We start from the raw sequence: 230,686 nt of genomic DNA on the forward strand, positions 1-230,686 counted from the left end.
GGACCGCATTCACGCGCATGAACGCGTCTTGGGCGAGCGTGTTGATGCAGGCTTGCGACAGATTGATGGGGTTCGAGTCATCGGTCCATCCGCCGACAAGAAGGCAGGAATCAACAGTTTTCTAATCGAGGGTGTGCACGCACACGATGTCTCCCAGTTCCTCGACGGACGCGGCGTGGCGGTGCGAGCAGGCCATCACTGCACAATGCCGCTGCATCAAGCGATCGGCGTGACGGCGACCACGCGGGCAAGTTGCTATCTTTACAACACACCCGCCGAAGTTGACCGGCTGCTCGAAGCTGTCGCGGGCGTGCGTGCCAAATTTGCGAAGTCGGGACGGCGTCGACGATCGCGGCGCTCGGTTGAGTCGGCCCCATGACAGGCCGCGAACAACAACTCCCATTTGATTTTGGTGGTGAGGATGGTTCGCTGGACGACGGTCCCCCCGCGCGACCCAGCACAGCCAGATCAGGCATCCAGAAAAAATCATCGCCACTGAAGAAGTCGCCACGCGCAAAGGTGGCTGTAAAGAAACCGGTTGCCGCTACCGCCGAGGAAGCTCTCAGCATCAGCGAGGTGACGCTGCGGATCAAACAAGCGGTCGAGTCATCGTTATCGAGCATGTGGGTGGCCGGGGAGATCACGGACATCGCGCGTCCTCGCAGCGGTCATCTCTACTTCACCCTGAAGGATGAACGCTCGCAGTTGCGTGGTGTGATGTGGCGAAGCGTCGCTGAGCGACTGCCATTTGATCTCGATGATGGCCAAAGCGTGTTGTGCTTTGGCGATGTTGAAGTGTACGCGGCCCGCGGCACCGTGCAGATGGTGGTGCGAAAGTGCCAACCGCAAGGCATGGGTGCGCTGCAACTCGCCTTGGCTCAGTTACAAGCGAAACTCGAGTCGGAAGGTCTTTTCGCAGTTGAGCGGAAACGGGTGCTGCCTCGCCTGCCACGCAAAATTGCGATCATCACCAGTCCGACAGGAGCCGCGATTCGCGACTTCTTGCAAGCTGCCGCTGCGCGTCACGCAGGTGTTGAAATCGTGTTGATCCCGGCCAGCGTTCAGGGGCCGGGCAGCGTCGAGGCGTTGATTTCCGGGATTGCAGTCGCTCACCAGCTCGATCCCCGCCCGGACGTGCTGATCGTGTCCCGCGGCGGCGGATCGCTCGAAGATCTATGGTCGTTCAATGACGAAAATTTCGTCCGCGCTCTCGCTCGTTCGCGGATTCCTACCGTATCGGCGATTGGTCACGAAATCGACGTGACGCTATCGGATCTCGTGGCAGATGTCCGCGCGTTAACGCCCACGGACGCCGCCAGTCGCGTGTTGCCCGATCGGGAGGTCCTCGTTGACGTGCTCGAAGCGCTCGCCGCAACTATGCGACGATCGTTGTTTCAGCGGATCGACGGGTCACGCCAGCGGCTCGGGTGGATCCAATCGCGCCCCATCTTTCGCAATCCCTTTGAAATCGTTCACGACCGCAGTCGCATCGTTGACGAACTCGACGAGCGCGCCCGCGCGTTGATGTGGCGACGGGTCGAACAGCAGCGAAGTCGCCTGCAACAACTCACCGCCGCTGTCTCGGCGCTCTCGCCACTGGATGTTCTCGCGCGAGGCTACAGCGTCACGCAAAACGAGCACGGCGACGTGATCCGCGCCGTCGACGCGGTACAGCCGGGCCAAGTCCTGCGAAGCCGAGTGCTCGATGGCGTGATCCAATCAATCGTTGTCGAAAACGGCGATCGGTCTTCGGCGGACTGAGTATCGGAGTCGTCGCTGGGGATCATCGTCCCGAGCCGCATCCTCGCGTTGGTCCGCTGTTTCCGAACCGGCTTGGTGCGCACCCTTTGAGATGAGTGCTCAGCCCTCTGCGGAATGCCGTTCGTGCGGGAACGGCTCCAGGTGCACGAGCACGTCTCGTAGGCTAACGAACTGCTCGAGCAGGTGATCTTTGACGCGGTGACCAATTCGATGGCCAGCCGCGACAGTTAAGTTTTGATCCACTTCAATGTGAATATCAGCAAAGTACTCCAGCCCAGACTTACGTACCCAGAGGGTCTCCACATCCTCGACACCCTCCACCGAAAACGCTGCCTCCCGGATCTGATCGACGAAGCCCGAGTCAGCTTGAACGTCCATCAGTTCGCTGGCGCTGGAGCGAAACAGGTGTACGCCGGTCCATACAATGGCGGCCACGACGACTAGCGAGGCAGCTTCATCCGCCCACATGAAGCGGGGCCCCCCAATGCGAACAGCAATCAGACCAATCAATACTGCGAGTGCACACAAAGCGTCACTGCGATGATCCCACGCGTTCGCGATGATGGCAGCCGAACCTGTGCGTCTGCCCACCTGGACCTTGTATCGATACAAGCCTTCCATGATGACGACGTTGACGCCGGCAATCCACAAAGTCCACGCTGCGGGGACGGTGTGAACCGTCCCAAATTGATGAATCGCCTCCCACGCCACCAAGAGTGCAGAGACAATGATCAAAAGTGCCACGTTCGTCGCGGCAATTCCTTCCGCTCGCGAGTGACCGTAAGGATGCTCCGCGTCTGCAGGACGCTGTGCCACACGCAAGGCAAACAGCACGGCGAGTGTCGTCACGACATCACCAATCGAATTGACCGCATCAGCAACGAGTGCAAAAGAGCTGCCTACAATCCCACCGACGAGCTTAACGACACCGAGTAGCAGATTGACGACCAGACCTAGTAAGGCGGCCTGGGTGACTTCTCGATACAGCGTAGAAACAGAATTGCGATCCATCGGCGCTTCATAATCGCTGTCATTGAAAGGGGGCACTTCACCTTCCTCAGAACAGAGTTGCGGAGGGTTCGCACGAGATTGACGCCACCGGCCAGCGGCATTTCCCCGATTCTAACGCCCGGCAACGAAATTCCATACAGGCGGCACGCCCTGGAACCCAGCGGTTAATCAGCTCGGGACCTTGGCGGGCCGGCGCATGCCCACCATCGCCCGATTGAGGTTCTCAGAAGTCACGCCAATTCTTCCACGTGCTGCGACCTCACCGCGATCCCAATCAGCTCGGTCGCCGGGCGGTACTCGCCGTTCTGGACGGACTTCGCGAAGACGAGATATAGCAAGCGGTCGCGAGTTCAGCGACCGATAAGGCTAATCGCTTACCGTGATGCTCGCAGCTGGCCACGGGCGCGGTGCACGGCCGTGTCCTTGATCTTTGCCAATGCAGGCGTGTCGCTTGGCAATTCCAACGCGTCGCTAAGGGCTTTATTAGCTTCATCCACACTGAGCGAATCCACTGGGATCGCACGTGCGGTCAGAATACTAACAACATTGGCCTCAACTTGCGCAAACCCGCCGTCGACGAAGAAACGCTTCGCCCCCTCACTGGTTTGCAATCGCAGCACACCGTATCCCAGCCGCCCGATCATCGGAGCACGGCCCGTTTGCACGCCGAGTTCACCGTCATACATCGGCAACGCGACAAAATCTGCTTCTCGGTCCAGTTCCGTTCGTTCGGGCGTGACCACGACACATCGAATAGTCATCGTTTATTTCGACTCCATCTTCTTGGCTTGCGCTTCGGCTTGTTCAATCGCGCCCACATACATGAAGGCTTGTTCGGGAAGGTGATCCCACTTGCCGTCGCAAATCTCCTCGAAGCTCCGAATGGTATCAGCCAGCGACGTGATTTCACCTGGCTTGCCGATGAAGACTTCGGCGACCAAGAACGGTTGGGACAGGAATCGCTCAATCCGGCGAGCCCGGTGCACGATTGTCTTGTCCTCTTCGCTGAGTTCATCAACGCCTAGAATTGCAATGATGTCCTGCAGTTCACGATAGCGTTGCAGGATCGTTTGCACGCGGCGAGCGATTGTATAGTGACGGTCGCCGACGTACTGCGGATCGAGGATCCGTGAGTTCGACGCCAATGGGTCGATCGCTGGATAGATGCCCTTCTCGGAGATTGAACGCTCAAGATAAATAAATGCATCGAGCTGGCCGAACGCCGTCGCTGGTGCGGGGTCGGTCGGATCGTCAGCGGGCACATAAACCGCTTGTACCGATGTGATAGCGCCTTTCTTGGTCGACGTGATCCGCTCTTGAAGAGCTCCCATTTCTGTCGCCAACGTAGGCTGATAACCCACTGCCGACGGCATCCGACCGAGCAGTGCAGATACTTCCGAACCAGCTTGCGAGAATCGGAAAATGTTGTCGACAAACAACAGTGTGTCGGCACCGGTGGTGTCGCGGAAATACTCAGCCATCGTCAGCGCTGACAGGGCGACACGAAGCCGCGAGCCGGGCGGCTCGTTCATTTGCCCGAACACCATGCAGGTCTGCTCGATGACCTTGCGACCGGTCGAACCGATTTCCGTGTCTTGCATTTCAAGCCACAGGTCGGTTCCTTCACGAGTCCGCTCGCCTACGCCTGCAAACACGGAGTAACCACCGTGACTACTCGCAATTCGAGCAATCAACTCTGTTAAAATAACGGTCTTGCCCAGTCCCGCACCACCGAACAACCCGGCTTTCCCACCGCGAACGAACGGGGTTAACAGGTCGACGACCTTAATTCCGGTTTCAAACAACTCGGTGTTCGTAGAGAGTTCGTTGAGCGGTGGTGCCTGACGGTGAATGGGCCAGTGATCGTCAGCCTCAACGGGGCCCCGTTTGTCAATCGGTTGACCGAGGACGTTGAACACGCGGCCGAGTGTCTTTTGGCCGACAGGCACTGTCACTGGCTTGCCGGTATCGACAACGTCCATGCCCCGCATCATGCCTTCGGTGCTACCCAGTGCGATCGCTCGGACGCGACTGCCACCGAGGTGCTGCTGGACTTCGCCAACGAGATCAATCTTGACGCCTTTATGTTCGCTGCGGATCGTCAAGGCGTTGTATATTTTCGGAAGCTGCCCTTCAGGGAATTCAGCATCGAACGTCGATCCGATGATCTGAGAGACACGACCGACGGCTTGGTTTTCAGTTGCAGTGGACATGGGAAACGCTCTTCGTAATTAGCTACTAGCTGCTAGCTATTAGCTACTAGCTCGGAAAATAAGGAATGGTACGGCCCCTAGAGGAGCGCTAAATTTATCAGTTGTCTCAAAACAGAAATCGTCGGTTGGAAAAGCTAACAGCGAGACCCTCATAGCTTCCCGCGAGCAAGCATTAGCCTTCCAATGCTTCGACTCCGCCGATGATTTCCATGATCTCGCCCGTAATCTGGCTCTGGCGAGCACGGTTGTAGGTCATCGAGAGTTGCTTAATCATGTCACCCGCACTTTCGGTCGCTCCCTTCATCGCGATCATCCGAGCAACTTGCTCGGACACGGCGGCATCGAGGAAGCACTTAAATAGTTTGACCTTGAAACTCGTTGGCACGACTTCCTCGAGAATGCTCTCGGCCGACGGCAGAAACTCGTATTGAGAATTCGTGCCAGCGGACAGTCCTGCATTTGACTCATCAGCGGACGTGTCATTCGCGATCGAACCGAGCGGGAGCAAGGTTTCGATCATCGCGACCTGTTTTGAAGTGCTTATGAATTTCGTGTAGATCACGTCGAGGCGATCAATTTTGCCCGTGATGTATTGTGCCAAGTAATCTTCTGCGATCTTCTCGACTTCGTTATAGGCTGGCTGATCTTCGAACTGCAAAAACCGCTTGTCGGTATCAACACCGCGGAATTTGAGTCCGTTGACGCCTCGCTTGCCCGATGCGTCGACGGTGACATTACCGATTTCGTCGTTGAGAGACCGAATATGGGGCATGGCGGTCCGCAACACGGACGCGTTGTAGCCGCCACACAGTCCTCGATTACTAGCCAGCACCAAAACACGCGAGGAGTTGATTTGATCGCGTTGTTCCAGCAGCGGATGCTGTACGTCAGTCCCTGCATCGGCAAGACGCTTGACAATTTTCGTGATTTGATCGGTATAAGCGGTCGCAGCCGCTGCCCGATCCATCGCTTTCTTGTAGCGAGCCGTAGCAATCAATTCCATTGTCCGCGTGATCTTGCGGATATTGCGGATTGATTTACGTCGCTTGTCGAGAGCACGTGCGTTGGCCATGGCCGATTACCTTTCGCCGCCTTGGTACATCGATTTGAATTCTTTCACTGCCGTGACAATCCGCTCGACTGCGTCATCTGTCAGTTCCGGCTTGTTAGTCAGGTCGCTGATCAGTGACTCGTGCTTGCTATGAACAAAGTCAAGCAATTCTCGCTCGAACCGCTGGACTTCTTTGACTGGCACATCGTCGAGCAGTCCGTTCGTTCCGGCATAAATGCTGATGACTTGCTCGGCCACCGAAAGTGGTTGATATTGGGGCTGCTTGAGCAACTCGACCATGCGGTAGCCTCGATCGAGTTCCTTTTGCGTCGCGGGATCCAGGTCCGTTCCCAACTGGGCAAACGCTTCGAGTGCACGGAACGCCGCGAGTTGCAATCGCAAACCACCGGAAACCTTTTTCATCGCTTTTGTCTGAGCTGCTCCGCCGACGCGAGAGACGCTAATCCCGGGGTTCATTGCCGGGCGAACGCCCGAGAAGAACAAGTCGGGTTGCACGTAGATCTGCCCATCGGTGATCGAGATCACGTTCGTGGGAATGTATGCGGAGACTTCACCTTCGAGTGTCTCGATGATTGGCAAACTCGTGATCGAGCCACCACCGAGTTCGTCCGACAGTTTCGAAGAACGTTCGAGCAACCGACTGTGACAGTAGAACACGTCACCAGGGTATGCTTCGCGACCCGGGGGTCGACGCATCAGCAAACTCATCTGGCGATAAGCGGTTGCTTGCTTAGACAAATCGTCATAGACGACCAGAGCGTGGCCACCGTTGAACATGAAGTGTTCAGCCATCGCAGTCCCAGCATAGGGAGCGATGTACTGCAACGGTGCTGGCGCCGATGCACCTGCGGCGATTACCGTGGTGTATTCCATCGCGCCGTATCGCTCAAGCACATCAACAACGCTAGCAACGGCAGAATCCTTTTGCCCAATCGCGACGTAGAAGCATTTAACGCCTTGGCCCTTTTGGTTCAGAATGGCGTCGATGGCGATGGCGGTCTTGCCGGTCTTGCGGTCACCGATGATCAACTCTCGTTGCCCACGGCCAATCGGCGTCATGGAATCGATCGCCTTGATACCGGTTTGCAGTGGCTCGGTAACCGGTTTGCGTTCCGCAACCCCAGTCGCGATGATTTCCACTGGACGGGTAACATCTGACTGCACAGGCCCTTTTCCATCGAGCGGGTTGCCGAGCGGGTCGAGCACGCGACCGACGACGGCGTCACCCGCAGGAACCGAAAGCAGGGTGCCAAGTGCTTTGACCTCGTCGCCTTCTTCGATGGTGAGGTAGTCGCCCAGGATAATGACCCCGACGCTATTTTCTTCAAGGTTGAAGGCGAGGCCGATCGATCCGTTTGGAAATTCGACCATCTCACCCGCCATGACGCCGGACAGACCGTAGACGCGGGCGATCCCGTCACCGACTTCCAAAACCGTACCGACTTCGCGGACATCGATCTTGCTGTCAAACTGTTCGATCTCGGCTTGCAAGACCGATGCGATTTCGTCGCTGTTGAATTTCACTGGACCGTACCGTTATTTTTCAATGATAAAGACGTTGAGGGGATATGTTTTAATGAGACAATATTTGCTGAGCACGCCCCAAAATCTCTCTGGAAGCACAGCGATGTTTAGGACCGAGGACGATCAGCTATCCATGAATCTACTTGACTGTTCGATCAGCTGACGAGCGAACCCTGCGGCGGCAGCATCACCGATCTTGTCCAGTCGGCTGGCTACCGATGAGTCGAAGACGGTGTCACCTACTCTGATGACGAGCCCGCCAATGATCCCGGGATCGACAACCTCGTTCAAGCGAACTGTTTTGCTGAAATACTGATTGAGCTGGTGATTGACGCTTTCGCGAAGATCCGCGGTCATCGGCACCGCCGTGCGAACCTCTGCAAGCAACCTGCCGGTAGCCTCATCGTACAGCTTGACAAGGGCATCGCGAGCGGCTCCCACATAGGCCAATCGATGCCGACCTGCCATCACCTTGAGGAATTTCAGCAGGGTTGGATGAGCGTCGGACAGCATGCGATCGAGAACGCGGCACTTCTCACTTGCATCAATGCGGGGGGATGCGAACGCGGCACGCAATTTCTCACTGTGTGCGAGCCCCTCGTCACATAACGCATTGAGCTCAGCGATCACCTGTTCGGTGGAACCCTCGGCCTGTGTCGCACTCAATAACGCCCGGGCATAAGTCTTACCGAGTTGTTCGGCACCGACATCGTGCGTAGTGGATTGAGAAACAGATTCGGACACGTCAGAGATCTCAGGGAGAAGGCTACGAAAAGTGTTGAACGTCTTTCCAACCGCGGGATCACACCCCGGATCGGCTAGACAAAAACTGGATCATTTAATTGTTACTGGGCAATCGTTGCATTGCCTGAGCGATCAGATCAGCGTGATCGTTTGGGGTCAACTCGCGACCGACCACTCCACGAGCCACCTGCATTGCCATGTCAGAAGTTCGCGTGGCGATATCCGCCATCGCAACCTTCTTGGCATTTTCGATGTCAGCGACTGCCCGCTCACGTTGGGTAGCAGCCTCCGCCTTTGCCTGCTCAACAATTCGCTGCCCACTGGCTTCGGCGTCACGCCGTGCCTCAGCGAGCATCGCGTGAGTCTGCTTAGCTGCCTCATCAAGCTTCGCCTGATATCCTGCCAAGATTGCCTGGGCCTCCGCGTTTGCTTTCTCAGCTAATTCTAGATCCTCGCGGATCTTGTCTTCGCGAGACTGCAAACCGCCCAAGACGCTGGGCCACACAAAGATCGACAGGACGGCAAGAACACAGACGAACACCACCAAGTTCCAGAATGCCGATCCGAAATCGAATGACAGGATGGGGGTTTTCGCTCGCTCACCGTGGGCATCGTCGCCCTCGTGAAGCTCGCCGTCAGCAGCGAGGTGCTCCGCTCCATCGCTATCCTCGGCCACGACTTCAGCATGGGCCAACGAAGGTGTTGCAACCATCGCGACACCCGCGAGACCGACTGTCAACAGTGCCGGACCCGACAACGCCGGGAGGCTCAAACAGGTCATCAGACAAAGGGCGAGAAAGCGTTTCATCGATCAGCTCAGTGACAAACATTCAAGACGGGAGTAACGAACCGGGGTGACCGCAGCCCACCACGGCACCATGAGTTCCAAGTCGCAGGCGAATCGCCGGACTAGGATCGGCAGAGCAGAATAAACACGAGTGCAATCACGGTCACACCTTCGATCAGTGCAGCCGCGATAATCATCGCTGTTTGGATGCGGCCGCCCGCTTCAGGCTGACGAGACATTGCGTCAACCGCGCTGCCACCGATGCGACCGATGCCGATACCGGCACCAACGATGATCAAACCGATACCAATACCGAGACCCATGCGTCCAAAGTCATTTGCGACAGACTGGGCCAAAATCATTGCCATTTCCAACATCTTCAAAGAGCTCCGTAAATTTTTGAGCGGGTAAAACAGGGGGTCAGTAGTTCAGGTAATCGATCGGAAAACATTCCGCTGCCGTCGAAAAACACGAAGGATAGTTCGATCAGCGTGTGGTGGAAGCCCCGCCCGAGATTCATGAGGAGGCCAAGCATAAGGAAAAGCGGTGGGGATCGTCGATGGGGCTAAGACGCTGAAATAGCCAAGAAATGCGTTTTCATGGAGGTTTTGACGCCAATGCGACAATATGTCACGGATCTAAGCCATGAAAGGGTTCCCACTGGCCTACAATACTCGCTTCGAAAATTTGCGTGGCATGCTGCGTCGCCCGCCCGAACCGGCGGATCCGCCGAGCGCTGCGGTGACAGTGTACTGGCGGTGGCGTCAACCATGGGTGTCGGGTTACAAACTGCCAGTTGAGAGCGTAATCGTTTCAGATTCCGCGATCCGTCGCCTCGTCGCTTCCCTAGTCCCCAATTACCGAGCCCAGCTCATGACCAGCAGTCCTCCTGACGATCCAGATTCCTCTAGTCCGACATCGAGGGAAAACGCAGTTCTGCTGCCCAGTGCCGAGGAAGCCGCCTTGATGCTGCGGGCTGCGATTGGGCAAATTGAATTTGCTCGACAGTACACGCTGCAACTGCTCGACGCGACTCCTCGTGAACGTTGGTACGAAATCCCACCGGGCAGTGTGACGAATATCGCCTGGCAGGTTGGTCACCTCGCCGTTAGTGAATACGGGCTGATGATGTTTCGCATCCGAGGGCGCCGTCCCGATGATTTGGACTTGATTCCCGGCCGGTTTCGCAAAACGTTCGGTCGAGGCAGTACTCCGCCGCAGTCCCCATCAGGTCACCCGAGCCCCACAGAGCTGCTGGGAAAGCTCAACGAAGTTCACCAGAACGCGATGAACGAAGTCGCAACCCTTGCACCGGAGGTGCTACTCGACGATGTTGAGATGCCCTACGCGGTTTATCCCTGCAAACTCGGTGCGATCCTATTCTGCCCGATGCATGAAACACTTCATGCGGGCCAGATCGGTGTGACCCGCCGCGGGTTGGGCCTGGAGCCCATTCGATGAGCGAGGACTTCGACGACCAACAGTGGACGACCGATAGCGCAGCGGTCGACGACGCGCAATCTCAACCGGGCATTCGGACTGTGGATGAGTCCATCTACGACCATCCAAAGTATTACGATTTAGTCTTTGGTGCCGATGTGGCCGCGGAGACCAAGTTTATCTTGGCATGCGAGCATACATTTGGTAGCGGCAAAGCGGGGTGGTACTTCGAACCCGCGTGCGGAACGGGGCGACTCATGTACGCGCTGGCTCGCCGTGGCCTGGACGTTTGCGGACTCGATCTCAATGAGAAAGCGGTTCGATTTTGTAACCAACGCCTGGAGCGGCATTCCCTTCCCGCTGCGGCAATCCACGCTGATATGTGCGACTTCACACGTCAAAGCTTTGCGGGAATTTTGCCAAAGTCGCGCAGCAAGTTTGGTCCCGTCAGTGTGGCATTCAATACGATCAACAGTTTTCGACACGTCGGCAGTGAAGCCGCAGCACGGGGGCACCTCGAGTGCATGGCCGACATTGTCCGGCCAGGGGGAATTTACTTGTTAGGCGTTCATTTAACCCCCACCTCGGTCCCGCCCAGTGAGACCGAAAGCTGGTCCGCCCGCCGGGGCCACTTGGCCATCAATACCCATATGTGGACGATCGACCGGGACAAGAAAAAACGCTTGGAGCAGTTTGGAATTCGCTTTGACGTTCACACCCCCAGCGGCAGCTTCCGCATTAACGATGTACTGCGTTTGCGTAGCTATACACCGTTGCAGATGCAACGTTTGATCGATGCGAGCGGCAAGTGGGAAAGCGTCGCCACCTACGACTTCTGCTATGACATTGATGATCCAATCACGGTGGACGCCGCAACCGAAGACGTCGTCTATGTGCTCCGCAGGCGTTAGTGCATCGAGGGCGAGACCCGTGTTCCGCCCTCGATGACGTGCAGATTTCGACGAAGTCCCTGCTGGCAGCAATTCGGCATGCATCAGCCGCGGATTGCTAGCTCACAACTCGTGAACACCGCGCGCGATCACGTTGCCCGCGACGCGCACGTGCCTAGCAGTAGCAGGATCGCTACTTATAGCGGTCCTCGTAACTCTCATCCTTCTCTTCCATCTGCTTGTTGTAGTCTTCCATCTCCTGTTCATCCATTGTTCCATCACCAGGCTCCACGACCGTATTGCCAGAGGAACCGCAGCCGGAAAGAGGGATGGCTGAGAGCGATAGAAACAACAGCAAGAAGAAGGGACGAGAAGCGGAAGCAAGTAGTTTCATCATCGTGTTTAAAATCACTTTAAAGTTAGGAAGTTAGAGAGGCCAGCGGCCAGTTAAAACGGCAGATCCACAACTTCTTTGCCGTTGCGAGTCCCCATCGCACCCCAGATACCGTATGGCGATGGGGAGCCGGGTTTGTTGTTCTGCCAAATCACCTGGGCATGTTGATTTCCAGAGTCAACGCTATCGGTGATGAACTTGACCGCACCATCACCCATGACGACCTGCACGCCACCCTGGTGGTAGCTGCTAGGGGGAGCAACGGTCCAAGCTGAGTCCGAGCGGTTCGGCATCACTAATTCGCCGTTAGGAGGCAGAATCGTCGTGACGACTGAGTAAATGTAGGCAGCGTCTGCCCAGCGGAATCCGCGTCCATAGCCAGAGTTCAAGCCCTCCACGATGGTGTCGGTGCTGGGGTCCCAAAACTGGGGCCGCTCGGGATCTTTTGCTCCGGTGGTTTGTGCCCAGCCGGGATCGTTGCCGAGTGGCACAAAGCCAGGACCGACAGCAGCGTCGGTGGTCGTACGTCGCGGATCGACGTGCGTGGCCATTTCGGCCAGCATCAGCGTGTTGCTCAGTCCATCGGTGACATCGCGAAACTGCATTGCCGGTCGTGACCGCCCATTGCCGAGCCCCTGCATGCCGTTGACGGCAGATCGGAAAACGAAAAAGCCTCGCAGTGAGGCGTTGGAATGAATGGCTCGACCTTGGTTCTCATGATAAAAACCGCCGGTAGCCGACAGTGGTCCCGCATCACCGTAATGCAATCCGTCTCCGTAGCTACAGGCGTAGTTTGATCGTCCCATCGCGGGCAATCCTCGACCCGGGTCGCTCGGGCAACGATAGGCACCGATATCCGTCATCCAGGGGGTGTAGTTTCGGTCCCAAGCCCGCGGCCCCATCGCAGGGAAGTTGATGGTGCCATCGCCGTCGGAATCCATTGGATTGGAGATCTGCTGCCACAGCGCTTGCTGCTCGATATACGGCAGAATCGGTATCAGCCAGCTAATCCGGCGACCATTTCCATTGTTGCTATTGGACGTAATCTGGCCGCCTGCCTTGTTGTCCGTGCCGCCACCATTGACAGGCAATTTGTTAAACGCACTGTGATAATTATGCACAGCCAACCCCAGCTGTTTCATGTTGTTACTGCAACTCATGCGGCGAGCCGCTTCCCGGGCCGCTTGCACGGCAGGCAGCAGCAGGCCCACCAAGACTCCAATGATTGCAATCACCACTAGCAGTTCGACTAGGGTGAAGCCGCGTCGCCCGCGGCGTTGACTCTGAAAGACCATTTAAAAACCCTCAGCTGGAAAGTAAGAAAAGACACACAGCCCAAAACGACCTGTGATCAGCTTTGTGAACGTGCCGCTAACCGGAAGGCTGGCGACTCGTCTGCAAAGATTGTTGCGGAAAATTGCCTCAGTGTCAAATTTTTGTGAGGTACATTTTTACTCAGCGTGCGTTCTAGGACGCGGAGAGATACGTAAGCAGGCTAGGGGATTGCCCCGTGACGCCACATCCGCCCCCGATTTGTGAGGCGTAACGGGACACGACGGGGCAGGTGAGGATGCAAGCATCCCGCCCGTGCGGACAGTGCTTGCCGAGCTCCCCTGGCTCGGAAGATGCTGGCCAGGTGCCGCAGGGGGTTGCGCGCAATCGCTACAAAAGCGGGCTGACGAGCCGGAGTGTGTTTTCCAGAAATCGCGGTAAGAATGACCGCGCGCCCCATTGCTCAGACTGCAGGAGATCCGAGTCGTTAATGTAAGACTGCTGAAGGTCTCGCAACTCGACGGCGAATTCAGCGTTGTAAACGAACAATGCGACCTCGTAATTCAACCACAGACTCCGCATGTCCAAATTGACGGTGCCAAACATCGCCATCGTGCCATCGACCATGATCGACTTGGTGTGCAGAAGTCCGCCTCGGTACAAGTAGAGTTGCACACCGACATCGATCAGCTCGTCGTAATATGAGCGGCTGGCGTAGCGAGTCAGCAGTGAGTCCACTTTTTCAGGCATGATCAGAGATACTCGCACGCCGCGACCGGCCGCACCGCGGACAGCGCGAAGCAGGGAGTCATCGGGCACAAAGTATGGGGTCGTCATGATCAGTTCGTGCTGCGCAGCGTTGATCAATCCAAGCAGCATCTGCAGGAGACCATCGGCAGTTTCGCCGGGACCTGAAGGGACGATCTGCATGTCGACGTGGCCATCGGGTTCGATCAACCGAACACCGGAGTCTGCGATGAGGTGATGGATTGATTTTCCAGTTTCCACCATCCAGTCACCAAGCATCGTCGCCGCCAACGGAGCGACCGCCGCGCCGTGCAACCGCACCATCGCATCGACCCATTGCCCCACCCCGGAATCTTGTTTGAAAAATCGGGGGTCGACCAGGTTCATACTGCCGGTCCACGCGACGTTTCCATCAATTACAACAATCTTGCGATGTAGTCGCAGGTCAGTGCGCCCGACCAGCGTGCGGAAGATCCCCACCGGGAGTGCCTGGCATAGCTCAACACCAGCGGCGCGAAGACGTGCGGGCTGAGGCCCTCTCCACCATGGCCGCGCGCCAAGTGCGTCGATCAAAATCTGGCAATGCACCCCTCGCTGAGCGGCCTCGATCACGGCTTCGAGTACTTCATCGGCGGCTCCGCCTTCATTCCAAATGTAGAACTCCATCAACACGCTCTGGCGTGCGGATTTCACGTCATGCGCAATGGCAGCGAGCATCTCCTGCGTATCGGAAAACAATTCGAATCGGCTGCCGCAAACTGTGGGGCTGCCGATGCTGGATCGCCCGAGATTATCCAGACCCTGCGCCGCAACGGGCAGGCGATCCCAGCGGACATCGGTCAGTCGCTGAGCGATGGCCACGTCGCCAATCTCCCGGAAACTCTTCGTTAGGCTGGCAATTCGCGACGCGCGGCGTTTCCCGATGCGACGTTCGCCGATCAGTAGGTAAAGCGTGATCCCTGCGGCCGGCAACAGGGCGACAATCAGAATCCAAGCCAATGCCACTCCCGTTGCGGGCCGGGCCATGATGATTCTTACCAATACTGCTAATACGGTTACCGCATGTGCGATGGCGAGTAGGTTGGCAGGGCGAAGTAACCAGTCGAGCATTACAAAACTTTGATTTGAGGTTCTCGATATCCGCTTAATAGTCCGCCGGTGCCGACTGCGCTGCGATCTTGATCGCCGGAAGTCCCAGTTGATTGCGCAGTGGGTCGAGGATCTCCCGCGTGCGGCTGGCACCACAGCGAGTCACACCGAGTTCGCGCACCGCTTGCAACCCGGCGAGATCACGCACGCCTCCCGCCGCCTTAATTTGGACGTGCGGTGCGGCCCAACGACGCATCAAGCGTAGGTCCTCGTGAGTTGCACCACCGCTGCCGAACCCTGTGGATGTTTTGATCCAATCGGCATTGAGCTCCGAACATATTTGGCAGAGTCGCACCTTCTGCTCGTCACTAAGATAACAGTTTTCAAAAATCACCTTGATCTTCCGATCGATCTGATGGGCGACGTCAATCACCGCAGCGATGTCGTCGGTTACCTCGCCCCAACAACCACTGATAACACTGCTAATGTTGACCACCATGTCGAGTTCCTGGCATCCATCGGCGAGGGCGCGCGTTGCCTCGGCCCGCTTAATTGCAGTGGTATTCACGCCCAGCGGAAATCCGATGACCGTCGATGTTTTCACTGTCGATCCGCGGAGGAGGTCGGCACAGCGCGTCACGTAGCAGGGCATGATGCAAACACTGGCAACGTCGTAGGCACGGGCCAGTTCAATGCCCGCGTCGACTTCGGTAGCGCTGAGGTGGGGCGCCAGCAGGGCGTGGTCGATCATCTTGGCAAGTTCGATGTACTGGGCGTTCATGAAAGGTGATTTCAGACAGAATTGTGGAAGGTTTGCGCCAAGCCTCTGATATACTAGCGAGGCGTGAGCCCACCGTCGTGGTGAGCCTCACGACTTTTCTGCTTGGGTCCGATGGGGGGACTGTGATGCGTCGACTTTTGTCCAAACCAGTTTTTTGTGCATGCATGTTGGTTGGGGCGGCCCTCTCCGGAAACGTCGGTGGTCAGCCGCCCGTCGTCCATTCTCCCGGTGGCGGAGCGGATTTTGCCGGGGATGTGGGCCATTTTGGAGACGCTGTTGGCAACGCGAATGTCGCTGGCAATGCGGGTGGCGGGTCGATGGCGGATTTCGGATCGTTGATGAATCTCGTGCAAACAACGGTGGAACCGGATTCGTGGGAAGCTCTCGGTGGAGTCGGTACGATGGCCCCGTATCCGCAGGGTGTGATTGTCGACCCCAGCGGCTTGCTACGTGAGATCGACACACAGCACGTGAGTCAGGATGACCATGAGGCTGCGATTGCAGCACTGCTCACGCAACCGCCGGCAGATGGTGATGTGGCGTCTGATGAAGACGATTGGCGTGCTCCCGCGCGAATTCGCTGCGTCTCGGTCCGCCGCATGATGCAGGCGCTCGCGGGGCGGGCACTCCAACAACAGACGTTGGTGCGGAGCACCGATGGCGCGGCTTTGCCAGATTCAACTCGCGCCGATGCGTCACTGGAGGCCTTTCGGTCCATGGCGGGACTCTCGCGAGTCGTCGTCGTGATGGTGACGCACGATGACCTGATCGTAGCTGGTCCTGTCGCAGGGTTCGATGACGTCGACGGGTGGCTGCTGGATCGCAAGTCAGGTCTGCCTCCGATCAGCTTGGTGTCGCTGGCGACGGGCGTGAAAGCTGCTCGTAGCCGCACGCCCTACGGTTGCACGATCGATCCAACCACCGAGGGCTTGCAGGCGGCCGCCACTCTGGGGCAACAGATTGTTGCCGGTGGGATTCCGATGTCCCGCGCTGCCGATCAGCTCGCCTCCGCCCTGGGGCGACAAAACATCAGTGTGTTTGGCATGACCGCTTCAAACGAAGTCGCCTACACGATGGTGGAAGCGGATCGACATATGAAGCGACTGGCCCTCGGAATCGAGCCGTTGCCCAATCGCGTCCGCAACTACTTGCAAATGGTTTCATCAACTGGCGATGGCACGCCGCCCACGGACCTACTCTTGCGGCTGTGGTTCACCACTCGCGCTCTCGATGTCCGTGCCAGTGAAGTTGATGGCGATCGAATTGTGCAGCTCGCTGGCACTCCCATTCGGCTCAGCGGCGAGAATGAACGCGCCCAGCTCGATGGTGCTCGAGGGAACCGTGTCATCGACCCAGCGTCGCTGGCATTCGTGGACCACTTCAATCAGAATTGGGGAAGTATCCGAGCGAAATATCCCATTTACGGAGCACTGGAATCGGTATACATGGCTACCGCCATCAGCGAACTGTGGAAGCGCACGGCGATGAACTCTGACCATGAGACGTTACAGCGTGCGGTCATGTATTTCGCTGCCGAGCAAGCACCCACGCTGCTGCCACCACGCCAAGTCGATTCCATTGCAGTACTGCACCGTTACCAGCGCGGGCGGAAAAAGCATCAGGTGCTGATGGCCAGCGGCGGGGTCGAAATCACATCCGGCGATCTCGTGCCACTCAAGATCGGTGATTATCCCGGGCTCCGATCGTTTGCTAAAATTCGTGATGGGCGACCCGCCGACCGTTGGTGGTGGAACGGCCAGCTCGATAAGCGTTGAGCGTGGAGTTTGCCTGCAACTCCCTGCCCTGGGGGTGATCGACCGGTATAATGAATACGTGCGTCGGGTGCTTTCATCCGACGCATCATTTTTATTTACTATCTTCAGTTCGTATCGGTCTGCATGCTTTCGCAACGTCACCTACCGGAAGTGCTCACGCTGGCGTCTCTTCTGTTGCTCTCCCCAAGTGTCCTGGGGCGAAATGCCGCGGCAGAGCAATTTGTTTTCCGGGATCTGGTCGACGGTCAGGTCACTGGCGAGAAACATGTCGTCAATGGGGAAGCCGTCGTGGAAGCGGTCGATGGCGGGGTGTTGGTGTGCGCCGATGATGGCCGCATTTGGACGATCCAGCCCGATCAGATCACCCATCGGGAACCGGGACCGCCGCCGCCGGCGATCAGCCAGGACGAGATTGAGCGTCGGATGCTCGAGGAGCTGCCCAGCGGTTTTGCCGCTTTCCGAACGGCTCACTATGTGATCCTGCATCAAGGTAATATCGAGTATGCGCGTGATGTCGCGATGCTCTTTGAGTCGCTCTACCGAGCATTCTTTGCCTACTGGAAAAACCAGCGCGTCGATCTCGAGGTTCCCAAATATCCTCTCGTGGCTGTTGTGCTGCGGGACCGCGATGAATTCGTCAAACACGCCAGTGCGGAGATTGGGGATACCGCGGCCAATGTGATCGGATACTACCATCTCGCCAGCAACCAGATGACGACCTACCGGGTACCGAACATCGAGCGCAACATCGCGACGATTATCCATGAGGCCACTCATCAACTCGCCTATAATTGCGGCCTGCAGACCCGATTCGCAGACAATCCGATGTGGGTTAGCGAAGGGCTGGCAATGTTTTTTGAGTCACCCGATCTGAGTAATCCTCGCGGCTGGCGCGGAGTCGGGAGAATCAATCAAGTTAACTTGATGCGATGGCGTAAGTATCAATCGTCGCGACCCAGCGACTCGCTTGTCACGATGTTCGCCGATGACTCTCGATTCCGGTCCGCCGCCACCGCAGAAGACGCCTACGGCGAGTCATGGGCGTTCACTTACTTTGCCCTGCGGACAATGAAACAGCAGTACATCGACTACTTGCAGCAACTCAGCAAGATCAAGGCGCTCGAGGAGCTGACAGGTCGCGAGCGGATTGAGATGATCGAGTCAGCGTTCGGAATGACCATTGCCGAACTCGATGAAAAATTCGTCACTTACATGCGCCGCGTGCGGTGAGCGAACTTCGCCAAGGCCTGGCTAATCATGGTTCCCCTGCTCGGAGCCTGATTTGGTGTCTGTCGGCCGGGGCTTTCGACGTGACGCAATAGTGTGACGCACCGAAAGACCTGAGCACTCAGTTTGCCTTGTGGAAGGCCCGCCGCGGTGGCACGAACCGAGGCAGCGGTCGGACGACAAGGGTGTTTTTTTGTCGTCATTGACGCTGGCGGGTGTGGCGTCGACAATCAGACTTTCGTTTGGCCCCTGTTGAAGCCGCCCAGCCCCAAAAAAACAGCAAAAACACGCGATGAGCACGATTGAGTCCCAAGATCCCGTCCTGTGGGAAGCCATGCAATCCGAAGCCGCCCGTCAGCAAGACGGTTTGGAGATGATTGCCAGCGAGAATTACACCAGCCAGGCCGTCATGGAAGCGGCAGGTAGCGTGTTGACCAACAAGTACGCCGAGGGGTATCCGGGCCGGCGATACTACGGTGGTTGTGAATATGTCGACGTCGTCGAATCGCTCGCCCTCGATCGAGCCAAGGAACTGTTCGGTGCTGAGGCGGCAAACGTGCAGCCGCACAGCGGCTCGCAGGCGAATGCTGCGGTCTATTTGGCAGCTTTGGAAGTGGGCGACACCGTGCTGGGATTGGACCTGGCCCAAGGGGGGCACCTGACCCACGGGATGAAGCTCAACATGAGCGGTCGGCTCTATAATTTCGTTAGCTACGGCGTGGACGAAGAACATCATCGATTGGACTTCGATCAAATCGCAAAACTTGCTCGCCAACACAAACCCAAATTGATTGTCGCTGGGGCGAGTGCGTACCCGCGCGAAATCCCGCACGCGAAGTTCAAAGAGATCGCGGACGAAGTTGGTGCCAAACTGCTTGTCGACATGGCGCACTACGCCGGACTCGTCGCCGCCAAGATCCACGACAATCCAGTGCCACTGGCCGATTATGTCACCACAACAACCCACAAGACCCTGCGTGGTCCTCGCGGTGGTCTGATTCTCTGCAAGTCGGAGCATCTGCCGCTGGTCAACCGCAACGTGTTCCCCGGCACCCAGGGTGGACCGTTGATGCATGTTATCGCGGGGAAAGCGATTTGTTTTGCTGAAGCGATGACGGACGCCTATCGCGTTTATGGCCAGGCTGTTGTTGATAATGCGAAGACGCTCGCCGACACCTTGACCTCAGCCGGATTGCGTCTGGTCAGTGGTGGCACGGACAATCACCTGATGCTCGTCGACGTGACGACGGTGGGACTGGGAGGTAAACAAGCCGAAGCCGTTTTGGATGCCTGTGGTATCACTGTTAATATGAACATGATCCCATTCGACCAACGCAAACCAATGGACCCATCGGGCATTCGAATTGGTACCCCCGCACTGACGACACGAGGCATGGGCACCACGGAGATGCAGCGTATTGGCAAGTGGATCCAACAATCGCTCAGTAAGCCTGAGGACGCGGGGCTGCACCAGTCGATCCGTGGCGAGATTCGCGACATGTGTGTTAATTTCCCAGTACCAGCGGCAGCCGGTCAAACCTGTGGTGTGGCATGATGAGTAGACGTATTTTAATCGCGGACGATAACGCGGCTAATCGCGAATTGCTCGAAGCCTACTTGGTGCGTGTGGACTGCGAACTCGAAACCGCTGTCGACGGCGCCGATACGCTGGACAAGGTGGAATCGTTTCAACCCGATTTGATTTTGCTCGACGTGATGATGCCGCGACTGAGCGGATTCGAGGTCTGCAAACAGATCAAAGAAAATCCCGCCACCAGCCAAATCATGATCCTGATGGTGACAGCACTGAGTGAACTGGGGGATATCGAGCGCGCCGTGACCGCGGGGACAGATGATTTCCTCAGCAAACCTGTCAACCGAATTGAACTGGTTAAACGCGTCGAAAATATGCTGAAGCTTAAGGGCACTACTGACGAACTCGAACGACTTCGACAGTACATTCAAGAAATGGAAGAACGGTAGGGTGCTCGAATCGCTGTGCCTGATGCCTCCGAAAATTGGGCAGGTTCGTCGCGGAATTTCACCTGCGCCGGCCGACATGCTGCTCACGCGGCGGGTCGGGGCTCCGATTCTGTTTCCTTCGCCTTTGTTCTGGGATTCACCGCCCTGGCATACCTGGCCACCCATCGTGGCCGAGGCCATCTTTCTCGCGATGCAGTCGCGAGGGCTGCTCGTTTCCGCCCTCGAAAGTGAGTTGGGACGGACAGAGGACATCGACCAGACCTCGACCGAATCCAGTGCGCGCGCGAGCGTCTCCGACACGCAAGCGCCTTTGAATAGGAAATCATCGCCGCAAGACCCAACCGATAGCGAGCTGGGCATTCCACGCATGTTGCCCTATCGAAACGAGCGCTACGGTCTTGCGGATGTTGACTTTGATCATGCCATGGTCGTGGACATGCAGCTGTCGCCGCGGCGTGATCATTCGGGACGGTTCGCCTACTCCGCGATGCAGCTCGGACGCTGGGAAGCCACCCCGGCAGACCAACCGCTCTCCGGTGGCGGTTGGATCCCAGCGATGACCCTGCCACCAGACGTCTCCAGTCTCGATCGGCTCAGTTCCAAGGTTGCCCAATTGCGAGTGCTCGCCCCTGATGCTGCGATCGTCCTGAGCGTGACACCGGAATGGATCGATGACCATCTGGCTGATCTCATCGCTGCGGGCCCGGATGCCATTCTGATCCGGCTAGGGCAAATCCGCATGGCAGGTATTGCGTTCGCTCAATTCACCCGCAGACTGCTCACGCGCGTCGAAACAATCCAGAAGGTTCCGATTTGGCTCGCCCCGCCGAAGTCATTGGCAAAGCACCCTCTGAGTGTTTCGGATTCCATCAAGACGATCGCACTGGGCGTGTCTGCCATCGCGGTGGACAGTTGGCTCGAAGAGGTTCTCGAGGAGTTTGATGAGATTGCTGCCCCCTCCGCGTTCAGCGCCGACCCGTTACGCACCGTGACTGCGGAAGTCGAAGAAATACTATCGCGGCGTCTCGATCCGGATCTCGAACACTTCGCTGGATTACTATCGACGCTCGTCCATGAACAACCACGCGACCTGTTAGGGACGTTTGATCCCGAGATTGCACAGCTGCTCGATTTGCCTTGCATCGGCCGATTGTAGTGAGTCGCCGCTCTCCCTCAGAATGCAGAGACCTGCACGCGCACGATTCATCCGCCAAGATTTTGCGGAACACGGGCTCACGATCACTCAGTTTTTCTGAGCAATGACAATACCCCGCTGGAGAATGTATACTCTTGCTTTGGTCTCGGTGTGCTGGTGTTGCATCGACCCCGGAGGAAGGTGACTTCGAGGTATATATCCACCTAACGCAACTCAAGGGAGCCCACGATCGATGAGCGAGTCGTTTGACCCGTATCATAAACTGCTGGGGATCTCGAAGCGGGACCAGCCACCGACGCTCTACCGGTTACTGGGCCTTGAGGCCCTCGAATCCGATCGCGAAGTCATCGACGCCGCCGCAAACAAGCAGATGGCGTATCTGCAGGGTTGCTCGAATGGAGATCACGCGGCAAGTGCCGAGCGTTTGATCAACGAAGTTGCCAGCGCGCGGCTGCGGCTGCTTAATCCAGAGTCGAAGGCTCAGTACGACGGCCAATTGCAGGCGTCTGTGCTTGAGACGCAGCCAGTCCCAACCGACTCAGTCGTGCAACCTTCGCCTGTGACGGTGCCGCTCATTCCGGAGCCCGTCCATGCCGCCCCTGTGGTGGTGACGTCTACGTATAAACGTACACGCACTGCCCGACAGCGGCGATCGAGTGGGGTGCTTTGGGTTGTGGGCACGATCATGTCCTGCACGCTCATTTGGGGCGCGTGGATGATGGGAGTCTTAGGTGGAACGGATGCGGGTTTACAGGAATCTCGGACGGCGGCAAATAGCCGAACTGATCGCGAGAAATTGCCACCCGATCCCTCGACAGACCAATACAGTGAGTCTCCACAAGCACCTGGGTCGACATCCAATGAGGTGATGCCAAATCTCAAAAGTACGGGAACGATGAATCCGATTCCGCTGTCGAATGCAGCCGAGGATGCTTCAGCGCCACTGCCGCCGCAATCACCTTCCATGGCAGCAGTCACTGCGGCGGAGAGCGAACGATTGGAAGGATTCCGCAGCTTGGCAACCGCGGCCAGACAACCACCATCGACTGACCAACCTGGCAGCGGAAGCGGAAATCCGTCCAGCGGCAGGCCGGACACGCCCTCCCGCCTGCCGGTCCCGGATGAGGAACAGCTGGACGCAGCGATGTCGGAGGTTCGGGTGACATTCTCATCGCAAATGAAAGCGGCAAAAACGACTTATGAGAAACAGCATCTCGGAAAAGAAATCGTTGATCTCGCCCTTGAGACGTCTTCCCCCGCCGCAAGATATGCGCTGCTGCAAACCGCACTGGAAATCTTTACCGAGGCAGGTGATTTCCCCGGCTCGATGCAGGTGATTGATCAGGTTCAGGGACAGTATGCCATTCCAGAATTTGAGCACAGACTGCGGATCATGCAGGAACTCGAGCCGATGTTGTACCGACCGCTCGATCAAACCGCGATGGCCGATCAGGCTGAGATGTTGATCGACACCGCCATCCTGCGTGATGACTACACGACCGCCAGCGAGTTGTGCACGATTTGTAAGAAGCTATCGCTCGATCTGCGTAACCGTGATATGGCGAACAAATTTACGCTCAAGATGGATGAAATTGAGACGCTACAGAACAAACATCCCACCTATCTTTTGGCTCGCGAGCGGCTCGAAAGTGAACCGGACAACGCCAAAGCCAACGAATTCCTCGGTCGCTTCCTTTGTTTTGGCAAGTCGCAATGGAACGAGGGTCTCCCCTATCTCAAAAGCGGTGAGGACGCAGGCCTCCGCGAGTTGGCAGCTGCCGACTTGCGGTTATCCTCAACTGCTACCGAGATTGAACGTGTTGCTGATCGTTGGTGGGAATACTCAGTCGCTGCTGAAGAGCAGATCTTGGTGGGACGCGCCAGTCGCCAGCGTGCGATCGACTTGTATCGGCGGGCAATCGCGCACGGTCTATCAGGGCTCGATAAGGCGGCCGCAGAGAAACGTGTGCAGGCGCTGCCAGCCGACTCGGGCTCGGCGTTCGCAATCTCGCGAACATCGAATGCAGAACAGGGTGAACCCAAACGGCCGCGTGGCGTGCCCCCGGCAGCAATTTATTTCAACGGCAACTGGTACCTCTTTTCAGACCAGCCGGTCAAGCAACCCGAAGCGATTGCTATTGCACAACGTGCAGGAGGACGACCGGTGGTGGTTCGCAGCGCGGCCGAAAATGACTTTTTGGTCGCCCACGGCAAAGGCACTCTCATGCTCGGCATGATACGACGGGACGGTGTTTGGTACGATGCGCTCAATGAGCCCCAACACTTTTTCCTATGGGACGTGCGGAATCGGCAGCCCGACACGTTGCCCAACGAGACCTGGGCTGCGATCGATGAGGCGACATCCCTGTGGCACAATTATAATATTCGCCGGATGAACTTCGTGATCGAATGGGGACGCGAATGATGGCTAAACGTTCCACCTCACCATCCGCTGCCAAGCAACCTGCACCACTGGGGATCGATCTCGGCACAACGTTCAGTTGCGTTGCGCAGGTGAACGCGCGAGGCATCCCAAAGACATTGCCCAATGCCGATGGTGACTTGATCACCCCCAGCGTTGTGTTCTTCGATGAATACGATATTGTCGTCGGCAAGGAAGCAGTTAAGGCGGCGTTTGTCAAACCCGAGATGGTAGCGAGATACGTCAAACGCGAGATGGGCAAACCCATGTTCTGGAAATCGTTCGCGGGGGAAAGTTATCCTCCCGAGGTGATCCAGTCGCTCGTGCTCGAGAAACTCAAGCAGGATGCCCAGATCAAGGCTGGTCCGGTTGCCGATGCTGTAATCACCGTCCCGGCTTACTTCAGCGAACCTAAACGCCGAGCGACTCAGGACGCCGGGCGTCTAGCCGGCCTCAACGTTCTCGACATCATCAACGAACCGACCGCAGCAGCCATTGCCTTTGGTGTGGAAGAGGGCTTCCTCGATACGGAAGGTGAAGCGATGTCTGAGGAAACGATTCTAGTCTATGACCTCGGCGGCGGCACGTTTGACGTCTCGGTCGTGCGCATAGAATCAAAGCGTTTTCGAGTGATCGCCACCGATGGCGATTTTCAACTCGGTGGGATCGATTGGGATCAGAAGATTTCGCAGCAAATCGCGGCGGACTATTTTCTTGAGCATCTCTCCGACCCCAGCGAAACGGCGATTGGAGAGCAACGGCTGTTACGCGATGCCGAGGATGCGAAACGCTCGCTATCGACGCGAGATCAGGTGCAAATCCATTTTGAACATGCGGGGAATTCGATCCGCATGGGATTGAACCGAAAAGCATTTGAGCAGATGACCTCAGAATTACTCGAGCGGACTCGCTTCACCACGTCCAACGTGGTTCGTGAGGCGGGTCTGAAATGGGACGACCTAACACGGATTCTCCTGGTCGGTGGGTCGACGCGGATGCCCGCTGTTGCGGAGATGCTCGAGAGCGAGAGCGGCATGCAGGTCGATCGCAGTCTCGCGGCAGACGAAGCCATCGCTCATGGGGCTGCGATCTACGCGAATCTACTATCGCGACCGCGAACTCAGGGCGCAAGGCTGAGTCTCGACAATGTGGAGATCTCCAACGTCAATTCACACAACCTCGGCGTGTTGGGACTGGAGAAAGCGACCGGCATGCCGCGAACCAAGGTCCTGTTGCCCCGCAACACGTCGCTCCCAGCTCGCAAGGGCGCTGCATTTACGACTGCCGAAGACGGGCAGACCAGCGTGGCCGTGAACGTCGTCGAAGGCGGCGACGCCGGTGGCAATCACTCCACGCCCATCGGCAAGTGTGTCATCCGTGGACTCCCACGGGGACTGCCCGAAGGAACCCAGGTCAACGTGGTGTTCCAATACGGAAACAATGGACGGCTCAAGGTTTGTGCGTCCATCCCCAGCTTGGGGAAAGCAGCGAAAATCGATATTCAACGCGATTCCAGCCTCTCCGATGCCAAACTTGCTGCATGGGGTGAGCAGATTCGCAACCGTCATCGGTCGTCAGCGGAAGGTCTCAATCCCGCCCCTCTGAACGATGCATCAGCCGCTGCGGACGCGCCCGCTGAGACCGATTTTTCAGATGTCTTCGATATCGATGACTTCTTAAAGTAGGGGCCCGTAGCGGCTACCGTGCTTCGGCTTGCCACCACGCGTTTTCATCGCTCGGGGAGTCATTGCGTTCGCTATGCCGCACAGGCTCATCGGCGGTTTCAGTTTCGTAAACACGGTCCTCTTCAGCCAGCCACTGATTGCGAGCCGCTTGGGCTGCTGCCTCATCGGCATCGATATGCCCATCGGCAGGCTCGCGTTCGAACCACGCCCATCCGATTGTGTCTGCTGGAATTTGGGGCTCTTCGACTGGTGCAGGCAGGCGCTCATGAATGATGCGGACGCGCGGTATCGGTTCGGCCTTGATTGGCTCAATTCGTTCGAGTTTGATTTTTGGCGTGCGGCGGCGACGGTGCTGGCGATGCAGACGCTCAAAGGCAAATTGATATCGCGACTTGGGTGGCTTCGCAGTTAGCGGAGTGGATTTCAGCTCCTCCAGGACGAGCGAAGCAGGCCGGATAATCGGCAATGGTGCCGGCGGCGGGGCCGCGATGGGTTCGGCAGCGACCTCCGCGACGGGCTGCGGTTCCTCCGCGGCTACCACGTCTTCAAAAGTCTCTTCTTCGTAAGCCTCCTCTTCGACGGCCTCCACTTCGTACTCTTCCTCCTCAACCTCTTCAGGCGGCGCGAGGACATGGGCACGCCCGGGGGTGCCTTGATTGGGCAACTCGCGGACTTGCACGCCAATTTTATGAAAGATTTCGACGATGTGTGCGTGGCACGTGAACATCATGACTTGATGCCCAAGGGCAGCGAATGTTTGCAGCGTTCGTGCGGCGTATTCAGCGCGAGCGCCGTCGAAGTTCACCAATACATCGTCGAGTACCAAGGGAAGCATGACGCCTCGGCGGGCATAGGCCGCTGCTAGCGAAAGGCGAAGTGCAATGAAGACCGCTTCGCCTGTGCCCCGACTGAGCACCTCAAGTGGCAGCGAGTTGCCTTCACTATCATCAATTTTGAGTTGGTTGGTTCCCAGCGGCGTCCAGATGCGCGTGTATTTGCCGTCGGTCAATTGATGGAGAAATGAGGAGGCTTCGCGAAGGGTTTCGGGTTGACGTTCTCTTTCGAAAGTGCCGCACACGTCTTCCAACAGGCTGCTCGCCATCGCCAAAGTCTGCCACCGCCGGGCAAGTTGTTCGAGTTTACGCTCGACACACCCGAGCTCCAGTCGCGCTGTCATCAAGCGATCGTCATCGCCGAGTTGTTTCATGCTGGCGGCGAGTTCTCCTTGCGCCGTCTGTAGCGCCGAGATTCGAGTTTCGGTTTCACTCATCCTAGTCGTCAGTGAATCCCAACGGCGTTCGAGATCGGTCGACTTGACGCCTTCGATCTCACGAGCGACATCGTCGTATTGGACCGCTGCGCCGACCATTGCTCGAATCTGCTTGTCGAGTTCGTCGCGCTCATCTTGTAGCTGAGCAAGCGTCGATCGCCGATCGACAATCTGGTAGAACTGCTCCGCAGTGGCGACTCCACACTTGGCCCATAGGGCGCGACGCTGTTGTTCGGCACGTTCAATCGCACTGGTATGGACGGCGTGCTGTTTTTTGTGCTGCAGGTCTTGCGCCTTCAAATCGCGGCGTTGTTTGATCCAGTGCTGTTGCCGGGCGAGTTCCTCATGCAGATGGTTGAGCTGGTCGAGGGGATTGGACCGTGACTTGAGGGAGCCTGCGACACGATCGCCACTCTCGACGGAGACGCGTTTGAGTACACGTGAGTCTTTGTTGGCGAGTCGTTCGTCGTGGGTGTCACTCTGATCGCTGGCGTGCTTCGCAGCCGTGGCTGCATCCTCGGACGCATCGAGTGCTTCGATGTAGAGTGTTTCAATGCGTTTGGCGATCGTTTGCCGTTCGCGACGACGTTGATCTCGCTCTTCACGAAGATCATGCAATCGTCGCAGACTGGCCTGCAGTGCTTCGTAACCATCGCCAAGTGCGCGAATGCTCTTGGGTGATAGCGTCGTTGAAAGCCCCAGGTGGTCGAGTGTATCGGTCCATTCGCGACGTGCCGTTTTCAAGTCATCGGCGGCTCGTGTGGCACGAGCGTATGACGCTTTGTATGCCTGTTGGGCGGCTTCATGGGCATGATAAATCGGCAGGGCTTCCTCGAGATCGGCAAGCAGCGACTCCGACTCACGTAAACGCGTCTCGAGGGCTTCGTTGCTCGACGGCAGATGCGAATCATGATCCTCACGCTCGGATTCGACTTCGCGAATTTGTCGTCGGACGCTCTCGATCTGGCGCTCGCAATCATCAAGGTCGGCCTCGGTGCTTCGCTGCCCCTTCTCACGGCTGAGATAGAACAGGAACAATGCCATGCCACCAAAGAGGATCCACAACATGCCGTGGGTCGGGTTCGGGCGCGCCACAAACGTGGTGATTTGGCACACGTTGAATAGGCCGTATGCGACAGCAACACCACCGAACAAGAACGGCAGTCCCAACTGGAACATCTGGTCAATCGGCAACGCCTCATCGGTGGTCAGTTCGATGGACTCACGTTCGAGGTCGCGAAAATGCTTCGTCAATTTGTCCAGATGCGTACCCAGTTGGATACGATGCCGCAGCGAAGAAATATTATCGTTTTCACGTCGGATTGCTTGCTGCAAGTCGGTCGCGTGGGCGCGACTTAGAATGTCCTGAAGTTTCGCGCCTTGCTTTTCGGCTCGCTCTTTATGGGTCTTGCCTTCGGTTCTTGCTTGCTTGAGTAGGAACGATTGCTCTTTGACGTGCTTGGCCGGTCCCGTTAACGTCGAGAGGGTTTGGCGGGAGAGATCAGGTAGCGTCGTCAGATCACCTTCGGCGATTTGCGACTGCTCATGCTCGTCCAGACCTAGCCGATCGGCGTCGGCGGTAACGAGCTTGCGTGCCTTCTCAATCTGGACGTCGATTCGATCGATCTGCTCTTCCAACGCTTCGACCCAGGTCGCCTGCTGAGTTGCCGCCTCGATGCGGCCCTGCAGATCAAACAGTCGCTTATTAACCGGCAGCTGTTCAGCTTTATCGCGTAATGAGCGGCGACGACTGCGGATCTCCTCGACTTTTGCCTTGCGTTCCTCGATCGATGCCTCGATCTGGACGAGGTGCGAAGGGGCATCGTCAGGCAGATTGACTTCGCCTTCGATGTCCGCAATCTTCGCATCAATCTTAGCGCGTGTCTGCCATGGCTCGAACACGCTGGTTGCGATTTCGACGCAGCGTGCTTCACGCTCCCATGCCACCATCCGACCGCGGAGAGACTCGATCTCTTCGCTCTGGGTGCGCCGCTGTGTCGCCAGTTCGCTCCATCGGCGGGTCTGGCCACTGAGCTTATGAATCTCGTCTCGCAGCTTTTCACGTCGGCTAAGTAAGCTACCGAGTCGGTTCATCGCGGCGTCGTCTTCAGCATCCGAGTTAGTTGTCTTGCCAACCAACTCGGTTCGTCCCGCCCGTAGGCTGCGCAGCACGTCGACAAGTGAGACCCGGTCCAGGCCACTACTGAGCTTGTACAGCTCATCCGCTGCCGACGTGTCGTCGAGCGTACTGAGTTCCTGCAGTTCGCGAATGCCGATAGCGAACACGTTTGTAAAGATTGGCTCGTCAATCTGACCGAGCAGCATGCTCAAACGATGTTGTCCTTGACTGAGCCCATCGGTGCCGGTCACCGCCAAGCGTCCGGTCATGTCGCTATCGGTCAACTGGCTGTGTCGTCGGATTTCGTAGCCGCCGCCCGGTCCAGTAACGCGGATGGCCCCGCCGGGAGTGCCGCCGTAAATCGGTGGCAGGTAGCGAGAGCGTCGCTCGGGAGTGAACCCGTAAAGCATCGCTCGCAGGAACTGCATCAAGGTCGTCTTGCCAGCTTCATTGGGCCCGTAAAAGAGCGTCATGCCCTCGTCGAGCGAGTCGACACTGAGCCCAGTCCAGACCCCAAAACCATCAACTTGGATATCTTTGATCTTCATGATTTACGTCCCCAGGATGGTTTGCCGCCGCGAAGCAACTCGACGCCCAGCAGCGTCGCTTCGTCGAGTGTTTCATCGCGATGCTGAGCGGGCAGGTCCCCGAGCAGCGTCGTCGCGGTGCTGGAGAGTTCCGCGTGTTCTTCGGTGAATGGCATCAAATTGATTTGCCGCGATTGTCCGCCGCTCGCCGCAGCGTCTTTCGCCGATGCAGGCTTCGCGGCGGCGGAACCTGACTTCCGAAATTTGTCGCTTGCACGCAAGAAATCGCCGAGAATCGTGTCCTCCTCACGCCAAGACTTTGGGTAGGCTTTGGGGGGGCGAACGGTCAGACGCGTCGTCCACGCAGCGGGATTGCCGTTGCCATGGTCGCGGCGGACCTGTCGCAGTAGCTCGACCGGGTCTCCCACGGCAGAAATCATTTCCGGATCAGAGAGGCTGACGTCCCAGGCAATTAGCAAATGCCGCCCGCCGTTCTCATTGGCGAGTGTAGCGATTTTCTGGCCCAGCAGATTGCGGAGACTACCGACGCTACGAATCTCCTCCGCGTCGATCGTCTCGTGGCAATATCGAAAGCAGTCTGTTTCAACGCGATGGACCCGAGCGGTGTGCTCGGCATCCACATCCACGACGCAGTACCCGTGTGGCCCGCATTCGTCGAGCCCGCGGCCTTGCGGCGATCCTGGCTGGATGGCACCTGCGGGTGCACCACCCTCAATTTCGGTGTAATTGTGGGCGCCGCCGAGAGCCCAGTAATCCAATCGACCCGCCGACAAGGCATTCGCGTCTGCGGAACCATAGCCGACACCGATGGTGAATTCGTCGTTAATCTCGGCTTGAAAGCCGGGAACGTGCAGCGAAGACCGCCCTTCACTCGAACGACCGACGACCGAGCAGATCGCACGTCCGGCCCGTTCGTAGGTAATCGAGAGTGGCTTGTCGCGTGGAAACAGTGTCACGTTGGGGGGTAGTGGCACCGCTTCCGGCCATTGTTTGGGGTCATCAGCAATGCCAGCGGCCCAGTAAACGGGTTTCTTGGCCGCATGCAATTTCTCAAAATTGTCCAGCAGCAGGGACATCCCATGGGGGCCAGCGGCGACCGGATGCAGCAAATCGCCGCTCAATACAAGAAAATCGATGTTCGTGGCGAGCGCCGCTTCGAACACGGCGGCGGCGGCATCACGGGGCGCGGTCGCGAGTCCTTCGCGAAGATTTGGCGGCAAATGATCCAGATCCCCGAGCGGCGTTTCCAAATGAAAGTCGCTGGCGTGAATAAAGCGAAAAGATTCTCCCGACATCGTTCCCTCCCTGAAAACGTCGCGTCGCGGCCGATCAACCGCGTCAAAATAGCATCATGCCGTGAAACTTTAACGAGTTTCCCAATATTCCGCAAAATCAATTTGCCGGGAAACTCGCAGAAGTTTGTTGATGGGGTTATCCGGGTTGGTCAACCTCCCGAGTTTCTGCGAGATTGGTGGTTTTCAGACATGCACGACAACGAGGACACGCTACTATCATGCGAATTTTGTTGACCAACGACGATGGAGTCTATGCTCCTGGACTGGCCGCACTCGGCCAGCAACTTAGGCACCTCGGCGAAGTGATCGTTGTCGCCCCCGCAACGGAACAGAGCGGTGTGGGGCACTCGATCACCTACTTGACGCCCCTGGTCCCCAAATCCATCCATCGGGACGGCCGCCACTGGGCATGGGCGGTCGAAGGGTCGCCCGCTGACTGCGTGAAGTTGGCCTTGGCAGAGCTTTGCACCGACGCGCCTATCGATTTGGTGGTCAGCGGCATCAATAATGGACTCAATGCTGGTATCAATGTGCTGTATTCAGGAACCGTCGCGGCCGCGATCGAAGGTGCCTTCTTCGGCGTGACCAGCGTGGCCGTTTCGCTGGAGCGCGATGACGATTCTGATTTCGACGCCGCCGCCGTCATTGCACGCAACGTAATCGGACAATTGATCCAACACGAAGAATCCGCAGGCGGCCTATTTAATTTGAATATTCCCACGGTGGCGACGACATCGACCCGTGAAGTGAAGATCGTACCGATGGGACTAGCCCAATACGGCCGCCGCTACGAGAAGCGACAAGACCCGGGGGGACGCGACTACTACTGGGCGCTCTGGTCCGAGCCAGCCTCCCCCCCAGCGGAACTGACCGACGTCATCCAGCTCCGAAACGGCAACACCACCCTGACGCCGCTGCATTTTAACCTCACGCGCCATGAGCTCGTCGAAAAAATGAGCGACTGGCAGATACGCGGCTGATTTCGAAAGGCGCTCGGATATGGTTCGGTCGTGCGTTGTGGCTGATCTCGAGCAAGTGTTAGATAACCACTGGTTGCACGAAAGAGAAGTGCCGTTCGATTTTGGAAAAACGTCTGATGCGCTCCCCTGAGAGCGATTTTGCGACGTCGGCATTGAGCAACTTTTTCAATGGGGGTGAAATCTTCCTGAGGCACAACACAACGGATGAGCGTCACTCGCTAGCTTAAACTGAGTTTGCAACGATGCATTTCTGTTGAGATATAATGTGTCACGGCATTCCGCCCGCCCCCCCCAAGGCATCTCATTTTTCACTAACTCTCGAAGTGGAGTAAATTAGATGACGTTACAAGAAAAGCGGTCCCACGGATTCACCCTTGTGGAACTGTTAGTGGTCATCGCGATCATCGGTGTACTGGTGGGTCTCCTGTTACCAGCGGTCCAATCTGCTCGCGAAGCAGCGAGGCGAATGCAGTGCAGTAATCGTATCAAGCAGATGAGTTTGGCGTTACACAATTACCACGCCTCATTCAATACGTTCCCCTCCGCAGGAGTCCTTCCGAAAGGCCAAAACGTAGCACGATACTACCCCGGAATTACGGTTGCACTGCTGCCCTATATCGAACAGCAAGCTCGCTATGAAACAATCCAAGTTCGACTAGCAAAGTCTACCAGCGCATTCTCGCGGATGTTCAATGGCGAAGAATACGAGTCCATCCTATCAGGAGTGCTCTGCCCGTCATCACCGAACTCGTCTCGCCCCTCGCCCTACGCCAACAATGCGAGAATCAACTATATGTATAATATGGGCGATGGCATGCTGAAGCTTGACGCGGCATGGCACCACCCTAATTACGTAAACAACAAATACGTGCAGGCTCGATATCGCGGACCGTTCCACTTGGAATCGTGGGTGAAATTCCGTGATATCACCGACGGCACCAGTAACACGCTTGCCTTCAGTGAATCGGCGAGCGCCGCGACGGGAAACTACTCGTTAGAAGTCAAGGGAAGTTCAGGTTATAACGCCGCACTACTGGATCCAGACGGCGCCCAGCCGATCATCCACCCAGATGTGTGTGTCACCAGTGTGGTTGACCCTGTGAACCGGAATCTGTACTTGAACCCATGCGATAGCTGGCGTGGGAATTTCTTCCAGGCGGGGACGCCATGGAATGGTTTTCACACAGTCGTTCCACCCAACGGGCCAAGTTGTTGGGATAGCCCCACGGGATACTGGGCAGCTATTTTCACACCTAATAGCTTTCATCCTGGCGGAGTCCATGGTGCTCTGTTAGACGGTTCGGTGCGATTCATTACCGATTCCATCGACAGCGGAGACCTCACGCAGACTCAGCCGGTTGCGGGGGAAAGCCCCTATGGCGTGTGGGGTGCGCTGGGAACTCACCGCGGTGGCGAGACTCCCACTGAGTACTGAGCTAAATGCTGATGTATCGCTGGCGGCGGACACGTCCGCCGTCAGCAATCGCACCTTTCGGGTTACATCGTAGAGGCGTTCACCTGCAGGTCGTTACTCCGCGGAGCGAGATTTCGATCCTGCCGTCGCAATGCTTCTACCAGGGTGAAACGAGTATCTCAGAATGCTCGCACTCGCTCGCCGGGCCGTGTGAGGCTCGCGCGTTCAGCTGATTGCTGGGATGGACCACGGTAAAGTCGGATGGACTGTTTCCAAGCTCCCTGGATTCCATGCTCCGACGCACGGCCTTGGGACACCTAAGTCCAGCGACTTTTTCAACATCTGACGGTAGTGTGCGAGAGCCAACGCTCACTTTCGGATCGGTTCCCGGGGCGACTTTCGCTTGCCATCCCAACCGCGATCTCTGCAATCCACTATCGCAGCAACTTGCCTGGCAAGCCTTTGTCGGATGATGCAGAAACGAGCTGAACCGGCCGTGCACACCAATTCAACTCGTTTTTGAAACAGTTGACCATGCCGATCGCTACTCGGAATCGGTACCCATCGGTGTGTAAGTTCCACCCGCGGACGCTGCCGTGGCCTGAGCATCCATGTCTTTGACCGGGCTGCCTACGTCTTCTGTAAACTTATTCTCACCCGTCGCAGATACCTCAACGCTCAAAGTGGTGGTCCCGGCTGCACGGAATTCCTTTGACACGACTTTATACATTTCAAACTTACCGGTTTTAAGTGCTCGATCATATTCATTGATCTGATCACGAGTGGCACCTTGCCCTGGGTGCTTGGGCATGGGATCACCTTCGGTGACAGTTTTATTGACGATGACCTTGTAGGTTCCTGCCGGTGCGCCCGCGTATTTAGTCGATGTCAACATTTCCGCAGTACCCTGTTCGTCGGTCATCCCGCCTACAGGCCACCGTGCAAGCGTTGAATCTTCTGGGAACAGGACTACTGTCGCGTCAGCGAGTGGAGTTCCTCCCTGAGTGATGGTGACGTATGTAGGATAGGTTTCTGGCATCCCTTCGGGTCGAGACTCCCCGCAACCCACCATCGCGAGCATGGTGGTCAACGTTATACAAGTCATCCCCGTCAGGCTTACGTTCATCGATGTCATCTTTCGTGATCCCTAATGGTACGAGTTCTGAACAATGCGGGCGGACTTTGCCAAGGCACCTCACCTCAATCAGAGCCACCCACTGACGGACTGAATATAGCGGCTCAGATGAGCATAAAAATCGTATCGGCGCACTCAGGTCTCATCGCAACAACTTGAGACTCTTAATCACGCATTAAACGACATTAAGGTGGCGTGAACTCGCGTCCGATGTCATCGAGATTTTTGCTGGTCGCCCGTGGAGCGTGGGTTTGTGCGAGGATTGCCGGACACGGAAAGCAATCGGCAGTCAACCTACATCAGAAGTTCGTCACGCAACCCAGCGAGGTAGGCATGCAGCGGGCGGGGAGCTCCCATGCTATCGATCACGCCTGTATGCGGCATGACATGGGGCAGCTGATCGGAGGCGCCGTCCCATACCACTGCGTGAACAATCTGCTTGGCGAGCAAGGTCTCAATCAGGGGCCGCGCGAAGTCGTACTGTTGGCGAGCCCACGCAGCCGCTTGGCCGTTCATCTCCGGGGCAAGAGACACAGGGGCGGTTTTGATCCGCGCCCCCGGATCCAAGCCGGGAGCTGCAGGGATTGAGAGCTGCACGAGCAGGGGCGCACTGAGTGTACCCCAGCGGTCAATCAGCTGCGCGAACTCCAGAGCAGTGCGCGGTTGCGTGTCTCCTTGCTCATACCCAAACCGGAAGTTCAATCCGATGCCAGCCAAACCCAAACCGCTGCGCAACAGAGCGTCGGCAAAATGAATTGGCGAAATTCCATCCGCGTGCCGCGCCAGGTATTCGCCACACGGTTGATCGATCGACATCACGACGGGGGTTTGCGGGTCGCAACGACGGATCGTTTGTAGAACGCCTATTGAAAACCGCATGACTTGCTCGTCATCGAGTCCTAACGGGCCGCAAACATTCAAACCGGATGCCGCATTCCAGAGGTGCACACGGCCACGAAACTCATTGACCGTGGCTTCGACAAATTTAGTCATCGCCGACATCAATTGGTCGAAATGGTTGTCCATCAACGCCAACCAGTCAGGCAGCATGCCGGCGCGATGATCGATCACAGGCCCGCCAATCACTCGCATTCCAGTGCTGGCGCATTGATCGAGTATACGATTGGCTGACGCAAAATCAGGGGTGCCCGATGCATTCTCAATCTCACCCCAGCTAATGCGCACGGCGACGGCGTTGAAAGCCTGAGAGATCTCACTAAAAATTGTTTCCGGTCCATCGTCGAGCCCTGGCGATGCGTTGGCGGCAACGTTCGCAGCAGCTGAGCTTGCTGCGGCTGATGGGTCACGTCGCCCAGGTGAAGCTCGCGTTGAAGTTCGGTGCCGCGAGATCGTGACGTCACTGGGCAGCACGCCGGCTGCCATCATCGTGCTCAGACGAGGCTCACGCGTGCGGCGAAACGCCATCGACTGTGCAGCAAACAACTTACTTAATTCCGCGGCGGCCTGCTCAAGTAACGAAATCGCCTCGATGCCCGCCCGCGTTGATTGAATCTCGGCCTCACAATCGGCCAACGCTCGTCCGGTTCCGTGGGCATCAACCCCATGCTTTTGGCGAGGTTGCAGGGCATCGAGAAATCGCTCAGTTCCGGTCGCCAATAACTCGTCAAAACGGTCGCTCAATGACAGTCCGCCCCGCTGCCAAATGTCAGCTTGGGCGCGAACCCGATGGCAGCTCCCCCGCGCCAACTCCACAACCAAATTGTGCGGCGCATCGATACAGCGAAGTGAGCAGGTCGACAACACTCGAAATCCAATCCTGTCGATGGGACTGGTGATCAGTAGTTTGGCGGATGTGTCGACTCCCCGGGTCAAGGTAAGACGTCCACCTGCGCTTGCCGACGAGCGAAAGCCGGCTGGCAAATCACGCGCGGCGTCAACTGCGGCTACACCGGACGCCTCGGTCGGGTGGAATACATTGCGAGTCTGCCAAGGTACCCCTTCCATACCGCACAGATAGGCGTCTTCCCACCGGCTGGCGTGGAAGAAACCCGCTGCCGCGTCTGGGACATGGAAGTGCATCTGACCCATGGCTGTCAAATTTCTCGGTGCCGTGTGCATGAATGGAAAAAATCGAAAGTGCCACCGCCGGTTCGGTCGGCAGCCCTCCATGGTAGTCGGTTCTGCGATGCATCGCGAGATAGGCCGATTTTTCCACATTCGGCACCTATCTGTTCAAACCCGATCGGCTGTGCGAAATTTGAGGGATGAACATGCCATCTCAAGAAGTCTACCGGTTCGATTCCGCCGGATCGCTCCTCCAAACCAGCCTGCCCTTTCCTCGCCGGCAGGGAAAAGTGCGCGACGTCTACGACCTGGGCGATTGCCTGCTGATTGTCAGCACCGATCGCATTAGCGCATTCGACTATATCCTCCCTAGCGGTATTCCTGGCAAAGGTGAGCTACTGACGGCGATGAGCCGATTCTGGTTTGACGCCATTGATACCGGTGAAATAGGCGGTCGATTGGCTGACGCGGGCACACCGCTGCAGCATCACCTGATTGGGACCGACGTTCCAAAACGTGTTGCAGATCGTGTAGACGCGGCACCGCTGAAGGACCGGATTATGGTCGTGCGGAAAGCGGAGGTGGTGCCGTTTGAATGTGTGGTGCGCGGCTACCTCGAAGGCAGCGGCTGGCTCGCCTATCAGAATAGTGGCGAGATCTGCGGCGTGGCACTCCCGGCAGGCCTGAGACAGTGTGAGAAACTCGCCTCGCCGATCTTCACCCCGGCGACCAAAGCCGAAGAGGGACACGACGAGAACGTTCCCATCGATGTCATGATCGAACAGCTTGGCGCCGACACGGCCGAGCAACTTCGTAAGATGAGCCTTGTCATTTACGAGGACGCAGCCCGCATCGCGGCTCGCAAAGGTGTCTTGATTGCCGACACGAAATTTGAGTTTGGACGCTGCGCAGGAGATCTGATGCTGATCGACGAAGTCCTGACTCCAGATAGTTCACGCTTTTGGGCAGCAGACGAATACGAACCTGGCCGAGCTCAACGCTCCTTTGACAAGCAGTTCGTCCGCGAGTGGCTGCAGGCATCCGATTGGGATCGGAACAGCCCACCGCCACCGCTTCCCCAGGACATCGTCGAGAAGACTGCGAATCGGTACCGCGAAGGCGCCGATCGCTTGCGAGCCTAGCATCGCCGTTGTGTGGATTGCGATCAGCCAACTGCCGCGTTTCCTGAGTGCCGCCCAGTAAAATGATGGCTGCCCAGTAAAATGATGGCTGCGCAGTTGGATTCGGGAATCGCCAAAGCCCGTGACGGTGACGAACTCGTATCGCTAAACGCATCGCATTTCCATCAAAGATTGATGCGTTCGGTCCGTACGGGCAGCTGACCTTCTGATTGATCGTACACAGACGATGGGTCTGGCACAAAAATTGCGTTCCAAGACAAGTATCCTTTTCCAGTTCACAACCATTTGGAGAAACAGGTCATGGTTCGCACATTGATATTTACTGCCGCGATCGCACTGGGCACTGCCACCGTTGCGGAGCAAGCCCAGGCATTTCATGGGCATGGCCGCCACTGCCGCAGCGGTTACGGATATAGCGTGCCGGTGACTGCGTATTACGCGCCCGCTGGCTACCGCCGCGCCAACGCAGTGTATTCTGCAGGTTACGGGGGGTATAGTTACGGTGGGTACGGCTATCGAGGAGCCGGATACGGATACCCAGGCTCCGGGTACACCTACCGCAGTTTTGAGGCGAATCCTTACGGCTATTCGCGATATCCTGGGGGAGGAATCTCGGTGGGTATCGGGTCCGGCTATGGTGGCTACGGCGGTTACGGTTATCCCGGCTATGGGTACGGATGGTAGTCGCCTCGCGGCAGCGGCGGTTGCGCTTCGAAATTGCGATTGACCGGTTTCAGCCCGCTCACGTGACGGGCTGGTGCGGGGCGTAGGCGATCAAGCATTAGATCGTACAATGGCGATGCCCCGCCCGCTCTCCGCTCCCAAGACTCTGAACATGGCATCTCAAAGTGTGATCAACTCAGCGGCATACCACAACGGTATCCGGGTCGCTGACGTGCCGCTTGCAGATTTGGGGGATGCCTGGAACCACTCCGATCGATTCATTTGGGTGGGACTGTACGAGCCGAGTGAACAGGTACTGTCGTTCATCCAGCAGGCTTTCGGTCTTCACGATCTGGCGATCGAAGACGCCCACAACGCCCATCAACGTCCCAAGCTCGAAGTCTATGACGACTCGATGTTCGTTGTGATGCGGACGGCGAAGCTGTCCGCCGGTGGGGATCGGCGAATCGAATTCGGCGAAACACACATGTTTCTCGGCCCGAGATACGTGATCACCGTGCGACACGGCTCGCTGCAATCGCATGTGGGCGTCCGTGCAAGATGCGAATCAACGCCGAATTTGCTCGCCAAAGGTGAAGGGTTTGTTGCCCACGCCGTGATGGACTTCGTGGTGGACCAGTACTTTCCGATTATCGATGCGCTAGAGGCGGAATTGGATGAATTGGAGGTGCATATCTTCAGCGGCGTGTCCGAACGCAGCGTCACTGCCCGTATCTATCACCTCCGTCGTGACCTGCTCGCGATTATGCAAGCGGTCTCGCCGCTCATCGATGTGTCCTCGCGCCTTGCGCGCACGAACTCGCATCTGATTTCTGCTGATGCCCGCCCCTACTTCCAAGACATCCACGATCATGTTGTCTGCATCGCAGGCCTCGTCGACAGTCTACAGCAACTATCGCAAACGGCCCTGGAGAGTAACTTAGCGCTGATCTCAGTATCCCAAAATGATGACACCAAGCGTCTGGCCGCGTGGGCGGCCATTTTGGCGGTGCCGACGTTGGTTGCGGGCCTCTACGGCATGAATTTCAAGTACATGCCTGAGACCGGGTGGGTATGGGGCTATCCCGCCTCACTGGCGATGATGGGGCTCCTGTGCGTTGCCTTGTACATGCGTTTTCGCAGTGTTGATTGGCTGTAGGCAAGCCGCGACATGATCGATCTGCCTGAGCATGGACGCATCGAATTTCGGGGCTGGCTACTTCGCGAAAGCGTGATGGGGTCATACTCCCGCCGCGTCCCTGTCCAACGAGTCGCTCGCAACGCTCTTAACCCCGGGCGGTGAATCTCCAGCGCGGAGCCCGCTGTCGCCCAAGGTGGGTCATATTTCCCCAGTCCGGAATTCTGCCCCGTTGTCTTCGCGGCGAAAACGCTAAATACTGCGTGTTTTACGGTGTTTTTGAGATTTTTGAAGCTTTGGCACAGTCCATGCTAAAACAGTCCACGTAAAGGTCGTAAGGTCGATTCGCGACCCTCAATATCTCGCGACCCAACCGCTAAACCCATCCGATCATCTTCTTAGGTACTGCCATGCTCGAACAGCCCACGACTCGCGAACGCATCACGGAACTCACCCACGAGATTGGCAAGCGAAACGTCCCTTTTCAGAGAATCGTCGAGCAGGTTAACCATGTTCTCGTGGGACAGGAGCGACTCATTCACCGCATGTTGATCGGGTTGCTCGCCAATGGTCACCTGTTGATCGAAGGGGTCCCGGGACTGGCCAAGACGACCGCGGTGTCGAGTCTTGCCAAAGCGATCAACACTGGCTTCCAGCGTTTGCAGTTCACTCCGGATCTGCTGCCAGCTGATTTGATCGGCACGCAGGTATATCGGCCGCAAGACCAAACCTTCGTCGTCCAGAAAGGGCCAATCTTCTCGAATTTGATCCTGGCTGACGAGATTAACCGTGCTCCGGCGAAGGTGCAAAGTGCGCTTCTAGAAGCGATGCAAGAACGCCAAGTCACGATCGGATCGGAGACGTTTCCGTTAGACAATCCGTTCTTGGTCATGGCAACGCAGAACCCAGTAGAGCAGGAGGGAACGTATCAATTGCCTGAAGCGCAGACCGACCGGTTTATGCTTAAAGTGATCGTGGACTACCCTAACCGCGACGAGGAAATCCTGATCCTGCAGCGGATGAGTAAAACGTCGACGAAATTCGATGTCAATGCGATCACCTCCCCTGCGGAGATCTTGGCAGCTCGCGAACTGGTCGACGAGATTTATGTTGACTCCAAAGTGCAGAACTACATTGTCGATCTGGTGATGGCGACCCGCACACCTGAAGCATACGGTTTAGAACTAAGCGATTTGATTCAGTTCGGTGGTTCTCCCCGAGCGACGATCAATTTGGCGCTGGCAGCCAAGGCCAACGCGTTTCTAGCGGGGCGAGGCTATGTTACTCCCGCAGACGTCAAAGAGATCGCGTTGGACGTCCTGCGGCACCGCGTGATGGTAACGTACGAGGCTGAGGCGGAAGAACGGACAAGCGATTCGATTGTTGCGGAGATTCTCAATCACGTGGCAACCCCTTAGTGCACCACGTGCACGATCTGAGTTGCCCGACTGAGTGAGTTTCTTGCTGTCCATGCCGAGCAGTGACGCCGCGCTGGCTACTGATGGATTCTCTGCTCACAACGGTGACGTCGGGGAGGTTTTCCCGGGGGTGCCGCCACCACCTGATGGTTCACGAAGTCAAAGCTCGCCATGCTCGGCGATTGCTTTGATTGATTAAAAATAGTCCGCTGCACGCCAAACACAGGCCTATCATGATTCCACGCGAGATTCTACAGAAAATACGCCGGATCCAAATTCGCACCTCCCACCAAGTCGATGAGTTGTTGGCGGGCAATTGGCATTCGGCATTCAAGGGACGCGGAGTCGAGTTTGAGGAAGTGCGTCCCTACCAAATCGGTGATGACGTTCGTGCCATCGACTGGAACGTGACGGCGCGCAGCGACCAGCCCTTCGTCAAGCTTTTTCGCGAAGAGCGTGAGCTCGCCGTCCAGTTGCTCGTTGATCTCAGCGGCTCGCAGAAATTGGGGACGACCACCCAGACCAAACGCGAACTGGTAGCGGAACTCGGCGCCCTGTTATCGATGTCCGCGATCAAGAACAACGACAAGGTTGGTTTGACTTTGTTCTCCGATGGGATTGAGAAGAGCATCCCCGCGCGGAAAGGGTCGCGACATGTCCTCCGCCTCATCCGCGAACTGCTGTACTGCCAACCGATGGGCGTCGGAACGGACATTCGCTTTGCACTCGAGCATCTCAATCGGGTTTGCAAGCGACGTACTGTCGTGTTTCTGATCAGCGATTTTCAGGACACTCAGTACGAGCGCGCACTCAAAGTCGCCGCGCGGAAACATGACATTATCCCGGTCGTGATCACAGATCCACGCGAGCACGAAATGCCCAACGTAGGACTGGTTCGATTGCAAGACGAAGAGACGGGGGAGGCTATCACCCTCGACACCGCCAGTTCTCAAAACCGAGATCACTTCGCGAATCTTTATCGTAGGGAGTGTGACACTCGCGACCACCTATTTCGACGCTTGCGGCTGATGCCGATCCATCTTGAAACAGGCTCGGATATCGTCGAACCATTACATAAGTACTTTCATCTACGAGAGACTCGAGCATGATTTTACGTCGTGACCATGAACGTCAACGGCTGTCGCTATCCGTTCATACATTGAGACACTGGGTGGCCTGCGTCGCAGCCGGTTGGCTAGTGATGTGGCTGCTGATGACGGTCGATGTCGCTGACGCCGCCACTCCCGAGATTACCACTCAGGCATCGACGACGACCGTGCGCGTGGCCCAACCATTTACGGTGCGGTGGACGGTCGTTGCCCCAACAGGGTCAAAGGTGATGTTTCCCAAACGCGGCCTGCAGCTTGGTGACTTCGAAGTTCTCGGCGTGTCGGATCAATTCGATGTTCCTCAGGCAGGCACCAACGCCACTAGAACCTGGACGCGACAAATGACTCTCGAGACGATTCAAACCGGCGATCTGGTGATCCCGGACCTCGAAATTCGCATCCAAAGTGCGCGCGGTAGTGACACTGCGGAATCCACTGCACTACGCACCCAATCGCTCACGATCCACGTCGCTAGTGTGCTCGAAGATCGCGCCGACCCCACTCAATTTCATGATATCCAACCGGTGGTTGACGTCGATATTCCCACGGAGCCTGCTAGGAACCACCTTGCTTGGGCGCTCGGAGGTACCGTCGGTGTGGCGGTGCTCGCAATCGCGAGCGTGATCGTCGTTCGTAAACGTAACAGCATGACACCCCAGACGTGGGCGCTGGGCGAACTCGCCGAGCTGCAACTCGCTACCCGCACCGGAGAAGCAGGTGCCGATGAGGCGACCCTGCGATTGTCCGGCATCCTTCACGATTTCTTGCTGCTGCAGCTCGACATGGATGAGGGGGGACGCACCACTCATGAACTGCTCGATACGGTCAGTGATAAACATACCGTTGCACGCGAGATCATCGATCGAATCGGCGTGCTCATCAAGCTTGCCGACGACGCAAAATTTGCTGGACAGCACCTCACTCAAAGCGAGCTCGCCGCAGCGATCGACGAATCTCGAGAAATCATCCAAGCCATCGCATCCTCGCAGCAGAGTTAGGAGATTAGCAAGCTGATGTTGTATTCACCCTGGTATCTATTGTTGCTCTTATTTGTACCGGTATTGGCATGGCGGTTGTTCTCACCGCGCCGCCGGAGCGCGGTCAGGTTCAGCAGCCTGCGGATCGCACAACAAATGACTCCGACCCTGAGGCAACGCCTGGCATGGTTGCCCGCAGCATTGACGCTCGGTGCGATCACATTCATGGTTTTGGGCGCAGCACGACCCCGGGAGGGACGTGAACAAACCGTTGCAGAGAGCGAAGGTATCGCCATCGAGATGGTCGTCGATCGCAGCGGCAGCATGCAAGCTCTCGATTTTGAGATTGACGGGGAGCCCGTCGATCGACTGACGGCGATCAAAAAAGTCGCCAGCGAATTTGTGCAGGGCGATGATAGCCGTGATCTTGCAGGTAGATTCAGCGATCTGGTTGGATTGATTACCTTCGCAGGATACGCCGATAGTGAGACGCCGCCGACTCTCGACCACGCCTTTCTCACATCTCGACTGAATCATACTCAGATCGTCACCGCCCGCAGCGAAGATGGCACCGCCATTGGTGACGCCATCTCGTTAGCGGTCGAAAAACTCAATGCGCTCGATGAACGTCAAAAGCAAAAGGTTCAAAGTAAGGTCATCATTCTTCTCACCGATGGTGAAAACAATGCGGGGCAGTTGGAGCCTGTTCCAGCGGCCGAGCTCGCCGCGACGATGGGGATCAAAGTCTACACGATCGGTGTTGGCACAAAGGGCGAAGCTCCCATTCCAGCAGTTGACGCCTTTGGTCGCCGAACCGTTCAGTGGATGAGAGTCAACATCGACGAGGCGACACTGACTGAAGTTGCCGAGGTAACAGGTGGAAAATACTTTCGTGCAACTGATACAGACTCGCTCGCCAAAATCTACGAAGAGATCGATCAACTCGAGAAAACAAACGTAGAAGCCAAGCACTTTGTCGACTATCGAGAACTTGCCGTGCAATCGTACTCTGGCGCTGTCTTCTTTCCCGCCGTATTGATGATCGCTTTTGTGCTGTTGGTCGCACGCCTCCTTCTCCAACAAACGTGGTTGCGCGAGATGACTGCGTGACACCTAACAATCATCTGAAATGAGAATCCTCCCATGGATATAACACTTGGAAATCCAGACGCGCTCTATCTGTTCCTCGTTATCGCGTTTTGCGCCGCGATGACAGCCTGGGCAGCGACCTCCCGGCGGCGCGCAGCGAATCGATTTGCAAGTCAGAAATTTCGCCATCGGATCCTGCCACGTGGTGGCGCCTTCCGCCACTGGGGCTCTGCCGTCCTCGTGCTTGCCAGCTTAAGTCTGCTCGTCATCGCTCTGACGGACATTCGCTGGGGCAAGACCATGAGAGAAGTTCCGCAAAAGGGCATCGAAGTCATGTTTGTGCTCGACGTCTCACGCAGCATGCTTGCCGAGGATGCCTCGCCCAACCGACTCGCTCGCGCTAAACAACAGATTAAGGATATGATCGATGCCATGGCCGGCGATCGGGTCGGGTTGATCGCCTTCGCTGGCGAGGCCCGTCAGTCGGTACCGCTGACGAGTCACTACGACGACTTCAAACAAACTCTCGATTCGGTGGGACCACAAACCGTTCGCAGTGGTGGCTCACGACTCGGTGACGCACTCGATGCTGCGGCCAGCGGATTTTTGAGCAAGACGCATGACCACAAGGCGATCGTGGTGTTTACCGATGGCGAAGACCAAGAGAGCAAACCGGTCGAAGTTGCCAGCAAATTGTTTGCCGAGCAGGGCATTCGCATTTTCACCGTCGGACTCGGCGACATGGATCAAGGCGCACGGGTGCCTGATTCCGAAAATGGAACTGGCGGCTACGTTCGTTATCAAGGCCAGCAGGTTTGGTCAAAATTGAATGGGCAGGTCCTGCAACAAATCGCTGAACAGACCAAGGGTGCCTACATTCCTGCGGGAACGCGTCGGGTCAACATGTCCGATGTCTATCATTATTATGTTGCCAACGTTGAGCAGGAGAATTTTGAAGATGCCAAAATCAATACCTACATCGCCCGGTATCAATGGTTCGCAGTTCCTGCACTTCTACTGTTGATATTGGAGGTGTTCTGGTCGACGCGGGGCACCCTGACAAACCAGAACGCGAATCCAGCGTCGAAGCAGCCTCACGATGGAATCGCGAAGGCTGCCTAATTCGAATGGCCGGCGGTGTTGAGAGATATCGCTGACTGACAACACGGTGCGGCACCCAATCACACCGCAACTCGACATTTACTTTTTTTCATCTTAACAGTTGTATTCGTCATGAACCTCGACACTGCGAAACGTTTATCGATCGTATTGCTCACGTGCGTGGCTGCTATTCCGGTCTCTGCCGACACGGCCGCCCAAATCAATGCTGCCAACGAGTTGGTGCGCAGCGGAGATCTGGAACAAGCAATCGAGACGTATAACGGAATCTCACCAACGGAACAAACTCGGCAACAGCTGAACTATAACCTCGGTGTCGCCCAATACAGGCAAGGAGATCTTGGAGCAGCCAAAGCGTTTTTCAGCCAAGCGTCAACGGCGTCTTCGCCTTCACTGGCCGCCGCTGCTCGGTACAACCTTGGAAACTGCTTCTACACTGATGCCGTCTCCACTGCTGAAACCGACAAGGCGGCGGCGATTGATGCTCTCAACCAAGCCATCTCGCACTACCGATCTTCACTGCGTGCTGACCCCCATCACGTTGAAGCCCGCGCCAACATTGAACTTGCGGTGGAGCTGCGTAACCAATTGGATGAACAACAACAACAACAACAACAACAGCAGCAGCAGCAGCAGCAACAAGGCGGTGAGCAACAGGAGCAATCTGAGGACAAGGGCACCGAAGGGTCTGAATCGCAACAAGAGCAACCGAGCGAGGACGCTCAATCCGAGAGTGGCGATTCTGACGAGAACCAGCCTCAACAGAATTCCGAGTCTCAATCGCCCGATGGCGAGTCCGATTCCGAACAGTCCGAACAGTCCGAACAGTCCGAGCATTCCGAGCAGTCCGAGCAACAGGAGCCCAGTCCAAGCGAGCAGTCGAGCCAGGGACAGCAGTCTGACGAAGACCCGCACAACGGTGACACGGGCCAGCCCGAGAAGCCTCAAGATGCCGCCCAACAGGGGGCGCAGCCAGAGGCAACTTCGGCGGAAGATCGGCAATCACCCGAGGGACCTTCCTCCGCAGAACAGACTCCCGACGAATCGTCTGCGGAACAGTCCCAATCCGAATCGAAAGCGTCCGATGCAGCCCCGTCGGGTCAACTGACCTCAGCGAACGAGCAGCAGGACTTGGAGCGCGCCAGCGGAAATGTAGGTGTCGAGAGCGATGAGAATAGTCTGATGACCAAAGAAGAAGCTCTTAAAATGCTTCAAGCTGTCCGAGATCGAGACATGTTGCGGCGTTTGCGTCAAGAGCAACTCGAACGAAGCCGCCATATCCCCACCGAGCGAGATTGGTGATGGCTGCTTCATTCCCGTGTGGCATCGCAATCTATAAGGCACCCAACATTATACCAAGTCGTTTTTCAGAGAGATCGTCATGAAATCCATCTTCCATTCATTCCTCCTCGTTGCGCTGTTGGCCGCGACGGCGGTTGCCGCCGAAGTCGATACTCAGATTTCCACGCGTGAGACCTTTGTCGGTCGGCCGGTTGTTTTACAAATCTCAGTTGTTGATGCCGCCGATTATCAAGAACCGGTGTTGCCCAACATTGATGGGTGCGATATTCAATCGCTAGGACGCCCGAGGGAGATGTCTCAGGTCACGATCATTAACGGCCGACGAAGTGAAAGCCGCAGCGCCGTTCTCCAGTATCACGTCACGCCGCGGGAGGAGGGCACGTTCGTGATTCCCGCACTCGAGCTCACTGTCGACGGGAAGCCGGTTGCTACGAAACCGCAGCGTTTCGTGGCCTCCAAAAGTGAAACTGGCGATCTGATGTTCGTCGAGATCGATGGTGATCAAAAACAGGTTTACGTGGGAGAGCCACTCGATCTCACGCTGAAGATCTGGGTCAAGCCTTTTCGTGACCCCGCGACCGGGCAGACGCTGTCTGAAGGTGATATGTGGAGCACAATATCCGCGTCGACTTTGTGGGGTGGATTTAGCGACCAGGTCGAAACCATGAAGAGAAACCGACAGCGTCCTCGTGGAGAAGAAGTGCTGCGGGACGACGGAACCGGCCACGAACGCAGTTATTACCTCTACCGCATTGAAGCGACCGTCTATCCGAAACGGGCGGGCAGCATTAGCGCAGATGATGTACAGATTGTTGTCGACTATCCCACGGCACTGGGCCAAGCACGCTCGCCCTTCGGCAGATCTTTTGCTGACGACTTCTTCGGTGGCCGTTCACCATTCTCAAGTATGATGGACGATGATCTCTTCGGTGCACCTTTTGGTCGCGGTTTGGCCATCACCGAATCGCGTCCGATCATCGGCGAGGTCGCTGTGGATGCCACGGAAGTACGACCTGTTCCAACCGAGGGACGCCCCCATGACTACCGCGGTGCGGTGGGACAATACCAAATCGTCACGCGAGCTACCCCGACAACGGTGGATGCGGGCGACCCGATCACACTTAACATCGGCATCAGAGGCACAGGCCCGATGGAGCTGGTACAGGCGCCACCACTGTCTACGCTGCCCGAATTAACTGAGGAATTCAAGGTTCCCGACGAATCATTGGCCGGGTTTGTCGAAGACGACATGAAAGTTTTCTCGACAACCATCCGCCCGCGCCAGGCCGGAGTTGAAGAGATCCCTCCGATTCGCTTTAGCTTCTTCAACCCAGACACAAAAGAATTTGAAACGGTGATGAGTGATCCGATCGCGATCACGGTCGCCGAATCGGAAACTCTCGCACTCGACTCGATTGTCAGTAGTGCAACGGGCTCGTCACCAGGCGCATCTCAAGCTTCGCTGGACCGTCACCTTCCGAACTTCACCAACGATAGCGGACCAGGCGTGCTCGAAACACAGTCGCCACGATCCACAACGGATGGGTGGTGGGCGTTTGTCATCGTTCCACCTCTGGTTTGGATCATCGCGGTCATCGTGAAGTATTGGTCTGTCCTTCGCGCGAACATGCCGAGTTTCCGTAGCCCGCGAGCAGCATGTCTAGCGGCAATCGAACGTGCCCAATCAGCAGATGACGTTCAGGAAGCGTTGGTAGGATTCATTCTGAAACGTAGCCGGGTGCCGGCGAACGATCCGTCCGATGACTCCGTTGCGAGCGCAACACGAGCGGTTGGCGCGCTGCGTTTGATCGGCCTATACCACGTTGCCTCCGAAGCAGAGTCATTCCTGCTCTCGCGTCACGCCGCTGGCACGGCAGCCTTGGAAACCAGCGTGGCGACCGCAAACACTTTGGTGGAGCGAGTCGACCATGCGATCAGTGCAAACAAACGCAGCCGCATTAAACGCAAGAGACTACCGCGACCTGCCAATGGGGCGATGCCCACCACGATGCATTCATCCCGCCACGGCACCACCAGCCTAATGGGGGCAATTCTAATCACCTGCATGGCGGCCGCAACGTCGCTCGCGGGAGAAACGGCAGGCGCGCCTGGCACTGCACCGCAAGATCCGCTTGATGGAAAAGTCCAGAACGCCACGACGGACGTGGACGATGTTCGGCTAGCACTTACTTTCGAACAACAGCAGACACTCCTCAGCGAAGCGACCGAAGCTTATGAGCTCGCCCTCGCGAAGTCCCAGTCGGATTCTGCCGACGCAAAAGAACTGCTGACCGCAGCCCGCACGAAGTATCAAATGCTGATTGACAGCGGCATTCGCAACGCCGAGCTGTATACCAATCTAGCCAATGCTGAATTTCAAACCGGTCAGCTCGGCCGCGCTATCGCCCACTATGAGAACGCGATCCTATTTGACCCGGCGAATGCACAGGCACGAACGAACTTGGCTTTCGCTGACGAGCAGGTTCGACGCGGCACCTCCGTAGTGGAGCCTGTTTCAGGAGTCCGTGGGATCAACAATCAGGTCGTGAACTACCTTGGCCGGAATACTTTGATTTGGTTACTCGCGGTTTCATCGATTGCCTTCTGGGGCGTTCTGACCATTCGCCTATTTCATCGTCTATTCCCGGTTTGGGGTTGGGCTACCGTGCCGTTTCTGCTGCTCATCATCTCGCTGGGATCAGTCGTCCTGACTGAGTCGAACCCACGATTACCGTGGAATGCCGTCATCGTGTCCGACACTGTGAATCTTCACGCCGGCGATGGCACCGAGTTTGAAACTGTCGTCAACATCGACGCAGCACAAGGGCATCGCGTTGAGGTCATAAATCGGCGCGGTAACTGGTCGCAAATCCGCACGAGTGAGGGACAGACCGGCTGGCTCCCTGATAAGGATTTGCAAACAGTTTCCGCGACCTAAACCTGTCCGGTGTTGAGATCGGTGCTTCAAGAGAAACGGATGCTGGCGCTGCGGCAAGTCGAGTTCGCGGAACATTCCCAATCTGGTGAGCCACGCGGTGACTTTGGCGCATCCGCCCGCAACGTTGGATCCGCTAGGGCATCTCACACGGGGGCGTCACCGCGATACTCTCAATTCCAATTTGCCGGCTTTACCCACGATAAACTTGGCTGAGGAAAAACAGGGCGTCCACGCGCCGCATGTGATTGCGAATGGGGACGCCCCGTTTCCTATACCAACTTTGATCGCTCGAGCGACGATTAAAAGTCGCTATTCGTGACTTCTCGTGAACCCCGGGTTCCCAGTGCTCCCCACAGCCCGTAAGGACTCGCGGATCCAGGGGCCCGTAATCCAGTTCCGCCACTAACCACGTTGCCGGCGGATTGATTGCCAGACTCGATCGAATCAGTGATGAACTTGACCGCGCCGTCGCCCATCAGAACGTGCGTACCACCTTGGTGGCGGCTCGACGTCGACGCAGACATATTGCGGTCCCACGAGCTCATACCACAGATCTCGCTATTAGGCGGGCGAATTGTGGTGCACTGGCCAAAGACGGGATAGGCATCGGACCAACGAAACCCACGCCCATCACTTACGCCATCGGTCCCGACGGCCCAAAACTGAGGACGGGTGGGGTCGATGCCGGGCACCGTGTTGCGACAGTATAATGGGTCGGCGATGAAGGGCGACGCATTGTTGTTGCCCGCCAAACGTCCGCCAATTGTGCGAACGTCTTTATCACCCAGGTCAGTCGCAATCTCACCCATGGCAATTGTGTTGGCGGTACCATCAAGGATGTCTCGCAACCCGAGTTGCTGACCAATGTGGAATACACCTCGCCCGCTCGCTTGGCTACGCGTCGCGGTTCCCGAACTTGGTTTGTAGGGAAGGACCACTCCCGGTTTTTCCAGGTAACCATCACGGTTGTTCTGCGCCGAGTCTCCCGTGCAAGCCACGTAGTTGGTGCGTCCCAGGGCGGGCAGGCCTGTTCCCGGGTCACTGGGGCATCGCAGAGCGGCGATCTCAGTGGCCCATGGTGGGTACTGGATATTCTCGGGGGTCGGGCCCATCGCTGACCAGGGAATCGTGCCGCCAGGGTTTGTCGTTGTGCCATCGGTGCGACCGAGCAACGGGTTGCTGATCTGCTGCCACAGAGCTTGCTGCTCCATAAAAGGTAACAGGCCAACCAAGGCGCTCAGACGCATGTTGTTACCATCGGGAGACGACACCCACGCATTGATCGGGGCGGGCGGGTGCGTTCCGGTGCCGTGCATCGGCAGTTTATCAAACGCTGCGTGATAGTTATGCATGGCCAAGCCAAGTTGCTTGAAATTATTGCTGCAGCTCATCCGCCGTGCCGCTTCGCGTGCGGCTTGGACAGCTGGTAAGAGCAGCCCCACGAGCACGCCAATGATGGCGATTACGACGAGGAGTTCGACGAGCGTGAATGCTGCTCGTCGGGGATTGGGTCGATCCATAAACTGTGCTTTCTCTAATTTGCTTGAGTTTGAAGCCATGCGCAATGATTGATGCGGCACGGAAGTACTCTGCGCATGCAGGGTAAGCATCTCCAAACCCAGCTACTTGGGGAAGTTTCGCCAGATTTTAAAAAAAACGCGTCTCTCTGCGAAAAGTGCGTACAGCGAGCTGCTGCAGTCCATCTGGGGCTATCGCAAATTTCACCGAGACTGCATTGGCACTCAGAATTTTCCGTCGAGGTAAGCGGAATGGTAGCCTTGGCTGGCGGCGGACACGTCCGACTTCAGCACCCATACTGCCACGACAACGCTCATGTCCGAGGCTGCATCTTTGGGAATAAACACAAGCATGCTGGAGCCACCCGCGATACACGCGGCGAGATGCCTCTTACGTATCCTTGTGAATCAGGATTGGGCCTCTGACAAGTGGCATTCGATAAAAACGGAGCGGAGGTCCATTGCCACGGTGAATTCCCAAGCGTATCCTTCCGAAAACGTGCTGAGCAGCGATTGCCAAGCGGCATTCAATTCTTGGTTACAATCAATTCTACATAGGTGCTCTTCAATGAAGAAATGGTCGAGTGTTGTTTGGCTGGTAGTATGTTTGGTCGTGGTCGGCTGCGGTAGTGAGGCGACCAACAATGTCGCAACGAGTGCCGACGCGCAAGCGATCGCCGACTACGAGGCAGCTCAGGCGGAGTCGCAAAAACAAATTGCCGCAGATGAGAAGCAAGCGGGAAAGCCAGCTCGTTAATCCGCGTCAAACGTTCGGAAGTGGAACTAAAGGACTCTGCGTCTACAGTCCGTAATACGACAGATGAATTAGGGCGCGTCGCACGGAAGTGAGCGTCAGAGTACAGTGGAAGTTTTTTTGTGTACTCTACAACCTCCGGCGCACGCGTCCGTCGGGAAAATCCTTATGAATCCCGTACACCTGGGCCACCGCAGTGAAATCCACAGCAGACCCAGGTGCACCCTTCAAGGCTAGCTCAGGGAACAATGGCTTCGGTTTCTTTCGCGTTGCGTGTTCCGAGTGCACCCCAGAGACCAAACGGGCTCTTGAGACCGGCGTCCGATTTTGTGCCATACCCACCAGTTGTGGGATCTGAACCCACGGCATAGCTCATTTGATTTCCAGCTTCAATGGAATCAGTGATGTACTTAACCGCGCCATCACCCATGAGGACGTGGGCTCCACCTTGGTGATAACTGCCCACAGAAAAGTAGCCTGTATTGCCCTCAGCCTGCTGCACGCTATAGCTGTTTGGCGAACGCACTGTTTGAATAGAACTGTACGGCAAACGACCGTCGGACCACCGGTGCCCTTGGTGGTGATGAACTTCTTGATCGACCCCTACCGTGCCACCTCCACCCGAAACAGAAAGCGACCGCAGGTATTGCTGAGGGTTGGCTGGGTCTACGATTGTTGCCTCCCACGTTCCTGGCGGAGTATTGACTGCGCCGTTGACGTTACCTCCGGCGGTATAGATGCCACCTTTAATTGACAGGTCGCCCTGGTATACAACGTTTTCTCCGGCCGCGATTGTATTGGATAATCCATCCAAGATATCATCGAAACCAAGGAAATGACGAGCACGGAAAAAACCACGCGACCATTTTCCAGACCCAGGATCTCCCCAAGTCCCATCGTTGGATGCGGATCCATTGTCCTGGATGCCGCCGTGCTGCTGCTCCATCGTGGCGTCGCCAGCACACGCTAAGTAGTTTGCATAGGCTGCGTCATCTTTCTAACAGACCTCTGTGCTGGGTCATTTTGCGGCAGGTCGCTGGTACGGCTCTGCAACGTCCTCGACCAACAGGTAACGCGCGTTCGCTGACACATCGTTGAACGTTTGAGCTCGGCCACTCGGCCAGTTCACTACGACGCGATCGAGTTTTATATGGTCGCCGATGCCGAAATGCAGCACGGGCTCATTGCTGACCATGTATCCGTCGCCTGCCGTGCGGAAGGCTGTCCAAGATTCAGATCCCGACGTGATGATAACGTCCGCGCCGATCGCATCACGCTCGCTAGTGGTGCCGACCAACTCGAGCTGAAGCCAGTTCGGCGTCTCCGAGTTGTTCTGGAGTACCGCGACTGGTTGGTCGAGGTGATTGGCGATTAGGTCCATCTTGCCATCGGCATTCCAGTCCCACGTGGCGAGTGCCCGTCCCAATTGCTCTCGCTGCCAATATGCTCCCGCCGTATCGGGCTGCTCGAGCGTGAAGCCGCGCCGATCCCCCGTCATCAATTGCGCTTTCATGCGAAATGGAACGCCTTGATCGGAAGCGTCGAACACGTGCCCATTGAGGGTCGCTAAATCGAGCCAACCATCGTTGTCGAAATCTCGACTTTGGGTGCCAAAACCTAGCATCGACATGGACGGCTCGCTCAGTCCGAAACGTGTCACCTGGTCTGTGAAGAAACCCAGCCGATTTTGAACAAAGAGATTAACGGGTTCGTGGTAAAAATTCGTGATGTACATGTCCAGCAGGCCGTCGCGATTGAAGTCGCCTGCGGCAATGCCCATGCACGCTTGACTGGTTCCGCCTTGGCCGATGCTGCATCCCCGCAGTCCGGCTGACTCCACCAGAGTAAACCGATCTTCGCTGGCGTCATCGGAGGGGACGCTATTCCAGTAGTGGTTGAGGTCCCCGTCATTGGAAACAAAGAAGTCGTTTCCGTGTTGCTTGTCAAAGTTTGCGACGACGAGCCCCAGCCCGAGTTTGGGTTGATCGGCAATTGTCGTGATCGATTTCCAAGTGGCGAAGGTCCCGTCCGCGTTCGCTTTCAGCACTCGATCGGTCGCGGGGTGGAATCGCTGTGGCTGACAAAGCAGATATCCACCGGCGCATTTAACCTCAAAAGCGGTCGGGTCATCGATATAATTGACTTGAATCAGTTCAGGTAGGTGGTCACCGCTGAGATCCGCGATGGCAAAGCTGGACGTCCAGGTCGCAGGGTTTTCCTGGAGTAACTCACTGGCATTGCGAAACGACCCATCGCCTTGATTTATAAAAAGCACCGATGCGCCCACATTCCCCAGCAGCAAATCGGGAAAGCCGTCCTGATTCACGTCGCCTACCGCAACGCCCGCGCCAAAGTTCCGGTCGGTTGTCTGTGCTTGCAGAGTCACGTCAGCGAATGAACGACCGGGCACCTGGCGAAATAACACATTGGGTTCAGATCCCTGTGCATCATTAGGAGGACCTCCCGACTGCATCACGTAGACATCGGGTCGACCGTCGAGATCATAATCAAGTACGCCAATGCCGCTGCCGTCGACCTGGTAAGAATAATAGCTGTCGGGCTGTGCGAAAAAGCCGGTCTCGGTAGTGACATCGATACCAACTTCACTGGCGACGTCATCGAACCGGATCATCCTTGGATCTTCCGCGGGTGGGGGATCGCGGTCGGGCGGTTGGGAATTGGGTGACATCGACGCGATCGACGTCACATCTACATCTGCGATCTCGTCCAAATTGGGCAACGGGTAATTCTCCAGTTCAAAGCCCAGCAACTTCGCCACTCGGCTGGTCGCAATGAGCTCTGGATTTGTGGCGGCCTCCCACTGTGCGACGATCGAAGCACGCCGGTCCAATTCAGGAATAAGCTGGCCGAGATTCCCGCTGATCTGGGCCGCATGCATCATCCACGCCAACGCCTCCCAGGGCCGCGTGAGCTTCTGCATTTCTGTCGCAATCCACATGGACTGCTCGGCGTCGGCGTCACGCGCGGTGCGAAAGATTTGATCCAGTATCGCGAGCTGCTGTCTGGCGGCGAGGGATTGCTCCTCCGCTCCCATTTTGTCGAGCGACACGATCAAATCCCGCAATGCTTCTCGATTACCCGAATCCAAACGCAACGCCTCACCATAGGCGCGAATGGCTTCAGCATGTCGATCAGCTCTCTGCAGCCAGGTTCCCAGTGTAGTCCAGTACTCCGGCTGGCCTGACATTCCGGGGGGCACATCGGACAGCCAGTCGGGAATGTCCCGCTCCCGTCCATTTTCAACGAGCAAACGCCCATAGAACGCCCATGCGGAGGCACTCTCCGGACAGGCCTCGAGAATGCGTTCGGCACTCTCAATGACTTGTGCCGGTTTGCTCTCGAAGCCCGCGTAGGACGTCCGCAGCTTCCCCAACGAGAATAACGACACCTTGGCAACGTCGATCGCCTCATCGAAGGAAACGAGTGTGAAAGGACCTCGCATGTCAATTAAACTCAAGATCTCTGGCCATGCTACCGCCTTGCCACGGATCAGTTCCTCGACGTGCGAGCGAGTCTCGATCCGGCGCCCTTGAGAATTCAACAATTGAACTAACAAGCGGCGTGCAGCGACATCGCGGGGAGCCAACTCGAGCGCGGCGAGCAAGTTCGCCTCCGCCAGAGCGTATCGACCTGCCCGAAGATTCCAATCAAAGCAGCGAATCAACAGGGCTGGCGCATCGCGTGGATCGGCGTTGGCCAGCCGTACGCCGTAATCCGCAGCCTCCGCGAATCCACCCTGACGACTGTGAATCTCAACCGCCGCGCCGAGTGCCTCGATATTCTTCGGCTGGCTGCCGAGGATTTCCTCGACAGCGTGCAAAGCCTTCTCGGGATGGCCTCGTTGCATCTGCGCCATCGCTGCTGCCAATGGATCGGCCTCGCCCCGAGCACGATCACTTGCCTCGGCGATCACCTCGGACGAATCAGCGGGCGACTTCACACGACCGGTCTCCTCGCGCCGACAACCGCAAACGAAGAGCACAGCGGAGCAGAGAAGAGTGGTTAGCAGCAGAATCAGGACATTCGCACGATCGAGCAGCGACTGGCATGGAAACATACTTGTCAAATTCCGAAAAAAACCAAATACGAACCTGACACTTATACGTTCCTAGCACATTCGGCTTCTCAACGAGCGTGGACCCGAACACCTCCGTCGCCGACCGGCAATAACCCGTACGGGTGATGCGGAGCGATCGTTCTCACGGCCCGCTACTGCCCATTGAAAAGTCTCCCTGGCGAAGATTCGCGGTTACGAAGAGCGACGGCTCAGCAGCCTAGTCGCAATCGCCACGGCGGAGAACGTGAGATATCGGGGAGCCAATCGCAACAGACACGAGGTGAAACAACAATTGGGGACCGGTGTCAGGGTAAACAAAAACGGGGATGACCACTGGCCATCCCCGTTTCATAAAATAGATAATCTGCAAGTCAGCAGCGTCCGTTAAGGAACAGAGGCTTCTGGCTCTTTACCATTCCGGGTACCGAGGGCACCCCACAGCCCAAAGGGACTCTTCAAACCGGCATCGGCCTTCGTACCGCCACCACCGGTCGTCGGATCCGAGCCAACGGCATATCCGTTTTGGTTGCCGGCTTCGATCGAGTCCGTAATGAACTTGACGGCACCGTCACCCATCAGGACGTGGGCACCACCTTGGTGATAACTGCCCACCGAGAAGTAACCTGTGTTACCCTCAGCCTGCTGCACGCTGTAACTGTTGGGAGGACGAACGGTTTGAATCGAGCTATAAGGCAACCGTCCATCGCACCAACGGTGGCCTTGATGGTGGTGAACCTGCTGATCGACGCCAACCGTGCCGCCGCCGCCGCCGACCGACAGTGACCGGAGGTACTGTTGTGGGTTCGCGGGGTCAACAATGGTCGTCTGCCAATCTCCAGGCGGAGTATTGACCGCACCGTTAGCGTTTCCGCCAGCAGTGTAGATACCGCCCTTGATCGACAAATCGCCTTGATAGACGGCGTTTTCGCCCATCGCGATTGTGTTGGACAAACCATCGAGCACGTCACGGAAGCCGAGGAAGTGGCGGGCGCGGAAGAATCCACGTGACCACTTACCGGACCCAGGGTCGCCCCATGTTCCGTTGGTGCTGGCGATGCCACTACCGTTGATACCACCATGCTGTTGCTCGTAGGTCGCGTCACCGGCACAGGCGGAATAGTTCGCGTAAGCAACTTCATTGGAGCCACGACTACGACGAAACGGATCGCTGGGGCAGCGATAAGTACCAACTTCCGTCAGCCAGGGAACATACGACTGGTGCCACGGAACTGGCCCCATGGGAGGGTAGTTCTGCGTGGGGTTTCCAGCAACGTCATAGACGTACGTATTGCTAATCTGTTGCCACAGAGCTTGCTGCTCAAAATAGGGCAACAGACCGACACGCCATGACAGCCAAAAACGGTTATTGTCACCACCACCGCTCTCGTCAGTTCCGCCCGAAAGCATCGGGAGGTTGTCGTAGGTGGAGTGGTAGTTGTGCATCGCAAGTCCAAGCTGCTTGAAATTGTTACTGCACTGCATACGCCGAGCTGCTTCACGGGCAGCTTGGACGGCGGGCAATAAGAGCCCGACAAGGACGCCGATAATGGCAATCACCACCAGCAGTTCAACAAGCGTAAATGCCTGTCGAGAACGAAAATCAAATTTTCGACTCATAAAAAACTCCAGATAAGAGAAATAGGACAAGAAGAGTCGCGTATACACCGCATGCGGTGTGTACGCGTTTGCCAACGAGGTAACCTCTAGGGCTCAAACGGACTCTAGCCTTTCGGCTGGCCGGTGCGAGGGTCGATTTCCTGCGACTTGGTGTAGTCGTCAGCTGCCTGTTGCTCGGCTTCGGTCAGTGGCTGAATACCTTCGGGAACAGATGTTTCCGTGTTGGCACCGCAACCGACCAACGACAGACAAAACAGCGAACATGCAAGAAGCCCAAGACGTAACATTCAAAACACCTCTACTCAGATAGGAAAACAGTATTAGAACAGACAGAGTCAATATTCTATGCCGGAATGAGTGCCACTGTCAACAGATTGCGGGTTGCAGACCCCGGGATTTGTATTAATTTGTAAAAACATTTGGGGTGCGCGCGCGCTTTTTTACGGTGTCTTGGAACTCCGTATGCCACGTTGATGGATGACACACGCCCACCTCATGCTCGTTGCTTTCATACGGCAAGTCGCTTCGTGCTTGATCAATCCTGTCCAAATGTTCAGTCGATCTGGCGTCTTGCTTGCCTGGTTGGGCTAGGTTTGTTGGCTTTGCTGGCGACAGCTAGTTGCGATCACGCGTCGCCCAATAACCGCGGAGACCGGCGTGCCTCTTCCGAGAGTGCTGGCAACCGAGACCGAGCCGTACGCAGCCAGACCGCGCACAGCATCGAGGCTGCCTCGCAGGCCCTAGCTCAAGGTCGCCTCGATGTTGCGGAGGCAACCCTGAAACACTGTCTGCTGGCGGATCCGAACGACCCTCAAGCGCTACGGTTATCGGCAGATCTGGCCAACCGCCGCCAGGATGCTCATAGCGCTGCGGTCCTCTATCAATCCGCCGTCGACGTGCTAGGGGAGGCAGCAGATCGAGATATTTTGAACAATTGGTATCGGAGCCTGGTGCAGGCCGGGCGTCCCTACGACGCAATCGAGGCGCTGAGCGAGATCAGCCTTCGATTTCCTGGTGATGCACAGTCTCGCTACGATCTGGCGGGACTCGCAGCCGCCTGCGGCGTACCCGAGGCAGCCGTGCCAGCGATGAAGTGGCTCGTCCAGCGGGGGCAGAGTGATGCCGAGTCGCTATTACTACTGGCCGATCCCGGACGCGTCGAGCCTGACGCCGAAACCTGTGAGAAACTGCTGGCAATCTCGGGTGATGACCGACGGCCGGAGTTTGGGCTGGCCAAGCTAGATGCCCTACAACAGAACTGGTCTGCCGTGGCCACACGATTAGCCAGCCTCGTAGAATCATCGCCGCAATTCGCGCCCGCCTACAGTCTCTATGGAGAATCGCTACTGGAGCTCGGTGAGAGTTCGCAACTTCCAGCTTGGCGCGCCACCGCCCCACCGTCCGCTCTCGAATCAGCGCATTTCTGGCGGGTGGTTGGTCGCTGGGAACAATCGCAAGGGCATCACGAACAGGCCGCCAAAGCATTTTGGGAATCGCTGCGGCGAGACGGTACCAGCCGTCCAGAAATGCTGACGCAGTTGCTCGTGTCGCTCCATCAATTGAACCGGGATGACGATGCCGCGAAATTGACCGACCTGATCGTCAAGCAGACGGAACTCCGCGACGCCATCAAAATCCATCTCGAGCGGCTTGGTAATTCTCAGGCGGCGTGCATGCGAGTGGCCGATGCGATGTTGGCTTTGGGGCGGATCTGGGAAGCAGAAGGTTGGGCGCGAATTGCAGTTTCCCTCCCGCAGGAAAAACTGTCTGATCTCCGCGAGCGGTACATGCTGGTTCGAAATCAGCTAAGCGTGGACACACCCTGGCAACTGCCTGCGGCGGATCCCGCAGCACTGCTTGACTTGAGCTCGCTGTCCGGGACAGCCACCGGCGACGTTTCTGCGCCAGCGATTGACACTGGGCCAATTTCGCAAGGACGCATCTCGTTTGCCGACGAGGCCCAGACGCGAGGCTGGCTTCACACCTCGATTCCTGCACCTGCCGTAGGCGGCCACACGATCGCGCAGAGCGTTGGCGGCGGTGTTGCCGTCCTCGATTTTGATTGTGACGGTTGGCCCGATCTCGCCGCAGCCACCCTTGATGGTACCGCCCTGCAGAACGATTCGTCGCCCAACCGACTCAGTCGCAATCAAGATGGTCATTTTGTCGATGTGTCGGCTGCCGCAAACTATCGCGACACTGGCTTCGGCCAAGGCATCGCTGTTGGGGATTACAACGACGATGGATTCCCCGACCTGTTCGATGCCAACATTGGTCGAAACCGACTGTACCGAAATAATGGCGATGGAACGTTTAGCGACATCTCCGATGAAGTGGGATTGAGTGGGGAAGCGTGGACGACGTCGGTCGCCATGATTGATCTCGATGGCGATGCCGTGATCGATCTCTACGAAGCCAATTACTGTGCCGGCCGTAAGCCGTTCGAACATGAATGTCACAATCGGTTTGGGTTGGGGACGTGCTCTCCTTTGCTTTTCGATGCCGAGCCAGACCGTGTGTGGCGAGGTCGGAGCGACGGGAAATTCGTCGAGGAAACGGCCGCGTGGATGAGCCAGACCTCGCCCGGTCGAGGACTGGGGCTGGTTGCCGGTGAACTCGATCAACATCCGGGAATGGATGTATTGGTTGGCAACGACATGACTGTGAACCACTTGTGGTCATCTCAACTTGGTAAACAACCTTTCTATCTCGCCGATCTCGGTGTCATGCGAGGCTTAGGAACCAGCGGGAATTCGCGTTCTCAAGCCTCGATGGGAATCGCCGCTGCGGATGCGGACGGGGACGGCGATCTCGATCTGTTCATGACGCACTTCTCCGATGACTACAACACTTACTACGAGCAAGTCGCACCTGGATTTTGGAGTGACCGCAGCTACCAGGTTGGGCTCGGCGAACCCTCGATGAAGCTGCTCGGGTTTGGAACGCAGTGGGCCGACTTCGATAACCGGGGCGGGCAGGAGCTGATGGTCGCCAACGGCCATGTTGACCGTATCGATCGTGCTGATCTGAGTTATCGCATGCCCCCGCAGTTCTTTTCCCGGACCTCCCGTGGACGCTGGGACGAGTGGGATCGCGCGACGTTGGGTGAGTATTTTACCGGCGACCACTTAGGCCGTGCGTTGGTCGTGCTGGATGTCAACCGGGACGGGCGCCTCGATGCAGCGATTACCCATCTCGACGATCCGGCGGCGCTGCTGGTCAATCAAACACCTGACGCGGGCCGATCGATCCATTTAGAGCTCAAGGCGACGCGCTCGCCGCGCGATGCCATCGGAGCACGGGTAACCGCGACGATCGGCACCCGCAGTTTCGCCGCCCAGCTGACGACGGGCGATGGGTACATGGCCTCGAATGAGCGAAGAATTCATCTGGGGTGTGGACCTGCCGATACCGTCAGCGATGTGACCGTGATATGGCCATCGGGCGACGTCGAACAGTTTGGCACGCTCGCCAGCGGACGTGACTACTTGATCGTCGAAGGCTCCGGAGGAGCGTTGACCATGCGGGAATATCGATGAGACCTCTTTGCCTTCATTACCGTCGTCGCCTGTCACATCGTCGTTGCCTGTCTTATGGTGTCGTTGCCGTCTTATTCCTCGGTGTACTGAGTGGTTGCGGTCACCGCGACGAGGGGCCAACCGCAGCAGATGTGGTACGTCAACAGCAGCGTCGCGAAGCCGAAGCGGCCGCGAAGCCGAGGACGCTCGACGAGCGACTGCGAGTCGTCAGCGACTATCTCGATAACCGCAATCCGGCCGCTGCCGCTGTCGCATTACGACCACTTCTGATTTCTGACGGTTCCCATCCTGATGTCATTGTGCTGGCAGCGCGGGTCGAAGCCGCGCAGGGTAACCCCGTTGCCGCCGCAAAGATGCTCATTGAGAATCCTGGCGCCAACGAGGAGGCGACGGCGCACAGCCTCAGCGTTGCTGCCCAGTGGTTGATTGAGGCGGGGGAGTATGATCTCGCCGCAGCGCCGCTGCAGGCAATCCTTGATCGGTCGAGTGCTGACCTGGATGCGGCAGAATTGATACACATCCACCGCCAGCTCGCCGAGGTGCTGAACAATGCCGGCCGCCGGCTCGCTGCCGCACCTCACTTGAACTGGCTCGCTCAACAGGGGGCGATCCGCGAGCAAGAACTGTTCGCGATGATCGCCTACGGTGATCCCTTCATCAACACCACTGCTCCTGCGCCTGATTTCTCGCAGCGGTTGAGTCCGGTGGCACTGTCGCGGGCCAAAGTCCTGCGACATGAGGGCGACCTGGTGGGGGCGACGAAGTTGACCGAGGTGCTGTCTGCCGAATTTCCGCAATCCACTGGTATCGCCGCTTTTCGCGGCCGCCTCTACGCCGATCTCCGCGACATGGACAAATTAGTCCAGTGGCAATCGCAATTGCTCCCAGGCATTCATGCTGAGCCCGAGTATTGGTTCTCGCTGGGAATCCTGATGAATCAGCAGTCCAAACCGAGAGTAGCAATACGCTGTTTCGCCGAAGCAGTAAAACGCGATCCCACCGATCGTTTCTCATATCTGGAGCTTTCGCGAGCGTTGACCAGCATCGGGCAGGTCGACGAGGCCGAATGTGCACGTCAGAAGTTCTCATCGTTAGACGAGACAACGCGACTCGCATACACGTTCGGTAGACGGCCCGGTAGCGAGGCGGAGCTCAACCGGATGGCTGATTTGTTGCACACACTCAATCGTGAAATCGAGTCGATCGGATGGCGAATGTTGGCGTTTGAACGATTCGGCGGCTCGACTGCGGAAATTGACACGCTCGTTGCCCAGCGCCGCGAGCTCGTCGCTAAAAACGATCCGCCCAACACCGCTACCCAAGATGAAAATGCTCCTCCCCACGATCTCGCGTCCCCAGCGAACGACGCCGATACGGAGGCGTTCGAGCTATGTGGCTTGAGGCTTAACGATTGGCCGCTGCCTGCCGCCGTCGACCTCGCTGCGGCGGTCCCGGGCTCTAGACCGGACCTTGATCGAGAGGATTCCGTCGCAGCTCAGGTACCGATTCATTTACTTGACGTCGCCGCAGAGATTGGTATCGACTTTCAGTATCGCAATGGCGCCGACATGGCGAGCGAGCACGTGCTGCTGCATCAACTCACCGGTGGCGGGATCGGTGTCGGCGACTTTGACTGCGATGGATGGCCAGATTTATATGTTACCCAAGGCGGTGGGGATGCATTCGATCCTCATGGCTCAGAGTCAAATCGACTCTATCGAAACCTCGCTGGCGAGCGATTCACCGACATCACTGACCGCACGCAAACCGGTGACCTTGGGTATGGGCAAGGGGTCGCCGTTGCCGATATTAATCAAGATGGATTCGCTGATCTCGTGGTCGCCAATATCGGTCCGAACCGCATCTTCATTAACCAAGGTGACGGAACGTTTTCACCCCTAACGCTGCCTGCGTGGGACAGCGACTCGCAATGGACAACCTCCATTGCTTGTGGTGACCTTAGTGGTGATGCACTCCCTGAGATTGTGGAAGTCAACTACGTCGATGATCCGACTGCGTTAACCAGATACTGCACCCCTCACAACACGCTCTGCAACCCCAGCAATTTCTTGCCCGCATCCGACCGGATTTGGAAGGTGCAGCCCGACGGCCAGATCTACAGTGCCCCCGAAATGTGGGCTGGCGGATCCACGCCGGGCTATGGTTTCGCGGCGGTGATCGCGAACACCGACGGTCGAGCCGGTAGTGATCTCTTCGTCGCCAACGATCGGATCGCAAACGCGTTCTGGCTCAGTCAGGCAGCTGAGACGGGCGGAAAAACTGAAGACGAAGCACTGCCAATTCGTTATCAATTAGATGAGAACGCGCAGTTATATGGCTGTGCCACAGGCCTGCTAGGACAGCAGCAGGGATGCATGGGGCTTGCCGCGGGCGACTTAGATCGAAACGGCAAGATCGACTTTCATGTCACCAACTTCTGGGATCAACCCGCCGATCTCTATTTGCAGATGGAGCATGGATTCTTCGTGCATGCATCTGTCACGCGCGGTTTAGCAGACGTGACCCGCCAGACGGTCGCCTGGGGAACGCAAGCGGTCGACATTGACCGTAACGGTTGGCTCGATCTGGCGGTGCTCAATGGCCATCTCATTGATCGGCACAGTCCAGCGGAACCCTACCAGATGCGGCCGCAGTTCTTCCGAGGCGATGTAGGCGGATTCCAGCTACAATCCGCCCGTGACATGGGCTCCAAGGACGATCCTGGTAACAACTATTGGAACCAACCGACATTGGGCCGTACGATGGCGGTGCTGGATTGGAATTGCGACCGCAGACCCGACCTAGTTTGTAACCACCTCGATGTTCCGCTCGCACTCCTCGAAAACCACACCGAGGGAGGCAACTCGTTGCAATTGGAACTGGTGGGAGTCGTCAGTGAGCGTGATGCCATCGCAGCCGAAATCACTGTCTCATGTGGCAACGAGAGCTGGGTGAGTTGGGTGACTGGCGGCGATGGTTTTTTGTGTAGCAATGAACCGTTGATTGATATTGGAATTGGGGCGCATGAACAGGTCGATGAGGTGATTGTCCGGTGGCCGACGGGCGCGGAGCAGCGATTTTCCGATCTCCCAGCCAACGGGCGCTACCTTTTGATCGAGAACGATGAGCAAGCCTTTGCGCGTTCTTTCTAGTCGACTTGTGAGTTTTCGATTCGCCCTGGTAGCCCTCGGTGCATCTATCGCCCTGCTGGTCAGCTTTTATTTGGCGTGGCCGTCGAAATCCAAACCGTACAAGGATATCGAAATTGAAGTCGTGGGATCCGAGTTTGCATTCTATTTTCGCTACCCTGGAGCGGACCGCACGCTGTTCACTCAGGATGATCGGCATGGCGCGAGCACGCTCTTCGTACCCGCGGGGGCGAGAGTGCATCTGAAACTATCGAGCCTGGACTATCTCTACACCCTCGAAATACCCGCGCGAGAGATTTATGAAATGGCGGCCCCCGATTTGATTCTCGATTCGTATCTAGAGGCGAGTCCGCCGCAAGAGCTTGAATTACTTGGCAGCCAAATGTGTGGCTATGATCATTCGAGCTTACTCGGGAAATTGATCGTGCTGTCGCCCTCAGACTTTGACCGTACAATGAACACATTGTCCAAACAAACCCTCATCCCAAACTAGCTATGATCCGCTTCCGTCACGCAACATCGCTTTTCACTGTATTTTTGCTGACGCTAGGCGTTGCCGGCGGATGTCGACGGACAGCAACCGATGACGTTGCGGAGAACAGCGACAGCAGCGCAATTACCGCGGAGGCACCAGCGGAATTGACAGTGCTCGGCGCAGTGCCGCCATTTTCGCTCGTCGACCAAGCAGGTCATGAGGTCGGTCGGGAACAGATGAAGGGTAAAATCTGGATCGCCACCTTCGTCTTCACGCGTTGTGGTTCAACGTGCCCTGCACAAACGGCGGCATTCACGAAGTTGCAGAGGCGGCTGAAACAGGCGGGGGCATGGGGCAATGTGGAGTTAGTAACGATCACGGTCGATCCGGCCTACGATACACCCGAGGTGCTCGCTAAATATGGAGCGGACGCAGCAGCCGATTTCTCCCATTGGCATTTTTTGACCGGTGACCGCGGGGCAATCTGGGATCTCAGCAAAGATGGTTTCAAGCTGCCGGTACTGTCGCCGCGTGATGGCGATGAATTGATTTCCCACAGTCCGATGTTCGCCCTCGTCGATACAGAGAATCAAATCCGCGGCTACTACTCAGGACTGCTACCGCAGGCCAACGCGAAACTTGAGCACGACATTCTTTCACTGCTTGATCAACAGATCCCGGATTGGACCGAGCAGGTGCATGAGATTTCAGTTCCCGAGGACGTTCGCAACCCCGTTTGGTTGGAAGACAGAGCAGCAGCACAGCGCGAGAGTTTCTCCGGTGTCGACGTGCGCCACGACTTTCAGTTTGCTGATGCGCGGGAATCAAGTGGTATCGATTTCACCGACCGAGTCGTTGAGGACGTGAAGAAAACATTTAAAGCGGCACACTACGATCACGGCAGCGCCGTGGCGGTCGCGGACGTCGATAACGATGGGTTACCTGACCTGTACTTTGTTTGTCAGTTGGGTGAGAACGAATTGTGGCGAAACCTCGGCGACGGGAAATTCGAAAACATCACGGCGGAAGCCGGTATCGGTGAACCAGACGAGGTCTCCGTGGGTGCCTCGTTTGCCGACATCGACAACGACGGAAACGTGGATCTGTACCTGACCCGTGTCCGTGCCCCCAACAAGCTTTTTCGCGGTGATGGGCAGGGGCACTTTGAAGACATCTCTGCTTCCGCGGGCGTCGATTATGCGGGTCATTCTTCCGGGAGTGTTTTTTTTGACTATGACCGTGACGGACTGCTCGACCTACTGCTGACGAACGTCGGCAAATACACCACCGACGAACGTGCCGATGGTTTCTACCATGCATATCCAGGCGCGTTCACTGGGCACCTGCACGCCGACCGCGCCGAGCCAAATATTCTCTTTCGTAACTTGGGCGCCGGGAGGTTTGAAAATGTCAATGATCAAGTCGGCTTGCAAGACATCAGCTGGACAGGGGATGCGACTCCCATCGACGCCAACGAAGACGGTTGGCCAGACATTTATTTGCTTAACATGCAAGGCCACGACGAATACTACGAAAACCAAGGGGGTAAAAGTTTCACGAAGAAGAGTCGTGAACTGTTTCCTAAAACGGCGTGGGGGACCATGGGCGTGAAAGTGTTCGATTATGACCGCGACGGACAATTGGACCTTTATGTAACGGATATGCACACTGACATGGTGCACGATCTCGAACCGGATAATGAGAAAGCGAAGATGCGGCGAAACCTACCTCTGCAAGTACTCGCCACCGATGGCAACCACCAGCTCGGAAACACGTTTTTTCGCAAGGTGGGCGACGATCAATTTGAGGAGGTCTCCGATCGCATCAACGCAGAGAACTACTGGCCCTGGGGAATCAGCGTGGGTGATCTGAACGCCGATGGATTTGAAGATGTCTTCGTCGCCGCCAGCATGAACTATCCTTATCGGTATGGCATTAATTCTGTTCTGCTCAATGACACGGGGGAAACATTTGTCGATAGCGAATTCGTATTGGGCGTGGAGCCTCGGGCTAAGGGGACTGCTCAACCTTGGATGGAGTTGGACTGCAGCGGCGCTGACAAGGACAACCGTCATTGCCAGGACTGTGGAGGCAAGGTGCTCGTTTGGGCTGCAACCGGCACTCGTAGTAGTGTCATTTTTGATTATGACGACGATGGCGATTTGGATATCGTCACCAATGATTTCGGGGGCACACCCATGGTGCTCCGCAGCAGTTTAAGCGAACAGCCTGGGCTGCATTTTCTCAAAATTGCATTGATCGGTCACGAATCGAACCGAGATGGTCTCGGTGCGACGGTCACCGTGCATGCCGGAGATCAACGCTGGCTGGCGGTCCATGACGGCAAATCCGGATATCTGGCTCAAAGCCATCTGCCGCTCTATTTCGGGTTGGGAGATGCCGAGACGGTGACGAAAATTGAGGTCAATTGGCCTTCAGGAAAACAGCAAGTTTTGACGGGGCCCATTCCCGCAAACCAACTGGTGACAGTGAGGGAAGCGTCCGTCGCTGACGAAACCACTGAAGAATCCCTGGGTGATAATGAGTGAATCATTGAATACGAGAAATCCCCAGCGAGCACGTTTACTAGTCTCCTCGCTCGGCAACGCGGTATGCGTTGCGCTCGTTAGCATCTGCTTGCTGCTCGCCGGCTGTGGTGAATCTGCTGATGCAATCGCGATTCGCAAACGTCTGGCAGAGCGTCAATTGGAGTCACCTCAGTACGTCGAGAGCACGGTACCCGAGCCGGTACCCGAGTGGTCTGGGAAACGGAACGCCTTGTTGGCCCCCGGCGTGTATGGGCTGGGCGGCCTGTACCCCAGCGCGGCGTATGTGATCGATACCGGTGACGGTCTCATTTTAATTGATACCGGATCGGACGAGAATGTAGTGGGTTTACGGAACTGCATGACTGAGGTGGGGTTGCAGATCGAGGACGTGAAATTCGTGTTGTTGACGCATGCTCACTACGATCACGTCTTCGGCGCGAACCGCGTTCGCGAGGTCTCCCACGCAACCGTTTGTGTCGGGGCAGATGACCTCGACGTGCTGCGCAGCGCCAACGAATTCGCGTTATTTTCGCTCTTCCCGCGAATTGAGTTTTCAGGGACGCCCATCGTCGTCGATCGAACGCTCAATGATGGTGATCGCATTGAACTGGGTGACACCGTTATTCACACGATGGGTTGTCCTGGTCACACACCAGGCAGCATGTGTTATCTCGCCGAGAAAGCCGGCGAATCATTTCTGTTTAGCGGTGATGTGATCGCGTCGCTACGGTTTGGACCCGCAACGTATCCGATCTTTATCTCGCCAAAGTTTCGAGGGGACGCCGAGACCTATTCGGCCACCATCGATCAATTATTGGCGATGGACGTACCCGATTATTTATTGCCCGGGCACCCGCGTCAGCAGACGTTTTCACGCCCAATATCCATCGATACTCAACAATGGCAGGAATTGCTGCTGCCCACTCAGCGTGAGATCAGAACCGTCGTGCAAAGGCACCAGGACGATGGCAAAGATTTTTTGGACGGCTCACCAAAGCAAATCGAAAAAGGGCTGTTCTACTTCGGTGAGATTGATGGAGTCGCTGTTTATGGGCTGGTCGATGCGGAACAAAGCATCGTTGTGAATGCACCTGGTGGGGAACAGTTCCTAACCAAGTTGCAAAGTCGTTTCGAGAGACTTGGGCTAGACTTTCGCACGCCCGATGCCGTTCTCCTGACCACTCGCCAGCCGACGCATTGCAGTGGACTGGTCAGTCTCGCCAAGACGACGTTGGTGATGGCACCGGGAGGGACTCCGTCGTTGGTGTCAGATGCCGGAAGTTGGCCGTCGCTGGACGAAGCTTCTTTGAGCCGAAAACTTTCAACTTTGGTTGAGGTAATCGCATTGGGCGAGGGAGACGCGAGCGAATTGGCCTACCTGTTAGAAATCGGTGGCAAACGCGTTCTGCTAACGCCTGCGGTACCGCGTAACATTTCCCTCGACTGGGTTACTCGCAAAACCGGCACCGCCAAGGGGACGCTACTGGAACCGCAGGCCACCGATCTACGCACCCTTCTGGAGGCCTCGGACGATCTACGCGAGCAATATTTGCTGGCACTCGATACGCTCGGTCCAACGCGTCCCGATATTTGGTTGCCAAGCCTCCCGCTGACCGGCCAGAACGCTAATCTGTATGATGAAACTTGGCACCGGATCATCGTCGCCAATCGCAAGTTGGCCAGCGCAACTGGGGATTCGCTGGTACTGAAAGCCTCGCAATAGGATCGTACGCAATCGATTCCGTTGCGCTTACGAACAGCCTTTCAGCAAAAACCACCGCGAACATTTGCAGTGCGAGCTATTATCATTCCTGAGAGTGAATTCGTGCTCTCCGCCGCATCACCGAGCTGATCCCTCGCATGTCCGCAAAACATAGAAATCCTGTCGCGAGAGGTATGTTCAGAGATTTGCTTGACCCGAGAATTCTGAGCTCACATACTCAGCAGACGCCAACCGGCCGCAACATCCCGCAGGTTTCACTTGTCGCCGGGGGACTTCCTTCACATCCAGCAATATTTACTTCGTGCCCCGACTGAAATCGTAGCCGTGATCCATCTACCGCTCGAGCTGGGCTGGAACGTGAATCTCGTGTTGCCGCACATTGTCGCACACAACATCTCGGCGTACTGCCAAGGCGACACGGTAGTTGTGCCACTTCCCGACGACCGCGGAAACGGAGTAGTCCGTCAACTCTCTCGCTGGCTTCATCCACCGCTTGCTATCACCGTCTCATACAATACCGCTCGATTTATTCGCAACATCGACTTGTCGTATGACCCGCTTCGGATGCCTCTCGATTTCCCTTGCTTTCACGAGATACACTCGGCAATGTCCGACTTCGGTTGCATGACATCCAGTGAACTTGACGTCGCGCTGCACTATTACCCAACATCCTCTGACATCCCTAAACTATTTGAGGAGATTGAATGTCTCGAGCTCAAGAAAGAGGAGCTCGTTCGCCAGCAGGACTTTGAATCTGCGGCGCGGGCTCGCGACGACGGCAATTTGCTTCGGACTCAAGTGGATGATATCTTACGAGAACATCTTGGTATCCCCATGGAACGCCACGACGGCGGATAACCAATGCCATGCAGCAGAGCACGGTATTCGCGTTTAGACAAGCGAGCCTCGCTCTGCAGTCGCCGCTGTGGTCCGACGTTCGTCGACTCAAGTTAGCACTCATGACTGACCCGTATGAACCACCCGCTGCAAAATCCTCAGAGCAATTTTCGACTGACACTGGGGCTCCTGGGGCGTCAAAGACACGCAGAGTGTTCGGCTGGATTCTGATCGTGTTGGCAGGGCTTTCACTTCGTGGCATCCAACGTCCAGTCGATTCAACTGGAAATCTTGCCGATGACCTGCCGTTCCTGGGAGGGCAACTATTCGTCTCTGCGGCGGTTGCGACCGTTGGTCTATTTTTACTATGGAAGCAGCCGTCGCGGTCAAAGGTCAGGGACGAGTGAATTGCTATTTCTCCGGCCCATCAGCCGTTGAATAACTTGCCGCTCGTTTGCGGTAGACCAAGGTCGGTCGATAACCATGGTGTGTTGCATCTGTGGGGTTGGCCGCGATTTTGCGAGTGAAGCGTTGATGTTTCTGTCATCCATCGTTCAAACGTATGAGTTTGGTTGACTGGTATTCGTTCTTGTCCCCGCACGACTGTGGGAATTGCCCACTCCATTGTTTTGGACATTCATTCGAACACGGATCACTCGAATTTAACCCACGCTGACGATTTGTGTCTTTCACGATTCAATCCTCAGGCTGGCTGACGCGACCGGCATAGATGTCTCTAGAGCACTTGAAAATTGATGTAGTTGAGTTGGCGAAGATCGGTCAATTTGAGGTTTTCGCCAACAAGGAGGTGTGACTGATGAAGGTGTTGGACATGGATTTGCGAGAACGAATCCTGGCTGCCATTCTTGAAGGAAAAGCGAGCATGCCAAAGATCGCCGAGCGGTGTTCGGTCGGTTGCAAGGTCGTTCAGAAACTCAAGTTCCAGTGGCGGGATCTGGGAACGCTGGGACCTCAAACGCAATCCTGGTGAGGGACAACCTCTCCAGCCACAAGACCGCATCCGTTCTCAAAAGGATCGAGCAGACTGGCGCAGAAGTCTGATTCCTACCACCCTGCTCGCCGGAGCTCCATCCAATCGAACAGATCTACTCAAAGATCACGTTCCATTCACGCAAGGCCGCAGTGCGCACCGAGCAGAAACTCTACACCGCGATGGCCAAAGCCACTGACGCCGTCACTGCCGCGGATTGCCGAAACTGTTTTCACAACTCAGGGTATTTCGCATGACAAAGCATTAAATACTCTAGACCTACTGCTGAGCGACGGTGGTGGATCTCGGACATCAACTGGTCGATGCGCTGTACAGCCGAGAATAGGCTCATCCGACTAAAGCGTGCGCCGGGTTTGAAGTCGCGGAAGTTACGACGGATGGATAAAAAAGTGTGGACATGCCATCCTTCAAAGAGAATTCTCACATCTTCTTTGCAGGAACGTACATGTCCACCTCCTTGTTGTATCACTCTTTCGGCATTCGTGGCTACCGGCAGACTCGAATCGAGCCCACCGGAGGCGTNACACGGTTCCATGTNCATCCAAATGAGAAGTCGATCTGNTGTTCCTCGTGCCAGAGCAGCAACGTGATCAAACGAGGCGTCACGCAACGNGAATTCAGGTGCTCNCCGATCGGATTGAAGCAGACCGTCATTGTCGCCACTTTGCCACGTCTGCAGTGCCGCGATTGCGGGGTCGTTCGTCAGATCAAGGTCGGCTTTGCCGATGCTCGTCGAAGCTACACCAAGGACTGGGCCAACTATGCATTGCAGCTCACTCGCAGCATGACAATCAAAGACGTTGCCGATCTTCTCGGTGTCACATGGGATGTGATCAAGGAAATCAAGAAAGACGATCTCAGGCGACGATTCGCCAATCCTTCCCTGAAAGATGTTCGCCGAATTGCGATCGACGAGATCTGCATCGGCAAAGGGCATCGCTACGTGACACTGGTAATGAACTTGGATAGTGGAGCGATTATCTTCGTGGGAGACGGGAAATCGGCTGAATCGCTGGTTCCCTTTTGGAAACGCTTGGGGCGTCGGCGGCATCGAATCGAAGCGGTTGCAATGGACATGTCCTCGGCCTACATCTCCGCGGTGCGAGGCAACCTCCCCAAGGCCGACATCGTCTTTGACCGCTTTCATGTGGTGAAGTTGATGAACGAGAAGCTGACCACGCTGCGTCGACAATTGTACCAAGAGGCGACGGCCGACGAGAAATCGGTGCTCAAGGGGAGCCGCTGGTTGCTGCTGAAGAACCCCGAGAATCTAAGCGAGGATCGGGACGAAGAGGCTCACTTGGCTGCGGCGCTGAAGCTCAATGAACCGCTGGCCACGGGATACTATCTCAAAGAGGAGTTGCGATTGTTTTGGGGGCACACCTTTCGATGGCCTGCGCAGTTGTTCTTGCGGTCATGGTGCAGGCGAGCGACCGCGACGGGACTCTCACCATTGAAGACGATGGCCAAAACCCTGACGCGGCTTGAGGAAGGGCTATTGAGTTATTTCAAACACCGGATTTCTTCTGGACCGATGGAGGGCACCAATAACAAAATCAAGACGCTCCAACGACAATCCTACGGCATTCGTGATCGCGAATACTTCGAACTACTGCTTTATTCGCTCCATCAGAAAAAGTACGCTTTAGTCGGATGAGCCCGAGAATATTGCTCGACGTAGCAACGCCGAGGATTCAGTTACCGGCCACTACTGGGAAGGTGTTTCCATACACAAATTTTGCTCGACGAATCCCGTTTGCGCGTCCGTGCGGCGTATGTGGACCTCAATCCAATCCGGGCTGCATTGGCGGAAACACCGGAGACCAGCGACTACACCGGAGCGGAGGATCGGATTGACGATCTCAGCGAGCGGGAGGATCGCAGTCGACCGAGTACCCACGATTGGGAGCGGAGTCGTCGGCGACGGCGTAGCGGATGGATGAGTCGGATCGAAATTGACGAGCGGTCTGGTGAAGTCGGCCCCGCAGTGGAATCGTCTGGACGTCGGTCCAGCAGCAAGGGCTATCTGCCGGTATCGATGGCGAAGTAGCTGGAACTACTTGGTTGGACGGGGCGTCAGTTGCGAGCCGATTAGATCGACAGTATTTCGATACACCTGCAACCGATTTTGCAGCGGATAGGATTGGACACGCACGGTTGGTGCGATGTGGTGCGGAAGTATGGTCGCATTTTCACGCGGGCGGCGAGCACGCCCGAGAGTCTCGTGGGGGAAGCGTGCCGTCGCGGTTTGGGCTGGCTATGCGCCCGCGAAAACCCGCGGGGCCTCTCGTCGGTTAAATCGTGGAACAATCGCATTTCTTTCGAGGTTGGTTCGGCATGACTGCGGCGCGGTCAGCCACTGCTGCTCAAGCCAGGCGAGCCGAAGAGCCGATTTCGCCGGTGGACGCCCCATTTTCACAGTAAAACTAGTCGTAGGCTTTGCGCTGACGCACTTAGAAGTTTGGGTGGCCCCTTCTTCCCTCCCCTTCTTCCCCCATTCTTCCTCCCCGCACGTTGTCATCGAACAGCGGCGGTTTGGGGGGCGACGTTTTTTTGGGCACAGGCTTCGGCGACATGGTCAGCGCAGTGCGTTCCCAGGCGGGTCTGGGAACGAGTTATCAATGCTTCCCAGCGCTATCTCGCGGGACTACGCTGGTAATTTCATATCGGACCGGCGACTGATGTTCCTAGCAGAGGGCTGTCGTCCTTAGCGGGACGGTCAACATTTTCATGCAATATGTCGAACTCCATTGCCGTAGCAATTTTTCGTTTCTCGAGGCCGCCTCGCACCCCGATGAATTGGTGCAGCGCGCCGCCGAGCTTGGCTATGCGGGTCTCGCGTTGACGGACCGCGAGTCCATTGCGGGTGTGGTGCGCGGGCACGCTCCGGCCAAAGAACTCGGACTGCAGTACATCGTTGGGACCGAGGTGCATCCCATCGATGCACCCGCGATGGTGCTGTGGCCAACCGATCGGGCGGCATATGGGCGTATGTGCCGATTGCTCTCGCTAGGACGCATGCGGTGCGAGAAGGGACGCTGCGAACTTGGCTTCCACGACATCGCTGCATTCTCCGAGGGCATCTTGGCGGGCGTGATAGTGGACTCCAGCAGCGATGAGGTCGCGCTGAATCACTCACGATCCTTTCTAAGAGGGCCGTTTCGGGATGTGTTCGACGATGGCGGATACATGCTGGCGTCGTTCCATCGAGGTGTTGACGATGCTGGCAAAGCCGCTTGGCTGCGTGATCTCTCGCTGGCGTGCGACGTGCCGCTGCTGGCCAGTGGTGATGTGCGTTATCACACGGCCCAGCGGATGTTGCTGCACGACTGTCTCACCGCGATCGCCAACCACAGCACCATCGATGATATCTCGGCCGAGCGGCTGCGTAACAGCCAACATCACCTCCGCACCTTGGACGAAATCAGCGAGCTGTATCGCGACGTTCCCGACGCGATCGCGCGAACGGTTGAGGTCGCCTCACGCTGCAATTTCAGTCTCGATGAGCTTCGCTACGAGTATCCCGTCGAGCTTGCCCCGCCTGGCAAAACGCCGATCGAGCACCTCAAACGTTTGGCCTGGGAAGGAGCTCAACAGCGCTGGCCCGAGGGCGTGGCTCCGCGTGTGATCGAGATGCTGCGTCATGAATTCGCATTGATCGAGGAGCTGCATTACGAGGCATACTTTCTGACGGTATGGGATCTGGTTCGATTTGCTCGCTCGCAAAAGATTTTGTGCCAGGGCCGGGGCTCAGCGGCCAATTCCGCGGTCTGTTATTGCTTGGGGGTGACCTCTGTCGATCCCACCCAAACCGACCTGCTGTTTGAACGTTTCATTAGCCGAGAGCGCAACGAGGCTCCCGACATTGATGTCGATTTTGAGCACCAGCGGCGCGAAGAGGTGCTGCAGTATCTATACGATAAGTATGGCCGTGATCGAGCCGGCCTGACGGCCACAGTGACGACCTATCGCTCCAAGAGTGCGATTCGGGAAGTCGGAAAATCACTCGGGATTTCGCCGGACCTGATCGACGCCGTCGCCAAACTGGCAGGCAGCTATAGCACGGAGCCCGAACTGCCGCAACGCTGCCGAGATGCGGGATTGGATCCCGACACACCGCTGGGCAAACGTTTTTTGTATCTCACCCAGACGCTCGTTGGGTTCCCGCGACATTTGTCTCAGCACGTTGGTGGGATGGTGATGACGGCAGGGAATCTGTGTGAACTTTGTGTTGTCGAGAATGCTGCGATGCCAGGCCGGACGGTCATTCAGTGGAACAAGGACGACCTCGACGAGCTCGGCATTCTAAAAGTCGATGTGCTGGCGTTGGGGATGCTATCGGCGATTCGCCGATGCTTTGAATTGGTCCAAGAGCACCACGGTCGCAACCTAACCCTCTCGACGATCCCTGCCGACGATGCAGCGACCTACGACATGATTTGTGCCGCAGACACGATGGGGGTGTTCCAGATTGAGAGCCGGGCGCAGATGAGCATGCTGCCTCGACTCCGCCCACGCTGTTTTTACGACTTGGTCATCGAAGTTGCGATCGTTCGCCCGGGCCCCATTCAAGGCAACATGGTGCACCCATTCCTCGCCGCCCGAGAGAACCCGGATGCGGCGGTCTACCCTAACGACGCGGTGCGGCGGGTACTCGAGAAAACGCTGGGCGTACCTATTTTTCAAGAGCAGGCAATGCGGCTGGCCGTGGTGGCCGCGGGCTTCACGCCCGGCGAAGCCGATCAGCTTCGCCGCGCCATGGCGGCCTGGCGACGCCCAGGAGTGATCGACCGTTTTCGCGTGAAGTTACTTGAGGGAATGGCCGCCAATGGGTTGAGCGAAGACTTTGCGAAGCAGGTGTTCCATCAAATTCAAGGTTTTGGTGAGTATGGGTTCCCAGAATCGCACGCGGCCAGTTTCGCACTTCTGGTTTACGCGTCCTGTTATTTAAAATGTCATTTTCCAGCCGCATTCTGTGCGGCATTGCTCGATAGTCAGCCGATGGGGTTTTACGCTCCAGCGCAGCTCATTTCCGATGCGCAGAAACATGGAGTTTTCGTCCACGGCGTGGACGTCAATCACAGTGATGTCCGTACGCGTTTGGTCGCAGACGCGGCCCGATCGGGGCCAGCGATTCGCCTGGGATTGCAGATGATTCGAGGGCTCGCCTCGGCCGCAGCGGAGCGGATTTGCCACGCCCGTGAGTCTGGAGGGGCATTCACGGACCTAAACGACCTGACCCGCCGGGCGGACCTGCCACGGGGTGTCATCGCGACACTCGCCGATGCCGACGCACTGGCGTCCATCTCTGCCGACCGTCGGGCGGCGGTCTGGCAGTCTCTGGCGACGGACAATGCGTCGACGTCGATGCCGCTGCTGGCGTCCCTGGAACCGGACTGCAGCGTTCCCGCAGAGCTGATGTCCATGTCTCCAGTCGAAGAAGTCCACCGAGATTACGAGACGACGGGATTGAGTTTGAAAGCTCATCCGGTATCGTTTCTCCGCAGCCAGTTGGCGGAACTGGGCTGCCGTGCCGCGGGCGAGCTGCCGTCGCTGCGTGATGGACGGCATGTTCGCGTGGCAGGAATCGTACTGATGCGACAGCGTCCTGCAACCGCCAAAGGAATTACATTCGTAACGATCGAAGACGAAACAGGAGCCATGAATTTAGTGATGTTCGCCGCGGTGTGGAAACGTTTTTTTAAGGTCGCACGTGCCAGCAATGCATGGATCGTCGATGGCAAGCTGGAGAACCGCCAAGGCGTGATCCATGTGATTGTCGGTCGCGTCGACGACATGAGTGACATGATGAATAACCTGCCGACCACCACCAGGGATTTCCGCTAGCCATGCCAACGAGACTGCTCAATCGCTTTGGCTATCGGATTGTCCGTGAGGTTGTCTCACCGGCAGATTGCGAGCACCTGGGCGACGCAATCACCAAATTACTAAGCGCAGACGCCGTCAGCCGAATCGAAAACCGACAGGGAGACATTGTCGGCGGTCGCAACTTGATCGAATACGACTGGTTGTGGGAACCCTGGATTCGCAATATCCAGATTGCCCGCATGATTCGAGACTACGCGAGTCCCAAGGCATGCGTGGTGAGAGTGCTGTATTTCGATAAACCGCCCGGCCAGGGCTGGGCGTTGTCGCTGCATCGCGATCGCACGATTGCGGTGCGTGAGCATCACTTGCTCCCCGCGCCGTTCGCCAAACCGACCTGTAAAGCTGGTGTCCCCCATGTCGAGGCAACCGATGAAGTCATGTCGCAGATGCTGACATTGCGGCTGCACTTGGATCCAATGCGGGCGGATAACGGTCCACTGTATATCGTGCCGCGATCACATCTCCCACCCCAAAACGGTGGCATCGAGCCAGCCGCAACCGAGGGGATCCAGACGATCTACTGCCGCGCAGGTGATGTATTCGCGATGCGTCCGCTGCTCAGCCATGGTTCCCATGCCACGGATCCCAATACGGAATTTCGCCGCCGCGTGCTACATGTGGAGATTGCCCCCCGGGACCTTCTGCCGGCGCCCTACCAATGGCACACGGCCAAGCTGCTATCATTGTAATAGCGTCGCGACGCTGATTGAAAACCCAATACACTTTTGGGGCGTAGGTTCTCAAAGCGATCCGAACCGCCGGGGGAAGACCTCCGTAGAGCCAGGATATCACCGTGTTGCTGGGCACTCCTGGCCGAACGTGAACGCCTGACGCCACCGGCTCGGTGAGCCCGCGACTTCGATCCCCTCTTTCCAGGTTGACTTGCTGATGCAAGAAGATTTACTCGGCTACCTGCTCGGTGCTCTCGAGCCTGACGAAATGCGTCGAGTTGAGCAATGGCTGCGCGAGGACGCCGAGGCCCGGCGGGAATTGGCTGAATTGGAGCGTGTGCTCAAGCGTCTCGAGGAAGCAGATGGTTTCGTTGAGGAACAGGCTCCGAGCCCTGCCGATCTAACCCCACCCGCGGATCTGGTTTCACGAACGTTGGCGAACCTGCCTCCGTTGCCCCCCTTCAACCCCAGTGCTAACCCTGAGAAGGCAGAGCAGAATGAGGCGGATTCTGAAAATGAGGTGAGCGACAGCGATTGGGAGTTGCCGCATGCCTCGGCGCAAGTTTTCAGTGATCTCTCACTCAGTAGCACTCATGAAGAAAGCGGGGCCCAATCCTGGAATCTGCGTGATTGGGGTGCATCCGTCGTGGCGGCGATCATTCTCTTGGCGATCGCACTGCCGATGCTCTTCGAAGGTCGATTCGCGGCCCGCAAGATTGCCTGTCAAAATAATCTGCGAGAGCTGGGTGTTGCGATGACGCAGTACGCCGACCGCAATGCGCAATCACGCCTGCCCTCGGTCGCGCCGACTGGCTACCAAGCATTCGCGGGCATTTACGCTCTGCTACTCCACGAGGCTGGATTGCTCGATCGTCCCCAACAAACCCTTTGTCCGTCGATCGGCACCCGTAGGTTCGAAGCAGTGAATTGGCCGTTGAGCTTGGCACCACAGGAACCCAGCGTCGCCCAGCGAGTACCGCCGATGTTCGTGACCTTGGAAACTCTCGACGAAGTCGGCCGGGAATTATCGCTCGCCCGCAGCGGCACCGTTGGTGAGCCCGGTAATCGACACCGCTTGAGGCTGGCGATTGATAATCTACATGGGATCCAAATGAAATCTGGTGGACACTATTCTTACACGCTGGGCGTTCGCGATGAGGGACGGTTCTCGTCGCCTCGATTCGAATCGCGATCTCGGTTTGCGGTGATGAGTGACGCTGTGATCGTACGAACCCATGCTCCCAATCCCACGACGGCCAGTCACGCCTCGTATCGATTTAACGTAATCAGCCACGGTGGGCGGGGCATCAACCTCCTCTACGAAGATGGCCATGTTGGTTTTATACCCAGTGGTTCGTTGGACCGTATTCCCGACAATCCCCTCGTCAACCACGAAGGGCTACTAGAAGCGGGTGTGACGGTCGATGACGCGTCACTGGGGCCGAGTTGGCAGCCACCGTTTATCCACGCGAGCCAACGTTAGCCGCGAAACCAAGATTACTTGGTGGGCGACGTCACGAACTCAATGAGTTCCTTCACAGGCAGCTGGTCGTCTGCCGGCTTTAATCGCTGTAAATTTTCAGCTCGGCCCGTGAGCGCATACATCTGATTCGCCCGACCTTCGATGCTCTCGGTATCGCGGATCAACAGCGCACGCGGTGCCGCCAGCACCATGAGTGATTCGACGTCGCCATACTTAACCGCCCCCGGCACAAAACTCGGTGAGGCATACGAATCGGCGTGTATGAATCGGAACCCATCAAGCATCACGGCCGCTTTGGCCACCTCTTCCTCCGTCAATGCTGCCGCGGCGAGTGCCACCGGAGCCGCGGCGCCCGTACCGAGGATTGACACGGATTTCGCGTCCTGCTGACTGCAGTAGGCCAGCAGATCAAGTGCGTCGGCGACTTGATCTGCCATCCAGGTGCGGTTGTAGCCAAATGTGAATGCAGCGAAGGGGCGTGGGTCGGCAATCACGCGTTGCCGATCAGCGGTGTTGCCATCGCAGGCAAGCTCTCCCTGGCCGAACAAGTCGGGGACGATCAACTCGCCTCCAAAGCTTATCCATTGCTTCACGAATTTTCGCTCGTCTGATGACATCTGCTCGAGCGATTGCTTGCCCCCGTCCCGCAACCACACCAACACATGCCGCTGCGATGCGTTGGAGCTGTCGTGGGTACTCGCACGCAGTGAGGCGAACGGGACCGCAGAATCTCGTCGCGAGTTGAGGAGCAACCCGGAGGTTACGTTCACTCCATCGAACGCCAGCACATCTCCCCGGGTCTCGACGTGGGACGCGTTCAGGTCTTCTGTAGAACTCATGGGCAGCGAGAGAATTGTCCGCCAAGCCTGTCCCAGCCGTGCTTGGTAGTCCGCCACCTGATCTGCGGAATTTGGCCACCACGCTTGAAGGCCCGCAGCTGCCTGCTCATCCATCCACTCGCAGACGGCTTGCTCATGCGAGACGCCGACCTGGGTGGGCTGCGGATGCTGCACGTTCCAAACCGCACCATCAGCGTCGGTGATCACAGCGAAGTCGTCCTCCACAATCGGCGTATCGATGCCCAGACCGAGGTGACCATTCATCCAGGGATACATGACACTGCGTGAGACATAATTGTAGTTGTGCGGGAATCTCAGCATATCCGCGCATTCAACGTTCTCCGTCTGGCCGAACAATTCGTACAATTGCTGCAGTTCGGGGTAGCCGTCATCGAGCATGTCTTTCGTCCAGTCATTCGCCGCCGTGCATGCCATCGGTCGCGGCGCCATGAGTGCGGCGAGTTCCACGTTGCCTGCCTCGACTCGCAGTAGCGAACAATTCTCGCAATAACATCCGCCCTGCATGGAAGTCGAGACCATGCCATTGGGAAAGCTAACTTTCACTCGTGGGTCGATCGCGCCGAGCAGAATCGTCTGCGTCCCGCCGCCGCTGCCCCCGGTCACGCCCAATCGCTCTGGATCGACATCGGCCAGACTCGCCAAAAAATCAAGGGCGCGAATGGCATTCCATGTTTGAAGTCCCATCACGGTTTGCAGTCGCAGTTCCGCATCCATACTGAACAGCGGCCATGACGTCGGCAGCGAGCCATCAGCGGGTCGCTGGTCTTCAGGTCGCAGTGCCGCGTGCTTGTGCACAGTGTCCTGGGAAATCTGCTGAGAGTCGCCATAACCGAGCATGTCGAACATGAATGTCACGCAGCCCATCCGCGCCAGCTGAGCACAGCGTGCTAGCTTCGGCGTTTGACCGGATTGCACAAATCGCTCCGCACCAGCAGCGATCTCCTTCTCAATCTGGGCGTCGGAGAATCGCTGCATCCGACCGCCGTGCCCGTGCGGACACAGCACAGCAGCGTGCTTACCATCCACTGGATTGCCAAGGTTCTTGCTAGCACCATCGGGACGGAACAACAAACCCGTGACGAAATGTCCGGGAAGACTCTCAAAATACACTCGCTCGACGGTAAATCCATCACGTTGCAAACGGCCGTGGATCACTGCATTGAGCGGTGTCCGTGCTGGCATCGGTGAGAGTCCCGTCGCCACCAAAATCGTATTTCGTAATTGGTCTGCGCGAGCCAACCACTCCTCCTTGGTAGCCGGAACTTCAAATGGAAAATGACCGTTGAGAGTTTGAAGCTCACCGAGCCGGCTGTCAGGCGGTCGCTGCCCATCGGGCATCACCTGAAGTGAAGAGGTGGTCTGACCACCTGCCATTGGCGCAAGTGCCGCGAATACGAAGGCGATGGCGGCATAGATTGCTAGCGTGGAACGAAGTCGCATCGGAAATACTCAAAGACAGTGAATGAAAATACCCAGCGGCCATTCTATGCCGATTACACACGGTTGGGTTGGCGCGCGTCGTGATGATGGCAACTTCGACAACGTCATGTGGGCTCCGCGGAGAGTCATCACCCCACTTCCCGACTCGTCTGTTGAATGTCGAGCTGGAGGGATCTATGCTGCGAGTCCAAATGTTCTCATTGTCTCCCGAGGTTTTCAGCCATGCAGTTTGTCCACGCGGCCACTCCCGTGATCCTCGCCCTCGCGTTGTCAACGCAGTTGGCAGCACCGAAGCGATCCGCAGCCGCAGAGCTCAAACCAACGGATCGGCCAAATTTTGTGTTGATCATCGCTGACGACATTGGGTTTCGCGATATTGGATGCTATGGCAGCGCGAACGCGCGGACCCCGCGTCTGGACGAACTCGCTGGCGAGAGCCTACGTTTGACCAACGCCTTTCTGACGGCGAGCAGTTGCAGTCCGTCGCGGGCGTCCATCATCACGGGACGCTATCCGCATAACAATGGTCCAGCGTCTGAACTCCACAAGCCGATCCCGTGGCACTTGCCTTCAGTAACGGGCGTCTTACGTGCCAATGGCTATTACACGGCGCTCTCGGGCAAGAACCACCTGTCGTGGGACGATGCACCCCAGGACGCGGACTCACCACCATCCGCCTTTGACCATATCGACCGAGGAATTAATAAAAACGCGTCCGTTAAAAATACCGGCGGGCACGGAAATTGGGTCCAGACGATTGAAGATCTTCCGGCCGACCAACCTTTCATGCTGTGGTTGGCCAGCTTCGACGCTCATCGCAATTGGGATGCAGACGGACAGTGGGACGAATCCAAATATGGACCGCAGCATCGGGGCGACGATCTGCAGTTGCCGCCCGCGTTCGTGGATACTCCCGCAACCCGCGATGACTTTGCATCCTACCTCAATGAAGTCACACGGTTTGACCACTACGTCGGCGAGGTAATCGACAAATTGAAAGCAGACGATTTGTGGAGCAACACGTACTTGTTCGTGTTAGCGGACAATGGCCGGCCCTTCCCACGCGGCAAAACACGCTTGAACGACGACGGTATGCAGACATTCCTATTCTTGGCGGGGCCGACCCTCGCGGCGCCGGGAACGGCGTCGAATTCATTGGTCAGCGTCATCGATATTGCTCCCACCATCTTAGACCTCGCCAAGGTGGATCGTCCGGAAACGTTTCAAGGCCGATCGTTGACGCCGCTCTATACGGACTCCCTAGCGACGATTCGCCCCTACGCATTTTCTGAGCACAATTGGCACGACTACGAAGCGTTAGGTCGAGCAGTCCGCGACGATCGGTTTTTGTATGTTCAAAACGATCGCCCGCAACTGCCCTCTCAGGGGCCCGCTGACTCGGTCCGCAGCCCCACGCATCAGGACCTCTTGAAGGCGGCAGCGAAGGGAAGCGCGCTGACCGATGCCCAGGCAGACGTCCTCCGAGCGCCGCGGCCTGCTCAAGAACTCTACGATCGCCAAACCGATCCATTTCAGACAAACAATCTGATCAGTTTGCCAGAGTACGCGTCGACCCGCGATCGACTCGCCGCAGCGCTATTGAAGTGGCGGGATGAAACGGGTGACTCTGCCCCGGACCGCATCACTCCCGACGGATTCGATCGCCAAACCGGGCTGGCGTTGAAGTTGGGCAAGAAAAAGCGTGCTGAGGCGAATCAGCCGCCACCGGGACACGATCGTGAGGCGACGCGTCGCAACGCCGAGGGCATCTAGAAGGTTGCCCTCGATCTCAACCGGGCCCTTGCGCTCACTCACGAGCAGGGCCTCCATGCGTCAGCCGAGTGGTTCCTAGGCTTCGGCGATCAGGTCGAGCAGGGTCTGCCGTACGGCTTGCGGGTTCGCGTTGGGATTCTTCCCCCGGGCCTTCCCGATCAATGCGCCAACGGCTTGCTGTTTGCCTGCTTTGACGTCGGCGATGACCTGTGGGTTATCCGCTAACAACTCGCGGCACAGTTCGAGCAAATCGTTGTCGTCGACCGACTCAATCCCAAGGGCAGCCAGGGCCGCGTCAACACTTTCATCGTGGTCGAGTAAATACTCAAACACATCTCGTGCCCGAGCATTGTCGAGTTTGCCATCAACGATCTTATGAATCAGCTCGCCAAGCCGAGTCGGCGGCACGGGAAATGACTCCACATCAACATCACGGTCCTTGATCGTCCGCATGACCTCTTGCATGATCCATGAGGACGCCTTTTTCGGATCACCGCTGCGTTCTGCGGCCGTTTCGAAATAAGCGATCATTGCGGGCCCTTGATTGACGATCACATCGGCATCATAGAACTTCAATCCGTATTGGTTCTGAAGCCGCGTCCGGGTGATGGCGGGCAATTCGCCGAGTGATTCCCGAATTTCCTCAATCCACTCTCGCGGCAACCGCACGGGCAGCAAATCGGGATCGGGGAAGTACCGATAATCTGCAGATTCTTCCTTTTCGCGCTGCGGGAAAGTCCGCTCACCAACATCGTCCCAACCGAACGTTCGTTTGGGAGCATCGTCAATGGTTTTTCCAGCATCCTCCCACTCGATCAGCTGCCGCTCAATCTCGTAATCGATCGCCCGCTGAACATTGCGAAAGCTATTGAGGTTCTTGACTTCCACGATCGGCGTTGCGACCTTCTTGCCATCGACATCGAGGTGCAGGTTCACATTGGCGTCGGCACGCAAACTCCCTTCTTGCATCTCGCAATCGGAGACATCCAGATGGGTGAGCAGCAATTTGAGCTCACTCAGATACTCTTTCGCTTCGGCAGACGACCGCAAGTCAGGCTGACTGACAATCTCCAACAAGGGAGTGCCGCACCGATTCAGATCGATCTTGGTGTCCAAAACTCCCGCTGACTCGTCGTGCATGCTCTTGCCCGCATCCTCTTCCAAGTGAGCGCGGAGGATCCCGATGTGACGTGTGGCGTCGGGGTCGGCAGGATCGGCGATATTGAGGTATCCATCGGCACAAATTGGCAGATCAAATTGGCTGATTTGATAGCCCTTGGGCAAGTCTGGATAAAAATACTGCTTGCGGTCCCACTTGGTCAGCGGGGGAATCGAGCAATTCAACGCCAGGCCCGTGCGTACCGACAGGCGAATGGCCTCGCGATTGATCACCGGCAACGCCCCCGGCATTCCCAGACACACCGGACAGACCTGGGTGTTCGCGGGCATCCCGAACTGGGTCGTGCAGCCACAGAACAGCTTGGTCTTGGTCTTCAGCTGGGCGTGCACTTCCAATCCGATGACGACGGTCACGGGGTAGCGGTTCGCGGCGAGGCGGTTGGATGTCGACATGAAGATTCGTGAGAGAGAGACATGATGAACGCAACACCGCGAAACATACCAGACTGAAAAAACGGAGAACAGGCTTCGACCGCGTCGCCGGGGAGCTGAAACGCCTTGAGCTCCTCAATTCAACTGAGAAGCCGCTTATACCAGGGCGATGGGAGGGCACGGATATGCCAGGCGAAACTCTTGTACGCTACCGAGGAACCCAGGGTCGAGCCGCGCGCTGGCAGACGACCAGATGGATGCGGGAACGCCTTGATAGTACGGCTCAGCGATCGCGCCGGCGATGCACGCCATGGTGTCGGAATCACCGCCAAGAGAGACCGCGAGGCGAATCGCATGTTCGAAGGAATTCGAATCAAGAAATGCCGTGATGGACTCGGGCACCGACCCCTCACAAGAAACATCGAATTCGTAATAGGGGCGAATTTCGTCGATGGATCTCGAGAGATCGTAACCGATCTCGGCATCTACGAATCGCCGAACATCGTCCTTCGAACCGCCCGTCCGCGCAATGAAAACGCAGCCAGCTGTCGCCATCGCCCCAAGAATACCGTTGGGATGATTGTGCGTGACCCGGGCACTCTGCTCGGCAAGGTCGAGTACCTCCGCAAGTGTATCGGCTGCGTACGCCACCGGCGACACACGCATCGCCGAACCATTTCCCCAACTGCCGTACGGCTCGCGGTCCCGTCCACCCGCCCAATGAATGAAAGTGCCACCGTAGCCGGCCCGGGGATAGCGGTCGACGTACTCATGAAAATAGTCAACCAGGTCGCCACCGAGCCGCATCCAGTCCGCGACAGCAACCGTCAGCACGGAATCATCTGTGAATCGCGAGTCCGGTGAAAACAGTTCGAAATCAATGTACTTCGTCGGAGAGCATTCAAAACGCGAACCAACGATGTCACCAACAATGGCGCCGATCACGTGCGATCCCCCATCTCGAAGTTACGAAGTCGACGATGTCGTTAGAACACGCAGCCCGCTACCGCTCTATATCTCCCAGCCCTGACGATACGGCGTACGAATGAGCGACTGCGCTTTGGGATTGTCACCGGTGGTCATCGTGGCGGCGTCCCAGCTGAATCCGCCAGCGCGATAGGCAACATTGCCGAGCAGTACGGACTCAGCCATGGGGCCGGTGTAGTCAAAGTGACAAGTCGATGCGGGGCCGCCTTTGCATGCGGCGATCCATTCATTGTAAAAACCGGGAGAATCGGGAACAAAGGGTTCGGGGGCCTTGAAGTCCGCAAACTTCTCTTCTGGATACAGTTTCCGGCTGCCAAATCCACATACTAAAATCCCGTCGCTGCCCAAGAACACCGTATTCATGCCTTTGCCTGAGAGACCATGCTGCTGCAGTAAGTCTGTGGGCGTTCCCAGGTACCAATGCAGATCAATCGGTGCATCTTGATTGTTCTCATTGAAACGATAGGTCACATGCATCGACTTGGGCGTTCGCAACTCATCAACGGGAGGACCGCTAGCGTCAACACGCTCGGGATGCTTTAGGCCGAGTGACCAATAGGGGATGTCCAAGATATGACAGCCCCAATTACCCGTTTCACCGGTTCCAAACTCCCACCAAAATCGCCATCCGTACGGACAGATCGTGGGCTCGTATGGAAAGAATTTTGCCGGGCCAACCCATAAATCGTAATCCAGCGTTTTGGGCACCGGGGGTTTGGAAGTCGGCACGGCAGGCATACCTCGGTCTCCCCCGATCCAACTGTGCACCTCACGGACTTTGCCAATCGCTCCAGACTGAACCAACTCCACGACACGATGCATATTGGGCATCGCATGCCGTTGATTGCCCAGCTGGGTGGCAATCTTTTTCTCCCTCGCGAGATCACACAGCGTGCGTGTCTCGAACACGTTATGTGCCAGCGGTTTTTCGAGATATACGTTCAGATCATGTTCCATCGCGATGTACGTCGGATGAAAATGGGTATGGTCCGGCGTGCTGATAACGACCCCATCCAGTTCGCCGCCAATCTTGTCGAACATTTTGCGGTAGTCGGTGTACCGGGTGACGTTCGGGAACTTTTCAAACGTGCCGCCGGCCCGGACTTCGTCGACATCGCAGAATGCCACCATGTCTTGGCTCTGGACGCCTGATACATTGGCAGCACCACGCCCCCCCACACCGATGCATGCCAGCCTCAGTTTTTCATTGGGACTCTCCGCCGCCGAAATACGACGCGGCGAAGCACCATGATAGAAGGCCAACCCGGCGGCCGCGGCCGTGGACGTTTTGAGTATATCGCGGCGAGAATGTTTGACTGTCATGGTTCCATCGGTCTCGAAATGGGAGGTAGACGTGTTCGGCAGCACTTGCATCATAACACGCAAGATTGCCGTAGTGAATCTTGTGAGCGTTCCTGTTTAGCTATTCGTCAAACCTGGCCTGATCGCGTCACTTTGAAATGCAAAGGACACATTTTGCAGATCCTACCAACAGTTTGGAGGATCGCGGCTGTGCGGCTAGACATCAATTTCGCTGGCGTCCTCGGCTCGCTCCATGATAAACCGAAATCGTGCTGAGGCATCGCGGCCCATCAGGTCACTGATCGCTTTATCGGTTTCGAGATGATCGTCAATTTCGACCTTCAGAAGTCTCCGCTTGCTAGGATCGAGCGTCGTGTTCCAAAGCACCTTCGGATCCATTTCACCGAGACCTTTAAAGCGTGTGATTTTGGGTTCGGCGCGGCCGCCATGTTCGCCGACGATTTGATCGCGAGCAGCTTCATCGGCGGCCCAAAAGGTTTCTTTACCGATGTCAACGCGGTAGAGCGGCGGCACCGCGATGAACAAGCGACCGTCGGCGATGAGGGCCGGCATGTGCCGATAGAAAAATGTGAGCAAGAGCGTCGTAATGTGGTGCCCGTCAGAGTCCGCATCCGCCAGTAGGATAACGCGATCGTATCGCAGATCAGGCAAGTTGACGTGAGCGCCGATACCGCAACCGAGCGTGGCGATCAAATCTTGGATTTCCTTGTTGTCGAGAATTTTCTTTAGCGTCGCCGACTCGGTATTGAGCACCTTGCCGCGCAGTGGCAAGATCGCTTGGTAGTTGCGGTCCCGTCCTTGCTTCGCACTACCGCCGGCGGAGTCGCCTTCGACGATGAATAATTCCGTTTTACCTTTCCCTCCCGAAACACAATCCCCGAGTTTGCTGGGAAGCATCACACGTTTGGAGCCACCTTTCCGTGACACCGCGTCACTCGCTGCCCGCGAGGCCGCGCGAGCCCGGGCGGCCGCGATTACCCGCGCAATCACTCCGTCAGCGATACTGGGATTGTTATTGAGCCACTGCTCCATCGCGCCACGAACGTGGGACTCGACCAGTCCTTGCGCCTCGGGATTATTCAGCCTGTCTTTTGTTTGCCCCTGGAACTGGGGCTCGGAAATGAACAGTGAGACAATCGCAATCAAGCCCTCACGAATATCCTCGTGAGTAATCTTGACACCGCGGGGAGTTAGATCGTGGGTGTCAATGTAGTTGCGGGCGGCCTTGACGAGCCCGCTACGAAAACCGTTTTCGTGTGATCCACCGCTGGCAGTCGGGATCCCGTTGACATACGAGCGGACATGCTCATCCGTCGATTCCGTCCACTGCAGGGCTACCTCGAGGCGTTCATTGTCGTCGATCCGATAGGTAAAGGGCGTGTCATGAATGGCCCGCGCACCGCGTTCCTTCATCACTTTGGCGAGATAATCGACGATGCCATTCTCATGCAGGTACGTGACCTTCGTACCGGCAACTTCATCAACATAGGTGACCTTCACACCGCGATGCAAGAATGATGCGGTTTCAAGTCGGGCCGAGATCGTCTCGCCATTAAACGTCGTCTTGGGAAAGATCGTCGGATCGGGCTTGAACGTGATCGTCGTCCCCGTCCCGCGAACGGTGCCTTTGAGTTTTTGCAACTTGGACGTCGCAACGCCCCTGGCAAAGGTCATGCGGTACTGCGCCCCATCGCGTTTGACGACGGCCGTCAGTTCCTTGCTGAGCGCATTAACGACGGACGCGCCGACACCGTGCAAACCACCGGAGGTTTTATAGTTAGCACCCTCGAACTTGCCCCCCGCGTGCAGCACCGTCAGCACCATCTCGAGGGCTGGTTTCTTTGTCTTGGGGTGTTTGTCGATCGGAATCCCGCGTCCGTTGTCACTGACTGTAATCGTCTGTTCGTCTTTGTGCAGCGTCACGGTGATCTCGCTGGCGTAGCCATTCATGGCTTCGTCCACCGAGTTATCAACGATTTCCCAAATTAAATGATGTAGCCCCGCCGAGTTCACGCCACCGATGTACATCCCGGGGCGTTTGCGAACGGGATCGAGCCCCTCGAGCGCGATGATGTCTTTCGCGTTGTACGTGCTCGGTGGAGTTGCAGTCGACATATTTCGGTATCAGCGGAGAATCAAGAAAAGAGAAATTAAAAACTAACGAGCAGCTGGCGGCTCTCGTCACTCGTCGAAATTCGTGGGCGGCTCAATCGGGGCTTGGACAATCTCGGCGATCTTGCCATTCTTCTGTAGTTCAATCCCCCGCCCACCCCGGGAGGTCGTACGATACTTGGCGGTGGAGATTGTCTTCTTGGCACCGCGGTTCGTAACGACCGTCATCAGATCACGATCAGCAACGGATGTCTTGAAACCGAGTAAGCGATCAGTGTTCGCGAGCTTGATTAGCAGAACGCCTTTTCCTGCACCGGAGAGGTAATTGACCTCGTCGACAGGACACACCATCGCCCGGGCGTCGGCAGAAACCGCGAGCACCGTCTCGGTACCATGCACCGTGACGACATCGACGATCGACGCACCGGCCGTCAGCCGGGCGAACCGGCGTCCGGCGCGGGTGGAGGGTTCCGCAAATGAGGGCAAGCCAAACCGGAGGGAATAACCATCGCTCGAGACTGCCAGCGCATGCGTTTCAGGGTAGTACACGCCTTTGGGATCCTCGCTGATGTTACCGATCACGCGTGGATCAAACGACAGTGCCGCAACGATCCGCTCGCCATCTTTGAATTTAAATAGCTTCTGGATCGGTTCGCCAAATCCTGTCGACGCCGGGATGTCCTGCATGCGAGCGGTGTAGCAAACCCCGAGCGAGCTGAAAAATGCGATCGTTTCTCGAGTGTTGCCTGCCACACAGGCGAGTACCTGGTCGCCCTGGCGTAGTCGACTCTTGGATGGATCCGCGATCAGCTTTTGGCGTTTCACCCAGCCATCGACGGTGACCATCACGTGGCAGTTCTCTGCGACGATGAAATCCTCCTCGGTATACTCGACTTCTTCAGTCGGCACGGTGATCTTGGTTCGTCGCCGACCTTCGTCGCCTTTACCGTAGTCGGTCACGAGCGAGGTGAGTTCGTCACGGATGATGTTCCATCGTCCTGAGGAGGCAAAATCCTCGTGGTCATCGGCGAGCAGTTTTTCGATCTCCGTGACGCGTTTCCGCTTGGCTTTGAGTTCGTCGAGGATCACGTTGATTTCCAGACGTGCCAACCGATAGAGTTTCAGCTCGAGAATGGCATCGGTTTGTTCCGCATCGAGCCCCCCCTTTTCAGCAGGGAACCGCTTCATGATCTTGGCAGCCGCATCGGCTTTACCGTCGCTGCCGCGGATGATCTTGATGATTGTATCGAGAGCGTCGAAGACAATCGCAAAACCCTCGAGGATGTGGATCCGCCGCAGCAAGGAGTTCAGTTCGTTCGTCAGGCGTGCGGTGAGGACGTCGAACCGGAACTTAAGGAAATACCACAGGATCTCTTTGAGGGACAATCGGCGGGGCGAACCGACCTCAGGATTCTCAGTGGGTGTCAGACATGTCAGGTTGACATTGAAGTTCGTCTGCAGAGGTGTGTGCTTGTAGAGAAACGCGAGCACCTTCTCGGGATCCGCATTCTTTTTCAGCAGCAGATCCACCCGAATGTCTTCGCTCGAGAGATCACGGACTTCCTCGACAAGCGGCAGTTTGTTGGCGTAAACGAGTTCGGTAATCCGTTCCACCATCTGAGCTTTGTTGACGCCGAACGGGATCTCCGTGATGCGCAGGATATCACCAGTCTTCGTCGATTCCGCGACTTCACCAACGCCGCGCAGTTTGATCGTGCCCGTCCCCGTCGCGTAGATCTCTCGCAGTTCGTCCTTGCTATTGACGATCAGCCCACCGGTGGGAAAGTCCGGGCCAGAGATCGCGTCGGCAGCAACAAGCTGGTAGTCCTTGATCTCAGGGTCTCGCAGCAATTTCAATAAAGCGTTGCAGACTTCCTTCAAGTTGTGTGGCGGTATGTTCGTGGCCATGCCGACGGCGATCCCCGTGGCACCGTTGACGAGCATGTTCGGAACACGTGAGGGCAGTACGACAGGTTCTTCACGGGTGCCGTCGTAGCTCGGTTTGAACGCGACGGTTCGCGTCGCAAGGTCCGCCAGAACTTCCGAGGCGATCGGCATCATGCGGCATTCGGTATACCGCATCGCCGCGGCGTTGTCGCCGTCAATGCTGCCGAAGTTGCCGCTGCCGTCGATCATCGGCATGCGGAGCGAGAACGACTGACTCATCCGCACGAGGGCTTCGTAAATCGAGCTATCACCATGGGGGTGGTAATTACCCATCACGTCGCCGACGACTTTGGCACACTTGCGGTGCTTCGCAGTGGAGTCGAGTCGCTGCTGGAACATCGTATAGAGGATCCGCCGCTGAACCGGCTTGAGTCCATCCCGGACATCGGGAAGGGCGCGTGATGTGATCACCGAGAGCGAATAGTTCAGATATCGATCCTGAGCCGCCATCCGCAGAGGGATGTTCTCAATCTCACGGAACATGGATTCGTCAGGGACGCCGCCACGTTTGGATTTTCTGTTATTCGTGCCGTTTGTGGAGGAAGAACGCCGTTTTGCCACGCCTGGTGGTTCCTGTCGTATTGGTATGCGAGCGAATGTGCTGTCCGAAGCCGAGGTTTGGGGGTTATAGCGACCCTGTGCCTAGTAGCGAAACCCTAACGGCTGTCCCGTTACAGGGATCGGAACGAAACGCTTCAAACTGAAGCGATTTCTCGATGGAAGGTATGGTGCGTGCCAGAGAGCCCGTGAGCGCAGTTATTAACTTCAATCCACCCTCACTGAATCGGCGTGCTCTCGGTAGGGCCGAGCGCGACGATCGCGTTCATGCTGACCGAAATTGCAATACCCGGGATAAATCTGCCCGCCGTGGGCGGACATCCGCTTCTAACGAATATGCAAATTCGCCCTAAACTGGCGGTCTTAGCGACAGCGGAGGAACATCTGGTGCCCCACCGTCTCGGTTGCCGAAATCATCAAAAGTAAACATCTCATCCAGGTCACACTCCCATCCGGGTCGTCGTTCAGGAGGAACGCGCACATGAAGCGAAACATCAATCAAGCCGTGGCGACGGCCCGCACCGCCGCACGGCGTTCTAAAAATGTCGTAGTCGCACTGGCGGCGTCGGCGTCGTTATTCTCCTGTGGTACGGCAGCGCACGCCTTCGGCGGTCATGGCTACGCAGGTGGCGAACGCATCGTCAGTTCGAGAGTGGTCAGCGATACGGTCGTCGGCGACACCGGCGGCGGTGAGTCAACTCTGACGAGCGACTCAAGTTCCAGCGGTGACTGTGCCAATGGAAACTGTGGCGGGGGCGGCCTGCACGGCGGACTCGTTGACGGGGGTATGGTGCAGGGGCGTGAATATGGTCAACCCGACCTGTTTTACAACTTTTACACGCAGGGCGCCGCCAATTCCGCCAACGCGCAAATGTACGTCTCGCCGGTGCCCGTGCCGCAGCACGTCGGGCATACCTACCTGACGTACCAGCCTTTTTACCCGCATGAGATGCTTTATAAGCACCATGACCGATTCCATAACTATTATGACGGTGGACGCGGGATGAACCGGACGCACGTCTCGTATTACTATCCGCCAGTTCGGACTGGCCTGAGCAATTTCTACTGGAACGTGCTGCGAATCCCTCGCTAGAGGAATTCCCCGGCCCAACTCATTCACCGATCAGGAACTCTGTCATGATGCGAAAAACGCTACTCTCTCTGGCGCTGGTCGCCGCCTCCGCGTGCGGCGGGGTCACAGGAACATCGTCCGCCCAGGCCGGCGATTTCTATGGGATGACGAATATTTGGAACATGAATTACGCCCAGACTCGGCCCTGGCATGGCAACTACTACTATGCCCCGTACGGTCAACCCACGGCGCTCGTCGCGCCGCCGACAGTCAGCATGCGTCAAACGTATTCGTGGGGCGTCAGTCAGAATTTGATGTATCCTGTCCACTCGCAATTCGGACGCAGTGCCACGCAACCCGGTGCCGCTGCGCCCGGTCAGTTTCTAGCGACACCGAATTGGCCCAGCCATACCGATCAGTACGGCATCTACTACGTGCGCGGTCCTTGGTGAGCCCCCTCGCAATTCCCTGAAGCGGGCAAAGTTCGCCTAGGTTTCATAGTGAATCTTGCCGTGCTTTTGCGAACGGCTGATTTTATCAAGGCTGTAGAGTCCAGCGAGAATGAATTCGACGCATGAAGCCCGCATGGCTTCGTTCTCGCTGGCGTTGACTTCGAACGCCCGGTCCCAGGCCGGTGGCACGTTTTGCAACCGCTCAGCATAGTGACTACTGGGCAACATATCGCCAACTTCCACACGAACACCACCGCGAAAGATTTCCGCAATCTCCGCTAAGCCGTGTTCCTCGATGTACTCACTGAAGACGATCTGGATGGCTTCGGCGATCACATTGTCGAGCACTTGGCGCTCGCTCATCTGGTGAGTGCCCATCAAGTCAAGTTCGAGTTTGCCGAGTGAGCTCGCGTAGAGATGCCCGAGATCGCTGATCCGTGGCACCGCAGGCGACTCGCCATGGACAATGCCCCGTTGCCGAGCCGAGGCGACAATGGTGCGGAAATTGGCCAGCGAGAACCGGGCGGAGACGCCTGAGGATTGATCGACGTATTTACTCTGCCTCGCTCGGTTCGTGATTTCTTCGATGACCTGGTACATGAACAGGGGTACGTGCACTGGGTACTCACCACCGAGATCCTCGCCAATCTCCTGTTGCAGGATCTCAATTCCCTGCTCGCGTTCACGTGGATAGTGAGTTTGAACGATCGTGCCAATTCTATCTTTAAGCTGTGGGATAACCTTGCCACTGCGGTTGTAAGTAGCGGGGTTAGCGGAGAATAGGATCATCACATCGACGTCAAATCGAATGGGGTAACCCCGGATCTGCACATCACGCTCTTCGAGAATGTTGAACAGTCCGACTTGCACGAGGTCGTCGAGCTCAGGTAATTCGTTCATCGCAAAGATTCCCCGGTGCATGCGGGGAATCAGCCCCAAAGCCAGCGCTTCTTCGGAGCTCATGCTGACGCCACCGGTCAGTTTCGCAGGGTCGATTTCGCCAATAATGTCCGCAAACTTCGTTCCCGGGCTGAGCCGCTCGGCGTACCGCTCACTCCGGGGCCACCATGCGATGGGAATGTCAGCGGGATCGTGCTGCTCGACGAACCGCCGGCCCGCAGCAGAAATAGGTGCAAGAGGATCCTCATGCACCGGCATCTCCGCGTGGTCGATATAAGGCAGATAGGGATCGAGGAACTGGACAAGCTGCCGCATCAGGCGGCTCTTGGCTTGACCTTTCTCACCTAAGAACAGCATGTCATGCCCAGCCAAAAGAGCGAGGTTAATCTCGGGGATGACTGTATCTTCGTAGCCCACGATGCCGGGAAAGAGCTCGTCACCGGCAGCGAGCATTTGCGAAAAGTTGTCGCGAATTTCCCTTTTGACAGTTTTTGACCGCCAGCCTTGGCTGAGCAGGTCGCGAAGGTTGGTCGGAGCTGGAGGAGATAAATTCGTGCTCACGGGGCGTTCTCGTTAGAAAGTTTGAAGTCGATGAGAATCAGTCACGTTCGTCGTAGTCTTGCGGTGCCCATTGACCAGTCGGCAGGCGGACAACGCAGACCCTCTACACTGAAATAAATACGTCAGTCTGCCTAGCGGTCGACTCACCGGCGATCGAGACGAGCAACCAGCGCGCCGTCGATCGACCATAGTCAGACCGCAGATGCGAAGGCTCGCGAGAGACCTGCTCATCCCTCGACCATCCATTGCATCGCCGCGTGAGTGGAAAATCAACCGCCGCCCACTCACTGCTGCAGAAAATGAGTTTTCGGCAAACCAAACGAGGTCAGGCTGCGTAGCCTCCAGACCTATCAAACTTTTTCCTTCGTTTTGAGTTGCCGAGCATGATCGCTGGCCCATCCACCGCACACCTGTCGCCGATGTCGTTTCTCGATTCACTGGGCACTTCGTCGGATTCATGGCTGATGCTGGGGGCCATCGGAGAATGGTTGCCTTCATTTGCGACGCCAATTTGGGTGCTTTCGATCGGGTTACTGCTCGGTGCCATCGCCGTGGTCGTGGTTTTTGGCGTGCTCTCGCTACTCTCCTACGTGCCCGCTCTGGGTACGCTGGCGGATTCACCGAATCGCGGCGTGTCGGTGTCGCTCGTTGTGGGGGCGATCATTTCCGCCATCCTCTGCATTATCTATCTTCCGCAAGGGGGGGATAACCAGCAGTTATTGCTGCTGCCGCTGATCACGATTGGCTTGGGACTGGGTTTCGGACTGATCTATGGGATGTGGCATCGCACCCGCAGTGAATGGTTGTCAATGCTAGGCGAAGGAGTCGTGCCTTACTTGCTGGGAACGGCCGGCGTATTCGCTGGTCTGGGACTGCTACTGACGCCCTTTATCGAAAAACCTCAGGCAATTCTGGCAAGCATCCCCGCTGTGAATGTGTTTAGCGACGGCACGCAGGTGGAGATCGCGACCATTGATCCAGCCTCGGGTGACGAACCAGAGTACTTAGCTGCGGATATTCAATACAACTTCCGCAGTGTGGCTGAACTGACCATCGAGAGCGACAAAAAGGTTTTCTTGGCAGACTCCGCTGATCCTGCCACCTTCTCGCGAGCACCGGTCGAATTGAATCCGGGCAGCAACGAAGCGATCAAATACAAATACGAAGACCGGGAACAGCCACCGATTCCTGGCGACCCGAGCAAATTGCATATCTACAATCAAGAAATCGATCCAGCGCAAGTGGTGTTTACCTTCAAAAACTTGCCGCAGGTTCCACAAGCGTCATCCATTGTCTTCACGGCCATCATCTTCTTCTTGGGGATCACGGGATTGATAGCGATGCGTCAAGCCGCCCCCCGAGTGTGGGCACTTGCATTGTCGACGGCCAAGAACGAGATGGCCCAGCCGCTCTATCTGCTGCTCCTGTCGCTGGGTGGGTTTGGTATCCTCCTGTTCGGGATCTTCCCGTTTTACACTCTCGGCGACGATATTCGATTGCTCAAGGACAGTGCTGTCACTCTGATCATGATCATGGGCATGCTGTTGGCCGTTTGGAGTGCGGGTACATCGGTCAGCGATGAAATTGAAGGACGAACCGCACTGACCGTGTTGAGTAAACCTGTGAGCCGTCGATCGTTCGTGTTGGGCAAGTACGCTGGCATCATGCTGAGTGTGATGGTGTTCTTCGTCATCCTGTCAGCTGTCTTGATGGTCGTGCTCAGTTACAAGCCGATTTACGACGCGCGAGAATCCAGTGGTGCCACACCCACCTGGCAGGTCGGACATGAAGAGATCATGACCACGCTACCAGTGATTGGGTTGTATTTCATGGAGACGATGGCGATCGGTGGGATTGCCGTCGCGTTAGCCACACGTTTGCCTCTATTAGCGAACTTCATCACCTGTTTTTCCATCTACGTGATCGGGAACCTCACCAGCCCGTTGGTGGCCGCGGCCAAGGAGAATACGGAACTCGTAGGGTTTATTGGAAAGTTAATCGCCGTGGTCGTGCCCAACTTGAACTCATTCAACGTCCAGGCGGCGGTGGATTCAGGGAGTGCCGTGCCGTTGATCTACCTCGCGGGTGCATTCAACTATCTCTTTGTGTTCGTCGTCGCGGTATGGATGTTGGCGATGTTGATGTTTGAGGATCGCGACTTGGCGTAGTGATCCATGTCCAGAAAACACCTGCCGACCTGCTTGGTGTAGAATTAGATGTGACGATTTGAGCGGGTCAACGACGATTTGGATCATGAGGCGGGTGGAACGTGAATCGATTTTCAACTTTGGATCAACCACGCCGAGAAACGGCGGCCTCCGGCGCCGTGTTTCATTGGTTTTGGGCGATTGTTGCGGGACTTTCCGTACCCGTATTGATCGTTCTCTTCGGCATGGTTGCAGCGCTCGTTGATGACGGTGAACTCGCCCACCGACCGGGTGACGCCATCGAGCGTGGGCTCATGGGATCGCACGTTGAACTTGGCACCTACCTCCACATCCCGTTGACCGAGGGTTTCCAACGCCAAACGCCCTTTACACAGCTCCTGGAATTGGTTGCCCTGTGCGTTGCGGTAGCAGGTATTATTTGCGTAACCGTCTGGATCAATCGCTGGTCGTCGGACAGTCGGACACGAAGCGTAATCAAAATGCTGCATCAGCGAGTGTTGCAGCAAAGTCTGAAACGCAGTGAAACCGAAGGGGCTGCGGCTCAACGATCTCGCGCAAAGCAGCTGATCTGCACCGAACTACCAAACCTCAGCGTTGGCTTGTCGCTGTGGTATCGCGTGATTCCCCGCAGCGCTGTGATTCTGATCGGTTGTGTCGTCCTGGCGCTGCTTGTCAATATTTGGTTGGCAATCTTGGCGGTTGTCAGTGGCGCTGCGTTATGGTGGTTGTACGTCTGGCTGCGGAGCACGGGGTGGCTGGAGATGTCACAGTTCGAAATCTCGCAGATTCGTGAGCGACTCGTAGGACTGATCGGCGATGCACCCATGATGGGCCGCCTCCAAGCAGGCGGGCTCGCCGAGGACGCCTACGAGGGTGAACTCGATGCCTTGATGAGACGGCTTGCCGCCAATGATGCGAGGCAGGGCCGATTGTGGCCCTTGCTGATGTTTGCGAGCTGCATTGCTGTCGCGGTATTAGTGATGGGACTCGGTGCCAATATTCTGCACGGCGAGCAGGGCCTGAGTCTGCCGGCCGCGCTAGTACTCGGAATGGCGCTGACGACGGCCGCGTTGTCGGCGGCGCGGCTGAACGAACTCGCTCGCCAACTCAAACTTAGCTCGCATGCGGCGGAAGCGGTGTATCTCTACCTGCAGCGTGGAGACGATGTGGCACCGAGCGAACGTCTCGTGGGCATCGCCGGGCTGCGGGAATCCGTTGAGCTGCGGGATGTTTCACTATCGGACACAACCGGCAAACCGATTCTGCGGGAGCTGAGTCTATCCTTGCGACCGAAATCACTCGTGGCGTTATTGGGTTCCGATGATGTGTCGACGCAGTCGTTAACCGAGTTACTGATGGGCTTCGGCCGGCCGCAGCGAGGCGTTGTTGAAATTGACGGCGTGACACTGAAAGACGTTCATCCTCAGGCACTCGCCAAACAGGTCATGTGGGTTGCTCCCGACGGGCCACTCTGGGAGGGCACGATCACCGAAAACCTGATGTCTGGGGTGAGCAAGTCGGTTGACAAGCGAGACATGGTCAAAGTTCTCGAGCAATTGGGCATTTACGAGCAGATCACGCGGCTCAGTGATGGGCTCGAAACGATGGTCGGGCCCGTCACCGATTTACGAGATGGTCGCTCCAGCGACGGGTTATCGATGATGTCCCGCTATCTGCTTGGTATCGCGCGGGCGATGTTGCATCAACCTGCGATCGTATTGGTCAAGGAACCACCCGCGCCCACCGAACACGTCAACAGCGACCCCTGTTTGGTGGCCCTGCGGAGCCTCGCTGATGCCGGTTCTCTGGTGCTGGTACTGCCACGTCGACTACAGACACTTCGACAAGCCGATCGCGTGGTATTGCTCAACGGCCCCAATCTTGTTGGAGAGGGTGGTCATGCTGAATTACTCAATAGCAGCGATCTCTATCGCCATTTGAATTACCTCCTGTTCAATCCCTATCGCCATCGCGCGGGGGTTTGAATCAACGTGCCGGATTCGGAGAGCGACGAAGAGCCACAGACGGCGGATTCCCTGTTTCAGACCGCAGTGGTCGTGGAGGCCGGACTGGGTTTGCTGGCGGTGGTCTTGGGTTACCTATTCGGCCCCGATCCTCGGCAGTGGATACCAGTACTGGACGAGGTTCCCTCGCTTGCCGGAGGCTTAGGACTAGGCATTCTGGCAACTTTCCCCTTGTTGCTGTTGATGGCCATCATCCGCCGCATCAATCATCCGGCAGTCCAAGAGCTCGACCAATTGGCCGAGCATCCGATGATGAGTGTGATGCTCAAGATGGGACCGCTTGAGCTGCTGGCTATCAGCCTATGTGCCGGGGTAGGCGAAGAATTGCTATTTCGTGGCTGGTTGATGCCTGCGATCGCGGGTCTGCTGCACGGCGATGCTGTGTCACTCCTACCGAGCAACACCGAGTCGGTGCGTCCGTGGTGGGCCTTCGGTGGATATGCGGCAGAGGTTTTTGCCTCCCTGCCCGCCAATGCTAGCAGCATTCGTGAAAGTGCCGCGTTGACCTGGTCGGGATTTTCCGCGTGGTGGACCAATTCCATCGGCTGGGAACTGACCCTGGGCTGGATCGCTTCATCGATCGCGTTCGGTTTCGTTCATCCGATCAGCAAATTGTACGTGGTCGTGACCGGAATCATGGGGCTGTATTTTGGGGCCCTGCTGATCCTCACGGGTAACTTGCTGATACCTATCGTCGCCCACGCCCTCTACGACGCAATCCAGCTGTGGGCTGCCTCGGCAGAAGCGCAGTCGGAACAACGCTCCATCAAACAAACCGCCTAAGGCGAAATTGAGCTGCCGATCGGTGGCGCCGGCTCGATGGTCGACGCATTCATTTCAACCGCCATTGTGCAGGCGGGTAAGTGCCGATCGAAATGGGTGTTACCGAGCGAGAGAGCGACTTGACCGAATCTTTGTGACATTCCTTTCGGGTAGTTCCCTATCAAAGAAGTGAGATGATGCAGCGGCATCGGCCGCCCATCAGCCTTTTCTTCTTTCATGCCCGCGGAGAAACACGATGTCCATGTCCTTTTTGAAGACGTCCGTAGTTTTGGCTGCCGGACTATTGTCGACAGCTCTGATTGGCGGTGACGCAGCAGCCCAATGCGGCGGCCGCGGTGGTGGTGGTGGAATGCCAACAGGTAGTCCAACGACACTTGCCACCACCTCGCCGTACTCGCAAAATTCGCTCGCCTCGTCAAGTTATCCACCATCCAATCTGAAGGCGATGCAGTACCAGCAACGCGCCCTGGCAGCTCAACAGCAAGTGGCGAGCATGCTGTATCAGAATGCTCAGCTCGAGCGGATGGCGATGATGCAACGTGAGGCCCAAGCCCGACCGTATCGCTTAGCGCGCGCGGAAGCCAATCGCGCCGCTCGCGCTGAGCGGATTGCCGCGCGGCTTCGCCAGCAAGGTCGATCGTCCGCCGCCTATACACTGGCGTCTACTTATGTCGACTGAAAACGCGGCAATCGCAAACCGCGATGAGGAGCCCGCTCGAAGAGCTTACCACCTGAACGTGGTCAAACAGCAGATCGACGAGGCCCCCTCGTGGTTAGTCAGCTTGATCGTCCATGTAGTTCTGTTGCTTACGTTGGCATTGATGTCGGCCGCACCGGGGGTCGTAGGCCGCATCGAGTTAACATTGCAACAGGATGTCGACGAATCGACGAGCGACCTGGCGGAGTTCTCGATCGAGCCCATTGAACTAGAACGTCCTCCCTCCAATGAATTGACGGAATCCGAAGTGGAACTGGAGACGCTGGCGTTTGCCCCACAAGTCGAACTGGTATCCGTCGTTCCTCGACTCGAAACACTTGATCATTGGCATCCGCATGTGGAGATAAAATTTGCTGAGCCGACGGTGAGTAATATGTTTCGTGGTCGCACTGGAGCGATGAAACAAAAACTGCTCAAGGAGGCCGGAGGTACCGCGACAACCGAGGACGCGGTGTTGATGGGACTGGAGTGGCTCCGGCACAACCAGCTCAGCGATGGCAGCTGGAGTCTCCGAGGCCCTTATGCCGACGGCGCCCGCAATGAAAACCGGGTCGGTGCGACCGCGATGGCCATGCTGGCATTCATGGGCTCTGGCAGTACCCATCGAGGTGGCAAATATCAAAAGGAACTCTGGCGGGCGGTGCGATGGCTGGTCCAGAAGCAAGACAGTCAAGGTTTCATGGCCCTTGATGCGGCACCGCATGAAAGGATGTACGCGCAAGCCCAAGGGATGATTGCGTTGTGCGAACTCTACGCCATGACCGGGGATTCATGGATTCGCCCCTACGCACAGTCAGCAGTGGACTTCGCCGCTAAATCGCAATCGCCCACGGGTGGTTGGCGGTACCAACCCCGATTCGATAGTGATACATCCGTGACAGGCTGGTTCGTGGTTGGACTCAAAAGCGGTGAGGCAGCCGGCCTGGAAGTTGATCGTTACGTCTGGCCCAAAGTCGAGACGTATTTGGACTCCGTCAGCGCCAATCGCCAAAACGACTACTACGCCGTCGGCTATTCCTACAAGGTCGGCGACGCGCGATCACCCTCGATGACGGCCGAGGGGTTGCTGTGTCGCCAATACATGGGATGGCGTCGCAATGCTCCGGCAATGGGCCACGGGCTGAACACCCTCGCTGCAAATCATCCGATTGATGTTGGACAACCCGATGTCTATTACTGGTACTACGCGACCCAAGCTTTGCATCATTTCGGTGGTCCATTGTGGACTCAGTGGAATGAGCAATTGAAAGTTGTCCTTCCCGCCCGCCAGATCATCCGCGGCAAAGAGCGTGGCAGTTGGCCACCTCACAACGATGCGTGGGGCCGCCATGCTGGCCGGCTCTACACGACATGCTTCTCGATTTACTGCCTCGAAGTCTACTACAGGCACATGCCCATCTATAACCACGTCCCCGCCGGATCTACGGTCGGCACCTAAACCTCCGATCGTGTCCTGGCTCGCCCCGGCAGCGATGTTTGAAAGCAGGTCTTTTTTCAACTGTGAACGTTTCATCCCAACGGTGCCTTCAGAACTGGATGCTGTCGCACAGCGTGCTCGCCCCGTTTGTCTCCCCGAGCCAGTCTTTTGTCAGTCTGAGCGATGAGGACGTCGCGGCCATCCAGTCACTGTATAGCGCTGCCCCCAGCGAGCCGACCACGGCCTTCGACCATTCAGCAGATACTACCGACGGCCAGCATGATCGCTCGATTGAGCGCCGTCGATAACGCCCTCGGCAGGTATTTTGAGCTGGATGATGCGATCCGCGGCACATCTCCACTGGTTTTTCTTCAGAACACGCGGCGGATCTTGATCTCGCTCGCAACTTATTAGGTACGCAACCAATTCTCCACAGGGACTCCCCATGGTCGCCACTGACTCATCCAGCGCTCCACCTTTGGCTAGTTCGCCAGATCCAACATCCGGTTCGAACCATGCCGGTTTTGCCAGTCTGCTAGCTCAAGCGAGGGCCGGAAACCGTGACGCGCTCGGCGAGCTCCTCCAGTGGTACGCCAACTACCTGACGATTCTGGCCAGCACCCAACTCGACCGTCGGCTTCGCCGCCGCTTGAACCCCTCTGATATTGTCCAAGAAGCGATGATGGCGGCCCACCAGGACTTCGGCGACTTCCGCGGCACCAGCCAAGGCGAACTGCTGTGCTGGCTACGGACGATCCTCATTCACACACTGCATCGCAGCTTCAAGAGAAACGTCACTGTCGAAAAGCGAGATATCCGCCGTGAGGTCTCACTGGATTCCGTCAGCAACCGGCTTGAAGAGTCTGCGGGCAACTTAGCCGCCATATTGCCCGCCAACAGTCCGTCGCCCAGCGCGCCCATGCAAGCTCGTGAACGCGCCGTCGCGTTGGCGGATCAACTCAGTGAGCTGAAGCCCCACTACCGTGAAGTGATCGTCCTACGGGTACTGCAGGGTCTCTCGTTTGATGAGATTGCTCAACGTATGGACCGCAACTGTGGTGCAGTCCGCATGCTCTGGCTGCGTGCACTGGAGAGTTTTAAAAACAAATAGTGTCCGAACACCTGCTCGTCAGCGTCCACTTAAATTCATTTCATTGACCCTATTGAGTCCAAAATCCACCCGTGAGGGTCGGCCGAAAACGAGAGAGCGATGGTTGCATTGAACAGTTCCAGCATAGCATTGAGCGCAGGTGATCCGTCCTTAATCGATGGGTTGAACGCAGACCAACAGTCTTGTTTGACCGAGTTGCTTGACCGGTATCTCGTTGGGTTGGAAAACGGCGAGCGGCTCGACGCGGAGCTCATCAATCGTGAGAACCCGGACCTCGCCGAGGTGTTCACGAGCTATCTGGAGAAACTCGACGCACTCTACGGCGTGTCGGTCGGCTTCCACGATTTCCAAAACGACGAACATGACGCCGCCGGCTCCAGCGTCAAGATGACGCTCGGCGACTTTACGATCCATCGCGAAATTGGTCGTGGCGGCATGGGCGTGGTCTATGAAGCCAACCAAGTTTCGCTTGATCGGAAAGTTGCCATCAAGCTATTGCCGCTGGCGTCACTGTTGGATTCGCGTCAAATCTCGCGCTTTAAGAACGAAGCCCACGCTGCGGGCCTGTTGCAGCATCCTAGCATCGTTCCCATTCACAGTGTCGGCAGTGATCGCGGTGTGCACTACTATGCGATGCAATTCATCGACGGCGTGTCAATGGACGAGTGGTGTGCAAACGAGCGTTCCGCTGTCGCGGCGGAACGACATGCCCGCCTGACTGACAGCACTCCGTCCCAGTGGCGAACGACGATTCAGTGGGCCATCGAGATCGCCGGCGCGCTACACAATGCACATGAGAATGGCGTCATCCATCGCGACGTCAAACCATCCAATCTGATGCTCGATCGGTGTGGCAAAATCTGGATCACCGATTTCGGTCTGGCCCGCTGTCAATCCGAGGTTTCGCTAACTCAATCAGGCGACGTTATTGGTACGATGCGTTACATGAGCCCCGAGCAAGCGCGGGGTCAATCTGCGCTCATTGATGGTCGCGCCGATGTGTACTCGCTCGCGGTGACGCTGTATGAAATGCTGACGTTGCATCCCGCCCACGATGGCGCAGACGCACCTTCCATTTTGCAGATGATCGACCAACACGACGTCACGCCGCTGCGCCAACTGCGTCCTGACTTACCGCGTGATCTCGAAACGGTTATTTCCAAGGCCATGGCGAAATCACGCGAAGGACGGTATGAGACGGCGGCTGCATTTGCCGACGACCTCGGCCGCGTGTTGGCGGCCGAGCCCACCCTCGCTCGCCCCGCCAATCTCGGCGACCGCGTGGGTCGACTGGCTGCCAAGCATCGCAGCGTGGTGTTGACCGGCGCCGTAATTGTTGCGTTCGGTTTTGTTGGCTCCGCTGTCGCGACTGCAAAATTAGCAGTGGCAAAACAAGTTTCTGACGCGAATGCCGCCAGAGCCCTCAGTGGCGAAATGCTTGCTCGCGACGCCGTCGACCGACTGGGTTCCCAAATGGCCGAACTCCTGTCAGGCATCCCCGCCGCCGATTCCGTACGCCGACAACTTTTAATCGAAACGCTCGACTATTACGAACGATTCGCTGCCGACGTCAGGAACGATCCCACCCTGCGTGCGGACCTCGCGATCACGCTCGGCAAGTCGGGATCCTTGCAATCTGAGCTTGGTGACAACGACAAAGCCATCGACTCGCTCGGTCGCAGCGAATCGATATATCGACAGCTTGCTCACGAAACTCCCGGAGACGATGCGCTTCTTCTAGAGTGGTCAACCAGCCAAAACAATCTTGCCGAGACGCTCGTCCGAGGCGGCAAGCTCGAAGACGCCGCACGCTACTACGCCCGCGCGATCACGACACAGAAAAGCGTAGCCGAACACTCTGCGGCCAAGGCGTTCTCCCGCCACGCAGTGCCTGCCGCCAAGGCCAATCTCGCGTTGGCAACAACACTCAACAACCTGGGCCTGTTGTTATCGCAAACCGGTGCTGTCGAACAATCGGAAAAAGCATACCTCGAAGCAATTGAACTGCTCGAAAACCAACAAATCATCCCTGAGACAACCCACCAAATCTCGGTCGCCGAACATCCTGCCGCCATCCAACTCGCCACTGTGCGGGCCAATCTCAGTGGGCTATTAACGCCGACATCACCCGAGAGGGCGATTGAGTACGCCCGCGAAGCACTCTCGGGCCAACTCGACGCCCTCGAAGCCGACAGGGGCAACGCGAAACTGGCAACGCAGACCATCGTGACACTCAATACTCTGGGCGCCGCCCAATCCGCGGCCAAGCAAAATGCGTCCGCCATCGAAACGTTCCGTCAAGCGATTGTGGTCGGCGATCAGTTGCTCGCACGATGGCCCGACCAAGCTACCTACCAACGTGACATGGTGCTCAGTTTAAATCACCTGGGGCTTTCGTTGTCCAAGACAGGTCAGTTGAGCGAAGCCAGCGACGCGTTTGAGAAAGCACTCGATTACGGTCGGCCGCTCGCGGCCAGGTTTGTCACCGACGCCGAAACTCGCAGCATGGTCGGCGGTGTGCTGAACAATCTCGGCTTCCTTCGCCAACAACTCGGAGACCGTAACGCCGCCGCCGCTGCCTACGATGAAGCCATCCAGCATCAATCTGCTGCGGTGAGGCTGGCTCCTGAAGTCAACCGCTATCGCGAATACCTGAGAAAACACAAAGACAACTATCAAACCGTCGCCTTCCAATCAGCGACCCATCGGAGAACCGCATCATGACCGATCACGACGCTTCCCGTATCTTGTTGCTAGAACAACTGGAGTCTCGCTGCATGCTAGCAAGCGGCGTGCTTCTGTTCTCAGCAAGCAACGACCTTAATGAAGGGCCCGCGCAGGAAACCCTGCAGAGCAATCGCGAGCAGTCATCGAACCGTGACAGCGACGCCTCACGTTCCTCCCGCAACAATCTCGATACTCCCCGTCGCGGCGAACCCGATCGGGGGCCCACGAGTGCAGGGTTGCATGACGATCAGTTTGCGAGCAATCCATCTGGGTTAACCCCACCTCCGCAATCAAGTCGGCCAGGGAACAACGTTCCCGACAGCGGCAGCAACAGCAGCGGGTTGCCCCCGAGTCCGCAGCCTCCCGAGACTCCGAGCGTCGAATCACCCAGCAATCGACCAGACGTTTCGACGCCGCCTGGTCAGGCAACGCTCGATCGGGATGACAGCAAGACCGGCGATGCGGCGGTCCTAATCCAACGCGTACCAGACGTCACCGACACCATCCGATCGACTGGCGATGAATCCACCGTGAATTGGACAACGGACAATACCACGTCGAACCCAGGGACCAACAATCAGAAACCAGCGACCGGGGCCGCTGGGGATCCACAACGCGGCGCTGCTCCCGGTGGCGTAATCGAAACACTGCCACTGCTGCGCCACAGCGTGATGGCCCCGGAGGACCGCGACGCGGACGAGCCCTGGGAGATGGATAGCCAATCGCTGCGACAACTTCGCAGCGTTACCGGCAGCGGCCATGACGACAATAACGCGGCCGACCCCGAGAGCATCGATTCCGCAATTGCGTCTTGGTTCGGGGGCACGACTGGTTTGATCGACAACATTCAGGGCGGACATGAGCTTCCTGGGGTCATTGATAACCTCACCCCGTCGATCGTCGACGTCGTTCTCGATGCCACCATTGGGCTACACCGATCGGTCGGCTTGATCGCAGCGGCCGAAACGAGCAGCGATCCCACGCAGATCCGCGACGCCATCCTGGCGGCGATCGCTAGCGAACAACCGGTCCTTTCTGAAGGGATCGGTGGCCCCACGCAGTCCCGCTATTCAGGTCTCGCGTACCCCGGCGCCGCGATCATCGCAGGCACCCTGGCACTCGCCACCCATCGCCGCAAGACCGCCAATCTCCTATCGTCCCGCTAAGGGTCTGACTCACATCTTGGGGCCGCATGCTGTTGTGCGTAGTCCCGCCGAAAAAACAGATCGGTGGTCCAATCCATGGCGACTCGAATCTTCCGTCCCCAACCCGGCATGATGCCCAGGTAAACGCCTCGCCATAGCATCCATGCGATTAACCCTGTCAGATGCATCCCGAAGACGTTCGCAATCGCTTGTCGCCCACCCAGCGGCGCCATGGTGCCTTTATTGTGATAGTCCAGCGGTTTCGTCGGTGCACCTTGTAACACCGCAGCGAGATTCGTAGCCGCCTGACGGCCCTCACGCAGCGCATGTTGCGCGGTGGGCGGGTAGGGGTTGCCGTCTCCATCGGGATTCGAAGCGCAATCCCCGACGCCCCACACGTTGTCATGCCCCTGGACCCGCAAATCGCGATCACATTGCAGGTACCCACGCGGGTTCGTGGGCAACCCGGAGTCCCTGAGCAGTGCTGGCGGGGCGACACCTGCGGACCAGATTACGGTGTGCGAATTCACTTTCTCGCCGCTCTTGAGCATGAATGAAGTCTCTGAAATCTCGGCGACGCTCTCATTCAACCGGATATCGACGCCATCGCGCCGCAAGACTTTACTCGCCTTCTCCGACATTGCCTCATCCAGTGCATCAAGTATCCGACCAGATCGTTGCAGCAACATCACGCGAATATCCGTCTCGCGGACATTCGGATAGTTTCGAATTGCCTCTTTCAGGAATGCGTTGAACTCGCCGGCAGCCTCCACACCGGTGTATCCGGCGCCGACGATGGCGAACGTTAACCAACTCTGACGATGGGCGTGATCGGGAGCCAGGTTGGCCATTTCCAGCATTCCGATGGCGCGATCTCTTAACACCGTTGCATCGGCGAGCGTTTTCAGCCCGAAGGCAAACTCATGAACGCCTGGGACGTCCGGCATGCTCGTCACGCTGCCCAGCGACATCACTAGATGGTCAAACGGCAGCACAACATGACTTCCAAACTCCGGTTGAGTCGTCACCGTTTTGCCAGCGATATCGATCGAACTGATACGGGCCATTACAAATCGGCTTGTGCGGAGAAAACCTCGTAGCGGGACGACGACGTGCCTGGCTTCCAACGCAGAAGTGGCTGCCTCCACGAGCATGGGAGTGAACACAAAATAGTTTTGCTCGTTCACCAGAGTGATTTCAACATCCACTCCGCGTAGGGATTTCTCGAGTTGTTTGACACAATAGGCACCGGCGAATCCGCCACCGAGCACGACAATTCGGGTTGGATGAGTATTCATATATCGTTTTCAACCGTTCCGATGCACCGGACAATATGGATTGGCGTCACAACCAAAGACGGAAATTAAAAGTTTAATCGCGCCGTCAACCCTCCAGTGTAGCCGTTGCGTGTGGCCATGAGAGCTAGCGTCCTTACCAGAGGTGCCAGTTGCCTGTGGACATGACATAAATCCCCAACAACAGATTGGTAACCATGTGCGCAGTGATGCAGTCCCAGATGTTGCCGGTGCGTAACATCAGCCAACTGACCATTGAGAACCACGCCATCGCGGCGAACAGCTCGCCAGGGTGCATGAGCATCGGGAACACGGTCCCGGTAATCAACGCCGGCCAGCCCAACTGACTCAACGGCAAGGTGTTCCACCGATCAGGGTCTTCGACATAGCGGATGAGGAAGCCTCGCAAAAACATCTCCTCTGCCACCGCAATCACCACGGCCAGCCCGAAGAACCGCACCGCGAGGAAGGCGTAAGCTAACACCGGGCTGTGCTGGAGAGCTGCGAGCGGGTTGTATGCGACGCGTTCCCCTCGGTCAGCCAACCAACCGAATCCGAGCATCTGTTCGATATCCAGGGCATCAATCCCGATCCATATGATCACTCCCATCACGCCCACTCCAATCGCGGCGGGACTCAACCGCATTGGGAAGACGCGATATGCAGGCCAGACCAGGACCAGGGCAATGATAGTGAGTAAGATTTTGACCGTGTACACAACCGGATAAAGTTCGACGCCAACCAAGCCAAAGAGAGTCGCCCCAGATCGCTCCGTCGCTTCGAGCGTCCCAACCAACATAAACACCACCAGCGGAAGCACGAACGCCACCCACGGATGCTGCTCGAGCAGATGCTCTCGGGAGGAGGTCGCAGTGGGCGGCTCGTGGGACGTCTCAGACAGCGAGTTCATAAAAATGATCGGGGCAGCGCAGAACGAAAAATGGGACAGTAACAGCTTTCACGACGAAATCTTAACGACGTAGTTGGTATCTTCCCATCGATCATCGGCACTCCAGTGAAATGTGAACACGCACTCCTGGCCGCCGAGTAAGTCTTCAATCGGCAGGTCGATGAAGTGAAGTCCAAACGCAGCGTTCGTGAGCTCCGAGTCGTGACGCGTTGCCCACTGATCCGTAGTCCAGTGAACCCGGCCGCGATGCTCGCAAATGAGTCGCAATCGCTTGCCCGCTGAAATTCGGATGGGCTGGTGTGCGAAGGTCCACACTTCCAGGTGATTCTCGGGTTGGTTGATCGAGTAGCGGCGGTAGACTGGCTCGATACGATCATAGCACCTCTCGTCCTTTTGACTCCGCACGAGGGAGATGAATTCGGCATGCGCCCAGCACAGCGGCATGGCTGAGCCAGCTGGTTTACCAAAATACATGCCTCGTTGAGGGATATCGTCGGTATCCCACAACTGCTCGGCAAACAGTCCACTGCCACTGGCGAATCCCTTCATCGCTTCGATGTAACGAGTTACATCGCGACCGCAAGCGAGTTCATAATGTCCCCGTTCGCCAGTCAGAAGTGGCCATACACGGCCCTCACCGGTCCCATTGAAAGCGCTGCCATCGGTGTGCTGTCCGTAGCCATCATGATTGTACCGTCGCCAGCATGGGCCTTGCGGCAATTCGCGTTTGAGCATGGCATCGACCACCGCCACCGAGTCGACGATGACTGGGTCATCCCACCGCCGGATCCCCAATCGCACGAGCTGCAGGAACCCCGCATCGACAACGTTCCGCGCCGGAAACTCCCCACCACCGTTGGCAATATTGATCGTCGCGATGTTCGGATTGGGTTCCACTGGTCCCGATTGGGGTGCCTCGGGAGTAATGCGAATGTAATGCCGTGGCTTGCCGGGGACGAGCTCGCCGCAGTTGGTCACTGTCCAACCTTCCAATGACGCGACCATCCAATCGGCATAGTCGAGCAGAAAGCGGGTATCCTCATTATCGGTTGCCTCTGCCCTCTCCGAGCGAACCAGATCGGCAGCGCAAACGATTGCTGAAATGATGATCGCCAGCGTGGATGGTGAGTAGCCGGAGTTCTCCTCCCAGCGTTCCTGAGCCGTCACGGGTCCGTGCAACAAGAGGAAACGCATCGCTCGACGCACCATCGGCATGGGATCGAAGTTCTGCAATGCATTGGCGTCTTGCAGCCGCCACGCCAACAGTACTGGAGCAGCAACTTCGTCAAGTTGCACGCCCTCCCAATACGGCGATCCATCGATTCTGCTGTTTTGGGGCATGCCACCATCTTCGCCCTGCACACACGCTAGCCAAACGAGTGATCGCAACGGCAAATCGGTTTCTCCGCTCGCGAGCAGTGCAGTCGTCGTTTGCACCATGTCACGTGCCCAGACGAGATGATACCCGCCGGAGTCGCTATCATCCTTGGTCTCGCCCCACGGGATGCTCATCGACGCCACGGTGGCTCCGGCGAACTCCTTGTCTTCATGAGCTAATAGCACATGCTGGCTCAATTGGACCAACGCCTGAGTGTCGGGATCATGCGAAAGCTCAGGGAGGGGAACCCGCTTCCACTGTTCGATGAACTTGGTTCGCTGCTGGGCGAAAGGAATGGCAAAGGCCTGCAATAGAGACGTCGCAGCACTTTGACGACTATCACCGAGACTGACGCCGATGGTGAACTCCCTTCCTCGGGACAGATCCACCTCACCCATCATTGCCACATTGCCACCGGCGGCTTCCTCGTATTGCCAGTCCATTTGGAAATTATCCTGCAGGTCATTCCAACCATCACTGGCACCAACAAATCCAACGCTGCGGCGAACAAACTCGGTATTGACCCCGAGTACCAAATGCACCTGTTCGCGTTCGGCATGCAACAGGCGGCTGCCACCGACCTCGCATGTCCTAGCCGTATTGTTTCCACCGGTATCCTTCACGTGCGGGGCGAGCAAAACGTAGACCTTCAACTTGTCAGCTAGCGTCGCATCGAGAATCTCCATCTTCACCGACACCAGAACCACGTCGGAGTGAGGCTCTCCAATGACCTCCTTGATAATCCGGTAGCGTTGATCGGGGGCTGTGTTGGTCTGTCGATAGAGCAAAGCCTGTGGGTCGGGGCGTTCACTGGAATGAATTAAGTCGCACTTTTCTTCATGCACAAATGTCTCACCGTCGGAGATCAATAATTGCAAATCACGCGTGTTCGGCGAATCCACGTGTGGGTAGTATATTTCGTTGACGATCCCATGGCTCAACGTGAACCAAACTCGAGATCCGGTGCTGTAGGCGGTGCCGATGCCCTCTTTGGCGCTGGACGTCCAACGTGGAGCGATGCCGGGAGCACCGGGAGCTTGGGAGATTGTCATTGGAATGGGTTCATGGAGGACGGGGGTGGCGAAGCGTGTGTACCAATTCGGGATGCATGCGTTGTACCAGTATATCCCCGGTGGCATGCTTTCGCCTCGATCCGATCGGCTCGCGAAAGGTGGGCGCATCATCGAGATTCGCCGGAGCGGAAACGCGCGCTCCCGCCGCCGACCTCGTCACAACCGCAGCGATCGATGTGTTGAGGCCGTACCCGATCGTAACGTTGCCGAGAACGCATATTTTCTAGCCACACCGAACAATCACTAACCACATGGGATCATTCAACAGCGTCGATCTCCTGCTAATTGCGTTTGGCACTGTGTGTGCGTTAGGATTACCCACGCTGAATTCGGCACGAAAGTGCATCTCCCTATTTCCCTGAAAGGTATCCGCCAATGTCATTCAATATCATCGAACACGCTGAAGGTAAAATCATCGAGGTTCAGCTGAGCGGAAAACTATCCAAAGAGGCCTACGAAGCCTTCGTGCCCGCGACCGAGGCTCGGATCAAAGAGTTCGGCAAGGTCCGCATGCTTGTCGTACTGCACGACTTCCATGGGTGGGAAGCCGGAGCCTTGTGGGAAGACATTAAGTTTGATGTCAAGCACCACAGCCACATCGAACGACTGGCCATCGTGGGTGAGTCCAAGTGGGAGAAAGGCATGTCCACATTCTGCAAGCCGTTCACGTCTGCTAAAATCGAGTACTTCGATATTGCAGACCTGGAAGCCGCTCGACAGTGGATCCATGCAGACATGTCCAACGCCTCCTGATCGGGCAGCCGAAGGAAGCGCGCCGACCTCTCGGTAGCAGCCGTCGATCGGCAAGGAACCCCGCCCGTCGGATTCCACCTCGCCGTCGCGGCCTGACAGTAAAGGCCGCGTTCGAGTCGAACGCAGCGACGCCCACGCACTTCCACTGAGACCATCCCGATAGGCCCTGCCATGAACCACTTTGAAAACTCAAAGATCCTCGCGCCCTACGATTTCTCAAAGTTCTCCCTCGAAGCCGTCGAGACGGCGATGAAGATCGCCGGCAAGAACGAGAATGTCACGGTGTTGCACGTCGTGGACCCTGTGCCGCTCTACGGATATTCCGGGGACACGGGATTGGGCATGGCTGGAGGTGCGGACTGGGGGTTGCCAGAGATCGGTCTGGCGGCCCAAATCGATGACGACCATGTGCATCGTGCACTCAAGACGATGCAAGCGGAATTCAATAATGCCCGTCACCAGGGCCTCAATTACGACACTGTCGTCAATGACCCAACCCATGGAATTACCGAGTACGCTGAACAAAACGCGTTTGATTTGATCGTGCTGCCGTCTCACGGCCGCACGGGTGTGACGCGATTGTTAATCGGCTCGACTGCCGAACGCGTCGTACGTTTTGCCCACTGTCCGGTACTCGTTCTGCGTAGCTAGCAAACGCCTATGTCTTACGTGGGTTAATCCTCTTGCTGCTCGAGCCAGACGAAGGCTTCGTCGTAACCCGATTCGGGAAAGTGTCTGACGTCCACATCAATCAGATGACCGACCAATGACGGGAACTCCCTCAACAGAAGGTTGTCACTGACAACGGCCAGCTTGCTGATTTTCGCATGGTGACTTTCGACGAAGCGCAGGTGGGCAATCGCGGCGGCGATACTGGCCCATCCTGGGAATGACACGGCATGGATCAGCACTCCCGGCAATTTGCCGCGTTCGGCGATGTACGGGTCCACCTCCGCGACAACAGCTTCAAAATCGCTGACCTCGAGCGGTTCGGTGGGTTCGAGCAGCAAGATACCCTCAGGCAAAATCAATCGGTGTTTCAACATTTCAAGATCTCCTCGACAGGATGGGGTCACCTGCATTATGCCAGGCGTGCCCGACCGGAAATAGTCATTCGTTGGAAGCAATGCCCACGCGTCGGCCCCCTTGGGAGAAGGTGACCTCGCGTTCTAGGGATGGACTCAAGCGAAGGGGCGTCTCGGTTCGATATCAGACCGAGGAGGCGCAGCCTGTAAAAATGACACCACCCGAAAATACGGCACAATCCGACTACCAACGGCGACTGCTGAGCGTGCCAACGCCGGTAATCGTCACCTTGGCCGAGCGCAAACAAACGCTCGGCAGCCTGCTAGCCCTCAGCCCGGGCTCGATCCTGCCCTTAGAAACGGATTGTGATCAACCGCTGCAGCTGTCGGTCGGCGGACGGTCGATGGGCACGGTCGACGTGGTCAAGGTCGGCGACAAGTTCGGCGTCCGGATTCGCCAATGGCCAGCGTCGAAAACGGGCTAGCCCCACTTGCCCAGACGGAGCTGAGACCGCATTCTGTGCCGCAGCGATCGATCCCTCGATCGAGTTATCTGCGATTTTCCTCTACTCTCAGCTACCATCATGACCCACGACGTCTACGCCGTCGGCAACGCCCTCGTCGACATCCAAGCCCAAGTGAACGACGACTTGCTCGAGCGTCTCGCCTTCGATAAGGGCATCATGACGCTGGTCGACGACGAGCGGCAAGCGGGTGTGCTGGCTAATTTTGACCTGCCATCGCTGCATCGCTGCGCAGGTGGCTCAGCTGCTAATACCGTCGCTGCCGTCGCGGATTTCGGTGGTCAGGCCGCCTTCGTGGGCAAGATCGGTGCTGATGAAACCGGAGAATTCTTCTTGAAAGATCTGCGAGCCCTGGGGGTAACAATCGACGTAGCACCGCTCCCGGGCTCGCCCACGGGCACGTGCGCGATTTTGATCACGGACGATGCCGAGCGGACGATGCTGACCAACCTCGGTGCGTCGTCGCAGTTATCAGCCGACGACATCGACGAAGCCGCGATTGCAGCGGCGCAGTATATCTACATCGAAGGCTACCTGTTCACCGGCGAGACAACCAAAGCAGCGGCTTACCGGGCCATGGAATTGGCAAAGAAAAATAATGTCAAAGTCGCCTTCACAGCGTCGGACCCGTTTCTGGTGAACATGATTCGCGACGAGATCTGGGATCTGATTCGGGGGCCCGTGGACCTGTTTTTCTGCAACGAGGAGGAGGCGATGAGCCTCACAGGTTTGACCGATCCCGTTGCCTGTGCGAATAAAATTCACGAATCCGCCGAAAACGTCGCCATGACGCTCGGCGCCAAAGGATCACTGTTGATGCATGGTGGCGAAGCGATTCCCATCGAAGGCGTCAACATCAAGGCAATTGATACGACCGGGGCGGGCGACGTGTACGCCGGAGGTGTTTTATATGGCATCACCAATGGACTATCATGGAAGCAGTCTGGGCACCTCGCTTCGCATGCCGCCGCTCGGATTGTCGGTCAGCTCGGTGCCCGGCTGGCAACCCCGTTCACGAACGACGAAGTCCGTGAGCTGACCAACGTATGATCCATGGTTCCAAACATTCTGATCACCGATGATGACGCCGGCTTTCGCCGGACCCTGTGCGACGCCTTGTCTGACCGAGGTCTGACCTTGCATCAGGCCGGCGACGGTGAGGAGGCTCTCGCGGTCATCAATCAAAAATCAATTCATCTTGTTTTGGTGGACGTTCATATGCCTCGCGTGACAGGAATCGACGTCATCCGCGAGCTCGCTGGCCGCCCGCTGCGAATTCCCGCCATCTTGATGAGCGCGATGATGGATGAGGAGATCGAGCGGGAAGCGGCGCGAATGCGAGCCTACCGAATTCTGCACAAACCGATCCGTTTGACGGATCTGCGCAACATCGTCTGTGGCTCGTTGGCCGAGACGTATGGGTGGCGTCCCTCTTGAATTTCCCACTGCTGCTACGATTTCTGGGAACGATCTGCTTGCTCATTGGCGCGTCGATGAGTTTCAGCTTTCCCTTTGCGTTCCCCATGATGGCCGAGCGCACGCACCTGCCCCCGGCCACCGCCTTCGAACAGCGGGCAACCTACGGACTCCTCGCCAGCATGGCGGTGTGCTTCAGTGTCGGGTTTCTGTTCCGCTTTCTCGGACGCAGCCACCGCCAGGGCAGCCACTTGTTTCGAAAAGAGGCGATGGCAATTGTCGGTTTGTCGTGGGTTTGCGCCACGATCCTAGGCGCCCTGCCGTACTACTTCAGTGGCACCCAAACGGCCGCTGGGATGCCGATCACCTTCATCGAGTCCATGTTCGAGTCCCAGTCAGGATTCAGCACCACGGGCGCGACCGTGCTGACGGACCTCGACACCCCCGGCTTGGTTCCCCACTGCATTTTGTTTTGGCGATCTTGGACGCACTTTCTTGGCGGACTGGGTATCGTCGTGCTGTTCGTCGCGATCCTGGGTCAAGGATCTGCGGGCAAGGCGATGATGCGGGCTGAGATGCCGGGGCCCACCAAAGACGGCAGCATGCCGCGCATGCAGCACACCGCACTGGTATTCGCAGCGATCTACCTCGGACTGAATATATTGCTGACGATCATCTATTTCTTTGAGGGCATGAGCGCCTTCGACGCTCTCTGCCACGCGTTTGGAACGATGGCGACCGGCGGATTCAGCACTTACAACCGTTCCCTCGGCGGATTCGACAGCCCTCTGATCGAGTCAACCACAATCGGATTCATGGTGCTCGCAGGCACCAACTTCACGTTGCTGTACCTGAGTTTGATCGGCCGCCCTCGCCGGATGCTGCGCGACGCGGAGTTTCGCGCTTACATTGGCATCATCGCGATCGTCACCGCAGGCGTGGTGTTTTTTGGAATGCGCGCCCACGACGAAGGTTTCAGTACGCTCACGTCCGCCTTTCGCAATGGACTTTTTCAAGTCGTTTCGGTGATGACCACAACTGGCTACGGAACGGCCGATTTCGATCATTGGAACAACTTCGGGCGCGGCATATTGCTATTGTTGATGTTCGTCGGTGGCTGTGCGGGCAGTACCGGCGGCGGACTGAAGGTCATTCGGATCGTTTTATTCTGCAAAATTCTGCGATTGGAGATGGAGCGCGCCCACCGCCCGCGAGTAATCCGGCCTTTGAGGATTAGTGGTCAAGCTGTCGACGACCCGACCCTTGCTCACAATATCCTTCTGTACTTTTGTTTAGTACTGGCGATCTTTGTGGTCTCGTGGCTGGCATTGGTCACGTTCGAGCCCAATTCGACCTGGGGCGTTGTCGAGAGCAGTGTGGCAAATCAATCCGAACAGGGCAAAGAGTTGCTCAAGGGGACGCTCGATGACAAACTGGTGGATTGTGCCAGTGCGGTCGCTGCGACGCTCAATAACATTGGGCCCGGATTGGGCGTGGTCGGCGCCACCCGGAATTACGCCGGGTTCAGCCAAGGGGCCAAACTGCTGTTCGTGTGGTTGATGGTACTTGGACGAGTTGAAATTTTCAGTGTGCTATTGTTGTTCGTACCGTCGTTTTGGCGAAGGGCGTGAGATGTTAATTCAGAATTTCCGATGGATACCGATTCCCGTGACCATGGCCCTGTTGGTGTGCCTGATGTGGGGAGCGGCCCAAGCGGAAATTCCAATGCAGGCCGCCGATGAAGCGGCTCACGAGGCGAAACGCACCGCCGTGATCCTGCCGTTCCAAGAGGACATCAACCCACTCAGTGGCGAGTTGCTCAAACGGAAGTTCCGCGCGGCAGTGGATTCAGGCGTCGACGTCATCATCTTTGATCTCCACTCCCCGGGTGGATTCACATTGGTGACGTTCGAGCTGATGGACATGGTCCTCGATGCCAAGGACGTCGAGACCGTCGCCTACATTGGCAAAGATGCCATCAGCGGCGCGGCACTCCTCGCGCTGTCCATGGATACGATCTTGATGAAGCCCGGCGCGCGGATTGGAGATGCCGGCGAAATCGTGATGGGCCAAGATGGAGCGTATCGTTACACCGAAGCCAAGAGTCGCAGCGTTCTGGCCCAGAAGGCCCGCGACACTGCCGCGGCCACGGGCCGCTCCGTGGCACTCGCCGAAAAAATGACAGACCAGGACATGGTCGTGTTTCGGGTGACCAACAAGAACACCGGAGAACAGAAATACTTCTCCGACAAAGAACTTGCCGCGATGAAGGACGCCGATGACTGGGAGGTCGGCAAGCCTATTCGCGAAGCCGGTAAAGACATGTTCTTCATCGCCAACGGCCGCCGCGCCGTGGAACTGGGCATCGCGGACCAACTTGTCTCCGGCAAAGAGGATTTGGCGCGCGTGCTGAATGTGCAGGCGCCCATTCCGGAGGAACACCGCAGTTGGGTCGACACATTTGTCCTGATATTGAACATGAAGTTCTTCACGTTCTTGCTCCTGCTCGCAGGTCTGATCGCATTGGCGGTAGAACTCAGCGCCCCCGGTCTGGGTGTGGGTGGATTGCTCAGTCTCCTGTGCTTCGGCCTGTTTTTCTGGAGCCGCTTCCTAGGTGGCACATCAGGCTGGCTCGAAGTCCTGTTGTTTGTCGTCGGACTGCTCTGCATCGCCGCCGAGGTGTTCGTGATCCCGGGATTCGGGGTCGCGGGAATCCTGGGGCTCGCCTTGACGGTAGGATCGCTGGTGATGGCGTCGGGGCATCTATCGATATCCGACGGTCAAGTGAACTGGATGGCCCTTGGTGACGACCTGTTAACGGTGTTGGGGGCGTTCCTGGTATTCCTGATTTCCATCTTCATTATCACCAGCTACATGGGGAAAATCCCCATTCTGAGCCGGCTCACACTGCAGGCCGAAGTCGCCTCTGACGATGCGTACCTCGCTGAATCAGCGCCCGCTTGGCAACGCGTCGAACTCGGGCAGACCGGCACGACCGTCTCCCCTCTCAATCCGGGCGGCCGGATGCAGGTTGACGACATGCTCGTTGACGTGGTCAGCGAAGGCGACTACATCGACTCGGGCAGCCCGGTGAGAGTCATCGCCAAGCAAGGCACCCGCGTGGTCGTGCGAGTTCTGTAGCAACCGTGGATGGCTACGTGAAATGGATCCTCACGCAGCTGCCCTCACCGGACGTCCGAGTCATTTCGCCTTGGTGTTCTTCTTTTTTGGGATCGTATAATCGGCTGCCGCCAACGATGTCATTGGATCGCCGAGGGTATCCATTGCAGACTCCAACCGATTCATCAACATCTGAAGTTTAGCAGCATGGTCAGGCACAGCTGCGAGATCATGCATCTCGCGGGGATCATTCTCCAAGTCAAACAGCCGCGAGACATGAATGTTCGGGTAGTGAATCAATTTCCATCCATCGTGCGTGATCATTCGTTGCGTACCCAGGTAGGCCCCGTAGATATCCTCATAGTGGGATGACTCCTCACCGCCCAACAACGGCAGCAGGCTCTTGAACTCAACACCGGCCGGTTCTAATTCACCGGCAAGTTCCAGCGAGGTGGGCATTACATCTTGCAAATAGATGGGCGTGTCAATCGTGGCCCCCGCCGCGACACCGGGGCCGACGACCAGGAACGGGACCCGCACACTGTGGTCATACATGTTCTGCTTGCCCACCAAGCCATGATGACCGACCGCAAGGCCATGATCGGCAGTGAAAAACAGATAGGTGTTGTCGGATTTCCCTGATTCTTTGAGCGCTGCGAGAATGCGGCCAATCTGCTCATCCATATGCGTGATCAGAGCGAAATACTCTTGCCGATTGACCTTTACCGCGTATTCGGTTCGTGGGTAGGGCATCAGTTTCTCGTCACGCAATCCCTTGCCGCAGATGGCCTCGGCGTAGGGGTACTCCGGCAGCATGTTTTCGGGCGTCTGCACGCGATCAAGCGGGTAGCGATCAACGAACTCTTTCGGCGATTGACGAGGATCGTGCGGTGCATTGAACGCGAGATAAATGAAGAACGGCGTGTCGTCCGCAGCGGCTTGTTCGATGTACTCGAGCCCATCATCACCGACGACCTCACTCCAGTGCTTCCCACCCTGCCAAAAACCACCGTACTTCGGATCCCACGGTTTCCAACCAGCGGCATAGTCGGCTTCATCTTTGGGGCGATTGTAACCTGCGGGCGTTTGAGCAGGCATCCCGGCTCGCACATTCTTCACGACGTCAAAAACCGACTCTGGAGGCTGGGAAACGTGCCACTTGCCGGTCATATACGTCCGATACCCAGCCGCTTGCATACGCTGAGCCCAGAACTGATTCTGTTGAGCGTATTGCGCCAAATCGGTTGCCTGCGCGTTCCAAATCTGACGCCCGGTGTTGAGCATCGTGCGGCTGGCCACACACACGGCGCCGCTCCAGGAACCCATGTTGTAGGCGTGGGTAAAGCGTGTCCCCTGCTTGGCAAGTTGATCTAGATGGGGTGTTTCAATGTCGAGCATGTCCGCGGCACCAATGGCTTCATAGCTCATGTCATCGGCGAACACGAAAACAATATTGGGCTGGTCCGCGTGAACGACCGACGCGACCACCAAAGTAGCGAAGATACTGAACGACGTAATGAATGATTGCATGGCGTGAGCAATGGCCTCGTGTGTCATGAGGGGGCAGAGAGAGGATAGATCCTGACAAACCAGGACCCAGTTCCACCGAACAGCTTACGAGGCATCCCGTCACCCGAGATCCATTAAAACAGAGGTGGACCCCGACAATCTTAACCCAGGCCAATCGTGGTGTGCGCGACGACGCAAAAATATCCAGCGTGTTCAGGACCCACTTGTCGAAACATCATCGCTGCGATAGCGACAGCAAATTGGCGTGAGGCCGTCGCGGCTGTACTCCCGCCGAGCGATTACCTCCCGTCGGCCCCGCTCACTGCTGCGGAGCATCAGGGCTTTTGGGTTTTAGCAATCCAGCCTTAACTGCTTTCTCAACTTCAGCCTGCAGATCAACGTACTCTGGCTCAGGTAGATCGGCACCAAAACGCACAATCTCCGCTCGCAAAACAGCGTCGGGCGGCAACTGAATTTGGCCCTGCTCCTTCTTCTTCGTGGGATCGATTCGTCGCAGACGGGACACGACGTCCATGCCTTCGATCACGCGCCCGATCACCGACTGAGACTCAGAAATTCCCGGAATCGGCAAAAACAGGATGGCTATTTGTGAGCTCCCGGAATGCTCGATGAACTTGCCCTCACCGATCGGGAGCTTTGCCATCACGACCGAACCTCGCAGTCCCGGCCGGGACTCCTCATGGCCATGTTCATCAATCAGAAACTCTCCGGAGTTCCCCCGTCCATCATTGCTAGAGTCACCCGTCATCGCCAACAGGTTTTGCGAAACAGCCGAGAAATCCATGCCATCATAGAATCCCTCTTTGACGAGCTTGCGAAAGTGGGCTACCGCCGAGGGAGCCGCCTCGGGGAACAGCTCAATCAGTACGTCGCCTTGGGTTGTTTCGATGCGAATGTGCGGCAACGAATCAGCGTCGGTGCGTTCGATCGCTGCTTGCTCTACATCGTACTGTTCTTCCAAAATCTGTAACTGATACTTCAGTCTCCGGTCAGCTTCCTCCAAACCCTCGTCATTCAACACATCGTAAAGATTTTTGGCCGCTTCAAACTCTCCCGAGACGACGGCAGACCGGGCTGCAGCCAAAAACAAAAACTGATAGTTCTGCCCCAAATCCAACATTCGAGCGGCTGCTTCGTAAGTCTCCGCATCGTAAATATCGTGCTCCAGGCGGTGCTGAACCATCGTGACGAGATATCGAGCAGCGTCGATGCTCGGCAAGAATCGGATCAGCTCCAGCGCGTTAGTGAACTGTTCCTGCATCAGTTGCCAGGTTCGAGTGCGTTGCTCACGAAAACGCACGGCAGCTTCGGGGGTTTGCTCCAAACCATTGCGATATCGCAGCTGATCGGTTCGTAACGCTAACATCGCCGCCGCCAGCGTCTTCCCGGTTTCCTGAAACCGATCGAGGGCGGTTTGAGCGTCCTCGCGAACTTCCTCCGGCAACGCCTCCATCGCCTTCTGCAGTTCCTTGGGGTCGTCGCGGACGTCATCAGCGGGCGCTGGGCCCTCGCTGGTAGCGCGGTCAGAGGTCGTCGAATTGCTCGCGGTCGCCGAATTGTCTGCGGAAGCCGCTGCGGCGGCGTCTGATTCTGCCGCCGCCTCAGATTCCTGTGCCGATGCCCACCCGGCGGAGATCACGACAACCGCCAGGGCAACCATCGCGAGGGCCATGTGGCGCACTGACGCCAGCGACGTCATGATTCCATCGGAGGAGGTGCCGACATCGACGACGGTCGGATCTTGGCGGGACGATGTAAACACTGGCAATTCGCGGTTCGAGGGACAGCTGTCGAGGCCAAAGTGGTCCTCATCGGGCTGATACGCACGTACCGGCGGAAGTGTTTTGATGGTTCGCGTTTGATAATCTCAGAGAGTCCGACGACCCGGCAGCGGACTACTGCTGACGGGCCTCATCAGGTCGTGTGGCAACTCGCGGCTCGTCCTTGGTGGCTACGAAAAAGTTATCAATCTCAGCACCCTGTTTGAGCTCGTCAAACTTCAGCCCCATCGCGATGTTGATTTTCTTTTCCAGCAGATCACGCTCCAGTTCTCCGCGTACAGCTTCGATGTCATCGACGACAGGGCTGGTGAAGCCTTGGGACCGCATGATGATGTACTTGTCCCCCGTCGCGATGATGCCGCTGAGCTCACCGGGCTTCATCGCAAAAGCTTCCTTTTCAATCGATGCCTGCCCGCCAAACTTACGAATCGGTGGTACTTTGCCGAAGTTGCTCGCCGAGGTTGGCTCGATGCTGTATTGGCCGGCGAGCTGTCCAAAGAACTCGTCGGTGGGATTATCGCGTGCCAGTTCCCAAACCTTTTGAGCAGTGCGTTGGTCCGAGAGCACGACCGCGAGTACTTCCGCACGCGGCCCGAATGCGGAGGCAAAACCGTGTTGGATATCTTGCGAGCTCAAGCTCACGTTGTCTTCCACCAATGTCTTCAACGCTACGCTGGGCCATACGGAGTCTTCGATATATAGCTCCCGAGTGGTTTGGCCCTGGGATAGAACCGCTTCCATCCATGCTTCAACGTCAGCGGTGCCATTGTCACGAACGTAACCGTAACTGACAGCAGCGCGTCCGATCTCCTCGTCGATCTGCTGTTTCGAAACCGTCTTCCCGGCTTTCTTGAGAGCCTGTGTCAGCAGTTTACGATTGATCTCTCCCTCGAGTACCGCTTCGCCATGGCGTTTGACACACTTTGCGGCGACCGATGCGATGGTCAGCTGCTGACCGTTGATGATTGCGGCGACACCGGGGTACTGTTTCTCGGCGACTGGATCCTTGAGCACCTTGACCACTTGCGCGTCTTTTTGCAACTTCGCAAACAGTTCGGACGCCGCACCTTTCATTTTCTCATCGCGAATCCGATCGTTGATTTGTTCCTTGATGATCGGCAGGGCCTGCGGGCTCGGCTGGCTCGCGGGCATCCGCCGGACCGACTGCATGAAAACCCATTGGTCGCCGATTTGAATCATTGGGGAGACGTCACCCTCAGCGAGCGAAAACGCCGCTTCTTCAAGACGCGAATCACCCATGTAGCGACGAATCGGTGGGATCAGGCCGCCGACACTGGCGCTCGTTTCGTCTTCACTGTATTCTTTCGCCAGCTTTGTGAAGCTCTGCGGATCAGCCTTGGCTTGCGAATAAACCTGATTCGCTTTGGCCTGGTCGCTGATCATGATCATCCGGCATTTGACCGCTTCGCCGTACTGGGCCACAAATGCTCGGTTGAATTCATCCTGGGTCACTTCGACCTGATCACTGACGAGGCTGCGTAGCGCCAGCATCGGCCAAATGATCTCATTGCTGTACTGTTCCGGCGTGATGTCACGCTCCTCCCGCAAGAGTTGCAGGTAACTATCGACCGATAGGGCGAACTTTTTCGCGACCCGGACAATTTCAGCACGCACGTCTTCGTTGGTCACCACGATCCCGCGGCGCTTGCATTCCTGCATGATCAAGTGCTGGTTGACAAGTGTGTCGAGCACGTCGACTCCGTACCGCTCCAACGTCGCGGTCGCCAAGGCGTCCCGACTGATCGGATCGGCGTTGACGACGGCGACCACAGACGACTCCGCAGCGTCAACCCGCACCTGGGAACTAGCACCCGCCACGGCAATCGCGACAGCGATCATTCCAATGGATCGCCGAAAACGACGGCCGGGATGCGAGATCAGTTGCGAAGATCTTGTATAGAATTCGAGCAAGGTCGACATGGGCGGACACTCCTTTATCCGTGCGGTGCGGTGGATCGAGCCGCTTGCGATCCCAAGCAGTGGTCCATCGCTGGCCCACCTTGACGCAATCGCGGCTACATCGCGCGAACTTTAGAGAAATCCGAATTTTTTCTCAAGTCGGATTTGGCTACTTCTTGGCATGGGCGAGGGCGAGCAAGCAATACGCCGTGACCAGCTGGCGGTCACCCTCCATCCACCGATCACTTTCGCGGTTCACCCACGAACCGTCTTCTTGCTGGGATGCCTCAAGCGTAGCGACGAGATCTTCACGCCAATCATGCACCGTGCCGCCTTCGACATCAACGACTTCGAGGCCAGCCACATCGAGCGCTTTGGCAAATGTGTGGTAGTAGTAATACAGACCCGACGGGCCCATTCCGGGGTTCGTATCGAGCGCATAGTTTTTACGGATGAAATCCAACGCAGCTGCCACGCGTGGATCCTCGGGAGTCAAACCAGCATAGATCATGCTTTTCAGCCCCGCATACGTCATCGATCCGTAACTCCGCAGACCGCCCCCAGCCGCCTCCCCTGCTTGACTCTGACCACCAGCGGCAGGTGTGTAGTAAAACCCACCATCATTCACGTCATCAGCATACTTCGTGTCGTTGACGTCCTCGACGCCTTGCGGGGCGGCGAGATTTTGCGTCCGGGCCACAAAACGCAGTGCCTTTTGAATGGCTTCGTCATCGGCATCGTTGCCGAGTTCGTGCAATGCGTCGAGCATGAACGATGTGTTCGATAAATCGGGCCGCGAATGGCTGCCGTACCCAGCACCACCATACGCAGGGTCCGCCGGCGTGAGTCCCTCGCCTTCATCCCATTGAATGTCTTTGAGGAACGCCTCAGCACGCCTCAGAATACTATCGTACTTTTGCTGCGACTCGCGATCAGCCTGGTCACCAGCCTCTTTCGCAGCCACAAGTGCCAGCACGGATGTCGACGTCTCATAGTTACGATGCTTCGAACCAACTTCATAAATTCCACCATCGGGCTGGACCTTTGTCTCGACGAACTTCAGCGCGTCCCTCACAACGGGATCCGTCGTCACGGCGGAAGGCCGATGTTCAAGGATCGCGCGAACGCACAGGCCAGTCACGGCGGCACCCGTCGCCCCACTGAAGGCACCCGTATCGCTCTGACCGCGGGTTCGCAAAAATTCAATACCGCGATCGGCCATCCGGTCGATCCGCGCGTCCAAGCTCGCCGAGTTTTGCGAATTCGCGGCGGCTGGCTCTGTTGGGGAATCGGCAAAGGCCATCGATGTGGTACCTGCCGTGGACATACACAGGGCTAGCAAAAGAGGAGACGTCAAGGGAAATCGCATGTTCATGGTCGCTAGAGGGAGTCTGAGTTAAAAACGCGGATCGTAAGTTGGCCACGGTGGAAATTTGTCACCACACGACGGTTTTCCCGTCGCATGTCGCTATTAAACGGTCTACCACCGATAGCCCGCGCACGGTCGACGGCTCGAGTGAATGATAGTCAATCTCGTCGGGGATCCTGGTGCAACCGATTCTCAATGGATCGGCGCTTAGAGCCTCGCGGCTAATACGCCGCAACCTTTGCAAAGTATCTTGGAGCAAACTCAGCAAAGTTTGTGCCGCCTCCTGAGCGTGTCACCCCAATTTGATTCCATTCCCCTACTCGCCGCCGGGAATGCGACGCGAATGCAGTGCTTCGCAACCCGCCATCCCTTCTGCAGCGCCAAAGCACACCTCTCCTCCGCTAAGCACACCTCTCTTAGACGCTGATGAAAAGGCTACCACCAGCGTTGCAGTGACAGCAACCGAGCGCCACTGGGCGACGTGCCCCCTCGCATGAAAAACCTGCCCCCCCTTCAGCACACGTCCGCCAATATCGCAATTTGCGTCATGACCGATAGAGATAACTAGGAAACCTGGGTGCTTTACGTCGAGTTTACAGTCAAGCGGTTGATTTCCCCACTTCTAGTGCTAGGATGAACTTCCTGGCGAAACCCTCCGTCCGGCAATACCCAGCGGTAGATTGCCATCATGAAAGACAAATAGCGTGCTACGAATAATTCAAATCGCGGTAGCGTGGGCAGTAGTAGCGGTCACATCAGCTGGCCAACTGCAGGCGGCTGTCGTCACCAAGATAAACTCCACCGACGGGTTCTTCGATAACTCCAGCGGCACGCGGAACTTCTCATTCACCATTGGTGACTTCGGAGGCGACTCGACAGTCGTAACTGACATCAACCTCTCCATTTTCTTTGCCAAAAGCAATAATGATGCTTTCGTGCCTGAGGGTACTCCCATTACCGCAGGCATTGCTTACTTCGAAGAGATCGAATTTGCCTTGACGAGTCCTTCGGGAACAACTTTTACGCTGATCTCCAATCCCAACGACATTGAACTCGTTCCCGCCGACAATTTTTCATCGTTCACTTCCGGTACGGTCGGCTTCAAGGGGACCATTTTGTTTGATCAATCTGCGCTGACACCGGTAAATGCCAATCCAGGTTTAGTTACTGCCGGCACCTTCCGGCCGGATGATGCCACCCTCAATAGCCTCGATATTTTCAATGGACAATCCGCCCAGGGAACTTGGTCGCTGTTTATCGAAGACGACGTGGCACAGGATGGCCTGAGCTTCTATGAAGCTTCGCTGACGATCACCACAGCTTCAGCCGTGCCGGAACCCTCCTCGCTCGCCCTGCTCGGCATCGCAGTGTGCGCCGCTGGGGCGCTCGCGGCTCGTCGCCGCAAGGCCCATGAGGCTGCGGGGTAGTCCGTAAACGCTAGTCGGCAGTCAATCCGCTCGGATGACTATTGCGATCGTCCGCATTTCGCCACCGGAATGAGACGGTTGAAACGCAGCGGTAGCCATGGGGTGGACAGTAGCTACTCAATCAGGAGCCTGTATTTCATCCGCCACGGGCGCCCTCGAGCAAAGTTTGCGCCACTTTGACCTGCAGCGATTTTGATATTCTCCCGGAAATTGCTGGTGAAGGCGGGGTTGAGTGCGCAGCACCCCCTAGAAAAGATTGTTTTTCGACGTGATACTGGGACCGTTGACTCCCGCACCCACCAAAACGCCTGTTAAATGACTGATTCGAATAATCGCTCGCGACCAGCAAAACTCGCGCTCGCTGACGGTACCGTTTATTTGGGCCGTTCCCTCGGCGCGTGCGGTGAGGTCACGGGAGAGGTTGTCTTCAACACGTCCATGACCGGATACCAAGAAATCCTGACGGACCCCAGCTACTGCGGTCAAATTGTCACGATGACTTACCCGGAAATTGGCAATTACGGGGTCAATTCGATCGACGTCGAGCGACACGGCACGGCCTTGTCCGGGTTTGTCATTCGCAACGAGAGCCGAATTCACAGTAACTACCGCTCCGAAGGCACGTTGAACGACTATCTCCAGCAACACAACGTGATGGGGCTGATGGGAATCGATACGCGATCGCTCGTCAGACGCATTCGCAGCGTGGGTGCCATGCAAGGGATACTGTCCACGGACGACCTCGATGATGCATCACTGATCGCCAAAGCGAAGGCCGCACCGAGCTTGGTCGGTCGCGACCTGGTGAAGGAGGTCATGCCCAGCCAGCAGGAAATGTGGACCACCGAACTCGATGAGTGGACCGCCATCGAATGTGCTCACGGCGCCAAGATCGTCAGCAATGCCGACGGGCTCGCCGATGCCGATCGACCGCACGTTGTGTGCATGGACTTCGGCATGAAATGGAACATTCCTCGCCATCTTCGCTCGCGGGGAAATCGCGTCACCATCGTTCCGGGCAACACCTCTGCCGAAGAAATCCTGCGACTCCAACCCGCTGGCGTGTTCCTGTCCAATGGCCCCGGCGATCCCGAACCGCTGACCTACGCTCAGCAGACAATCTCCGAGTTGATCGGCAAGGTCCCTGTGTTCGGCATTTGCCTGGGACACCAGTTAATCGCTCTGGCCTGTGGCGCGAAGACATTTAAATTGAAGTTCGGTCACCGGGGTGCGAACCAGCCTGTGTTGAACTTGAAGACCGAAAAAGTCGAAATCACGACGCAGAACCATGGCTTCGCCGTCGACGATCAGGACTTGCCCGAGTGCTTGGAAGTCACCCACCGGCATCTCAACGACGATACGATCGCAGGAATCCGTCATCGCACTGCCAACGTCTTCGGGGTGCAGTACCACCCCGAAGCTGCCGCCGGACCGCACGACAGCCACTATCTATTCGAGCAGTTCCAGCAACAACTCACGGCGACCGCAAACGCCTAGGCTGCGGGCACCACTCTCGTCACGGCAGCATACATTTCCTGCCTGTTGTTCGCCGCAGCAGTTGCCACCGCTTCACTGCCTCGCGGGCGCGGCAGAGCATCTCGCAACTGGCGAGAGGCCTACCTGCGAGCCACTCGACGACGCGTCTCCAGGGTGACGCGCCTTCCCACTCTCCCACTCTCCCACTCTCCCACTCTCCCACTCTCCGCATGCCCGCACCGAAAACCGCGATCAGCCCCACCCGCGAGGCCGACTATCCCGAATGGTACCAACAGGTGATCAAGGCCGCTGACTTAGCGGAGAACTCTCCGGTGCGCGGCTGCATGGTGATCAAGCCGTGGGGATACCAGCTCTGGGAAAACATCCAGCGTGCGTTGGATGATATGTTCAAGGCCACCGGGCATCAGAATGCGTACTTCCCGCTGTTCATCCCGATGAGCTATCTCGAAAAGGAAGCCGAGCATGTCGAGGGCTTCGCCAAAGAGTGCGCCGTCGTCACGCATCACCGACTCGAACCGGACCCCAATGGCGGGCTGCGTCCAGCGGGCAAATTGGAAGAGCCTCTGATCGTGCGCCCCACAAGCGAGACGATCATCGGCGCCACGTACGCCAAATGGGTCCAGAGCTATCGCGACCTGCCCATCCTGATCAATCAGTGGGCCAACGTGGTGCGTTGGGAAATGCGGACGCGCATGTTCCTACGCACCGCCGAATTCCTCTGGCAGGAAGGCCACACGGTGCACGCCACCGCCGCCGAAGCGATCGCGGAAACCGAGCAGATGGTTGAGGTCTATCGCGACTTTGCCGAGAACTGGATGGCGATGCCTGTAATCGTGGGCAGCAAAACACCGAAAGAGAGATTCCCCGGCGCCGTCGAGACGCTGTCCATCGAAGCGATGATGCAGGACCGCAAAGCATTGCAAGCGGGCACGAGCCACTTCCTTGGCCAAAATTTTGCCAAGGCGCAAGAAATTAAATTCCAGAGTGAGACCGGTGGGATCGAGTTTGCTTGGACCACTTCGTGGGGTGTCAGCACACGCTTGGTGGGCGCATTGATCATGACCCACAGCGACGATGACGGACTCGTACTGCCGCCACGACTGGCGCCGATCCACGTGGTCATCCAACCCATCTACAAGGCCGACTCGCGGGACGCGGTACTCGCCGAAGCGCAGTCGCTTCGTGATGAGATCGCGGCCCAGTCGTACGCGGGCGCTCCGATCCGTGTTTCGATTGACGATCGCGACATCCGCGGCGGTGAAAAGAAATGGTATCACGTCAAACGCGGCGTCCCAATCCGCTTGGAGATCGGTCCGAAGGATATCGCCGCAGGCACCGTCTTCTGCGGCATTCGAAACCAACCCAAGAGCTTTGGAATTTCACGCGAAGAATTGATTGCCACAATTGGCACCAAACTGGAGACATTGCAAAGCGAACTGTTTGCCGCCGCCCTGCATCTTCGTGAGTCCAACACTGTCACGATCACCAACGAGAGTGAGTTCCGAGACTTTTTCAGTACTCAGAACGAAGATGGGATTCACGGTGGTTTTGCCAATGCCTACTTTGCTGATGAGGATGCCCTCGATCCGTTGCTGAAGGAACTCAAGGTCACGATTCGTTGCGTTCCACGTGACAACAATACAACGCCCGGCACCTGTTTCCTGACCGGTCGCCCGGCTGAGAAAATGGCCGTCTTCGCGAAGGCCTATTGAGCCGGCGTGGCCGGAGGCACCCCAGCGCGCACCTCCGCATCGAACCGCGTTAGCTACGCATGGTTCAAAAAAGTTTTTTCCCGCACTTTCCTGATTTTGCCTCAAGTTTCTCTGGCGATTGCTCTTGACTCGTTTTTAAACGAGGCCCAAACTAGGAACTTGCTTGTAACGAAGCGGCCTACCGGCGTGACAGGGAGATGACCCGCCCCGGTTGAGACTCGACGCTACAGGGACGTACCGTAATCGAAATTTGCCTCGGCACTTCGTTCGGATCACCGTGCATAGGAAGGTTGCTTCGGCTTACTTTTCGAGCGGCGGGTGGTTGGGACGAGCCGGTCACCTAGGAAGGGTGATGAGACGATCGCAGTCGCGATCAAACGGGTTGACCGATTCACTCAAACCGCCATTGTGTCGGTATCATACAGAACGCTTCTCCGCCAAGGCGAGATTTTGATTCTGCGTGTTATCGACGTTACTAGCAGGAGCGCTGGCTTGTCATTCCAGACCGACTTCGACGTAAAAGAGCGAGTGCGCAACGCGTCCGACATCATTGATGTCATCGGTCGGGATTTGGAATTACGTCCACAGGGCCGGAACTTTGTAACCCGCTGCCCGTTCCACAACGACACCAAGCCGTCGATGACGGTCAACCCCGAGCGACAATCGTGGAAGTGTTGGGTGTGCGACATTGGCGGAGACGTCTTTAGTTTTGTGATGCAGCGTGAGGGACTCGATTTTCCCGCGGCGCTGCGGTTGCTTGCCGAACGAGCCGGCATCGAACTGCCCGAATATCGCAGCGGCCCCAAAACTCAACCTGGCAGCCCCGACGATAAAGCGACGCTCTCGTCGGCGATCGAAGAGGTCGCACAGGCCTACTACGAACAACTTGACGCTCGCAAGACCGATGACGCCAAGGTTGCCTGGGACTATCTGGCCTCCCGGGGCGTCAACGATGAGAACCGGCGTCGATTCCGAATTGGGTTCGCACCGGACTCCTGGGATTTTGCCGTCAACCTGCTCCATCGTAAAAACTACTCCAATGCGGTCGCTGTGGCCTGTGGCGTTGCGAAATCACGCCGTGGCCCCTCCGGTGCAGATGGGTGTTACGATTTCTTCCGCGGTCGGCTGATGTTCCCGATCAATAACTCGCACGGCAAAGTCATCTCGCTCGGTGGGCGAATCATCCCGGCAATCGCCGCACGAACCGTTGCGGCGTCGGGAGGCACAGCGACGGCCGGAGCCAAATATTTCAACGGTCCCGAAACACTGCTCTATCGCAAGTCCGCTGAATTATATGGTCTCGACTTGGCTCGCGACGCCATTCGTACCGCTGGCGAAGTTCTGGTGATGGAAGGCTACACCGACGTCGTCGCCGCCCGCATGGCGGGAATTGAGAATGCCGTCGCAGTGCTCGGGACCGCCCTGACGCAGCAGCACGTGCGCGTCCTCAAGCGATTTGCCCCCCGCGTGGTACTGGTGCTCGACGGAGATGATGCTGGAAGGCGCCGTGCCGAGGAAGTGCTTGATCTGTTTGTGACCGCCGAAGCAGACCTGCGAATCCTCACCCTACCTGATGATGCCGACCCAGCCGATTTTCTCACTTCTCATTCCAAAGACGCGTTACTGGAACTAGCAGCAGCCGCTCCTGATGCCATCGATCATAAAATCGCATGCTTAATCGAAGGCGTTGATCTGACACGCGATACGCACCGCGTAACCGCGGCGATCGAATCGCTCCTGGCGCTATTTGTCAAAGTCCCGCAGAATGATGACCGAGCCTCACTGCGGGTCGATCAGCTGCTGATGCGAATCAGTCGCACCTTCGACCTGCCCGTCGAACGATTGTCGCGGCGACTCGATGCCCTACGAGCGTCGCGGAAAGAGAGCGAGACGAAGAAGGCTCGGTATCAACAACAGCAATCCAAACGCTCGCTGCCCGAACACGCACCGAACGCCAGCGGCCCCAACGCCGATTTCTCAAACGACGATCCGTTTGCATCGGCCGCCATGGAAGATGCCGCCATGTTTGGGATCGACGAGTACACGCAGTCCACTGCACCCCGGGACTCGTCGCCCAATCCACGCCGCCGCGATGACGCTTCGCCCGCCGCTAGCCTATCGGGCGTCGACCGAGAACTCTTTGAGACATTGCTGGAAAGTCCTGAGGTCGCGGCGATGGCCATCGAAGCGATCGACACCGAGTGGCTGCAATCCACCACCGCAAAAATGCTCCTCTCGGCATATCAGGAACTGGATCTCAATGGATACGACCTCAACGCCGACTCGTTGCTGACCCTGATCGAAAACGATTTCCTCAAACTTCAGATCGTGTCTTTGCAGCAGCGCATCGATCAAAGAGGCGAGCGTTCGACAGTGACTCCACATGAACGATACACAGCAATCCTCACGCGGTTTCACGAACGCGCGTTTGAAGCAGAAAAGTCACGCCAGATAACTCAACTCGAATCGGCAACACTGGCCGAGGACGAAGAGATGGCCGTCTTGCGGGCGATTATCGACGCTGAACGCATTCGACATACCCCTCGCTGATAACAACACCACCGCGACGGAGCCTCCACACTCAGGCGAACGTAGCGACCTCAATTCAATCTCATATTCGCATCATCTCGACCCATCCCACGAACCCCAGGCTGTTCCGAAACCTTTCTCCCTCTGCTCTATTTGTACTCCCGCTTTCGGGCTTGGATTGGTTGGTTTTGACGAGCGTTCCCGCTCTCGTTGATCCGGCACGCCAATTCAAACCCAGCGTCCTATGATGGGACGTGACCCTTTTAACACGAAGTTAGAAACATGCAATTGATGGACCAAGACCTCTCGCAACTCATCGCCCGTGGTGCCAAGGACGGCTACCTGACCTACGATGAAGTCAACTCTTATCTCCCCGATGAAGACGTCAACCCGGAGAAGCTCAACACACTGCTGCTGGCGCTTGAGCGGCGTGGCATCGCGTTGATCGAAGCGACCGAGAAACAAGCTCGAGTGGCGGCGGCCAAACAAACTCGTCGCGTTGCGATGCCGAGCATTGCGGGTCCTGAAGCGGGAGAAGAACTGTACAACGAGAGTCGGATCTCCGACGAAGACTTTGAACCCACAGCCGAAGATACCGCTGACTTGGACGCGGAAGTCGACGCCGAGGACGTCTCCCGCGCCGCCTCGTTGGCCCTCACCGAAGCGGAGGAGTCCAGCGGCCCCGTGCTGGGCACGGCGAGCGATCTGCCGAAGGCGAGCGACGATCCGATTCGCATGTACCTGAGCCAGATGGCGGAAATTCCGCTGCTGACCCGCGAGCAAGAGATCTCACTGGCAAAGAAAATTGAGATCACCCGCAAACAGTATCGACGCTCATTGCTCGAGAGCGATTACGCGCTCCGCGCCACCGTGGAAGTACTTCAGAAAGTTCATAGCGGTGAACTGCCCTTCGATCGCACGATCAAGGTTTCACTGACCGAGCGATTAACCAAAGAGCAGATTTCACAGCGGATGCCGCACAACCTGCGCACCCTTGAGCCGTTGATCGCTCAAAACCAAGCCGATTTCGAGGTGCTGGTCCGCCGCAGCGTTTCACCACGACTCAAAGCCGAAATTCGCAAGCGTTTTCTTCGCCGTCGCCGCAAGTGCCTCGAAATGGTGGAAGAACTGAGTCTGCGAAGCCGCCGGGTCACGCCGCTGCTGCACCAACTTGAGAAAATTTCTGGACGAATGAACTTTATCCGCGAGCGTCTCGATTCGCTCGGCATGGATGCGATGAGCCGCGACGAAGCCGCTGACCTGCGTCAAGAACTGCGCGAACTGATGCTAGTTACCCAGGAAAGCCCGCGCAGCCTCCACAATCGCATGGTTCGCACACGCAAGTTTTTCGATCAATACGAATCGACGAAGCGAGAACTCAGTGCCGGAAACCTGCGATTGGTCGTTTCAATCGCAAAAAAATATCGCAACCGAGGACTGTCGTTCTTGGACCTGATCCAAGAGGGTAACACCGGCCTGATGCGGGCAGTGGACAAATATGAGTACCGCCGTGGTTTTAAGTTCAGCACCTACGCCACCTGGTGGATTCGCCAAGCGATCACGCGTGCAATCGCTGACCAAGCACGCACGATTCGCATTCCCGTGCACATGATCGACGTACTGAGCAAATTGCGCCAGGCCCAGAAACGCCTCACCCAGACCCTGCGCCGCGAACCCACTTACGAAGAGATTGCGGAGGCGACCGACGTCGCGATCGAGGAAGTCCGCAGGGTCATGGATATCGGACGTCACCCGGTCAGCTTGGACCGTCCCGTCGGCGAAGGTGAAGACAGCAGCTTTGGCGAGTTCGTGCAGGATAACGAGAACGACAATCCCGTACGGATGGCCGCCAGCGGCATGTTGCGAACGAAAATTGACGAATTGCTCAAGACGTTGACCTTCCGCGAGCGCGAAATCATTCGCCTGCGTTATGGACTCGTCGATGGATACAGCTACACGCTCGAAGAGTGCGGCCGGATTTTCAAGGTCACTCGCGAACGCGTGCGACAAATCGAAGCCAAAGCGGTGGCAAAGTTGCAGAGCCCATCACGCGCCGAGAGATTGTCGTCGTATCTCAATCCCGCTGCTTGATCGCTGCAGATAAGTTGAAAAGAACGGCGGGAACGACGTGCCCAAACGCCGTCCCGCCGTCTCTTTATCAACTTCGAGAAGCTTTCGTTCCAACAATCCTTGTCGCAATCCCACACCACGACAATTCGCTGGTCCGACCTCTTCGGACTGGCGCCGGGTCCTCCACTCGGTTGACCGCGCCGGCTATGACTATTGTTCGGCAGTTCACGCGTGGAGGACGGAATCCAAATACACCAGAAAAGTGGTTTCGTCGGCGCCAGTTGTTAATCCATGCCGGTTAAGCAACTCGCAGCACACCGGGAACCGACCGGCGGGCCTAACCTCGCAACACCAGGCAGGATAGCGCGGCCGCCTTGCGGCGCCGGCAGTCCCCTGCGCTCCTTGCCCGGTTGTAATTCCCCGGCGCCACTTCTGTAATTCCCGGGGGCAACTTCCCGGACGCCGCAGCCTGACACCTCTTTCCCGGCATCCACTACCCGAGCGCCGGAAGTCAGCGCGCGTTTTGGTATCTGCTGCTTCCACGTTTTCCCTCTTGCCGCCGCTCCAGTGGGTTTGAGATACTCGGCTGTACCGGATGCCCAACCGAGTCGTGGGTCGGCTGTTTGGAGCCAATGCCAGGACTCATCTCTCCCCCGCAACCCGCTACCAGCAAGGATGCTCCCGTGGCTATTGGACCTCTCATGGATGTTTCGTCGTTCACCATCGACGAGATCTACGACCTGTACTATGCGATTGCCGAGAAGGATCATGCCTTTCGTCTGCAATCTCTCTACGGCAACGAAGCGCCGCCGGTAGGACACTGCGAATTCAGGCCACTTTGCCGCGAATCTTTCAAACGGCGTATCGATCACTACGATGCCCTGGACCAGGGCCAGATTGGACGCTCACTCCGCGAGCGATTGGCTCGGCAAGCTGCCGCTTACGGCGTGGAATACCAAGTTGCTCGAAAGAGTCTTCGTCGTGCGGCTTAATGCGACGGGATGCTAGGTGATGTTGTCCTGGCCTTCCAATCTGTTGCTTTCCATGCTGCGAGCAGTCCACTGCCGCAGCACGCATCATCGATTTGCTGTCGATGCCCTCCCCCTCGTCCGCACGCCTGCGGGTGAGCGGCTGGTCGGTCATCTGCTGCGTCATCATCACCGCTACCTGGATGGGGCCAAAGATCCAGACCTACGATTCCGCGACTTTCACAATCATGTCATTCACGTCCGTGACGGCTATTGGGGTGGTGCACCACGGGTCGCCCATCAATGGTACGAGCGCATGCAACGATACTTGCGAACCAATCGCTGGAGTGATGCTGCCCACGCCGCCGGTGTCCTCAGCCACTATTTCACAGACCCTGTGCAGCCCCTGCACACCGTACAAACTCCGGTCGAGCGGGTGCTCCATCGTCCACTGGAATGGAGTGTGACGAAATCCTATCCAGCGCTGCTGGCCCAGTGGCACGACAACTCCAGCCGCACCGTCTTTCAGCTCTCCGATCGCCCAGGCTGGTTGGGCGAAGCTATTTTGACAGCCGCGAGTATCGCCCACGAACACCGCGATACCCTGTTGGGACACTTTGATTTAAAGTCCGCCCAACAGCATCCGGCAGCTGGGTTGGACGAGGTGTCGCGAGACTGCCTGTCACAACTCATTGGGCTTTGCATCACCGGCTGGGCGCGTGTGTTGGAACGCGCCGCCGAAGACGCCGAACGGTCATGTGACCGACAACTGCCACGCGCGGGTATCAAACTCGCGACGATATCGGCGGGACTGCGCACACCGACCCAGCTGCTTGCCAGATATCTTGAACATCGCCTCGAACAGCAAAAGGTTGTCGCCCTGATCGATGAGTTCGCGCGGACGGGCCAGGTCGTGCGGTATCTCCCCAGTGAGCAGCGTGTGATCGAAAAGGTCTGCCGGATCTACACCCGCGAGCGTGAGTACCAGCGGCGGCGTGCTGAGCGGCAAACTACGTCGGATATTCGCATCCTGGAGTTCCCGCAGGCCCTTGCCGAGGATGTACCGGCTACCGCTCGACGCGACCGAATCGGCCCCAGTACGGCGACACGAGTCGTCGAGTTTCCATTGGAGAAAAAGGCTGCATAGAGAAGCGTGAGCTAAGCCAGCGGACCAGATCGACTTGCTACAATGACGGCCCGGTCGCTATTGGATTGGTGACCTGCCCCTCCTTCCTTCACCCGATCGATCCATGTCCAACGCACCGAATGACTCGGCCACTTCATCGGCAGACCATGAACCTAAAGGTCCGCTGAGTACGCTTTCACCGTCGACCATCGTGATCCTGTTGTCGGCGATGATGTTTTTGCAGTTTTTTGCTTGGGGCTCCTGGTTTGCGACCCTGAGCGCCGCGATGGACACGCATTTGCTCGGCGCGTTCATTGGCGGTGCCTACGAGGCGGCTCCCATTGCCGCAATTTTCGCCCCCCTGTTCCTGGGCTTGGTGGCCGACCGATTCTTCGCCTCCGAGAAGGTCATGGGAGCGTTGATGTTGCTGGGCGGGGTGATCATGCTATTCATCCCCGGTCTCGCCGAATCCGCCTCGACATTCGCAGCCGAATCCGCAGCGGAGATGCGTGCGGACGGCAGTTTCGAGGCCCAAGCATTCTTGGAAATGCAGGCATCGGAAAACGCCTCTGGCAAGTTGCTCGTGTGGATGATCCTGGCGCACCTGTTGTGCTACATGCCCACGCTCGGATTGGGGAATACGATTGCCTTCACCCACATCCCCAGCCAAGATCAATTCCCCAAGATACGCGTGTGGGGCACGATCGGCTGGATTGCGGCGGGGTTGACCCTCGGCGTGTTGGGCTGGTCGGCCTCCTATAACATCTTTTGGTTGGGGGCCGCGAGCTCGCTAACGCTCGGTGTGTTGTGCTTCTTCCTGCCGAACACGCCGCCACCGCTTCGGGGCCAAGCGATGAACGTTCGCAGCCTCTTGATGGTGGACGCATTCAAATTGCTCGGCAACTGGAACTTCTTTGTCTTCGCGGTCTGCTCGACACTGATCTGCATTCCGCTGGCTTATTACTACGGCATGACGGCGACGTATCTCAACCAAACCGGTTTTGTCGAACCCGGCGCGACCATGACCATTGGCCAAATGTCAGAGATCTTCTTCATGTTGTTGATCCCGTTCTTCTTTCGCCGACTCGGCGTCAAGAACATGATCTTGATCGGCATGGCATGCTGGGTAGCTCGCTATCTGCTGTTTGCATTCGGTGCCACCGATCAAACCACGTGGATGCTATTGCTCGCGGTGGCGTTGCATGGCCTGTGCTACGACTTTTTCTTCGTCACCGGATTCATGTACACCGATGCCAAGGCATCCAAAGAGATCCGCGGACAAGCTCAGGGACTGCTCGTTTTCCTGACCCAGGGTGTTGGTATGTTTTTCGGATATCGAATCATGGCGGGTGGTGACCTGTTTGGATTCATCCCGCTCGACCTCACGTTCGGAAAGTACGGAGCTCAGGTGACGGCGGCTCCTCAATATGTCGAGGCCCTCAGCGCGGCACGCGGAAAACCGGAGCCTGTGTCCTTTCTTGAATCGTTTACGCAAATGTTCTCCCGCCACCTGCCGGAGTCTCTCGATCCCAGTATTCTGGCGGAAACGATGGCACAGTGGCGAGACTTCTGGCTATCCCCTGCCATCATGGCAGCGGCTATCTTTGTGCTGTTCGCAGTCGCCTTCTGGGATCGAACCAAAACGTCGGCCACTCCGGAGTCGGATGCCTAAGGCAATTACTCCTCGCCATAGAAACCAGCGGTGAACCCCTACCAGCCCGGTCGCTCGAACGCCGAACTCGCGGCCCACAGCGATCCTGCTGGGGACGAACAACTCGCGTTTGGTGGAGTCATCACCGCCCACGATTTCGCCGTGATGATCCCGCACCGAACGATCGTCCAGTTCCTGTTGGTGGTTGTCACGCCAGTGTGCGTTTTGTGCGCGGTAACGGCCATCATGATGGCCTTGGCGGAAGTTAACCGCAGCCCCTGGACGCTCCCAATGGTGCTTGCCGTCGGGGCCGTGTTGATTGGGATGCCCATCGGCGCCTACCAACTGTTGGCTACACAGCGGGCAGGCAGAATCCTGAAGCGACGCCCTGATTTGCTGGGGACGGTCCAGGGCACCATCTCGGTGGACGGCATGCTGCTCAATGATGGTCTGCGGAGACATTGGTTTTCCGCGACCTCGATCCGACAGTCACGTGTCCTGAAGTCCGGTGTGCGGGTGCAATTGGCCCAAGACCCTTACCACTTTCTCGCACTATCGACGCGTCTGTTCGATCACTTCGATCCTGACCGATTAAAATCATGGTTCCGTCAGTGGCGTCACCGAACAGCGACGACGCCCCCATCGACGCCGCCGATTGCTTGTGCAACCCGCCTAGGGATGCCACCTGCCGATGCTGTCAATTTTGCCGGCCAAGTGACGCTGCAAATGCCAACGGATACGCCCGAGAGTCGGAAACAAGCGTGGTCGCTCACAGCACAACTGGTGATCGCATTCGCCGTATTAATCCTAGCCTGTCTGTCTGAACCCGGCAATTGGAATGGATTCACCTTAGCCGCGTTGCTCGCGACGATTTCGTATGCCTGGGCCGTGTTCGCGACCTGGCGATTGATTCTTCAAGGATCAAAACCTCATACCATCACTCAATCAGGCTGGATCGGAGAGAATGAACTGCTCATCGAATCCGCGGGCAACGCTTCGCGGTGCCCATTATCGTGTTTTCACATCCATCCGATTCACGATCAAGACGTGATCTGGTTCGCCGGTGAGCTCAGTATGATCGCCATTACCAAAGACATCCTCGCGTCGATGGACGAGTGGCAACGGCTCATTGATCGCTTCCCGGCTCATTGACTGATTTATCGTTCATTGACCGGTTGATGGTTTATTGACTTCGCTGGTGGTCGCGGCACTGGAACCATCCGCGATGCACGCCAATCCACTGAGGTTTCCGCGAAACCCCATGAGCGGCAGGCCCCACCGCCCTGCCATAGGCGGTTGATTCTCGCGAACTGGATGGACGCGGCCACAATCCAGATAGCCTGACAGCGAAACGTGCCACGTTCTATCGAACTTAACTATAAATGACCTCGTCGACTAACTATCCTGCATAGCTACAGCGTATGCATCAACCGGTTCGTTGTCTTCGCCGCAGGGTGGACACCGCTGCCGGGCCGTGGTGACTGCAGTTCGGTCGTCGATCAGTTCCGCCACGTTTGCGTAATGGCTCCGTATTCACGAGGAATCCTTTGATATTTTCAATCTCGCGTTCGCGTTTGCTGACAGTGATGGCCGTGTGGATGGCCTGTCAAATCGGCGTCTTCGCGGACGATGTCCGCAGTGTCGCCCCGACCGTTGGACTACGGTCGAATCCGCCAAGTAGCGTGCTGCTTCGCGGTGCCACTCTGATGACAGGCCCCGAGGACTACTCCGATCGTTCGGAGCAAGCAGCCGACGATGACGCACACCCAAGAGGGAACGAAGGCGATGTCCTGATCCAGGCAGGCGCGATCGTCGCGGTTGGCCCCTCGATCACACCTCCGCCCGGCTGCCAGATCATCGATTGCTCGGGCAAGACGCTCTCAGCGGGCTGGATCAATGCTTGGCAGGAAGCTGAATCCGACCATACCACGCCTGCGGAACTTAGCGACGATTACTGGAACGCGAATATCGTCGTCAACCGCCGCATTCGCGAGTTGTCAGCGGTTCCGGATGCTGGGAAATTGCGGAGCCAGGGGTTCACCACCACGGTGTTAGCCCCCCGCGGGCGGATCCTGGGCGGACGACCCTCCGTGTGGTCGCTGAACGAGCTTGAGGACGGTGGGGCGGGACCGCAGCGTCTCGCCGAGACGAATTGGATGACGGCGGCGCTGAGTGTGCCGCGGCCCAACGATGCTGGTGAGCGCTATCCCAATTCGCCCATGGGAGCCGTGGCACTGCTGCGCCAATCACTCTATGACGCCCGCTGGTACGGCGAAGCCACCACGGCGTATCAAGCCGACACAGCACTGCCCAAACCCGCTCTGAGCGCCACCCTCGCCGCGCTCCGCAATGCGATGGAGTCATCAACATTTGTGTTTGATGGTGCAAACGAACGGATGGCATTGCGAGCTGAGAAGGTGGCGCGAGAATTCTCCTTGCGAGCAATCATTCGTGGCTCGGGAATGGAATATCGCGATGCCGATACCATTGCCGCCACAGGGCGAGCACTGATCTTGCCTGTTAACTTTCCGAGCGACCCCAACGTCATCACGCCCGAAGACGCGCGGGAAGTGGAACTCGTCGATCTGTTGCACTGGAAATTCGCGAGTTCCAATCCAGCCGAAATGGTCAAACGCGGCGTCAGCGTATGCTTGAGCGCCGATCGACTGGAGGATGTGGGCAAGTTCCGCTCCCACTTACATGAAGCGATTCAAAACGGCTTGTCACACCGAGACGCGATCGCAGCACTGACGACGACCCCGGCGAGACTATTGGGAATTGACGCCACGCACGGCCGCATCGCCGTTGGCATGAGCGCTGACTTGATCCTGTCCGATGGCGACCTGTTTGCCAAAGACACCGATGTGCTGAAGGTATTTGTAGCCGGTCAAGAGTTTGAGATCACCGCGAAACCAGGCGACGAATTGGCGTCGATCGTAGGCTCGTGGCAATTAAAGATTCCCCACAGTCAGCAACACACCGTCAAACTGGTCGTCACCCAAAAGGAAGGCCGCGTCTCGGCAGATTTGATTGCCCAAGCTGATTCTGATAAACCCGTCACGATCGAGCTCAAAAAGATCGTGCAGCGCAGCGATCAATTTGCCGCTCAAATCGACTGCGGCGATGGAACGTCGTTGATCCCCACTGCGCTGCAGTTGCCAGCGGGAACGCACCGCGTCGTGGTCAGCGCACCAGGCAAGTCACTCGGCAGCGTGTCGCCCACCAATCCCTTTGTCGTGCAATTCTACCCGACCTCTGCCACCGCCCGCCGTTTCAAAACCAAGTGGATCGATCCGGCAGAGGAAACAGCGAAGGCAGACGGCGCCGAGGTAGAGGATTCTGAAGACAAAGATTCCCAAGACAAAGAATCCAAGGACAAGGATTCCGATCAAAGCAACACCGAGACAGAGTCCGCTCCCGAGGAATCTGACGTTGAGAATGCCGCTGATGCGGACGCGGCGGAGAAATCGGGCGAGGAGACCGAGTCCATCGAAATCGTCTTCCCGCTCGGGGCCTACGGGCGCGAACGCCCCGTGCCACGCCCCCATCGCGTCTTGTTCCGCGGTGCGATCGTGTGGACATGTGAGGATCGCGATGACCTAAAGGTCCCTGAAACACCGCAAGATGTTTTAATTGAAGACGGAAAAATCATCGCAATCGAGGACCACATCCAGTTAAAGAAAGGGGATGATTGCGTCATCATTGATGCCACGGGCAAGCATCTCACGCCAGGGTTGATCGACTGCCATTCTCACGCGGCAACCGACGGCGGGATCAACGAATCCGGCCAAGCGATCACGTCCGAGGTACGCATTGCCGATTTCATTGACCCGACCGACATCACGGTTTATCGGCAACTCGCCGGTGGCGTCACCACCGCCAACGTTCTGCATGGATCGGCAAACCCCATTGGCGGCCAAAACCAAGTCGTCAAGTTTCGCTGGGGTGACTCGATGGACGATTTCGTCTTCACCGGAGCCCCCGCAGGGATCAAATTTGCCCTCGGTGAAAACGTCAAACGCTCGCCATCGCGATATCCCAACACGCGAATGGGCGTCGAGCAATTGCTGCGCGATCAAATGCTCGCGGCCCGCGAATATGCGGTCGCCCATCGTCGTTGGCAGGCCGGAGAGCGAGGCACGCTGCCGCCACGCGTGGACCTCCAACTCCAGGCGATCGCTGAAATCCAAGCTGGAAAACGTTGGATTCATTGTCACAGCTACCGACAAGATGAAATTGTCGCAACGCTCGATGTACTCGACGAATTCGGTATCAAAATCGGTTCGTTGCAACACATTTTGGAAGGTTACAAAGTTGCCGACGCCATGGTCAAACATGGAGCAATGGCATCATCATTTGCCGATTGGTGGGCGTATAAATTCGAGGTCTATGACGCTATCCCGTACAACGGCGTGTTGATGCACCGGGCGGGGGTCGTTGTCTCCTATAACAGCGACGATCCCGAATTGGGTCGGCACCTGAATACCGAAGCTGCCAAGGCGGTGAAGTACGGTGGCGTGAGACCCACCGAGGCGCTGAAGTTCGTGACACTCAATCCAGCGAAACAGCTACGCATCGAAGACCGGGTCGGCTCAATCGAGGTCGGTAAAGACGCAGACCTGGTCCTCTGGAGCGGACCACCGCTGTCAACAACCACTCGCTGCGAGCAGACTTGGATTGATGGTCGCCCCATCTTCGATCTCGATAGCAACGCTCGTTTACGCAAGCGCGATCAAACCTGGAGAAATCAGTTAATCCAGGAACTGCTCGATGGCAAACCCAAACAAGCGAGCTCTGAGAAGACAGCCGACGCACCAGAAAGCGTCGCCGAAGCGGATCGGTGGCTTCGATACGACGAGTTCTGTAACTCTCGCGGCGCCCAGCAATCCTCGATCGACCAACGCAACGGAGATTCAAAATGAAGTTTTCACGCCGCAGAGCACTCTTATTCCCCATTGCTTGCTCGCTGCTAGGCAGCGCCATCGCGGACGCTCACGACATCGTGCCAGGGCGGCCGCAAACACGTCCCATCCTGATCGAGAACGCGACCCTCCACATCGGTGACGGATCCGTTCAAAAGAATACCTCGCTGCTATTTGATCAGGGTGTGATCACACGCATCGGACGCGGTTTTACTCAACCACAGCGGGCGATTGTCATCGATGGTCAGGGCAAGCATGTTTACCCAGGCTTAATCGACGCATTCACGGATCTGGGCCTGCGTGAGATAACGGCCGTTGATGTGACGGTGGATAGCAGCGAACGTGGCGACGAGAATCCGAACGTGCGTTCCTGGATCGCATTCAACCCCGATAGCGAGTTGATTCCGGTGGCGCGGGCCGGTGGCGTACTGATTGCCCATGTCGTCCCCGGGGGTCGCTGGATCCGCGGCCAGTCGGCGCTCATGCAACTCGATGGATGGGGTGTCAAAGACATGTCGATCGCAACACCGGTCGGCCTCTGTGTCGACTGGGAAACAATGGTCCCGCGCGGTCGTGATGCCAAAGAGAATGCGAAAAGGTACGATGAACAGATAACGAAGATCGACGACCTGCTCGATCAGGCTCGCCGTTACCGCGACCTGCGAAACGCCGATCCAGACACGCCGACGGACGTGCGGTTGGAAAGCTGGATCCCGGTCGTCGACGGTGCCCGTCCCGTCTTTGTGCACGCCGATCGGATGGCAACCATCGATTCCGCGATCCAGTTTTTTACCGCTCGCGAAATTCCCATGGTTATTTGCGGAGGCGCCGATGCCATGCACTGCCTCGACGCCATCAAGGCGAACGATATCCCCGTCATCTTGATCGGCACCTACCGTCTGCCGCGACGGCGACACGACGCGTACGACGCGCTCTATGAACTGCCGTCCCAGCTACACCGAGCTGGCGTGCAGTTCGCCATCGCCGGTGAGGGCTCAGGTTATCCCGGTGGGGCGTCCAACGTTCGCAACTTGCCCTACCACGCCGGGGTGGCGGTCGCTTATGGGCTCGATCGCGAACATGCCATCCGCAGCATCACGGGATCGGCCGCCGAAATCCTGGGCGTCGCCGAGCGAGTCGGCACATTGAAGACCGAAAAAGACGCTACGCTGATTGTCGTTGACGGAGACGTGTTGGAATCCGAAACCAATGTCGTCGACGCCTACGTGCAAGGCCGGCAGGTGGACCTGAGCAGCCGTCATCGTCAGCTATTCAAAAAGTACGAGCAGAAGTAACAGTTATGGCTGTTGCTGCGATCCTGCGGATCGTTTTGGGGAACTTGGCGGATTTTTTCGGTTTTGCTGTGGCCAAACCATCCTAAATCGGAAATATTAATACGTACAAGGTTCTTGGCTAATATTCCCGCATGGATTGGGTCTCAATGACTGCTCTTACACCGGTAGCTCCTCTCAACTGCACAGATCACACGGAGGAGCAGAAAGCTCTCATCAACGCTGCCCGACGATCGCGGATGGTGCGTGGCGAAAACGATAGTGCGGTAGTTTCGGTCCTCGCCCGCAGCGCGGTGTCGGAATTACGACGCATTGAGGTTACCGAAAGCGATCAATCGATCTACCTGAGCGGTCGAGTCCGCAGTTTTTACCACAAACAGCTAGCCCAAGAGGCGATTCGTCCTGTCGCGGCCGGCCGTCAAGTATTCAACCGCGTCGACGTTTGTGAAAGCGTCTAAGTTCGCGTCGCCGACCCCGGATTTCTGAACTGCCCTGGGTAACTGCCTGCCCCGACCTGGCGTGGCTGCCGTGCATCGACGCAGACCGTGCGTGAGAGGCACTCATCTCCAACGACGAATCCATCCGGCCCGCTCGACGGTCAACAAGCCAACCAGCAGGTCCGGCTGCATTGACCGTGAGCAGGTCCAGCACGCACCCGCTATATCAGCGTGACAATCGATCTGTATGCCCCGCCATGCCTGGCGGCTCCCATACCCCTGGCTCACCGATGCCAACGGCACGATAAACCCAGATGGACCAAAAAAAAGGCAGTGCTGTGGGAGCACTGCCTTTCACTTGATGGTCAGAACAAAATCTGCGAACCTAGATCGCGTCTTCATCCATTACGTATTCTTGCCATGGCACATCGCTGGATTTCCCACGCGGTGTCATCAAGGCTTGGTACACCCGATAATCGATCGAATTAGTGATCGAACGAGTTCCACCGTCGGCCATACCGATGTTAACGCCATCGACGTGAGCCGATGATGGACGCGCTAAATCCCATACATTTGTGCCAGGGCTTAGATTCGTCATCGACTCTACGAAAATAGATTCATTAGCAGCTGTGCCCCGACCATTAATCTTGTGCTTTGGATTCACCGCCCCTGGAACACCATGGCTCCATAGAGCCGCTCCCATCGAACTAGGCTGCGGGTCCTCGTAGAACCAAAGCATTCCTTGCGTGTAACGAGCTTCAGGAGGATATGCAACCGTAGGAGCACTCAACTCTGACGCGTTCGCGAAACCAGGACGGTTCCACGGCAACGCTTGCACGTTCTCGCTGAACAGCATCGTGTAACCTTGGCCGTCCTTCATGTCGTCGAGTCGTACCTTAGAACCAACAGCCGCCGGGACAGACGCGGAAACAGGACCATTGAATTTGTTGTTGAAGGCGCCATTAGCGCGCTCCATTGACTGAGCGAAGGACACGAGAGTGCCCGGCGAGGCCGCACTGCCAGTGGAAGTAGGCAATGCAAACATCCCGTTGTTGCTTACATAGCTGTTCCTTGCAAATTCACCATCACTATTCGGGTTACTGGGACACTGCATGATCGCTAGATTGGGTGCCGAGCGTTGATGAAAGCCAACACCCGCGCCTCGCTGCTCGTTCGTTGGAGCAAGCTCTCCTCCGCCACCGGAAAGAATCGGATAACGATCTTCAGTCCAGATCTCATAGGTCGGTTGCGCATCAAGGAATGGCATCAGGGCTACAACCCAAGTACCCAATTTAGCATGGGCAGCCGGAGCAGCTGCAGTTGGGTCTGCAGGGTCTGCAGGGGTCCCAGTACCGGTGTAAGTACCATAATTTTGCAGATAACCGGGAAGTTCGCCCTTCGCATTTTCGTGTTGAATCGCGGCCAAAGCCAGGTTCTTCATCTGCGTGGCACATTGATTCCGTCGGGCGGCTTCTCGCGCGGCGTTGACGGCGGGGATGAGCAGGCCCATCAGAATGCCGATGATCGTGATGACCACCAACAGTTCAACGAGCGTGAATCCGGGACGGTTGTTTTTCATCTGGCGTAGGTCCGGGGCTGGTAGAAAGAAGAGGAGGACAGACGCGGGATGTTTTCCAAAATCCCCCCTGGCTGTCGCGTGAGTTCACCGTCGATTATATCCCACCGCAACCCCAGCATGCAACCAGTTTTTTCGCCTTGCCAATTCCAGATGGCTGAAATCCTCACGCTGCGAAAGGTCTCGACAACGCTCCCCACCGATGCCGCCGGTTCCACACCACCCGCCTTGCACGGTTCCAATGAACTTGGGAGGGGACCAACGTCCCGTCCGGAACGTTTGCACTGACCGCAGGATTCGTATGATCTCAATGCACCACCTGCCATGGCTTAACAGGGAGAGCAGAGCCTCTAAGTCACCCCCCGGTTGTCGACCGGCCGCACGACCCAAGCACGACGAAACCTTTTGATTGGAACCGCGTCAGCCCCGCAGCCGACGCAGACACCTTGGCACAAAATTCGCTCTGGCGAAGCCAAACCGGAACTGGACATTTGGTGACGATTTTTCCGTCAGTGTGGCGGACGGGTGGGAGGATTGTACATTATGTTCCTAATGTACGAGCTGGCGGTCTGCGCCTGGTCCTGTGGGATCTCGGTAGCCTGTCGCGCTCTTCCCCCCTTTTTGACACGCTTCATGGAGAAGCCTCGAATGACTCGTTTCCTATTTTCCCTTGCCGCCCTGTGCATGTTGTCCGCGCCCATCGTGACCGCCGGCGAACCCGCAAAGGCTGCTCAGGATGCCGATGCGAAAGGCCTGTGCGCCGGTGACGCCGTCGGTGCATTCCATGTGACAAAAGTTGCTGGCGCAGCAGATGACAACGTCGAAAATGGCTCGACCCTCTGCTATCGCTGCAAATACGGTCAACGCCCGATGGTGATGATCTTCACTCGCTCGACCGACGGTTCGGTGCCAGAATTGATCGAGCAAGTCGACGCTGCTGTCGCGAAGCACTCCAGTGACCAGCTGAAGGGCTTGGTCACGTTGATCGGCAAAGAGCCACAGGAGCTGACCAGTCAAGCTAACGCCATGGCCAGCAAACTGAAAGAAAAGAACGTGCCGATCGTCGTTGCGAAGGACGCCAAAAACGGCCCCGCCAGCTACAAACTCAATGCGGACACCGCCGTCACCGTGCTGCTGGTGAACAACTCCAAAGTGGTCTCACGGCATGATTTCGAAGCTGACAAGGTCGACGTCTCGGCTGTGATCACGCAAGTCAACGAGATGTTGAACTAGTTTTCTGCGTAGCGTTTGAGTTTTCGATCGAGCGTACTGCGCTCGATCCCCAGAATCCCAGACGCTTTGCTTTTGTTTCCGCCAGTACTCTGCAAGACTTGTTCGATGTGCTGGCGTTCGAGCTCGGCGAGCGAGATTCCCGGCGGCGTTCCCTCGGTGTCCGCTCGCGGCGGAGCGACGACATTCCCCTGCATCGCCGGCGCCATCAGCAGTTCATCGGGTCCAATCTCGTGGGGACCGCGTATATCGAGCGGTGCCATCACGACCGCTCGCTCGAGCACATTGCGTAACTCGCGAACATTTCCTGGCCAGGAATACCCCAACAGTTTCTGCCTCGCAGCAGGCGATATACTCATCGGCCCCCGCCCCATCGACTGCACGAATGAGCTCACAAAGTGCTCCGCCAGCAGCACGATATCCCGGCCGCGACTGCGCAGCGGGGGGACCACGATTTCGATGACATGCAAGCGATAGAACAGGTCCTGCCGAAAATCCCCGCTGCTGACCATGGCCTGCAGATCTCGGTGGGTTGCGGCGATCACACGGACGTCGACACGGACCGCCGTCTGCCCACCGACACGTTCGAAGGGATGCCCTTCGAGGACGCGAAGTAGCTTCGCCTGCAGTTCCAGGTTCATCTCCCCGATCTCGTCCAACATCAATGTGCCACCGGATGCGGCTTCAAACTTCCCCTTTTTAGAGTCCGTGGCCCCGGTGAACGCCCCTTTCTCGTGACCGAACAATTCGCTTTCGAGCAGATCCTTCGACAGGGCGGCGCAGTTCAGGCAGACCATCGGCCCCTCCGCCCGACGACTGGCAAAGTGGATCGCCGAGGCGACGAGTTCTTTGCCCGATCCGGACTCTCCCCGCAGTAGCACGGCGGCATCCGTACGAGCGACTTGGGCGATTTTGACCTGCACATCGGCAATCGCATCGCTGCGACCGAGAATCTCAACACGTCCAGCGAGCTGGGTGCGCAGGCGACTGATCGTTTGCTTGGACTGGTGGAGGGTTTGCTCGAGTTGGTGTCGCTGATGTTGCGACCGACAGGCTTCGCAAAAAATTTCGCACGCAGTCACGATCAAGGCGAGATCGCGTTCCTGCAACGAGGCGTCGCCGGCACCGGTGGTGACATGAACGAGACCGCCTGCGGGGCGAAGTTGGGAGGGGTCGGTCGCCGGTTGCTGCGCGGGCACATGCAGGGGGGCCAACACCAGCGATTCCACATCAATCTCGCCCCGTGTATCCGCGGTGGCCAAATGGCGGTCACCCAAAATGTTCCGCGCCAGCAGCGCCGCCGCTCCGGGGGCCAGTATCTGGCGTACGAGGTTTTCTGGCGGGCGACGATAGCGGTGCCCAGGTCGTTGATGAACGTGGCGCGGCAGGGGCAGCTCACGGGCCTCATCGAATAAGTACAGTGCGATCTCGGCAGCCGGCAACTGGCTGGCGAGCGTCTGCAGCAACAGCGTGCTGGCGGGCTCAAAATCCCCCTCATCGCTATCGAGTCTGCCCATCGCGAACGCCATTTGGAGCAGCGAGAGGTTGGCCGAGTCCGTGTGCTCACTCGGATTCGGCGGATTCTTTCTCGATTCCAGCGTTTGTGCGGGCGACTGCGAGACAATATCCAGCCACGGGGACTCAATTTCTGACGCAAATTCGTCGCCGAGCAACATCGCGTCTTCGGTGGCCCCCTCGTCGAGGCCTGCGTCCGCCCCGGCGTGCTCGCCAACTGCGGTGGACGGCCCCGCCCATCGGGCCAAGTCGTACGTGAACCGCATCTCGAATCCCGCCACTTGCAGCCGATCGCCCTCTTCCAACGGTGTAGGCGATTGCCCATTTATCGGCACGTCGTTTACAAAAACGCCGTTTCGGCTCGCAAGGTCTTCAACACACCAGCCAGCGGGCTCGCAGGAGATTCGAGCGTGCCGGCGACTCGCTCGGCCGCTGCGGAGCACAATCTGATTTTGCGAGGATCGCCCCAGAAACACATCCTCCGAACCAGCCAATCGGTAGACGTCGGTCCAGCGAGTACCGCGATGGAGCACCAAGTAGGCATCCATTGTTGAGGAAACTGCGGCAGAATGGTTGGTCTTGCTTGTCACTGGAAAATACCACAAGTATTCTAGACACTTGCCGCTATGTTACGAAACTTTTCACCTGAGCAGGAATCTGTCTCGATGCGTTCTCTCATTCAACGCCCGTTCGCCCGTTCGCACCGGGACGGAACCCCGTTTGCCCGCCCGTTTGCGAACCTGGGCGTATTGGCCCTTCTCGTCGGCCTTGTCTTCACTGTTACTGCGGTGCCCACAGCATATGCTGGCCTTGGTTTCGGAAACCGGCAAGCCGTCGGGGGCGTGATGATCGACCCCGAAGGCAACGTGCGAGCGGCCACCGAGGCTGAACAGAAGGAGATGGCCGAGAAGGTGCGAGCGGCGATCAACCAACCCGGTGGCGAGTTGGGCGAAGCGACCGAGAGCCGAGTCATTTCGCTGGCGCGGTTGCAGGATGCCTTGAAAGAAATGCACGAAACCGGCCGCGAACTGGACGATGAGACCGCGTTTTTGGCTGGACTGCAGCGGGTCGAATACGTCGTCGTCGACAAGGAAAACCATGACATTCTGTTGGTCGGCCCCGCCGAACCTTGGGAGGTGCGTGCAGACGGCTCCGTCGTCGGCACCAAATCGGGTGGCTCGGTATTGCGTTTGGACGACCTCGTCACCGCATTCCGAAGCGTGGAAGAAGCGCGGCGTGACGGAGGCATTCTGTGCTCGATCGAACCTACCGCCGAAGGTCGCCAACGGCTGCAGGGTTTCCTGAAAAACATCGTCCTGCGTCCAGGGCAAAACCCCGCGTTCTTAGAAGCGGGGATGCGACAAGCGTTCGGTCCGCAAATGATCAAATTGGCAGGCGTTCCCACCCAGAGCCGGTTTGCCCGCACCCTCGTCGCTGCGGATTTCGAAATGAAACGGATCGCCATGGCGTTGACTCCCTCGCCCGTCAAGGGATTGCCCAGCTACCTCGATATCGCACGAAACAAGCGGCAGTCGGCCACGCAGAGCCCGCGCTGGTGGATGGCCTGTAACTACGACGCCATCGCCCGTGATCCCGCCGGCCAGGTCTGGAAGATCAGTGGTCAAGGCGTCAAGACGCTGACCGAAGAGGACATTGTCGCCGCCGATGGCACCGTCGTGTCCGACGGCCGTCAGGACCCCCTGGCCGTGAAATGGGCAAATGCGATGACCGAGAAATATGACTCACTGTCGAAGGAAATGCCGATTTTTCGCGACCTTCGCAACGCCATGGATTTCGCCGTCGTGGCCACACTGATTACCCAGGAACAACTCGATCGTAGCAGCGGTATCGACCTGGGCGTCCTGCGTGGGAGTGACTCCTTGATCGAACTGCCTAGTTTCGACTTGCCCCGCTCACTCAGCCCCCAGTGCAGCTTCATCCACGGAATGGCGGGCTGGACCGTGACAGCATCCGGTGGCGTGAATATCAACGCATTCGGTGTGGTCGAAAATCAAGTAGAACGCCCCGAATTGCAATCACTTGTCAGTGTCCAACAGGACAACGGTTCGGATCGCTGGTGGTGGAACGGCAACTAGGTTTGACTTGCTGCGACAGATGAGAATCTGGTAGGAGGAAGGTAGCGACGCTTACTCGAGCGTGGTCTTAGAGAGCTCCCGTTACCTGAGTGCGATCACCGGTGGGAGCCCTGTCGTGGCTCCTCCCGCCGTCCAGGGAGGGGAGCCACCCGCCTGATTTCCGCCAGCCCTTCGTCCGCCGCTATGAGTCAATTTCGTCGTCAGGACGATCGACGTCGCCGTGTCCTGATGACCACCGCGTCGGCGACCGCCGCCACCCCTGCGAGTGGATCGCGCAGTCGAATCGACTCCATGCGCGAAGCACGCCGGCCCACGCTGGTCTACGGGACACGAGTTCGCGAGGGCCTCCGCGGCCGCTGGTTCTCACTGGTTCCCGTCGACCGGTCCGCCGTCGCGAAATTGATCGCCGTGCTGTCGACCGTCGTACTTGCGATGGTACTGATGAACGATGCCACCGTGCGATTCGTCTCCATCGAAAGCCGCCCAGCGTTCGTGGATGTGTTTCAAATCTATCGGCCTGGTAGCCTCGGTCGATACGTGACCGGCGTGATGTATCTGGCCCTCGCCGGTGCCGGTTGGATGACCTACCAACTTCGCCGTTTCCGCAACGACGATTTTCGCGGCAACTATCGCCTCTGGCAATGGATCGTCGGTGTATCGCTGGTCGCCAGCGTCGCGACCGTGGTGCCCCTGCTCGCCATGCTGGGGGCTGCTGTCGAAATGCTGATGGGGCGACGGATTGCGTTGTCAGGTCACGACTGGATCGGACTGTTCCTGGTCGTTGGCGGAGCGGTCTTGGCACTCCGCACGATCGCGGAGACCTGGCAACACCGCACGAGTTTGGCGTTACTGATCGGTGGTTGGATCTGCATCGCCATCCCTGTCGCTGCCCAGTGGAACATGATCGCTGTCGATACAATGTTACGGTGGTCGGTCGTCACTTCAGCGCCCCTACTCGCGGTGTCACTGTGGTTTACCGCGGCGGTGATCTATCTGCGCTCGCTCTATTGCGAAGTACGCGGCATTGAACCTGCAACAGGCATGATCCAGCGTCTGCGCGAAGCAACTCCCCGGTGGTTCTCCCGTCGAGACTCCGACGCCTCGGCAGACTCATCCGCAATGACCGAGCCACCTCCGGCGCGCAAACCGGCGGCGAAAGTGACCAGCCCGCCCCGTGCCTCGACCAAAACAACTGCCAAAGCCGACGCCGAAAAGACCGTCGACTCAGACACCCCGATCACAAAACGTCGGTGGTTCGGTCTGTTGCCACCCGCGAAGCCCAAACCCGCCAAGGTCACACCTGCCAAGTCCGCCGCCAGCAAATCGAACTCCCAGCCGGTCGAAACGAACCCACCCGATATTGATGACGAATCCGCCCCCGAGGTGAACACGAAGAGAGATCGCGTCAGCGATGATGACGTCGACGAATCCCCAAGCGAGCAGGAACCGACAAAACGTCGGCGATGGTGGCCGAGCCTCCGTCGAGGCTCGAAGGCCACTTCCGATTCGCCGTCTCCCGATCAAGCCGCAGAGGACGCATCGCCGCCCGTCGAAGTGGACGAAAGCGATGAACCACCCAAGAAACGGCGTTTCGGCCTCGGCTCGTTATTGAAGCGAAAAGCGAGCAAAGAATCGGAGGACACCGATCCGAGCGAAGACGCCCCCCCAGCATCGAAGCCCAACACTCGCTCCAGCGCGCCTCGCAATGCGGCACCCGATAACGAGCCAGACGATGACGACGATGACAGCGACGGTGAAGAATTCTCCGACGATGATATTGATTGGTCGAGCATGAACAAAGCGGAACGCCGCCGCATGCGGAAGCAACTCAAACGCGGCGGCCGGGCGGCCTAAGATCGAATCGAGAACCACCGATCTGTCAAAGTCTATCGGTGCTATCTCCAGCATATTGGGTTTCAGAAGCCTGGCGGTAGCGTCCGTTGCAGGCGACGCCACCGCTGAGGACCGGTTCCAAAAAGTGGGCTGACGTGAAACAATCCCCCCCAACGTCGGCAATGGATCTTTCACCAGCTGTCGATCGATCTGGATTCAACAGGCACCTATGCCAATGTGGACGCGAACGGCCAACGAGAGCTGAGCTCACTAAACTCGCTATCGTCTCGAGTCCGTGAATCGACACGCCGTTAACAAAATCCACTACGCTGTTGCTGTTTCTACACGTCCGTCCCCCAAGGTCACTATGAATTTCGCTTCGCTGCACGATGCCCATTGTCTTGTCACCGGGGGCGCGGGGTTCATCGGATCCCATTTGGTCGGCAAGCTCCTCGATGCCGGAGCGCGGGTTCGCGTCGTCGACAATCTCTCGACAGGCTATGCGGCGAATCTGCAGAGCTTCCAGCAGGGTGGACACGCCGATCGGTTGGAATTCATCAACGCTGATGTGTCCGAGCCCTCCATCGCCACCACCGCAGTAGATGGAATTGATCATATTTTTCATCTCGCCGCGATGGCGAGCGTCCCACGGAGCATGCGGGAACCGGCACTGTGTCATCAGTGGTGCACGACGAGTACCGTCGAACTACTGGCCGCTGCGGCGAAGGCGGGTACACAGCGATTTGTATTGTCGTCGACCAGCGCGGCCTACGGAGACTCCCTGTTCGTTTCCAAGCGGGAGAGCGATCCACCGTCGCCCCTATCCCCCTACGCAGCCTCCAAACTCGCCGCGGAAAGCTTCTGTGCAGCGTTCAATCGCGAGTTCGATATCGAAACCGTGGTGCTGCGGTACTTCAACGTGTTCGGACCACGCCAGGATCCGCAGAGTGAGTACAGCGCTGTCATTCCCCGATTCGTCTCGATGATCCTCTCAGGGGAACGCCCTGTGATTTATGGAGACGGGCACCAATCTCGCGATTTTGTGTACGTCGGCGACGTCGCCGATGCCAATCTACTCGCCGCGACCCAACCTGACGTCGCTGGCAATACTTTTAATATCGCCCGTGGTGAACGAACCACTCTGCTCGAGTTACTGCAGACGCTGCGGGAACTGCTCGGCCGGGACATCCAACCTATCCACGAGCCCGCTCGGGCAGGAGACGTTCGCGACTCGCTAGCTGACATCATCCAAGCCCGCACAAAATTGGGCTTCGATCCTGCAGTGACCATCGCGGAGGGATTGCGGCAAAGTATCGAGTATTACCGTGAGATCTGCGCCAGCTGAGCGGGCGAGCTTGGTACCGCGGCCGAGCCACCCTCGCCAGCCGATCGGGCGTTGTCAGACTCGTGGGCGTCGCTTCGACGACAAGCGTCCGCGGACTAACGAACGCCGTTACATGCCGTCGATCAACATCTTTCTCGCTTCTTCAGGCGATGCCAAATCGAGGCGTTCACGCCGCGTCGGCGACATCGATTCGTATTGCTCCGCGAGTGACAATGGCTTGGCCTCACCCCGGATCTTGCGATGCACCGCTTCATGCGCCCATTCGCGCAGAATCACGCTTTGCATCCAGGGATCGGAAACGTATTGCTGCAGCGTATCGAGGTCCTTCGTAGGCAACATGGATCGGATCGTATCCAACTCGCGGTGGCTCAGCGGTGGTATCTTTTGGTACGACGATTCACCATCGCGTGAGGACCGCCCGTCACGCCCCGGCCAGTTCGGATCTCGCACGACACTGGCCAACGCAAACATCCGGTACGCAAGCTTGGGATCATCACTGCGATGGGAGTTCTTCTCACACCAATCAAATAACTTTTGAGAGGGCGATGGCTCGCCGCCCTTCCCCTGATCCTCGCTCAATCGTGCTTTGACAAACTGGATGACCGTGAAATCAATCCGTTCGATCGCATCTTCACTGAGATTGCGGCGCGTAATGCGACCGATGGACGTGATCATCTCACCAATCGCCGCATCGATTGCCCGAAAGCGCTCCTCGCTCGTACCGGTTTCGATCTGAGCAACCATTTGATCGCTGAGCTGCTCACGCATGCGGACATACCTCCGCAACGTATCGAGTTGCTCGTGAGCGTTCTCACGCGACCACAGTCTCGCTGCCGAAGCACGGAGCTGTTCCTTGGAGGGCTCGTCCAATCGATTAAAGCGATCCCATCGTGCTAAAGCGATCATCCGCTGTTCAGCAGGAACTTCACGCAGGCGAGCGGCAAATTCAGTCGGTGACGGCGTCTGTTTCTCATCATCCAGGCCACCGTATAACGACTGCGGCGACTGCGGATCGATCACGTTATCTACCGCTTGAGTGATCGATCCACCGACCACCGAATTCCAGCGAGGTGCCGCCATCAGGTCTTCAACCAAACCGGGTTTCTCACTGAGTCGGTACGCATCCATGTCCAGCGCGATCGGGAAGTCCGCGACTTGCCGCCGAAGCTCGCGTGCCTGGTTCCAGCGTACCGCTGCAAACACAATCGCCGCGATGATGAGCGGTATGCCCAACCACAGCAACCATCGGATCCAGTTAGCCGTGGCCGGTTTTTGCTGGCCGCCTGGATGCGCCGTCGGCAGCGTAGCAAAATCGTTTCCCGAAGTACTCGAGCCGCTCTGGGTGAGATCCGCCACAACGAGTTGCAACGTCGTTTCAACAGAACGCTCGTTCACAGTCGGGCTGGGCAACCAATCGAGCAAATCCCAACTGCGTTGAAGATTCTGTAGACGCACACGCAGCGAATCATCGGCGACTAACCGATTCTCGATCTGATCACGCTCCTCCCGCGTCACCTCACCATCGAGGTAGGCGACCAGCAATTCGTCATCGGAATCGATCATATTGGAATCTGTCATGCATCACCGCCCGACGGATCGCCCGTCGATTTACCATTATTGTCAGGCTTTGATCGCGCCGAGCGATGTGGTTCCTGGAACTGTTCGAGCATCTTCGAAGTCGAAGGCAGCGATTGCGAGACATGGAGGTCCTCGTCCAGAACGCCGCTCTGCATATAGGAATCGAGACTCTCCTTGAGACCGACGCGGGCACGGCTGAGCAGCGATTTGACCGCTTTGGTTGTCAGCCCCATGGTTTCCGCGATTTCGACGTAATTCATGTTCTCGAAACGCGACAGGATCAGCGCCATTCGCTGACGCTCGCTCAGGGATGCGACCGCCGCACGAACCAACCTGGCTCGCTCATCACCTTCGGCCAGCCGCACCGGCATCATCCCACTCGCATCGAGCGCCGTCGTTGCCAAGAGCGGGCCGCTGTCATCACTCGCTCCCAAAAACCGCGGTGCGTCCATCTCGCTGATCTCGTGACGACGCGAAGCCGTTCGCTTCGCGTTGCGAGCAACGTTTCCCGCGATCGTAAACAACCAAGTTGAAAACTTGGCCCCCGGCTCATAGCGTTCTCGAGCGCGATAGACTCGCAAAAACGTCTCCTGGGCAAGGTCTTCAGCCAAATCGGTATGGGGTGCCAACGTCTGCATCAAACGCACCAAACGTGATTGATAACGGCGAACCAACTCCTCGAAAGCTCCCGCGTCATCGTCGCGCACCCGCAGCATTAACCGAACGTCAGGATCGGTTTGCGTATAACGCAGTACGGTAGAATCGGAAGCAGACAATAGGAGTTAGGAGTTAGGAGTTAGGAGTTAGGAGTTAGGAGTTAGGAGTTAGGAGTTAGGAGTTAGGAGTTAGGAGTTAGGAGTTAGGAGTTGTCCTCCCCCGGCATCAGGATGCCGTAAACTTCCGTGGTATGATTATTGTCGTCGAGCACGGGACGCCCCCGTGTCAGCAGGCTGCGGTAGTGCCCATCGTCGTCGCGGCGTCGAAAATGAATCTGAAAGGCGGCACCCGTCTCAAGAGATTGATTGAGCACCTCACGAAAACGCACTCGATCGTCCGGGTGCACGTCCGCTAAAAACTCTTCGAAGTTCGGTTCCGCTCGCTGCGGGTCTCGCCCCACCACACGGAACGTCTCTTCGGACCAATGCACCAGCCCTGTGTTTGGATCGAATGACCAAGCACCTAACCCCGCGAGCCGCTGGAGGTCTCGCAGACGTCGCCGACTTTGCTCCAGATTCCGCTCAGCAGCGCGTCGCTCGGAGATATTGCGGATCGTTGACATCAACATCTCAACACCGTTGACGTTCACCGTCCGGGAACTGATCAGCACGTCAATTTTTCGATCAGCGTCCTCAGAGTTTCGCAGAAACTGAGTTTCAAAATTCTCGACGCGACCTTCCCGAGTCAATGCTTCGAGAAACCGTTCACGCTGCTCCGGACAGGCCCAAACCTCGAGACTCGCAATCGATTGTCCCACTAAATCGCCCACGTCATAGCCGAGCATGGCCAGGCAAGCGGGATTGGCTTCGAGCACAATCCCGTCGGACCACCGCACCAACATCCCAGCTTCGGGGGACTGCGTAAACAACGCAGAGTACTTTGCCTGACTCTCTTGCATCTCGTCCCGCAGGTCACGCTCACGCCGCACCCGAACGGCTGCCTCACAGTCTCCCTGCCCCGCAACATCATAGAGCCTCAAGGAAAGATCGAGGTCACCTTGACCGGAGGCAAACCGAGCGAATTCGAGCTGAATCTGGCCCAGCGTCCGCTTGGCGCGTTCGTTCTCGGGCCACAGTTCAATCGCCTCGTGCAACAATGCTTGACCGATCCGAAACCGCTCGTAGGTTTCCTCGGGAACATCGGCGCCGCTCCCCGGCGCAGCGTCCTCCGGCCACACCCGCCGTTTGGCGCGGCGAACCAATCGCTCACTCTCCTCATGAATGCGGTGAGCCTTGATCGAGCGTACGAACTCCTCCACGCTCGGGAATCGCGCCGCGGGACGAGTCTCCATCGCTTTCATGGCGGTATCCATCAACTCACCAACCACTTCAGTGGGCTCAATATCGTTGCGCGCGGCCGCTTTGATGCATTGCAATAGGTTCTTTCCATGGTGCGGCGGACGCGATGTCAAAATCTGGTACAAGATCGCGCCGAGCAAGTACACGTCCGTGGACGAGGTGATCGAGTCAAGCCTGCCCATCGCCTGCTCCGGAGCCATGTAGGCAGGCGTCCCGCCGATCGCACTGTTGCTATCGAGCACCACCTGCGCGACATCTCCGCGACGTGTGCCGCTGAGCTGCAAGGCCAACCCCCAATCGGCAACCAATGCCTCGCCGAAACGACCGAGCATCACATTCTCAGGCTTGATATCTCGATGAACCAATCCGCGAGAATGCGCATAACGAATCGCATCGGCGACACGTAATAAGATCGTCAGGTTTTCTTCCACACTGAATTGGTCGATCTGTTGATCCCAGCTCGTCCCATCAATGCGCTTCATCGCATAGAACAGATGCCCCTCACCATCGATGCAGAGATCATGCAGCGCAATCACGTTGGGATGGTCGAGCGAACCGATCACGCGAGCCTCCGCCAGGAACCGTTGCCGCGATTGGCGGTCACAAGCCAGTTCTCGTCGCAGTACTTTGACGGCGACCTCTCGATCGATCGCCCGCTGGTGAGCTTGATAAACAATCCCCGTGCCGCCACTACCGAGTTTCCCGATCAGACGATACTCAGCCTCTTTGCTGTCAGCCTCCGAACAACCTCCCGACGAAGCCGCCGCCGCAGCTCCGCCCCACGTGACGACCTTTCGTCCAGGGACAAATCCTTCGTCCGTGCGCAACGCTACCAGATCGATGGGCGTGTCAATGGTCTCCTGTAATTGATGATCGGCGGAGCCATCGTCGGACCAATCAGGATGCTGCAAGTGCACACCGCGGTCGGCGAGCGACAGTGTCAGGGTTTTCGAATCCGCTGGCATCGCTGCCAATCGCTGCGCCAATGAATCGTTGTCAGATATCGTGTCGAGCAGCGTTGCCATGGAAGTCTGTCGTCCTCTGAAGTGTCAAACATTTGTCGGCCGAGCACCGCATGTCACCCACACAGCAACTCACCAATACCCGGAGCCCTCCGCACGGTCAATCACCAAGCCGCACCGTCAACCTGGTCGATGACGCGTGCCCCGCGAACGCTCCCACTGTCCAACGCGCCGACGGTCCCACTGGCGGGATCGCGTCGAACGTTTCACTAACGACGCTTCGCACTCTTTTTCGCAGCCTTCTTCTTCACACTCTTCTTGGCCGCTTTTTTCTTCACACTCTTTTTGGCCGCTTGCTTCTCAGCACTTTTCTTGGCTGCCTTCTTTTTAACTGATTTCTTGCCGACCATTCGTTTCGTAGCGGCCTTTTTCTTGACTGCTTTCTTAGCACCCCGTTTCACCGACTTCTTCGCAGCCTTGTGCGATGATTTCTTCGCTGCCTTCTTCAACGACTTTTTAGCCGTCCGCTTCGCGGTCGCGCTCGCCGCGGGCTTCTTCACACTTCGCTTGCCCGTTTTGACAGACTTCTTGGACGTCTTGGAGACGCGTTTGGTTCGCTTCCCGGCGGCTGATCGCTCGTACATCGCCACGACCTGCTCGCGATCGGTGATCTGCTGCTGCCGCGCCAAAATAGCGAGTTGCAACGCTTGGTCCTCGCCGTACTTATTCCATGCAAAACTTGCCTTTTCGCGTTTGCCGTCCTCGGTTACCCAAGACGCACAGTAAGCATAGTACTCACAACCGGGATAGCGGTTGTCTTGCGAGTACGCCACATGCACGCCCACGACGCCGGTGGTGTTGCGCGAAGTCAATTTATCTCGCGTCGAGTTTTCTGCTGGCCCCAGTTCCTCGAGCAGTTCTTCGTAGGCTGACTTTGCGGCCGCCAATGCCTTGCGTTTACCACCGTACTTCGAATCCGAGAAGTATTGGTGAATCCGATTGCCACTCCGCGCAATCCGCACCATGTAGCCACGTCGATTTTCCAAGTCGAATCGAGTGATGCCTTTGGCAACCGTCTGAGTGGGCATAGGATGGGGGTCCAATAGGGTGCTTAATATCAGTCGCCCGGCGACACCAACGTGGTGGGTTCGTCAAAAACAAGCGAATTCTCAATGAACATTAAAATCTTTCGCCCGTGGGACTACAAGGCGTTGAACCTGAGCCGAGGGCTGGAACATGCATTCCGCACGCCTGAATTTGGCTCACCGCCGCCCACTCGCAACTGAGATTGACATGTGTACATCCGTTTGCTTCACGCACGTTTTCGGTATTGCGCAGGCGGCCAGTCTGATACACTAACACCGCCGACCCTACGCCCACTGCCCGTCGCGTTTTTCATCGCGTTTTCGACTTCTGCGGAGGATGCCGCATCATGAGTTCGCCATTTCGCTACCGACGACTCACCACAGGACGCTGCCAAGTGAGATCGCGTGCCACCCGCGCCATCCGATTCGAGGCACTCGAATCACGTCGATTACTGGCCAGCGGTCAGTCGATCCCCGCCGGGGAACCCTCCGACTCGGTCCATTTCCGGTTTGATTATTCCCATGACACCGGGTTCTTCAAAAATCATCCGGAACGGCGCGCGTTGCTCGAACTTGCCGGTCGATTGCTCACCGACCGACTGAGCGATACTCTCGATGCAATCCCAGCATCCAACTCGTCGATTCGCTGGGAAGCCCACTATACGAACCCTCGCACGGGTGCGAACACCAAACTGCCCGCGGGTTTTGCGGCAGCCGCTAATGAAATCGTCGTCTATGTGGGCAGTCGCAATCTGCAAAACCTGGATTTCCAAGGCGGCACGGTGCGCTCCTACGCTGACGGAGTGAAAACTCCGTTTAGCTATGCCTGCTCGTCAACGACGCAAGCGCAGTGCACCGCATTTGGAAAGACGCTGACCACACGTGGTGAAGGAGTCACCCAGGGGACCGGCGCCGTGGACTTCGCACCCTTTGTCGCTTCGCTCACTTTCGACAATCGTAGTGATACGGTCGATGATTGGAATTTCGATGACGGCCCGCTCCAAGCCGGCCAACACCGTTTCCTCACCTTTGCCCAACACGAGCTCGCCCATGTGCTCGGATTCGGCATTGCGAACTCGTTCACGACCAAAGTCCAAGCTGGCAAGTTTACCGGTGCCAAAACCGATGCGGCCTACGTTGGTGCGGGACACCTGCCGCTCAATGGTGGCCACATCGCGCAGTCCGTCGCCGGTGAGCAGTCGACAATCATGACGTCCAGCATTCAAAGTAGTGGACTCTTCGGATCGCTCGACTTCGCTGTCCTGGACGATATCGGCTGGCAGGTCGTCGGCGACTCTCGCCGAGCCGTTACGATGACAACGTCCGCCGAAGCCCTGCCCGAAAATGCTGGTGCTTTCGAATTGACGGCGACGCTTTCCTCAGCATCCTCGACACCGATCAGCGTCCCCGTTTCGATTCGCGGCACAGGAAAACTAGGCTCCGACGTGAGTCTGTCGGCCAATCAATTCGTGTTTGCCGCCAACCAAAAGACTGCGACGATTTCGGTCCAGGTCATCGACGACGGGGTCTATGAAGCTGCCGAATCAATCAACATCTCGCTACTCGACAGCGCCTACGCCCGACTCGGCAGCAATCCCGAGGTGCAACTGACGGTCTTTGACGACGATGGCTTGGACTTGGCCTCGGTACGAAGGGATGACCCGGCGAGTGCCACGAGTTCCCTCACGATCCCTGGAGACCGCCAGCCGCATGGAATTGTTTTCCGGGCCAGCAAAACTCAGAACCTGAGTGTGACTGCGCAGCATGTCGAGCACATCGACGCGGGTGTGCTACTGTACGACCGACATCAAAATATTATCGGTACTTACAGTGCAACGGGGCTCGCCTCTGCCGACCTCATTACCGGTGAATCGTACGCGCTCGTCTTCTATCCGCGAACAGTCCCCCAAACGTTCACAGTGGGTTTACCCGGCGGGCTCGCGTCCGTGACTGCACGACACAATGTGTTGTTCCCTGCCGACGTCAACGGCAATTACAATGTTACCGAGGTAGATGCCTTGCAGATCATCAACCAACTTAATCAGTCCGGTGACGACTTTTCCGTGGACGCCTCTACTGTCAGTGGCGAGGGATTCTACGACGTCAATGGCGACGGCCTGATCACCGCCGTTGACGCTCTGCAAGTGATCAATTTCCTCAATGGTCAAGGCCCGGCCGGAGAGCCCCTCGTATCTGCCAATGCCGATACCGTCGCACCGATCCCATGGTATCCCACGCCGACACCGACACGTCTGTCCGATAGCGACACAGAAACTCCGGTGCAGACATTTGACACTCCCAAGAAACAGCTTGACGCACCGCAGTACGACGAGGCGAAATCCGTTGTGGATGTGAAGCGAATCGATTCCATTGATCGCATCTTCGCCACTGCGACAGAAACTGATGTCTTCTCAATTGAGCTAGACCTGCTCTCTTAACCTTTTTCGACGCGAGGATGCTCCGATGCATGCAATGGTGTACGACGACTATGGCGACGCGAGCGTACTGCACGCCGCTGAGATCCCCACGCCGGAACGATTGCCGGGGCAAATCCTGATCGAGATGCATGCCTCGAGCGTCAATCCGATTGACTATCGACTGCGTCGCGGCGAGATGAAGGGTCTGCTGCCGGGCGGGTTCCCCCGCATCCCTGGGTATGACGTGGCCGGTGTGGTCGCCGATTGTGCCGACGATGCGCCATTCAAGATGGGCGACCGGGTGATGGCGTTTCTCGATGCTGCACGTGGCGGGGCGAGTGCGGAATTCAGCGTATGTGCAATCGACTCAGCCGCGAAGCTCCCTGACAATCTCTCCTTCGAAGAAGCCGCTGCGATGCCTCTCGCTGGCAGCACCGCCCTGCAGTCACTCCGCGACCATGGCAAGATGCAGTCGCACCATCGAGTACTGATCAACGGAGCCAGTGGCGGCGTCGGGATGTTCGCAGTTCAAATTGCCAAGGCCGCGGGATGCCATGTCGACGCAGTCGCCAGCGGTGAGAATCGTGAATTCTGCTTGGCCCTCGGGGCGGATCACTTTTATGATTATGAGCAGGTCGACTTTACCGAGTCGAGCGAACGCTGGGACATCGTTTTTGATGCAGCTGGAAAATCTGGATACCTCGACGCTCGCGATGTCATGAATCCCCACGGCCGCTACGTCTCGACTGAACCGGATGTCAAAGGCATGGTGATGACCGTGTTGACATGGCCCTTGTCGAAATCCGGCACCGTCATGCTCGCTCGACCGCATGCCGACGACCTGCAGGAATTAATTCGGTTGCATCAATCAGGTCAACTCAAGATCACCATCGACAGCCGCTTTCCTCTGCGAGATCTAGCCGCTGCTCATCGGCGCATCGAAGCGGGTGTGGACCGAGGCAAAGTTGTCGTTCTGCGTGAGCACACCTCTCCTGGCTGAGCCGCGGGTCGTTCACCCCTCACCGATCTCGACCAGTCGGCACGGACGGAGACACGGTCGAATGATCCGTTGAAAACTCACCCCAGAATTCTCCCCCGAGAACCTTGAGAGCCAATTCCCAAATGCGTCATTTCCTTCCCTCGAGTCCCTACTCACTCGTATGCCTGCTCTGTCTATGCGGCACCGTCAGCTCAAGCCGCACCGTCAGGGCCGCAGATGTGGAGATCACGCCCGACGTCGTCTACGGCCACAAGTTCGGAATGGCAACAACATTCGATGTCTTCACTCCCCAGGAGCATGCCAACGGAGCAGCGGTGCTGTTCATGGTCAGTGGGGGCTGGTATTCCCGCTGGACCCCGCCGGAGCAAGCCCAACACATGTTTCGACCGCTGACCGAGAAAGGGTTTACCGTCTTTGCAGTCCGGCACGGCAGCAGCCCCAAGTTCTCGATCGCCGAAGCGGTTGACGATGTACGGCGGAGTGTCCGTTTCATTCGCACCCACGCTGCCAAGTTCGATATCGACCTCAACCGTATCGGCGTGTTCGGCATGAGTGCTGGCGGACATCTTTCGTTGATGCTGGGGACCGCTTCAGACGAAGGCGAAGCCGACGCCAAAGATCCGGTTGCCCAAGCGAGTGATCGCGTACAAGCGGTCGTCGCCTATGTCGCCCCGACAGACTTGCAGGTGATGGCTTCGGACGCGCCGAACCGCGCTGCCGTCTACGACCGTTTTCCCGCCTTAGTGATCAGTCGCACCGTCGCTGCAGAGGATTCTCCGCTACTGTTTGTCACGCCCGATGATGCCCCGACGCTGCTGATGGCCGGTGCAAAAGACGACTTGGTACCAATTTCCCACAGTCGAAACATTCAAGCCGCCTTCGAGCAGGCCGGCGTGACGAGTGAGCTGATGGAGTTCCCCGACGCCGGTCACGGATTCGTTGGCGACGACGCACAGCAAGCGACCGCAGCAATGGTCGGATGGTTCGAAAAACATCTAGCCAAAAAGTAAACCCCCTGTTCGGCACCTCGCATGAGTCGTCAACAACCTGTTGATACAAACGACTTTGGTGACGCAAGCGTGAGCAGGGTGCCTTCGCTGCCCGTTGATTCGCTAACCCGACGCGTCCGCGAGGCAGGCCCATCCCATCAAATGCCACTGGCTTGGAGCACACTACCATTTCAGATGCGCTGCCTATTCGACACCTTTGCGATGGGGCATCCTGCATGAGGTGGCGACGCACGTCGGACTCCCTCCCCGCTCGAATGGCGATCATCGTTGTTCAGTCGATCCTTTCGGCTTACCATAGGGAGCATGCTCTGAACTGGCGTGAGTCGCACCGACGTCCGAGCTAGCCGATCCCTGTCAACGATGTGGGTCCGTCACGAAAACCGCCGATTAAGTCCTCATCGATCCACGTGAATCAGACGAGCGAATCTGACTTATGAATTTGAATGCAAATCGACTCATCCGCGTGCTCCTGTGCATGACGGCGTGGGGTGTGGCAATGCCCACGGTGTCGGCCGTAGATCTAGCGGTTCATTCGCCCTCGGGACGCCACACCATTGGTTTCACTTTACGGGAGGGCGTGCCCCATTACCGCGTCTCCTACGATGAAACTGTCATTCTCGCTGATTCGCAACTGTCACTAGACATCGCAGGCGATTCGTTCGGTGGCCCGTTCGTGATTGAGGGAACGCGGACGGACTCTCGACGCAGCAGTTGGACTCCTGTGGCCGGCTCAAAAGCGTCTTATCCAGACGCTTATAACGAAACTGTCGTGGAACTCCGAGAGGCGACGGGCAAGCAGCGACGACTCGATCTCACGTTCAGAGCTTATGACGAAGGGGTGGCGTTTCGGTACACGATAGCTGAGCAAGCGGAAATTGCGGACTTCGTCATTCAGTCGGATAACAGCGAGTTCCAATTCACTGACGATCACTTTGTCTATTGGGATGACTATCCTCAAGCGAGGTATTCCAAAGTGCGAATTTCGACAATGGGCGACCATGCGATACGGCCGTTGCTTGTCGAATGCGGATCGCATTTTGTCGCGCTGGCGGAGGCGGGCAGCCTCGAGAACTATGCTCCCATGATGCTGAATCGATCCCGGGACAATTGCTTGGTAACACGGTTCCGCCGCGGGAACGTTGCCGGGACCAGCCCACAATCGACTCCTTGGCGCGTGGTCATGGTCGCCGACGCGCCTGGGACCCTGGTTGAAAACCACTACCTACTTCAGAATCTGTCGCCGCCGTGCGAATTCGACGACACCTCCTGGATTCAACCTGGCAAGGTTTGGCGGAGCAGCCTCACCACCCGCGGGGCAAAGGCAATTATTGACTATGCCGCCGCGAATAATTATCAGTACGTGCACTACGACGCCGGTTGGTACGGGCCTGAACGGGATGCAAAATCCGATCCCCTCACCGTCATCGACGACATCGATATGAAAGAGGTGATTCGCTACGCGGATGAACATGAGATCGGCCTTATTTGCTACATCAACAAGATCGCGATGTCACGCTACGATCTCGACAAGACCTTTCGGACTTACCAGCAATGGGGTATCCGTGGCGTCAAGATGGGATTTGTCGATTGGCAGAGCCAGTCTGATATGGAGTTCTTGTTCTCAGCGATCAAGAAAGCGGCAGAGCATCGGCTCGTCGTCGATATTCACGATAATTTCCGCCTCACCGGGATTGAGCGTACCTATCCTCATGTGCTGACGGTCGAAGGCATCCTGGGGAACGAGGAACTGCCCCAGAAGGGAAACCCGCCAGAAAATGTGCTGACCACCTCATTTGCCAGAATGATCGCGGGTGCCGGTGATTTCACCCCCTGCTTCCTCAATGGGCGAGTCGTCAGTCGCTCGTTTCAGTTGGCGTTGGGCGTGGTGTTCTACAGCCCCCTGCAATATTTGCATTGGTACGATCAAGCCGATCAGTATGCGGGAAAATCCTTCCCCGAGCTAGAGTTTTGGCAGCAGATGCCCACGACATGGGACGATTCCAAAGTCGTCCATGGATCGATCGGGGACTACATGACCGTCGCCCGAAAAAAAGGTGACAGTTGGTTTGTCGGAACAATTGTCAACGGCGCCCGCAGTCTTGAGATTCCGCTGAATTTTTTAGGCAGGGGATCCTACACGGCGAAGATCTACGCGGAAGATCCGGATAGCAAAAAGCGTGTGATCGTCGAGTCGCGCAGCGTCACATCAGACGACTCGCTCACCGCAACCATGAGCTCCGGAAGCGGTCACGCCATCTGGATTTCCCCAGCTCCATCCTCGTCCGCTGGAACAAAACTCCGAAATTAAGTCGCACCCCAAGTCGAGCGAAATCAGGAATATCGCTTGAAACGCTAGCGGGTGGGGCGATACGAGCCAAACACCCAGACTCAGCCGGGCCATGTTAGCGAAGCTCCCGAATACGACCCTACTCACTTGGGTTGAAGCTATTGTAATCCCTCCTGGAGTTCCCGACTTTGGCAAAGAAAACGAATTGGCCGAAACTGAAGTTTTCAGAGAAAGGCTCGAAGGTTCCTGCCGGAGGATTTGACCAGCTTGGATTCGGCTGGGAGCTTCACTACTACGATTTCTTGCATCGCTGGAATGGCGGTGTGCCGTCTCCCGACTGTTTCAAAGTCAAAAACTGGAATGACGAGCCCACCATCGCAAGAGTGAGGTATTTTCATGGAATCGATCCGCAAAACGCAGGGCGTGATCTGCGCCATGCCGTGTACCACACGTGGAATGATTTGCCACGCGGCTCGCTGCCAATTGCTTCAATTGACATCGAAGAAGACGACTGGGATTTGTGTACGCTCTTAACTTTCACTTGGACGGACCGATACAACAAAATTTATTTGCTCGCCAACCTGCACGATTGCGGCCCCTACGATCCAGATGATCTATCTCGACTTCAATTGATTTCCAACTCGCTCCCGCAGTTCCTCAAGCTGCTCAGGCCGTACGATGACCTGAAGTATCGGACTTGGTTTCAACTGCCAATTGAGGCAAGCGAACTTGAACCTGTTGCGAATTCGTTGCGCAATGATGGCTTTGATGACTTCGGTGGATTCGCAAAGATCAAGGAGCAGCACAGTGTAGAGTTCTATAGCGACGAAAAACGCTTCACCGTATGGCTAACAACTCCGAATTCGAGTATTCGTGAGATTTCTGCACCGAAAAATGCGGATAGCGAATCTTGCCTTTTGGCAATTGACGCATTCCAATGGAATCACGCCCCTGCGACACAACATGTCAAGTCGCTGCTGAGACCGCTCCGACTGGACCGGAAGCTTAAGAAGCTTAGTCAGACACCAATCAGATAGAAGTTGGACTTGCTTTCCGCCGACGGCTAGTACTACAGCGTTAACTGGTGTTGTAGAGGATCGGGCTTTTCGCTGAGAATAGCATCTGGAGCATTTGTTTGGTTCATCCGGGTTTATCGTGGGTTTCGCAGCGGTGAGCCAGGTGTGCGGGATTTTCAAGGCATGTCGGTGGCGTCCGAAATCTTTGTCAGGCTGATGCAGCTGTGGTAGGATCGTTTCGCCGGGAGAAGCGGAAGCAAGCTCTGCTCTCAAGGAACTTCCCCTCGGATAGGCGGGACACCCTAAGTTCCTTGGTATCATTTGGTCACTTGTGGCCTCCGGCGGCTGGGAAGCAACTTGCCGAGGAATATCTCGGTCGGGGTGAGCCGAAAGGTGCCTTCACCTGGCGGCGGATGCGTCCGCCGTCAGCGTTTATCCTGGGACGGCATCGCTCATTTCGGACGTCACCGCCATGCCTCTAAAATCCAACATGCTGGATTTACCCACGACAATCCCGGATGGAGCTTTTGAACCTCGGGGACATAGTGAACCTCGGGGACATAGCACTCTCGCGACTCCGATGACACCGACTGATTCCGAGATCAAGTCCATCGCCGGGTGTCCTATCAAACTCGCTGAAATCCGCCAGCGACTGAGTAGTTTCAGTTGGTAGATACGGTTGCTGTGCCAACGGGTGGCGACGCGGGCAAATCGCGAGGACGAGCCGTCCTAGCCAGTGGGCCCGTGTGAGAGTGCAGCGGGAAAACGCTGTAGTGACAAAGGATTCTTGGCCATGCGGGCTGCGGATTACTTGGAGCTATTAGACTGGACGGCCCGGCAAACCGTCCCTGGTAAGCATCGCACCTCTGCGTGTGTGCCGCCCATTCTGGTGCGGCTTGGCCTGGACAGAGCGACTTGGTGTGAACTGATCAAGGACTTTGGACGCTTGTTCGATAGCGTGGCGGGTCGTCCTGAGTATGTGGACTCGATGCGCTGCCACCGGCCCCACCGCCGCTACCATCTCCGCCGCCGCGCCCGCGAGCCGCTGACGACCAGCGGTTAGCGAATCTCGCCGCTTTTCGTATGCACTAAACCGGTTCTAGGAACCGATGAAGATGGAGCACGCACCGACATCGTTTTGCCGCGTCAACGCCCAGCCTCAACCTAACGCTGGCCGGGCCCAATACCAGAGAAGTCAGCTCAAATTGCGATCGGGCTCATGCGGGGGAACGGCGGCTAGCCTGACGAAATGCTGCGTCCCCGCGCTGGAGTGTCGTGCAGCACACGCATGTCGCCACGCATCGTCTGAACCAGCACGGGCTCGGCAGGATCCATCTTGCCACGGATAATTGCCAATTCCTCCTCGGTCGGCGGCACCTCCAAGTCAAGGTTGCGTTCTTGCTTGCCCAACTGCGCGAGTTTGGCAATGATGCTCGACAAATCTGGCTCGGAGCGTCCCAACACCAAGTCGCGATAACACTCCAGTGACCTCACCGCCTGCCAACGCTGCCAAGCCGGAGCCCCCACCTCCAACAACATGCGGGAAAATTGCAGGGTCGTTTCGCGATTGACAGCCAACTCGTTTACCAGGCCCTGGGGGAACGTCATCGCATACCGCCGCAGCCACTTCGGGAACCAAACCCGATCGCTCTCCCCCCCCCGCCATCGGCAGACGCCACCGCGATCTCAAATTCCAAAAGTGTCATCAGAATGATCCTTCGAGTTAGCGAGGTTGCCTTTGCTGCCTGAGAAGACTATCATCAACTACCACTCTAGCGGCCTGCGGGGTATTGGTCAAACAACCACACTCACTTAGGTCGTATTGGAAAGATTCCCGAATACGACCCTACTGACAAGGGTTGAAGCTATTGTTCTGCCATCAGACGAATCACGGAATGACAACATCTGAACCAACTCCAGAGATGGTCGCGTTTTACGAGCGTCGAACCGCGGAGCACATCGATCGCGTCCGTCGATGCTTGGCTGTGATGGCATCCGTATCCGAATACGCCGACGAACTGAATGATCGTGCACGGGTTCATGACGCGTCCAAATACGGACCCGAAGAACGGATACCTTATATCTGGCTTACTGAGTTCCATCGGTGCCGCCGCTCTAGCGAACCGTTCGCATACCCTGACGGAATGGAAGAACGCGTCCGTTCGGCAATCGATCACCATATGACGACGAATCGCCATCATCCTGACTTCCACAGTGACCCGAACGACATGACGGATGTCGACCTGATTGAAATGGTCTGCGATTGGACGGCAATGTCGCAGGAATTCGAGCAAGACGGAGGCAGCGCTCGTGGTTGGGCGGACAGGACAATCGGTAACCGTTTACACCTGAACGAATCCAAACGTCGATTCGTTTTTGAGATGATCGAACTACTGGACTACAACCTCAACTCGGATGCGTAGTAGAGGCAGAACAATCCAATGCACCCGAGCGGCGAAGTCGGGCGTTTCGAAAATGGCCAATCTCTCGTCGCCGCCGGGTGATTGGTGACGTTCGTAGGCGCTGGTGAACTCGCTGAACCGCAGGCTGCAACGTCCAACGCCTGTAGTTTCCGACGCCTGACTCCAGCGTCCGCGATCCTCGACGCATGGAATCCAATGCCCGAATTTGCTTGCGTGCGGATGGGCGACTCGATACGATTGCGGTCTGGCCGGTCGTGTCGTGTGTCGCTACGCGCTTGATCCACTGTGCGCTACGAACAACGGCGGTGCACGGAAGTAACGCGTCACCTCCACTGCGGCGATTGGCTTCGCCATTTTACCGCCTCCGTTGCGGTGCCACGTTACCCCGTGACCTCTACGTTATTTGATTGACGCCGATCCGCTCACCTTTATGCTTGCACCCATTACGCAGTGCTTCGCACTCCATGGCAAACCGTATCCTACAGCTTAACGCCATATCGTTATTCTTAGCACTTGTCGGTACCGTTGGACTGACTTGGTGGTACGCTCATAACAATCGCTACTTACCAGCAGCGGATTTCGATCGCTCGATGGGCGGCCCCTGGAATCACAACGCCGAAATGACACTGTTTGTCGGCTACATCTGTGGTCTTGGCTCACTTGCCATCGTGGCATCGCTGGCATGGGTTGTTACCGCCCAAAATGCTCGGTTGCGTTTGATCGCTGGGGCAATTATGCTCGCGTCGATTGTCACCATCGGATACCATCTGTTGCTGATCGACTAGCCGCAATCGGCCATGCCCGGTCCACGCCCAGCAAATAACAATGCCATTCAACGGAGCCGCGTGTCAGACGTTTTGGCAGTGGTTGAGTCGCTCGTCGCGGCCCGCTGATGGCTCCCGCTATGAAGTCCAAGGTTTGACAAGTGGTGTTGGGTTGTTTTTTGTCTTACTTCATTTTTTTTCCGCTGGTGGAGGTGAGGTGCCGTTCGCCGGAGGCTTTTTTCGGTCGCTCGCCAGAGCATGGCGACCGAAAAAAGGCGCAGGTGAATGGCACCGGTTTCCATCTCGGTTGATGTCGATCACGGATGCATCAACGGCTTCTGACACGAACGGGTAAGGAGCTGGATTAAACGACTATTCGAGGTGTGAACGCTCTTGGTCCTGGTGGGCCAACATGATTCATGATGGCGGCGTCCCCTCAGTTATCCTTGCACGGTTCCAGCCACTTGATTCAGACTGGCGACGTGTTTCGGCGAGCACTTGCCTGGAGGCTTCAATGAGCAGCAAGTGGTCTTCCTTCGGTACGGCACATTCTTTAGGGCGATGTGTCGGATAGTTCTAGCGATCCTTTGCAATGGATCGATCCTAAATCGAACGGTCCGCATCAACTTGGGTCGGTGCTCAGTACGGAGGGCAGGTCTGTTCCTTGGTGGTTCGTGTCGTGGGCTGGCAGCGGGCTCCTGGGGTGATCGGGTTGGTGTTGGTGTTGACTGAAAGAATGACGATAGGGTTGGAGTAATGAGATGGTTTGAATGGCCAGCAGGTCCGATTCGTTACGACGATGTCGAAGCATCAGGCAGCCGATACAGGTTGTCCTGGTGACCGGAAGATGAAAAAGGCGAGCAAGGCCGATTCGTTACGCCGATGTCTGGGCATCAGGCAGAAATTACTGGCTTTCTTGCTCGCCGTGGCTTGGAGGTTTTCGTTCGTAGTTTTTCGTTTGATTGAGAAGTGGACCGAGGCGAGCGCGTCGCCGGCGAGTTGGTCGCTTTGCGTTTGGAAGCGGTCGGCTTGGCAGATCCAGTGCTCGTTCTCTTCACGGGATTCTGCCCAGTTGTTTTTGAAGCCCCCCTCTCGGCGGCCTCTCTCGCCGCGCGGGCTTCCTTGCGAAGACGACTTTTTCGCTGATCTGCATTCTCTTTGGGTTTCATGTTTTGCAGTGAGTCCTTGAGCCCCGCCGGCATCCTTCCGAACGATTCAGTGACCTGGATCATTTGCTTCGGGTCCCAATCCTTTTCGTCTCGCAGCATTGCCCAGGCGATCACGGCGATCTTGCGAGCCAACGCGCTCGCAGCTTTCTTTTTGCGTGTCTTTTGTTTGCCGCAGATCCTCTCGTAGACGCCCTTGGCCCACGGGTTGTACCGCAGCGAGGCCCAAGCACATTCGACGAGGATCGTTCGTGCCAGTGGATTGCCACGCTTGGTAATGCGTCCGTTGCGATCCGTTTCGCCGGATTGATACTGCCGTGGAACCAAGCCGAAGTAGGCCGACACTTGTCGTCCGTTTTCAAAGCGGTGAGGGTCGTCGAGACACGCGACCAGGATTTCAGCGGTTCGTGGTCCGACTCCGGGGATCGTTTGGACTCGCTTGATACGTTCGTCATTCTTGCCGATCGCTTCGAGCTTCTTGACGACACCAGTGAGTTGCTCGGCCAGCGAATCGAGAATGGTCAGTTCGATGTCGAGTTCTCCTTTCCAGAGTTCCTCAGGCCCGCAGTCGGTCAGGGGTTTGCGAAACGAGTTGATGTGCTCGCGACCGGAGTGCCAGGCTTTCTCGCCGGTTGCGATCTCGATCCCGTGGTTGACGAACCACGCACGGATGGCGTTCTTGGTTTTGTTGATTCGTCCGTCGAGGGTCTTGCGGTATTTGACGAGCGATCGGAACTCACGATGTTCCAGCGTCGGTGTGTGAACGCCTTTGAGCTCACCCATGGCGGCCATCCGAGCGAGCTTGAGAGCGTCGTCTCGGTCAGTTTTCCGTTTGACGTTGGCCCACCGCCAGGCTTCTTCGTTGGTGGAGCAGACGAGTGTTTCATGCCCATGATGTTGTGCCAGATCATTGATCCACCCCGAGGGGCCGCAGGCCTCCATGACGACCAAATCGGCCTTGGTGTCCTGGAAGATGACACCGAAGTGTTCTCTCGTAGTGGGTGTCGAGACAAACTGCGTTTTGCGAGTTTTTGAGTCGAAAAGGCAGCAAACGGAGTTGAATTTCCCGAGGTCCAGTGCGAGAATCTTCATGAGATTTCATTCCATGTGTTTGGTGGGTGGAGTAAATGTGACGGGCGGCCGCAAGCTGCCCAGATCACGGGTTTGAGTCGCCAGTTTTTTAACGAATGGCTCCCACCCGTCAAACCTTGGACTTACATGGATTCTTTATCCCACTGGGCGTGGACGAAACGCTATCGATTTTTGAGCAGGCGACGTTCGCGTTGGCTGCCTAAATCGTCCGTATCAAACGAGATCGCATGAAATTGCCAGACGTCTGCTGCGCAGATTTGTTTTTTTGCCCTTCCGCCCTGCATGCCCGCATCTGCTACAATCTTATCTTTTATAGGCTTCGGTTCAACACTTTCACGGATCACAATGATGAACTCATTTTTCTTTTGGCTCACTGCCGCCGCTGGCGTAGGTGCCTTGCTCTCGCAAATTGTGAATCCCGGTTTACTCGAAATTGTGATTGTCGTCGCACTCGCCAACGTTGCGTTCTACGGATACCGGCGAATGACCAGGACACGCCTCCTTCCTGCATAGCTCGCACTATCCGTATTTCCTAAGACGGCGAGTATCAATGCCATGAAACGAAGCCGCGTGTCACGCGTTTTGGCAGTGGTTGAATCCCTCGTCGCGGCTCGCTTGTGGCTAGCGTTACCCGACTGAATGGAGACTGAAATTTCGTGCGCACCTCTTGCGATTGGTGACATTCATGGATGCTACCGATCTCTAGCTGCACTAGAATCGTTTGCAGAGTTCAAGCCGGAAGATTGGATCATCACGCTAGGTGATTACGTTGACCGTGGCCCCGACTCTAAGTCCGTTATCGAATGGCTCATCGACCGCAATGACAGCGGGAACTTGATCGCTCTACGCGGCAATCACGAACTGATGATGTTCGCAGCGACACGATCAGAACGTCAACTCGACGAGTGGCGCGTGTGCGGTGGGGACACGGTTCTCTCGTCGTACGGTGCTGACGCGTTCGACGCTATTCCAGGCGCACATCTGGCGTTTCTTCGTTTGCAACTTCGATCTCACTTCAAAACGAGAACACACTTCTTCGTTCACGCCAATGCTTACGCAGAGGTTCCACTCGATGAACAGCCAGACGTCATGCTGTACTGGGAATCGTTTGGCAATCCTGTTTCGCGCGAATCCGGGTTAACGATGGTCTGTGGTCACACGCCCCAACGAACCGGGGAACGGCGAGACGTTGGCCACGCCATATGCATCGATACTTGGGCAGGTGGGCGCGGTTGGCTAACGTTTCTAGATGTCGCTGCGAGGTTCCGCTGGCAGGCAAACGAGGCTGGTGACACGCGTAGCTTCTGGATCGACGATGGGCCATAATGACGGGTAACCATGCGATGAACCGTAGTGGCCGACAGCGAGTTTCCAAATGGACGATCAACCGAGGCGACCCGGATGTCGCGGTTGTTCGTCGATGGAGTCTGTGTCACCGTGCGTAAGGAATCTCTAGAACCCTCTGTCTATTGCCGTAGTTACATCGTCACTCTTGGACTCACGTTCGTTGGGGCTTGTGCTTTCATCTGGCAACATCAGGACTCAGGCAACACTGGGTGGGCTGGATTGCGTCTTACGCTATTCCTTAGCTTTCTGTTGGTGGGTTTCGCTTTAGTGTTCTTCGGGATACTCGGACCGTCGCGTAAAATGGAACGTTGGGCTGAAGTATTCTCTCGCCACGAGGCCAGTCTGATTGTATTGATGGTAGCATATCCCATTTACCTGGTGATCTCGCCGTTTTATCGCCGTCGTTAATTTTTGCTATAATTGTTGGCGTACGCTTTACGCTCAAGACATGCATCTAGGCGAAACCGGGACGACGACGAACCAATGAATTGCACCAAAGCCGGGCGTCACGATTACCGGCAGATCAAACGTCTCTCGGCCCGGCCAAATGAATTCCGCCGATATCCGATAGAGATCCAGTCACTCTTCACTCTCATCACAGGGAACTCAATATGGCACCGGTAGTTGAAACTGGATCGAAACCAAGCGGAAGTTGGTTCGGCGTCGCTGGGATTTCACTAATCCACTTGCTTGCGTTTGGCGCACTCTACCTCACAGTGGTTCAGCTTTGCTGGGCAGCACAGCACCACTACTCTGCGTACGGCATCGCTGACACCGAAGAGTTCTCACGCCTGCGAACCGTCTCGAATTACGTCGCTAATTACACTCCCTTTATCGTGATTCTTATGTTCGCAGAAACACTTTTTGTGGCACGGTGCATTCGAAAGCGAAAGTGGTGGGCCTCGGCCTATTCACACACCGTCGTCTTCTTGATTGGGTTCGCCATGTTCGTTTCAACTGCCTGGATGGTTCACCCGATGGCATGGTCCGCCCCCGCTGGCGCGGTTGCTCCGGTTGCTACTGACGCAGCGAGCACTGCGGTTCATGACTCTTTCGCACTGGTCCCGTAGGAACTTGCGGATCAAAAAATCCGTGAACCGAAGGACGGCTTGCGCGGTTCTATCAATGGAAAATCAACCGTCCGTCGTCGGTTACGACCACCGTTGAACTTAATCGAATCGCTCCGGTGCAGTGCTTGCAGTGCTTGCAGTGAGCTGTTCAGTTGGCTGGCCGCATCACTGGGCGTAGTGGGCTGGCATCCTTGTCAGCAATGCACTGAGTTGATCGGTTTCGCTCGCTGAGTCTTCACGCTCCCGAGCGAGCTATCGGAACTGGCGCTGGCAAACCGTCACGAGCTGGCTGACTTGCTGGTCAGTTCGGCGTGGACGAGTCTGTCTCGCCAAAGCAAAAGCGTGCAAGGCTATGATCCGGCTGCCATCACGGTGCTGCACACGTGGAATCAAAAGTTGGAAGCTCACTGGCATGTGCACATGTTAGTCCCTGGTGCTGGCCCCAGCCGGAGCAAGTCCTCCTGGAAAGAGGCAAAGGCTCCGCCGAAGTCGAGGAGCTCCGATGGCTAACATCTGGTGGATGTCGATCGTCTTCGTGAGGCCTACCGCAATCAGGCCATCTCCAAGCTGCGTCGTCTGCGGGCGGCTGGCAAATTGAACTTTGGTGGCAAGTTCGAATACCTTCGCAGCGATGGCAACTGGAAGGCATTTGTCAATCAGTTGGAATCTTAGAATTGGGTGACCTTTATCCAGCCGCCACCGAGGCCGTTGAGCCACGCCAGGAAGGTGATCAACTATCTGACGGGCGGACCGATCAGTGATCGTCGCATCGTCTCGGCGAACCGAGAGGAACTGACATTCATGGCCCGGGAAGGCAAGAGAGATGGTGGCGAGCGGCAGCAAGTGCCGATCACGCTGACCACGAACGATTTCGTTCAGCGTGGGTGCCTTCATGTTCAGCCGGACCAGATGACCAAAACGCGGTACATGGGTGGCTGGAGCAACAATCGCCAAGGCAATTACGTCTCCCGTTGCCGCGACCTGCTGGCGTCACTCAAATGCGTAGCGGGCGCGGAAGCTGACACCAAATTCGTTACGGAGCCACCTCACGAGACCCCCGATCTGACCTGCGATCAGTGTGGAAGTGAGCGAATGGAGTTAGTCAGCGAAACGGCCAAGCCGTCTTGGAGCGAGCCACTCTGGCGCGAGACTGATACATGTCCGATGTGGTACGCGGATCGGCAACGCGAATGGCATCGTCGCCTATGGACGGCAGCCTACGATACCGATTTTTTTGCGATTGGTACCTGGAAACGCAGGTAGAAGGTGCAAAGGAAACCGCGCGGCAATTGGCACGACCCATTCAGCTAAACCTTCCCGGCCTGAAAGGCTGGTCAGCACGCAACGAGTTTTACCTGCTAGAATCATCTGAGGAATCAGTCGTTTTGATTCCACGTCCAGCACCGCCCAGTGTGGCGACAAAAGTTCAACGCACGAGCTATCCGGCTAACTCATGGACAATCCCGCAGCTGAAGCGTCATTCGATTGCCTGGACCGTAATGGTCGTCAATTCTTAATGACTGTTGCGATTGGGGACCGACACATGATTCCGACCGATGCAGATTCGTCGGACGTCGGCTTTTACATCGAAATTGATCCGATTATGGATCGACGTCGACAGGCTGGGACCGACAGCCTTTCTGCGCTGTGCTCCAGCATTGAGCTCGTTCGCAAAGCACTAAAGATTTTCGTTGCTCATGGTGGTGTGATACATTCGCCTGGCTCTCGACTTCCCATCGACCTCGACGACTTTGCCTTCCAACCTCAGTTCGGGCTTCTACGACCGGAGTATCTCGATGGCGACCCGGATCCTTATCGACGAAAAAGCGGATAAGCAGAAAATTGCTCGGGGGTGGCGGTGGCCGTGCGATTCGAACAGGATGATCAACTCCCGCCACCAGCGTGAACTCCGCCTTTCGTCGGCCAATCAAGATACATGCGAATCGACGTTTCAACCGCAATGAATAGCATGACCGCTGTGAGCGAACCGGAACACGACAGGACGATTGCGGAATGCACTGAGCAAAATCGCCGCGAAACCTCGATTTCACGATGCGCGAGGGCGACTCGCGTCGCGACATTCGTGCAATCTACAAGATCGTCGACGGGCGGATGCAGCTTTGCTTCGGGAAGGGCGGTCGGCCAACAACGTTCGATACTGATGGCACCGGGAACATACGCTATATTTTGGAACGTGACCTGGCCGACGAACCCGACGGGAAGTAGGCGGAGCCAAACGATGCACGTGAGGCGCCGAGTTGAGCTTATCGAATTGGTGGAGTCGTTCGCGGCGACCATGTGATCGTTGACGTTCGCCGATCTATACCTGAATTGACGTGACCACGATTATGAAACGCTTGGCTTCCATTGTATTCCTGCTTGCGATGTTAGGTTGTGACGATTCAGCAACAACCGTTGGCATTGCAGATGATCCAGACCTCCGCAAGTTCACCAATAAGCAGATTACCGCTGACGAATTGCGTCGGCTTTCGTCTGAACGTGAAAAAGTTACTTCACTGCAAATCAACTATTGCCCGCTCGACGCGGATGTGCTCGCGACAATCGAGAAGCTTACGGAACTCAAGAGTCTAAATCTTGCATATACCGACCTGACGGATGACCACCTATCGCGTTTCAAGCAACTAACAAAACTGGAATCTGTTTGGTTCCCTTTCACTAAGATTTCCGATGAAGGCTTGCCGTTAATCTGCCAATTCCCGAAGATCTCAACGATCGGCTTGGATTCGACGGAAATTTCAGATGAAGGGTTGAAGTTTCTTGGGTCACAAAACCAAGTTAAGCGGCTTTTTGTTGGCAGCAACCATATCACCGACACGGGGGTTGCTCACCTATCTGGATTGAATAAACTTCGAGACCTACGCATCAATCACAATGATCGGCTGACAAATTTATCGATCACGGCGATTGCCGATCTTACGGAATTGCGATTCTTGCAGATCGACAACACGTCGATGGATGAGCGATGTGTTGAAGACCTATTGAAAATGAAGAATCTGCGGTTTATCCATACTGGAAACCTAGGCTTCTCAGAATCCGCGATGAAACGAATTCGCACTGGATTGCCCAGATTTGGGTCGTTTGACTAGGCTGAAGTTGGAACGGAGAACGTACAAAGTTCAGTCCTCGCGACTGCTGGGACACGAGTCGGGTGACACCGGTCGCCCCGCCTTACTCACGGGTACGTCTACAGTTCTCCCCAAATAAGGGTCGTGATCTATCCCTGCCCAAGCTCTTCATCTACCTCCGCTCACTTTTCCGATCTGGCTTCGCGGTCAGCAGCCCGCTCGCCTGGGGTCGTCGGCCTCCTATGATGTTTCTGTTCGTAACCTGGCAGGTCTTGGCGAGAAGACGTCCAGCCCGTGTTGTTCGCTGGCTTATCGGACATCTTCGCAGGCTTCCTCTCCACGGTCTGTCACCTCACCGCAGTTGCCCTCGCCTCGTACTGTCCTGCTGTTGGAATAGATTTGGTATACTAACTCTTCGAAAGAAACCGGAACTAAATACGGGGGGGACTCAAACCTCACAAGATCACGCCCATGTTGTGCGTACGGCAACGAAGCCGCGTGTTACACGTTTTCGCAATGTTTGAATCGCTCGTCGCGACTCGATCGTCGCTACCGTTCGTTGAACAAGGAGGGACGCAAACGTGAATGCAAAGTTTGAAGCCTCGCTTCCTGACGGTTGATTGTTTTCTAACCCGAAGAATCCCACTTCTGTCATAGCGAGTTGCTACGCGAACTTGTACTCAGCCACCCAGTATTCGGCACTTCTACAACTACGAGCGATATCATGGAATTGAATGTTGATAAACTTTTTTGCCATTGGGCAATTCGTCCACCTCGATGGTAGCGGCGTCGGTGTCGTGGTGATGCTACCCGACGATACCGAGGTGCCCGATGGACATATTGGCGTTTGGTTTGGTACTACAACAGAGACGGGACGTCCAGTAATTTGCACGGTTCCGATTGAATACATTGAGCCGACGCCTGACCCCATAGTACAACACTGAAAGAACGACGAACCAGGCGATGCACCCACGTCGGGGAGTCCAGCGTGTTGAAATTGAGAGAATCTTTCGCCGCGACTGGATGATCGCAGTCGTCCGTCGATAGGTGATCTGTGTCACTCCTTGGAATAACGTTAAGGGGCAACCAGCGAGTGCACTTTAGTACGCGAGTCGGCGTTTGAAATTGGCGGCTCTTTCGCGCATGCCGAGTGATGCGTGACGTCCGTCGAAGAAAAAGTCAACTGTCACGCTGCCGTGAACCCTTTTGCACCGGTGGTTTCCTTGATCGAACGTCCTAGCGTTCATCCGCGTTTTTCTTTTGCAACTGCGTCTCGCCGGAATGCATGGATGGCTGTTGTGTCGTCGTTTGCGTTTCTCGGTCTGGTTATGTATTGGCCACAGCTGACAAAGAATTGTCTTAGCGATAACGCGATTGTTACGTCGATGTTTGCGGTGGTTGCTCTCAGCCTGATCACTTCGATCGGTGTGGTGGCGTTTTCATATCGATTTACTGTCGCCAGAGTTATCGGTGGGATCAGCGTTTTGATGAACGTCGGTCTCGCGCTATTGCTGACGCTTATTTACTGGGTGCTTAACTACTCGGGCATCGAGTTTGCGGGGCCGGGCTGATATGATCACTTAACTCTCGGAACTGGCCCCGGCGGTTTGTCAGCACAAAGTCGAGACGACAGAACATGCAATGCATGGGCGGACGGGAGTTGGGGATTTCGGTCTACTTGGACGTCTTTCCCTTGACCTCCGTGATTTCTGACATTGTCGCGCTGAAGCAATGACTCTTGGCTACAGATTATCCAGCTTCCTAATTGCGTCATTCTGCTGCATCGTCGCTAGCTGCAGCAGGCACTATGACTTCGGGGGCGTTGTGCTTGATGGTGACGGTCGACCGATTGCTGGTGCAACATTCGCCATGAATCCAAGCGACTGGCCGAAGCCTGATTGGTCTGATCCGAACATTGTGTCCGGCGCCGATGGCGTATTCCGCACCGGCTGGGGTTCCGCGACCGGTGTAACCTTCTTTCGCTTCACCATTCGTTGCCAAGGCTATGATCCAGATTGTCGCATCGTCCGCGGTGACGATGTCGATCTTCGCATTGTCCTGTCTCGATCCCAAAGCAGCGACGAACCGCCAAACCTTTGACATCGCGAGGTACGAGTCGATGTTCCACGGATTTGCTCAAGAAGCCCGGTTGATGATGGGCGGTATCTCGATCAAACGTATGGAGTTTGCGTCCACGTTTTACTCATGACCGCTGCGATTCGATCTAGGTGATGAAAACGGTGCGGCTCGATGGCTCGAAGCAAGTGCGTGACGATGCCATTTTGGGTGACCGACAGAACGTTGAAAGCAGGATTTGCTGCGGCTTGATTCGAGTCGGCGCAGGACTCTAGCGGACGCCTCATCCGGCGGCAGCATGCGCCGTAGTGCAGTGGGAGGTTTCTTGAGGTAGAGCTCCAGTATGATTTCAATAAAATAGCGTCTCCGACGAATGAATGTTCGCCAGGGACTGGCAATACTTTGGGCGTAACATCGACCGGAATATCCCTTGCCAAGTTGCGCCTCTGCAGAGCTCCGCTCTGATTGCCAGTGGGAAGTGGCGGGTGGGGGTGACTCTCGGGGCCCTGAAACCAAGTGGGCAAGCTGACCAAAACGGTCGTCGACTTGTCCATTGCGAAACGCAGAGCTCAGCAGTTATCGGAGCGGGAGCAGGGTGACTGGTTGAACGTCCTGCGAGCCTCGACCTCTCGTTGAGAAGTCCGCGTGGTAACCGCCAGCGTTTGCCCTGGAGAAAGAAACGCTTACCCTTGGAGTCGATACTTCGGCCGGATTTTTGCAGACAATGCCGCCGCGGCGTTTTTCCCGCTGGATTGATTGATAGTGGCCTTCGGGAACGCTGCCCACTCGAGTCTTGTTGGATCCGTGACCCCGTCATGTTGGGACTCCGATTAAACCCAGTTGACTTAGAAAGTCCGCGTCTTTCCACTGGATTGTCGTAAGTCCGTAAAAAAAGCCAATCTACGACAACTCGCAAATTGGCCTGAGTGGAAGTGCTGGGACTCGAACCCAGGGCCATTCGATTAAAAGTCGAATGCTCTAACCAACTGAGCTACACTTCCATTGCGATCGGCAGAAACAAAAACGGCACCGCGATAACGACGGTGCCGAATTGGAATCAGCGATCATGCAGAATCATCTTCAGCGGAGCGGACAGGATTCGAACCTGCGGACCAGCGTGAACCGGTCACCGATTTAGCAAACCGGCGCTTTCGACCACTCAGCCACCGCTCCAGGTGGTCTCGTTCGTCAGTTCGGGATTGTGCTCGATTGCCGCGACCTTGGCAACCCATGTTCCGCCCTTGTTGGGCATGTCTTTGCACCTTTTTGGGTCGACACGCTACACTGCCATATCGTGGGGCGCAAATTCCGCCGCTCCCACGAAGAATTTGTTGTGATTTTCGTGTTGACGTCGCCCTTCTTTTTGCCCCGTTGAGCTTCGATGAATCTACCGACCTGGGACCTCGATCCAAAATTCGATTTCTGCGAGGAACATCGGGTCGATCCCGATAAAAAAGTCTCACTGAAGGACACTGCTACCGAGATGGAGGGACCGTTTCGAGGCAAAGCCCATGGGCACGCGTTCACCGCAAAAGCAGTTGCAGAGATTCAGTCGCTGCAGTACCGAACATTCGTGGAGGGCCAGCAATCATTGGTGATCGTGCTGCAGGCACTTGATGCAGGCGGTAAAGATGGATTAATCCGGAAGGTGCTGGGGCAGATGAACCCACAAGGTTGCCGGACGTTTCCGTTCAAAGCCCCCAGTAGCGAAGAACTCGACCACGATTTTCTGTGGCGAATTCACGCCGCGGCCCCTGCGGCGGGCAAAGTGTCTATCTTCAACCGCTCGCACTACGAAGATGTGTTGGCGGTGCGGGTCGAGAAACTGGCCCCCAAATCGATTTGGAAGGAGCGATACGAGTTAATTAATGATTTCGAAGCCTTGCTCGCTCATCGTAGCACTCGAGTTCTCAAGTTCTACCTTCACATCAGCCCTGCGGAACAGCTTCAGCGGTTTAAAAAACGGCTCGACGACCCGTCCAAACACTGGAAACTCAATGCTGGCGATTATGCCACGCGTGATCAGTGGGAAGAGTACCGGGAAGCCTATGAGGACGTTTTCGAAAAATGCAATTCGAAACAAGCCCCCTGGTATATCATTCCCGCTGATAAAAAATGGTACCGCGACGCGAGCGTCGCAGCGATCGTACGGAAGACTTTCCAGGACATGGATCCCCAGTTGCCGGCGGTCGATGTCGACATCGATAGAATACGTAAACTCTACGAGCGAGCAGAATCGAGCGACTAATGTTTCGCGTCTGACCGCTCCCCCCCGCTTTTCCTCTTTCCCTCGCCCCCTTGTATGTCAATTCAGCGAAATCCAACTCGCCCGGTCACCATCGGCTCCATCACCATCGGAAATGGACATCCCATTGCAGTGCAGAGCATGACCGCGACCAAAACGCAGGACATTGACGCGACCGTGGCGCAAGCGGAAGCCTTGCGGGAGCGGGGCGCTGGCGTAGTCCGGATTGCGGTCGATAGCAAGCAAGATGCGGCGGCGTTGGCGGAGATCCGTTTGCGAACGACAGCGAACCTCGCCGTTGATTTGCAAGAGAACTTTCGGCTCGCCGAACTCGTCGCGCCGCATGTCGACAAAATTCGCTACAACCCAGGCCATCTTTATCACCACGGTCGCGACATGACGTGGCAAGATAAGGTGCGTTATCTGATTGATCTGGCGGGAGAACATAGCTGTGCGGTGCGAATCGGTGTGAATTGTGGCAGCGTCGATCCCGCGAAGAAGGAGAAATATGCTGCCGATGACTCGATCACGCCCATGCTCGAATCCGCCCTGGAGCATTGTGAGCTAGTCGATTCGATCGGCTTTCACAACTTTGTCGTATCGCTCAAAGACAGCGATCCATCGAATGTGGTCGAAGTCAACCGGCGATTTGCTGAATTGCGTCCCGACGTACCGTTGCATCTCGGAGTGACCGAAGCGGGAATGCCACCGGAGGGCATCATTAAAACCCGGATCGCCTTTGAGCAGCTTATTGGCAAGGGCATCGGCGACACTGTGCGGGTCTCGCTGACGCTACCGAATCCGCGAAAACCCGAAGAAATTGACGCGGGCAAAGAGATCATCAGCGACATTCAAGCGGGCCGCGTCCGCAGCGTGGTGCGATTTGACGATACGAAACTGAACATCATCAGCTGTCCGAGTTGTTCTCGCGTTGAGAACGAGGCCTTCGTGGACCTCGCCGCAAGCGTCAAAGAAATGACGAGGTACGCGCAAGACTATGCGATCACCATCGCCGTGATGGGATGCCGGGTCAATGGTCCGGGTGAGACCGATGATGCCGATCTCGGTTTGTGGTGTGGTCCCGCCAAAGTCAACTTGAAGAAGGGCGAGGAGGCTTTGGGAGCCTATGGGTACGATGAGATCCTGCCGAAACTCCAGGCGGAATTGGACGCGTTGATCGCTGAAAAAACCGGATCGGCCGCGGGCGTTTGAGCCGACGTCGAGTTCTGTTGATGGCCACGTCGATGCGGGGCGGTGGCAGCGAACGCCAAGTCGTTTTGCTGGCACAGCACCTGCCACGCCAGGATTTCGATGTGCACTTGTATTTGACCCATCGGACAGGCGAATTGCTCGCCGAATTGCCCGCCGACGTGACCCTGCATTGCCCTGGGCAAGCGAAGACGAGCTCACTAGGAGCCGTGCTGGGCCGCATTCCAGGCACGATCCTGAGGCGTCTGGCCATCGAGTTTGCCGAGTTGGTGCGGCGGGAACGGATCGATGTGGTGTACGATCGGGCCTTCCATAACACCCTGATCGCGGGGCATCCGGCAATTCAAGGACTTGCGGTGCGACGCGTCTCCACCATCGTCAGTCCGCCGCATGCTGCCCTGCCGATGGTTGAAAAACGGTTCATTCAGGCAAAACGCCGGATGCTGGCTGCTGCCTATCGACGCAGCGCCGAGGTGATCGCCGTTAGCCAAGCGGCCGCAGACTCCGCCGTCCAGTATTACCAGCTACCTGCTGATCGCATCACGGTCGTTCGCAATCCAATCGATGTCGAATCCGTTCGTGCTTCGGCGGGTTGGCAGGCTCGCCCCGCAGGTGAACGGCAGCGAGATCCATTGCAATTGGTCTGTGTGGGGCGGATGACCCCGGAAAAGGGACAGGCTGATTTAATTGCGGCGTTGGCGCGGTTGCCAGCGGAGTGGCCGCAACGGTTGCCCCGCCTCGCGGTGAAGCTGATCGGCGATGGCCCCGATCGTGCCGCCCTTGAGCAGCAGTGGGCTGCAGTGATCGGAAGTGACGGCACGTGCGGGGGACACTCGCTGGAATTTGCGGGCATGATCACGCCGGCACTGAGGGAGATCTCGCAGGCGGACGCGTTGGTGTTGCCCTCGCGTTTCGAAGGTCTGCCGAATGTCGTGCTCGAGGCATTTGCGCTGCGGGTGCCCGTTATCGCCACCATGAGCGGCGGCACCCCTGAATTGCAAGTTGACCCCCAAAACCCAACCTGCGTTTGGGCGAATCCCGCTGACCCCGCGTCGTTGGTGGACGCGCTGCAGAGGTGTGCTGATAATCCCCATGAGATGGGTGGGCAGGTGCAAGCAGCGGAGGAAGTTATTCGAAGCCGCCACGGCATGGCTCAAACTATCGCGAAGATATCCGAGATGTTGATGGGATAATCGAGACAACTGATACACTCACCGGTGCGTAGCAACATCATTGGCGTCGAGGCGTGAAAAGTGCGAAATTTGTTGACACGCGTTTTTTTTGCCAACTATAATTTGGCAATTCGCCCTGCTGCCCTCCTCTTTTCTCCCATCCTCCTGGAATCACTTTCCCATGAATTTACTCGGGAAATCCTTCTCGGTTTTGATCCTATTGCTCAGCGTGGTGTTCATGGTTATGGCCCTCGCTGTCAATGCATCGCACCGCAATTGGCGTGACGTCGTGATGTCCGACAATGGCTTGAAGGCGCAAATCGAAACCTACGAACGCACCAACAATCAGCTTCGCGAAGCTCGAGCCCGCACCCAAGCGGACTTGGATCGCGAGCGGGTCGCTCGCCGCACCGCATTGGCGGCTCTGGAGACCAAGCAAACTGCGTTGGCAGCTCAATTGAGTACCAGCGAAGGGATCGTCCAGCAGGAACAAGCCAAGAATACTGAGTTGGCTCAGCTCGACCGTAGCCGTGCTGAGGAGCTCGAAAAACTCACGGCGGAAGCGGCAATGCTCCGGTCACAGATCCGCAAGGAGCAACAGGATCGCGACAATCTGTTCGCCGAAACCCTGAAACTGACCGATGATATGAACAGCCTGCGGGGTATCGTGCAATTACAGCAAGATCGAAATGATCAACTGTTGGCACAGGTCACCCGCTATAAGGAAGTGGTCGACGCGGCAGGATTGAACATGAACGATCCACTCGATGGGTCGCCCCCAGATCGCAATGGGAATGTTTTGGTTATCAACCGACCTCGCAAACTCGTTGAAGTTTCGATTGGGTATGACGATGGTCTACGCGAAGGACACCTGCTCGAAGTGAGTCGGGGCGGACGTTATGTCAGCCGGTTACGAGTTCGCAAGACCGAGCCAGACCGCGCCGTGGCCGAGATTCTCAATGACTACAGCGAAGGTGCTATCCAGGAGGGCGACCGTGTCGACACTACCATCGAATAATCCTCCGGGCCGTCCCACCAAGCGTCCCCCAAGCGTATACACCGTCATGCTGTTGCTGGCGATGTTGTTCATGCTGATCGCCGTGATCGCCATGTACGTTGAACTGGGACGCTGGTCACCAGATTACTACAAGACCAACACCGCGACGCCAGTGACCAGTATGGTCCTCCCGGTGACGAGCTACGATTTGATGTAGCTCCAAGCGCCAGATAGCCGGGCCGCTGCAGCGGTCCGAGCTGTTGGCGCTCGCAGTTTTAGCCGCTTGCTCAAAAATTGAGCCCAAACTTTTATTGCGGGTTCTGCGATTTCTGCTGAAGGTTCTGCCCAGTCCCGTCCGATACTACGGGTACCATGGATTGGGAGGGCGGAACGATCGGTGCCATCGTTCCATCATCGACAGGGCCATGGTGAGGCAGGGAGGGCTTCACCATGGCCCTTCCCTTTGCCATGTAGGCTCTTCTACAGAATCAGCATCGCATCGCCGTAACTGAAGAACCGGTACTCTGCATCGATTGCTTCCTGGTATGCCCGCATGATCAATTCGTGACCGGCGAATGCACTGACGAGCACCAGCAGCGAGCTCTTGGGCAAGTGAAAATTGGTCATCAAGGCATCCACTGCTGCAAATGAATACGGTGGTTTGATGAATAGATCGGTAGAGCCCGTCCATTCTTGCAATGCCCCACCGTTCGCCGCCGCGCAGCTTTCGAGCACCCGGACGCTGGTGGTGCCCACCGCGACGCAGCGACCGCCAGCGGCCCGTCGCCCGCGGATGTTCGCGCAGGTCTCGGCGTCGATGCGGCCCCACTCCTCATGCATGACATGCGTATCGATATCGTCCACTTCGATGGGCCGAAACGTTCCGATGCCGACGTGCAGTGTCACTTCGTGAATTGCCGTTTGCCCCTTGGCGATATTCCGCAAGAGGCTTTCGGTAAAGTGCAGCCCCGCGGTCGGGGCTGCAACACTCGCCTTGTCTTCTTCCCGTTCGCTGGCAAACACCGTTTGATAATTCACCAGGTCAGCGTCGACCATCCTCCCGTCGCGAATGTATGGGGGAATGGGAACTCGACCGAATCGCTCGAGCCACTGCGTCGGTGAGATTGGAACCCCGGCGAGCGAATCATCTAGTCGCACGGATTCAGGAACCGGGCGGACGAACAAATGGCCTTCTTGATCGCGGCCGATGACTTCGAGTTGGCCACCATCGCGGGCATCACGGTCTTGCAACGTGATGGTTTCACCCGCCTGGAGACTTCCGCGTGTTTTCGTCAGCAGTTCCCACACCCCGGTAGTAGGGTCGCTCCGCAAATACAGCCCCTGCCAACGGCCCTGCGTTCGCGTGCGATAGCCCACCAAACGCGCCGGTACGACTCGCGAATTGTTCAGAACGAGCGAGTCTTCGGCACGCAGCAATTCGGGTAGGTCGCGGACGTGTTGATGTTCAATCGTGCCATGGGCTCGGTTGATCACCATCAGCCTAGCGTCGACGCGATTGCGTAGCGGTTCCTGAGCGATCCGCTCGCGTGGCAATGAGTAGTCGTAGAGGTCAAGTGCGTGCATCCGCGGAGTCTATCGGAAAACTCGATGGGCGTGAATGTTGGTGCCATATTTTGCTGCGATCAAATCGATAGCCGCGAGCCACACTTTCTGACTTGTGATCGACGAGTCGATTTGCTAACGATGGCGACGAGCAGATCGCTCGCCGTGACGAGACAATCCATCATCCGCCTGCCTGTTCCAATATCATGAAGATCGCTCTCGCTTTCTCTGGCGGTGGAGTTCGCGCGACGGTGTTTCATCTCGGCGTACTGGCTCGATTGGCGCGGCAAGATTTGCTCGGCAATGTCAAAATCGTGTCCAGTGTGTCTGGGGGGAGTTTGGCGGCGGGGCTCGTGTTTGCATCCTCAGGTTACCAATGGCCGGGTAGCGCTGAGTACCTCCACGAGGTCGTGCCGCGGGTGCTCTCGCTTTTGACGACTCGAAATTTGCAGCGGTCCTTTGCATTACAATCGCTGCTCCTGCCATGGAGGCTTGTCGCGGGGCGGGCGGCAGTTTTAGGTGACGCGATTGAGCGCCAGTGGGGAATTGAGGGCGCGTTGGCGGACCTCCCCGAATCGCCCCATTGGATCATCAATGCCACCTGTTACCAGACCGGAAAAAACTGGCGATTCCAACGTGATCTGATGGGTGACTACCAGACCAAATATATTACTCAGCCCGATTTCCGCTTGTCCCATGCTCTGGCGGCGTCCGCTGCCGTTCCGGGATTGATCGGGCCGCTCGTTGTGCGATCGCAACGATATCGGTGGAGTGAATATCGAGCAGATCAATGGCAACCGATTGCCCCACGATACAAACGGCTGCACCTTTGGGATGGGGGCGTCTACGACAACCTTGGTGTCGAATCACTGTTTAAACCCGGGGAAGGACTGCGTGAGGGGACCGACTTCTTGATCGTCTGTGATGCTTCTCGGCCACTATCGAGCGATTCCCGTCAGTCACGTTGGAGCCCCGCCTACCTCCGAGCATCCCTGCGTCTGGTGGACGTCGCGACCGACCAAGTTCGAAGTTTGCGGACACGTATGCTGATTCAGCATTTCAAGCAGAACCCTGGCAGTGGGGCCTATCTTCGTCTGGGACTCGCAACCAAAAAGGTCTATGCTCGCAATCAGCTCGATGGCAAACCCGCTCTCACTGATGACGAAGTCAAACGCGTCGCAACAATTGAAACCACGTTACGGCGGTTGACTCATAGCGAGTTTAGCATGCTGTTCCGTCACGGCTATGAAGTGGCTGATGCTACGTTATCGACTTACGGTAGCGAAGTCATCAAAACCGTTCCTCACCGGCGGGTCTTGTTCAAGGCTGCGTGAGCAGACCCGTTTCGACCTCGCCGTTGCTGCTTGTTTACTCCACCGGGACGCGTCGGTTCCGCGACGGCGGTCAGATGCTTTTGTGATGCAGCACCACCACTCGTGGGCAGTGGGTCACGGCTCAGCGAACGTGGTCACTGCTCAGCGAATGATTTCAAGCGTTGCAGCGCGTCGTCCCATTGCTGTGCGATGAAGTTCAAAGCGGTGTGAGCCTCATCCATACCATCTGGAACCGCCGCGAAACGACGTTCACGACCGTGCGTTTCTTGAAAAACAAAATTCGCACTCTCCAATATCCGCAGGTGTTTCGTAACCGCTTGCCGGGTGACGGGCAGGTCCATCGATAGTTCTTTAATCGATTGTGGGGATCTCCTGCTAAGTTTCGTTAACAACTTCAATCGTGTTTCGTCGCCCAATGCGGCAAACGTCGTGGCACTGCGATGGAGGTCGAGTCTGCTAGGACGCTGAGGGGGTTTGGTTGACATGGTTCTGGATGTTTTTCAATTGTGCGGCCCAGCCGTTGTCGTTCATGCGAAATGCTTCGTCACGTCGATGAGCTGGAATCCCATCGAAACCGGATTCGGTTACCCGCACAATCGTACCATCTGGCGAGGCACTGAGTATGAACTCGACGAGCGTCCGCGGTTCAGAGGAATAGTCGACAGCCGGGTCAATGGCGTAAGGTCGCCACCAGAATGCGAAACGATGCTCCGGTTGGATCGCTTCGACGACGACCTCCATCGTTACATGCTCGTAGCCAGGATGGGTGATTTGGCCCCGCGTAATCTCGCCAACGACAAAGGGGCTGGTCAAATTGACGCGAAACCAGTCGCCGAACTCGCGGTAATCGGTAATCGCCCGCCACACGCGAGACAGCGACGCCGCAATTTCAATCTCTTTTTCAATCTGATTCGTTGTGACTTTGTTCATTTCTAACCACTCTCTGTTTACTAAGAAACGATGTGCAACACAAAGGTTGCATGTTATTCGTGATTGCGTGGAAGTGTCAAGTCATAATCAGATTCTTTCTCACGGCACACTTGCATGACTTTGAATGCTGTGGTCGTTACCATGGATCGTTCGACGAGTTCCGCAATGCTGGTTTTTTGATGTAGAACCGTTCCCGCCTAATGAGTTTGGTTGATGCTCAAGTTTGTGTTTGTCATGTTGGTGTGCCTGCCGGCGACCTGTGGTCTCGGCGCCGAAACCTTCCGAGACGCCGTACCGTTGGTCGAGCAACTCGAGGCAGCGCAGCCAGAGTATCTGGCCGAGCAAGTGAGATTGCGTGGTGATGCCAAGCGTGGAGGATTGGTGTTTTTTAAATCAGCGGCAAATTGTGTGGGCTGCCACGCCAGCGGCTCCGACGCTTCACCTCTGGGGCCGAACCTGGCGAGTCTTGGTGCCCAAGTTACGAGCGTGGATGTCATCGACGGATTGCTGCGTCCGTCCCAGCACCTGCAGCCCGGCTACGAAACTTATACGGTCCTCACGACCAGCGGGCAGGTTCATGTCGGATTGCTATCCGAGCAGAATGAGGAGTCGGTCACCCTGCGATTAGCCAATTCGCTCGACCAAGATTTCGTGCTCAGCAGAGCAGACGTTGAGGCGATGCAAAAGAATTCGCAATCGATGATGCCTGATGGATTGATTGGGGCGTTAAGGTCGCAGGCTGAGTTTTTGGACCTGGTAGCGTACGTGCTGGAAGTCGCCCGTGGCGGCGTGGAGGCTGCCGATCGCTTGCGACCGTCCGCTGAGCAACTGGCGGTTACAGACGATTCTGCCAACCTTGATCATGCGGGCATTCTGAGCCGGATGCGAAAGAGTGACTTCGAAGCTGGCGAGCGTCTCTTTCAGGGCGATTGTGCGAGTTGCCATGGAGCCGATGGCGACACGCCGTCATTAGCGACCGCTCGTGCATTTGGAAATCAGGAACTGAAGTTCGGTTCGGATCCCTATCGCATGTTCATGACACTGACGCACGGCAATGGGCTGATGGCACCCATGACTTACCTTACACCGTATGAACGCTATCAGGTCGTGCACTATATCCGCGAAGCATTCATGAAGGATCGCAACCCGGACTATTTCAAGGTGGATAAAGATTATCTTGCTTCGTTGCCCGAGGGCACCGACGATGGCCTTCAGATTGAGGTGGTTGAGCGTGACTTCGGTCCAGCGCTCGGCTCTCAATTGCGTTCGGACTTTCCCAGCGTACTGAATATCGCCCTTGATGAGATGACAGTCGCATTCGACTTGCACACGATGGGTCTGGCTGACGTCTGGACGGGTGGTTTTTTAGACCTGAGTGAAACGCAGCATATACGGCCGCGGGGTGAAGGGACGGCGAACCCAATCGGTCAGTCCTTGCCAGCACTCGCGGCTTGGCAATGGGGGCACGAGGGCGCCCTCGACTACTCTCGGGAGGACCTCTTGCCGCGCGGGCCGCTGCCGCCGCAATGGATGGACTATCACGGCTATTACTTGCACGATCAGACCGTCGTTATGAGTTACAGCATTGACGGCCGTGAGATTCTCCACCGGGTTGAATCACAAGGTGGGAACTCGTTGATCCATCATTTGGAAATCGCTCCTGGCCCGCCGCTGGTGCTACGCGTTTGCGATGCCACTGGCGAGGTCGATGTGGATGTGACGGACTCCATTGCCGTCGCACAGACGGCACCCGCGGAGAGTCATGACCGGGGCCAGTTTACCATCGCGACGTTCGCGGGCGATGTCGACGACATGGCTTGGCAATCCTCGAAGCAGGCCCGATTTCAGTTGACGATCCCCACGGACAGTAACGCGAGATCCGTTCAGGTTTGCGTGGGGATTGGTGACGGCGACGCTGAGCTTTCACGCTGGCAAGATGATTTTCTGAAAACGTCCGAATGGAAGAACGTCACTTCGCTGCAAGATCTCATACACGGCGGGGATTTGCGTTGGCCGCAGTTGATGCAGACCGTTGGGTATCAGGGATTGGAGCAGACGGGGTATGCGTTGGACACGCTCACGCGGCCGTCGTCGACGCCCTGGAACACCTGGTTTCGCACCTCGGCACTCGATTTCTATCCCGACGGACGGATGGTAGTTGCCACTTACGGAGGCGACATATGGGTCGTATCAGGGGTCGACGCAACCCTGCTCAACCTAAGATGGAAACGATATGCGAGCGGTTTATACGAACCCTTTGGCGTCAAGGTGGTCGGCGGGGATGTTTACGTCACGTGCAAGGATCGGCTCGTGCGATTGCAGGACTTGAATGAGGACGGTGAAGCAGATTTCTATGAGAGTTTCAGTGCCGACACCGATGTGTCGACCAATTTTCACGCGTTTAACTTTGACCTACAGACCGATGATGAAGGTAATTTCTACTACGCCAAGAGCGGTCACGGCGCCAATTTTTCTCTGCCGGGGGCGGTGTGGAAAATCTCGCCCGACGGCAAGCAACGCGAGGTCATTTGCACGGGTTTTCGGTCACCCAATGGCATGGGCAGCATGCCTGGCTCGCTGATGACGGTGAGCGATAATCAGGGGCAATGGATTCCCGCCTCCAAGATCTGTTTGATCGAACCGGGGGCTTTTTATGGATGGGTTCCTACCTATTCTGCACCACCGCGATGGGCCCCCGATGGTGGCGAAATCGACATTACCAAGGTGGTCCCGCCTGCATCCTTTGATCAACCACTGGTGTGGATGCCACAGTCATTCGACAACTCCTCCGGCGGACAGTTGTGGGCGGGCGACTCTCGCTTTGGCCCCTTGGCAAACCATCTTCTGCACATGAGTTTTGGCAAAGGGTGGCTGTCGTATTTGATGATTCAGGATGTGGGCGAAGACTCGCAAGCGGCGATCGTCAAGCTACCTTTCGATTTCTCAACCGGCATTATGCGTGGGAGCGTTAATCCGGCCGATGGTCAGGTGTATGTTGCTGGCTTGCAGGGCTGGAATGGCGGGGGGCGAGCTGGCTTAGCCGATGGCGGCGTGCAGCGACTTCGCTATACGGGAATTCCTCCGCACATGATCACGGACGCACGAGTGGTTTCTGGGGGACTTCAGCTCGATGTTAACTTTGATGTCGACCCGGATTCCGCTAACGAGGTTTCATCCTTCGTCACCGAGCAATGGAACTATCATTGGTCGCGTAACTATGGCTCGGACCAATACGTGCCGAGTACCGGCGAGCAGGGCACCGAATCACTGGAGGTTACCAATGTGCGATTGGAACCGCGGAAGCAAGACTCAGGGCAGGGAACTCGCATCCATTTGAGCGTTCCTGCGATCGGGCCCGTCGACCAACTGCGGATGGTGGTGCAACTTCGAAGTGAGAACGGCGAATCGTTTGAGGAGGAAATCTACTGGACAATCCACGCGGTTCCAGCAAGCGAAAAGTAAGATAGCCGGCCGTGGCAATTCACATGCACCCATGGATTACCAGGGAGACCATTTAACGCTCGACCGACCGACCGAAGCATCCGCCGTAGCACAGTGGAAGTTTTTTTGAGGCATGCCGCCAAAACCTTCGGCGCATGCTTCCTTCAGATGAACCTCATGTACTTGATTCGCGTTCGCTTCTATCGGCTCATCGGCTCATCGGCTCATCGGCTCACTTCAGCTGGTTCAAGTTAAATCGCCGCACGTGTCTCCCTGCGTCGACCACGAAGACGAAATCGTTGTCCGTGACAACACTGTAGAATTCACCGTGCGAGTGCGGGATTGTATCTGGCAGCACGCCGATGAATTCGATGTTCCCGCTAGCGCGTTCGATGCGAATCAACTGATGGTCAAGTGTCACGTTGGCGAGTGTCATCTACTAGAGCGGAGACCGAAGTACCTGCGTGGATCGTATCAACCGTAGTCTGCGAGGCGGTTGATTCCCCCGGGAGTTGTCGAGGCCACGCCTGTGAGCGCGGCGCAATTGCCCAACAGACCGCGACGACTACCATGAACAGCATCGCGGCCATGGCGGCGACTCTCAACCGATAACGCAGCTCCGAAGCGCTCGGTGAAATCAACCTCAGTGCGATCGCCAGCATCGCCGCGGGGATGCTGGCGAGCCACAGAAAGTGGATGAGCGAATAGGCGATCGAGACATAAACGTCATCTTGAAAATGGAACATATCGATCACCTCGTACCTTTCTGCTGAGTGCGTTTGACTTCGTCGCGAAGATCTTTCAATTCCTGGTCACTGAGATCGGAGGACTCCAGCAAATTGATCATCGCGCTGGCGGTCGAACCATCAAAGAGTCGGTCGACCAAATCACGCATCATGCGTTTGGCTGTGGTGGGCTTCGTAATCTTTACGCGGTACTCAAATCGGCCACCCGATTTCTTCCGCGCGACGTAGCCTTTCTCTTCCATGATGCTCAGAGCGGTCATCACGGATTGATACGTCAGCGTCCGAGTCGACTCCAAAGCGTCTCGGACAGCCCCGCCGGCCAGCGGCCCCGCTTCCCAGTACCTGCAAAACCTCCAGTTCCAACTCGGTCGGATTCTTGGAAACTCGTCGCGACATCACCCACCTCTCTCGATTCAATGTTTCGATATCGAAGAAGTTCGATTGACGAAATATTTAGATATCGAGGCGTGTCGAAAATCAAGCTAGAAGCTCAGCGTTTTCTCTTTCCTCAGCAGAGGTGGTCGGCAGCTGGGATTCGCAAGCGGGAACACGCCCGGCAACTCTCGCGGCCGCGAATGGCGGTTGTTACCCTGGGCTCGATTCCAAGTCGTAGACCTGAGCGTATCGCTGGCGGAGGCTGGCGATGAGAGGCTCCGCCGAGAGAGGCTTCCCGGTGGCGTTCTGGATCAGTTCGTCGGCGGTGTATTTGCGACCGTGGGTGTGGACATGTTCACGCAGCCAATTCAGCAAGGGGGCAAAATCACCCTGTTCGAATTGTCGATCGAGATTGCCCAGAGCGGCGTCGGCGGCTTGGTACAGCTGTGCGGCAACGAGGTTTCCGATGGTGTAGGTAGGAAAGTAGCCGAACAGTCCCGCGCTCCAATGCACGTCTTGCAGCACGCCATTGGCGGCCGACGGTGGGCTGACGCCAATCACACTCGTATATCGCTCGTTCCATGCGAAGGGCAATTCGGCAGTGGATAGCTCGCCAGAGATCAACGCCTGTTCGAGTTCAAAGCGGACGATGATATGCAGGTTGTACGTTGCTTCGTCAGCTTCGACTCGAATTAGTGAAGGCTGCACACGATTGAAACAAGCGTGCCATTGTGCGGGCGTGGCAGTTTCCGAGAAGGTTTCGTTGATCAATGGTGTGAAGCATTTCCAGAATGCGAGTGACCGACCGACTAAGTTTTCCCATAACCGCGACTGTGACTCGTGGATTCCCAGAGAAACGAAACTGCCCGGTGGCAGGCCGTACCAATCCTGGGGCAAACCTTGTTCGTACATCCCATGCCCCGCTTCGTGGAGCGTGCCGAAGATGCTGCCCGGTAGCCAGTTCTCTTCATAGCGAGTCAGGATGCGGCAATCCGACGGCCCCAGGCTGGTGCAGAACGGGTGCGATGTCTCATCGAGTCGCCCGCGTTGAAAGTCAAAACCGATCGCCGCTGCCAAGGCTTTGGAAAGCTGGCGTTGGCCGTCGACGCTGTAGGTTTGTTTCAACAAGCGATCATCGACCTGTCGCGGAGACGCTGTGATTTCGCTGAGTAGTTTGACGAGTTCGTCGCGGAGTCCTGCAAACACGCGTGTCAAATCTTCCACGCGGGCATCGGGCTCGTATTGATCCAGCAGCGCTTCGTAGGTGGATTGGCCTGGTTCGGCGAGCAGTTCACCCGCGTTTCGCTGGAGCGAGATCATTTCGTCCAGGGCGGTTTGGAACTGGGCGTAGTCGTCGTTCCGGCGGGCGGCGTCCCAGCAGCCTTGGCCGCGGACGGTCGCGCTGGCGATCGCCTCGACGAGCTGGCCGGGCAGTCGGCGCTGTTTCTCATAGTCCTTGCGCGTCAACCGCAAGGTGGCTCCAATATCGCTGGCGGGATCTGAAGCCGCTGACCATCCGTCGAGTTCATCGAGCCATCGCTCGATTTGTTCGCTCGTCCGCATCGCATGCGCCCGCCCGCTGAGATAGGCAACCTGAGCGGCGCGAAATTCACTCCCATCGGGTGGCATCATCGTCCGCTCATCCCATTGCAGCAACTCCGCGGCGGAGGCAAGCAGGGCGGTCTGGTGGAGATGGTTGCGGAGTGCGGCGAACGTTTGGACGTGATCGGTCATGTTGGCAATTTTATTGCAGAGAAGATGATGGGTGCGTCACGCTCCCCAAGTGTCCCGTTGTTCGAGGCGTCGGGGAGCGACAGACAAAACTTGACGACTGCACGCCGTTGAGCGGGCGATGGGAGGACTTCAGCGGGTCAAGTATTTCTCGCGGCGACGCCTGCCGACGATCATTGCCAGCACCAGCGAGACCGCTGCCAAGCCAGCAAAGGCGAGGGTCTTGTATTTCCAGGCATCTTTTTCCAGCTCGAGGGTGCGGTAGTGGAGCGGGGTGGGGATGTCGACGCCATACTCGGTGATGTCCTCGTATTCCCGAATCAACTGCGCCGAACTCGCCGTCGCGTAATGTTCTTGGAGCGCTTCAAGGTGCTTTTGAGTGGTGATCGGAACATCGGTAGTGGCCCAATTCACCCCGCAAAAACCGGCCCCGAGGAGGCTGAGCAGGCATACCAGGCCGAGTGTGATGAAGGCCAGCGAACGGCCGCCTGAGAGGCCAACGGCCGCGTTGGCTGCGACCTTGGCTGCGCTGGAGTCGCCCGTCAGAGGCAGTTGGCGGAGCTCGCCGAGCTTGGGAACGCGGATGGAGTCGTGGCACGCGCGGCAGGTAATCTCGCCGCCTGCTTTGGCTGTGGAAACTTCGTTGGCGGCCTCGCAGTGCGGGCAAGTGAGTTTGTACATCGTCGAACCTGAGCCAATTGGAAAAAAACACGCTGCCGGAAAAAGTCTGCTTTTTGAAAATATTCTCATCAACGTCCACAAATTACCCGCTGCGTGGGTAGACCCGCTGTGCAGACAGACTACTATTGCTGTGTGATGAGGTTAACACACGACCAGTCGCTCCCGTCAGGTGGACTCACCCGACCGGACATTTTCAGATGATTCGCGACATCCAACACAGCGAACTGTTGTTCGTCTTCGCAGCCCAAAGGGATTGGGTTCGCGCCACCCACCGGAAGGTGTTTCCTCAGAGAAGCCAGGACGGCTCGCCGGAATAACCTGCGCCGACATCGCAGGTTGCGACACGAATCTTATTTTCGAGGAATGTCTCCTTTGAAGGTGGACTCGCGCCGGAAAGTTTTCCGAGACTGCAAGTTCCCCGCAATCGGGAAGTTCAGCTAATCGGAATGTTTTTCCATTTCGCAACGTACTTGAGCTAGGCGAGTGTGGGGGTGGTAGATTGACATTACAAGAAGATGCTGACGTCGGCAATCCGATCGGAAACTTTCGCTTGCACCTCCCCGTAGGATCGACCGACAGGACTCACCACGCACAAAACGTGAGCGTAAGGGGCATTTTTTTGACGTTGGCCAGAATCACTTTTAGCTTACGAATAAACTCTCGCAACTTGACTCGTTTTACCGCTGCGGCCAACTAAACTCGCCACAACATCGCGAAATAAAATAGACATTTATACTTTGAAGGAGTTATTACTTTGTTCGATCCGATGATGGATGATTTTGACGATGTATCGGCGCAAAACACCGAAGTCGTCTCGCAAGGCTTTCGCAAACTTCCTGTCGATGACAATGAGGACGATAACGGCGTGAATGTCGCCGACCTCAGCGACGGTCAAGTTCAGCTGGAGAGCCCGGATGAATTGATCACGATCGACGAGTCGGAAACCTGGTCGGACGATCCCGTCCGCATGTATCTGACGCAGATGGGCGAAATCCCGCTGCTGACGCGTCGTGAAGAGATTGAATTGGCCAAGCGGATCGAGGAGACCCGCCGCCGCTTCCGCACCAAATTGCTCGAGAACCATTACGTACTCGTCGAAGCCTACAAGACACTCAAGAAGGTGTATCGGGGCCAGTTGCCGTTCGATCGGACGGTTCAGGTCAGCGTCACCGATCGTTTGGAGAAAGAGCAAATTGTGGGGCGGTTGCCGCACAATCTTCGCACGCTGCAGACCTTGCTGAGCCGCAACCGGCATGACTGGAAGGTGGCCATGAGCAAGAGTACCCCCAGTCGCCGTCGCGCCGAAGCTTGGCGAGCGCTCGCTCATCGCCGGCGCCGCGCCGTGCGACTGATCGAAGAGCTCGGTCTACGTACCCAGCGAATCGAAACTCGCATCGGGATGTTGGAGAAATTCTCGCGGCGTCTCGATGAGATCGATGCTCAGATCCGCGATCAGAAACGCACCAAGCACGGCCGGGAAGTCCGCGATCAACTGCTGCACGAACGTCGCCAAATCCTGACCGCCTGTCAAGAAACGCCGACGTCGCTCCGCAACCGTTGCGCCATGCTCGGTCGCGTCTACAGCGAGTACCAGCAGGCAAAACGCGAACTCAGTGAGGGTAACCTGCGGCTGGTCGTTTCGATTGCCAAGAAGTATCGCAACCGGGGCCTGTCGTTCCTCGACCTGATTCAGGAAGGCAATGCTGGTCTGATGCGAGCGGTCGATAAGTTCGAGTACCGCCGGGGGTTTAAGTTCTGTACTTATGCAACCTGGTGGATCCGCCAAGCGATCACGCGGGCGGTGGCTGATCAGAGCCGCACGATTCGAATCCCCGTCCACATGGTCGAGACGATGAGTCGCGTTCGAAACGTCGCTCGCACTCTGCTGCAGGAACTCGGACGCGAACCGTCGATCGAAGAAACCGCACGCCGCGCTGACGTGACGATTGAAGAAGCTCGCCGCGTGCTCACCATGAGCCGATTCCCGATCTCGTTGGACCGGCCCGTTGGAAACAGCGAAGATAGCCAGTTCGGCGACCTGCTACCCGATGGCACCGCAGAGAGCCCGCAGATCGGAGCCACTCAAGAAATGTTGCGGCAGCGGATTACCGGTGTTCTGAAGTCATTGTCGTACCGGGAACGCGAAATCATCAAGCTGCGTTACGGGCTCGGCGACGGTTACAGCTACACGCTCGAAGAAGTCGGACATATTTTTAAGGTCACCCGCGAGCGGATTCGTCAAATTGAAGCCAAGGCGGTGCGGAAACTGCAGCAGCCCAGCCGCAGCCAAGACCTCGTTGGATTCTTGGACTGATGCCGTCCGTTGGCGAAGTTCTGCAGCAGGGCTGGCAGGTTCACCAAAGTGGAAACGTGGACGCCGCGATGCAACTGTATCGCGGCGTTTTGCGTCAGGTGCCTAATTCTGCCGAAGCGTGGGTGTATCTCGGTATCGCTCAGTTTGATCTGCGAGATTTCGAGGGATCGGTCAATTCGTACCGCAAGGCCTTGAAAATCAAGGACCGTTTCCCAATTGCTTGGAATAACATGGGCAATTCCCTGCGGATGCTTGGTCGGGTCGAAGAAGCGGAACGCTGCTTCAAGAAATCTTTGGTGCAGCAGCCCGGTTATCTCTCAGCGCTTAAAAATCGCGGCACCCTCTGGGTTTGGAACGGCGATATTGAGCGTGGCCTGAAGTCCTATCAGCGCGGCCTGGAGGTGGACCCCAACAATGCCGAACTGCACCGAAACCTAGGTGTGATTTCGCTGCTGTTGGGGGATTACCAGACAGGTTTTGAAGAGTTTCGGTGGCGATGGCGTATGCCCGGCCTGGGCAGACCCACGGTAGCGGCGGCTTGGCAAGCAGCTGGAATCCAGGTTCCTGTCTGGGCGGGCGAACCGCTCGCTGGGCAGACGATCGTGATTTATCCCGAGCAGGGGCTCGGTGATGCCATTCACTTCATTCGCGTTGCTGCGGAACTGAAGTCCAGCGGCGCACGGGTGATTGTGGTCTGCAATGCGAGCCTCATTCCCTTGCTGAGTACCGCTGCGGGGATCGACGAGATCGTCGCCGAAGTGCTGCCCAGTTCAATGGGAGGTGACACCGTAGCGGCTGGCATGTCGATGCTGCAGGGCAGCCTGACGCAAGCCAGTTTCCAAGGCTCATTTTTAGAAATCCTCGACGGCCTGTATCAGCGAGATGGCGAGGTGTACTACGGGCAAGACCTCTTTAAATCTGGGCATTCGGGCGACTACCAAGGCTATGTGAGCGTCTCTGACGAGGCGGTTGAGCGTTGGAAGTGCTGGTTGGCAGAGAGTCGGAATCCTGCGCGAGCGAACAAACCGTTGATCGGCATCAATTGGCAAGGCAATCGCGAGCACCATGCCGATGTGTACCGCAGCGTGCCGCTGGACGTATTTCGACCGATCATCGAGGCGGACGAGTTTCAAATTGTGAACATGCAATTCGGGCAGGGTATCGAGCAGCTCGACGAAGCAGATTTTGCAGATGCGGTCCTGCGACTGCCTGCTACTCTTGATCAGGAGGCAGGCAAGTTCGTCGATACCGCTGCGGTGCTATGCAATCTCGATGCATTGGTCACGTCCGACACCGCGATCGCACACCTCGCAGGCGCCTTGGGTGTCCGTACCCACCTGTTACTCGGCCGCGTACCTGATTGGCGTTGGCTAACCGAAGGGGATACTACCGCCTGGTATCCAAACACTCGCCTTAGCCGCCAAAGCGAATTTGGGCAGTGGACAGCGCCGGTGGAGCGGATATTGGAACGGCTTGGATGACTCCGATGGTTGCCGCCTGCGTTTTCTCGCAATGCGCGGCACAGCGGAGGTGTCCGCTAAGAATGCACTGTGATAAATCAACTCATTCGCTCTGCTCATCCCAGTCGTACGAGAAACCCGTCGACGGGAAACGCCGAAAGTTCGCTTCGGTAAATCACTGAAGCGAACTGGGCGGTAGTATTTCGGATTGGCGTCAGGTGCAGGGAACGGCCGGTGGGAACCGGCGCTGTTTCCATGTCACTGTTGAGAACAGGTGACGTTCTCAGATATTGAGTTCGATGTGGTTGGGGCCACTTGCGACCACTTCGGCGCTGAGCCCTTCCACCGTTTTAGGAGCTCCTGAATTGCCGCGTCCTTTTTTCGGGGCACCGATCGGTGCCAGGGTGCCCTCAGCGGCCTCAGCACCGGCCGACTCTACTGGCGCCGACGCGGTTTCACCACGCTCACCTTCGACACGTCCACCGATGACGGTCACCTTGTGCTTGTCCACTGCCGCACCGGGTTTTCCGGTTGAATACCGGAGCACGAAGTTGCCTTGCTCGTCGGTTCGACCGTAGGAGGCTGCGCCCGCCGTTGTCGGATAGAACTCGACTTGAGCATCAGCGACCGGCTTGCCTGCCTTCGTCAACGTCCCTGTCACTTCGCTGAGGTTAGGGGTGTCGTCGTAAGAGCATCCTACGCTGAGGCAGCTCACCAATAGCATCGTCAGAACCATGCTGGTTTTCAGGCCAAGCGTCCGTGTAGATTCAATGTGGGTGTTCATGATTTGGATTTCCTGATGGTTTGAGTTTATTAATTTGCAGTGATTGGGCAAGATCGTAGAGAGCGGAGTCAACTCAGAATTCGCCTGAGATGACTTCTTGGTCGGCACGGTTGGTTAGCAAGCTCAGCAGGTCGAAGCGGACGTTTTCAGTGACGAATCGAACCGCACCGTCGCCCATCACAAACTGAGCACCGCCGATGTGAGCGGAGTTGATGATGGAGTGACGACCGGGGCGTCCATACCAGTAAGGACCGATTCCGTGTGGAACGAAGCGGCTTTCTGGAGGTGAGAAGTTAATCCCGACGCGGGTGGAGGTCACATTCATCCAATAGCCTTCGGAAGTGTTGCTCGAGTCACCGCCTCCGCCGGACCAAGCACCACCCCACCAGTTGCTCGCTCGTTGATCGTGAAGCTCAACGGTACCGTCAGCCTTTTGCAGGCGAATGTTCATGCCTTGCTCGCCGACGGCGAAGGTGTTGGAAGTCCCATCGAGGATCGAAGCAAATTTGACCGCACCGCGATTGCGATTATCCACTGCCACGATGACGCCGTTGTAGTCGCTCATGCCGTGGTATCCGTTCCACTCCGAGTTGGCTTCGTTGTAGTCGCCATTGATCCCCACATAGTTCGCCATCTGCACCTCGATTTGATCAGGTGCTCCCAGGGCTCGGGTCTCGGCACTCGTGTCGTCCAACCGCGTCGTCGGAAGTGGACTCGAAGGACAGTTGAAGCCGGGGACGATAAAGCCGTCGTAAATCTCCCAGTTCCGGTTGATGCCGGGATCACGGTTTGAAAAATCCGTGCCCGAGAAGGTCGTCCGGCCGTAGGCCGCGTTCTGCTCGAGAAACGGGAGGATGCGAACCATCCAAGAAGCCGGCCGATCGTTGGGGCTCGTCTTGAGCATCGTTGCGGGCGGCATGGCGTTGTACGAATCATGATACATGTGGATTGCCAGTCCAATCTGCTTCATGTTGTTGGAGCATTGCATGCGGCGTGCTGCCTCGCGTGCTGATTGGACAGCTGGTAACAGCAATCCAACCAATACCCCGATGATCGCAATGACCACCAGCAATTCAACAAGTGTAAACGCGTTGCGACGCGTACTTAACCTACCACGTACCATATCGATTTCCCTGAATTTTCAAAAAACATTCGTCTAGACACGGGTGTCGAGCTGATGCTCCACACGATGCCGTGCTGCGAAAAGAAGGTTCGCAAAGCGAGTGCCAGAGAAGTGCCTAAGGGCGTAGTGCGGTCACACTGCGATCTGTAAATAACGTCAAAACGGTACCCAGTAAAGCAGCTGCAGGCATCTAAGGTGAAAGAGCTGCGCTTAAAGCGTTCTCTGATTTTTATTGGATTTTGAGCTTTCAGAAACCGAGGGCTCGAGATAATTGCAGTTGACTGCGGCGGTGCACTGAACGTACGCAGCATCTGCCTAAATTACATGCAGGGCTTCGGCCATGTTCCCGGGCACTCGCGAGTGAGGTGAGGGCGGCTGAATTCAGAGGAGACAATCGGGGTGCTGTCGCTGCGGTTCGGCAGTCCTGAACGATGTTTCGAGCCTGCTTTCTAGGAGCGGCGTTGACAAGATAGGTTTGTGGTCCGGCGGGCGTGGCTGCCGGTGGATTTACCAACCCGATGGCAGTCCATCGCGTCGCGCGCGGCTTGGGTGAGTAGTTGTGCACTCGGAAAACGAACGCAACTCACTCATCAGGCTGCTAAAACCCAAGCGATAACACCACACCCAAATCGGGGCCCTGAAGATAGTGTCAGCTATCAACAGGGCTCCATCGTTATTTCACTAGCGAGCTAGCTTCTTGAGGTCGCGAAGCCGCTAGGAACTAAAATAACTCACTGAGGGCGGCGTCGAGTGTGGTCTCGAACGCGTCACTCTTCGCCTTCTTCTCGGATTGATCGATGGCGATTAAGTCCAAGACGGTGTGGTCAGAGTTGGGGGCCTGATTACCGACGAGGACCTGGGAGTCACCGGCAACGATCGTCGTCACAGGTGATTCTGATGCGATCGTGACACTCACACCATTGCTGGGCACCAAGGACTGCGGCGCGACTGATTGAGGAACAATTGGCTCAGGCGACGAGGTTGGTCCTTGCGTATTGAGGTAATTGATCACTCGCAGCGCGTCCAGAGAAGTGATCACGGCATTATCGCTGACATCGTAGTAGATGCCGTCATCGGGAAGCTCAGAGATTGGCACCCCGTCACCATTTTCCTGTGCATTGAGGAGGTTGATAATCAGGAGGGCATCGAGGGAGGTCACAATTCCACTGCGATTGACGTCCTCAGCGATCACGGGATTGGTCAGACGGAAATTCGTGGTGTTGAATTGGACCTCGACAGGACCACTGGGAACACCGCTATTGTCGTACACTTGAATGATCACGACATCCTCACCGATATGCCCAGCATTCGGACGGTACTCGAGGTCTCCAGTAGCGGGATTGATCGTAGCAACCCCATTCGTCCCGTTGGTCAGGATCTCCGTTCTCGATAGATCCAAGCCATCGGTGGCGATGAACACATCATTCAGGTCGACGATCGCAACACCGCTGTCGATAGCATTGTTGAAAGTTCCCGAGCGGATGGTCCCATCGGCTACCGGCCGTGACCCAATGTCGATCTTGAGCGTCAGCTCTTGATACTTGGTGTTGGGGTCGACTCGCGAGTCAGGACCGTCGTCGGCGCGGAACACCAATGTCGCGGTGCCTGTGGCACCGTCGGCTGGGTAGATGAACAGGGTCCCGTTGATCAGATCGGGTTCACGCCGGAACAGTGTTGCCAGGTCAGTGCCGCTCGTACCCTCCGAATCGGCGGGTTGGTAGCGGAACACGACGGTCTGATTGGCTTGCTCATCGGCGGCGGTCTGCGGTCCAGGTGATAGATCGGAAACTAACCCCGGGAAGCTGGTCGTGCCGCCGTCGGTGCGGGCTGGTGCATAGAGAGTTTCGTTGGGCCCGAACACGTCGCTGTTCAGCGTGAATGTTGGCACGTCGTTGTTAGGATTAACCTGCAATGTGACCAATGCCGGATCGCTAGTTTCCGGCGGTGCGCCCGAATCGGTTACGAAGTATGTGAACTGATCCGGTGTGGTGCCGGGCGTCGCGGTGTTGTAATCCGTCTCGGGAACGTATGAAAAGCGATCAAGATACCGCTCTGTCGTCCCACCGGTGCTGACTTCCACGAACGTCACCGTCAAAACACCGTTGGCGAGCATGAGTGATTGGCCAGCTTCCATCTTGCCGGTACTGGCATTGAGAGCATAGTCACCGATCAAGCTCGATCCGGTAATCGTGGGCGTGGTCTCACCGGGCAGACCGATGCCGGTCACGTGAAGCGTTTGGATTTCGGGGAACTCAGCGCTCCCGCCTGCCGAGGCTGGACCTTCAAACTGATTTGTCAAATCGAGCAGGCGGGCCTCGGTTCCTTCAATCGTAGTGGGAGGTCCCGACACTGGGTTTCCAGTGCCATTTTCCAATTCGCTAAACTCGAGCATCTCGAGGGTGCGGTTCGGGGCGGTCGGGACATCGTTTCCGCTGGAAAGCGTGATCGTAATCTGCTCACGGCGGATCTGGTCAAGTGCCGGGTTGGTATTCCCGCTCAGATCTCGTTCGCTGACCACAATGTCATAAACTGCGCTGCCAAAGGCATCGGGGTTGGCCTCAAGTGACAACGTGCCGTTTTCGGCCAGGGTGGGTTCGGTACTGAACATCCCTGTCGTTCCGCTAACCTGCTGCAGTTCGATACGGACAGTCGAGTTCGAATTTTCATCGAGGGCCCCGGGGGAGGTATCCGAGGGTGCCGGGCCCGGTAGGATCACTCCGCCGGTTATCGAGAAAATATTAGTGGAATAAACGCCATCGTCATCACTGACCACGAATTCCGCAGCATTACTGGTGTCGCTGCGAAGGGCTGGAATTGACGGCAGGTCATTCGTAGGCGTCACACTCATCGTGACGGTCGCGGGGCCGCTGAGATGGTTGACGGTGCCGCGATCATCGACGAAGTAGGTGAATACGTCGGACGGGTCAAAGGGCACCGACGAGTTGTAGTCAGTATCCGGAGTATACCGGATCGATTTGACGAATTGGTCGGTTGCGTCACTGCGATTGCGTTGATACGTGATTGTCAGAACGCCATTGGCCGTATCGAGCGTATCGGTTGCGATCAGTTCGCCGGCGACGTCGCTATACACGAGACTTGGGTCATTGGCTGTTTTTACCGGGGCGACTGCCCCGGCCAAACCAACACCGATCACCCGTAGAGATGCCGTCTGGCTCGCCTCGTTGAATGGTGGCTCGATGGAGTCCACAAATGAACTCGGCTGAGCGGCACCGCCAGAGGCATTGCTCAGTAACAGCGTATCAGCGGCGATGTCGCGATACCCATTCCCATCGGAGGTCGGAACCGAATTGCCGCCTGCGTCCAACTCCTCGCGGTGTTCAGCCAGCGAGAAGGCTTTCGCCGCCGCAGTGGGCTGATCGTTGATAGAGTTGACGACGATGGTGAAGTCGCGTGTGACCGGTGGGTTGGTGAGAACGTCACCCTCAGGACTGAGGTCGACGACGCTGAGCGTATAGGTGACGGTCCCAAATGTGTTGGCTCTCGGGAAGACCTGCAACGTTCCATCAGCGGACAAGGTCGGCGGTGCTGAGAAAATCTGGTTCGCCAAGGTCGTGTCGTCGGCAGTCAACGTGATCTGCACCGTTTGACCCGCTTCGTCAGCACCGCCACCAGCATCGATAACTAGACTGTCATCGAGGAACACGTTGGTGCGAATCGTATCCGGAACGGTGGCGTCCTCGTCAAAGGTGAAGACACCGTTGTCTTCGAACTCAGGCACTGTTGGTGGAGTGTTCACGGGGCCCACACTGATGCTGACCCGAGCAGGCGCGCTGAGTCGACTCGCTACGTCGGTAGGAATGACAAGATTTCGCGGTGGGGTGCTGCCAGGTACCGGCGTGCTACCATAATCACTGACGAAATAGGTAAACGTGTCATCGGGGAGGGTGTCGTTGTATCCCGGGTCCGGGGTATAGACGATCTTGGAGATGAATCCGCTCGAGAGATCTCCACTGACGCGTTGTTGGAATGTCACATCGAGCGTGCCATTGGGTGTTTTAACTTGCTGCATCGCCGTCATGGTACCGAGAGTTGTGTCCAACGCGTACGCAATTGACGGATCGGTTGCCAACACGACTGGAGTGGGCAAATTGATTGCCGGATTGTTGGGGTCGACCATTCCAATACCGACGACCTGAAGATCTTGACCCGACTCGTTGTAAGGCGAATCAACCGGCAGGGAGCTTGCCCTGGCTCCAGCGGATAGGTCTGACGTTCCTGAAACATCGTGGATGGTGACAGGTGTATCCTCAAGTGTCGTGAACGCGTAAGTCGGTGCCGTCGGGGCGTCATTCGTCCCCGTAATGGCAATCGTGATTCGCTGTGCAGGTGCATCGAGAATTCCGTCACTGGCAATGACGTCGTACACCGCGTCACCGAAGGCATCGGGGTTGGGGTAGACTTCAATCACGCCGTCATTGGTCATCGTAGGCAGACTCGCCATCAAGCCTGGTGGTACCGCGATGGGGACGAAACGCACACCGGTATTGGTCTGCAGTGCCAATTCGTCGATCGCAGTGGACGGTCCGGCCTGCACCCGTGTGCTGGCGGCGGCGTAGACATCTTGGCGTTGAGGCGACGTGTTACCCACCTCGATCTCTGAGAATGAAATCGTATTGTTGACGATTTCCAATGTTGGAAAGACCGGTGGGTCGTTTTTCGCGACGACGCTGATTCGCGCCGAGGCTTCGTTACTCAGATTGCGGTGCTGCAGGGCGGCATCCTGGTCCGTGGTATTGAGGCCACTGTCGCGGATGAGAAATTGGAAGTCATCGGTGACCTTGAAGTAGGGAGTCGTTTGGTTGTAGTCGACTGCCGGCACGTATACTGCCGATACAAATCGCATTGTGCCAGCGGGCACGTTGGTGCTCTGCGAGGGGGCGAAGGTCAATGTCAGGACGCCCCCGGACGCCGTCACGACTTGAGTCGGTTCATTGGACGCCCCGAAAAATGGCCGTGGGTTTCCGAACTGGTCGGGCACGATAATCTGCGCAACTTCGAGCGTATCTGGTTCGGAAAACAGCGAATTGATATCCGGGTGCGCGTTGATCGCCGGTCTCTCGGCGGTCTCACCTCGATTGAGTCGATTGCCCAGGATCAGATCATCCGCTGTAATTGTCTGACTCACTGTGCCCGGTTCAACTGCCTCGTCCATGATGATCGAGCGGTTGTAAGCAACCGGTTTATCGTTGACCGCGTCAACGGAAATAGTCAGTTGAGGTTTGGGTAACCTCGTTGCCCCTGCACTATCGGTGAGCGTAATTTCGTAGACCGCGGTTCCAAAGGCATCGGCGAGTGGTTTGACACTGAGGGTTCCGTTGAGGCTCAGCGTCGGATCGGCCGAGAACATGCCGGCCGTTCCACTGACGTAACTCAGCGTGATTGGCTGAACCATCGTCTGCGTCACTTGCTCGTTCGCGGGCCCCGGCAGAATCGAGTCGGTCGTCGGGTTAGCGAAAATGTTTGCCTGCAGAATGCCGTTGAACGAAGTGGGTTGATCCTCGTAGAACGAAACCCTCGGCGTGTAGGCGGGAATTGTCGGCGGATCATTCTTGGCCAACACTCGAATCCGCGCGGTCGCTGGATCACTTAGACTGCGGTGCTGCAGAGTGGCGAGCGGGTCGGTCGTATTGAGTCCACTATCACGAATGACGTACTGGAAATCATCGGTGCCCGTCAGCGATGGTGACGTTTCGTTGTAGTCAATTGCCGGCACGTACACCGCGGAAACGAACTGCATCGTTCCGGCAGGCACGTTTGGACTTTGAGATGGAGCAAACGTTAAGGTGAGCACACCTCCGTTTGCCGTCACGACCTGAGTGGGCTCACCGGCATCGCCACGGAAAATGCGGTCATTGCCATTTTGGTCCAAAACATTGATTTCAGCGACTTCCAGCGAATCGGTCTCGGCGAATAGCGGATTGATGTTCGGATGCGAATTGATCGCGGGCAATTCGCTCGTCTGACCATCGTTGAGTCGATTTCCCAGAATCAGATCGGCCGCGGTGATCGTCTGGCTAACCGTCGCGGGTTCGATCGCTTCGTCCATCACGATCAAGCGATCATATGTAATCGGTTGATCGTTGACGGCATCGATGGTGATCGTCAACAACGGTTTGGGGGTCGTCGTCGCTCCCTCGCTATCGGTGAGCGTGATCTCATACACCGCTGATCCGAAGGCATCGGCGACGGGTGCAACACTTAATGTGCCATCAAGCTCGAGTGTGGGGGCGGCGGCGAGCATGCCTGTCGTCCCACTGACATAGCTCAGGATGATGGGCTGGAGGACCGATTGCGTGGGGACCTCGTTGAGCGGCCCGGGCAAGATCATGTCAGTGGCGGGATTGGCGAAGATATTCGTCGTCAATATGCCACTAACCGACGTGGGTTGATCCTCGTACAGCTCGACAGTCTGCGTATAGGCAGGGATCGTCGGCACGTCGTTGACCGCCTCAGTCACAAACGTGATCGATGCGGTGGCAGTCAGTGGCAGCTCTCCGGGAACCGGGTTAACGACCGGCACGGTGTCAACCACAACGGCGGTGCCCGAGTCAGGTCCCGTCCCCGGACCATACATGTCGTACGAACCAGCGTCGATAACCGAGTATTGCAGGACGTCGCCCACCAGCGCTGATGCGGCGGCATCGTCGACAAAGTAGTCGGGGTCAGGGGTAAATGTCCCCGACATGAACACACCAGCTCGGAACGTCAACGTCACGTCCCCATTCGGTAGTTCGACGAGCTGCTGTACGTCGACTCCCGGACCGTTGTCGTAGTCCGCTGACAAGTATTCGGTATCAAGGTATTTGAAACCGTACACAACCAGATCTTGCTCGCTCTCGTCGTAGAGTGGGGAGGTGACCCCGTCACCAACGAACTGACTCGCTCGAGCAGGATCATTAACGGTGTGAATCAGATCACTGATATCGAAGGTGTAGGCGATGTCTTCTTGGCCGGTCACGATACGGTCGCTGGTTTGCGGGGCATCGTTGGTAGGGTTTACCGTCACCGTCAATGTCTTCGTGAGCGATGACAAACCGTTATTTGGATTGGTGATCGATACCGAGAACTCGGCAACGCCATAGGCATCTGGCGTTGGTGTGAGAGTCAGCGAGATGGGGTCCGTGTCGACGGTCTGATTGATCGTTGGCACGTCGAGCAATCCAGCGGGGTTGCCGGGGTTCGCTGTGATCGTGACCCAACTCGCCGGCACCGTCCCCGTTTCATCAGCACCCGCACCGAACAGGAAGGCTTGGTCTTCGTCAGTGAACAGGTCAATGAGTTGCAGCGTGTAGCTGTCGTTGGAGGGATCGCTGTCCACTTCCGTCTCGTCGATGTTGATACCGGGCTGGAAGTCGCCTAGCACCGGGGAGTCTGCCTTTGGTGTGATGGAGAAGCGAATGGTTGCCGGGCTCGACTCGATGGGATCGGTCGCTCCGAGCTGGACGTCTGGATCGCTACTGTCGACCTTGGGCGCGATCGACACACCGCTATCAGAGACAACGTATTGCAACTCTTGAGGAAGGCCGTCGTAGTTGTCGTTGGCATCCACGGCAGGCGTGAAAATTGCCGAGTCAAAGGTGCCACCAGAATGTTTGATAACCATCGTGCCGGTGAGGCCGTCGCTGCCAGTGAACGTGACGGTGACGTCTCCGGTCGAAATCGTTCCGGTGGGGTCGAACAGATTCGCAAACGTCAGCGTTCTGTCGGATTGGGTGATTAGAGTGCTGCCCGACGCGTCAGTTTGCGTGTAGGTGATGATCGCATTGTCCAGGAAGATCAGCTTGCTCACCGTTAAGGTACTAAGCTGGTTCTCCTCGTTGAACGGCGCAGCGCCGCTGCCACCGGCATCGACCCGAGTTTTGTCGTCAAACGGATTTGCCACGCCCGAAGTACCAGCAAGATCAGCGGCAGTGAAAGCGAACGAAATTGGCGTGTCGTTCGCTCCCTCTGCAGCCTCGATTTGCGTCCACAGACGCTCGACCGTCGCGGGCTTGTCGTTCACAGGAGCGACCGTGACTGTCACGGTTTGCGTGGTCGTTAAATTGTCACCCGTGGTGCTGAAGTCACCGTCGGCACCGGGATCGGTCACCGTTACCGTAATCGATGCTGTTCCATACTGATCGGCAGTCGTGGTGAACTTCAGTTTCGCCTGCGAGCTGCCACCGTCGTAGGCGGAACCATCGAGACCTACCACATCGAGGTCCGTAATCAACAGTGGGGTTTGGCTGCCGGCGTTGACAAAGTTCCCCGTGCCGTCGTCGGCGAGGTTTGTCGTTGTCGCCGTAACGCGGACCGGTTGCACATTGCCTCCACCAGCGGAGATGCCAGACAATGACACGTTCTGGATATCGATGTTGCCGTCGCCGTCGAGATCTTGATCTTCGAATAACGCATCCAAGTCGATGCCAGCATCGGATGTCATGGGGATCGCATCGAGCGTCGGAATTTGATTCACAGGTGTGACGCTCAGCGAAATCGTCCCGGTCTCCACGCCCGCCACACCGGTCGCGTCAACAATGCGATAGCCAAACGTCAACGTGGGCGTAACGTCATCCGCTGTCCCGGGGATTCCATCGGGGCCGGGAACCGGCGCGGTGTCGTAGTTCGTTCGCGGGACGAAGGTAACCGTGCTGTCGGCGTCAACACTCAGCTTGCCAGCGACTCGCCCCAGGGAATCATGCAGTTGGTCGATTACTGCCGTTCCGCCAGCGAGCGGATAGGCTCGACCGGTTTGCAGATCTACGATTTCGAGCATGGAGATGGCATGGTTGTCCGCATCCGTGGATGCGGTGAATACCCTGCCGGTGGCCACCGTGGCAGGATTGCCGAGAACATGCTCCGATGTCGTGAACACTTCCGTTTGGTCTGCCTCGACCGCCCGGTCGTTGAGATCTTTCAACATCGGCGGCACACCAGCGACGATCGAGATTCGGTGGTCTTCCACCTCGCCACCGATCGCTAGCCCATCGGCGGACAGACCACCGAGTTTGCTGATTCTCAGACGCATCACCATATCGCCTGTGATCGTAGCGCCCCCTGGCAGCGTGCTCGGGAACGACACCGGCAAGTGATTCTCGCCTGGCCATACCGCGATACTATTAAACACTCGCTCGTCATAGTTGGTTGGATTATCGCCAACATCGAGTTTCCCGTTATGGTTGAAGTCGATCCAGCCGTCGACGACTCCGTAATCGGTCGCCAGCACGTTGACCATCACTGGCCCGCCACCAACCGCGGTTGTGCGAGCGATATTGAAGGTTGCATTGACCGATGACAGATCCAATCCGTTTTCGTCATCCACGACGGCGAGCGGAGTCGACGCATCGTGACCGATCGCCACCGAGCCGAGTTGGCCGCGCGTGAGAGTGAGTTGGTCACCAATCCGGATCGCATCAACCCGTACGACTTCGGTACCTAGCAAGAGATACCCACCGAGATAGTTCGCGAACCCCGCAGCCGTGCCGCTAGAGACGGCGATGGTGGTCGCCGTCGCATCGACAGCGTTCAGGAGCATCGTTGGTGCGGGCAGGGTGGTGTCATCCCGCAGCACGTTGGCGAGATCAAAGCTGACTCCCGAGCTGCTTTCGCTATCAACGATGTTGCTACCAAGCTCATTCGGGGAACCTAAGCGTGGATCACCGTTGAGCGTGTCGCCGAGGCCGAGCACAGTATGTCGGGCGAGATTATTGGGATCCGCAGTTTCAACGCCATCACCGAAATCGAAGGCCGTTGGCCCCACGCCGACGGTAAAGCGAGTTTGTGTACTGCGGTTGGCCCGCAGCAAATTGCCGGCCTTGTCCGCAATTCCTTGCACGTCGCTGGCCGTCACGGTGAAACCTGCACTGGTTGAGGTGACACTGATGTCGGCAACGTCGCCGCCGGAGTTACTGACGAGATAGAACCCGCCACCGCCTTCGGAGACACCGGTGAGATCAAGACTATCGCTGTTGTTGATCGCGGCGAGCACGGCGGCATTGACTGCTGTTTGCGGGAACGTCACGCTCGGGATGAACGGAATCGCGATCGCGCCAGCGGAGACCCCGGGGGCTGCATCCGGTACCAGGCTAGCCGCGAGCCCGTCCGCCGATCCGCTTGAGAACGCAATCGTGTCGCCGACATGGCCACCGAGATAAACGCGTCCACCCTCGATCCCTTGTGCATGGGGCAGTCGCAGATCGAAATCGCCCGCCGTGCTGGGCTGGACCGCTTCGAACTCTCGCATCACACGAGCGATCTTCGATGCAATTCCTGATTGGACTTGTCCGGCCACGTCGGGGCTGATTGGAGTCAGTTCGACATCATCGAGCGGATCAGATTCAAACAGGGAGACCGTTTCGTAAGCCGAATCAATCAGACGAATGGGAGTGGCATAGGTTGTCTCCACGCCGCCGACGGTCTCGGTAATCGTAGCGGAATGTTCGACCACTGCGGTATCGAACAGACCGCGATCGATCGACAGCGACAGATCGCCCGCGACAGGGCCTGGCTGAATATCGATGATTTTGACAATCTCCGTTCCAATTTGCAGTAGGTCACCCACCTTCGGTACGAAACTCGCATTGGGAGTGACTTCTACGGTTCGGTCGGATGCCAACAAACTGTTGCCTGTCACGGTTAACGGACCTGCTGTCGCGCCGTCGAGCAGCACGTCATCGAGGTGCACCGATTGATCCGGCGACAACGTCGCACCACGGTCAGTGGCAATGACTTCAGCGACAGAGAACCGGGCGTGGGTGGCCATGGTCGATCCGAGGGCACCCCGTTCGACGTTGACTGTGCCTGAGGCATCGTCGTAGGCGGTCACTCGCATGAATTCATCGTTGATACGGATGAAAGTCATCATGCCAGCCAAAGCGAGCTGGGCGGGGTCCAGTCCCAAGTCACTGCCCTGGAGAACTGTGAACGTGTCGTCCGTAGCTGCACTGCCAATCGCGGTATCGGTTAACGCGCGATGGCCTTGATCGACCAACTCCACGCGATTGGCAAACGTCGCGCCTGCCTGATGGTGGCTGCGCGGAGTTCCCAGCACACCACGCTGGACGGTCAATTCCGCAAGTCCTGCGTCGACGCCCACAACCGACATGATCTCATCGGAGATGCGTATGAAATCACCGACGGCAAATTTGCTCGGGTCGGTCACGCTGACCGTTACATCATCGTCGCCGGAGACGCGTCCGATTCGCACCTCGCCGGTGAACGTATCTGCGGGGGTCGTGGGCAGCTTGTCAATCTGGAATCTTGCGGTGTAACCATTCGTTCCACCTGTCGTGCTGTACTCGAACGTTTGTCCGTCGAGGATCGCACTGGCAGCCGCGAGTTGTACCACGTAGCCGGAATCAAATTCGAGGGTCTCGGTATGAGTATCATTGGTTACTGATATTTGATCACCATCGCTGATGACGTGGCCGCCGGTGGCGTCTAGCGTGACTGCTTTCTGGTCGCCGTTGAGCAGGATGATCTCGTAAACGCTGTTGGGATTCCAAAGATCCGACAGTGGCGTCAGCCGCAATTCACCCGTCGATGGATTGAATGCCAAGTTGAAATCGCGACCCACCTGGAGCAAACGATTGTCTTGACGAATCAATACCGTCGACGCGTTGACCGTACCGGGATCAATGCCGGTACCCTCAAACGGTGAGTTCGAATTCTCACCATCGGACAGCAGTATCGAGAATGCTTGAAGATCCGGATTATTCAGTTGAATGAATGTTTCGGCGGGGTCGCTGTCGAGGCCTGCATCGTCCTGATCGACCGGATTGAGCAGCTTCGCATAGGGTTGCACGAAGTCCGAGAAGTCCGCCGCCCCGATGTCAATGTCGGTGTTCGGACCGGCACCATCGCCGCCGATCCCGCCGCTGACTCGCAATTGACCGAACGCATCGAGAATGGGCGCAAAGTACGGCGATTGCGGGATCCCAAGGATGTTCTTAAATGCCGCATAAGCGCCGCGATCGTTCAAGAGGTCTTGGGAGTTGTTGATCGTGCCAGCAGTGGCCAGCGGATAGTAGTTGCGTCCATCTGGATCGACGAATAGTGGATCGGTTCCCGAGCGGGGGTCAGAACCTTGGACCGTACCGGCATTATGAAAATAGTTGTTGTCGATCACCGCGCCGACACCATTGTTGTCGATGCCATTGCCGAGGGTGCTGAACACATTATTGAGCAGCGTCGGGCTAGCGTTGTCGTGAATCCGCACACCGAACTGGCTATTGTCATTTCCGATGAACGTATTATTGATAATCCGCCCGATCGGTCTGGGGCTCTGGGGCGTTCCATTTGGCTGCCCGGAATAATCAATGCCGCTGCTGCCGACAATAATATTGTTTTGGATGACGACGCCCGGAACGAAACGTTGATCGTCTTTGTCCGAGAAGTTTTGTGTGGCACCGGGGAAGGTGACCCCGTCACCATCGCCCTGTCCCGCTGGCGGCGCCACATTCACGCCAACCAATCGTGAGTCCGAGATGATGTTGTTCTCAAGAATCAGTAAACCCTGCTCTCGTTGCTTGTTTCGATCCGCGTCGAGGCCCGTGCCCAGCGTGGAATTCAGAATGTGTCGTACGTTGGTGTCAAAGACTTCCCCAACGACGATCGTGCCGTTGACCCCAGCGGCGTACTCGCCAGTGCGGCGCATCTCCAGCTGATAGTCACCGGAGAGCTGATTGGTTAGGGCATTCTCATCGCGTTTGACATTCGACTGAGGACTCTGCGCGAGATCGACGAACGCGTTGTCGGTTGTCGCCGGCGCGTTAGTCACCATCTCACCACGCTCCGCAAAACCGACGAGTATGTCGTCAATATAGAAGCCTTCGTGGTTGTTGTTCGAGCCAGCCCCTGAATGTTCGATGTCGGCGCGTTCGCCGAAGAAGTCGCCCGGCAAATCCCCTTCGATGGACGAGCCAGACGTGCTGAAATCAAACCGCAACTTGATCGAAGACTCGCCGGCAAACGGGGACAGATCGATGCGAGCTTGATGCCAGAGCGGATTGCCGGGATCGCCGTCAAACAGCTCTTGCGCAATCTGCTTGCTCTGGGGCTGCGGATCGCTGCTGTTGATGCCGGCGTCAGCAAGGTGAGATAAAAACGTAGGTAATTCGGCTTGGGAATTGCCGTCGGACGCATCGGTGCCACTCAGGGTGGAGTTATTGGTGGCCAGCAGTTCCCACGTCACGCCATTGTCACGGGAGGCAAAAACGCGAGCGCTGTCGCGGAAGAAGTTATCCGCATTGACGTCGCTTACGTTCTTGCCCGTCGCTGCTTCTGTCTCCAGGAGGTAGTTGAAATAAAGTGTGGGGCGGTCGTAATAATTCGCGTCTGCCAGCGAAAAATCATTCGTGATCAAGGCACCTTTTGCACCGCCGGACAGATCGTAGGTATTGCGGATATTGGTATTGCTGCTGAGGTCCTGGTGTTGGATCGTGCTCAACCCGTATTGGGCGTTTTCACTGCGATCCGCGGGGCTCAGGTAGCCTTGGAAATCCGCGTTAGGGTTGCGTTTCCACTGCTCTAATCCAAAGTAGAAACTCGCGCCGCCGGAGCCTTGGCTGGTTGTGCGCGTTCCCGTGATGCCATCGGGAATCGTAAACTCATCACCGAGTGCATTCCGGCTGTGGTCGGGTGCCGGGTTCACGCCGTGGCCAGCATCGTTGGCACGCAGCATCGTGGGGTGCCACAGGTTGAAGTCGAGCGGTGAAAACGCCAATCCAATGGGACTACCGACCATACCGGTAATCTGTGTCGACGTACCAGCTTCGAAAACGCTGGCAAATGTGCCGTCTGCGTTGAAGGCAAATAGACGGCCATCGGTCGAAGTGGCGAAAAGTGTGTTCTTGTAACTGCCGCCGTCAACGTTCTGCGGTCCGAGCGACAGCCCAGCGAAGCTGACGCCGGGAACTGTCGTCAGCACGTTGGCTACAGCATCGGTGCGACTGATCGACAGAAATTCACCGGCACTGGTCACGCCGAACAAATCGCCGCTGCCGTCGAAATTGGACATCGCCAAACCAGTAACGCGTCCCTGCAAGACTTCCGCGGCTGTGCCGACACCGGGCGAACTCGACGTGATGTTCTGATTGCGGGCGACCACGCCGCCACTGCCGTCGCCATTGTTGTTGTCGTTTCCACTGTAGATCAATGCAATGATGCGCTGCTTGACGTCATCGTCATTGTTAATCGCGTTGACAATGTCGTTCGCCGTTGCATTGACCACCGACGGAGTTCCGGCACGCCGCAAACGGAGGTTCAGAGTGTTACCCGTGAAGCTCACCTCGGCGGCATTTCCGCCGGTCCCGGTTGTCACGTTGACCGAAAAATTACCGGCTTCACCAGGAACATTGGAACGCAGCAGGATGTCGGTGGTTTGAAAATTATTCGTGTCGCCATTGTCGACGGTAAGAAAATGTCTCGCAAACGAAACACCCACGGGCTGGATCTCGCCTACAAACCCATACCGATTCGTCGTGTTCGTTGGCGCCGCAGGAGAGGCGTTACCATCGGCGTTCCCGCGATACAGTCGTGAAGCGTTGTCTGATTCGCGCACTGAATAAAATGATTCGTAGCGAGGCGTCGGCTCATCCCCCGTGGTGTTCCCATTACGCCGGAAGGTGACGGCGTCGACCTCGTCAGAATTGACCACCTCCGCAGCCCGTTGAGCGCGCGTCCGCGCATTGGGATTAGGAGGATCGAGCACGTCGCGAACATTGCTGAAACCTTCCGTCCCTGGGATATTGTCGTTCTGCGTCGCCAGCACTGTTCCGTCGAAAGGATCAAGCGTCACCAACTGGCCCACCATGTTGGCACCGTCGACATTCCGACGGTACCCGTACATAACGCCATCGCCACGAATGACGATGTCTTGGATATCGTTGCGTCCATCGGTCAGGTTATCATCATCGGGTGTCAAGTCCTTCTGCACTGGTCCTCCATGGTAGGGATCGACCGTGTAGAGATTGTCGCCGTCGTCGTTTCCACTGTTGTCGGTGGCCAGGAACAATCCCACGTCCTGAAGTCGGAATGTGGCTACGTGCTGATCGAGATTCGCCGAGGTATCGATATTCAACAGCGGGCCGGTAGTCGGTTGAATATCATTCGGGAAAATGGTCCCTTCGTCGTTCTGGCTCGATAGATATCCAGTAAAGCCGATATGGTCCTCGACCACACGATCGACGGAGTTGATGGGCTCCAGTCGTGTCAGAATGCCCGCATCGCCAGTGCTGTTGGGGCCATTGAGTGCGAACTGAGATGCTACTACTGAGGGCGTGACTTGATTGCTCATCACGGCCACGTAATAAGTCTTGCCGGATATTAGATGCACTGGGCCAATGTAAGGATCGTCCGTTCCGAGGGAACCACGACTGAGATCATCAAGACTTTGGCCGTTTCCCCCCACTGCAGGTTGGTCATCTTCGATATTCGATTCGCGACCAATGAAAATTAATCGGCTGTTTTCATCAAATACCGCGATGGAGGTATCGCCGCGCTTTTTGTCGGCGTAGTCCATGTCGAAAACGACTGACACGGTGCCTACATCGGTCGTGACACCCGGGATGACCTGGGTCGCTGCGTGGCTGACATCAAACTGGTAGACATCGACATCAGAGGCGTTGGCTAGATTTCCTGCTAGCGAGATCGCCGCGGTGTCAGTCTCGAGCAAATTGACGAGTTCCTGAGAACTGGTTCCCGTGACATTCCCGCCAGCGTCGCCGGCTTCGGCGGCATCGCCCACCAACGGGCTGTGACGTGGCAAGCCCTGGACATCGAACGCGGTCGAAGCGTAACGCACATCGGCGTAACGCACCGTTGAACCGGGGAATTCGTCAATCTGTTGCAAACGTATCTGGAGTTGGTACTCGCCCTTGCTCACCGGTACCGCAGCTGTCGACGCATTGCTGTCGTGGTCAACCTTGGCGGCACGCACGCGGACGTAGTAGGTCCCTGTTGCGGTCAACTCGACCGCTGCACCAGGATCATTATTAGACAGTGAGAAATAGTCGCCGCCGAGCAGGGGTTCCTGCGTCAATGATCCCGCCACGCCGAACGGAATGGGGTTGTCCGAACTGAAGACCAAGATGCCGCTGGGGGTGCCATCATCCAAGACGACATCGAACGCGCTGTCGAGGGTGGTGTTGGTCCGGTCGATATCAATCCAAACCCGAGTTCCCGCCGATGCTTGGAAACTGTAGACGTCCTCGTCCTTGGCATCGTCTGGGCTGATGTACCCTTGGACCTGGAAACCGAGTCGACGGTTTTCGTCACCGCTCTTGAGGTTGGGGGCCAAGACGCCGAGAGGTTGCGCCTTGGTGATCGGGTTGGAGTTGATACTCTCACCACCGGTCAACGGCGGCTCCGCTTCGCGGATGATCGCCACATTGCGGTCATTGCTCCACTCGTCAAACTTGAATCCTCGCCAGCTCTGGTTTCCCACCCCGGAGCCACCGTTGTCGGTGTCTGTCATCAAGTGCCCATCAGGGGTGAATCCGGCACCCACTGAATCGTCGGCGAGGTGCGTGATCACGACCGGATAACCAGGCAGACCGAGTACTTGGATGGTGCCGCCGATGCGGTCCACAATATCTAGCGGGTCGCCGGTCGCGGTGAAGCCAGAGTTCGTGCCACTGACCTTCACGACGAGACTTTCCGAAACATTACTTTGCAAACGAAGACCGCTGTAAGTGTGATGGTTGCCCACCGTAACCTGGCCATCGAGCACATGGACGATGTCTGAATCATCCCACACGCTTTGCGTGGAAAGTTCCTCGCCGCGCACCTTCAGCCCGTTCATTTGATTGTCGTCGAGCTCGTTGAGCCGAATCAGTGGACCGCGGTTGTCGTCGAATTGGCGATAGCGATCGACTGCGCCAATACTGCGACCTGAGTCGACGAGTGTTTCGTACTGCAGAGCGTCCGCATTGATATTGATCGCCGGCCCATCGTTTCGGACGATTTGATTGTCGACCAAAATGGGTTGGGCGCCGCGAACATAAATCGCAGCGGCTTGGTTATTACCGCGACCGAACCGATTGCTATTGGCATTCCCACTGGCATTATCGGTGATCAAACTGTTGGCGATACGAACTTCAGCTTGATGAATCTCAACGGCGTTGAAACGATCCGATGCCCCGCCTGCGGTGGCCGCCGTCGGAACTACGCCGCCGCCGTAGGCGATCACGGTGTGGTCGAGACTGCCTCGCGAGGCTTCTCCGAAGAACAACCCGCCCCAATTCCCTGCTTGGGGTTGGCCGACGCCACTGTTGGTTTGAAACACACCGCTTCCGCCGTAGCGACTGTCAGCCAGGGACGTGAAAATAATGGGGCTGTTGGCAGTACCTTCGGCGATTAACGTGGCGGCGCCGCGCTCGGCTTCAATGCGAGCCTCCCGTAGTTTGATCACCGTTCCCGGGTCGATCATTAAGCGGCCCGAGGGACGCGCCTTCAATACGCCGTTTTCGATGATCGGGCCACCAGGATTCCCCACGATGATCAGCGACTCCGTCAAAATATGGGTGATATCGGTATCGTCGAACCGACCCGAAACCGTCATTTTCTGAACCGAACTGCCCAGGTCCGTGGGGATCCCCACAAACAACCCGTTGTCCGTGTTGCCGCTCAAGTAGTTGCCAAGAATGTTGGGGCCGATTCGCCCGAGCGAATCGTCGAAGCTATTCGGGCTGGCGGCGACGGCGGCCTTCGCGGCATCGGTAATCGTGTTGAAGGTGACCGTGGGGCGCGCATCGTTGATATCAATCGGTGAGAACACGCGGGTGCCCGTGGGGGTGCCTTTGCCGCCCCCGTGTCGGATGTCCGCATGATTGATCGTGCTCAGGAAGACGCCACCGGCTTCGAGGTCCGAGTCGTCGCGTAAGACGATGCCCCCGTAATCACCACCGTTGGGGGCGGGACCGTTGCCATCGGAATCGCCTCCGGCCTGATCATCGTGGTAGGAGCGTAAGTACACGGGCAGGGTAGGTGTACCGAGCACCTGGATCGCGCCGCCGGCGCGGTCGGCACCGATTGATGAGGTCCCAACGTCAATGTTGGCCGCCCGCATTTTGATCAGGGCTCCCGCCTCAATCCGGACGGTCGTCCCCTTTGGAACGGTCAGGCTGTTGCCGTCGGGCAGGGCCGCGCCGGCGCGGGTGGAGCCGACTAAATATGGCGTCGCATCCCGCAGGCCTGTGGGACTGTCTTCATCGACATTACCAACAATCCGGACGAGCGCGCGTGTGGTGCCGCCCGCCGTGATCGCTTGAGCCGCGGCGAGTGCCGGGGCGATGCTATTGAACGGCAGCGAGGACGAACCGTCGCCACCATTGGGGGCGAGCTTATCAACGAAGATCGCGTTGGCGTTCGACTCGAACCAGAACGAATGCACGCCGCCTGGCGAACCGTCTCCATCGCCATCGATCGCAGTCCCGTCCACGTCGGTGAGCTGCTGGCTAACGGTCGGAGTTGCTGTGAAGGACAGTTGAACTTCATAATTCCCATCGGTCGTTCCGCCAAAACCTGAGTTAGCGATCGCGGGATCATAGTTTTCATTGCCCGCACTGCTGACGCCAAAGAAGTATTCGCCCGCCGGAAGGTCGACTTCAATCAAGGAATCGCTGCCATAGTAGCGATCATTTTGAGCGATAAGTTCGGACGTTCCATCGGCGTTTTTGCGGAACAGACGCAACACCGTGTTGAGCAGACTCGGCGAGGCCAGACGCTCGGCACTGGTTTCAATCTGAACTTTGCCAGGCTCGATGATGTTGAACCGGTACAGATCGATGTCGTTGGCGTTGGGGGGCGAAATTCGCTGCAGGTGCACGAGATCATGGTCACCGGGCTCCACGACCGACCCCGTACCATCACTGGGAACACCCGCTCCCATTGTCGCAGGCAGCTCGTAGGCGTGACCGAGGCCGAGGGCATGGCCGACCTCGTGGAACGCGACGCCCGTGAATCCATCACCGAAGAACCGGTTGCTCTCAGTAAAATCTTCTTTGTCCAAGACCACGAGATTCCCCCCGCCAAGCCCCGCGATGCCGCCGGGGGCCGATGTCGCATCCGCGCGAGCGGCCTGCAGATCTCCCTTACCAATGACCAGACCGCCGCCGGTACTGCTTTCGACGAATTCCATCCCAATCTGCTGGGCGTAGATTTCCAAAATCCCCCGCACGATGTCTTTCTCAGCGGGTGAGATGAAGTTCTGATAAACAATGCCGGCGCTGTTGGCCGGGAAATAGTCAGGGAAGGAGTACACACGAGTTTGGGTGGCGCGCGGGCCAACTTGACCCAACCCGGTGCTGCCAAAGTGTGCTTCGAGTTGGATCTGACGGTGTCCTGGTTCGTCGAGCCCACCCGGCCGTGCAGGCAGGGATACCGAACCGGCGGCAGAAATCTGCGACGCTACTTTGACACTCGTTCCCGAACTCAGGCTCCCAAAGTTCCCGGCCGCCGTGGGCGATAGCAAGTCTTTGAACGAAGTGCCGATCTCACCGGTGAACGTCTGCGGCAGTACACCGCTGGAACCTGTCGGGGCTAGACTCGAACCGATGTCCAGTCGATACGTGGCCGCGGGAATCGGGGCGTTAAAATTCAACTGAACCCGGTTCTCGGCGGGAAAGTAGCTCACCGAGTCTGGGTTCGTGGCTGTATCAGCGGGGCCTGCCGTGTCGACCAAACGGTAGAACGCGGGATTTTCCGCGACGGCAGGCGCAATTTGCTGCTCGTCAAAATACACGTCGATGCGGTTGTCTTGCGGCAACAAACTGCCGTCGACGTCCCGCTCGATCGGTTGCGGGATCACGGCGGTGACCTGAATCCCGCGGTCCAAGCGAAAGGGGGTGATCGAATCATGCCCGTCGTTGAATGGCACGCCATTGAGATCTTGGAGCGGATCGGCGCCGCTACCAATGATCTCGATACGATAAAAATCATCTGGGAATGCGAACGTTGGATCCGTCGCGTTGTGCGAGGCCGTGCTCGCGGGTCGCAGCACGATCTTGTGCAAATTGTCGGGATCGGTAACGCCGGGCTCCACAAACCCCACGTAGCCCAACGAAACTTGCACATCGTCGGCGGTACCAAATGTTGCGTCGCTGCCCGCCCGGACAAGTCGAACTGTGTCACTGTTGACGGAATTTTCGTCGAGATTCGCGTCCCCATTGAACAGCAGACTGAACTCCCGCGGTGGGGTCGAGAGCTTCGTGCCTTCGGAGATCAACGCCCCCGCATCGGGCCGGATGGCAAGCAGATCAGCGGCCAACAACTCGCGTTTTTCCAACGTCTCGTGATGCAGACGGCGGCTGAAACTCTTCGAACCACCGCTCGATCGTGTCTCTTTGCGGGCTTCCATGCGAAAGAAAGGAGAGCGACGGATAGCGGGACGACGGGACATATTCAACTCACAACGTGGGAATAAGGAGGAATAACAATCGCACCGCCGGCGGGATGAGTGCGTAAGAACGACATGAGGCGGTGGCTGAAAAGTATATCAATTCAACATCTTAGGGAGGACGGGTAGCCGTAATAATGCGAATACCGCGCAGAATGCTCCCAAGTGTTACAACAGTAATTCACGTGCCCCCCATTCGTGCTCGCCTACTTGAGAAATTTCCACAAAATTCTTTCGTTCTCCGCACGGTTGCTTAGACTGGCGGTGGATAGGCAAGCGGGAGAAGATAGGTAGGTGTTGGCTGGCGTGGCGGTTGTGTGCCGTTCTGGATGGGGAGGCGGGACCGGGCGTGCGCGGTTGGATTCCGCTCCATGGGTCTGGAGGCCGCGCTGCAGACAGTTATCGGAGTCGGCTCGCGGCGTTGGAAAGTGCTGGGGCCAGGCACCTGAAAACGGCCCTGCCAGCGACGCTTCGAAACTATTGCGAGGTTCTGGGGTTTCCCAACCAGTGCCAGGCAGTCCGATCATTCTCTCGAATAAATCGCTTACTCACCCCACGAGACGGGTTCGACTTCCAACCCGCTCGCGTTAAAACTCCCCGAATTGTTTCCTACCACTCACCGACCTTCCTTTTGACCAACTCACCAACCATGTCTCACCGCCGTCCCCATGCGATGTCTCCTGTTACTCTCCGTCCCGCCCAGTTGCGTGCTCGCAGCGCAAGAGCTGCTCGCGCTGGCTTCACGCTGCTTGAATTGCTGCTCGTTCTGGCGATTTTGGTGGTGCTCGGTGGGATCGTGGGTACCAACTTGCTCGGTGCCAAGTCGGACGCAGATATCAACGCGACCCAGGTCCAGCTGAATTCGCTGAAAGACAGCATTACGCTGTATAAGATTAAAACCAACACGCTCCCCGATTCGCTCGAACAACTCAAGGACGGTCCCAGTGACTCGGCCAAGAAGGCCAAGTGGGTAGGTCCGATCATCGAAACGGTTCCTGTCGACGCTTGGGGCAACGACTTTGACTTCAGCGCCAAGGGCAATGAATTTGAGATCCGCAGCGGTGGACTCGATGGTCAGATGAATACCGAGGACGACATTATCGTCGAAGGTAGATAGGGCTATCAGGATTTTCATGAAAACCGCCGGCTTCACTCTTTTGGAACTATTGCTCGCGATGGTCATTGCCGCGGCCGCTGCAGCGATGGTGATCCCGATTGCCGGCAGTTTGTTAGGCGACCGGGAGCTCGTGCGAGCCGGCGATCAGATTCGCGCCGAACTGACCCGGTTGCGTGTTCACGCGATTCGCGAAGGACGCGTGATGACGGTCCAGTCCAACCCGAACTCGGGTGAGCTGATGGTCGTCCCTAAGTTCACCTCAGCGGACGTCAATGAATCGTCCAGTTCCGCAGCGGGACCATCCGCACTGCTATCCGGCGCCAAGCAGGCAATGGGCGTGGTGGCTCCGACGGCCGCCGCGGCATCGGGCGGCTGGACGATTGAATTGCCTGAGAATGTTGTGGTGCAATCTGTCGTGACCTCCGCCGTCGGAGGCCCGAGTTCCATCGAGGCGGCATTGCTGAGTAATTCTGCTCCCGTCCCCAACGCAGCCGGTGCCACTGTTACAGGCACGCTTCCCGTGATCTATTTCTATCCCAACGGTCAGACCAGCAACGCGATCATTACGATCGGCGTTCGCTCCGAGGGCGACACTGCGGTCAGCAGTGCGGGGGGCTACTTCGTGCGAGTCCAAGTTCGCGGTTTGACGGGTGATGTGACACTGAGGGAAACCCCGTGAGCCGCATCAGCCATCGCTCTGGTTTCTCACTGCTCGAAATGCTGCTGGCGCTGGCGATTTTGGGTGGTTCGCTGGGAATCTTATCCACGATTGCGATGAAGGGCGCCGATGCAGCCCGCGAGGCGGAACATTTGGCCCAGGCGAGGCTGATCGCGCAGAGTCAACTGGCGATGATTTTAGCGAGCAATATTCATCCCGCAGCAGTTCCCCCAACCCCGGTCGCGCCAGTCGATTCGGAATCCACGACACCGTTCCAGTATCAGGTCGACGTTGCCATGGCACCCATCCAGGGCATGCTTGCGATTCGCATCACTGTCCGCGCCCTCGATCCCAATGGTGGGATGCCGATTGCAACCTATTCGATCACGCGGTGGATGATCGATCCTTTGCTCGGGTTGGCCGATCAAGAGACGGAGGTATAGAAGGATGATTCAGTCTACCTTCATGCGGCGTTCACGCGCGGCCTTTACGTTGCTTGAGATGTTGCTAACGCTTGCGATGTGCGTGGTGCTGATGACACTTGTGAGCGGTGCGATCTCGTTCTACGTCCGCGAGATGGCTTCGGCTGAACAGGTCTATCGAAATTCGCAGGTCGCTTCGGCGGTATTGCAGATGATTGAGGATGACCTGCGGATGACGCTGACCACGCGTCCCATCGACACGGCGCCGCTGGCCGAAGTGCTATCCTCTGCATCGTCACCCCTTTCAGCACTGGGAATCAGCTCGGGTGCAGCCGGTGGCGATGAGGATTCCGTTCCCGAAGATTCAGGTTTGAGCGGATCCGGTGCCGATGCGAGCGATGAAGAGGCTGCCGATGCGGAAACTTTCGACGCCAGTCTGGGGGGGAGTGTGCTGATGTCACCAGGCCTGATCGGTAGTTCCAACCAATTACAGATCGACGTCAGTCACCTGCCAACCCTGGAAGACTCCGTCATCGATCCGGCCATGGCGATCTCCAATGGCAAACTACTCGATCGTCCCAGCGATATTAAGACGGTTAGCTATTTTGTTCAGCCCGCAGGCGCTGTCGGCAGCATGGACCCACTGGAGGAACTTGCTACCTCCAGCGGCATGGCGAGTACTACGACGGCCGCCGGACCCACCGCCGGCGGTCTGGTCCGCCGCGAATTGGACCGGGCAATCACCTCGCATGCGTCGTCCACAGGCGGCTTGGCACGACTGACGTCGGCGGGGGAGATCATCAGTACCGAAGTGACAGCGATCCAATTCGAGTACTACGAGAACGGGAACTGGATGACGTACTACAACACTGATTCTGTCGGGTTTTTACCGCCGGCAATTCGAGTAACGATTCAGATTGGTGGAGGCAGTGCGTTTAGCACCGGGGATGCTGCGGCTGTCCAAAGCGTCAATACCTACACTCACGTGATCTACCTCCCGATGAGCCATCCTGAAGACGCCGAAGAATTGACCGACACGAGTACTGACAGTGCTTCAGGAGGGTCGGGAGTATGAGTGCGCAACAGGATCTCGATCCACGCCCCCGACGGCGGCGGCGTGGGCTGACCACTGGGGCGGTCGTGGAGATGGCTTCCGATGCGCGGGAAATACGGGCATGCGGTCGCTCTCGTTTCCCCGCCGGGCAACGTGGACCACGCTCGCAGAGTAAGCGTCAGGGCTTTTTTCTCATTTTGGTGCTGGTGGTCGTGGCAATCTCGGCAATGGCGGTCTATTCATTCGCGGAGTTGATGCTGGCCGCAGATGAGACTGCTTACCTTCAAGGCGATCTGGTTCAGTCACGGCTGAATATGGATTCGGGTGTGGAAGCAATCCGTTTGATCCTCGCCAGTCCTCCAGCGGACCGCGATGCCGCTGGCGGCGTTTACAATAACGCCATGAGTTTTCGTGGCGTTGCGATCACAAATATCGCCGACGGCCCGGTACAGCGTTACACGGTGGTGGCCCCCAGTTTGACCGACACCGGTTCTCTCGGCGGAATCCGCTATGGTTTGCAGAACGAGTCCGCGCGGATCAATGTCAACGCTCTGCTCGTTCTCGAAGAAAACTCCGACGCCATTGGAATGCTGACGGCACTGGCGGGCGGGGGCGGTGAGTCCGATGACGGTGGGATCCTGGGGGAAGACTCCGGCGCATCCAGTGATGACACCGAGACGCTTGATTCCAGCTACGTCGCGGTGGATTTGTTATTAACCCTTCCGGGCATGACCGAACCAATCGCCGAGGCAATTTTGGACTGGATTGATACCGATACCGAGCCACGGCCATCCGGGTGCGAGGACGAGTACTATGCATCGCTGCCGTCCCCCTACAGTTGCGCTAACGGGCCGCTGCAGAGTGTCGAGGAGTTGCTGCTCGTACGCGGCGTGACACCGCAGTTGTTGTTTGGGGCCGATGCCAACCGCAATGGCGTCCTCGATCTCGATGAACAGCAGCGTACGATGTCGAGTATTGATACCGCGGGCGCTCTCGGCTGGGCAAACTATCTGACTGTTCACGGTGCCGAAAACAATATGACCAGTGCTGGGGACCCTCGTGTTAACGTCAACGGCGAAGACCTCGAGGTGCTCTATGATGAATTGATCACCGCCCTGGGCGACGAACAGTATGCCTCTTTTATTGTGGCCTACCGCATGTCAGGCACATCCTCACTGGTCAATTCGGCCGCACTGGCCGCAGCGGCGGGGGCCGCTGGCGGTGATGAAGTCACGCAGCCCGCTGCGGGGCAAGAGGGCGATGCTGCCAGCACGGTGCCGTGGGAAACGGACGCGATGTCAAGTCTCGATCTGACAGCAGGTGCGGGCGTGCAAATCAATCAGGTTCTCGACCTGATCGGTGCCCAAGTATCCGTAGACGGAACCACCTATTCGTCGCCGTTTCTCGACGATCCCGCTGCAATGGGCGAGTACCTACCCTTGCTCATGGACCAGTTGTCGACCCAGGACGTCGAAGCGTTGCCAGGCCGTATTAACTTAAATGAGGCGCCCACAGAGATCCTGATGGGCTTGCCATTGCTGGATATCGATACCATGTCAGCTCTGGTGGAGGCCCGCGGTGCTGGGGGCGGTGTGCACACAGGCAGCACGTCGACTGATCGATCCCACGCAGCGTGGCCATTGACCGAAGGTATCGTGACACTCGACCAAATGCGTGCACTTTTGCCACTCGTGACGGCCGGGGGTGATGTGTTCCGAGCTCAAGTGATTGGGTTTGACGAATCGACTGGCCTGTCGGTGCGCGGCGAAGCGATTATCGATGCCACCACCACGAATCCCCGTGTGGTGGCATTCCGAAACTTGACGCATCTCGGACGTGGGTTCGATATGTCCGTGCTGGGCGGCAACGTTGGGCAGCCCTTGACTGAAAATTAAGTCGAATCTGACAATTTGACTAAACTACAAGCTATCAACTTTATCCAATTCGATTTCTCGATAATCTGTTATGAAACTCGCACTTGATTGGGACGACGAACAAGTCCGCATGGTGGCGGCTGACCGATCCGCACGCGGAATTCGCATTCGTGCCGCTGCCGTGGTTCCCATCGGCGAGGAGGGATTGCAGGCCACGTTGGCCGAGATGTCACGCACGTACTCCTTGGAGAAGAGCGATGTGCTCGTCGCTGTCGGCCGTGACCGCGCCGAGCTCCGGCAAATGCAGTTCCCGCCGGTGCCCATCGAGGAATTGCCAGACATCGTTCGGTTCCAAGCGATTCGGCAGTTCGCCTCGGCCGGGGACAGTGCCGAGATCGATTTCATCACGACGCGGACGGACGAAAAAGGCATTCATGCGATCGTCGCAGCGACCGGTCCTACGCAATTAACGCCGATCCGCAAGGCGGTTGAGAAGGCCGGCTGGACGCTTGAACGGGTAGGCCTGCGACCGATCGCAGCAGCGGCACTCTACCGGCTCAAAGCCTCCGATGTGATCGCCGAGCTCTCCCACAGCGGCGAGGGCGATGAGCCCGTTGTCGCCCTGATCGACCTCGTCGCCAACGAAGCGGAAATTGTGCTGCTCCGCCATGGCGAAATCACCTTCGTTCGCTCCGTGCGATTGCCCGATGGAGACGCGTCGGCGACGAAGTCACGCTCGGCGTCACTGGCCGGCGAGATTCGCCGCAGTATGATTGCGTGCGGTGCTGCGGGCACCAACTGCCACGTTGTCATGTGGGGGCGGGCCGAACGGCACGGCGAGGAACTCAAGCTGCTCGCTGAACGGCTTTCGGGACAACAGGAAACCCCGTGTCAAACTCGGCTGCTCGATCCGCTCGAATTAGTCGGCACCGATTCAAAAATTCGTGATGCGACCGGCGAGATGGTCGGTCGACTGGCGCCCTTGGTGGGCTTGCTGGTCGCTGATGATGGTCACGAAAATGAGTTGATCGATTTTCTCAACCCTCGCGAGACCATTGAGGCCACGACCGACAAGCGGAAACTTGCACTCATGGTGGGTGTGCCCGCCGCACTGGTATTGGCCCTGGGCTGGTTGCTGTGGAGCAACCTCGCTCGCCTGACAACTCAAATCGACCGTCAAACCGCGGTCAATAAGGATTTACGAACCAAAACAGAAGCCGCCGAGGATATGATCGAGCGGACCGAACTGGTGGACCAGTTCCTTGATAGTGATGTCAATTGGCTCGACGAATTCGAACAACTCGCCGCTTCCATGCCACCTGCTGACGAGTTGATCGTCAAGGAAGTTCTGGCGGCATCCAATCCACGTGGAGGTGGCGGGCGTTTGGTGGTGACCGGGTTGGTGACATCGCCCGAAGTCATCAAGCAGTTTGAAACCGTAATGCGAGATGACACGCACCAAGTGACCGGCGACAAAGTGACTCAGTTGCCAAGTGATGACGCGTATCGTTGGAAAATGAGTGAAACCATTCGGCTCGCCCCTGAAGCGGTCCGCGAAAAACGTTACACACAGATGACGGCCCTGGGGCCATCAGACTCCGAGCCGGAACCGACCGCCGAGTCTGAATCCAGCACCGACCCAGATCCCGGCGTCGAACCGGCATCGAGCGCCGAGCTGGAGACCAATTCCGAACAGACTGCCGACTCTGAGCCGGTAACTGAACCGGCTACGGAACCGGCTACGGAACCAACGCCCGCCCCTGAAACACCGTCGGACAGCTCTTCCGATTCGGAGGTAATCTAATGACCCAGCGTGAACGCATTCTATCGATCGGCATCGGCGGGCTATTCGTCGTGCTCGCATTGAATTGGGGATTCAATCAATACCGCTCGGCGATCAAGTATCGTCAGGGGCGATTGAATTCCCTGACGAAGGAGGCCGAAGACCTGCAAGCCAAATTGCTCGCCGGTGCGGAAGCCGAGCGACAACTCGGTGAATACAAAGTCCGTTCATTGTCGAGCGACCCGGAAGTTGCTAAGAGCAGCTATCAAGCCTGGTTGCTGAGCACGGTGGGCAGGCTAGGCATCGCCGACGCCGTAGTTGATCCGGTGGGGAGTGGGCCTGTCGACGATCTGTATACACAGTTTGCCTACCGGGTCTCAGGAAAAACCAATTTGACGGGCGTCGTCGATTTGGTCTATGCCATTCAGAGCCGAGATCAACTGCACCGGATCCGTGAAATCAATTTCGCACCGATGCGTCAAACTCTCAGCCAAGCCGCAAAGAAGACCGAGGCTGACGAGGAAATGCTCAGTCTCGTACTGATGATTGATGCGATCGCATTGAACATCGCTGAAGCCACGCCGGCGCCACCGAGCGACGAGCCGTCGTGGCGGATCACACGCTCGCTCGACGCGTCGCGTGCAGCCATCCTCAATCGCAACTTTTTCCAGCCTCCCAATCAAGCCCCGCAGTTCGAGGGTGCGGCAACCATTGTCGCCTACCGTGGCAAAGAGAATGAGTTGCCGCTGAAGTTCAGCGATCCAGAAAATAACCGTGTGAATGTGAGCATCGAGGGCGACTTGCCCGAGTGGGTCCGGTGGGATGCTGAGTCCGCCAAGCTGGTCGTCACGCCGCCCGCCAAAGCGGAGGTTTCTGAGGAAAACGGAGATGACAGCGCCGACAACAACGCCGACGCCATCAAAGAGTTTGAGGTGCGAGTGATTGCGACCGATGACGGTTTTCCACACCGGCAGACGACTCAGTCATT

Annotated in this window: 165 protein-coding genes and 2 tRNA genes (2 of these 167 running past the window's edge); 108 read left to right on the forward strand and 59 right to left on the reverse strand. The window is 57.0% G+C overall.

Translation table 11 applies throughout. The annotated features are described in order from the left end of the window. Positions 1-379 carry the final stretch of an aminotransferase class V-fold PLP-dependent enzyme gene (locus tag Poly21_RS08280; RefSeq protein ID WP_146406382.1) on the forward strand. 902 nt of this gene lie to the left of the window's left edge, so the window shows 379 of its 1,281 coding nt (coding positions 903-1,281); its start codon lies beyond the left edge, outside the window; it ends in the stop codon at positions 377-379. After that, positions 376-1,761, forward strand: coding sequence for an exodeoxyribonuclease VII large subunit (gene xseA / locus Poly21_RS08285; protein ID WP_146406383.1), 1,386 nt, complete (start codon positions 376-378; stop codon positions 1,759-1,761). The genes Poly21_RS08280 and xseA overlap by 4 nt, the downstream gene beginning before the upstream one ends. Positions 1,762-1,860: 99 nt before the next feature. Here the strand turns inward: xseA and Poly21_RS08290 are convergent, their stop codons facing one another. The 8 genes from Poly21_RS08290 to atpE form a co-directional block, all read right to left on the reverse strand. Next, positions 1,861-2,808 carry a cation diffusion facilitator family transporter gene (locus Poly21_RS08290; RefSeq protein ID WP_302118095.1) on the reverse strand — a complete coding sequence of 316 codons (948 nt, stop codon included), beginning with the start codon at positions 2,806-2,808 and terminating at the stop codon, positions 1,861-1,863. A gap of 338 nt (positions 2,809-3,146) precedes the next feature. Next, positions 3,147-3,533, reverse strand: coding sequence for a F0F1 ATP synthase subunit delta/epsilon (locus Poly21_RS08295; RefSeq protein WP_146406384.1), 387 nt, complete (start codon positions 3,531-3,533; stop codon positions 3,147-3,149). A gap of 3 nt (positions 3,534-3,536) precedes the next feature. After that, positions 3,537-4,985, reverse strand: coding sequence for a F0F1 ATP synthase subunit beta (atpD, locus tag Poly21_RS08300; RefSeq protein WP_146406385.1), 1,449 nt, complete (start codon positions 4,983-4,985; stop codon positions 3,537-3,539). A gap of 172 nt (positions 4,986-5,157) precedes the next feature. Next, positions 5,158-6,057: an ATP synthase F1 subunit gamma gene (atpG, locus tag Poly21_RS08305; protein WP_146406386.1), complete on the reverse strand. Its 900-nt coding sequence runs from the start codon at positions 6,055-6,057 to the stop codon at positions 5,158-5,160. A gap of 6 nt (positions 6,058-6,063) precedes the next feature. Continuing rightward, positions 6,064-7,581, reverse strand: a complete 1,518-nt coding sequence (gene atpA / locus Poly21_RS08310) for a F0F1 ATP synthase subunit alpha (protein ID WP_146406387.1) — start codon at positions 7,579-7,581, stop codon at positions 6,064-6,066. A gap of 123 nt (positions 7,582-7,704) precedes the next feature. Beyond that, positions 7,705-8,325, reverse strand: a complete 621-nt coding sequence (gene atpH / locus Poly21_RS08315; RefSeq protein WP_146406388.1) for an ATP synthase F1 subunit delta — start codon at positions 8,323-8,325, stop codon at positions 7,705-7,707. A 94-nt stretch (positions 8,326-8,419) separates the two neighbouring features. Continuing rightward, entirely contained in the window at positions 8,420-9,133 is a 714-nt protein-coding gene (locus Poly21_RS08320) for a F0F1 ATP synthase subunit B (protein WP_146406389.1), read from the reverse strand. A 101-nt stretch (positions 9,134-9,234) separates the two neighbouring features. After that, on the reverse strand, positions 9,235-9,489 hold the full coding sequence (gene atpE, locus Poly21_RS08325; protein ID WP_146406390.1) for an ATP synthase F0 subunit C: 255 nt from the start codon (positions 9,487-9,489) through the stop codon (positions 9,235-9,237). Between the two features lie 268 nt (positions 9,490-9,757). On the opposite strand from atpE, the gene Poly21_RS27255 reads away from it, so the two are divergent. Next, entirely contained in the window at positions 9,758-10,573 is an 816-nt protein-coding gene (locus Poly21_RS27255; RefSeq protein ID WP_302118098.1) for a DinB family protein, read from the forward strand. Between the two features lie 71 nt (positions 10,574-10,644). After that, positions 10,645-11,463 carry a class I SAM-dependent methyltransferase gene (locus Poly21_RS08335; RefSeq protein ID WP_146406965.1) on the forward strand — a complete coding sequence of 273 codons (819 nt, stop codon included), beginning with the start codon at positions 10,645-10,647 and terminating at the stop codon, positions 11,461-11,463. A 172-nt stretch (positions 11,464-11,635) separates the two neighbouring features. Here the strand turns inward: Poly21_RS08335 and Poly21_RS08340 are convergent, their stop codons facing one another. The 4 genes from Poly21_RS08340 to deoC all read right to left on the reverse strand — a co-directional run bounded on the left by Poly21_RS08340 (position 11,636) and on the right by deoC (position 15,725). After that, the gene (locus Poly21_RS08340) at positions 11,636-11,839 is read right to left on the reverse strand and encodes a hypothetical protein (RefSeq protein ID WP_146406391.1); all 204 of its coding nucleotides are present in this window, start codon (positions 11,837-11,839) and stop codon (positions 11,636-11,638) included. Positions 11,840-11,889: 50 nt separating this feature from the next. Beyond that, entirely contained in the window at positions 11,890-13,131 is a 1,242-nt protein-coding gene (locus tag Poly21_RS08345) for a DUF1559 domain-containing protein (RefSeq protein ID WP_146406392.1), read from the reverse strand. A 367-nt stretch (positions 13,132-13,498) separates the two neighbouring features. Next, positions 13,499-14,965 (reverse strand): cardiolipin synthase, encoded by a 1,467-nt coding sequence (gene cls / locus Poly21_RS08350; RefSeq protein WP_146406393.1) that lies wholly within the window; start codon positions 14,963-14,965, stop codon positions 13,499-13,501. Between the two features lie 34 nt (positions 14,966-14,999). Then, the gene (deoC, locus tag Poly21_RS08355; protein WP_146406394.1) at positions 15,000-15,725 is read right to left on the reverse strand and encodes a deoxyribose-phosphate aldolase; all 726 of its coding nucleotides are present in this window, start codon (positions 15,723-15,725) and stop codon (positions 15,000-15,002) included. 125 nt (positions 15,726-15,850) lie between these two features. On the opposite strand from deoC, the gene Poly21_RS08360 reads away from it, so the two are divergent. The 7 genes from Poly21_RS08360 (at position 15,851) to Poly21_RS08390 (ending at position 25,973) form a co-directional block, all read left to right on the forward strand. Continuing rightward, a complete protein-coding gene (locus Poly21_RS08360; protein WP_146406395.1) occupies positions 15,851-17,500 on the forward strand; it encodes a DUF1598 domain-containing protein in 1,650 nt (549 codons plus the stop codon). A 123-nt stretch (positions 17,501-17,623) separates the two neighbouring features. Further along, a complete protein-coding gene (locus tag Poly21_RS08365) occupies positions 17,624-18,730 on the forward strand; it encodes a DUF1570 domain-containing protein (protein WP_146406396.1) in 1,107 nt (368 codons plus the stop codon). A gap of 289 nt (positions 18,731-19,019) precedes the next feature. Further along, on the forward strand, positions 19,020-20,282 hold the full coding sequence (gene glyA / locus Poly21_RS08370; RefSeq protein ID WP_146406397.1) for a serine hydroxymethyltransferase: 1,263 nt from the start codon (positions 19,020-19,022) through the stop codon (positions 20,280-20,282). Continuing rightward, complete coding sequence (locus Poly21_RS08375; protein WP_146406966.1) at positions 20,282-20,710, forward strand: response regulator; 429 nt, start codon at positions 20,282-20,284, stop codon at positions 20,708-20,710. Before glyA ends, Poly21_RS08375 begins: the two co-directional genes overlap by 1 nt. 22 nt (positions 20,711-20,732) lie before the next feature. After that, complete coding sequence (locus Poly21_RS08380; protein WP_302118103.1) at positions 20,733-21,866, forward strand: hypothetical protein; 1,134 nt, start codon at positions 20,733-20,735, stop codon at positions 21,864-21,866. A 232-nt stretch (positions 21,867-22,098) separates the two neighbouring features. After that, positions 22,099-24,291, forward strand: coding sequence for a C-type lectin-like domain-containing protein (locus Poly21_RS08385; protein WP_146406399.1), 2,193 nt, complete (start codon positions 22,099-22,101; stop codon positions 24,289-24,291). Beyond that, positions 24,288-25,973, forward strand: coding sequence for an Hsp70 family protein (locus Poly21_RS08390; protein WP_302118105.1), 1,686 nt, complete (start codon positions 24,288-24,290; stop codon positions 25,971-25,973). The genes Poly21_RS08385 and Poly21_RS08390 overlap by 4 nt, the downstream gene beginning before the upstream one ends. A 13-nt stretch (positions 25,974-25,986) precedes the next feature. Here Poly21_RS08390 and Poly21_RS08395 read toward each other — a convergent pair whose 3' ends face one another. Then, positions 25,987-29,910 (reverse strand): ATP-binding protein, encoded by a 3,924-nt coding sequence (locus tag Poly21_RS08395; RefSeq protein ID WP_146406401.1) that lies wholly within the window; start codon positions 29,908-29,910, stop codon positions 25,987-25,989. Next, on the reverse strand, positions 29,907-31,205 hold the full coding sequence (locus Poly21_RS08400; RefSeq protein ID WP_146406402.1) for a metallophosphoesterase family protein: 1,299 nt from the start codon (positions 31,203-31,205) through the stop codon (positions 29,907-29,909). The genes Poly21_RS08395 and Poly21_RS08400 overlap by 4 nt, the downstream gene beginning before the upstream one ends. Before the next feature lie 218 nt (positions 31,206-31,423). On the opposite strand from Poly21_RS08400, the gene surE reads away from it, so the two are divergent. From surE to Poly21_RS27260, 3 genes are all read left to right on the forward strand, one after another. Beyond that, on the forward strand, positions 31,424-32,185 hold the full coding sequence (surE, locus tag Poly21_RS08405) for a 5'/3'-nucleotidase SurE (RefSeq protein WP_146406403.1): 762 nt from the start codon (positions 31,424-31,426) through the stop codon (positions 32,183-32,185). Between the two features lie 337 nt (positions 32,186-32,522). Further along, the gene (locus tag Poly21_RS08410; RefSeq protein WP_146406967.1) at positions 32,523-33,620 is read left to right on the forward strand and encodes a DUF1559 domain-containing protein; all 1,098 of its coding nucleotides are present in this window, start codon (positions 32,523-32,525) and stop codon (positions 33,618-33,620) included. Positions 33,621-33,889: 269 nt separating this feature from the next. Continuing rightward, positions 33,890-34,072 (forward strand): hypothetical protein, encoded by a 183-nt coding sequence (locus Poly21_RS27260; protein WP_302118110.1) that lies wholly within the window; start codon positions 33,890-33,892, stop codon positions 34,070-34,072. Between the two features lie 71 nt (positions 34,073-34,143). Here the strand turns inward: Poly21_RS27260 and Poly21_RS08415 are convergent, their stop codons facing one another. Further along, positions 34,144-34,734, reverse strand: a complete 591-nt coding sequence (locus Poly21_RS08415; RefSeq protein ID WP_146406404.1) for a carboxypeptidase regulatory-like domain-containing protein — start codon at positions 34,732-34,734, stop codon at positions 34,144-34,146. A 294-nt stretch (positions 34,735-35,028) separates the two neighbouring features. Beyond that, positions 35,029-36,783 (reverse strand): endo-1,4-beta-xylanase, encoded by a 1,755-nt coding sequence (locus Poly21_RS08420; RefSeq protein ID WP_146406405.1) that lies wholly within the window; start codon positions 36,781-36,783, stop codon positions 35,029-35,031. 182 nt (positions 36,784-36,965) lie between these two features. Between Poly21_RS08420 and Poly21_RS08425 the strand changes: the two genes are divergently transcribed. From Poly21_RS08425 to Poly21_RS08475, 10 genes are all read left to right on the forward strand, one after another. Continuing rightward, entirely contained in the window at positions 36,966-37,901 is a 936-nt protein-coding gene (locus tag Poly21_RS08425; protein ID WP_146406406.1) for a phosphoribosylaminoimidazolesuccinocarboxamide synthase, read from the forward strand. Between the two features lie 300 nt (positions 37,902-38,201). After that, positions 38,202-38,585, forward strand: coding sequence for a hypothetical protein (locus tag Poly21_RS08430; protein ID WP_146406407.1), 384 nt, complete (start codon positions 38,202-38,204; stop codon positions 38,583-38,585). Positions 38,586-38,736: 151 nt separating this feature from the next. Beyond that, entirely contained in the window at positions 38,737-39,723 is a 987-nt protein-coding gene (gene corA, locus Poly21_RS08435; protein ID WP_302118114.1) for a magnesium/cobalt transporter CorA, read from the forward strand. 389 nt (positions 39,724-40,112) lie between these two features. Continuing rightward, a complete protein-coding gene (locus Poly21_RS08440; RefSeq protein WP_146406409.1) occupies positions 40,113-41,120 on the forward strand; it encodes an AAA family ATPase in 1,008 nt (335 codons plus the stop codon). Between the two features lie 233 nt (positions 41,121-41,353). Then, the gene (locus Poly21_RS08445; protein WP_146406410.1) at positions 41,354-42,229 is read left to right on the forward strand and encodes a DUF58 domain-containing protein; all 876 of its coding nucleotides are present in this window, start codon (positions 41,354-41,356) and stop codon (positions 42,227-42,229) included. After that, the gene (locus Poly21_RS08450) at positions 42,226-43,227 is read left to right on the forward strand and encodes a BatD family protein (protein ID WP_146406411.1); all 1,002 of its coding nucleotides are present in this window, start codon (positions 42,226-42,228) and stop codon (positions 43,225-43,227) included. Before Poly21_RS08445 ends, Poly21_RS08450 begins: the two co-directional genes overlap by 4 nt. Before the next feature lie 15 nt (positions 43,228-43,242). Continuing rightward, a complete protein-coding gene (locus Poly21_RS08455) occupies positions 43,243-44,316 on the forward strand; it encodes a vWA domain-containing protein (protein ID WP_146406412.1) in 1,074 nt (357 codons plus the stop codon). Between the two features lie 33 nt (positions 44,317-44,349). Next, the gene (locus tag Poly21_RS08460) at positions 44,350-45,417 is read left to right on the forward strand and encodes a vWA domain-containing protein (protein WP_146406413.1); all 1,068 of its coding nucleotides are present in this window, start codon (positions 44,350-44,352) and stop codon (positions 45,415-45,417) included. A gap of 111 nt (positions 45,418-45,528) precedes the next feature. Continuing rightward, entirely contained in the window at positions 45,529-46,716 is a 1,188-nt protein-coding gene (locus tag Poly21_RS27265; protein ID WP_302118118.1) for an ICP22 family protein, read from the forward strand. Positions 46,717-46,795: 79 nt separating this feature from the next. After that, positions 46,796-49,654: a BatD family protein gene (locus Poly21_RS08475; RefSeq protein WP_146406416.1), complete on the forward strand. Its 2,859-nt coding sequence runs from the start codon at positions 46,796-46,798 to the stop codon at positions 49,652-49,654. 299 nt (positions 49,655-49,953) lie between these two features. Here the strand turns inward: Poly21_RS08475 and Poly21_RS08480 are convergent, their stop codons facing one another. Together Poly21_RS08480 and Poly21_RS27270 are read right to left on the reverse strand one after the other, a co-directional pair. Next, entirely contained in the window at positions 49,954-51,174 is a 1,221-nt protein-coding gene (locus Poly21_RS08480) for a DUF1559 domain-containing protein (RefSeq protein WP_146406417.1), read from the reverse strand. 222 nt (positions 51,175-51,396) lie between these two features. After that, positions 51,397-51,525: a hypothetical protein gene (locus Poly21_RS27270; protein ID WP_302118121.1), complete on the reverse strand. Its 129-nt coding sequence runs from the start codon at positions 51,523-51,525 to the stop codon at positions 51,397-51,399. A 214-nt stretch (positions 51,526-51,739) separates the two neighbouring features. Between Poly21_RS27270 and Poly21_RS08485 the strand changes: the two genes are divergently transcribed. Beyond that, the gene (locus Poly21_RS08485) at positions 51,740-51,928 is read left to right on the forward strand and encodes a hypothetical protein (RefSeq protein ID WP_146406418.1); all 189 of its coding nucleotides are present in this window, start codon (positions 51,740-51,742) and stop codon (positions 51,926-51,928) included. A gap of 235 nt (positions 51,929-52,163) precedes the next feature. On the opposite strand, the gene Poly21_RS08490 is transcribed toward Poly21_RS08485, so the two are convergent. From Poly21_RS08490 to Poly21_RS08505, 4 genes are all read right to left on the reverse strand, one after another. After that, the gene (locus tag Poly21_RS08490) at positions 52,164-52,871 is read right to left on the reverse strand and encodes a DUF1559 family PulG-like putative transporter (protein WP_146406419.1); all 708 of its coding nucleotides are present in this window, start codon (positions 52,869-52,871) and stop codon (positions 52,164-52,166) included. A gap of 72 nt (positions 52,872-52,943) precedes the next feature. Then, positions 52,944-56,003, reverse strand: a complete 3,060-nt coding sequence (locus Poly21_RS08495) for an FG-GAP-like repeat-containing protein (protein WP_146406420.1) — start codon at positions 56,001-56,003, stop codon at positions 52,944-52,946. Between the two features lie 384 nt (positions 56,004-56,387). After that, the gene (locus Poly21_RS08500; protein WP_146406421.1) at positions 56,388-57,620 is read right to left on the reverse strand and encodes a DUF1559 domain-containing protein; all 1,233 of its coding nucleotides are present in this window, start codon (positions 57,618-57,620) and stop codon (positions 56,388-56,390) included. Between the two features lie 104 nt (positions 57,621-57,724). Continuing rightward, positions 57,725-57,907: a hypothetical protein gene (locus Poly21_RS08505; protein ID WP_146406422.1), complete on the reverse strand. Its 183-nt coding sequence runs from the start codon at positions 57,905-57,907 to the stop codon at positions 57,725-57,727. A gap of 240 nt (positions 57,908-58,147) precedes the next feature. Here Poly21_RS08505 and Poly21_RS08510 point away from each other — a divergent pair, with 240 nt between their 5' ends. From Poly21_RS08510 to Poly21_RS08560, 12 genes are all read left to right on the forward strand, one after another. Beyond that, positions 58,148-61,159 (forward strand): CRTAC1 family protein, encoded by a 3,012-nt coding sequence (locus tag Poly21_RS08510; protein ID WP_302118124.1) that lies wholly within the window; start codon positions 58,148-58,150, stop codon positions 61,157-61,159. Continuing rightward, positions 61,156-64,311, forward strand: coding sequence for an FG-GAP-like repeat-containing protein (locus tag Poly21_RS08515; protein ID WP_146406424.1), 3,156 nt, complete (start codon positions 61,156-61,158; stop codon positions 64,309-64,311). Before Poly21_RS08510 ends, Poly21_RS08515 begins: the two co-directional genes overlap by 4 nt. A 7-nt stretch (positions 64,312-64,318) precedes the next feature. Continuing rightward, a complete protein-coding gene (locus Poly21_RS08520) occupies positions 64,319-64,801 on the forward strand; it encodes a cupredoxin domain-containing protein (RefSeq protein WP_146406425.1) in 483 nt (160 codons plus the stop codon). Positions 64,802-64,803: 2 nt separating this feature from the next. Next, entirely contained in the window at positions 64,804-67,332 is a 2,529-nt protein-coding gene (locus Poly21_RS08525) for an FG-GAP-like repeat-containing protein (RefSeq protein ID WP_146406426.1), read from the forward strand. Continuing rightward, on the forward strand, positions 67,325-69,055 hold the full coding sequence (locus Poly21_RS08530) for an MBL fold metallo-hydrolase (protein WP_146406427.1): 1,731 nt from the start codon (positions 67,325-67,327) through the stop codon (positions 69,053-69,055). The genes Poly21_RS08525 and Poly21_RS08530 overlap by 8 nt, the downstream gene beginning before the upstream one ends. Positions 69,056-69,379: 324 nt before the next feature. Further along, positions 69,380-69,913 carry a UvrB/UvrC motif-containing protein gene (locus Poly21_RS08535; RefSeq protein ID WP_146406428.1) on the forward strand — a complete coding sequence of 178 codons (534 nt, stop codon included), beginning with the start codon at positions 69,380-69,382 and terminating at the stop codon, positions 69,911-69,913. 796 nt (positions 69,914-70,709) lie between these two features. After that, entirely contained in the window at positions 70,710-70,883 is a 174-nt protein-coding gene (locus tag Poly21_RS27275) for a hypothetical protein (protein ID WP_302118129.1), read from the forward strand. Between the two features lie 466 nt (positions 70,884-71,349). Beyond that, on the forward strand, positions 71,350-72,561 hold the full coding sequence (locus tag Poly21_RS08540) for an ISL3 family transposase (RefSeq protein WP_146406968.1): 1,212 nt from the start codon (positions 71,350-71,352) through the stop codon (positions 72,559-72,561). Between the two features lie 81 nt (positions 72,562-72,642). Then, positions 72,643-72,954 carry a hypothetical protein gene (locus Poly21_RS08545; protein ID WP_146406429.1) on the forward strand — a complete coding sequence of 104 codons (312 nt, stop codon included), beginning with the start codon at positions 72,643-72,645 and terminating at the stop codon, positions 72,952-72,954. Between the two features lie 680 nt (positions 72,955-73,634). Next, a complete protein-coding gene (locus tag Poly21_RS08550; protein WP_146406430.1) occupies positions 73,635-76,751 on the forward strand; it encodes an error-prone DNA polymerase in 3,117 nt (1,038 codons plus the stop codon). A 2-nt stretch (positions 76,752-76,753) separates the two neighbouring features. Continuing rightward, positions 76,754-77,482, forward strand: a complete 729-nt coding sequence (locus Poly21_RS08555; RefSeq protein WP_146406431.1) for a phytanoyl-CoA dioxygenase family protein — start codon at positions 76,754-76,756, stop codon at positions 77,480-77,482. A gap of 199 nt (positions 77,483-77,681) precedes the next feature. After that, complete coding sequence (locus Poly21_RS08560; RefSeq protein ID WP_146406432.1) at positions 77,682-78,947, forward strand: anti-sigma factor family protein; 1,266 nt, start codon at positions 77,682-77,684, stop codon at positions 78,945-78,947. 14 nt (positions 78,948-78,961) lie between these two features. Here the strand turns inward: Poly21_RS08560 and Poly21_RS08565 are convergent, their stop codons facing one another. After that, entirely contained in the window at positions 78,962-81,247 is a 2,286-nt protein-coding gene (locus Poly21_RS08565) for an alpha/beta hydrolase family protein (RefSeq protein WP_146406433.1), read from the reverse strand. A gap of 222 nt (positions 81,248-81,469) precedes the next feature. On the opposite strand from Poly21_RS08565, the gene Poly21_RS08570 reads away from it, so the two are divergent. Next, a complete protein-coding gene (locus tag Poly21_RS08570; protein WP_302118133.1) occupies positions 81,470-83,020 on the forward strand; it encodes a sulfatase family protein in 1,551 nt (516 codons plus the stop codon). Between the two features lie 75 nt (positions 83,021-83,095). Here the strand turns inward: Poly21_RS08570 and gatB are convergent, their stop codons facing one another. From gatB to Poly21_RS08595, 5 genes are all read right to left on the reverse strand, one after another. Then, positions 83,096-84,592 carry an Asp-tRNA(Asn)/Glu-tRNA(Gln) amidotransferase subunit GatB gene (gene gatB, locus Poly21_RS08575; RefSeq protein WP_146406435.1) on the reverse strand — a complete coding sequence of 499 codons (1,497 nt, stop codon included), beginning with the start codon at positions 84,590-84,592 and terminating at the stop codon, positions 83,096-83,098. Between the two features lie 135 nt (positions 84,593-84,727). After that, positions 84,728-85,516, reverse strand: coding sequence for an ADP-ribosylglycohydrolase family protein (locus Poly21_RS08580; protein WP_146406436.1), 789 nt, complete (start codon positions 85,514-85,516; stop codon positions 84,728-84,730). Between the two features lie 66 nt (positions 85,517-85,582). Then, on the reverse strand, positions 85,583-86,881 hold the full coding sequence (locus Poly21_RS08585) for a Gfo/Idh/MocA family oxidoreductase (protein ID WP_146406437.1): 1,299 nt from the start codon (positions 86,879-86,881) through the stop codon (positions 85,583-85,585). Between the two features lie 195 nt (positions 86,882-87,076). Further along, on the reverse strand, positions 87,077-88,996 hold the full coding sequence (locus Poly21_RS08590; RefSeq protein ID WP_146406438.1) for a DNA gyrase/topoisomerase IV subunit B: 1,920 nt from the start codon (positions 88,994-88,996) through the stop codon (positions 87,077-87,079). Between the two features lie 66 nt (positions 88,997-89,062). After that, a complete protein-coding gene (locus Poly21_RS08595) occupies positions 89,063-91,423 on the reverse strand; it encodes a DNA gyrase/topoisomerase IV subunit A (protein WP_302118136.1) in 2,361 nt (786 codons plus the stop codon). On the opposite strand from Poly21_RS08595, the gene Poly21_RS27280 reads away from it, so the two are divergent. The 3 genes from Poly21_RS27280 (at position 91,422) to Poly21_RS08605 (ending at position 93,022) form a co-directional block, all read left to right on the forward strand. Next, positions 91,422-91,571 carry a hypothetical protein gene (locus Poly21_RS27280; protein ID WP_302118138.1) on the forward strand — a complete coding sequence of 50 codons (150 nt, stop codon included), beginning with the start codon at positions 91,422-91,424 and terminating at the stop codon, positions 91,569-91,571. The genes Poly21_RS08595 and Poly21_RS27280 overlap by 2 nt on opposite strands. A 408-nt stretch (positions 91,572-91,979) precedes the next feature. Continuing rightward, on the forward strand, positions 91,980-92,591 hold the full coding sequence (locus Poly21_RS08600; protein WP_146406440.1) for a hypothetical protein: 612 nt from the start codon (positions 91,980-91,982) through the stop codon (positions 92,589-92,591). A gap of 44 nt (positions 92,592-92,635) precedes the next feature. Continuing rightward, the gene (locus Poly21_RS08605; RefSeq protein ID WP_146406441.1) at positions 92,636-93,022 is read left to right on the forward strand and encodes a hypothetical protein; all 387 of its coding nucleotides are present in this window, start codon (positions 92,636-92,638) and stop codon (positions 93,020-93,022) included. A 36-nt stretch (positions 93,023-93,058) separates the two neighbouring features. Here the strand turns inward: Poly21_RS08605 and Poly21_RS08610 are convergent, their stop codons facing one another. Continuing rightward, positions 93,059-94,483, reverse strand: a complete 1,425-nt coding sequence (locus tag Poly21_RS08610; RefSeq protein ID WP_146406442.1) for a magnesium chelatase ATPase subunit I — start codon at positions 94,481-94,483, stop codon at positions 93,059-93,061. A gap of 383 nt (positions 94,484-94,866) precedes the next feature. Here Poly21_RS08610 and Poly21_RS08615 point away from each other — a divergent pair, with 383 nt between their 5' ends. The 9 genes from Poly21_RS08615 to Poly21_RS08655 all read left to right on the forward strand — a co-directional run bounded on the left by Poly21_RS08615 (position 94,867) and on the right by Poly21_RS08655 (position 106,597). Then, a complete protein-coding gene (locus Poly21_RS08615; protein WP_302118141.1) occupies positions 94,867-96,651 on the forward strand; it encodes an ABC transporter permease in 1,785 nt (594 codons plus the stop codon). Positions 96,652-96,752: 101 nt separating this feature from the next. Further along, complete coding sequence (locus Poly21_RS08620) at positions 96,753-98,636, forward strand: ATP-binding cassette domain-containing protein (protein ID WP_146406443.1); 1,884 nt, start codon at positions 96,753-96,755, stop codon at positions 98,634-98,636. Between the two features lie 6 nt (positions 98,637-98,642). Further along, positions 98,643-99,458, forward strand: a complete 816-nt coding sequence (locus Poly21_RS08625; protein ID WP_146406444.1) for a CPBP family intramembrane glutamic endopeptidase — start codon at positions 98,643-98,645, stop codon at positions 99,456-99,458. Between the two features lie 235 nt (positions 99,459-99,693). Beyond that, entirely contained in the window at positions 99,694-100,137 is a 444-nt protein-coding gene (locus Poly21_RS27285) for a hypothetical protein (protein ID WP_302118144.1), read from the forward strand. Beyond that, positions 100,127-101,614: a prenyltransferase/squalene oxidase repeat-containing protein gene (locus Poly21_RS08635; protein WP_302118146.1), complete on the forward strand. Its 1,488-nt coding sequence runs from the start codon at positions 100,127-100,129 to the stop codon at positions 101,612-101,614. Before Poly21_RS27285 ends, Poly21_RS08635 begins: the two co-directional genes overlap by 11 nt. Positions 101,615-101,676: 62 nt before the next feature. After that, complete coding sequence (locus tag Poly21_RS08640) at positions 101,677-101,901, forward strand: hypothetical protein (RefSeq protein WP_302118148.1); 225 nt, start codon at positions 101,677-101,679, stop codon at positions 101,899-101,901. A 137-nt stretch (positions 101,902-102,038) separates the two neighbouring features. After that, entirely contained in the window at positions 102,039-102,704 is a 666-nt protein-coding gene (locus Poly21_RS08645; protein WP_146406446.1) for a sigma-70 family RNA polymerase sigma factor, read from the forward strand. Between the two features lie 99 nt (positions 102,705-102,803). Then, the gene (locus Poly21_RS08650) at positions 102,804-105,428 is read left to right on the forward strand and encodes a serine/threonine-protein kinase (protein WP_146406447.1); all 2,625 of its coding nucleotides are present in this window, start codon (positions 102,804-102,806) and stop codon (positions 105,426-105,428) included. Further along, positions 105,425-106,597: a hypothetical protein gene (locus Poly21_RS08655; RefSeq protein ID WP_146406448.1), complete on the forward strand. Its 1,173-nt coding sequence runs from the start codon at positions 105,425-105,427 to the stop codon at positions 106,595-106,597. The genes Poly21_RS08650 and Poly21_RS08655 overlap by 4 nt, the downstream gene beginning before the upstream one ends. Here Poly21_RS08655 and Poly21_RS08660 read toward each other — a convergent pair. The 3 genes from Poly21_RS08660 to Poly21_RS08670 form a co-directional block, all read right to left on the reverse strand. Then, the gene (locus tag Poly21_RS08660; RefSeq protein WP_146406449.1) at positions 106,594-107,874 is read right to left on the reverse strand and encodes an NAD(P)/FAD-dependent oxidoreductase; all 1,281 of its coding nucleotides are present in this window, start codon (positions 107,872-107,874) and stop codon (positions 106,594-106,596) included. The two genes, Poly21_RS08655 and Poly21_RS08660, sit on opposite strands and share 4 nt — an antisense overlap. Positions 107,875-108,007: 133 nt before the next feature. Continuing rightward, positions 108,008-108,781, reverse strand: coding sequence for a CAAX prenyl protease-related protein (locus tag Poly21_RS08665; RefSeq protein WP_146406450.1), 774 nt, complete (start codon positions 108,779-108,781; stop codon positions 108,008-108,010). Between the two features lie 48 nt (positions 108,782-108,829). After that, positions 108,830-111,211: a glycoside hydrolase family 15 protein gene (locus tag Poly21_RS08670; protein WP_146406451.1), complete on the reverse strand. Its 2,382-nt coding sequence runs from the start codon at positions 111,209-111,211 to the stop codon at positions 108,830-108,832. 396 nt (positions 111,212-111,607) lie between these two features. Between Poly21_RS08670 and Poly21_RS08675 the strand changes: the two genes are divergently transcribed. Together Poly21_RS08675 and Poly21_RS08680 are read left to right on the forward strand one after the other, a co-directional pair. Beyond that, positions 111,608-111,985 carry a SpoIIAA family protein gene (locus Poly21_RS08675; protein ID WP_146406452.1) on the forward strand — a complete coding sequence of 126 codons (378 nt, stop codon included), beginning with the start codon at positions 111,608-111,610 and terminating at the stop codon, positions 111,983-111,985. Between the two features lie 171 nt (positions 111,986-112,156). Further along, a complete protein-coding gene (locus Poly21_RS08680) occupies positions 112,157-112,636 on the forward strand; it encodes a universal stress protein (protein WP_146406453.1) in 480 nt (159 codons plus the stop codon). A 23-nt stretch (positions 112,637-112,659) separates the two neighbouring features. Here the strand turns inward: Poly21_RS08680 and Poly21_RS08685 are convergent, their stop codons facing one another. Then, entirely contained in the window at positions 112,660-113,031 is a 372-nt protein-coding gene (locus tag Poly21_RS08685) for a SpoIIAA family protein (protein ID WP_302118153.1), read from the reverse strand. A 191-nt stretch (positions 113,032-113,222) separates the two neighbouring features. On the opposite strand from Poly21_RS08685, the gene Poly21_RS08690 reads away from it, so the two are divergent. From Poly21_RS08690 to Poly21_RS08710, 5 genes are all read left to right on the forward strand, one after another. Continuing rightward, complete coding sequence (locus tag Poly21_RS08690; RefSeq protein ID WP_146406455.1) at positions 113,223-113,495, forward strand: FliM/FliN family flagellar motor C-terminal domain-containing protein; 273 nt, start codon at positions 113,223-113,225, stop codon at positions 113,493-113,495. Positions 113,496-113,594: 99 nt separating this feature from the next. Further along, positions 113,595-114,584 carry an adenosine kinase gene (locus Poly21_RS08695; RefSeq protein WP_146406456.1) on the forward strand — a complete coding sequence of 330 codons (990 nt, stop codon included), beginning with the start codon at positions 113,595-113,597 and terminating at the stop codon, positions 114,582-114,584. Positions 114,585-114,587: 3 nt separating this feature from the next. Then, entirely contained in the window at positions 114,588-114,971 is a 384-nt protein-coding gene (locus Poly21_RS08700) for a response regulator (RefSeq protein WP_146406457.1), read from the forward strand. Beyond that, complete coding sequence (locus Poly21_RS08705; protein WP_146406458.1) at positions 114,956-116,581, forward strand: TrkH family potassium uptake protein; 1,626 nt, start codon at positions 114,956-114,958, stop codon at positions 116,579-116,581. Before Poly21_RS08700 ends, Poly21_RS08705 begins: the two co-directional genes overlap by 16 nt. Before the next feature lies 1 nt (position 116,582). Beyond that, positions 116,583-118,091 (forward strand): NfeD family protein, encoded by a 1,509-nt coding sequence (locus tag Poly21_RS08710; RefSeq protein ID WP_146406459.1) that lies wholly within the window; start codon positions 116,583-116,585, stop codon positions 118,089-118,091. Between the two features lie 60 nt (positions 118,092-118,151). Here the strand turns inward: Poly21_RS08710 and Poly21_RS08715 are convergent, their stop codons facing one another. The 4 genes from Poly21_RS08715 to Poly21_RS08730 all read right to left on the reverse strand — a co-directional run bounded on the left by Poly21_RS08715 (position 118,152) and on the right by Poly21_RS08730 (position 124,670). Then, positions 118,152-119,627: a sulfatase family protein gene (locus Poly21_RS08715; RefSeq protein WP_302118158.1), complete on the reverse strand. Its 1,476-nt coding sequence runs from the start codon at positions 119,625-119,627 to the stop codon at positions 118,152-118,154. Between the two features lie 271 nt (positions 119,628-119,898). Continuing rightward, on the reverse strand, positions 119,899-121,362 hold the full coding sequence (locus tag Poly21_RS08720; protein WP_302118160.1) for a peptidylprolyl isomerase: 1,464 nt from the start codon (positions 121,360-121,362) through the stop codon (positions 119,899-119,901). Between the two features lie 133 nt (positions 121,363-121,495). Next, positions 121,496-123,322 (reverse strand): peptidylprolyl isomerase, encoded by a 1,827-nt coding sequence (locus Poly21_RS08725; RefSeq protein WP_302118162.1) that lies wholly within the window; start codon positions 123,320-123,322, stop codon positions 121,496-121,498. A gap of 148 nt (positions 123,323-123,470) precedes the next feature. Further along, complete coding sequence (locus tag Poly21_RS08730) at positions 123,471-124,670, reverse strand: prenyltransferase/squalene oxidase repeat-containing protein (RefSeq protein ID WP_302118163.1); 1,200 nt, start codon at positions 124,668-124,670, stop codon at positions 123,471-123,473. A 704-nt stretch (positions 124,671-125,374) separates the two neighbouring features. Between Poly21_RS08730 and Poly21_RS08735 the strand changes: the two genes are divergently transcribed. The 12 genes from Poly21_RS08735 (at position 125,375) to Poly21_RS08790 (ending at position 144,322) form a co-directional block, all read left to right on the forward strand. Continuing rightward, positions 125,375-126,097: a PEP-CTERM sorting domain-containing protein gene (locus Poly21_RS08735; RefSeq protein WP_146406461.1), complete on the forward strand. Its 723-nt coding sequence runs from the start codon at positions 125,375-125,377 to the stop codon at positions 126,095-126,097. A 315-nt stretch (positions 126,098-126,412) separates the two neighbouring features. Beyond that, positions 126,413-127,594 (forward strand): glutamine-hydrolyzing carbamoyl-phosphate synthase small subunit, encoded by a 1,182-nt coding sequence (gene carA / locus Poly21_RS08740; protein WP_146406462.1) that lies wholly within the window; start codon positions 126,413-126,415, stop codon positions 127,592-127,594. A gap of 209 nt (positions 127,595-127,803) precedes the next feature. After that, positions 127,804-129,306 carry a proline--tRNA ligase gene (gene proS, locus Poly21_RS08745; RefSeq protein WP_146406463.1) on the forward strand — a complete coding sequence of 501 codons (1,503 nt, stop codon included), beginning with the start codon at positions 127,804-127,806 and terminating at the stop codon, positions 129,304-129,306. Between the two features lie 492 nt (positions 129,307-129,798). Next, positions 129,799-131,856 (forward strand): DNA primase, encoded by a 2,058-nt coding sequence (dnaG, locus tag Poly21_RS08750; protein ID WP_302118166.1) that lies wholly within the window; start codon positions 129,799-129,801, stop codon positions 131,854-131,856. A gap of 261 nt (positions 131,857-132,117) precedes the next feature. Continuing rightward, complete coding sequence (locus tag Poly21_RS08755) at positions 132,118-133,926, forward strand: sigma-70 family RNA polymerase sigma factor (protein WP_146406464.1); 1,809 nt, start codon at positions 132,118-132,120, stop codon at positions 133,924-133,926. Between the two features lie 680 nt (positions 133,927-134,606). Next, a complete protein-coding gene (locus Poly21_RS08760; protein WP_302118169.1) occupies positions 134,607-134,897 on the forward strand; it encodes a hypothetical protein in 291 nt (96 codons plus the stop codon). A gap of 19 nt (positions 134,898-134,916) precedes the next feature. After that, the gene (locus tag Poly21_RS08765; protein ID WP_302118171.1) at positions 134,917-136,020 is read left to right on the forward strand and encodes a zinc dependent phospholipase C family protein; all 1,104 of its coding nucleotides are present in this window, start codon (positions 134,917-134,919) and stop codon (positions 136,018-136,020) included. A 103-nt stretch (positions 136,021-136,123) separates the two neighbouring features. Continuing rightward, positions 136,124-137,671 (forward strand): MFS transporter, encoded by a 1,548-nt coding sequence (locus tag Poly21_RS08770; RefSeq protein ID WP_146406466.1) that lies wholly within the window; start codon positions 136,124-136,126, stop codon positions 137,669-137,671. A gap of 30 nt (positions 137,672-137,701) precedes the next feature. Further along, positions 137,702-138,802, forward strand: a complete 1,101-nt coding sequence (locus Poly21_RS08775; RefSeq protein ID WP_146406467.1) for a hypothetical protein — start codon at positions 137,702-137,704, stop codon at positions 138,800-138,802. Between the two features lie 395 nt (positions 138,803-139,197). Continuing rightward, on the forward strand, positions 139,198-142,572 hold the full coding sequence (locus tag Poly21_RS08780; RefSeq protein WP_302118174.1) for an amidohydrolase family protein: 3,375 nt from the start codon (positions 139,198-139,200) through the stop codon (positions 142,570-142,572). After that, complete coding sequence (locus tag Poly21_RS08785; protein WP_146406468.1) at positions 142,569-143,867, forward strand: amidohydrolase family protein; 1,299 nt, start codon at positions 142,569-142,571, stop codon at positions 143,865-143,867. Before Poly21_RS08780 ends, Poly21_RS08785 begins: the two co-directional genes overlap by 4 nt. 146 nt (positions 143,868-144,013) lie before the next feature. Further along, a complete protein-coding gene (locus tag Poly21_RS08790) occupies positions 144,014-144,322 on the forward strand; it encodes a BON domain-containing protein (RefSeq protein ID WP_302118175.1) in 309 nt (102 codons plus the stop codon). A 364-nt stretch (positions 144,323-144,686) separates the two neighbouring features. Here Poly21_RS08790 and Poly21_RS08795 read toward each other — a convergent pair whose 3' ends face one another. Next, positions 144,687-145,880 (reverse strand): DUF1559 family PulG-like putative transporter, encoded by a 1,194-nt coding sequence (locus Poly21_RS08795; RefSeq protein WP_146406469.1) that lies wholly within the window; start codon positions 145,878-145,880, stop codon positions 144,687-144,689. Between the two features lie 645 nt (positions 145,881-146,525). Between Poly21_RS08795 and Poly21_RS08800 the strand changes: the two genes are divergently transcribed. Next, a complete protein-coding gene (locus Poly21_RS08800; RefSeq protein WP_146406470.1) occupies positions 146,526-147,110 on the forward strand; it encodes a hypothetical protein in 585 nt (194 codons plus the stop codon). Here Poly21_RS08800 and Poly21_RS08805 read toward each other — a convergent pair. Then, positions 147,107-149,212 (reverse strand): sigma 54-interacting transcriptional regulator, encoded by a 2,106-nt coding sequence (locus Poly21_RS08805; protein ID WP_146406471.1) that lies wholly within the window; start codon positions 149,210-149,212, stop codon positions 147,107-147,109. The two genes, Poly21_RS08800 and Poly21_RS08805, sit on opposite strands and share 4 nt — an antisense overlap. Before the next feature lie 75 nt (positions 149,213-149,287). On the opposite strand from Poly21_RS08805, the gene Poly21_RS08810 reads away from it, so the two are divergent. From Poly21_RS08810 to Poly21_RS08820, 3 genes are all read left to right on the forward strand, one after another. Beyond that, on the forward strand, positions 149,288-150,718 hold the full coding sequence (locus tag Poly21_RS08810) for a DUF1598 domain-containing protein (protein WP_146406472.1): 1,431 nt from the start codon (positions 149,288-149,290) through the stop codon (positions 150,716-150,718). A 183-nt stretch (positions 150,719-150,901) separates the two neighbouring features. Continuing rightward, positions 150,902-152,572, forward strand: coding sequence for a hypothetical protein (locus Poly21_RS08815; RefSeq protein WP_146406473.1), 1,671 nt, complete (start codon positions 150,902-150,904; stop codon positions 152,570-152,572). A gap of 346 nt (positions 152,573-152,918) precedes the next feature. Continuing rightward, positions 152,919-153,896, forward strand: coding sequence for an SDR family oxidoreductase (locus tag Poly21_RS08820; RefSeq protein WP_146406474.1), 978 nt, complete (start codon positions 152,919-152,921; stop codon positions 153,894-153,896). Between the two features lie 108 nt (positions 153,897-154,004). Here Poly21_RS08820 and Poly21_RS08825 read toward each other — a convergent pair whose 3' ends face one another. The 4 genes from Poly21_RS08825 to Poly21_RS08840 form a co-directional block, all read right to left on the reverse strand. Further along, positions 154,005-155,474: an anti-sigma factor family protein gene (locus Poly21_RS08825; protein WP_146406475.1), complete on the reverse strand. Its 1,470-nt coding sequence runs from the start codon at positions 155,472-155,474 to the stop codon at positions 154,005-154,007. Continuing rightward, positions 155,471-156,250, reverse strand: coding sequence for an RNA polymerase sigma factor (locus tag Poly21_RS08830; protein ID WP_302118178.1), 780 nt, complete (start codon positions 156,248-156,250; stop codon positions 155,471-155,473). Before Poly21_RS08830 ends, Poly21_RS08825 begins: the two co-directional genes overlap by 4 nt. Positions 156,251-156,333: 83 nt before the next feature. Then, positions 156,334-158,514, reverse strand: a complete 2,181-nt coding sequence (locus Poly21_RS08835; protein WP_146406476.1) for a protein kinase domain-containing protein — start codon at positions 158,512-158,514, stop codon at positions 156,334-156,336. A gap of 206 nt (positions 158,515-158,720) precedes the next feature. Further along, on the reverse strand, positions 158,721-159,539 hold the full coding sequence (locus Poly21_RS08840; RefSeq protein ID WP_146406477.1) for an AP2 domain-containing protein: 819 nt from the start codon (positions 159,537-159,539) through the stop codon (positions 158,721-158,723). 344 nt (positions 159,540-159,883) lie between these two features. Here Poly21_RS08840 and Poly21_RS08845 point away from each other — a divergent pair, with 344 nt between their 5' ends. The 6 genes from Poly21_RS08845 (at position 159,884) to Poly21_RS27290 (ending at position 168,329) form a co-directional block, all read left to right on the forward strand. Next, positions 159,884-161,974, forward strand: a complete 2,091-nt coding sequence (locus tag Poly21_RS08845; protein WP_146406478.1) for a dockerin type I domain-containing protein — start codon at positions 159,884-159,886, stop codon at positions 161,972-161,974. Between the two features lie 25 nt (positions 161,975-161,999). Beyond that, positions 162,000-162,953, forward strand: coding sequence for an NAD(P)-dependent alcohol dehydrogenase (locus Poly21_RS08850; RefSeq protein ID WP_146406479.1), 954 nt, complete (start codon positions 162,000-162,002; stop codon positions 162,951-162,953). A gap of 122 nt (positions 162,954-163,075) precedes the next feature. Continuing rightward, complete coding sequence (locus Poly21_RS08855; RefSeq protein ID WP_146406480.1) at positions 163,076-163,963, forward strand: alpha/beta hydrolase family protein; 888 nt, start codon at positions 163,076-163,078, stop codon at positions 163,961-163,963. 475 nt (positions 163,964-164,438) lie between these two features. After that, positions 164,439-166,271 (forward strand): glycoside hydrolase family 97 protein, encoded by a 1,833-nt coding sequence (locus Poly21_RS08860; RefSeq protein WP_302118496.1) that lies wholly within the window; start codon positions 164,439-164,441, stop codon positions 166,269-166,271. A gap of 167 nt (positions 166,272-166,438) precedes the next feature. After that, entirely contained in the window at positions 166,439-167,287 is an 849-nt protein-coding gene (locus Poly21_RS08865; RefSeq protein WP_146406482.1) for a hypothetical protein, read from the forward strand. 772 nt (positions 167,288-168,059) lie between these two features. Continuing rightward, positions 168,060-168,329 (forward strand): hypothetical protein, encoded by a 270-nt coding sequence (locus Poly21_RS27290; RefSeq protein WP_302118185.1) that lies wholly within the window; start codon positions 168,060-168,062, stop codon positions 168,327-168,329. A 173-nt stretch (positions 168,330-168,502) separates the two neighbouring features. Here the strand turns inward: Poly21_RS27290 and Poly21_RS08875 are convergent, their stop codons facing one another. Beyond that, complete coding sequence (locus tag Poly21_RS08875; protein WP_146406483.1) at positions 168,503-168,874, reverse strand: hypothetical protein; 372 nt, start codon at positions 168,872-168,874, stop codon at positions 168,503-168,505. A 287-nt stretch (positions 168,875-169,161) separates the two neighbouring features. On the opposite strand from Poly21_RS08875, the gene Poly21_RS08880 reads away from it, so the two are divergent. Continuing rightward, positions 169,162-169,689: a DUF5662 family protein gene (locus Poly21_RS08880; RefSeq protein WP_146406484.1), complete on the forward strand. Its 528-nt coding sequence runs from the start codon at positions 169,162-169,164 to the stop codon at positions 169,687-169,689. 464 nt (positions 169,690-170,153) lie between these two features. Beyond that, positions 170,154-170,474, forward strand: a complete 321-nt coding sequence (locus Poly21_RS08885; RefSeq protein WP_146406485.1) for a hypothetical protein — start codon at positions 170,154-170,156, stop codon at positions 170,472-170,474. Between the two features lie 872 nt (positions 170,475-171,346). On the opposite strand, the gene Poly21_RS08890 is transcribed toward Poly21_RS08885, so the two are convergent. Continuing rightward, positions 171,347-172,711, reverse strand: a complete 1,365-nt coding sequence (locus tag Poly21_RS08890; RefSeq protein WP_302118188.1) for an IS110 family RNA-guided transposase — start codon at positions 172,709-172,711, stop codon at positions 171,347-171,349. Positions 172,712-172,872: 161 nt separating this feature from the next. Continuing rightward, positions 172,873-173,169 carry a hypothetical protein gene (locus Poly21_RS27295; RefSeq protein WP_302118190.1) on the reverse strand — a complete coding sequence of 99 codons (297 nt, stop codon included), beginning with the start codon at positions 173,167-173,169 and terminating at the stop codon, positions 172,873-172,875. A 181-nt stretch (positions 173,170-173,350) separates the two neighbouring features. Here Poly21_RS27295 and Poly21_RS08900 point away from each other — a divergent pair, with 181 nt between their 5' ends. The 11 genes from Poly21_RS08900 to Poly21_RS08945 all read left to right on the forward strand — a co-directional run bounded on the left by Poly21_RS08900 (position 173,351) and on the right by Poly21_RS08945 (position 180,423). Then, on the forward strand, positions 173,351-174,037 hold the full coding sequence (locus Poly21_RS08900) for a metallophosphoesterase family protein (protein WP_146406487.1): 687 nt from the start codon (positions 173,351-173,353) through the stop codon (positions 174,035-174,037). A 75-nt stretch (positions 174,038-174,112) separates the two neighbouring features. Continuing rightward, on the forward strand, positions 174,113-174,466 hold the full coding sequence (locus Poly21_RS08905) for a hypothetical protein (RefSeq protein WP_146406488.1): 354 nt from the start codon (positions 174,113-174,115) through the stop codon (positions 174,464-174,466). A 203-nt stretch (positions 174,467-174,669) separates the two neighbouring features. Beyond that, positions 174,670-175,128, forward strand: coding sequence for a hypothetical protein (locus tag Poly21_RS08910; protein WP_146406489.1), 459 nt, complete (start codon positions 174,670-174,672; stop codon positions 175,126-175,128). 372 nt (positions 175,129-175,500) lie between these two features. Continuing rightward, complete coding sequence (locus tag Poly21_RS27300; protein WP_436967491.1) at positions 175,501-175,638, forward strand: transposase; 138 nt, start codon at positions 175,501-175,503, stop codon at positions 175,636-175,638. Between the two features lie 6 nt (positions 175,639-175,644). Further along, the gene (locus Poly21_RS27305) at positions 175,645-175,800 is read left to right on the forward strand and encodes a hypothetical protein (RefSeq protein ID WP_302118192.1); all 156 of its coding nucleotides are present in this window, start codon (positions 175,645-175,647) and stop codon (positions 175,798-175,800) included. Positions 175,801-175,854: 54 nt separating this feature from the next. After that, positions 175,855-176,391 carry a transposase gene (locus Poly21_RS08920; RefSeq protein ID WP_302118194.1) on the forward strand — a complete coding sequence of 179 codons (537 nt, stop codon included), beginning with the start codon at positions 175,855-175,857 and terminating at the stop codon, positions 176,389-176,391. A gap of 280 nt (positions 176,392-176,671) precedes the next feature. Beyond that, positions 176,672-176,962 carry a hypothetical protein gene (locus Poly21_RS08925; protein WP_146406491.1) on the forward strand — a complete coding sequence of 97 codons (291 nt, stop codon included), beginning with the start codon at positions 176,672-176,674 and terminating at the stop codon, positions 176,960-176,962. 502 nt (positions 176,963-177,464) lie between these two features. Then, a complete protein-coding gene (locus Poly21_RS08930) occupies positions 177,465-178,235 on the forward strand; it encodes a leucine-rich repeat domain-containing protein (RefSeq protein WP_146406492.1) in 771 nt (256 codons plus the stop codon). A 713-nt stretch (positions 178,236-178,948) separates the two neighbouring features. After that, positions 178,949-179,158, forward strand: a complete 210-nt coding sequence (locus Poly21_RS08935) for a hypothetical protein (protein WP_146406493.1) — start codon at positions 178,949-178,951, stop codon at positions 179,156-179,158. 345 nt (positions 179,159-179,503) lie between these two features. After that, on the forward strand, positions 179,504-179,785 hold the full coding sequence (locus Poly21_RS08940) for a hypothetical protein (RefSeq protein ID WP_146406494.1): 282 nt from the start codon (positions 179,504-179,506) through the stop codon (positions 179,783-179,785). A gap of 434 nt (positions 179,786-180,219) precedes the next feature. Next, entirely contained in the window at positions 180,220-180,423 is a 204-nt protein-coding gene (locus tag Poly21_RS08945; protein ID WP_146406495.1) for a hypothetical protein, read from the forward strand. Positions 180,424-181,217: 794 nt separating this feature from the next. Here the strand turns inward: Poly21_RS08945 and Poly21_RS08950 are convergent. After that, positions 181,218-181,291 (reverse strand) — tRNA-Lys (locus Poly21_RS08950). An 83-nt stretch (positions 181,292-181,374) separates the two neighbouring features. Next, positions 181,375-181,463 (reverse strand) — tRNA-Ser (locus Poly21_RS08955). 208 nt (positions 181,464-181,671) lie between these two features. Between Poly21_RS08955 and Poly21_RS08960 the strand changes: the two genes are divergently transcribed. The 5 genes from Poly21_RS08960 to Poly21_RS08980 all read left to right on the forward strand — a co-directional run bounded on the left by Poly21_RS08960 (position 181,672) and on the right by Poly21_RS08980 (position 186,130). After that, the gene (locus Poly21_RS08960; protein ID WP_146406496.1) at positions 181,672-182,538 is read left to right on the forward strand and encodes a PPK2 family polyphosphate kinase; all 867 of its coding nucleotides are present in this window, start codon (positions 181,672-181,674) and stop codon (positions 182,536-182,538) included. Positions 182,539-182,592: 54 nt separating this feature from the next. Continuing rightward, complete coding sequence (gene ispG / locus Poly21_RS08965; protein WP_146406497.1) at positions 182,593-183,747, forward strand: (E)-4-hydroxy-3-methylbut-2-enyl-diphosphate synthase; 1,155 nt, start codon at positions 182,593-182,595, stop codon at positions 183,745-183,747. Positions 183,748-183,767: 20 nt separating this feature from the next. Further along, positions 183,768-184,937 (forward strand): glycosyltransferase, encoded by a 1,170-nt coding sequence (locus tag Poly21_RS08970; protein WP_302118197.1) that lies wholly within the window; start codon positions 183,768-183,770, stop codon positions 184,935-184,937. Positions 184,938-185,097: 160 nt separating this feature from the next. Next, positions 185,098-185,934 (forward strand): hypothetical protein, encoded by an 837-nt coding sequence (locus Poly21_RS08975; protein ID WP_146406499.1) that lies wholly within the window; start codon positions 185,098-185,100, stop codon positions 185,932-185,934. After that, entirely contained in the window at positions 185,912-186,130 is a 219-nt protein-coding gene (locus Poly21_RS08980) for a hypothetical protein (protein ID WP_146406500.1), read from the forward strand. The genes Poly21_RS08975 and Poly21_RS08980 overlap by 23 nt, the downstream gene beginning before the upstream one ends. Before the next feature lie 263 nt (positions 186,131-186,393). On the opposite strand, the gene queA is transcribed toward Poly21_RS08980, so the two are convergent. Further along, complete coding sequence (gene queA, locus Poly21_RS08985) at positions 186,394-187,497, reverse strand: tRNA preQ1(34) S-adenosylmethionine ribosyltransferase-isomerase QueA (RefSeq protein WP_146406501.1); 1,104 nt, start codon at positions 187,495-187,497, stop codon at positions 186,394-186,396. Positions 187,498-187,682: 185 nt separating this feature from the next. Here queA and Poly21_RS08990 point away from each other — a divergent pair, with 185 nt between their 5' ends. Continuing rightward, positions 187,683-188,810: a patatin-like phospholipase family protein gene (locus tag Poly21_RS08990; protein WP_146406502.1), complete on the forward strand. Its 1,128-nt coding sequence runs from the start codon at positions 187,683-187,685 to the stop codon at positions 188,808-188,810. A gap of 134 nt (positions 188,811-188,944) precedes the next feature. Here Poly21_RS08990 and Poly21_RS08995 read toward each other — a convergent pair whose 3' ends face one another. Together Poly21_RS08995 and Poly21_RS09000 are read right to left on the reverse strand one after the other, a co-directional pair. Next, a complete protein-coding gene (locus Poly21_RS08995; protein ID WP_146406503.1) occupies positions 188,945-189,295 on the reverse strand; it encodes an ArsR/SmtB family transcription factor in 351 nt (116 codons plus the stop codon). Further along, positions 189,267-189,740 (reverse strand): SRPBCC family protein, encoded by a 474-nt coding sequence (locus tag Poly21_RS09000; RefSeq protein ID WP_146406504.1) that lies wholly within the window; start codon positions 189,738-189,740, stop codon positions 189,267-189,269. The genes Poly21_RS08995 and Poly21_RS09000 overlap by 29 nt, the downstream gene beginning before the upstream one ends. A gap of 213 nt (positions 189,741-189,953) precedes the next feature. On the opposite strand from Poly21_RS09000, the gene Poly21_RS09005 reads away from it, so the two are divergent. Further along, complete coding sequence (locus Poly21_RS09005) at positions 189,954-193,202, forward strand: DUF6797 domain-containing protein (protein ID WP_146406505.1); 3,249 nt, start codon at positions 189,954-189,956, stop codon at positions 193,200-193,202. Positions 193,203-193,413: 211 nt separating this feature from the next. Here Poly21_RS09005 and Poly21_RS09010 read toward each other — a convergent pair whose 3' ends face one another. The 5 genes from Poly21_RS09010 to Poly21_RS09030 all read right to left on the reverse strand — a co-directional run bounded on the left by Poly21_RS09010 (position 193,414) and on the right by Poly21_RS09030 (position 196,714). Continuing rightward, positions 193,414-193,602 (reverse strand): hypothetical protein, encoded by a 189-nt coding sequence (locus Poly21_RS09010; protein ID WP_146406506.1) that lies wholly within the window; start codon positions 193,600-193,602, stop codon positions 193,414-193,416. Then, entirely contained in the window at positions 193,592-193,927 is a 336-nt protein-coding gene (locus Poly21_RS09015; protein ID WP_302118200.1) for a hypothetical protein, read from the reverse strand. The genes Poly21_RS09010 and Poly21_RS09015 overlap by 11 nt, the downstream gene beginning before the upstream one ends. A gap of 5 nt (positions 193,928-193,932) precedes the next feature. Then, positions 193,933-194,301: a BlaI/MecI/CopY family transcriptional regulator gene (locus tag Poly21_RS09020; protein WP_146406508.1), complete on the reverse strand. Its 369-nt coding sequence runs from the start codon at positions 194,299-194,301 to the stop codon at positions 193,933-193,935. 211 nt (positions 194,302-194,512) lie between these two features. Then, positions 194,513-196,036, reverse strand: a complete 1,524-nt coding sequence (locus Poly21_RS09025; RefSeq protein ID WP_146406509.1) for a carboxypeptidase M32 — start codon at positions 196,034-196,036, stop codon at positions 194,513-194,515. A gap of 129 nt (positions 196,037-196,165) precedes the next feature. Then, positions 196,166-196,714, reverse strand: coding sequence for a hypothetical protein (locus Poly21_RS09030; protein ID WP_146406510.1), 549 nt, complete (start codon positions 196,712-196,714; stop codon positions 196,166-196,168). Between the two features lie 754 nt (positions 196,715-197,468). Between Poly21_RS09030 and Poly21_RS09035 the strand changes: the two genes are divergently transcribed. Beyond that, positions 197,469-199,028 (forward strand): sigma-70 family RNA polymerase sigma factor, encoded by a 1,560-nt coding sequence (locus Poly21_RS09035; protein WP_146406511.1) that lies wholly within the window; start codon positions 197,469-197,471, stop codon positions 199,026-199,028. Then, the gene (locus Poly21_RS09040; RefSeq protein WP_146406512.1) at positions 199,028-200,509 is read left to right on the forward strand and encodes a tetratricopeptide repeat protein; all 1,482 of its coding nucleotides are present in this window, start codon (positions 199,028-199,030) and stop codon (positions 200,507-200,509) included. Before Poly21_RS09035 ends, Poly21_RS09040 begins: the two co-directional genes overlap by 1 nt. Positions 200,510-200,771: 262 nt before the next feature. Here Poly21_RS09040 and Poly21_RS09045 read toward each other — a convergent pair whose 3' ends face one another. The 3 genes from Poly21_RS09045 to Poly21_RS09055 all read right to left on the reverse strand — a co-directional run bounded on the left by Poly21_RS09045 (position 200,772) and on the right by Poly21_RS09055 (position 222,793). Next, positions 200,772-201,272 carry a DUF4198 domain-containing protein gene (locus Poly21_RS09045; RefSeq protein WP_146406513.1) on the reverse strand — a complete coding sequence of 167 codons (501 nt, stop codon included), beginning with the start codon at positions 201,270-201,272 and terminating at the stop codon, positions 200,772-200,774. Positions 201,273-201,345: 73 nt separating this feature from the next. Continuing rightward, a complete protein-coding gene (locus Poly21_RS09050; RefSeq protein ID WP_146406514.1) occupies positions 201,346-202,395 on the reverse strand; it encodes a DUF1559 domain-containing protein in 1,050 nt (349 codons plus the stop codon). A 721-nt stretch (positions 202,396-203,116) separates the two neighbouring features. Next, positions 203,117-222,793 carry a dockerin type I domain-containing protein gene (locus Poly21_RS09055; RefSeq protein WP_146406515.1) on the reverse strand — a complete coding sequence of 6,559 codons (19,677 nt, stop codon included), beginning with the start codon at positions 222,791-222,793 and terminating at the stop codon, positions 203,117-203,119. 646 nt (positions 222,794-223,439) lie between these two features. Between Poly21_RS09055 and Poly21_RS09060 the strand changes: the two genes are divergently transcribed. From Poly21_RS09060 to Poly21_RS09090, 7 genes are all read left to right on the forward strand, one after another. Then, a complete protein-coding gene (locus tag Poly21_RS09060; RefSeq protein ID WP_146406516.1) occupies positions 223,440-223,907 on the forward strand; it encodes a type II secretion system protein GspG in 468 nt (155 codons plus the stop codon). Between the two features lie 16 nt (positions 223,908-223,923). After that, positions 223,924-224,586: a prepilin-type N-terminal cleavage/methylation domain-containing protein gene (locus Poly21_RS09065; RefSeq protein ID WP_146406517.1), complete on the forward strand. Its 663-nt coding sequence runs from the start codon at positions 223,924-223,926 to the stop codon at positions 224,584-224,586. Next, the gene (locus Poly21_RS09070) at positions 224,583-225,008 is read left to right on the forward strand and encodes a type II secretion system protein (protein WP_302118204.1); all 426 of its coding nucleotides are present in this window, start codon (positions 224,583-224,585) and stop codon (positions 225,006-225,008) included. The genes Poly21_RS09065 and Poly21_RS09070 overlap by 4 nt, the downstream gene beginning before the upstream one ends. Positions 225,009-225,012: 4 nt before the next feature. Next, positions 225,013-226,062: a PulJ/GspJ family protein gene (locus Poly21_RS09075; protein ID WP_302118205.1), complete on the forward strand. Its 1,050-nt coding sequence runs from the start codon at positions 225,013-225,015 to the stop codon at positions 226,060-226,062. Beyond that, positions 226,059-227,936, forward strand: coding sequence for a type II secretion system minor pseudopilin (locus Poly21_RS09080; protein ID WP_302118208.1), 1,878 nt, complete (start codon positions 226,059-226,061; stop codon positions 227,934-227,936). The genes Poly21_RS09075 and Poly21_RS09080 overlap by 4 nt, the downstream gene beginning before the upstream one ends. Positions 227,937-228,006: 70 nt before the next feature. After that, positions 228,007-229,719, forward strand: coding sequence for an MSCRAMM family adhesin (locus Poly21_RS09085; protein WP_302118210.1), 1,713 nt, complete (start codon positions 228,007-228,009; stop codon positions 229,717-229,719). Beyond that, on the forward strand, positions 229,719-230,686 hold the 5' portion of the coding sequence (locus Poly21_RS09090) for a hypothetical protein (protein ID WP_146406518.1). It continues 304 nt past the right edge of the window; 968 of the gene's 1,272 nt are visible here — the first part of the coding sequence; its start codon is at positions 229,719-229,721; its stop codon lies beyond the right edge, outside the window. The genes Poly21_RS09085 and Poly21_RS09090 overlap by 1 nt, the downstream gene beginning before the upstream one ends.

Source organism: Allorhodopirellula heiligendammensis (assembly GCF_007860105.1).
Taxonomy (GTDB): domain Bacteria; phylum Planctomycetota; class Planctomycetia; order Pirellulales; family Pirellulaceae; genus Rhodopirellula; species Rhodopirellula heiligendammensis.

Excerpts from the sequence above, each read along its gene's own strand:
- xseA (WP_146406383.1), top strand. The coding sequence starts at position 376 with ATGACAGGCCGCGAACAACAACTCCCATTTGATTTTGGTGGTGAGGAT.
- Poly21_RS08295 (WP_146406384.1), bottom strand. The coding sequence starts at position 3,533 with ATGACTATTCGATGTGTCGTGGTCACGCCCGAACGAACGGAACTGGAC.
- atpD (WP_146406385.1), bottom strand. The coding sequence starts at position 4,985 with ATGTCCACTGCAACTGAAAACCAAGCCGTCGGTCGTGTCTCTCAGATC.
- atpG (WP_146406386.1), bottom strand. The coding sequence starts at position 6,057 with ATGGCCAACGCACGTGCTCTCGACAAGCGACGTAAATCAATCCGCAAT.
- Poly21_RS08320 (WP_146406389.1), bottom strand. The coding sequence starts at position 9,133 with ATGAAACGCTTTCTCGCCCTTTGTCTGATGACCTGTTTGAGCCTCCCG.
- atpE (WP_146406390.1), bottom strand. The coding sequence starts at position 9,489 with ATGTTGGAAATGGCAATGATTTTGGCCCAGTCTGTCGCAAATGACTTT.
- Poly21_RS27255 (WP_302118098.1), top strand. The coding sequence starts at position 9,758 with ATGAAAGGGTTCCCACTGGCCTACAATACTCGCTTCGAAAATTTGCGT.
- Poly21_RS08340 (WP_146406391.1), bottom strand. The coding sequence starts at position 11,839 with ATGATGAAACTACTTGCTTCCGCTTCTCGTCCCTTCTTCTTGCTGTTG.
- Poly21_RS08345 (WP_146406392.1), bottom strand. The coding sequence starts at position 13,131 with ATGGTCTTTCAGAGTCAACGCCGCGGGCGACGCGGCTTCACCCTAGTC.
- cls (WP_146406393.1), bottom strand. The coding sequence starts at position 14,965 with ATGCTCGACTGGTTACTTCGCCCTGCCAACCTACTCGCCATCGCACAT.
- deoC (WP_146406394.1), bottom strand. The coding sequence starts at position 15,725 with ATGAACGCCCAGTACATCGAACTTGCCAAGATGATCGACCACGCCCTG.
- Poly21_RS08360 (WP_146406395.1), top strand. The coding sequence starts at position 15,851 with ATGCGTCGACTTTTGTCCAAACCAGTTTTTTGTGCATGCATGTTGGTT.
- Poly21_RS08365 (WP_146406396.1), top strand. The coding sequence starts at position 17,624 with ATGCTTTCGCAACGTCACCTACCGGAAGTGCTCACGCTGGCGTCTCTT.
- glyA (WP_146406397.1), top strand. The coding sequence starts at position 19,020 with ATGAGCACGATTGAGTCCCAAGATCCCGTCCTGTGGGAAGCCATGCAA.
- Poly21_RS08375 (WP_146406966.1), top strand. The coding sequence starts at position 20,282 with ATGAGTAGACGTATTTTAATCGCGGACGATAACGCGGCTAATCGCGAA.
- Poly21_RS08380 (WP_302118103.1), top strand. The coding sequence starts at position 20,733 with ATGCCTCCGAAAATTGGGCAGGTTCGTCGCGGAATTTCACCTGCGCCG.
- Poly21_RS08385 (WP_146406399.1), top strand. The coding sequence starts at position 22,099 with ATGAGCGAGTCGTTTGACCCGTATCATAAACTGCTGGGGATCTCGAAG.
- Poly21_RS08390 (WP_302118105.1), top strand. The coding sequence starts at position 24,288 with ATGATGGCTAAACGTTCCACCTCACCATCCGCTGCCAAGCAACCTGCA.
- Poly21_RS08395 (WP_146406401.1), bottom strand. The coding sequence starts at position 29,910 with ATGAAGATCAAAGATATCCAAGTTGATGGTTTTGGGGTCTGGACTGGG.
- Poly21_RS08400 (WP_146406402.1), bottom strand. The coding sequence starts at position 31,205 with ATGTCGGGAGAATCTTTTCGCTTTATTCACGCCAGCGACTTTCATTTG.
- surE (WP_146406403.1), top strand. The coding sequence starts at position 31,424 with ATGCGAATTTTGTTGACCAACGACGATGGAGTCTATGCTCCTGGACTG.
- Poly21_RS08410 (WP_146406967.1), top strand. The coding sequence starts at position 32,523 with ATGACGTTACAAGAAAAGCGGTCCCACGGATTCACCCTTGTGGAACTG.
- Poly21_RS27260 (WP_302118110.1), top strand. The coding sequence starts at position 33,890 with ATGCTCCGACGCACGGCCTTGGGACACCTAAGTCCAGCGACTTTTTCA.
- Poly21_RS08415 (WP_146406404.1), bottom strand. The coding sequence starts at position 34,734 with ATGACATCGATGAACGTAAGCCTGACGGGGATGACTTGTATAACGTTG.
- Poly21_RS08420 (WP_146406405.1), bottom strand. The coding sequence starts at position 36,783 with ATGGGTCAGATGCACTTCCATGTCCCAGACGCGGCAGCGGGTTTCTTC.
- Poly21_RS08425 (WP_146406406.1), top strand. The coding sequence starts at position 36,966 with ATGCCATCTCAAGAAGTCTACCGGTTCGATTCCGCCGGATCGCTCCTC.
- Poly21_RS08430 (WP_146406407.1), top strand. The coding sequence starts at position 38,202 with ATGGTTCGCACATTGATATTTACTGCCGCGATCGCACTGGGCACTGCC.
- corA (WP_302118114.1), top strand. The coding sequence starts at position 38,737 with ATGGCATCTCAAAGTGTGATCAACTCAGCGGCATACCACAACGGTATC.
- Poly21_RS08440 (WP_146406409.1), top strand. The coding sequence starts at position 40,113 with ATGCTCGAACAGCCCACGACTCGCGAACGCATCACGGAACTCACCCAC.
- Poly21_RS08445 (WP_146406410.1), top strand. The coding sequence starts at position 41,354 with ATGATTCCACGCGAGATTCTACAGAAAATACGCCGGATCCAAATTCGC.
- Poly21_RS08450 (WP_146406411.1), top strand. The coding sequence starts at position 42,226 with ATGATTTTACGTCGTGACCATGAACGTCAACGGCTGTCGCTATCCGTT.
- Poly21_RS08455 (WP_146406412.1), top strand. The coding sequence starts at position 43,243 with ATGTTGTATTCACCCTGGTATCTATTGTTGCTCTTATTTGTACCGGTA.
- Poly21_RS08460 (WP_146406413.1), top strand. The coding sequence starts at position 44,350 with ATGGATATAACACTTGGAAATCCAGACGCGCTCTATCTGTTCCTCGTT.
- Poly21_RS27265 (WP_302118118.1), top strand. The coding sequence starts at position 45,529 with ATGAACCTCGACACTGCGAAACGTTTATCGATCGTATTGCTCACGTGC.
- Poly21_RS08475 (WP_146406416.1), top strand. The coding sequence starts at position 46,796 with ATGAAATCCATCTTCCATTCATTCCTCCTCGTTGCGCTGTTGGCCGCG.
- Poly21_RS08480 (WP_146406417.1), bottom strand. The coding sequence starts at position 51,174 with ATGGATCGACCCAATCCCCGACGAGCAGCATTCACGCTCGTCGAACTC.
- Poly21_RS27270 (WP_302118121.1), bottom strand. The coding sequence starts at position 51,525 with ATGCTTGTGTTTATTCCCAAAGATGCAGCCTCGGACATGAGCGTTGTC.
- Poly21_RS08485 (WP_146406418.1), top strand. The coding sequence starts at position 51,740 with ATGAAGAAATGGTCGAGTGTTGTTTGGCTGGTAGTATGTTTGGTCGTG.
- Poly21_RS08490 (WP_146406419.1), bottom strand. The coding sequence starts at position 52,871 with ATGGAGCAGCAGCACGGCGGCATCCAGGACAATGGATCCGCATCCAAC.
- Poly21_RS08495 (WP_146406420.1), bottom strand. The coding sequence starts at position 56,003 with ATGTTTCCATGCCAGTCGCTGCTCGATCGTGCGAATGTCCTGATTCTG.
- Poly21_RS08500 (WP_146406421.1), bottom strand. The coding sequence starts at position 57,620 with ATGAGTCGAAAATTTGATTTTCGTTCTCGACAGGCATTTACGCTTGTT.
- Poly21_RS08505 (WP_146406422.1), bottom strand. The coding sequence starts at position 57,907 with ATGTTACGTCTTGGGCTTCTTGCATGTTCGCTGTTTTGTCTGTCGTTG.
- Poly21_RS08515 (WP_146406424.1), top strand. The coding sequence starts at position 61,156 with ATGAGACCTCTTTGCCTTCATTACCGTCGTCGCCTGTCACATCGTCGT.
- Poly21_RS08525 (WP_146406426.1), top strand. The coding sequence starts at position 64,804 with ATGATCCGCTTCCGTCACGCAACATCGCTTTTCACTGTATTTTTGCTG.
- Poly21_RS08530 (WP_146406427.1), top strand. The coding sequence starts at position 67,325 with ATGAGTGAATCATTGAATACGAGAAATCCCCAGCGAGCACGTTTACTA.
- Poly21_RS27275 (WP_302118129.1), top strand. The coding sequence starts at position 70,710 with ATGAAGGTGTTGGACATGGATTTGCGAGAACGAATCCTGGCTGCCATT.
- Poly21_RS08550 (WP_146406430.1), top strand. The coding sequence starts at position 73,635 with ATGCAATATGTCGAACTCCATTGCCGTAGCAATTTTTCGTTTCTCGAG.
- Poly21_RS08555 (WP_146406431.1), top strand. The coding sequence starts at position 76,754 with ATGCCAACGAGACTGCTCAATCGCTTTGGCTATCGGATTGTCCGTGAG.
- Poly21_RS08560 (WP_146406432.1), top strand. The coding sequence starts at position 77,682 with ATGCAAGAAGATTTACTCGGCTACCTGCTCGGTGCTCTCGAGCCTGAC.
- Poly21_RS08565 (WP_146406433.1), bottom strand. The coding sequence starts at position 81,247 with ATGCGACTTCGTTCCACGCTAGCAATCTATGCCGCCATCGCCTTCGTA.
- Poly21_RS08570 (WP_302118133.1), top strand. The coding sequence starts at position 81,470 with ATGCAGTTTGTCCACGCGGCCACTCCCGTGATCCTCGCCCTCGCGTTG.
- gatB (WP_146406435.1), bottom strand. The coding sequence starts at position 84,592 with ATGTCGACATCCAACCGCCTCGCCGCGAACCGCTACCCCGTGACCGTC.
- Poly21_RS08585 (WP_146406437.1), bottom strand. The coding sequence starts at position 86,881 with ATGACAGTCAAACATTCTCGCCGCGATATACTCAAAACGTCCACGGCC.
- Poly21_RS08590 (WP_146406438.1), bottom strand. The coding sequence starts at position 88,996 with ATGTCGACTGCAACTCCACCGAGCACGTACAACGCGAAAGACATCATC.
- Poly21_RS27280 (WP_302118138.1), top strand. The coding sequence starts at position 91,422 with ATGGATTCGTCAGGGACGCCGCCACGTTTGGATTTTCTGTTATTCGTG.
- Poly21_RS08595 (WP_302118136.1), bottom strand. The coding sequence starts at position 91,423 with ATGTTCCGTGAGATTGAGAACATCCCTCTGCGGATGGCGGCTCAGGAT.
- Poly21_RS08600 (WP_146406440.1), top strand. The coding sequence starts at position 91,980 with ATGAAGCGAAACATCAATCAAGCCGTGGCGACGGCCCGCACCGCCGCA.
- Poly21_RS08605 (WP_146406441.1), top strand. The coding sequence starts at position 92,636 with ATGATGCGAAAAACGCTACTCTCTCTGGCGCTGGTCGCCGCCTCCGCG.
- Poly21_RS08615 (WP_302118141.1), top strand. The coding sequence starts at position 94,867 with ATGATCGCTGGCCCATCCACCGCACACCTGTCGCCGATGTCGTTTCTC.
- Poly21_RS27285 (WP_302118144.1), top strand. The coding sequence starts at position 99,694 with ATGTCCATGTCCTTTTTGAAGACGTCCGTAGTTTTGGCTGCCGGACTA.
- Poly21_RS08635 (WP_302118146.1), top strand. The coding sequence starts at position 100,127 with ATGTCGACTGAAAACGCGGCAATCGCAAACCGCGATGAGGAGCCCGCT.
- Poly21_RS08645 (WP_146406446.1), top strand. The coding sequence starts at position 102,039 with ATGGTCGCCACTGACTCATCCAGCGCTCCACCTTTGGCTAGTTCGCCA.
- Poly21_RS08650 (WP_146406447.1), top strand. The coding sequence starts at position 102,804 with ATGGTTGCATTGAACAGTTCCAGCATAGCATTGAGCGCAGGTGATCCG.
- Poly21_RS08655 (WP_146406448.1), top strand. The coding sequence starts at position 105,425 with ATGACCGATCACGACGCTTCCCGTATCTTGTTGCTAGAACAACTGGAG.
- Poly21_RS08660 (WP_146406449.1), bottom strand. The coding sequence starts at position 107,874 with ATGAATACTCATCCAACCCGAATTGTCGTGCTCGGTGGCGGATTCGCC.
- Poly21_RS08665 (WP_146406450.1), bottom strand. The coding sequence starts at position 108,781 with ATGAACTCGCTGTCTGAGACGTCCCACGAGCCGCCCACTGCGACCTCC.
- Poly21_RS08670 (WP_146406451.1), bottom strand. The coding sequence starts at position 111,211 with ATGACAATCTCCCAAGCTCCCGGTGCTCCCGGCATCGCTCCACGTTGG.
- Poly21_RS08675 (WP_146406452.1), top strand. The coding sequence starts at position 111,608 with ATGTCATTCAATATCATCGAACACGCTGAAGGTAAAATCATCGAGGTT.
- Poly21_RS08680 (WP_146406453.1), top strand. The coding sequence starts at position 112,157 with ATGAACCACTTTGAAAACTCAAAGATCCTCGCGCCCTACGATTTCTCA.
- Poly21_RS08685 (WP_302118153.1), bottom strand. The coding sequence starts at position 113,031 with ATGTTGAAACACCGATTGATTTTGCCTGAGGGTATCTTGCTGCTCGAA.
- Poly21_RS08690 (WP_146406455.1), top strand. The coding sequence starts at position 113,223 with ATGACACCACCCGAAAATACGGCACAATCCGACTACCAACGGCGACTG.
- Poly21_RS08695 (WP_146406456.1), top strand. The coding sequence starts at position 113,595 with ATGACCCACGACGTCTACGCCGTCGGCAACGCCCTCGTCGACATCCAA.
- Poly21_RS08700 (WP_146406457.1), top strand. The coding sequence starts at position 114,588 with ATGGTTCCAAACATTCTGATCACCGATGATGACGCCGGCTTTCGCCGG.
- Poly21_RS08710 (WP_146406459.1), top strand. The coding sequence starts at position 116,583 with ATGTTAATTCAGAATTTCCGATGGATACCGATTCCCGTGACCATGGCC.
- Poly21_RS08715 (WP_302118158.1), bottom strand. The coding sequence starts at position 119,627 with ATGACACACGAGGCCATTGCTCACGCCATGCAATCATTCATTACGTCG.
- Poly21_RS08725 (WP_302118162.1), bottom strand. The coding sequence starts at position 123,322 with ATGTCGACCTTGCTCGAATTCTATACAAGATCTTCGCAACTGATCTCG.
- Poly21_RS08730 (WP_302118163.1), bottom strand. The coding sequence starts at position 124,670 with ATGCGATTTCCCTTGACGTCTCCTCTTTTGCTAGCCCTGTGTATGTCC.
- carA (WP_146406462.1), top strand. The coding sequence starts at position 126,413 with ATGACTGATTCGAATAATCGCTCGCGACCAGCAAAACTCGCGCTCGCT.
- proS (WP_146406463.1), top strand. The coding sequence starts at position 127,804 with ATGCCCGCACCGAAAACCGCGATCAGCCCCACCCGCGAGGCCGACTAT.
- Poly21_RS08755 (WP_146406464.1), top strand. The coding sequence starts at position 132,118 with ATGCAATTGATGGACCAAGACCTCTCGCAACTCATCGCCCGTGGTGCC.
- Poly21_RS08760 (WP_302118169.1), top strand. The coding sequence starts at position 134,607 with ATGGATGTTTCGTCGTTCACCATCGACGAGATCTACGACCTGTACTAT.
- Poly21_RS08765 (WP_302118171.1), top strand. The coding sequence starts at position 134,917 with ATGTTGTCCTGGCCTTCCAATCTGTTGCTTTCCATGCTGCGAGCAGTC.
- Poly21_RS08770 (WP_146406466.1), top strand. The coding sequence starts at position 136,124 with ATGTCCAACGCACCGAATGACTCGGCCACTTCATCGGCAGACCATGAA.
- Poly21_RS08785 (WP_146406468.1), top strand. The coding sequence starts at position 142,569 with ATGAAGTTTTCACGCCGCAGAGCACTCTTATTCCCCATTGCTTGCTCG.
- Poly21_RS08790 (WP_302118175.1), top strand. The coding sequence starts at position 144,014 with ATGACTGCTCTTACACCGGTAGCTCCTCTCAACTGCACAGATCACACG.
- Poly21_RS08795 (WP_146406469.1), bottom strand. The coding sequence starts at position 145,880 with ATGAAAAACAACCGTCCCGGATTCACGCTCGTTGAACTGTTGGTGGTC.
- Poly21_RS08800 (WP_146406470.1), top strand. The coding sequence starts at position 146,526 with ATGACTCGTTTCCTATTTTCCCTTGCCGCCCTGTGCATGTTGTCCGCG.
- Poly21_RS08810 (WP_146406472.1), top strand. The coding sequence starts at position 149,288 with ATGCGTTCTCTCATTCAACGCCCGTTCGCCCGTTCGCACCGGGACGGA.
- Poly21_RS08815 (WP_146406473.1), top strand. The coding sequence starts at position 150,902 with ATGAGTCAATTTCGTCGTCAGGACGATCGACGTCGCCGTGTCCTGATG.
- Poly21_RS08820 (WP_146406474.1), top strand. The coding sequence starts at position 152,919 with ATGAATTTCGCTTCGCTGCACGATGCCCATTGTCTTGTCACCGGGGGC.
- Poly21_RS08825 (WP_146406475.1), bottom strand. The coding sequence starts at position 155,474 with ATGACAGATTCCAATATGATCGATTCCGATGACGAATTGCTGGTCGCC.
- Poly21_RS08835 (WP_146406476.1), bottom strand. The coding sequence starts at position 158,514 with ATGGCAACGCTGCTCGACACGATATCTGACAACGATTCATTGGCGCAG.
- Poly21_RS08840 (WP_146406477.1), bottom strand. The coding sequence starts at position 159,539 with ATGCCCACTCAGACGGTTGCCAAAGGCATCACTCGATTCGACTTGGAA.
- Poly21_RS08845 (WP_146406478.1), top strand. The coding sequence starts at position 159,884 with ATGAGTTCGCCATTTCGCTACCGACGACTCACCACAGGACGCTGCCAA.
- Poly21_RS08850 (WP_146406479.1), top strand. The coding sequence starts at position 162,000 with ATGCATGCAATGGTGTACGACGACTATGGCGACGCGAGCGTACTGCAC.
- Poly21_RS08855 (WP_146406480.1), top strand. The coding sequence starts at position 163,076 with ATGCGTCATTTCCTTCCCTCGAGTCCCTACTCACTCGTATGCCTGCTC.
- Poly21_RS08860 (WP_302118496.1), top strand. The coding sequence starts at position 164,439 with ATGACGGCGTGGGGTGTGGCAATGCCCACGGTGTCGGCCGTAGATCTA.
- Poly21_RS27290 (WP_302118185.1), top strand. The coding sequence starts at position 168,060 with ATGCGGGCTGCGGATTACTTGGAGCTATTAGACTGGACGGCCCGGCAA.
- Poly21_RS08875 (WP_146406483.1), bottom strand. The coding sequence starts at position 168,874 with ATGACGTTCCCCCAGGGCCTGGTAAACGAGTTGGCTGTCAATCGCGAA.
- Poly21_RS08880 (WP_146406484.1), top strand. The coding sequence starts at position 169,162 with ATGACAACATCTGAACCAACTCCAGAGATGGTCGCGTTTTACGAGCGT.
- Poly21_RS08885 (WP_146406485.1), top strand. The coding sequence starts at position 170,154 with ATGGCAAACCGTATCCTACAGCTTAACGCCATATCGTTATTCTTAGCA.
- Poly21_RS08890 (WP_302118188.1), bottom strand. The coding sequence starts at position 172,711 with ATGAAGATTCTCGCACTGGACCTCGGGAAATTCAACTCCGTTTGCTGC.
- Poly21_RS08900 (WP_146406487.1), top strand. The coding sequence starts at position 173,351 with ATGGAGACTGAAATTTCGTGCGCACCTCTTGCGATTGGTGACATTCAT.
- Poly21_RS08905 (WP_146406488.1), top strand. The coding sequence starts at position 174,113 with ATGTCGCGGTTGTTCGTCGATGGAGTCTGTGTCACCGTGCGTAAGGAA.
- Poly21_RS08910 (WP_146406489.1), top strand. The coding sequence starts at position 174,670 with ATGGCACCGGTAGTTGAAACTGGATCGAAACCAAGCGGAAGTTGGTTC.
- Poly21_RS08925 (WP_146406491.1), top strand. The coding sequence starts at position 176,672 with ATGATTCCGACCGATGCAGATTCGTCGGACGTCGGCTTTTACATCGAA.
- Poly21_RS08935 (WP_146406493.1), top strand. The coding sequence starts at position 178,949 with ATGTTGATAAACTTTTTTGCCATTGGGCAATTCGTCCACCTCGATGGT.
- Poly21_RS08940 (WP_146406494.1), top strand. The coding sequence starts at position 179,504 with ATGGCTGTTGTGTCGTCGTTTGCGTTTCTCGGTCTGGTTATGTATTGG.
- Poly21_RS08945 (WP_146406495.1), top strand. The coding sequence starts at position 180,220 with ATGATCCAGATTGTCGCATCGTCCGCGGTGACGATGTCGATCTTCGCA.
- Poly21_RS08960 (WP_146406496.1), top strand. The coding sequence starts at position 181,672 with ATGAATCTACCGACCTGGGACCTCGATCCAAAATTCGATTTCTGCGAG.
- ispG (WP_146406497.1), top strand. The coding sequence starts at position 182,593 with ATGTCAATTCAGCGAAATCCAACTCGCCCGGTCACCATCGGCTCCATC.
- Poly21_RS08970 (WP_302118197.1), top strand. The coding sequence starts at position 183,768 with ATGGCCACGTCGATGCGGGGCGGTGGCAGCGAACGCCAAGTCGTTTTG.
- Poly21_RS08975 (WP_146406499.1), top strand. The coding sequence starts at position 185,098 with ATGAATTTACTCGGGAAATCCTTCTCGGTTTTGATCCTATTGCTCAGC.
- queA (WP_146406501.1), bottom strand. The coding sequence starts at position 187,497 with ATGCACGCACTTGACCTCTACGACTACTCATTGCCACGCGAGCGGATC.
- Poly21_RS08990 (WP_146406502.1), top strand. The coding sequence starts at position 187,683 with ATGAAGATCGCTCTCGCTTTCTCTGGCGGTGGAGTTCGCGCGACGGTG.
- Poly21_RS08995 (WP_146406503.1), bottom strand. The coding sequence starts at position 189,295 with ATGTCAACCAAACCCCCTCAGCGTCCTAGCAGACTCGACCTCCATCGC.
- Poly21_RS09000 (WP_146406504.1), bottom strand. The coding sequence starts at position 189,740 with ATGAACAAAGTCACAACGAATCAGATTGAAAAAGAGATTGAAATTGCG.
- Poly21_RS09005 (WP_146406505.1), top strand. The coding sequence starts at position 189,954 with ATGCTCAAGTTTGTGTTTGTCATGTTGGTGTGCCTGCCGGCGACCTGT.
- Poly21_RS09015 (WP_302118200.1), bottom strand. The coding sequence starts at position 193,927 with ATGTTCCATTTTCAAGATGACGTTTATGTCTCGATCGCCTATTCGCTC.
- Poly21_RS09025 (WP_146406509.1), bottom strand. The coding sequence starts at position 196,036 with ATGACCGATCACGTCCAAACGTTCGCCGCACTCCGCAACCATCTCCAC.
- Poly21_RS09030 (WP_146406510.1), bottom strand. The coding sequence starts at position 196,714 with ATGTACAAACTCACTTGCCCGCACTGCGAGGCCGCCAACGAAGTTTCC.
- Poly21_RS09040 (WP_146406512.1), top strand. The coding sequence starts at position 199,028 with ATGCCGTCCGTTGGCGAAGTTCTGCAGCAGGGCTGGCAGGTTCACCAA.
- Poly21_RS09045 (WP_146406513.1), bottom strand. The coding sequence starts at position 201,272 with ATGAACACCCACATTGAATCTACACGGACGCTTGGCCTGAAAACCAGC.
- Poly21_RS09050 (WP_146406514.1), bottom strand. The coding sequence starts at position 202,395 with ATGGTACGTGGTAGGTTAAGTACGCGTCGCAACGCGTTTACACTTGTT.
- Poly21_RS09055 (WP_146406515.1), bottom strand. The coding sequence starts at position 222,793 with ATGTCCCGTCGTCCCGCTATCCGTCGCTCTCCTTTCTTTCGCATGGAA.
- Poly21_RS09060 (WP_146406516.1), top strand. The coding sequence starts at position 223,440 with ATGTCTCACCGCCGTCCCCATGCGATGTCTCCTGTTACTCTCCGTCCC.
- Poly21_RS09065 (WP_146406517.1), top strand. The coding sequence starts at position 223,924 with ATGAAAACCGCCGGCTTCACTCTTTTGGAACTATTGCTCGCGATGGTC.
- Poly21_RS09075 (WP_302118205.1), top strand. The coding sequence starts at position 225,013 with ATGATTCAGTCTACCTTCATGCGGCGTTCACGCGCGGCCTTTACGTTG.
- Poly21_RS09080 (WP_302118208.1), top strand. The coding sequence starts at position 226,059 with ATGAGTGCGCAACAGGATCTCGATCCACGCCCCCGACGGCGGCGGCGT.
- Poly21_RS09085 (WP_302118210.1), top strand. The coding sequence starts at position 228,007 with ATGAAACTCGCACTTGATTGGGACGACGAACAAGTCCGCATGGTGGCG.